Raw genomic sequence first — 230686 nt, forward strand, 5'->3', positions numbered from 1 at the left:
GAGGGTCAACTTTTCCACGTATTGCTTCTTGTATGCGTTTTTGCAATTCCAAAGGAAACCGCTTACGATGCTTACGATATAAAAGTTGTAAACTAACATAATAAACATCGCGACACAAATTTTTATCTCCACCGTTATAAAGTGCAACACCTAAAGACCGTATGTAGTTAACAAAATCTTTTACTGAAAATCTATCCAAGTAGTCGTCCAAAAAAGTAGCGGATGCTATATCAACAACATGAATGATTTTATTTTGAAAAACAATTGTCTTTTCTATACTGCGAAAAGGTGAATTCGAAATATTAGGATTGCGTATTTTTTTTAGTATAATGTGAACTGCCAGAAAGAAATTTCGAGCATAAAGATTATTAGCAATCGTTTTTTTATAACCAATATCGACTTTAGAAAAAGCTGCATCACTTAAAACAAATAACGTGCAAGGTTTATCGTTTACTACAAATTTTCGAAAATGGCTATTTACAATGATTCGCGCAAAATCTTTGGTGTTATTCTCTAGCCATTTCAAAGCAGTTCCTTGTGATTGCGCAGCTTGTGGTTCCACTGCCTGTAACTGCCTGGGCGATATTTCTACAAATTTAATCCACGCTACACGCAACCGAAAATCTTGCATCATTCCAGACATTTTCATAAATCCTAAACGCTGAATATTTGCTACCTGCAAAGGTACTTTCAATTTATTAAACGGCAGCGGCATATACTGAAATTTTTGAAAAGGAATAAAAACTTCTTGCCACCGAGAAATAGCTTTTATTTTGCAACCATAGGTAATAGCAGGTAAAGTAGTGCTCGTATACAAGTTCACAAAATAATCTCCGTCACCGTAAAAACGCATACGAATTCCTTGGTACTGCTGAGGGTTTATTTGAATTTGTGGAGAGCGGATAGAAGCAAAGCCTTGTGGATGAGAAATATTACCCAAAAAAACTAAATGATTATCTCTAACGCTCGATTTTGCCGTTGATGCTCCACCTATAAACGAATCAGTAATAGTTAGCCATTTTTCTTGATTATTTCGAAAAGAAAAAACAGTGGTTTCATCACTATAAGCCCAAGTAGGGAGACATATCAAAAAATATACAACCACAATACAATATTTAATATTTATCATTTTATTTCAGCTATTTTCTTAAAAGAAGTGGTAATTCCCTTTATCAAAGTAGAGCCGTTATATTCCATCTCGTTAAGTCCTGCAATTGTATAACCTTGAATTTACATTTTAAGATTGTTAATTTTTGTCTAACTCAAACTATAGGAATACGTTAGTTTGTGTATACCAAAAGAAGTTACCCACAGGCACATCGTTTTGCAAATTAGCAAGATAAAATCGCAAGCTACCGTACTCGTTACTGTTTACCAATTAGTGCTCCAACGCGATGTATAAACAGTAGAAAACGATAAGTTAAATGAGGTAGAGAAAGGGATATGATTTGATTTTCTGATGGTGTCGAATCTTATTTATTAATAGAAAGAGCTGTAGAACACTCCTTCTATTAATATTACAACTAATCTACATAATTGGGAAGTGTCACTGTAATCCAATCATCAGCATAAAAGCCAAACTTAGTTTTTACAGTTTTATCTTTTAAATCAAATAATGAGACACTACCACGAATACGTTGCGTCTTACCATCGGAACTTTTTTGGTTGTTTTTGTAAAACTCTGGATGTTTGCGTTCAGGAGATAAAAAATCAATTAATTCTAAAGCTTTTTCTGCATCAATGTTACCATAATTTTTTAATATTTGTTCATTGAGTTCATCATAACGCCACTGTACTTCATTTGCTTTGTTACGTGCGATTTCAATGGTCATTGGGTTCATGGCACACAAGCGCATACTTGGTGTTACATAATGATTTGTCATAATTAAAACATCATCTTTTTCTTCGCGTTGTGGAGAGAAATAAAATGCTTCAGGACAATTGGTTCCACTATGTTTTCTGTTAATAAAACCTCTTTCTCCCCATGCTTTTGAATTTATTTTTTTACCATGGTACCAAAATAAATCGTTATTAAATTCTTGGAATTTTTGAGGATATTTGTAATCATTCCAACGAACCATAAGACCTTTTTGGTGTTTTTGATTTTCAAAACGCTTTAAAAAATCAGCATCAGGCAAAAGCGCTAACCATTTTAATTCATCAGGTGGAAATGCGATAGCATCAAGCTTTCTTGTCGATTTTCCTGTTTCAAGAACTACAGATCGATCGTTTTGACCGTCAGCAATCATATAAAGCCAAGAAACACCCCTTTGGGTTTTTACAACTTGCTTTACTGCTTTATTCACATCTGATCCGCTATGCATAACGCTGCGAACCATCATAAGAGAATTAATTCCTGGTCGATTGTTATCACATCCTCCCGAAGGAACCATGTCAACTCCCATAGCTACTCCATTGGAATTCATTGCTGCAATAGAGCCTACAAAACCAGGGGCTGTAACACTAACAATAGGTAAGCGTTTGTCACTAGGACGATAAATGACCATTGAAGCCGTATACTCAAAAGCGTCTCCAGGCGGAAACATAAAATCGCGCCCAAAATAATGTTTACCATCTTTTGTTGCTTTACCAAACACAGAAAAAGCGTTACACATAATTGGAATATCAAGATCTTTTACCGACAACTTAGGGTATTTATCCCACAGTTGATTCAATGCATAAAAGTTAGATAACAAAGTATCAAAACCAGAATTCAGCATTAAAAGACGATTAAAAGTAACTTTTGTTTCGGGATTAGCAGCTTTGCATCCAGCTTCAATTCCCTTCATTTCGTTAATATATTCTTTTGACATATCGCGCAAAACGCGTTTGGTTTCATTTTTGAGAATATCCATCAAAACACCCCATATAACAGGTATTTTTTTCGGATCAACATCTACTTTTATAAAACTCAAAAGAACATTATCAATAAACTCATTGGTCATAACCGCAACATCTTTTTCTGCCATCATCCCCATCAAGTAGCCCATTTGGTAAGCGTTACCTTCAACATAAAATGTGCGCTTAGGGGCTTTACTTTCATAATTAACAGCGTATTTGTGGTGCGCGATAAAACCTCGCATGTTTTGGAAAGTAGCACTATGAACTATATCATAGTTATCTTTCGCAAATGCAATTTCTAACTCTTGTAAATTCTTTCCCTCAGAAAACAAAGGGCTTAACAAAAAACAGACAACAAGAGAAAAATAAACGGAATATTTATTCATAAATAATAAATACCTCTAACCTCGTAATTTAAGTAATTGTAAATGTATACAATACATATCTCTTTATTAAATAATAAATAAATAATTTAAAAATTGCAATAAAATTTCATCAGAGACCGTTTAGAACGCTTCCAAGTTATAGGAAACGATTGACGCCACAAAAAATTGTTCTTATAATGCTATAAAGGTCTTAAAAGATAGTGAGAACAAGTATAAGTAAGTAGAAAAAAGAGGATAAATTGAATGACAAGAGTATTGGTAACAGGTGCAGGTGGTTTTATTGGTCACCACTTAGTTAAGTATCTCAAAGCAAAAAAATACTGGGTGCGTGGAATTGATATAAAACAACCAGAATTTGAATCAACTCAAGCAGACGAATTTGAAATATTAGACTTGCGAGAATGGAAGAATTGTTTAAAAGCAACAGAAAACATTCAACAAATTTTTCACTTCGCTGCCAACATGGGCGGTATTGGCTTTATAGAAAACAACAAAGCGGATATAGTATGTGATAATACACTTATCGATATGCATATGCTAAAAGCTGCTAAAGAAAATAATGCACAAAAATTTCTATATACTTCTTCTGCTTGCATATATCCTGGTTATAAACAAAATACACCTGATATTGCTCCTTTAAAAGAAGACGACGCTTATCCTGCTGATCCTGAAGATGGCTATGGATGGGAAAAATTATATATTGAACGCGCATGTAGACACTATCGAGAAGATTACGGCCTTCAAACTTATGTTGTACGTTTTCATAATATTTTTGGTCCACTTGGGACATATGATGGTGGTAGAGAAAAATCTCCAGCCGCTATTTGTCGTAAAATCGCTTTAGCAAAATCAAAAGATGAGATAGAAGTATGGGGAGATGGCGAACAAACGCGCTCATACTGTTATATCGATGATTGTATCATTGGAATATATAAATTATTACACTCAGATTACCACTTGCCTTTAAATCTGGGACAAGACCGAATGATTACCATCAATCAACTTGTTGATATTGTTGCAAAAATAGCGGAAAAAACAATAACCAAAAAATATGATCTTTCAAAGCCACAAGGAGTAAGAGGCCGTAACAGTGACAATACAAAATTATCTGCTATTTTAAATTGGTCGCCGGAAATTGAATTAGAAACGGGCTTAGAAATAACATATAAATGGATTAGAGAACAACTCGTTAAAGAAAAGAGAATATGACGTCGTCTAGCAAAACCCCTTCTATCATTCTAATGTATCATTTTTTTTATCCTGACGATGTAGTTAGTGCACGACATTTTACTCAACTTGCCGAAGGACTTTACTATAAAGGATGGAAGGTTCGCGTACTTACAACAAATCGCTATTGCCGTTACTCTCATAAACTAATCACTCCTAAAAGAGAGCTACATAACGGAATAGAAATTATTCGTGTATACCGACCCCCTTTCAATCAAGCGAATAATTACTTACGTGTGTTAAACTCTATCTATGTTTTGGTAGCATGGTCTATACGTCTTCTTACAATGAAGCGCAGTGATGTTATTGTTGTTGGAACCGATCCGCAATTTGCCGCTTTAATATTTCCATTTTTAAGATTATTTTGCCGTGGAAAAACTTTAGTACATTGGTGTTTTGATTTGTACCCAGAAGCAATAGTTGCCGACAAAAAAGGAAAAATCACATATTTGGCAGCGCTAATAGCAAAATGTTTCATGTATTTTTCATATAAATTTGTAGATATTATGGTTGACATCGGTTCCTGTATGCGTGAGATTTTAAAAAAATACAACAATAAAATCACTTATAGTACGCTTGTTCCTTGGGCGTTAGTAGAACCAGAAACAATAGAATTGCCAGACCAAGATACACGAACTAATTTATTTGGATCTGATGCTAAATTAACCATATTATATTCGGGAAATATGGGAAAAGCACACGAATTTACGAGACTAATTACACTTGCAAGACACTTACGAGATTGTTCTGATGATATAGTATTTTGTTTTGCTTGTCGTGGCAATCGTTACGAAGAACTTGTGAAAGAAATAAACGAACAAGATACAAACATACGCTTTGCAGGATTTGCTAAAGAATCAGAGCTATCCAAAAGACTAGGATGTGCAGATATTCATCTTGTAAGCCTAAAAGATGAATGGGCTGGTATAGTCGTACCTTCAAAGTTTTTTGGATCTATTGCTGTTGGTAAACCTATTATTTTTAATGGTCCCGAAAATTCTGCCATAGGCAAATGGATTATAGAACACAATGTAGGATGGGTTTTAACAGATAACAATATCCAAAAAATTGCGGATAAGCTTATTCAGTTAAAAGAAGATTCCGAACAAATTAAACAATACGCACAAAAAGCACAACAAGTATATAAAACACATTTTTCGCAGAAAAGTGTCATCCAGCAATGGGACACACTACTCAGAGGTAAGATAAAATAAATGAATATTCCGTTTATTGATTTAAAGCAACAATACCTAAACATAGAAGACGAAGTTAACAACAGTATTCTGAAAGTTTTACAGCACGGACAATATATTATGGGACCAGAAATTCGCGACCTAGAAAACAAACTAGCAGAATTTACTGGTGTAAAACATGTATTAACTTGTTCTAGCGGTACAGATGCACTTCTTTTATCTTTAATGGCGCGCAATATAGGTCCTGGAGATGCTGTATTCACAACTCCATTTACTTTTATTGCCACTGCAGAAGTTATTGCACTCCTAGGCGCAACGCCTGTCTTTGTAGATATTGACAAACGTACTTTTAATATCGATCCACAAAAACTAGAAGAAAAAATAGTTTCTTTACAAAAAAATCTAAAACCAAAAGCAATTATTTCGGTAGATTTATTTGGACTTTGTGCAGACTACAACAGCCTAAACTCTATTGCCCAAAAACATAATTTATTTTTAATAGAAGATGCTGCTCAATCCTTAGGAGCTACGTACGAAAACAAAAAAGCTGGTGCTTTTGGTCATATAGCTGCGACAAGTTTTTATCCAGCAAAGCCTCTTGGGGGTTATGGAGATAGTGGAGCTGTTTTCACAAATGACAAAGCAACGTACGATAAAATGGTTTCTTTACGAGTTCACGGACAAGGTAAAAATAAATACGATAATGTGCATTTAGGCTTAAATGCGCGTATGGATACTATCCAAGCAGCGATTTTATTAAAGAAACTTCAGATTTTTCCTCAAGAAATAGAGCAAAGGCAAAAAGTGGCCCAAATCTATAGTAGCAACTTAGGTGACTATGTTACAACTCCTTTTGTTCCTGAAAATTGTACTAGCACTTGGGCTCAATACTCTATACTTAGCGAAAACCGTGATACAATTCAACAACACCTAAAAGAAAAAAAAATCCCTACTTGCATCTTCTATATAAAGCCTTTACATTTACAAGATGTCTTTAAATATCTTGGTTACAAGCAAGGTGACTTTCCTGTCTCAGAAGAACTATCACAAAAAATTATTAGTCTACCAATGCACCCATACCTAAAAGAAGATGATCAACAACAAATTATTAAAGAAATAATTACAATAGCGAAAAAACCATGTTTACTAAACAACTAAGCAGATAAAACAATTGTAATTGATCATAAGCAACATTAAAACGCGAACAATATTTACATGTAAAAAAGAATGGAAAACATGTCACTATTTAACAACAGATACATTATAAAAAAAATAATTGGCCAAGGAGGTATGGGAAAAGTATATCTAGCAACAGATACACAAACGAGTATCGATGTTGCCATCAAAGAATGTATTTTAGGTAGTGAAGGTACAAAAAGAAATATCGAACGCATTAAACGCGAATACTATTTCATGAAAAAAATTAACCACCCAAGCGTCATAAAGGGTCATGATTTTTTTGTGATAAAGGACAGATATTTCATTGTAATGGAGTACATTGAAGGAATTGACTTAAAAACCTTTATAAATCAAAAAAAGTACTCTATATCATTCGATCATCAACTTGAAATAGCCAAATATATTTGCGGAGCTGTTGCCACTTTAAACAATAACGGTGTAATACACCGCGACATAAAACCAGCTAACATTATTTTGCAAGGAACAGAATTTAAACCGATACTCTTAGATTTAGGTATTGCTAAGTCTATTAATAACGAACTAGCAACGTTAACTCAAGCAGGAAACATAGTCGGAACACCTGAATATATAAGTCCTGAACAAGTACACGGAAAAAAAGATTTATTAAATTCTGATGTATTTTCTCTCGGTGTACTTTTATATCAGTTTTTCACATGGATGCCTAAATCTCCATTTGATGCAGGTAACAAAATTTCTACTATATATAAAATTTGCAAGATGCAACTCCCACCACTAGCCGAAATTATCAAAGAACCAAATTTAAATCTAAACAACTTATCTAAAGTCGTGCAAAACGCAATACGCAAAAACCCCCAACAGAGAACTCACTCTGTTGAAAAAATGCTGTACGATTTACTAGATATAAAGACAAATGGACAAGAAACACAATATTTCAAACCAATGAAAGAAACTTCATTATCAAAACTGAGAAAAAAGAAACGTCGGCAAATAAAAATAACACAAGCAATAACATCTACAGCAATAATTATTTGTTGTACCTTACTAATAGCAATCATGTACAAACTATATTTTTTTCCAAAAAAGAAAACTGAAATATCTCAAGAAATGGGCTCATTATACGCCGAAGCAATGCTATATGAATACCAAGGAAAACAGAAACTTGCTTTAAATACTTACAACAAAACCATTGCGGAAAACCCAAAACATTTCAAAGCCTACGCTAGTCGCGGACACCTTTATTACGTTAAAAAAAAATATGCTCTTGCAAAACGCGATTACGACAAATCTATTGCTATTAACACTAAATATCCAAATGTTTACAAAGCACGAGGAAATTGGTACAGAAACTTTAAAAAATATACTCTTGCAAAGCAAGATTATGATAGAGCAATAGAATTAAATCCTACATATGCTCAGGCATATCGTGCAAGAGCGCATTTGCACCGCGATCAAGAAAATTATGACCAAGCAGAAAGAGATTATTCTCTCGCAATAAAAGCAGATCCTTTGTACGTAAATGCTTACCGTAGCCGCGGCAATCTTTACAAGCGAATAAAAAAAATGGACCTAGCTCAAAAAGACTATGATGCAGCACTTAAAATCAACCCTAAAGATGCAGAAATTTATTACTATAAAGGTATAGTTCATCATATGCAAAATGAGTTTGTTGCTGCAGAAAAAAACTACAAAACCGCAATAAAATTAGATTCTCAATACTTTCAATCGTATCAAAACATGGGACTTATCTATTATCAGCAGCGCAAATACCACCTTGCTATCGATCATTGGAAAACAGCCATAAAACTAGGACTACCTGAAAAAGAAATACACACTCTTATGCAAAAAGCGCAAAAATATGTAAAATAAAATCTTCTGGCCAACGGACGAGAACTTCTTTTGCGAGTTGTAGCAATGCTTACTCGTTTGGTCAAAGTTCAAGTAAAAACGTAAGACTTAAATTGCTAGACGAGATCGAGCTCGCAAGCGGGCTCGGGCTCGAAAAAACAGACAATACTTTGAATGATGACAGGCCCTAATAACAAGCCCTATCAATAATTTTTTATATAACAAAAACAGGTGTATTTGTATGGTGAAGAACATAATTGCTAGTACTTGTAAAAATAATTCGTTTTAATGTTCCCATGTGACGGCTACCCATAACAATTAAACCCACTTCATTTTCTTCTGCGAAATTAACTATATTAGTTCCTGGGTGTCCTTCTCGAAATTCAATTGTCACATTTATATTTTTCTCAATGAACTTGTTTTCCACATCTTTCAAAAATTCCTGACTACGGTTTTCAATGTTTTTTTTGATACCTTGAATGTAAGAATCGGGAATTCCGTAAACTAAAAATTCATCTTGTAGTATTTCAGGATAATCATAGCAATGTAAGATTATAACTTTCGATCCAAAAGAATCTGCCAAAGTAACACCGTGATCTACAGCTTTCTTCGCATCTTCAGAGCGATCAACAGGAATCAATATCTTATTATACATCCTAGATATCTCCTTTTACAATCATTGTTGAACATGGCGCTTTGCGCGTTACATATTCAGAAACGCTTCCTAAAACAAAACGATCAAGATTTCCATAACCGTGGCTACCAAGAATCACAAGATCATAGTCATCATTTTCCTCAAGGTATTTAACAATTTTTTTACCAGGATTTCCATCTAAGATAAATTTCTCTCCTGTAACACTTGTTTCTAAATAGTGCATCTTTTTTTCTGCTATTTCTCTAAAATCTTTAATTTCTTCAACCCACTTAGAAATACCGCCTATTGTAAAATGTAAAACACCAAAATCTAAGGCACTAGGATCAACTACGGTAACAACATCTAATTGTGCGTTGAGATTTTTTGCTATAGATGTAGCATAATCAATGGCCTTCTGTGAAGTTTCTGAAAAATCTGTTGCAACTAATATTTTATGAATAATTGACATTTGTTTTACCTTTCTATATGTTTGCGATTTTCACTTAACTTAAGCAACAAAGATGCCAATAGAAACATTCTTTACACAGAACGTTGCACACTTACTTATATTAACTAGGATACATCGATATTTGATTCTTTTAGAAGCGATATAAAATCAAAAATCCGCAACCAAAATTTAGCATTGTAACTTAACAATGTTAAGGCAAAGTAAAATTTTTTGTTTATTCACTTTTAGTTATTAGAAAATAGACTACATATATAGTAAAATATGTTAGAACCTTATGTTTACAAGGTTACAATAGTAAGTAACACGACATTCTAGACAGTAAACTTTTTTGTGGCACAATCTTTGCATTTTCATTTTTTATTACCTTACATAAAACACGAGGAGATAAAACAATGAAAGATATTTACCTTGCAATAGATTTCTCTGAACAATCAGAAAAAGCAAGCCGAGAAGCTATAAAAATAGCCAATGATTTAAGCGCAGAACTAAAAGTTATCCATGTCTTTGATGGTCACATTCAAGCACCTGGTCCATACCACTCGATGCCTGGCGCATCATCTTTGTGGATGGAGAAATATATTAATGAAGCAAGAAACAAAGGCAAAGATGCCTTAAAAGATTTTTGCGAAAAACATCAGGTAAAAGAATCGCATTTTTTAGAAGGTGATCCAGCAAAGAAACTCGTTGAATTTGTTAATGATCAAAAAGTAGAATTCTTAGTCATGGGTTCACATGGATATGGTTTTTTAGATAGAATGTTAATAGGTAGTGTTACTGACTATGTAGTAAAACATTGCGAATGTTCATTACTCATAGTGAAAACAGAGACTACTGATTAGAGGAGGTATACACATGTATAAAAAAATTCTCGTAGCACTAGATAAATCAGAAAACTCTCAAAACGCTATAGAGCACGCCAAAATGGTTGCCAAAAATTTTAATGCCAAAATTATCTTATTTTGCGCTTACCAAGTATCTTCAGATCTGTTAGACCAACAAATAATGTACAATTTAGAAAATAATTATATACAAAAAATGACAGACAATTTGAAAAAACACTACCAAGATTTTCTTGACGAAACGAAAAAGAAAATAAGCGCTCAAGAAATAGAGGTCAGTACTTTGCTTGAAAACGGCAAAACAGGTGTAAAAATTGTAGAGGCAATAGAGAGTACTCAATCTGATATTGCAATAATTGGCAGTCGAGGTTTGGGAAATCTAAGCAGTATGGTCATGGGCAGTGTAAGTAGCTATGTTTTACATCATACTAATAAACCTTTATTGATCGTAAAATAATTTGGAGACTTAGATGTCAAACAAATGGCAAGTAAAATACTGGATGACAAGACTTCCTGAAACTATTCGTCCAACAACAAGTACAAGAGAAGCTTTTAATAAAATGCGTAATGGAAATTTCCGTCACCTGCTTGTAGTTCAGGATGGAGAACTTTTAGGTCTTGTCTCTGACAGAGATTTACGACGTCCTGATTTATCAACAGGAGAAGATGGATGGAACGAATTATACACTCCCAATGAAAACGATGAAGTACGCTATATTATGGCAACAGAATTACAAGTTATTCAAGAAAATGACAACATTCATCAAGCAATAAAAAAACTAAATGAATATGGCTACGGTGCCTTGCCCGTTGTCAATGACCAACAAAATCCTATCGGTATTTTGTCTATTTATGATTTACTGAAATGTTTCGATGAAGTACTAGACAAATGTGGCTCGGTGCTTGAATCAACATTCTAAAACACAAACCAAAACTTCAAAAACTTTTGCATTATTAACAACTAAGTGCAGAGGTTTTTGAATAACTTGTGTCATTTTTCTTTTACAAAGTTCATGCTTTACACAGAAGAGAATTTCAATGAAAAAATACGTGATTATCACTATGTTTCTCTGTAGTTGCGGAACGACAGCAAATCTTTTTTCTCACGGAGACCCAGATTTATACGGAGCAACTCTTTTTGACATAGGAATGATACATTCTCCTTGCTGCGATCTCAATTTTATTCCACTAGTTCCAGTAGGAATTATTGATTTACCTATCAGTTTAGCATTTGATACACTATTATTTCCTTTGATATATTTTAGTTCAAGATCAAATAAAAGAAGCGGGAATATTTTCGAATGCCCGATTAATAGTTCTAATAAAAAAGAAAAAAGAGACAAAATAAAAGACATTGCACGCCGAGAAATACGATCAAGAGAAAATAAAGATTCAAAAACAAGTTTAAAACTAGCTTCCACTATCAAGGAATCCAGACAACAAAAAATGAAAATAAAGTTGCTAAAGTTAGTAAATCACTATGCTCCAGCCAAAAACGGCGATCTAGAAGCAAACCTAGAAGAAAGACTTTTACTAATTATAAAACACAGTACTCCCAAAACTGGGTATCAAATTGCCTATAATTCATATACTCCTCCAAAAATACTGGCTAAGCTAGCTGCTTACGACAATTTGATAGAAGAAATAGCGAAAAATCCGAACACAAATGCAAACACTCTTCGCAAAATGCTAAAACTTAAAATGGCACTCTTTATAAACAAAGATATTGCAACTCACCCAAATACCCCAGACGATGTTTTCGAAAAACTTATCAAAATAAATAATCCTGAAATCACAAAAGCGGTAATAAGTAATCCAAATACTCCTATGAGTATACTAAAAAAACTAGCTAAAAACTAGAAGTGACCTTACTCTAGTAAAACACTTATTAAGTAACTAACAATTATCCTTTCGCACACATTTATATAAAATATGATAAATTCAAACTTACGTTTTACAACAGAAACGATGTGGGAAATATACCAAAAATTGCAAAGTTTACCTCCCAAAGAAAGAATTGTCTTTGAAGTTATAAATCCAGATTTGGAATCTAAAACTTTTAATGGTGAAGTAAAAAAAATTGGCAACATTTCTTATCGTTATCGCTCGCATAAAGCCTGGATAGACCTAGCTGAAATTCTTAACTTTCAATACTTAACACCTGAAAAAAGCGATTTTCCTTTTATAAAAATTCACTACCAAAATTTAGACATCCAAAATTCTTGGCATTTGAAAAAAGGATCACTAGAAGAAAGATATGGTACGCAATCTTTATTTGCACGTATTAATAAGCTAGAAGAACCTAACTTTTTAGCTGAGTATACTGAGAGTTTACAAAAGTGTAGTATTTCAAAAGGTATGCGTATTTTGGCACTTGGAGTTAATCGTGGGGACGAATTGGCGATTTTTAAAGATATATGTTCCCCTAACGTTTATAAAACACTTAATTTTGTTGGAATTGATGCTGTTGAAAGTAGTATTTTACAAGCAAGGAAACGATTTTCTAAAAATCATAGTTGGATCATTTCGAATATAAATAATTGGTCGAGTTGGGACATTGGTAAATTTGATATTCTTATTGCAATAGGAGTATTACATAGTACATCTCTGAGTGGCAAAAACATTCTCACTCCACTTCTCAAAAAATTTCTTCATTCTAACAGCAAGATAGTATTAGGCTTTCCTAACTCGCGTTATATAGATGGAGAGATAAAGTTTGGAGCGAAAAGTAAGAACTATAAAAAACCAGAATGGTCACTACTATTAAAAGATATTGGTTACTATAGACGCCTACTATTTCGTCAAGGATTTAATGTCACAGTAACAGGTAAATACTATTTATTTATCACTGGAATTTAAAGGAATGTAAAAAAAGGAAAGTTTATAATAAAAAAGCCATGCAGATGCATGGCTTTTTTTTACTTCAATTTATCTTTTAAAGCTTGCCAGTCAATATCTAGCTTCGGAAATTTTTTCTTTAGAAGCTTTTCTTGTTTCGCTAGATAATTAACTCGATCTTGTGATAAAGGATGTGTACTTAATAATTGAACAACAGCATTTGCATTGTTTTTTTCTAACTTTGCTAACTTTTCGAAAAAAGTTCTAAGACCAGATGGGTCAATGCCAGAATCGACTAACAAGTTGTATCCTTCGAGATCTGCATCTCTTTCCATTCCGCGGGAAAATCCAAGATTAGCAAGATCATTGGCTCCGTCTAAAGCAACTTGTGCTATAGCTCCAGCGTCACCAAACATAACACTTACTGCAATCACCAAAAGAGCTTGTCTATAAATCCCTTTAAGACCATGTCTTTCTGTAACATGACAAATTTCATGAGCCAACACCCCTGCAACCTCTTCAGCTGAATCGCTGTTTTTGATAAGACCTGTCATTACGACAATCTCACCACCTGGAGCAGCAAAAGCATTGATCATTGGATCATCGACAATGTGAACTCTAAAGTGAAATTCTTTTTCTGGAACGTTTGCAGTTAAGCGTTTTACTATCTTGTTTATTGCACCTGTAATCTCTGGATCTTTTATTTCATTAGTGATTAGCGAGGCAATAGCAATTTGACCTACTTCACGATCAACAGAGATAGGTGTTAAAGATACTGCTATATCCACAGCAGGATAAACAACAAACCAAGTTCCACCAACAGCAAGCAGAATAAGCATAGCAATAGGTATTATGTATTTTTGACGACGCGACTTCCACGTATCTTTTTTAAAGCTGCGAAAAGCATCGTGGAATTCAATGATTTGGCTATTCTGAATAGTTTTTAACAAAAGGCCATCATGTGTAGAAAATACAGGATGATGAGCATTTTTTTTGCGAAAAACGTGTTCTTTTTTCTCGTAACCACGGCATTGGTAATCTACATCTCCGAGATTCAGAGATAGCTCTTTACCATCAGGCAATACAGCTACCAAATTTGTCCCCGATAATTTTAGAGTACACTCACTTCGGCCATTAGGCAAACTAGGATCGAGAACTCGTCCTTTCCAACTCAAAATGCACCACCTATTCTATGATGTTGTTTCAAAGACGACAACAGCAGTTTTCTGGCGAAATATACCAAAAAGACGACGCTCATCGCGGAAAGAAACTTTGATTTGACCTTTTCCACCACTAGTATTTAGATCTGCTTCATATTTTTGAGGATCAATAGTACCAGTGAAAAAGCGATAAGGAGTTTGTTGAATGAAATATTTATATTGTTTTCCATCATCAGTATATGGTTTACGGAATATGAACATGTACGCTTCACGAGGAAAAATAAACAAAAAGCGTGCAGGATATTTCAATCCATAATACATTTCGTAACCACCTGCAGAAGCTTCATCTAAAGTTGCTTGCAGCTTCTTAAGATTTACAGTCCGAGTAAAAAAGCGTGTACAATATGTTGTTACACGGTAATCATACTCAGGATCTTGATTTTTTTCTTCGCGGCGAAATACCATTCCAAAAGCAGGAAGAACAAAGAGAACAAGTTTTCTACGAACTTCGAAAGTAAACTCTCTTCTCAAAATTCTATAGCCATCTTGACTTCCTTCACGAATAATTTCAAGAAGCTTTGCTGGATCAAACATACCTGTAAGAAAACCAAGAGGAAACAATCTAAATTTGAATTTAAACATTCAAATCTCCTAAATTTAAAAAAAGATCTGTACAACTTTGTACATAAAAATAATAACAGTATCCTATTATAAGACATAAATTGACGTAGAAACAATTTTTTTAGATTTTTAACATTTTTTTTCTATAACAAATACTCTAGTAAATCGCGTTAGAAGTTGAAATCAATTATATTAGAGCCGAAAATATATGCAAAAAAGTTGACCAAAATTTGTAGCCATTCTTAGTAAAAAAATAATGTTTATGTTGTTTAAGTAAGTTTCACAGCAATCACTTATAACTACAATTTCTATTCAAAAAAACCACATTTATGACCAACAAAATATACAATTTGGTCGTGCCATTTCTCAATTTCAAAGAGTATTAAGATGCTGGTACACTCTAATCAGGCAGGAATAATTTTAGGAAACGTTTGAAAGGAGAAAAAGCTCGTCCGCATATAGAACAAAACTTTTTATCGTTTACCGAAAGAGGCTTATTACATCCATGGCAAAAAGAACTTTTTCCACAATGTGTACAATATTTTCCATGTACCTTGCAATGACAAAAAATACATTTTTTCGTTATTCTTGTGTCTTGAATCAAATTTGCTTTTTTTAATTCTTCCAGTATATCTCCAACGTGCTGATACCTATCTTGCTGGTGAAATTCTAAACATTTTTGGCAAACATGTCTTACTTCTTCTGGAATCAAAGAATAATCTCGGCGGTCACTACGATCTTGGCTAGCAATACGCTTTAGTACATCTTCAATATTAACTGTTTTTGTATAATTGGGAGATTTGAGAGTGAACATGTAGTATAAAATACCGCCCAGGCCATATATATCCGTTGCTTCATTAAAATTGTCAATGTCACCTCTCGCTTGTTCTGGTGACATAAACTTTGGCGTTCCAACTTTAGCACTATCTCCACCAAGAGTGAGCGTTGGGATTCCACGTTCATAAAGCGCACCATCAAGTTCGTTCCATTTAGTATACATGTAACTATAGCGTTCATAATTATCTTTGCGTCCCAATAATTTTGATAGCCCCCAATCAATAACAAATAATTCCTCTGATATATCGGCAAACATGATATTGTCAGGTTTTAAATCACAGTGCAAGAATCCTTGATCATGAGCATGCTTTATCGTTGTGCATATCTTATAAAATGCGCGAAACATTTTAAATTTATCAACTTTATTTGCGCTTTTTGTTTGTAAAAAATCGCGCAAAGTTTTTGCTGATTCAAGATATCTCATCGTATAATAAATTCCACCTTTAGGAAAATGGTGCCCCTCATCTTCTTGTGGCTTCGGAATAATTCCCACCTCGTAAATAGGCAACACATGTTCGCCAACAAGCAGTCCGTTTAATCGAGCTTCTTTAATAAATTGTTCTAGAGAAATCGCTGTAAATTTTGTAGCTTCAGCACTACCATTTTTTAATTCGTGAACCTTCATCGCAACTGTACGCATCAAACTTTTATCAGCAACAAGATACACTGTTCCCATACCACCGCGCCCAATTTCTTCTTTGACTTTGTAGCGTTTATCAAAATTAGTTTCTTGGAGAATCTCAACACTTTTTAGAGCTCTCTGTGCAATATTGCGATCGGAATCAAAAGATTCGATTTCGACATTACCAGTTACTTGAACCTGCGCATTATTTTTTTCTGATTCGATTGTAAAACTTTGCGGGTCTTTTTCTATAGGTGTTGTTTGTGCGCCTGGATCGATATTCTCACTGCTATTTTCAGTAATAGTTACAGTTTTATCAAGTCGATTTTTATCAGTTTTACTCACGACTAAATCAACAAGGTTATCGCGATAAAATATCGAAGGCTCTTTTCCTTCGTATATTTTATCTTCTATTTCCTTAAGAGACATTTCTTCATTCACAAATTGATCAATATACTTCTCTACGGCAGATATATCTTTTATAATACCTTTATCTACCGCATTTTGTAATATTTTCATTAAGACTTTTATCATGAAGAAACATCCTTATTTTCACATTCATATTTCCCGCTTTCGCGCACTTGACTATCTCGTAAAACCAGGACTCGTACGCGGCAAACCCGTACCAGGATCATTTGGTCCATTTTTAGATGCATAACATTCTTCAAGAGCTTTTTCATTAAATTCATCATGGACAAAATTATGATAAACATAATAATAAAGTACAACGCGAAAGATTGTTTCTAAAGTAGAATTAACTAGTGCTAAGAGAATAAAAAAGGCAATCGCAATCCCAATAACAATGTAATTTATTTTCGCAATACCAAAATAAAGCACTACAATTCCTGGTATAGCACATACAAAAAATATAATACCAAAACTAAAATTACTCGTCAGATGTTCTCCCCAAGTATCTTTGATTTTTGACGAAGAGTCTTTAAGTGCTGACAGAGGAGAAATTTTTTCTATAACAATAAGAGGAAGAACAAAAAAGCTAGCTATTTCCCATGCAGTTCCTAAAAGATCAGCAATAAAGCGTCCTAAATTTTTAGAGCGCTTTGCAATCAGATTAAGAACCACTCCAACAGTCGTAACTATAATAACCCAACCCATAACAGAGAGCAAAGAGGAAAACATAGCTTTAAAACCATCACCTACCCCTGGATTACCACCTTGTAAACGAATATTTGCACAAGCAATAACCCCAACATTAAAAAGCGCTACGATAAAGGTAATACTGTAAAGTAAAGAAATACCAACGACAATAGAGAGAACCTCGTTATTCCTCAGCTCAGAAATTCGATTCTCCGCTGAAAAATGGTACCCAAAAGCAAAAAGTATCGACAGGCAAATAATTGAAGAAAGTAGAGGAAAGAAGAGTATTTCTTTATCTTTTCTTAAAACTCTCCAACATGTACCCATCAACGAAAATGTGGCAGAAATTCGATAAAACATATTTTATCCTTAGTTTGTTATCAGTTAATAATACTTTAAGGGACTAGTGAAAGACAAGTCACGCACTCCCACCTAAACTCATTATAACATTTTAGAACGCTCTATCAATTCCTGTGGTGAAAATTCGGATAGTCACACAATATACCAATTTGCGGCAAGCGAAATGTAGTCCGAAAGTAAGTTTAGTCTTGAAAAAGAACCAACATGAAAAAGAAAAATTATTGTGTTTAACTGTGTTATTGCGGTGTATAATTAGGATTTGTCACCATTTAAAATGTTTTTTCGAACCCAACAGGCTTAAAGTATTTTATTTGTTTAGAGAATAATTTAATATTTAGGTTGTATGGCAAATTCTATTTACCAAAGAAATAAATAGTCGGAGGAAAAACGTGAAAAAAGCATTATTAATAATAGTAATTATAGCGGCGATTGGTTGCGGAATCTTTATTGTAACAGGAGCAAATGTTGGCTTATTGGTAAAACGTAATATTGAAAAAAGAGGAACGGACATTCTTGGTGTACCTGTTATCATCGACAATATGAATATATCTATCACCAGTGGTATTGGCAGAATTGAAAATCTAATCATTGAAAACCCAAAAGGCAACAAATATACACATTCTTTTAGTATTGAAAATTTAGATCTAGAGCTAAACCCTTTGAGCATAAAGAAAGAACAGATACACATAAAAAAAATGATTATCCACTCATTGGAAGTTGTACTCGAAGGGACCTTAACAAAAAATAATCTCATTACATTAAAAAAAAATAGATCAAAAAAACCAAAAAGCCAAAGAAAAATTCAATTAGACTATCTAAAAATAAAAGATATTCAACTTATATTAAATCTAAAAAATGCAAAAGAAAGAATAATAAAATTAAAGAGTATCGAATTTCGCGATTTAAATCGTACTCCAGAAACTACAACAGCTGATATCGTAAAAAGAATAATGACAAACATAACAAAAAAAGCCATAAAAGCAGCTGTAAAAAAGATCAATCCATTCAAAAAAATCAAAGAAAAATTTAGTAAATAATCAGTGAAAAGTTATTTGCTTTACTCTATTTTTGCGTTTGCTTAATTTTCCAATGCAAATCTTGCGCTAATAACTTCGTAAATACGCGCTTTCCTTTTAAGTTTAAATGATCCCCATCGGCAAAGTGCTCTTCTTTAATTATAGAAGTTTGGCTATAATCAAGAAAAAGTATTTCCTTTTTCCTTAGATACTCTTTCAAATTAGTAATATAACTTTTCATATTTGGATGTGAGTTACGTCGCTTTGCACGTACTAGTATTAACTGTACTTGATGTTTTTTTGTTTGTTCGATAATCTCTGGCAAAAATGATAGGTGTATATTTTTAGTAAAATGGAGAATATCAGAGTTTTTTTCTGTTTCTAGTTTTTGTTGCTGCTTTGTCTGAGGAAGTTTTTGTAGGTTATTAAGATCAAACGTTTTTTTAAGAGCTTGTCGCGCATCTACATTAGTCATAGTTGTCACTATTTTTGGAACAAGTGATTGAAAAATAAAATATTGGTATCGTTCGCGATTTACATATCCAGGTAGAGAATAGTAAATTGGATCATACTGTAAGACTAACTTCGTCAATAAAGGTTCTGTATCAGTAGCTATTTGAGAAATCGCAGTGCGATATCTTCCTGTTGTACGAAACCTTGGGTGAGTAAGGTAATGATCTCGAAAAAAAAGAATAATTGTTTTAGGTGGGTTTTGTAGTATAAAGTTTTTTAACATTAGAAACCAATATGCCGATGCTGAACCATTTTGCGCTATTTTTTGTACAGAAATTTGCCATTCCTGTTCCAGAAGATCAGCAGAAATACCTCGTCCTAAAATAGAGTTTCCTAATAAGACAATTTTGGAGTTTTTTGGTGTATAAGGATTTTGAAATTCCTTTTTAATAAAACCATTGCATACAAAAAATACAATAAACGGTATACTCAAAACAACAAAACTCTTAAAATCTAAAATAGATAAAGTCTTGGCCATTTTCATTTCCAAATATAAAAATTAAACATAAAGCACTACCGAGAAAAAACGGATACCACAAAGAACTAGCTTTTACAAAACGTAACAATAAAAAATAAAAAGCATAGGGCAAAGAATACATCAACATACACAATAATATTGTTATGGCAGAAATGAATTGTTCTTGGTTCACAAACAAAGGGTTCATTAGCGATTCAAAAAGCCAAACAACACTATGAGTACGAAACAACAACCAGCCAAAAAGAGTAAATAAATACATTAATACCCACGCAACTAGCCATTTAAGCCCTTTGGGTTTCCAGCTACCTTTAATTCCAAATAAGTGGTAAACAAAAACAAGAACACCATGATAAACTCCCCATAAAATGAATGTCCAAGCTGCACCATGCCATAAACCACTCAAGGTCATTGAAATTAGTATTACCCAAAATAACTTTATCTTTGTTGTGCCTTTTGATCCTCCGAGTGGAATATACAAATAATCGCGAATCCATGAAGAAAGAGAAATATGCCAACGCTTCCAAAAATCAGAAGGAGAAATAGCAAGATAAGGTTTTTTAAAATTTTCCATCAATTCAAAACCAAGTAAAAAAGCACAACCACGAGCAATATCAGTGTAAGCGGAAAAATCAGCGAGAATTTGTATTGAAAATCCTAAAGCCCCAACTAGTAACATAAATAGAGAAGGAGCTTCTAGTAAGAATATTTGATTTACATAAACACCAACATTATCAGCTATCACTAGTTTTTTACAAAACCCCCACACAATAAGAGCGAAAGCAATACGAATTTTTTTAGTATCAAAATATCGCCGCTGGCTAATTTGAGGTAATAGTCTTGTTGCTCTCTCGATAGGACCTGCAACTAACTGAGGAAAAAAACACACATAGAGCGCAAAATAAATAAAGTTACTGGTGGGCTGTAGTTTTTCTCGATAAACATCAATTGTATAGCTAAGAGTCTGAAAAGTATAAAATGAAATTCCAACAGGCAGAACAACTTTCCAAGCAGTCTCGTTTATTTCCCATCCCCAAGAATCAAAAATAGCGAAAACATTTTCAGCAAAAAAACCGAAGTACTTGAAATAAAAAAGAACACCTATATTGATACATAAACTACCAACTAAAAAATATTTTTTATGCTGTGAATGGTTAACAATTGCTTGTGCTAAAAAGTAATCGCTAATAGTTGAAATAAAAAGTAATAAGCAAAATGCTGGATGTATATATCCGTAAAAAAAATAACTTGCAGCAACAAGAAATATATTTTGCCACTTATAACGCAAGAGCATCGTCCAATAAACAACTAACACTACTATTAAAAATAGTAGAAAGTCTAAACTCGTGAATATCATAGATTGTACGATCTATTGTAAAATAGTCTTGTATATATCATAAATTTGTTGTGCTGTAGTACAAACATCAAAACTTTCCTGTACCCATTTACTACCTACCTTAGCCAATTTTTTGTAATGCGATAAATTATCGAGCACTCCATTCATTGCCAGAGCAAGATTTTGAGCACAAATATTATGCGCAACAATATGACCCGTTTTTTCATGCTGTACAACTTCAGGCAACCCTCCTGTACACGAAGCAATTGTCGCCACCTTTGCTAAAAGCGGCTCAACAACTCCACCGCAATTTTCCGATAAAGGAGTATGAACTGCAAGGTCGAATAATTGCCAACTGTTGTATTCTTCACTTGAAACATAACCAGGAAGCAAAATTTTTCCTGATAGACGCTGCGCTCTTCTTCGCAACTTATTTTCATATGCAGTTTTTCCAGCCCAAGCACTACCAATCAAAAGCCCAAAAACATCTTGTCTTTTTTTCAACAATATTCCTAAGGCATCTATCAAAAGCTCATGCCGCTTTATTCCTACTTTTTGCCCTAAGAAATACTTTGGAGCATACATATAATTAATATTTCCAACAATATGATGGTCACAAGGAAGGTTTAGTTTTTCCTTTAGTTCACCAATATTCCGATATGTTGGTGTTTGATGATACCACCCATAGTAACTGCAAAATAATTGCTTCTTTGGTACACCGTATTTTTCGTATAGTTTTTGTGTATAAAGACTAGATGCTACCCAATAATCATTATTTCTCGCACTTTTAAGATCTAAACTACGATACAAAGAATGTTCTAAATGCAAAGGCCCTGGCACTTGAAAAATAAGTGGTACACTTTTATTGCCCAGTGCATGCCGCATAATAAGTGTTGGACCAACAAAGTGACTATGAATGAGATCTGGCTGTATTTTATCTACGAGATCACGCGCTTGACGCAAGATTCGTGGAAATTTCCAAATAGATTTTACTGGTAAGTCTAAGTTAGCTTCGTGCAATATTGCCGGTGAAGATTTCCATTCATCGAGAAAACGTCCCGTTTGCAAAGAAGGCAAAACAACATGCATTTCAAGATTTTTTTTGCATAATTCTTGGACTTGATGCAATGCCCATCTTGCACCATCAACTGTCTTAACTAGATGAAGAATTCTCATGTATATACCGTAAAAAGTCTTGTTTAACAAAGTTTTGTTTAAACGATCTTGCCACTTGCCAATTACGTTGCGAAAGATCAACTAACTGTTGCGGTTGGGAAATAACATCTAGCATTTTTTGAGCAAGAGCCGAGACATCACCAACTTCCACAAGATAATCCTCATGAACAATTTCAGGATTCCCTCCTGTTCTTGATGCAATAGCAGGTAAACCACGTGCCATTCCTTCAAGTAAGGCTCGCGACATCCCTTCTGTTAACGAAGGAAGAACAAAAACATGTGATTCATCTAATAATTGGAAAAGTGCTTCTCCCCACTTCACACTACCTGTAAATGTTATTTGCTCTTGTAGTTGATTCTTCACCACATAATCGCGAAGTATATCTATCTGACTTCCAGGCCCTACAACGCAAACATGCCAATTTAACTGTGGCGTTTTCTCTTTGAGTAGTTTTACAGCTTCTAAAAACCACGCATGGCCTTTTTGTTTTTCTACTCGTCCAACACTAATAAAACGAAAAGGCTGCCTTCTAAAAAAATCAATTTGTCTTGGCTGTGAAAATACATTTTCTGTTAATTCTACATTCGAAAAAACATAATGCTTTTTATTCGGGTACACTTCAAATAAGTAATTGCTCGTATAAGAAGAAGCGCGAGCATATTTTGCCTGTATTTTGGTTAAACAATGATATAAATACGCTATGTACTTGTACATAAAATTCTTATTTTCGGTAGCAATACCCAATCTCACATTACCAACACAACGAAAATAATATTTAAAGCGACAATGGAAAAGCAGATTCAACCATACAATCACTCCTATATTACCTGAAAAAAGCATAAAGCAATCACCAAGTTTATGAGTACCAAGTACTTTCCACATAGTAGGTCCTAGTTTGCAAATAAAATCCCGTACCCCAAAATAATCCGGTAAATCATAGAACTCTACGTTTTCACCACTGGCAACAAAAGTATTTTCTGGAGGCTCATCAGCACAACTCATCCGTGCGACAACACAAACCTGATCAAAAATTTGCAAATATTCTTGCCAGAAAGAATACCCAAAAGCAAGCGAGGTGAAAACCCCTTCTGGACAACGAACAAAATGATGCTCTAAAGCAACAACTAACTTTACATTATTCCGCGGTTTCATAAATATTGCATATACTTTCTACACTTGTTGGTAAGTAAAAAGGAGTTTGTGTAAACTTTACTTTATACTTGCATGAATCATTTGCTAACTTATTAAAAGCTTCTTGGCACCAAATAGCATTATCTCTTTGTAGGGAAATACTCCTAACTATCTCAGGAAAAAAACTTTCAATTTCAGGTATTCCCCCAACATCACTTGCCAAAACAGGCGTTAACATTTCGCATGCTTCAACTACTACTCCTGGAAGTCCTTCTTGTTTTGACGGAAACAACAATAAATCACTACCACTTAATAACGGTAATATATCGCGACGTACGCCAGTAAAAATCACATTTTTTTCTATCTGATGTTCATTAATCACTCTTTGTAACTGTTTATAGATATCGTTATCTTGCTTGCCAACAATCATTAATATTAACTGGTGATTTTTTTCGAGCATTTTAATAAAAATATATAATAATCGTAGATGATTTTTTTCTTTGCGAAAACTACCTACATGAATAATAATTTTGTGTTCTTTGGGAATAGAAAAAAGATCTTTTACATATAGATTATCTCGAAGTGAAACGTCAAAAGAAAATCCACTATAAACGACGAAAAACCGTTGATTTTGTTCACAAACATTCCAAATAGAATCTAATGCTTTTTTAGATACAGCACATACATGAGTGGCACAAAATTTTATAATTTTTTTCATAAAAAAAATATAGAACAAACGAGAAATAGTCATTGTTTGATAACTTGCACTACTACGAAAATGAGCAATTCGTACAGGTACACTTTTACAATAGGCTAAGAAAAGAATATATCCAGAAAAATAATAGACATGCGAATGCACTACATGATATTTTTCATTTGATAATAATTGTAAAAAACGCTTACTAAATCCATATGAAAGGTTAATATGAAAGACCTTTCCTCCTAGGTTTTCAACTTCTTTGTCAAGAGTTCCTTTTCCCGAAAGAGAACAAAAATGAAATTGATATTTCGAACGATCAATTGCTTTCATCCATTCGAGTGTACGTAGTTCTGCTCCTCCAATATTCATGCCTCCGAAAATGTGCAAAATCTTTTTCATGCTACCTACTCATTTCCTGTGAAACGATCCATAATTATTGAAGACGACTGATTAACACCTTTTGCTTTAAAAATAACAACAAAAGTAAACAAAAAAATTTTACAATCGAGCAAGAGAGACATATGACGAACATAGTGCAGATCTAGATTAAATTTCTGTTCCCAAGTTAATAAATTCCGACCATTTACCTGCGCCCATCCCGTAATCCCTGGACGAACATCATGCCTGTGTAGTTGTTCTTTACTATAAAGAGGTAAATACTCGACAAGTAGTGGTCGCGGTCCAATAAAGCTCATATCCCCTTTTATGATATTATAAAGTTGCGGCAATTCATCCAGTGAAAATTTACGAATCCACTTTCCTAAACGCGTTAATCTATCTTTGTCAGGTAAAGGCTCTCTTTCTTGGTTATTTCTCATAGTACGAAATTTGTAAATTGTAAAAATACGACTATGAAAACCAACGCGTTTTTGAGAAAATATCACCGGAGACCCCATTGCTATATAAATAAGAATCATTAATATTAGCATAAAAGGCAAAAGTGCCAATAACAAAATACTTGCAGCACAAAAGTCGAGAATACGTTTCATTTTATAATAAAACAATGATTATATCCTTAGAGTAGATTCTCTGCATCAAGGTACATTAACAGCTAGCAACTTTGCGTACAGGACTGCCAACATAAACACCAGCAACATCAATATCTTTAACCACCACAGAACCAGCACCAAGAATAACATTGCTTGTTATATTCACTTGGCTACTGACAACACTTGAACTACCAATAAAACAACAATTCCCAACGCGACTATTGCCATTTATAGTAGCGCTCGTTGAGATGTGGCAATGATTGCCAATTACAACATCATGCTCAATATTTGCCTTAGTATTAATTATACAATTTTTTCCTATTTGTGATGCAGCATTAACAAAAGCATTATGCATGACAATAGTTCCTTCTGCAATTTGCGCATACTTCGAAACATATGATTTACTAGATATGATGATAGGACAGAAGCCATCTATTTTTTTTATTTTTTTGTATGATGTTTTTCGCGGCACTACATTTTTAATTTGACCAATACTTATCACAAAATGTCGGTAAGGTAAAAGATGTAACTCTTCGTCGCTACCAAGAATAGGATAATCAAATAAAGAATCTCCTATTTTTTTATTGCGATCAAGAATGCCTTTTATTTCAAATTTATTAGTGCTCTCTATTACGTCAATACAAGATTTACAATGACCGCCAGCACCTATAAGTACGATTTCTTGCAATGGTGAACTGTCCTTAATTATCGTCTAATAATCTTGTCTGCAATTCTTCAGATAAAATATCTTCACTTAGAGCATAAAAAGTTGTTTCCCCTAGCTCAAACTTAAGATGCCACAGCTTTTTAGGTTTTTCTCCATCAGCTAATTTTTCAAGTATTTTATCATTTTTTTTACGTATCGTTATAATTCTCTTCGCCACTTCTTTCTGAAAATCTTTAATCACTTCCAGTAATGGTTTTTCTAGTTCCTCTATTAATTTTGCTTTATTAATAGCTTTTTTTGTTTCCTTAAGTACATCTGATTTATTGTCTAATAATATCAAATGCATAAAAGCTTTTGCTTTTTTTGAGGAAATGACGAACTCTTTTGTTTTATACGAAAAATCAGGCTCCCATTCAAGATTGTTTATATTTTCCGCCAACTCTTCAAATACATGAAATGTTTTAATATGTTTATCTTGTTTCACCTCAATAGCATTAGCAAGCTCTTTGTCTGGAAATGTATAAAAATGTTTATTGTTAAATTTCATATTCTTTTCTTTTACAATCAGCTTTTTATCCACAGTTTTTTTCCAGGCATCAAAAGAAACTTCTTTCTTCCAACGCTGAAAAATAGCATCTTCAGCTTCATTTAAACTTTTCCCATTTTTTTCCAAAATGGTCTTGATAATTGCTGCTACATCTTCCTGAGCACTTAAATAAAAAAAACAATTAGTCAATAACAACAACATGATAGAGTAACACTTCATATTATTTTCCTTCAAAAAGAGTCTTTTCGTCCTAAATAAAAATATCTTGTATTAAAACAAAATAAACCATAAAATGGGATACATTAGCTAAATATTAGCATTTTTAACTCCATTATTCTCAATTAAAAAATTTGTCACATCACTCTACCCAAAACAAGTGATTTATGAAGGTATCTACTTTTAGTGGTCACTTATGTGCATGATCCAAGAAATATAAGGGGAAATAGCATGGAGAAACCTGGTTCTACTACTGTTACAAAACTCAAAGCGTGGATAAACCACCTAAAAAGTAAAAATCTAGACGATCAAGTTCCTGTTGATAATGCTGCTACGGAAGTAACAGAGCGCGATATTGAAAAACATATAACCTCCCTAAAAGTAGGACAAGAAAAACAAGAAAACGAACAAAAGAAACGTCGTCTACTTTTAGAAAAACACCTTGCAGCGATAAAAGTAAAAAGAAATAAGAAAAAAGTTTATAACTCATTATCACTTATTGAAAAGCGTATAGCACAAGCCTTAATTGATTGGTCTGAAAAACAAAAGAATGTTTCTGATGGTTTATTAGAACTTTGTTTTAAGAAAAAAGTATTGGTAAAAATTAATTTTGAAAAGATTACCGGTGAATTTGACTCAACTCTTAAAATTAAGAAAATGAAGGGGAGCGAAAAACTAAAAGAAATGCTGTTAATTTTTAAGCGCGGCAAAAATTTACTTCTTGATTTTTATTCCCGAGACCTCAGAGAAAACATTTACACATTCATGTTTTTGAATGGAAAAATTCAGTCGTATGAAAAATCGAGTGAAATAGCAAATGTTATTGGATATTTTCAAGAGTTTTTCGAGTAAGATACAAAACAGAACAAATATAAGCTGTTAGAAAGATCATTAACAACCACTTTTAAAAAAAATAATTATTTTATAATCGAAATATTTTTTATAAAGCAAACAAAAGCATCCTGCCCCTAGGCTATTTGCAGCCATATCCAAAAAATCAAACTCTCTTCCTGTAAAAATCTGCATAATTTCAAGAAGAATCCCTAGCAGGGTAGCAGTAAGAAATGTAGTTTCTATTTGTGTATTCTTAGGTTGGGAATAAAAAAAGCGTAATAAAAGCATAGCTAATAAAAAATAAGCAGTGAAATGTTTAATTTTATCAGCTCCTGCAAAATTAAACAGTGAATATCTTTCATTTACATGGGCCGGAGATTGCAAAGAAAAATAAACCAAAAAAGCAACATAAGAGAACAATCCGCAATAATAAAACCATTTATTTGCCATCATATGCTTTTTGCAACCACCGGTCCAATTGATCTGCATGTTTATTATTGATATATATAGCTTTTTTCCAGTCGTATATAGATTCTTCATAATCTTCAAGTAAGTAATTTAAATAACCTCTGTTAACATAGACCTGAGAAATACTCTTACTTAAAAATACGGCATTATTAAAATCTCTCAAGGCGATTTGAAGTTGTCCTTGCTCAGCAAAAACAACAGCGCGATTGTTAAACACTTCGCTAGCACTTGAATCAAGAAATATAGCTTCATCAAAATCTAACAGCGCTTCTCGATAATTGCCCAGTTTAGCGTGAGCAATACCTCGCGCGCAGTATGGAAAAGCATATTTAGTTGCATGACTAATTGTTTTAGAAAAATATTTAACCGCATCTTTGTGTAAACCATTTTCTTGAGCGATCAATCCTTCATTATAATTTTTCTCAATATGTGCATTTTGCAAAGCAAGTTCATCGGGCAATAAAAAAATATACTTGCCAAATAAAGAGTTCTCTTCGTTAAAAACAGGAGTTTTTTCTTTAGGAGCAGGAAATTCGCTCGTTTTTTTAGGTTCTATTGTAGCATTCTTCTCTTCAGCTATCTGTTTTCTTTCTTCTCTTGGAGCTTTTTCTGAATTCATATATTGAAAAAAAGAAGCCACGAGAATTACAATTCCAATAATAACTACGGTTCTCATTAGATAAAGAAATTTAGCAAATGCAGAACCAAACTTTTTACTCAGATTTAGTTTTTTCCATACAATCACGCAAAAAATAAAAAAAATAGCAATAGGAACTGGCTGCACAAGCATATCTGTGATTTGTGAAATTTTGTCTGGTAACTGATTAATCCACTCGTCTATATCAAACGATCTCATCAAGTTTCTCTCTAAGAAAAGAAATAGGTACAACCGGTGTATTGATCCATCAACTCATAAAAAATGAAAATTTTGTTAGGATTACTTGTCCTTAAACTAACTTGTCCGTGAAAAGAAGAATAAGACATTTGTTTTAGTTATATCCCTACAAAAAATCCACTTCGAACCCCAAAGTTAATATGTGTGATAATAACAATGCAACAACCACACAAATCATACCTAATTAATGATAGATAAAATATATTTTGACAAGGGATTTTATGAACCTCTTATAAGTCTATCTCCGAGCATATTGGAAAGCAAATCTTCCTGGTATATTTTTTCTATTGTTGTGTTTATATCGTATTCAACACGCTTAAAAGTAATAATGTTCTTATCTAATTTTTTTTCGTAAACCAAATATGCTGCATCAGGATCGCTATCACGCGGCTGTCCAACAGAACCGGGATTTACAAACAAATAAAGATCTTTTAGTTCTTTGTCTGAATACTCTAGTGCTTCATCAATTTCATACTCAACAAGAGAAACACCTTCGTTATCAACTTCCCATATAATTTGCCGATGTGTATGTCCAAAAAAACAAACATTACACCGCATTTTTTTCATATATTTTTTGGGAGCTAATAAATCTTCTGGAGCAAGTAAATAATTGAAACGTACTTTATTTTTGCCTGGGCTACCATGGACAAGAAGTACTTCTTGATTATCATGTAGCACAGAATACGCAGGTGCTCCAAAATATAAGCCTAAAATTTCTTGGAACTCAATATTTTTTTTTACTTGATCACATAAACGCTCTCTAGTCCACTCTATTGCACTAGCGGCATATCCTGAGGCACCTGCAAAGGATTTAGGGTTAACAACTGCTAAATCGTGATTACCTTCCAGAGTCATAATTTCGCGTTCATGTAACCGCTTCAATACTTCAACAGGATTAGGACCATATCCAACATTGTCTCCAAGTGAAATGATATCACTTATTCCTTGACGGTCAATATCTGCGAGTACTGCATCGCAAGCTTCTAAATTTGCGTGAATGTCACTAATTATCGCTACTCTTACCATGTATCTTTCCTACTTACGGCAACAATTCTTCTGTGCGATCAATATGTTCTTGATATATTTGTGTGTGTCTTTTATTTAAATACGCTTTATAATCTTTATAAACCTCAGAGAGAGGTAGTGCTGGAGTTTTCCATGTATGTTTATAATTTGTTGATACAAAATCCCCAAATTCGTACTCTTCCATTTCAGCCATGAGGACTAAATGATATTTATCGGTAACCAATGTTCTTACATCAACTTCTTCTGGGGGTAACTTCAATTTACAATATTGTCTATTTCCTTCAACTTCTACATAAAAAATATCTGATGCGCTAGTAATCATTTCAAGTATACATTCTCGTACAAAATGAGCAGGCAAATATGACTGCCTCGCAATTTCATCCGCAGTATCCCCAGTAATTTGAATACCAAGAAATGGAGGAGGATACTCTTCATAACGATTTTGCGCTAAACGAAAAAGAAAATCAAGCCGCACCCACTTAGATAAAGTTGTATATTGTTGTAAAAAAGTAATATCACGCATAATCCAAGCGCGTCCTGTATTTGAGAGTTGAGCGTATTCACAGGTTTGCGATACATAACTACCAAATAAAAATACAACCCCTAAGTAATAAAACCACGTTAAGAAAATAGGGATAAACGCAAAATTTCTCAGATTTTTATACAAAGAATTCAGCGGAAAGTTTGTAAACCACCAGCGCCCTGCCATCCACAAAGTCGCTGCCACAAAAGCTCCTATAAACAGATTGCGATGTGAAATACCAGTAATATTAATCTTATAAAGAACAAAAAAAACTAAGGATGTTATAAACAAAGAAATTAAAGCTGTAAATAAAGTATTAAAAAACGTATATGGCTCTATTAGTTTATCTATAGCATTCTCACCTGAGTACAAAATTATAATCGCTAAAATAAAAACAAAGGGTAACATAAAAAACACAACTAAACGGTTTTTTATCGTTTTAAAGGAGGGTATGCGCCACAAAATTTTCATTATTTGCGAACGCCGGCTAGAAAGAGGTAAATTTCCCCAAATAAGAGGAGATACACTTTCAGCAAGATTTGTTTTTATGTTTAGCAACAATGCAATATAAGCAATTGCAAGCACTATAAAAAAACCAGCTCCTGGTAAGAAATTTCCGTGTTGGTTATAAAACTCTCCTACAGCTTTATGAAATGCATTTCCAAGCTTACGCGTAATCGAAAAATTAACATACTTCAGCTGATCTTTTTCCACTTCCTCCGGCGTAATTTTGTGTTTTAAACAATATTTTGCTAATAGATCTTCATATTCTTGTGGTGCAACTAAATCACCGCGAGAAGCACCGAATTGAGGAGGAACTTCTTGCATTAGACGTTTTACTTTTACAGGCCATAAAAAGTGTAGTTCCATAAAACGAGTTGCGGCATCAGGATCTTGCAAAGGAGCAACAAAAACGGCGGAACCCATTGTTAGACCTAAATAAACAAATACAACTAAGTTTACACATAAAATGTAGGATAGTACACTTGCGCGCGTTAAGCCGTTATTATAATAAAAGTCAATAAATGGTCGCGATATCAAAATAAAGAATTGAATGGTTTGTTTTTTTAGATTTTCACTGTATGTTTTCCCTTTTGTTGGGTCACTCATTACCTTTAACCTATGCATTATGTAGAGTAGAGTTAGGAATGGAAAAAATAATTCACTTGAGAACGCGCCCTGATGTAAACATAACTGCAAATCTAGATGTCCTGCGTCCAATGGATAAATACTTTTAATGGATCACTCAGTACATTGATTCAAAAATTTTTGCGTATTATCACTCAGATGATTTTAAGTGTTTTGTTAGGCACTTTGAAGGTTTAATGTTGTAGCTTCATAGCTAAAAAGTGCGAGTTATAATGTGTAAACAATCTTGAATCAATGTTCTCAGTTTAGTTACCTATACAAAAAGCTTTGTTTTCGATTATAGCAAAATTTTTTTTGAGTAAAAGATTTATTTTGCGAATTGGTATTACAACCACTGGTTAATTGCTTTCAACGATTAAGAACACGTTCAAGAACCAAGTAAAAAACATTGGACAAAATTACTACTCCACCTGCTAGTAAATAAACAGCTGCTTGCGTTGCGTACCCAGAACTTTCATACTCATTATATGAAAAAACACCTCCAAGCACAGCACCAGCAATTGCAAATAAAGAATGCGAATAGATGTATAAGTGGTTTGTAAAAAGCCCTAACAACATAAGCATAGTGCTAATGCCCCATAAAGTACTCAAACACATAATTTCTAGATCTCGCGAACCTTTTAAAGTTACAAAAGCTTGTTGCCAATTAATTCGCTTAAAAAACTCAATCACCGACTCAAAACCTGACTGCGCCATTAACGCAGAACAACCAAATAAACACAAGCACATGAAACAGGCTCTTTTCATTTATTTACTTTCCTCATTATTTTTCGAATTCTGCGCCGATTCAAAAAGACCAAAGAGAAGCTCTTTCAAGCCTTGCCCTGTTACTGATGATATTTTGTATATCTTTTGATCAAATTCTTTGCTTAGAGCTTCATAAACATCCTCAGAGCCCGGAATATCCATTTTGCTCGCCGCAATTAAATATGGTTTTTCACTGAGAACTTTGCTATGGGAGCGCAATTCTTTTTGTAAAATTTCCAAAGACTCTTTTGGTGTTTTTTCTTGATCTGGCGTCATTTCCAATACGTAAAGAAGTGTTCTTGTCCTTTCAATATGACGCAAAAATCGATCTCCTAAACCGATACCTTTGTGCGCCCCTTCGATCAGACCGGGAATGTCTGCTATTACTAATGTTTTATATTCTAAAAGTTCTGCAATGCCTAACTGTGGTTCTAATGTCGTAAACGGATAATCTGCGATTTTAGGTTTAGCAGCGGAAACACGCGACAAGAGTGTTGACTTTCCAGCATTAGGAAACCCAACCAAGCCAACATCAGCAATTAACTTCAAATCCAAATGAAGGTTCTTATCTTCACCTTTTTGTCCAGCCTCCGCTTCTCGCGGGGTCTGATGTGTAGAAGTAGCAAAGTGGACATTACCACGTCCTCCTTTTCCTCCTTTTACTACTGCAATTTCGCAGCCGTGTTCTGTCAAGTCAGCAACCAACTCACCTGCATCGTCGCGTATAATAGTACCTATTGGCACTTCTATAACTAAATCATCTGCCGAGCGTCCTGTGCATTTTTTACCTTTACCACTTTCGCCATTTCTCGCAACCAACTTACGTCTGCGAATTAACTCTAACAGTGTTGAGCAGTGTACGCTAGCACGTATAATAACATCTCCGCCTCTACCACCATCTCCACCATCAGGTCCACCTTTAGGCTTATATTTTTCACGGAGAAATGAAATACAGCCGTTCCCTCCATCTCCAGAACGAACATATATTTTTGCTTCATCTTTAAACATTTTATTACCTAATCTATTACAAGCTGTCAATGGTCTCATTGTTGTTTTTTTTAGTATACCATGATAAAATAACACTGCACATTATAATAGCTCAACATAAATATTGATAGAGTATTTAAGGATGTAGTGGAAAGTTTCATTCACAAACAAACACGTACTTCATTTCAATTTTATAGATTATAAAATTAGAATGTCTTACGTTTAATATACAAGAAAGAGAAACATTAACACGCTCTAAACGACTTAGCAAAAGTAGTAGCTGCTACTTAGCAAAAAAAGAAAGCACAGCCTACAACATGAAAAAACTACGAAGGTATCTTAAAAAAATTTTTATGTTCATTTTTATTTCAATTGTTATTTTCAATATATTAATGCTAATTTTCGCTATTTATGAATACAAGGTTTCATGGGGAAAAAACGAAAATTGGTGTACGCAAGGTCAAACCCTAGAACCGCTAAAGAAAAATCGCAAACGTTCAATAATCATGATTCATGGTTTTGGAGGAAGTCCTTTCGACTTCAAGCCTCTTGCCTTACGATTACAAGAAGAAGGTTTCACAATTAGAATTCCGATAATGGCGGGACAAAACAAAAATTACTTTGCTTACAACAGAGGACAATTTTCCTCTGAATTTTTCATCGCTTGGTTACACGATATTATTGATGAAGAAAACGAACGTTTCGACAATAAACCATATTTAGTTGGTTTTTCAATGGGTGGAACAGTTTCAACCGTCGTTGCACAAGAAGAAAATGTCGAAAAATTAATACTATTAGCTCCTTATTATTCTTTACCAATACAAAACAACACCATTGTTACAATCAACAAAGTATTGGGTTTAATTATGCCAATTGTTCCTAAACGCGCAAGTGGTCAAGTCAATTCAGATGAAGGCAGAAACAGATATATTCCTGGAACCTTTATCGTTTCATCATTAGCATTTTTACAACTAAATGACCTAGCGATAGAAGCACGAAAAATAGCTCCACAGTTAGCTCTACCTATTTTTATTGCCGCATCTAAAAACGACGGAGTGGCTTCTTTTGAAAAAATTAATGATTTATTTTCAAAAAATACTTTTACCAAAATCAAAGAATATCCAAAAAGTAACCATATTATGCTTTATGATTACGATTTTGAAGAAATAATTAAAGATGTTGTGTCTTTTTGTGTTAAATAAATTCTTATGCAATTTTATAATAGGTTCTAAAAACCTCTTACAAAATTAATTTATATATGTGAATACCTCTAGGTACTCACATATTATTGAACCATTAAGATAAATAACTCAGATACTAGCTATTCTGTAAATTTTAGATTAAATAACAACAAAGAATCAAACAACTACAGCCAAAAACCACTTATTTTACCTAGATTGGAAAAGATTAGTGTCTACTATCGGTTATGATGTAAGCATACTAGAGGAACAGCGTTTAACAGGCGTTGAAAAATTAGCAATGTATCTATATTCTCATTTGTGGGAAATCGCGACAGAAGATCAACACATTTTATTTTGTCGATCAGGAAATTTGCCTTTTCAATCAATACCTGCAAATGTCAAAATTCAAAAAGTTAAGGGGAAAAAGTTCTGGCGCTATAAACATTTACCCCAATCTATTCGCCTTAATAAATGCGAAATTTTTTTATCTCCAGTAGCTGCTCTACCAGGTTTTTGTAGTATACCAAAGCTAGCCTACATTCACGAATGTCCGTGGTTACATAACTGTGCAGAAAAAGTTTCTTGGAAAGATCGAGTCACACTCTGGATTTCAGCTTTAAGAGCCAAGGTACTTTTAACAAATTCAGCCTCCACCATGAACGATATTCATCGCGAACTACCTTTTTCACCTAAAATAGAAATTATATCACCTGCAGCAGATCCTTTTTCAAACACACAAGAACAACTTTTACAAGATACATTCAAACGCTATAATATCCCTTCAGGAAAATATTGTTTATTTGTCTCAACAATACGTCCTAAAAAAAATGTAGAGCTTCTAATTAATACGTTTCGCCAACTAACAAATATCAATCTAGTTTGTGCAGGGAAAATACAAGACAAAAATATAACAAGTGGTAAACCCAGTAATGTTTTTTTTACTGACTATGTTTCCCAAGAAGAATTGTTTACATTATACAAGCATGCAAGTTGTTTTTTATATATTTCACGTAACGAAGGTTTTGGAATACCGATACTAGAAGCATTCTCTAACCACTGCCCAGTTATTGCTTCAAAATGTGGCTCCATACCAGAAGTTGCTGGTGATGCAGCTTATTATATTGAAGATTGGAATATTAATATACTAGCAAAAGCAATTTCCAAGGTGATAAATGATGGAAATCTGCAAAAAACTATGATAGAAAAAGGTATACTACAAGCAGAAAAGTATACTTGGCATAATAGCGCTAAACATCTATACACATTAATACAAAAACTAACTTAGGAAAGAATTTATGGAATTTAAAAAGCCAAAAATTTACGCAACTCGCGTCGTTCACGAAGCTAAAAAGTTAATGCTTATCGAAGAAGACTTAGAATTTCCTGATGGTCATAAAGAAACTTGGGAACACGTACTTCTAAAAGGAGCAGGTGCAAAAATTTTAGCCGTCACTAATAATAATGAACTAGTTATGGTTCATGAATACAGAGGTGCGGCAGGTGACTATGTTCTACGTATTCCGACGGGAGCAATTGAGCCCGGAGAAAAGCCAGAAGAAGCTGCTGCAAGAGAACTACAAGAAGAAGTGGGACTTGATCCACAAACATTAGAGCTCATAGAAGAGCAAAAACCGATGAGCACATTTTTTAAAGCCCATGCTTTTATTTTTTATGCCACCAATCTGCGTTCAAAGAAACTAGAAAGAGATGCAGGAGAACAAGATATGTTGGTAACCCAAATTCCTCTAGCCAAAGTTTATGAGATGATCTATGATATGGAAATATGCGATCCACAAACAATCTATGCGATTTTGAGACTTCGAAAATATTTAAAGGATAAACAACAGCATGAACATTAGCATAATAGGCACTGGCTATGTAGGGTTGGTAACGGGCGCTTTATTTGCTGAAAAAGGTCATAACGTACTATGCATCGAAAATAACAAAAAGAAACTAGAAAAACTCCAAAAGAGAGAAGTTCCTTTTTACGAACCAGGCTTACAAGAACTTGTCACCAAAAACACACAAAGATTAAAATTCAGCGAAAAAATTAGCGAAGGGGTAAAACACGCACAAGCTATTTTCGTTGCAGTAGGAACACCTGCTTTAGCCACTGGCGAACCAGATATGACTTATATCGAGCATGTAGCAACAGAAATTGCTCACAACCTAAAAGACTATCGTTTAATTATTGAAAAAAGTACAGTTCCTGTTCATACGAGTGAAAAAATTCACGCAATAATGAAGCGCTTTTCTCCTCCAGACGTCCATTTTGAGGTTGCTTCAAATCCTGAATTTTTACGCGAAGGACAAGCTCTTGAGGATGCTTTTAACCCTGATAGAATTGTATTGGGAGTTCCTTCAACTAAAGCGCAAAAAATATTAACAGACGTATACAAAGACTTTGATGCACCTTTTATTATTACAAATGTTAACAGTGCAGAGATTATTAAACACGCAGCAAACTCTTTTCTAGCAATGAAAATTTCCTATATCAACGCTGTTGCAAATATTTGCGAACTATCAAATGCAAATATTAAAGAGGTGGCTGAAGGAATCGGCCTAGACAAACGCATAGGAAAACATTTCTTAAATGCAGGTGTTGGTTATGGCGGCAGCTGCTTTCCTAAAGATGTAGATGCTTTTGTCAACATTTCTCGTGATTTAGGTTATGATTTTAAACTCCTAGAAGAAGTACAAAATATCAATAGAGATCAAAAAAAACGCTTAGTGAAAAAAATTAAAAAACACCTTTGGGTTATAAAAAATAAAGTTATCGCTATCTGGGGACTTTCTTTTAAACCAAACACCGATGATATGCGAGAAGCTCCAGCTCTTGATATCATAAAAGAATTAAAACGTAGTCAGGCAAAAATTCAAATATTCGATCCTAAAGCAATTCAAAAAGCGCGAGAGATTTTAGAACTTCCAGCGGATGAATCTCATACCGCTGCTTTAAAAGAAACGCTTATGGAGGTTGAACTTTACGACAATCAGTATAAAGCAACAGAAAATGCCGATTGTTTAATTATTCTTACCGAGTGGGACGAATTCAAGACACTGAACTTTGAAGTTTTAAAACAAAAAATGAATCAACATATTATTATTGATGGGCGCAACATCTACAATTCTCAAGAACTCGAAAAACAAGGATTTATATACGAAAGTGTTGGAAGATAAAGCTAGTGGGGATTCATATACAAAAGTGTCAAAAAATAAAAACCCCGATTTTGCAAATAAATCAAATTATATCATTGCCATATTTTTTCTTACCACTAGTATTACAGCGTGGATTATAAAATATAAATATTTACCTGAATACAAATGGTATCTAGTCGTTATTTGCACTATTTTAGTCGGTGTTTTTTTTAAAATATTCTTAAAATACAACACAAAAAATCAAATTCCCTACACAAAAATTGGCTTTGCAAACTATATTACTCTTTTTCGCGGTGGTTGCATTGCCATTATCACAGGTAATCTATGGTGTGAGCTCAACAATTTTATCGCCATATTATATATTTTTGCTGTTATTCTTGATGTTGTTGATGGCTTTGTAGCACGAAAAACCAATCACATAAGTATATTTGGTGAAAAAATGGATATGGAGTGCGACGCGCTGGGAATGTTTGTTGTCACTCTTATATGCGTACAACAAGGACAGCTTCCTTTATTTTACATTTTTGTTGGACTGCTTCGCTATTTTTTTGTTTTTCATCTAAAATGGCGCAACAAGCAAAGTATTTCACTTCCCATAAGTAACCTTCGCCGATTTCTAGCAGGTCTACATATGATTTTTATTGCAATGGCTTTGTTTCCTAATGTACCAAACACAATTCTATTTCCGGTTTCTTATGTTTTTGTAATACCTTTTTATGTAATATTTATTCGCGATTGGTTATGGGTAATAGGAAAATTTCACAAAAATTTACAAGTATATAAATTTGTGTCTTCTATTAGTTCCACATGCTTTTTCAAATTAATTCCTCTTATTACCAGTGGTACACTACTTATTAGCTTTACCTCAAACACTTTACAAATAAGCATATCTGCTTTTATTTTTTTATGTTGTTTTATTAATTTATTCCAAATTAGTGTTCGATTTATATCTTTCATAGTTATAATAACCTACTGTATTGTTATTGTTTTTATGTCTCCCAGTTTATATACAGTAATTGCTTTTTCCTCGATTGTCGTATCAATAGGTAGCAATATTCGTCCTCTGTAATTACAAAGGACATCCTTCGAATAAAGGTCAGAGTATGTCGAAAAATATTTGTTTTATTGGGGATAAAAATGAAAAAGTACTCCCTTATTTAAAAAAACTACGCAACAAAGACTACGAAGTCCATGTAAATAACTATAATCTTGATAAATTCGCTGCAAAATTACAAAAAAGAAAAATAAAACTCATTATCATTTATCACGATGGTGCTCAAGATAAATTCTATAAGAAATTATCCGAAATATATGACACAAAAGAATCAATGCTATATTTGCAAAATACCCCTATTATCCTAGCTTCGTTTACTAAGATAAAAAAACAACAGCTAAATTTTCTTTCCCACGTAATAGATGATATTGTTTTCTTACCTAAACAAAATTTAGAAGAAAAAGTTTCTGCGTGGATATACGCAACAGAAGAAAAACAAATAGAAAATACTTGGAGTAAAAGAACGTTCATCTTAGAACATAAACTTGAACACGTTCGGCAAAATTTGAGACGTAGTAACTTTGGTTTAGCGATCTCAAACTTAACACAAATCCAAACGGTACTGGAAACTTTTCCATCCAAACAATCGCACGTTCAAAAACTAGGATCTATAATTGAAGCAATTAATAATCTCGTAGAGAAAAGACAAACTTCATCACTTGTATCGCAAATCAATTCCATTGAGATTAATCCATCAACACTACAATGGGACACTACTCGCGATACAGTTTTACACGATGGTGATAAATCAAAAGAGGAATTAACACGTGCATTAACGGTAGAAGAATTCAAACAATACCGCAATGAAAAAAAACAAATATCCACAGAAGTAAGTAACGAAATGGAAGAAACCAACAATCCTACGCAACTTGAGGTAAGAAATGAGGATGCTAGTTTCGCAAGAGTACTCTTAGATAAACAAATGATCTCCAAGCAACAATTAGAAAACGCACTACGTGAACAAATAGAGATACAAAAAAAAGGCGAAATTTTACCTCTTTGCAATATTATGCTTATGAACAATGTTATTGTCCCAAAAGACATCATTAGAGTTTTTGGCGAAGATGCAATCACTAATTTCTTCTGCGGTAATTGCAGCATCAACTACCGCGCTTTAAATTTAGCAAAAGAACCCGCAGAAAATTTTCAATGCCGTAAGTGTTTAAACTCTCTTCAGGAAGTTGTAGATAGCGGCGAAATTTTTGTTATTCCATCTTCATTGGAACAGATAAAGATTCCTAATACTGAAGAAATTACTCATGAAAATATTTCGTGGTGTTTAGATAAAGCGGCTATTTTAGCAAAAAACAAACAAGTTGATGAAGCACTGGATATCTACAATAAAATACTTGAATTTGATCCGAAAAATGAGCTATGCCGCATAGGTCGTTCGCGTTTATTTATTGAAAACAAGGCTTATGGAAACGCAATTGATGAAGCAAACGAAATATTAGTTTACAACCCTGAGAATTATCAAAGCATTTGCCACAGAGGTGTTGCCAGGTATTATACAGGTGAACTAGACCACTGCGTAAAAGATTTAAGTATGCTTGTTGAAAAGGGTATACACAATTTTATGTCTTATTCAACAAGAGGAAAAGCATATTATCACAAAAAGCAGTATACTAAAGCTATCGAAGATTTAACCGAATCCATTTCTAGGGCTTCTGATTTTGTGAAAGGCTATATTTACAGAGGAAGAGCTCACTTACACTTAGGAAACTACAATGAAGCAATTTGCGATTTGCAAGAAGCTTTAAAAATTAATCCTGAATATCCCAATCGTAACGAAGTTTTAACATTAATAGAAATCGCCGAACAAAAGAGAGAGGACAAAAAAGATGAGTAACACATCTTCCCGTAGTTTATGGCGTACTTTTATTGCATCTCTAAGCTTTTTTTTCTTGATAGGTTCTTACTATGTATTAAAGCCTACGCGCAAGCCACTTCTTTTTACTTATGTAGGAAAAGAATATTTACATCATTTTTACAACATAAGTGTTGTAGTGACGTTGTTTGCTGTCGTTGGTTATAATCGATTAGTAAATCGTTTTTCTCGAACGCAATTACTACGCACTCTTTATGCCATTGTCATAAGTGTCTTCTTGTGTTTTGCCTTATTGTTACAAAGTTTAGGTAATCAACCAACATACGACGCGACAATGACCACATTGTATTTCTTTTTTGTTTCATTATACGTTCTATTTGTAACAGCTCTATTTTGGTCAATAAGTCACGATCTTCATAAAAATCAGGAAGCAAAAAAGTTCTACCCTTACATCTTTTTAGGTGGGCAACTCGGAGTTATTGGCGGTTCCAAATTTACATCGACATTCATTGAAGGAAACAACTATCAGCTTCTTTTATTAATCGCTGCAGCTGGACTTGGCATTGCCTGGTTACTCATCGAGTTATTCTACATTCCTAATAATTCAAACAAAAAAGACTATGCAAAACCAACTCCAACAGGTACCCTAGAAGACTTTCAACTATTTTTCAAAAACCGCTATGTAATGTTTATTGGCCTTGTTATGGTTTTGGCTACTTTTACAAGTACTGTTTCCGATCAACAATTTAGCTGGCTAGTAGACAACTCGATACTTGAAGACTCAGCTTTTTATTCAGTAGAACGCTCTGATATGGGGAATGAAAAATCTTTCATTTCAACACTTATTAGCAAAAAGGATTCTACATCACAAAAAATTTACAGTTCTTTATCGCAAAAAGTAAAAAAAGATTTAGAGGTAAATCGCAACATCTCAAAAGAACTAATAGGCGAACTAAATGCAATACTAAATTCAGAAAATTTAGTCGACAAAAATTCACCGGTTCTTTTTTCCATGTTAAACGAAAAGCTGTCTCAACCATCCACATTCTTAGGAAAAATGTTTCATAACGAGAAAGACCAAATACAGAAACATAGATTCATGGTCAACAAATTGTTTTTAAGCAACATTTATCCCGCAAATTTTTTGGTAATAACTCCAAAAATGATCCGCGATACGCAATTTGTAAAAATACTCAAAGAAAAAAATACCCCCTTAACAAACTATATAAATTCATTCTTTGACAAGAAAACACAAGATTTAATAAATACTTACGACAAAGCAGATACAAAGACAGCTAAAACTATACACTACAAGATATGTTATAATTTGAATAACGCTATTCAGAAATTGTCATTTTATAAAGAAAGTGTTTTTGCCTTAGCTCCCGCCAATTCAGATATAAATAAAAATTTTATTGCTTTTAGTAAGAAAAAATTTCATAAAATAAAGTTGAGCAAACGTATATCTAAGGAGTTAGAAAAAAGTAAAATCACAACAAAGCAGCGTATAATAATTAATAAATTAATCTTTGAGGAATCATTTCCTCAAATAGTAAATACTCAATCGAGTTTACAAGGAAAAATATGGGCGAATAACAATTTATATATGGGTATTTGTAATATCTTGATGTGTATAATAATAACCCCTATACTCATTAATGTACTTGGGCCTGCTATAGGTATATGTTTATACCCTTTAGTATTATTCATAGGAGCAATCTTTTTTATTCAAGAATTGTCAGTATACACAGTTCGCTATTTCGCTATAATAGCACTTTCCTTAAATTACACTTTATATAAAGTTGGTTCAGAAATATTTTATATTCCAACAAATAAAAATGTAAAATATAAAGCAAAAGCTGTATGTGATACATTTATATTTAGATTAGGGGACTCAGGAAGTTCACTCATGGTAACTATTTACCTTTTGTTTTTGGGCATGAATGGAGTTGAATATTCTTTGACTAATTTGAGTTACGTTGTATTTTTTGTCGTAATAATATGGATTATGGTTATATTAAAAACAGGAAAATTATATCAAAATTTATTAAAAAAAACTGAGGTGAATAATGGATAATGGCAAAAAGAAGTTAAAATTATTTGCTGGGATCGTAGTGTCAATGACTCTCATTGTCGCATTTATAGTTCCCACTACAGCAGAAGAAAAAAAAGGAAAACACGAACCTGTTCCTGAAGGTTCATACATCGCTGCAACTATCGTTTCAATACTAGAAAACTACCACTATAATAAGCCGAAAATAAATGATGAAGTTTCTGATCTATTGTTCAACGAATATCTAAAAACACTAGACCCAAACAAACTTTATTTTACCGCTGGAGATATTACGCTATTCTCTGCATACAAGACATCTTTAGACGATTCCCTAAAGGGAGGAAATACAGATTTTGCATTCTTAGTGTATCGTCGTTTCCTAAAAAGACTAAAAGAACGTACTGATTACGCTGAAAAACTAGTAAACGATAAACACGACTTTACAAAAGACGAATCATTCACAGTTAAACGAGAAGATGTTTCTTGGGCAAAAGACAAAGAAGAGCTAAATGAAATATGGCGTAAACACATAAAAAACCAATTACTTCAAGCAAAATTACAAGAATTGCAGCAAGCTAAAAAAGAAGCTTCTAAAAAGGTAGATACTCCTAAAAAAGAAGACGCCCCTGAAAAAGAAGCCACTCCTGAAAAGGAAGATACTCCTGAAAAGGAAGATACTTCTGAAAAAGAAGCTGCTCCTGAAAAAGAAGACGCCCCTGAAAAAGAAGCTGCTCCTGAAAAAGAAGCTGCTCCTGAAAAAGAAGCCGCTCCTGAAAAAGAAGATGCCTCTGAAAAAGAAGATGCTTCCAAAAAGGAAAATCAAAACTGGAAAGAAACAGCTGAAGAACGCATTGTAAAGCGTTACAAAAACTATTATACATTTATGAATGGAAATGATGGTTATTACATTTTAGAAACTTACTTAACAAGTTTAACCAGCTTGTTTGATCCACATTCTAACTACTTTAATTGGCGAACTCTAAGCAATTTCCAAATATCACTAAGTCTTTCACTGCAAGGAATTGGGGCAGTTATTACATCCGAGAATGGCTATCCTAAAATATCAAGCGTTGTTCCTGGTGGGCCTGCTGATCAACAAGGAGAGTTAAAAGCAGGATACTATATCGTATCTGTTACTCAAGAAAGTGGCGAAAGAACAAGCGTTACTGATATGCCTTTAAATCAAGTCGTTCAAAAAATTCGCGGAGAAAAAGGCACAAAGGTTACCTTAACCGTTTTAAAAAATCTGCAAGACGTACCATTTAACATTGTTATCACCCGTGATGAAGTAAAACTAACAGAAAGAGCGGCAAAAGGTAGCACACGAGAAGTAACACTAAATGATGGTAAGAAACAACAAATTGGTGTTATAACTCTACCATCTTTTTATCGCGATTTTGACGCCTTTGAACGCGAAGACCCCAATGCAAAAAGTACCACGCGCGATGTGCAACGTATTCTTAAAGATATGGAAAAGAAAAACGTAGAGGGACTTGTTATTGACTTACGCTCTAATGGCGGAGGAAGCCTCGATGAGGTAGTTGATCTTGTTGGTCTTTTTATTCCTTCAGGACCAGTAGTTCAAGTAAAAAATCTTGGCGGTGACATTAAGATACGTAAAGATGATGACAACAACTTTGCATACAAAATGCCACTAATTGTTATCACCGATACCTTTAGCGCTTCTGCATCTGAAATCTTTGCAGGCGCAATTCAAGACTATAAAAGAGGTATTATCGTTGGTAGCAATACTTATGGTAAAGGTACAGTCCAAAGTCTATTTGGTTTAGGCCGTAAAGAAAAGTCAGGCGCTTTAAAATACACTATCTCTAAATTTTATCGCCCAACAGGAGCTTCGACACAGCAAAAAGGTGTTGCTCCAGACATTGCTTTTCCAACATTTATCGATCAAACAAAATACGGTGAATCAAGTTTACCTCACGTTATGCCTTGGGATACAATAGAATCACTATCTCCGAAGCAAGATGCATTTGACGCTCACCAATTCTTAAAAGAGATTAAAAAGCAATCTGCAGAACGCATACAAAACGATGCTAAATTCCAAACATTAATATCTTACATTGAAAAAGTGCGCGATCGTCAGCAACAAAAAGCAGTTTCATTAAACTTAGAAAAACGCAGTTTTATGCAAAGCCAAGAAAATAAATGGTATGCTGAAATTGAGAAAATACTGGGTCAACAAAATGAAAACGATGACAAAATGAAAAAAGACGAAGACTTGTTTTTAGAAGAGTCTATTTCTATTCTGCGAGATCTTATAGAAGCGAAATAAAATTTTCATTTTGAAAAAAGACCAAGTATTTAAAATACTTGGTCTTTTTTTGTTGTCACTCGATTGTTTTTACAGCGTATCATCATTCACAATGAAATACTTTGAACCATTTGCAAACGATGAGCAATTTCGACCATGAGCATCTTAATTTTTAAATAATTCTTACAGATAAAACCTTAGAGAATTATATCTTTTATAGTTAAAACAATATTTACTCGCTTCATCAAAGCACAAGTGAAACTGGAACTCTGAAGTAGATCAGGCTAAAAAAAACAATATTTTGAATAATAACATGCCTTAAAACAATCTTTCATAACTTAACATATTCCAATAAAATTAGGATCATATTAATGGTAAAATACTCAGTAACACTTCACAGCGAAACATACAATAAAGTTAAAACAAATTTAACGAAGCTAAAACAAAAGCCAGGTGTGTATTTACAAAAATATTTACATGACCAAGATTTATCTAAACTAGACCCCCAAAAATATTTAGAACTTCTCATGCAAACCAAAATTCCTCAAATTTTCGCAGAGAGCAGCGTACATGGTGATGGATCTGACTGGACTCAGATAGAGCTACAAATCTTAGGAGATATTAGTATTTGTATGCCAGTGGAAATCTATGATGACGGCAAACATTTTTCTCCCAATATTCACGAAAAACCATTTAACGGATATCTACTCTATACTCCTGGCGCTTTACTACGCAATGGACAAAACAATACTCCTACAGATTATGAAGAAATCATAAAAGGTGACAAAATTAACTCGCCAGCATATTGTGAGCTATACAAAAGAAGGCTTTTACCTGTTTTTACATACGCTAATAATATCTGTAAAAACACTCAGCAACAAGCTTTCATAACAATTCCAGGTTTAGGTTGTGGACAATTTGCTGGTTCTTTTATGGGAAAATTGGGACTAGAACTACAAAAAGCACTCATCGAATTACTACAAAATCACGGTGATAAATTTCCAAATATCAAAGCGGTCTACTATGATCCATACCGCGAATGTGAAAACGAAAGACACGAAATAAATGGAATATCTTTTTTCGTAAGGCCATTAGTCAAAGGGAACGAAAACAAACCACAATTATGTTCACCTGAAACATACGAAGAACAAGACGATAATTTTAGTGATTGCAAATTATTCAGCGTTGTTGCGTGGGATCATGTTTCGTGGCCAGGCAATGATTTTTATATCGGATCTAGATCTACAGATGACGGTGTAAAAGCTGCCGCAACAAACACGATGGAGGTAATGACAGGAGTAAAAGGAAAATATAACATGTCTCAAAATAAATACAATCCACCATCAAAATATCGTACTTGGAATGAAGTTGCCATAAATCGTAAAATAGTGATAAATAAAAACTTAATTGTTATTTAAACAACATATTGTTTAGTGATACTCTTTTCCTAAGAGAAGTAGAATGATAGAGCTATTTTGGAAAAGCGAAGAATACTTTTTATTTTCAAGAACAGAGTCAACATTGGGAAAGAAATGATTTAAAATTTTTTGAAACGTTTAGCCTACAATTCGACTCTTTTACTCCTACTAAATTTCCATTATTTTCAAACAGAGATATATAGTTTTCGTATATCGAGAAAGAAAATTAAACAACAAAAAAATCAAAGGGTATTATATATTTTTTCGTTATTGCGATTGTGTGGATAATATATGCTGGGTATAATTCTATATAAATCATACAAAAGATATATGGAATACGACTTGCGCCACTAGAAGAGTAAACAAATAGACCATTGGAATCAGAATCATTCCTTGTCACTACAAAATTGATTTTATATAACTTATGACAAAGATATATTGGCGACATTCGAGTCTGACATGTTGATTTGAATACAAGGTCCTTATTTTACAGAGTATTCGAACTGAACGCCCATAAGCTTAACTGAATGACATTCGAGTCTGACATGTTTATTTGTTTATTAAATATTTGATTACTATGGAAACGTACTACAGATGAGAAATCTTCGCACGAATGGTCTGATATCCACTTAGGATCTACAATTTCTCAATTTTATTTTTAATGCTCGATAAAAAGAAATGTCTTCATCGCGATGCGAAGCTTCCCAAGGAACAACTTCACTCCACAAGCAAAAAAAATCAGGAATATCGTCACTATATGTATATGTAAAAGTCACTTCTTCGTATTCACCTTTTTCAATTTCCCTTTTTCTATTAAGTACTGTCATTTTCTCTCTTGTTACAGCAACAATATCTTTAGTTGTTGCGTTTAAAAATTTGTATCGAAATCCTGGTAGTTGATAATAAAATACTACTTGAGGAAAGGCTTTGGTGCAGATTATAATTTTTGAGGATAAAAGCGCTACAATGATTTCAAGAACTTTACCTTGCGATTTAGCAATAAAAAATCCGTGCGCTCCAACTACACAAATGGATAAAATCGGAATACCATACACGCATTCTATTATAAAAGAAACAGCTGCAAAAAATGAGTATTTACACATAACACAAAAAGCAAAAAAATATAGCGGAGACAAGCTGTTCAAAAATTTAGCGATAAGACAAAACGCGAAAAGCATATGAAGAACAGGGAATTTGTTGAGGCGTAATTTTATCTCTCCATCCTTGTTGTAATTACCTATTGAGATAGATTCTTTTTCTTGGAAGCAAATATGATCAGCGCATGTTACCTTCTCCCAATGATTTTTTGTTGTAGATTTCAATTGCAACCCGTTGTGCATTAAAAAAATAACGAAAGCAATCCCTAATTTGTGACATTCTTTTCGCTTCAAGTTGTTATCGATTGAGAAATAATTTTTTTCTTGCTCACCATTTTTGATCCATATTCCCCCAGTGTCGGATTGTCCCATACTCCAACTTACCTCCGTAATCGAATCTAAAACAATTTTAAACGAACAAAAGCTACGTCCGCAAAATGTATAAAAAAAATATAAGCAGTTTCCGTCGATAACAAACATACGCTTAGAAGAAAACATTTCTAAATGTTCAAACAGAAATTCTGTAAATGTTGTTGTTGGAGCTCGATTGTAAATAAATAAAAACACTATTGCTAACCATAACACTGAAAAAAATATTTCTTTATCATAGCCGTAGCTGTAAATATTATGTACAGCTACGGCTATAGTAAAGAAAAGAAAAACATACAGACATAAAATTTCAAACCATTTTGAGCTAACTTTAAATTCTAGCTTATTGTCACAAATGTAGAATGCTTTATTTGTTTTATACGCTTCTCTTATCATAACGACCAAGTCATCTGTAGTATAACCCATAAATTCTCCTTAAGACGCACCTATGTCCGAATAATAAAACTGAGAAATGTTTCGATAATTAGATGTATACTACCCCAAAAAATGTTATATTTAAATAAATGGGAAATTATTCATTTTATGGTTAAAAATAATGCTATAGCATATCAATAGCTACAACGATAATATTTTTTAAATTTTATTTTGTGGAGTAAAAATGGCAAAGAAGAAAAATGCGGCATTTGGTTCTTTTTTGGGAAAAATTAGGGAGAATACTGCAAAGAAAGAAGAAAAAAATAAAATTACAACTACAGCGTAAATAATTCGGTGCAGGCTCAGAAAATAGAGAGAAATAAAAAAGAGAAATAGCGTAAATAATTCGGTGCCAGGCTCAGAAAATAGAGAGAAATAAAAAAGAGAAATAGAAAGTCGTAAGTTGTTTCTCTCAGCTAGAATATCAATAAAACTTAATTATTGTAGTACCTAAGAAATTTTCCTCTACTAAATGAAATGAAAAATACGATGAGACCTACAGTAAAACAATATACAGGATGTTTAATTGGTCAATGTTTAGGGGATGCTCTAGGTTTTCCAGTAGAAGGTTATCCTCAAAGACTTTGCATGCAATATATAGAAAAAGCTATCAACACAAAAAAAATATTGTCTTTCCAACCAGAAGAAAGTTATCCTTTCGCACAATACACAGATGATTCTCAACTTGCACGAGAACTAATCGAAAGCTACGTAGAAATCGGTCTATTTTGTCCTGAGAATTATGCGCAAAGAATAGCAAATATATTCAGCGAACAAAGAATAGTTGGAAAAGGTCGTGCAACGCAAATGGCCGCAGAAAAACTAAAACAAGGAGTACACTGGACAAAATCAGCAACTCCTGCTCCTTCTGCGGGTAATGGTAGCGCAATGCGTAGCGCGCCTATTGCTTTATTTTTTTACAACGATCCTAAAAAATTAATAAAGGCTGCAAAAGACCAAAGTTGTATAACTCACAGCGATCCAAGATGTATTGCTGGAAGCATTATCATTGCAGGAGTAACATCAATAGTATTAACGGCCAAAACAATTAATCCTGAGCAAATAATTCTACAAATCAAAAGCTGGATTACAGAAATCGACAAGCACTTTGCTGAAGTATTACAAGAATTCATTGGATGGATTTCTCTAACTCCAGAACAAGCATGTGAGCAAATAATTCGCGCCTACCTGCCACTCGACCACAAAGAGTGCTGGGACAAGATATCTCCTTATGTTGTTCCTTCTGTATTATGGAGTCTTTATTGTTTCTTTAAATCACCAAAAAACTATCTAAAAACAATATCGATGTCTATTATGATGGGCGGTGATGTTGATACAACAGCTGCGATGGCAGGTGCGATTAGTGGGGCTTATCTAGGAATAGATGCAATCCCTCAAGAATTCTCAATTCTCTTAACCGATCAAGATACTTGGAAAAAGCAAGAACTTTTGCAACTTGCAAAACAATGCTATAACATAAAACACCGTTAATAAAGCCAAAACCCAAAAGAAACAATTAGAATAGTCCAGATTATTTCTGGGTGTCCAATAAAATAGAGCTAAAAATCGGATATCATAGAGAAAATCAATCGTCGCATATTCATTATCAAAGTTTTGAGTATCTTTTCCATATTCCTCTTTTGATCAAGCACTAAAACGAATAATATGAAAATTCTTGATTGTAAATAATGATAAACCGGAAAAAGTTTGCCAACTCCTATTGTTTCTATGTTCAGCAAAATGTTATAATTGACTTGATTATGCTACTACTACTATGGATACGACAACGGCGGTGATTACAATCACTGTAATATCTTTATTTTAATTCCAGCCAATACCAATTGCATTCCAATTGCAATTTAAAACAAAAAAAACACCAATAAAGCACAAAAAATGCAATTAAATTGCATTTTTCATTGACAAATCTATCAAAATTAGTATATTATCTTAAAATAATATGCTCTAAAGACCTCCAATCTTTAGTTAAAACCCTCATTCAGAGAATGAGGGCATTTTATTTACATATTATTAGTTAGTAGTTAGCTTAGGAATATACGTAGATAAATTATCCTTACATAATGAGTATGTGTAGATAAATCCTCACCTATTGCTAACTACTCACTAATGGTTTAAGGGCACACTGCAGTAACGATTTAACTTGTAAAAATCTAAAGTAAGCAGCCATGCAAAAGTTTTCGGATATCATCCGAAAAAGTAATAGAATAGGTAGAGACGGTATTCTTTATCATAAGTTTTATTTTTATACCCGAAAATTTATACTGAGTACTTAGTAATGCTGAAAACCTAACTTACGGAAAACATACTTTTTTTTTATTTGAACTTTGTTTTATTATACGTTATAATAGTGTAAAACAATTGAAATTACTGTGTCAGGAAGAAATAAAATGACATGGATAAGTATTGGGAAAGTAGCAGAGTTTTTTGGTGTAACAACACAGTCAATTCGCGATTGGACAAAACAGGGGAGATTAGAAGCAATACGGACATTAGGTGGACATAGAAGATACAACCTGGAAGGCATAGAAAAAAAGCTTGGTTTTGAAAACGAAAATAAAAAAACAATACTATATTCAAGAGTAAGTGCGCATGATCAAAAAGAAGACTTAGTGAGGCAAAAACAAGAGCTAAAGAATTATAGTGAAAAACACAAAACATCAAATGTAGTAGAAATATCAGAAATAGGATCTGGATTAAATTATGAAAAACGAGGTCTAAAAAAGTTACTAAGTTTAATACTAAATGATAATGTAAAGCAAGTGGTGGTATCTTATAAAGATAGGTTAATGCGCTTTGCAACACAAATATTAGAACAAGTTTGTACAGCGAAAAATGTAGAACTAGTAGTGCTAAATGAAAGACCAGAGAAAAAATTTGAAGAAGTAGTTGTAGAAGATGTTTTGTCAGTGTTAACGGTATATTGCGCAAAAATCTATGGACGGCGTTCGCATGAGCGAAGAAAAAAAAGACAAAATAAAAAACGGACAAGTACTGGCGTTTCCAATTCCAATAAAGAATAAGGAAGTAGCCGAAAAATTACGCGAAACATTGGCTTATGTACAAGAAAAAGCGAATGAGTACTTGGAGTTTGCGCACAAAAACAAGTTGTATAGTGTATTTGATGGAAATAACAGCAAGTATTCATACAAGGTGTTAGAGCCGATATTTGTAAAGTTATACAAAAAAAGTAAAATGCCAAGTCGAATCAATCGTGGGGTGCTGGAGATTGTTGGTCGAACGATGCGCCAAGTACGAGATCGCATGCGAGTATTTAATCTGCTGATGAAGGAAACAAATGATCCGAAGAAGTGGACAAACAAACTACTCATTAAAAACGAAATATTCGAAAAAGCACATTATGTCAAAAACATCAGAGAGCAAGTAATCAATTATAAACGTAAACATCGAAATATTCCTGAAGATTTTTACGCTTTACAGAAACCGCCGAAAGTAAAGAAGAAAATACTGACTTATGCGCCTGATGATGGACAAGCGATAAAACTAACTAAAAACGAAGACAAAATAAAACTCAGTTTCAAAGTGATAGATCGCTGTGGTAAACAAATAAAATGGCGTTGGTTAGAAACAAATATAAAACTTCCCTCTTTTCTCGAAGACAAACAAATAACATCTCCCGATCTTCGCTTTGATTGTGTTCATGGTGATTATTTGCCAATTCTTGACTTTAAAATCACTGTCGAAAAACCTAAAAAACAAAAAAGCGAAAATTTTATTACCATTGATTGGGGAGTACGTAAACTTCTTACTCTTTGTGTTTTTAATAACAAAGGCGAACAACTTTCGCAGCCATATTTTGCTAATTTTTGTGGGATACAAAGTAAATTACAACGAATTTACAAAGATATTGATCACTGGAAAAGCAAGCGCGATAAGCTTCTCCACAAAGATTCGTTATTCAAAAAATGTAATAGAGAAATTGCCAAAAGATGGAATAAAATTTCATTGATTAACAAAGAAATCTCACACACAGCCGCGAACATCATTGTCTTTTTTGCCAAACACTACAATTGCTCAAAAATCTATTATGAAAACCTAAAATCACTTAAATCTCGTGGTTACTCTCGTAATAAAAATCATCAAATAAACACCACTGTCCGCCAAAAAATTATTGCTCTGACTGATTATAAAGCCAGTCTGTGTGGTTATTCTTTACAAAAGCCTATTCATCCAGCAGGTACCAGCTCCATTTGCCCAAAATGTTCGCACAAAGGACAACACTTTTCATCTTCTGATAACCACAAAAAACAACACAAATCTCTTCCTTGGTTTTATTGTCCAAATTGCACATTCTCCGCTGATCGTGATTATGTCGCGTGCTTGAATATTGCTCGGAAAGCCATTTTTAAAAAGAATCTCAAAAAATGTACAAAAACAGTCGTCTATAAGAAGACTCGTTTGCCTGATTCACTGTTCCGTCAGGACGCCTTTGCTACAACCCATTGCAAAGGTCACATTTATTATTTGAAGGGCTGGATACATTCTGTTTCCCTCTCTTCCAAAGTCGTACAAAAGAGTTTTAATTCTTTTAAAGGTACTATCTTTGGAATCCTTCGCGTATGAATGTTATCCACTACTTTGGATTTTTTAGTTTAAAGAGGAACGGTTATTGGCATGGAGGCATCAGGTTATTGGCATGATGCGATTCCAAAAGAAGAGTGGGACGTAGAAGAAGAAGATCATAAATATTTACAAGAAATCTGGGACGAACGTTTTGGAGATCGCCGCCAAGAGATAGTCTTTATAGGACAGAATATCGATAAAACGCAATTCTTTAGCATCTTAGATAGTTGTTTATTAAATGATGATGAACTGGAACGAGGTCAAGAACATTGGCTTCAAGCTAAAGATAAATTTCCAATAATTTTGGCACAAAACACAGAAGATATGGAAGTTTAATAATAGATTGGAAACTTCCAAACCCAAGCACTATATAATATCTTTACTTAATTATTCTATGTTAAGGTATTTATTAGTTCTTGGTATTTTTACTGTTTATTTCTAAGGTTATCCAAATTGGAAAATGAAGGCATCCAAAAATCAAAAAAAAATATGTATGGGATTAATCTTACAGGTGCTAACTGCGGCAAAGAATTTATTATTGATTCTTTTCCACTTAGTTATCTAGAGACTCGTGCCACAGACCACGCGATCTAACAGAACCATAGATAAGTCATAACACTTCACAATATACAAAAGTAAAAACCATACACAGAGGAAAATACTTTAGATAGTTTTACAAGACTTGTCCTTAGTGTTATAATAAAAACACAAGCGCCTAAAAAACGTTCAAATTTTTTATTTATATATCAAGGGGAGATTATGAACAAAATTTTACTTTGTATTCTATTTTTAGTTCCTTTTGTTTGTGCTGAAGAAATTCTCATAAAAATCAAAGCTGATAGCGTTACTAGCTTTGCAAAGAAAAGCATTCGCGCAGGGGAAGTTAGTTTTACTATCCGCCCTCTAACAAACAAGCGTAGCCGCTTTGCAACAAACTGGTATGTTGCGACAAGCAACGAACGATCAGACAAGTCTTCATGGGATCTTGCACATCAATTGGTAAAAGAGAATGATGATATCGTTTATGGTGAACCAAATAATCCGGCAATGAATTCTCATTATCGCGAATTGGCACGTGCACTAAAAAAACAACATTCAGCAAATGACACTCGCGGTTATAGCGAAACTTGGAGTTATCCAAATCCAGATGTATTTGGTTGGAATTTACAAGACAGTCACAGTCAATTAAAAAGAGCAAGACGCGAAGCGGCATATAAAAGTGGACGTCGTATCCGCATCGCTCACTTTGACACTGGTTACGATCCAGATAGCAAGAACATAACAACTCCAGAGAGTTTACGTCTTGATTTACAAAAGAACTTTGTAAAAGGCGAAGACGAAAATCTAGCAGCAGATCCAGGAACAAGTGGTATTGCTGATCAACCAGGACATGGTACTTCTACAATGAGTGTTTTAGCTGGAAATCAAATTGATTTGCCAAGTAAAAAATACAAAGACTATCTTGGTGGAGCACCTGAAGCTGATATCGTTCCGATTCGTTTATCTACAACAGTTTTATTATTCCAAGTAGATGTATTTGCACAAGCTTTGTATTATGCTATTGAAAACGATTGCGATGTAGTTTCGATGTCAATGGGTGGCGTTGCTTCAAAGTTATGGGCTGAAGCAGTAAACGATGCTTACAATAACGGTGTTGTTGTAGTGACAGCTGCGGGAAATAACTTTGCAAAATTACCTACTCGTTACCTCATATATCCTGCAAAATTCAAGCGTGTAATTGCAGTGTGCGGTGTAAACTACGACCACAGCCCTTACTACAAAGAAGATCCGTGGTTTGTAGAAATGCAAGGGAACTGGGGACCAAAAAAATTAATGGATTATGCGATGGCTGCATACACTCCTAACGTTCCTGCTGGAAAACTAGGTAAAAAAGATCATATCGGTAATGGTGGCGGAACCTCTGCGGCAACTCCTCAAATTGCAGCAGCAGCGGCCCTATGGTTACATAAATACCGCGACTTCAAATATGAACATCCATGGCAAAAAGTAAATGCTGTGCGTCACGCTCTTTTTAGCTCAGCTCGTAAAGACCATAAAGACTCAGAAAAATATTTTGGAAACGGTACTCTACGCGCAGCAGACGCTCTAAAAGTAGCACCTAAGTTAGATAAAAACCCTGTTCCAAAAGACGAAGTTTATCTTCCTTACTTATCAGTATTTTATGGTTGGGAAACTTTTGATCAACCAGCCATCAATAAAGATATGATTACAATTGAAATGGCACAACTAGAACAAAGTAATCCTAATCTTCGCAAACTTCTAGAAAAACTACATGGAAAAACTTCTATAAGTGAAGAAGAAAAAAACGCTATTAGCGCTGAATTACATAAAATACCTGAAGCATCACAACAACTTTTAGACTCAATAAAATAGCAGAAATAGCTCCGTAATATTATTGCGGAGCTAATCCAAATTATGAAAAAAAAATTAATATGCATTTTACTCGTAGTTACAATATGTGGCTGTGGTACTTACCTCAATTTACAATCCGATCAAGCCCAAAAAGTATTAGGTATAGAAGGACTACCTTATGGTGGGGTTATGTATGATTTTACCTTTATGGTAATTGCCTATCCTTTTGGTATCTTACTTCTTGTTGATGTACCTTTTACTCTTATTGGCGACACCCTAACATTGCCATATATTTTATATGCAAAACCTTATTGCACAAATCCTCCGCAAAATAAATCCCAAAATAAATTTTGATCAAACATATACGTTTTACATAACGTCTACCAAGAAAACACAAAGTCTTTATATTGTTATGAAGAGGTTTAAAATGCTTGATTTTTTAATTTATGAAATGTTAGAACGATTTAATTTACCAAATGCAGAAATATTTATTTTGGCACTATATTCCTTGGGTCTTTACTTTACTTTTGTGAAACTGGGATATGGGCGGTCATCTTACTTATTAAACATTCCAATTGGCAATCTTATTGTTATCTTCGACTTTATAGAAATACCACGCTCATTTATTCCTATATCTGTAATTTTCTTAATACTAGGTGCTGTAAATGAGAAATTTAACTATCTATTCATCATAGCATGTGTTTTCTTTGTATATGTAGAAGCTCTTTTGGCTTTACGTACATCACAAGCTTTTTCTAAAAGTAATTTCTTCGCTCTATTTTTGTTCTGCTTTGGTGCGATAGGATATATATTTTTAGGTTTTTTTGAAAAAGTTGGTATTAGAAAAGGTGTTACTCGGAGATAATACCAACGGTGTTACATCCTGCTTTAATGACTCTCACCTAACATTTTACCTTTAAATTAAGCGAATGAAATTCTCTCTATAATTTACTTCTTCTGCAATCTGAAAGCAATGTAAGAGTAACTTCGGACATTTCATTTTCGCATAAAATACTTATTTTTATTTCTTGTAGAGACAGTATCACGTAGGGTAGAAGTAAAAAAAAAGCAAAGGACCTCTAAAAATTCAGTGTGATGAAATGTGGTCTTTTGTTGCTAAGAAAAGCAATAAGATTTGGTTAGCTATAGATGCCAACACTAAAGAAATTGTTGGAGCTCACATTGCAAAACGTGATAAAGAAGGAGCGCAAGGTCTTTGGAATTCTTTACCAGCGGTATACAGGCAATGCGCTGTATTTTATACTGATTTTTGGGATTCTGAGGTTTTTCCTTCTAAACATCACAAAGCTGTTGGCAAACATACTGGTAAAACAGCTTACATTGAACGTTTTAATAATACCCTTCGGCAAAGAGTTTCTCGACTCGTCCGTAAAACTCTTTCTTTTTCCAAAAAAATCGAAAACCATATTGGCGCTCTTTGGTTATTCATTCACCATTATAATTCTTTACTACAGAACCAGGTACTGCTGACGAATTAATGCTATAAAAGAATATAAAGCCTTTGGAAGTTTTGTCGCTCTGTGATTTAGAATAGAAGGATCTTAATCATAATTCTAATTCTTAATCTGGAACGTTGAAATGGAAGCATATTTTGACCACGAGAAACTGAAAGTATACCAACAAGCAATAGAATTCATAAAATGGTGCAATCCTATACTAAAAAAGTTACCAAGAAAATTGGCTGCGCTCTATCAGTTGGATAGAGCATCAACCCAGCTTACTTCTTCTTGTATTTCTTTTCGCTTTTGCCTTTGACATTTCTATATCTCCCTCAATACACTCTTTGGAAGATACACTTTATCTTAATAACAGCAATTCGTCAACAGCACCTAATCACTACATGATATGAACTACCCATTTTTTTCAACAACACTGTTATCTCAATCCAAAACACTGCTCACTTAAAAGTGCGAATAGAAACAACGATTCTCTTATTCTTACGAAGAATAGTTAAATTAAGAGGTTCTCCTAATGTTTTCTCTTGTAGGAGATATGCAAGCAATTCACTTGCGTTTTTTCGGCCTTGTTTATCAACATCGACAATAATATCCCCTGGAATAATTTGAGCATCGTTAATTCTCGTACCCGCTTTAATAACTCTTACACCGTCTAACACCTTACTATCTTCCAAATCAAGAAAATAATCAGTAAATTCTTTCCACAACTCGCGAGATGAGCGCCAACGCCAGTTAAATCTACCGCGCCTTCTCCAACCAGAAGGTAAGACAAGAGTAACTTCAAACGTTTTATTTTTGCGTAAGATGCTCATCTTTATTTCTTGTAGTGGCGTAGATTCATGTAATACCCACTGAACATCAGCAATAGAAATAATAGGCTGTTTACTCATTGTTTGAATTTCATCACCAACTTTTAAGCCAATCATATCTGCTTCTGAACCCAATATAATTTTCTTAATCTTGGCTTTCTCTTTAGGATCAAGAACAAAACCTAATGTGTCAGGCATAGGAAATGACCACAATTTTTTATCAGGAATAACCTTATTTGCTTTTTTCAATGAAGCAACTGTATATGTTTTAATATGATGGCAATGTATACAACCTCTTCTTGAAGTGCCAATAATAGATCGAGGGGTTTTCCAAACAGTAGTTTTACGCTTTTTACCTAAAAGGCTTTTCGCAACACTTCTATCTAATAAATATTTACCATGTAAGGCTAAAGCAACAGAAGCCGCCTTCTTAAAACCATCAACAGTAACATCACTTGTATTATCGACACCTAATGCTGTATAAGAAAAATCTGATTTGAACAATTTTCGATCTTTATAAGAACGTGTTCCATAACGTCCGTAAACATCACCATTAGCATTAAAGAAAAACGCAGCAAACGATAACTCAGAATCAAATTGAAACATACTTAGATCAAGATTATCAATATTAACTAAACGCACACACACGAAATTATTCATTATTTTTTCAAGATCTTTATTTGGATGAACAACCTGTTCATCTAATTTTTGACAGCTAACTCATGGATTACAACGCAAAACTAACAAAAGGGGTTTTTTCTTAGCTGCCGCCTCTTTCATCGCTTGTTGTAAATCAACATACCAAAAGCCCTTTACTATTGTTTGCTTAGCCTTCTTATTCGCTTTAGCTTCTCGATCAAGTTTAGCGATCATATAGGTCTTATATGACATATAAATATTATTCATTCTATTCTTATGAATGTTTATCGACACAAGTGCCTGTTTGCGAACATCTTCATTATTATCATCAATCATTTTAATCAAAAACGGTATTGCTTCATCATCCATAGTCGACATCTTTTTAGCTGCAAGTATTTGTAGTTTAGAGTCCCAACTCTGGGCATTTTGCAAAAGCTCTTGATTTTTCTTCTTCCAATTATGATACTTACCAATAAGACTCTGAGCTCTTTGAGCTGCTTGCCTAACTTTTTTCGACGAATCCTGTAATAGCTCATCAATAGTACTTTGCAGTTGCTCTGCTCTATCCTCCATATGAAAAATACACTCCGCTGCCATTTCGCGCAGTGATTTATCGCGACTCTTCGCAGCTTGTAATATTTCAGAATAGGCCTCAACTTGAACTAAAGACAATGCCGCATCGTATCGAAGACGTGGTTTACTAAGCATTCGATATAAATCTTGACGCACAGGTCGTGCTTTTTTCCCTATACTACCAAACGCTTTAATAGCCTCACACTTTAATTTTCTATCTTTATCGTTTAACATTATTTTCTTCAAAGTGGTGAGAACCTGCGTATTGACTTCTTGTAAACTACCTAATGAACGAATTAATGTACGTTTATGTCTATAACTTTTTGCTATTTTTAGCTCTTGCAAGATTGCTGGAATATTAGACACATTTGTAGGACTTTCCTTCACTTTGAAAACCATCGAGCTAACGCTATCACGTGGAAGTACTGGTCTTTCATCTGATTTTTGACCAAATATTACCGCAATAAGAAATACAGAGCAAATACAATATTTATACTTTTTCATTAGAGTTCCTTTCTGATTTTTAGCAACACATTCGAACACTTTTATCATAAAGACTCCTAAAGTGTCAAAATTTGTCTACGAAAAAAATAAATACTTTTTATTTGAACATATTTTTGTAATCGGTGTATAAAACAAAAAGACAGGTCGCGACTCCAAATTCAAATTCTATTCGCGAGGAAATACATTGGACTTCAACACATATAAAGATGAACGTCTTATTGCCTATTATTTACAAGGAAATAAATTCGCTTTTTCAGTGATCGTATCGCGCTACGAACAACAACTTATCAATTATGTTTATCGTTTTGTTTATCAAAAACAAACGGCGGAGGATATTGTTCAAGATACTTTCATAAAAGTGCTTATATCTATCAATCGCTTTAATAATAAATTTCGTTTTCGCTCATGGTTATATAAAATAGCAACTAACCTAGCTCTAAATAAAATACGAACCGAAAAAAAACATCGTAATAATCGCAATTTTGATGATGTAAGTGCAAATATATACAATAATAAAACACCATTAAATATTGCTATGGCTCAAGAAGAAAACAATAGAATAGAAACAGCAATACGTTCTTTAGATACCAAACATAGAGTTATTTTTTTACTGCGCATCCAACAGCAATTTTCCTATAAAGAAATTGCAAATATTGTGAAATGTAAAGAAACAACAGCACGAAGTCGGATGTTTTACAGCGTAGAGAAGCTACGCGAATTTTTGGAGAAAAAACAATGAAATGTCAAAATGTGCAGTTATATAAATATATTTGTGGTGAATTGCAACAACAAGAAATACTGCAAGTTACTGAGCATCTAACATGCTGTTCACAGTGTAGTAAAAAACATCGCAATATACAACAGCAGCTAGAAGAATTTAAAGAATGGGAACACGAGAATAGTAATATATCAACAGAAGAAATATTCAAAACAGTACAAAAAAAAAGCAGACGAACACGTTACATTGCTTGGGGAATCGTATCTTTTATATTTGTATTTTTAATCCTTATTGGTCTTGATATTGCTCGTTATCGCCATGAACACATTCTAATTTCAGAGCTAGAAAAAGCAATTGTTCAATACCGCTTATATCACGGAAAATTTCCCAAACAAACGGCAAAACTTGTTCAAGAGTTAAAAAAAGTAAAATCAAGTGACTACTACCTGCAAGTTTGGCAAAAACGCATAGATCCAAATGGAAATTTTTGCGACTACTGGGGAAATCCAATTATATATCGTTTTCCTGCAAAATATAATCTTAATTTTTTTGATTTATATTCTTGTGGAAAAGATAGCGAAGACGACAATGGACTTGACGATGATATAAAGAATTGGCATCCACTATATGAAAAAAAGTAACTTCAAGTAAAATCGTAAGACTCAAACTCTTAGATGAGATCCACTCGCAAGCAAACTCGAGCCAAGTCCGTTGATTTAACCGAAAGTTATAAATTAAAATACTTACAAACCTTGTCATACCGCACTTGATACGAGATCCACTATAAGAAACTAATCTTTTTTTGCTGGATTCCCGGTCAAAGTCAGGAACGACAGAATCGCTAAATTATTTATTTTAAAACTTTAAAGCTTAATCCAACGGCTTGAATGATAATTACTCTTAGTTAATAATTTTTAATTTTTTTTATAGACAAAATTCTACTTCTTTGGGGTCTACCTTTCCAAAAGATCATAATTTCTTTAAGGAATCGGATATGACTGGACAACAAATAACAGAAAAAAAAATAGTGAAGTATATTATCAATCTTGTGTTTTTTTCATGCTATGTCGCTGCGATGCTAGTAGCTGGAGAATACTACTTAACAACTCTAGCTCTTATTGGAGTTGCTTTTTTTGGTTTTTGGTTTGTGAGTACATTTGGCATAAAGGTAGCGCCATATTATCATAAAAGCTGTGCAATAATATCATTTATTATCTTTATTATATTACAAATTTGGCAAATTTATACTTTTCAACAATGGCAAAATATTTTCAAAGAATGTCGAGAAAAAAATATCCCTATTTCTGAGACAGACGACAGCCGATATCGCAAATCCATAGGGGAAAATGGCAATGCTTTTATCAAAGAAGCTGATCAAATTTTAATAAAAACCCTCTTTGACTTTGAGGAAAAAGTATTAAGTAGAGATGAACAGCTCCATCACTGGTTAACTTATCAATCAAGAGAAGATTTAATACAAAAAGTTAAGCTTTCTGAGGTAAAGAACTCTTTAATTGAAGAGTATATTGAAATTATTAACACTGTCGATCATCTAGTACAAACAGCTTTAAAATACCCTGTTCTTATTTCTAAAGATAACCATCAAGTAGGGGGAATGTTACGCCGCTATTATGAATTTAAATTTTATTATCTATTGAAAGACAAAAAAATAAAAGAAGCCATTAATATTATAAAAGTATTTGTTCAGATTATAGAAAAAGATAAAAATTACTATAGTCTTTTTGTTGCAAGAGAAAAGGATCTTTTAATACTTATTAATGCAGCCTACCAAGCGAGTAGTTCCCCTGAAATTTTACAACAGTTACTTGATATCGTTCAGAATTATGCGCGAGTTAGGGAAAAAAATATCAACCCTGTATATGTATGGAAAGAAGCTATTGAAAAAACAAAATCTATTGATTTCTTTTTACAAAAAGAAATGATAAGATTCAAATTTTCGGACTGGGGAAGACTTTGTGATCATTTTATTCCTATGGGCTATTTATTAAACGAAAATATAGCTTTTGCTCAAGCAAATTTAAAATATACTAACATTTTCACAAAACCAAGTGAGGTGCAATTACACCACATGTTAAATAAATTCAGAAAAAAATCCAAGGGAAAAGACATCGCAGAATATTATCAAATATGCATAGAACATTTTTTTGAGAAAACCGCTTATGCTAAATGTCTATGGATATGCATTTTCCACGAATTGCATCATCCGCAAGAAAAGATCAAGCTTGAAAACATTCCTGATGGAAGAAAACAATTTACGATAGATCCTTTTACACGAAAAAAACTTATGACTAATGGCAAAATAGTTTATAGTGTAGGGAAAAATTTATTTGACGATAAAGGCCACCACTCTTTTTATTTCGACGAAGGCTTAGATATTGCTTGTGTGATAAAGTAACAATATGAAAATTCTATCTGCTCTAAAAAAACCATCTTTAGCGGAATATGCAATAAACGAAATGTCTCCTTCTATCATTGGTTACTTGAAAAACTTAACAAATAATCATACTATTGTTGAAGATGTATTCCAAAATAGCTTAAAAAAACTTTGTCAAACAAAAACAAAGATGAAAGAGATTAAGAACGTACGAGCGTTTATTTTTACGGTTGTGAGAAATGAATTTAAGCGCGAAATATCTCATGCTCAAAAACAAAAGTTAGAGAAATCGACCTGCGAGAAAGAAGTTTTACAAATAGCGAATCCACAGAAAGTTTCTAAATTAGAGGCAATGTGCTTGGAGGAAGCTCTTATGCAGCTATCTTTGGAACAAAGAGAAGTCATTTACCTAAAGATATATGGAGGCATGACTTTCAACGAAATAGCAGAAAGTACAAATATCCCCATGAATACCATTGCAAGCCGTTATCGCTACGGCCTACAGAAAATGCAAGAACTTTTGAAAGAGCAAGTATGAATATAGGTAATATAGAAAAAAAATTACAGGCTCTCGAACCAAAAAGCGTTCCAAAAGATTGGTTAGAAAGAGGTAATAAGACGATCAAAAAAGAACGAATGCTATTAACATACCAATATACAAAGAACTTTTGTAAAATAGCGGCTGTTTTTATGTTCATTTGTATTACTTTTTGGAAACACTTTGAATATAATAAAATACTTTCTTTTTTGTCTGCAAACAAACATAATCAGCGCTATGAAAAAATATCGCATTTTCATAAAATGCATAACACGAAGCCTCTATACCGTAAATATCGACGTAACTAAACATTAATTCACGATGATACTTTGCAACAAAAGCAATCTGAACATAGAATAATATTACACCGCTTTTCTATGTTCGGAAACACTTTATACTCAAAATAAAAAGGTTTACAAAACAAGCTGATTTTAACGAAAAAATAACCACAAAAATAGATTTACTAATACAACAGTAACCGAATCTAGTTATCCTTATCTACAATTTTTTCCAATAACCAAAAGCTTGATCAACGGCCACTCTAACGGCTTCTTCTCGCTGTTTTTCACTACCTGTTTGCAAACAATTAATAAGATGATATATTTCTTTCTTAGTCGCTGAAAACAAACAATATAAGGACAGAGAGTACAAACGTCAAAGCAATAATTGCCTTCAGTAAATACATCACTTTTAACAAAACATTACTGGTTGCCAAAATTATTATTGTTATCTTCGGGAACCATATCTTTAGGATCAAAGCGACGCTTTGTATATCCCCAACCAAAGCGCTCTAACTGTCCGCTTTTACCTTCATTCATTTCATCTGGAGTTAGATGTTGAACAACACTTTGCCAACTTGCAACTTGTTCTAAATCATTGATCGCAGCGGTGCACAAAAATTCTCCTGTTTTTAAGTGACGTAGCACTAGAAAAAATGGCTGATCAATCGTTGCCTTTATAGATTCTTGCGATTTATTCTTTAAGTATGGAGATTTAATTTTGGCCAAATCTAACTCTTCATCTTCATATTTTGCATTTCTCTGATTTGTAGTAAGAGTATTCATTCCCTGTATAGCAGACCAGCGCGTATGGACAGAAGAGAATTCACACCCTTGTTGATCAAGCTGTAAAATACTTGTCACTCTTTGGTTGGTATTATTCCCAAAATTGAAATATAAACGAAAAGCGGGAATATCAATATCACATTTGCGTTTCTTTAATTTTTGAACTGCCTCATTCATTTGTGGAAATTGCATATTGGATAACAATTGTGGTAGTCCATTTGGCGAATTAGGAACAAACAAATACACGCTAAATTCTGCATGTTTGAGAGGCAAATAAATAAGCTGCATATCGCTATTTTTATAATAATAACAACTTCCTAAAATTTTTATTGCCGCAACTTCACTATTACGAAACATAATATTAGTAGACTGAGTTGATTGTTTTTGATCCCAACCAGCGCTAAAATATACTGCTTTATCGACACCTAAACGCAAATGACTTCCATTACTAATGTTAAGTTTGTTATTTGTAAGCTGAGTAATGCGACTCAATTCAGTACTTCCATTGTTATCACAACAAAAAAGAAAGGGTGACATCACAGCGTTATTATAGCGATTTGAAACCATACGAAATACAGAAATAGCAGTATTGGCATGTATATCTTCTGCCGTCGGTTTTCTTAATTCTTCGGTAATTTCGGTATATTTACCAGCACCATTAAACGAATTAATAACAAAACGAGGATACCGTTCGTGATGAATAAGCTCATCATCTTTCTCAACTGTTTTACTAGGTAATCCAATATTTGGCGAAGTATCTCCAGGCGTTGAAATTTCTCCTGGATTTGAAGGGTTTCGTTCTCGTAAAATCGGTTCTAAAATGTTTCCAGTATTTTCGCATTGAGTAAGCAAGATTGTACCCAAAATAAATATGAGAAATGTTTTTCGCATTCTATTGTCCTAGATTTGTGAGCATCGGCAACAATGCTCAATCCAATTTTAAATTATAATATTCACTACAGTTAAAAAACACGATATTATAGTAGGAGTATTCCTAAGTAACAGCTTTTGGCTAATCAATAATATTTGCATATCCGCTACTTATATTATTACTCAATAAATACTAAGTGACCAGTCAAAAGTATTCATACAACAATTTTACAAAAAAATGTAAAAAATATCATGACAAAAACGATGTGTTTGTCGACTTGGGATTTTTATATAAGGTAAGATAAACGTCGACATGCCCTACTTTAGAGTAACGTTTTAATAGAGGTTAGATTATGGATAAAGATGAAATAAAACACTTGTGGGAAAAAATAATAACCAAAGATCATATTGAAGACAGTGATGGTGGAGAAACTTACCGAAGTAAAGATTGGCCACCACAACCAACAGCCCCTACTTTACCAATGATAAGCTTTTCAAAACAATCTACATTTGATATGACGCCTGCACCACCAACAGCAGCAAATGAATTTACAATAGGAGGTGCACCACAACAAGAATTAGCAGAAACAGCTCCTACAGAAGATTTTCAGTACGACACAAGTGCGGAAGTTAAACACCCAAATAATCATTATGAGCTACTCAATGAAATTGCGCGCGGTGGAATGGGAGTAGTGTATAAAGGTTGCCAAAACAGTTTGCGTCGCGAAATTGCTATAAAGAAAATAATTAACGATAACCAAAATAATCGCAACAAATTTCTCTGCGAATCTATTGTAACAGCTCACTTAGATCACCCGAATATTGTTCCGGTCCACGAACTCGCGCAAAATGAAAATGGCGAAACTTTTCTAGCAATGAAATTAGTAGGAGGACGTGAATGGAAACAAATTCTATATCCAAAAAATGACAATTCGCAAGCAAAAAAATACGATACGCTCGCTCATTTAAATGTACTTCTAAATGTTTGCAATGCAATAGCATACGCACATAGTAAAGAAATTGTTCATTGCGACTTAAAACCATCAAACGTTATGGTAGGCGAGTTTGGGGAAGTATTAGTCATGGATTGGGGAATTGCCGTTGAAATTGGCGAAAAACATCGCGGCTTAACAGTTCATAAAACAATGATTGATGGTCCAATGGGAACACCATACTACATGCCAAGTGAACTTGCTTCCGGTCATGGCATGGAAATTGGTCCATGGACAGACATTTATCTACTAGGTGGGATTCTTTATGAAATCTTAATGCGTACTCCACCTCATAAAGGTCATACAATGACCGCCATCTTTGCAGCCATTATGGGGCAACAACCAAAATTTAGTGATGATATCCCACAAGAACTTCAACAAATTTGCTTAAAAGCTTTGTCAAAAAACATTAAAGATCGCTATCAAAGTGTCGATGAATTTAGCAAAGCAATCCAAAAATATTTGCAGCATCGCGAAAGTTTAATCATCTCCCAGAAAGCAAAAAATACTCTCCAGAAATGTCTAACATCAAACAAACAAAATAGTGATCTTCTCTATAGTGATTTCGCACAATCAGTAGCGGGTTTTGAACAAGCTTTGCAACTATGGTCTGGAAATGAAAATGCGCAGCTAGGTAAAGAGCAAGCAAGAATCGAGTATGCAAAGGTCGCCTTAAAACAACAAGATTTTGGGCTAGCTCAAGCGCAACTCAGCAGTTTACAGTCAACCAGCGAAATAACACAACTACAAAACAAAATCGACGCACAACGAAATAAAAAGCTACGTATAGAAAAAACAACCGTTAAATTAAGGCGAACTTTATACGCAGCAGCGATTATTATAATTGTTGGTCTCGCCACAGGCTTTCTTATGGTAGGCAAAGCATACCGCGAAGCTGTCACCCAACGCAAGCTAGCAGACAAACAAAAAGAGTTAGCAAAGAAAAACGAACAAATCGCACAACAAGCTCGCCAAGATGTAGAGAAAAAAAGCGAACAACTTTCCGCAGAAAAAAATACAGTGCAAAGTCAGCGTGATGATATTGTACAACAAATAGCACAGCTAAAAAAACAAAAGCAAGAAATAGGTATTCAAAATAAGCGACTTCTAAAACAAAAAAGCCAAATCACACAACAAAAAAGAGTGGTAGAAGAACAAAATCAATTTTTGACATTGCAAAAAAATCGTATAGAAAAACAAAGTAAAACTATTGAAGAAGAAAAAAGTAGTGCTATCGAAGCTTCACGTATTGCATTGCGAACAATACATAAAATATTCTTTGAAATAGACGGAGCCCAACGAGATCCAGGTGTTATTCAATCATTAAAAAATATTTTCAAAGAAATGAAGCGCCTTAATATGCTAGAAACTATTTTGGCTAACGAAGAAGATGCTTGGTGGTTGTACGGTATTATACATGGAGAAATAAAAACATACTCGGACTTAATTCGTCAAGACCCTAACAACTACTCCGCCTATTATAACCGAGGAAATTTATACATAGATCACGGAATTCTAGACAAAGCAATAAACGACTTCTCAAAAGCCATTGAGCTCAATCCGCAATTAACGGAAGCATACTTTAATCGCGGTTTAATATTCTTCAAAAAAGAAAGCTATACATATGCAGAAAAAGACTTTTCGAAAAGCATAGAGTTAGATCCAAATAATAGTCAGTTTCTCTACTATCGCGCCTATTTATTACTTCGTTTAGAAAAATACTCTAAAGCAGAAAAAGATCTTTTGGCAGCAATACGTTTAAACCCTAGCTTTGCTGCTGCGCACGAAAAACTAGGTATTCTATACTTCGATAAAGCACAATATAAAAAGAGTGTTAGTCACTTTAAAAACACCCTAAAAGGAAAACCGAATAGCAGAAAAGCCTATTATTATTTGGCACGTATCTATTCATTAAAAGGCAATAAATCCCAAGCGATAAATTACTTGAAGCTCGCAATTGAAAACAAATTCACTGATTGGCAAGACCTTAAAACCAATCCAGACTTCGCAAAAATTCGCAATGAAAAGCAATTTAAACAGTGGATAAAATAAAAATATAAAAATATATTGCCGCTTTTTTTATTAAAGGCGTATAAGTAGGTGTATAATTCGATCTTTAATCATGCAAATTGTAGAGGAGCTAAATGCTCCTCTAATTTTTTTACTTCTAAAAACCAAACCAATCCCTAATCATTCCACCAGTTCTGCGATAATTTTTTCCTAACTGTATTTGTTGCACAATGAACATTTCCAGCCCAAGTATGATACTTCCAATCATCTAAAAAATGTACTGGAATTTTACCTAAAGAGTGCCTAACGTATTCCTGAATAAGATCTTTATCATCAACAATTGGACCATTTGGATTCGCCATAAGTAAATGCCCATTGACAAAGACACTGTTAACCATATTAGGAATAATAGATTCGCCATTCTCAACTAAAGCTGGAATATAAATAAAGTCATCTTCATCCACAAAAAACTCTTTTTTTATTGATTTATATAGGTTATTTATACGACTTTGTAAACGAACATTCTTTTCTATTAGGCGAGTATTTTTTAATAAAGAATTAATTGTCCAATTTTTCTTATTTCTTTCGAGTATTTTAGTATTACCCTTGCCTTCTTTTTGCCATTTTTTTAATAAATCAATAGTTAGTTGTGTACTAGGAACAAGAACCTTGAACGTTTTTTCCCCACTTTGAGTAGGTACAAAAGAAAGTATCTCGTCAACATGCTTAATAAGCAACCATCCAGTGTCTAATTTCACTAAAGGACGTTGAACATTCTGACGATCCAACATATCTACAATTTCAGGATTTAGAGAGTATGTTCCATTTCCTCCATAATATATTCGACCAAAAGGATAGCCCGGAAGAGGCGGAGAAACTTCCAAATTGCCATACCAATCTAACCAACCATTTTCACCACCGCCACGGGCAAATTGATGGCGATACTGGCTATAACGAAACCATCCAAAATCTTTCCCTAACATATAATCTCGCGACCAATTGTCCAAAGGTCTATTGCGATTAGCAGGAAGAACAACGTGAAACCAGTGTCCAGGCCCTTCACTATAACCAATTTCCATCGTATCCTGCATCCATATCTGGTAGTAAGGATAAAGGTTAGCAGGTATTATCTTGATCTCAACACTCGATTTTGATGCAATTGTGCGCAACTGCTGAATCATTGTGTCATTTTTTCCAGGATACGCACGAATATATATTGTGTCTACTTCTTGGGTATTTGCTAACAAAATAAAAGGCGCTACTTTTAAAGCCACAACATCTCGAACCTCGGTACTATCAATTTCTGCTGTTACTGTAACAACACCATTCCACATTGCATCTGCATATGAAGTTGCTTCAATACGCATTTCACAATTCTTAGCAACGTTAGCCGCTAATGTATACGGAAAAGAAGAAATTTTTTGATAATCACTGCCACTTTTAACAAACAAATTTATCTTAGTTTGCGAATTTGCATCTATATACAAAGTAACCTTATTCTTTCCATCACTTTGTAATTGAATTTCAGTTAAATCTAATAAATCCTTTTCACCATTAATTTTGTCATCAAGACAATCAGGGGAATGATTATTTTCATCAGAATCATTATTATAAAAGAAGATAGCGCCTCTTTTTTTTGACCACAAATCTTCATCAACATCATCTTGAATCTTCTGTACGACTCCATCGCGGTTAGTATCTACAGTAAGATCGATATAAGATTGTGCGAACGAAAAACCAATAAATAAAACAACTAAACATAGAAATCTACACATAATCATACCTTTATAAATACAAATCATCTTTATAAATTAAGACATAGTGAAAAATAATTTAGGATGTGCTCCTAGTGCAAAAACTATTATCTATTTAGAGAAACTTACTTAAGCCTTGTTCAATATATGGTACTATGACTACAACAGAAACAAAAGATTATTTGATAATTTTCAAAAAAGGAGCAAAAATGAAGCTACTTAGTATTATTTTTTTTAGCTGTTGTTCTATTATTTTTACACAAGAAAATAAAAACATATTAATCACCGGCTACTGGCCTCCCACCAACGAAATAGTCAAAAACTTTAGCGATAACCCCACGCTAAATCCACAAGGATGGCAAGGAAAAAACTGGCAAAATTCAGGTTACAATCTATACTCCTTTTTTCCAACGTTTCCCAACGGATTAAAAAAAGAAAATGGATGCGGACAAGGAAATTTAGAAGTAGACTACCAGGATACTTCGCGAGATTTTTGGCAAATTGTAGAGAAAGTCAAACCAGTTGCTATTATTGCTTTTGGTTTAGGACACGGCCCCTGGGAAATAGAATTCAATGCGCGAAATTTACCTGCGAAAGATTGGCGTAAAGACTACATAGCACCACAATATCCTATGACAAAACCAGATATTACTCGCAAGGACAATTTTACTCTTCACTCAACTTTACCAGTTGAAAATATTGCACAAAAAATCAATGCTGCAAATTTAGGTATAAAAGCTTGGGTAGACTGGAAGGGAAATCCCGGAAAATTTTTATGCGAATACATGGCCTATCATGTTATGTGGTATCAAAATTTACATAGTAACGGCAAAGATCCATGTTTGGCCGCAGGATTTATACACGTAGGAAGTGGAGTAAGCATTGAAGTTGGTCGAAAGGCACTAAAAATCACATTACAAGAAACAATAGCTCACATAAGTAAAAAAGCTGTTTACAAAAGTCAATCTTTAGAAGAAGCTTTACGAGGCCAACAAAAAAAAATATATGTTACTCGTATAAACGATAACCAAGTTTTAAAGGTTTTGTTATCACAGCCAGGGGTTTGTTATCGGTATTTGGGAGATGATATTAATGCTTTGGATGAGAACAGTTCACGGTTTTTTGTTAGTGATCTAAAAGCAACAGCAACAAACTACCATCACAATTCTGTTAAAGTGTACACCTTATCGGTAGATAAAAAACAAAAAATTTCATACGTTGATTTAAAATTGGGTTTTTCGCTACTCGATGATTAACTCGTTTTTGGCAGGAGATGCTCGTAATCCGCAACGGATTAAAGCACTCCTCATACAAAAATAAGGCGACTAAAATACATATATATTACTCATAAAAAATTAAAATCATTTAATTTATTGTTAAATATTTTATGTTTGTTTTGTATTAGGTTAGCAAAGGATTTGTTCTGTCAAGTCTTGCGTATATCACTTCAATACAAAGAATAGCAAAATAACGACAAGATAAAACAGTTAGTGCAATTGTATCAAAATTTAGTGAATTTTCAGAAGAATACAAACAATAACTCAAGATCGATAAACATATGATTAGTTTTATAAAACAAAATTTAACAGCTTTCATTTAGTTCTCCTTTCAAAATAGTTTAAATTTCCAATTGTGCTAATATAATAACACACTAAAATATCTAACACACCCAAAGCCCTTAAGCTAATATTTTAGGTGGTCACAAAAACAAGAACATTCCAAACCTTTGATTTCAAAGGCTCAAATACGTGATGATCTCCTCTACTCCTTTTTAAATTTAGCTTTCCCAAGAAACACAGTCATTCATTTAAAATAAAAAGAAGGAAAAGTGTAAGGTTTTGTGTTTGTTTACGACTCTTATTTTAGACCCAATCAGGGATCTACAAAGCATAAAACTTTTACTAGATTCCTTAGTCGACCACTACTATTTTATAAAAATACACTTATTAAAATTAAAGAGCCATAATCCTAAATCGCAAATGAAAGGAAAACCATGCGAAAATACACAATCATAATCGCAATAATTACTACATATGTTTTATTCTCAAATACTACAGCTGATACTCCTCGTGAGTTAGGACAAATAAAGTGGCAACGCAACTTTAGTAAAGCCTTGCAACAAGCAAAAAAAGAAAAAAAACCTCTAATGGTTCTTTTTGATGAAGTGCCTGGATGCTCTACATGTGTCAATTTCGGTCAAGGACCTTTACAAAATCCAATGATTGTTGCAGCAGCAGAATCAGAATTTGTGCCCGTTGTAGTTTACAACAACCATTCAGGTAAAGACGCGCAAATTTTACGAAGGTTTGGTGAGCCATCATGGAATAACCCTGTTATTAGATTTTTTGATCACAATCAAAAGGATCTCATACCACGACAACAAGGTTATTCGAATAAATTTTTACTCGTACAAATGGTTAAGGCTTTAAAGGCAACAAATAAAAACGTCCCGCTATACCTACAACTGGCCTTAAGTGAATACGATAAAAATAAATTACAAAAAGCCACATTTGCAATGTACTGTTATTGGTCCGGAGAATCTAAATTAGCAGGAGTAAAAGGTGTCAAATATACAATGGCCGGGCATTTAAATGGTTACGAAGTTGTCGATGTTTATTTTGATCCTCAAACAATCGATTACGAACAACTTGTGATCAAAGCAAATAATTTAAAATGTAACAGCCGCATTTTCGCACGTACAAAACAGCAGCTAAAAACAGCTAAAAAAATCGTACATAACAAAGCTGTTTACAGCAAACAAAAAACTGCGGCTGCAAGTCCAAAAGACCAAAAATATCAACTCCGTAGATTTCCACAATATTACTACTTACCATTAACATTTCGCCAAGCTACTTTATTAAACAATGCGCTCGTAAGTGGTAAACGAGACTATCACAAATATCTATCTCCACTACAAATAAAACTATCTAATCAGATAAAACGCAGTTGGCCAAATAGAAAAGTATCATCTCTTGTTCCACAACGCAGTATGAAAAATTTATCTCGTTATTATGTCAAACTAAAAGGAGCACTGGATCCTCAAAACTAAATTGGCATTCTACTGTGAGTAAAAACATAGGCTATAATTTCCCAATTCTATTACCAATCGAAATATTATTGAGCTAAAAATCTAAAATAATCCAATGAAGAAAAACATTATACAAACTACAGGCATATAATACTTGATTATCACTTTCACAGTAATCACATACTTTTTAAATTTTTAGCTCTAATTTACTTCATTATATCTTTGTAAAAAACGTTGTAACAGTTCTAGCGGAATTGCAACACCTACACTCTCACCTTCAATAGAAGATCCATCTTCATTATCGATAATATCAACTATAGTGCCTGAAATTAAACCAATAATATCACCATTTTTACGATCAATAACAGGTCCACCACTATTTCCTTGCATAACTTTCGCGTCCAAAATTAAACGAGGAAAATCACTAGATGATTTGGGTTGCTTCGCTGAAATAAGACCTCCAAAAACGTGTAATGTGATATTATCTTCAATTTGTGTTGCTTGAGGAAAACCTAAAATAAAAATCTCTTCCCCCAAAAAAACAGAATTTGAGCTAGTAACATTTGCTGTAGAATAAGAAACAGTTCTATCTAGCTTTAGTAATAACAAATCATTTTCTCGATCAGAAAAAACAACCTCTGCGTCAATAGGAGATCGACCAAGAAAAGGCACCCATTCTATCCACAAACGAGAAGTGTCTTCCTCCAATATATGATAATTTGTTACCACATGTTGCTCATCTACAAGAACACCGGTTGCTCCAAAAATTTCTTGTGCTTTTGTAAGAATATTAACTGCTACTACATAAGAAGAATGTTTATTTATGTCGAATGATTCCACTCTCTTAATGGAAGTACTTTGAGACACACAACCTGAAAAAAACAAACAAAAAATCACAGCATATATTTTCAAAATAGAGTTCCTTTTTTATAAATGGATGTTATGATTGATTTTGAGCATTTTTCATAAAAGAATTATAATTAGGGCGTGTCGGCATTTATTTCTCTTGTATTTAGTAATTCAAGGAGATTATATAAAAACCTAAACGTCGACACCTCTAGTGCGTGTTATGAAACTTTAATGATTTATAACGAAAGGCGAAACTTTGCAAAATCTGATATGGACAATCGTCATTCACCGTAACGACATATCATCCGTTACTAAATTTATATCTGTTGATGAGAAAAAAATAATTGATATAGGTAGTGACCATTCTCAAGATATATGGATAAAAGAAGCCTTTCCCCAGCATGTTACACTAATGACAGATAGCCAAACAATGAAATTCGAGCTTAAAGCTCACAAAAAACTTATTTGCGAATATCAAAATAACAGTCGTATCATCACCAAAAACGAATCACACACAATCTCACTTTCCGAACCAAAAACATCAATAAAAATCAAAATTAAAAATTCAACCATCGAGTGCATCATTGAACATGATACGCAAACAATAGAACATTTTCCCAACTGGAAACAAAAAATAGAAGGCAAATATGGGAAAATGACAAAAATCTCAGAAGGACACTTTACCTGGGTATATAATTGCGGGCGCTATGTTATCAAAATATTAAAACCAAAGTACTCATCGCAGCCTGAATATGTGGCTTATTTCATGCACGTAGCTAACGACCTATCTAACTCTTCCTTAGAACAAGTTCCCACAACAGAAAATATCATTTTAGATGACTCCCTAGGTTTATATGCTTGGGTTGAAAACTATATACAAGGAACAACTCTGCATGATTTAGTCGCTCAAAAAAAATCTATTCATAATGATATGATAGTATCTATTGTTGAATCATTAACTGATTTTATTCGCGATCTACATCTACAAAATAAAATATACGCAGCAATAAACCCTGGTGATATATACATAGACAAAAAGCAAAATATATACATTTTTGGCCACTATAGGTCATATTTACTAACGACAAATATTTACCATTCTCTTCCGAAAATCTTAGGCTTTACACACCCTACGCATATAACAAGCAAACCAACAACAGAAACAGACATATTTCTTTTAGGTTCTTTACTCTACTTTCTAAAAACAACGCAAATTCCATTTACTGATATTCCACAGCAAAAATACCTATCTCTCTTAAAAGATAATAAACTTCCTGAGCTCACAAACATTCCTGAAAAATATACGACTCTTATACAAGACGCTTTAGATTCATCTATACAAGAAGCGAAAAATTTCTGGAGCCAATTTCAACAAATAGAATTTAATAAAAAAGCCTATGACATTACCCAAGAAATCAAAACGTCTATGGAAACTAAAGATGATTATTTTGGTAATTTTATCCTAAAAAAGAAACTAGGGCGAGGATATCTAGGTACCGTTTATGAAGCCGTACGCTATAAAAAACCTTTAATTATCAAAATACTAAATGGCAGTGAAAAATACGTAAGATCTATCGTACAAGACGCGCATGACGCTTCAATACTCGAACACAACAACATTCTACGTGTAATAGAAATCAATAAATGCGGAGATACCCATTATATTGCCTATGAATATATTTCAGGACAAAACTTAGAGCAATACATCGACCAAAACGAAATTAGTATTCAAAAATGTCTAATACTAGTTAGGGATCTTGCCCGCGCATTACAATATGCTCACGTTAAGGGCATTGTTCATCGCAACATAAAACCATCAAATATAATTGTTGATAAACATGGACAAGCTTACCTTGTAGACTTTGGTCTATCTACAGATCTGTATATGAATAAGATGTTTGATAAACAACTACAAAAAGATTTTATTTACCAATCACCATCTGTTTTGTTTGGAAGTCTTTCACCCTTACACGACGTTTATTCTTTAGGGGCAGTACTCTACAAACTTTTAACAAAAAGCTTTATTACAAACCGTCTATATCTACCTATATGGAAAAAATCAAACATAACTCGCGAAGCAGAAGGTATATGTTCAAAGGCGCTAGCAAAACAAGCTAAAAAACGCTACCAAAATGCCAGCATTTTTGCTGATGATATAGACAAACTTTTGCAGTATAAATCTATAATTGCTCCTTTATTTAATCTATCTACAGACATTCAAAGGCGCTACCGATTTACTAACTACATTATTCCTATACTAATAGGAGCACTCTTTCTTATTATCGCAAAAGCATTTTATTCTCCTACAGGAATTTACTCAACTTTAAGTTTAAAGAATATAGAGCAACTCCAACAAGAACACGAAGAGCATTACTTAAAAAACCTACAACATTTACAAAATTCTTTTGTCGGTTTAAGTGTAGAAAATCATTATATTCAAACAAAGATCTATCAACAAAAAATAAAACAACTCCAATCAGAATACAAAGCAGTATTACAAACGAAATTACTACCTATTTCAAAACAATTATATCTACAAAATACGTCAAAAGAGCATCAAGAAAAACTATTAGAAATACTAGAAAACATCATTATTTTTTCTACCGCGAAAGAAGAAAATATATACACCCAAGAATATCGAAAAATATCAAAAAGCAAAGAAAAAGCAACAAAAATACACATTGAAAATATAAAAAACTGCTACATATTTAAGTTTCAAGAAAACCAACTAGGGCAAAATAAGCTCTACCCTTTCGACATAAAAAAACAACAAATACAACCGCAAGTACAACAAAATCTCTATGCACAAATAACAAACTTATTCAACAAAACAATACAGCTAGTTATAAATAAACAACATTTTGAAGCTCAAGAGCAATTAATACAACTAATAGAACAAAACCCAAACTATATAAATGCATATCAGTTATTATGTACCTCTTTATATATGTCTTCATTACAAAAACATAAATCAGCAACATTTCAAACATGGCAAAAAAGAGCTTATCAACAAATCGATCAAAATTCATACATAACTAAAGACTTAAGATTATCTATTAAAGAGAAATTTTCACACCAACATATTCGACAAATATCTTATTTTTGCCAAAATATAACAAGCAAACAAAATACTTTATTACGTATACATTCCGTAATTGACAGAGCTAATCGTTTGCAAAAAAACGATCTATTATACAAGGTAAACGGGAAGTATCTACAAGGCAAACATCATCTATACAATACAATACGTTATAAAAAATTCGTTTCGTGCTTAGTTATTAGAAATTATGCTAACGTTTCTGTTAAAGTACCAACTTCTATTTTTCGTAGTAGTAGCTTCTACATTGAAAAAGACACACCATTTTCATCGTTAATAGAACAAGGCTTTTTACCTACGAAACAAAAAATACTAATCAAGAATAAAAGAAATCAAGTAATCGACAATTACATCCACTTACCTCCTGGAAACTACATACTTGATCAAAATGGACATAAAAAATCCTTTAAGATCAAACAAAACGTTAGGGAAAATGTCTATTTAATAAAAAATATAAAAATTTCATTACCTCCACAGTTAACAGAAAAATATATTCCAATATTACACAACCACCCAAACGGTCAACAAAACAACACAACAGGCTACTTAATTGGACGCCATGAAGTAACAATAAAAGACTGGAAACTTTTTTTATACAACACATACCGTGAGTATGGGAAAAATATAGTAAAAGAAAATATACCTATCTTGAGTTCTGGCAAACCACTTTTTTATATGTACAAAGGGGAATTTACTCAAATAGTAGGAGAAGATAACTGGCCTATTTTTGCTGTGAGTGCTTCACAAGTACAACGTTACATTCGCTGGCAAAATAACAATATCGACTCAAAATGGAAAAAACAAGGTCTTGTTTGGCGGTTACCAAGTGATAAAGAGTGGGAGTACGCTGCACAAGGAAATATAAAAAATAAATACGTGGCAAGTAATTACAACAATACAATTTTTTACAATACAGCATTTACTATTGAACACCTACAAAAAATACACTCTGTAGGTACATTCACAAGTGATACATCTCTATTTTCAATCAAAGATTTAGGAGGGAATGTAAAAGAGTACATTAAAAACCATAAAAACAACAGGCTCGGGTTAAAAGGTAACTCTTGGCAAGACAGTTTTATTTCTCCTATAGACTTTACTCTTTATTCTATAGACACAGTACCTGTAGAATCATTGGGCTTTCGCTTATGCGCTGGAATAGATTCATTTATCACAAAAAGAAATGACGAAGACACTCCGTAATAACACTCTCTCTACAAAAAACAAACTCATTCACGGCACGAGTTAATCTTCAAAGTTATCCACAAGTTATCCACACAGAAAATGTGGATAACTTTTAAAAAATAAAACAATATATAATCAGGGTGTGTCAACATTTAAAATTTGTTTAGTACGTAAATCGTTGTAAAACATAGCAAAGCGTATCAAAAGTGGCATAGCCAAGTTCTGTTTGATACAACGACACTGGGATTTACAAGGACTATGTAATGAATAAAGCCTAAACGCTCACACACCCTAAACAAATAATTAAAATTTTTGGACATTTTTGCCATATAGAGTTTATAAAATATTGCTTTCCCTATATTTTTCTACTTACCTAAGTAATAATAATTCGACTCTTTCCAATTAGTCATTTATTAAAGAAATAGCATTTTCATTAAGGTTTTTCATACTTTATATAAGTTGTCCTATTGTAAATTTCTTTCAACCACATCCCTTAGCACAATTGAATAAAAATAGCTAAATGCACTCTATATACACAAAAGCATTAAGTTTTGTGTTTAGGTTTAACAAAAAATAAAAACAACGCGAATTTAATTCTATCCTATTTTCAAAGCCTAAAAACTCAGAAACATAAAATAATTTTGTAAATAGATTCCAACACTTTAAGGCTCAATTACTCATAAACACGAATACAACTAAATTGCGCTTTTTTCTAATAGATAGCACACTCTTTTTTAAGGTAAAAACATGCAAAACCTTTTTATATTCATCATCATAATTTTATGCATTTCGGGATGCATTTCATCACCTAAACTATATGACATATCCATATTAACACCTGCAGAAATAAGCATCTCAAAATACAAAACAATCGCAGTTATCCCGTTAGAAGGTGAATTATCGCGCAATGCAGTATCAAAAATTAATGCTAAAATTAATTCTTCAAATATGTGCAACACCGTTAGTGAAAACTTCATCCAACAAAACTCACAAACTTATAACACAGATAAATTAGCAAATATAAGATTACAAACAGATGCATTAATATTTGTAAAAACAAAAATTATTTTTAATGACGAAGAAGTGAGTGAAAAAAAATTAAAACCAGACTTTTCAGATGATCCACATAAATCGCAAATTGAAGAAATTGAGGAGCGCATTGATTATCTTGAAAAAATTTACGAAAGCGAAATAAGAAACCGTAAATTTCGTATGGCAAATGGAGAAGACGAAGAAAAAATGACTAGTGAAATCAAAGAATTAGATAAAGAATATTTAAAAAAATATAATCAATATGAAATGCAATTAGATGAGTTAAAATCAAAACAAAGTACATACAAACAAAATAAGATAGATAACATTCAAATACAGTACACTCGCCAAGGCAAACTAGCAATTAACATGTCTATAGATTTTGTAAATGCCAAAACGCAAAAAATAGTAACATCTAAACAATACGAAAAGAAGAAAAATCTATCCCGAAAGGGGATCAATCATATACCAGAAAGAATAGATCCGCGAGATGAATACAACTCAATAATATCATCCATGGTAAAAAACTTTAGTCATACAATCCTGCCTTATTATGTAAAGCACTCTTTTTACGTCGAAGAATTGGACCACCCAGATTTCCAAAGAGGAATGACTTTCTTCCTTCAAAAAAGTTACGATGAAACCGCACAGGTATTCCAAAAAATCTACGAACAATCACATAATTTTGAATCCGAAAAAAAAGCAAAAGCATATTATAACTACGGTTTAGTATTATCTCTAAGTTCTAATGTTGAAAAAGTAGAGAAAGGTACCTCTATTTTACAACAAGCGTATAACACACACCCAAAAGAATATTATAAAAAAACCCTCAACTTTTCTCAAGGTCGTAAAAGTGCAATACTAAAAATTCAAAGCCAAACCAACAATTAATCCACATAGTATATGTATCCATAAGTAATCGTAAAGCCCAAACTCGAGCTCAAAATATTATCTATTTTGAATAATCACAGACCTAAGAAACTAAAAATTTATAATAGATTTTCACAGTCAAAGAATTAATAGTTATTATAACCCAATCATTATTTCTAACTAAGGAAGTACTGATATTAATCAGTGCTTCTTATTGCCAATAATGCAAAGATATTTCCATCTGATTTTTTTAAAGTCCTACCATCAAAAAACTCAAATCCATAAGATTGCAAAAACATTAAAACGCGCTTATCACTATATCCATCTAAATACACACAAGTGACTCGTTCATCTTCAAAAAAACTACGAGCCCCTTCTAATACTTCATACTCCTGACCCTCTACATCAATTTTCAATATTAAATTACCACCATCAAATGTAAATTCAGACAAAGGAAGACACTTCGCTTCAAAATAAGCTCCTTTTTTTGAATAGGCGTTTAATTTAGATGCCATAGTTGTTACATGGGAAACAGCCCCTTCTATAAATTTGTCTACCTTTTTAGTATCACTAATAGCAAAACAATATGCTTCAAAATTATGTTCTTGGGCGTTAACAGATAAACGAGAAAAAGTATCGGGGTGAACTTCAAAGGCATGTACAGAAAACTGACTATAAAGATGTTGAAATTTTGCAAAGAAAATAGAATAAACTCCAATATTTGCACCTATATCAATAAAAGTACTATCAGACTTAACTAAATGAGTTAAATTCAGCATAACAGCTACTTCATGATGTAATAGTGAAGAATTTTTTTCCATTTTTGAAACGCGAAAATAACCATTTTCTCTTAAAGTATTCAAATGTACTCTTGTATCAAACAAACGCACATAACAACTCTTTGAACCATATAATAATCTAGTTACAAATTCTCGAAAACGCGGCTTTTTTATATACCAGCGATCTATTATATATTTGATCATTCTTTTATCCACAAGTTATCCACAAAGTGTGGATAACATTCCAATAATAACTTTTATTAAGTGACTCATTATATTTTGAATTTATCCACAAGTTATCCACACTTTGTGGATAACGTTTCAATCGTAGTTTTTTACTAAGTGACTCATAAAGATATGGCAAAGAATAATACCAAATTTTACATAGAAATTTTATTCATCAGCTAGACATTTAAAATGCGCATAGTATATTCTGTAAGTAAAAATAGCAACACGAATAGATAAAGAGTCATGTAAAATAATAATTTATTTTTTACCGCATCTATTATATTTTAAATTATCCACATGTTATCCACAAATGTGGATAACATCCAAACTTCAATACAGACTCTAAGCCTGTAAAATATATATCTTATTATATCATAAGATATTCAGAATATTATAGTTATACTCTACAGTTGAAAGTAGGACATGTAATCAGGGCCTGTCATCATTCAATACAGATAAAAATATAACGGATTCATTTAATGATACGCCAGTAGTATTGAGTCCGAACCCGTTTGCGAGCCCGCGCCCGAAAACTTTTTGAGAGCGACAGAAAGTGATTTATTGGTTCAATACTAGTTTTTTGCGATGGAAAAAGAAACTTTGCTTCTTTGATAAATTGTTAGTGAAAGTTTCGAAAACGGGCTCGAAAAAACACACAATATTTTGAATGATGACACGCCCCAATTAAAACATTATATTAAAAAACTCGTGACCATGACTAACAGAATTGAAGAAAAAGCACTTGCAGGTTATTGTAAATCAATAAATACAAGAAGTATAGCAGACAACAGCTGGGTCGCAAATATTCGTTAAAGCCATGCTCCAGGGTTATAATTTAAGCGAAGTTTTTAATTAAGATTAATTAAAAACGGGGTAAACACTCGCCCTATTATCTCTAAAAAATCGGGAATTCAGGCGCTTAAAAGAAATTTAACTACGCATATTGTATACACTCTATACAAAAAAAAATGGGCCTTTAATTAAAGGCCCATTTTTATACACAAATATATCTATTTAACACACTTTACAACATGATTCAATATCCATAAAGGACCAATAAGTAAGTGCACTAAATTATCAGTAAAAGAAGGTTTTTCTTTTTCAAATACAGCATGACCTACTAATTGTAAAATCCAACCGACAATAAAGACACTCCATAAAACATACATGGAAAGATATTGAGCAGCAATATAAAAACCAGCAAAGCACATTAACATAAATATCGATAATAAAAAATGCATGCGTATATAAAACAAAAAATACACCATTGCAGTTATAATAATAGCAAAGTCAATTCTATATCCTGCATAAGCTTCAAATGAATAAGGTATTCGAGCTAAAAGCCCCATTAAACCCACTAAAATTAGTGGAATACCAACATAATGAGTTATTTTATTGTGCTTATTGCAATGATGACTTTCATATTCGCAAAAATATTCTTGAACTGTTCTCATAGTTAGAATCCTTAAACATCTAAATTTTGAACATCTAAAGCGTATTTTTCTATAAACTCTCTTCGCGGCTCCACAACATTACCCATCAAAACAGAAAATAACCGTTCTGCTTCAATTGCATCTTCAACCGTTACCTGAAAAAGTGTTCTTGTACTAGGGTCCATAGTGGTTGTCCATAATTGATCAGGATTCATTTCTCCTAAACCTTTATATCTTTGGACATTTAAACCTTTGCGCCCATGTTCTAAACATCTTTGAACTACACTAGAGAGAGAGTGAATAGTTTCCTCTTCTTCTCCATAACTTATTTTATAATCGCGCTTTTCGCCATCGAAAAAATCTTCTGCTAAAAAACCTGTTTCTTCAATAACACGACAATGTTTTTCCATTTCTTTGCTACCATAAATTTCAGAAAGAAACAAAGACTCATCATCAACTGTAGTAGTTCTAAAAAAGTTAACAACAGGTAACTCGTCACCTAGTTCGTTTGAACGTTCTTCGCAAAAATTGTGAAACTCTTCTTCAGAAAAAAAGTACCCAGCAGAACCTTTGTAGGTGTATTTATATCTTGGTAATCTAAATTCATCAGATTTTCGATTTTTCCAAAAATCATTTAAATCAATATCGTATTTCAACAAGTTATTTACAAGATTGTCCATCCGAATAAGCGTTTCTAATAAACCGCGTAAAGTCTCTTTTTCAATAAAAGAACCGCTCGGCAATTGTAGTTTAGTCTCTTCTACACCAAAATCAAGCAAAGCACTTTGAAATTCTTTATCAGAATACACATATTGTTCTTTTCGTTTTTTAGTAAACTTGTATAACGGTGGCTGCGCAATATAAACATAACCCTCTTCAACCAAAGAACGCATTTGTCGAAAAAAGAAAGTAAGTAACAAGGTCCGAATGTGAGAACCATCAACGTCGGCATCAGTCATAATAATGAGCTTCCCATAACGCCGCTTTTCAATATCACATTCATTTTGAATGCCAGTTCCTAATGCCGTGATGATCATTTTGATCTCATTGTGGTCTAAAATCTTATCAATACGTGCTTTTTCAACGTTAAGTATCTTACCTTTAATTGGCAAAATAGCTTGATAATGACGATCACGACCAGATTTAGCAGATCCTCCCGCTGAATCTCCCTCTACAATATACAATTCTGTTGTTGCAATATCTCGACTACTACAATCAGCAAGTTTCCCTGGTAATCCACCAGAATGCAGTGGGCTTTTACGGTTTCTTTCTATATCACGTACTTTGCGCGCAGCTTCACGGACTCTAGCAGCATTAAGACCTTTACCAATAATGTCTTTTGCAATTGCAGGGTTTTCTTCAAGGAAGCTTCCAAATCTTTCATTAACAATTGATTCAACAAGACCTTGAACTTCGCGATTTCCAAGTTTAGTTTTGGTTTGTCCTTCAAACTGAGGATCAGAAAGCTTAACTGAAATAATACAGGTTAACCCCTCGCGCCAATCATCTCCTGCAGGAACAAGCTTCTCTTTAAACAAATTAGCTTTTTTAGCATAACTATTTAAAGTCCTTGTTAGGCCAGACTTAAACCCAGAAAAATGTGTTCCCCCTTCGCGGGTATGAATGTTATTTGCATAACTATATACTGTTTCATTGTAACCATCGTGCCACTGCATGGCAACTTCTGCGCTCATTTTTTGGTCATCTAAATCAACTTCTTTTCCAAAAAATATAACATCATTATGACAAGCTGTGCGATTTTGATTCAAATGCTTAACAAAAGAAAGTAAACCTTCTTCACTGTAAAAAACTTCTTTTTTGTCATCGCGTTCATCGATTAGTGTTATATGAATTCCCTGATTCAAAAACGCCAGTTCTTTTAAACGCTTTAGCAATACTTCAAAACTGTAAATTACTTCATCAAAAATTTCGCTATCAGGTCGAAACCATACCTTTGTTCCAGTGATTTTTGTCTTTCCAACAGGAACTACTTCGGTAGTGGGAACACCTTTTTCGTACTTTTGTAAATAAATCTGTCCATCGCGATACACAGAGACTTCCATATTTTCTGATAAAGCATTTACAACAGAAACCCCTACACCGTGTAAACCACCCGAGACCTTATAAGTTGAATTATCAAATTTACCACCGGCATGTAGAACAGTCAAAACAACTTCAAGAGCTGATTTTCCCGTTTCTTTGTGTACATCGACAGGAATCCCTCTCCCATCATCGACAACAGTAATACTTTCATCAGAGTGAATTCGAACCTCTACATTTTTACAATATCCTGCGAGAGCTTCATCAATACTGTTATCTACAATTTCATAAACTAAGTGGTGTAATCCTGCATTAGAAGTGCTTCCAATATACATTGCAGGTCTTTTGCGTACAGCTTCAATACCTTCGAGTACCTTGATATTGTCAGAATGGTAGTCATGAGATTCTGCACTCTCTAGATTTTCATTTTGCTCACTCGCCACCTTTTATATCTCCTACCTGAAATATGATATTGCTAATATACACTTCGCGATTATAGCTAGCTATTTTTTTTAAAATCTGTTTTTTCTTAAAGTTTTGAATCTCAAACATGTATGCCGAAGAATCTACTAAAACATATAATTTTTTATTTAAATATTTAACAACTTTAGTTCGTTTTATAGTTTCTTCATCGTTCACACTATGCCATATATCAACAATACGTTGGTCTTCTCGTTTTATAATTTTATTTTTTGTAAATAACTGGTCAATAAGTGTTCCTATTCCTACAGGTTGCTTGGCGTTTTTCCACCATAACTCATTATTCACTGCCCACCTCTTGTGGTTTTATAGGTAAAACAACATACTGAAAATCATCACCATCTTTTATCATGGCAGGTGATGAGAAATCTTTTAAAAAAACTGTAATTTCAGGAGAATCTATAATTTTGAGCATATCATTAAAAAAATCAGGATTAAACTTTATATCAAAAGGTTCCCCTTCGAACACAACAGGCATTTCAAGAGAGGCTTCTCCTGCCTCGTTAGCAAATAAGTTTAAAGCATCAGATGAAAAACTCAATTCAATGCTTTTGTTTTTTTCATCTGTAAACCAACAAACACGCCGTAAAGCAGATGAAAAATCTTTAACTTTTAGAAATGCTTTGTGAGGAAGATCTTTAGGTATTACTTTTTCGTATGGAGGAAATTTTGCATCAGCAAGTCGAGTAGATAAAACAACTTCATCTGTTTGGAAAAGCAATTGATTTTCAATCAAACCAAGCTTTACTTTTTCTGGTGATGTAGCACTTAAAACGCGATCTATTTGTTGTAATCCCTTACTAGGAACAGTAAATTCTTTACCTTCCAAGGTTGAATTTTCATTACAAGGACGATCACAAACAGCTAATCTTTTTCCATCTGTCGCAACAAACCGTAGTTTATCTTTCAAAATCATAACTAAAACATTATCAAGGTTGTATCTTGTCTTTTCAGTTGTTGTTGCAAATAATGTTTTCTTAATTAATTTTTGAAAATCTTGCCCTAAAATTTCTAAAGAGCCTGATTCTTCAAATTCAGGTACTGGTGGGAATTTTTCAGGCTCTTCACCCAGAATTTTGAATTTTCCATCGGAACATACAATTGTAGCATTAAAAGTATCTGCTTTTTGAAGAATTACTTCGTCATCTGGATTTTCTTTTACAACATTAAAAAATTTAAATGCTGATATAAGTAATTCTCCTGGCTCTAAGATTTCAAACTGGTCACTAGAAAGAGAATACGTTAAAGAAATTTTTAAATCTGTAGCTTTTAATTTTAAAGCTCCGTCGTGTGCTATTATTTTTACGTTGGCCAATATAGGATAAATATCTTTTTGCGCCGCAACACCTGTAATTGTTTGAAGTGCTTGCAACAAGACCTGTTTTTTACATTTGATTTTCATAAAGCTTTAGCCATAACCTCTATAGTTTATAATATTGAATCATGTACACTTGATTAATGATTGTTTTCCGTAGTATTTTACATGTCTATTATAAAGCATCATTTTTTTTTATTCAATAATTAACTAAAAGCATTTTTTTTTTAAAGTTCTATTTTCTATTTTTGAATTACCTATATATATATATTATATAATATTTAAATAATGTAAGTAATAATATACCGCAAAATGTGTATAACTTACAGATCTACTTTGTAAGTTATTTCTTCACATGATCTTAAGTGTACTCTGCCATGTAGAGTATGCTGTGGATAACCTGTGGACAATATGTGGATAACTATGTGGATAACTATGTGACGGAAAACCGTCGTGGATAACTAGGCAGTTATCCACATTCTATCCACAGGTTATCCACAGGTTATCCACATTTTTTTGCGCTTACTACTAACATACGGATTTTCTATACTAAAATATACTTAAAAATAGCAAAAAAGTCAATTAAAATTTTCATAGAAATTTTAATTTTTTTTGCATATGAGATTATTGATTTTAAAGGGAAAGAGATTTTTTTTTTATTAAAGTTTGCAAAGTCGACTTTGCAATTTTTAAGTACGGGGTTTTGTAATTAAAAGTGATCAAAAATAAATGGGTAAATTTTTTTAATTTGAGGTAAAATTTTGGTAATTAGTTAAGATAGATAGATAAAGAAAAGTTTCTCAGCATATTTAGGTTGTCTTTAGCTATAATAAAGCGTGTCGAGGCTTTTTTATGTCAAAATAGCGCTAAAATTTATATGAACTTAAAAATTGGTAACTTGTACGAATAAAATTATTTTCTCTTAAAATTAAATGTGTAAATCTTGCGAATTGTAAAATCCTTGTTTAGTTAGCGTTCTGATAATTTTGTTCTTAATTTAAATGGAATTTGAGAGATTAAGGTTGCGGTTAATACTTTAGAGTTTAACTTCATAGTAGTGATACTCAAGGCCCAATACATGAATAGAGTGGTGATGGAAAAGCAAGTTGTAATAGATATTGAACAGAATTATGAAATTATTGGTCAAATTGGACAAGGAGCAATGGGCATAGTTTATAAAGCTATGCAAAAGTCACCGCGGCGAGAGGTGGCTATTAAAGTAATGAAAAAAAAGAGTGGTAGTGTTAATGATCGCCGTTTTAAACGTGAGATGGAAATTATGGGAGAACTTAACCATCCAAATATTGCTAAGATTTACGCTGCTGGTGTTGTCGATGATAACTATTATGTTGTTATGGATTATATTGCTGGACAAACTCTTGGTGAATATTTAGAAAATCATCCATTGCCATTGATTAAAAAAATGAAGATGTTTTCGCAAGTAGCTTCAGCTATAGAATATGCACATAGGAAAGAAGTGATACACCGCGATTTAAAACCTGACAACATTCTTGTTGGCAAAGGTGAACATTTATATGTTATCGATTTTGGATTGGCAAAACGTATTAAGAATGATAGACAATATGATTTAACAAAGACGCGTGAGCTTATAGGAACTCCTTATTACATGGCACCAGAACAAGTTGTTGGAAAACGCTCTCAGATAAGTTATCAAGTTGATATTTATGCTTTAGGAACTATTTTGTATGAACTTTTAACAAATGAGCGCATGATTACAGGAAATAATGTTTTACAGGTACTGTCTAATATACGCCGTGGACATATAACTGCGCCGTGCAAAATCAATAAAAATATAGATAAAAAATTACAAACTATATGGGAAAAAGCTAGTGAGCGCGATAGAAAATATCGCTATGCAAATATGAAATTGTTCTGTCAGGATTTAGAACGCTTTTTTGAAGGTAAAATTATTAAAAACCATTATCGAAAATGGATAAAAACTTTCAATATTAGTTGTGCCTTTGTTTTTGTTGCTTTTATGGTGGTGCTAGGCTTTCATTTTATGAATTCTACTTCTACCGTTAAAGCACAACTTAGTAAAAAAGAATTAGAACAACAAAAGCGAGCGGATGATATTGTTTTGTTAATTCGCAACAAAAAATTAACTCAAATCGAGGTAGATACTCTTTCATTATTTAAACATCTACAACTTATGACTGTTGTAAGAGCATTATATAATGAAAAACTATACAAAGAAGCGTTAAAGATTATTGATTATATTGAGAGTCACAAGGTAAGTGGTAGTGTTGTTTTGCAAATTCCTTATTACAAAGCATTGATTTTATATCATCAGCAAGAGTATAGCAATGCAATTGATTTTTTTAGTCGAATAGTACGACCACACACTGAAGATGCTAAGATAGATTATTACCAGGGGATTTGTTTATTTCATACTAAACGTAAAAAAGAAGCGCTTTTTTATTTAAAAAGAGCGGAAAAAATTTTCGTTGATGATATGCAGTTGTTAGGTTATATAACAAAGATATATATGAAGGATACTAAGCAATCTGCAAATGCTAAAAAGTATTTGAAACGTTGTGTTAAATTATCTCCTTCTATCAGTTATTATTCATATTCTCTTGGAAAATTATATATTCTTGAAAATAACTATTATGAAGCCTTTTTTTATCTGCAACAAGCATTTTTAACGGACTATAATTTTGAAGCAGCAAAACTTATTCACGATATTCCTTACCACGAACCTCTTTTACGCGATGATTGTTATCGATTAATAGCACATGTTTTTACTACTAAATTTGAATCATTGTCACCTCTGTTGTTTGAGAGTAAATGGAGAGAGATTGAAAATCTGTATGCTGAGGATTATAGTTCGCGGTTGATGGCAAATAAAAATACAAATCAGTCAATTACTTTTTTTCTAAGTAGTTTGCGTTCCAAAGAAATGCATAGTCAAGTGGAGTCTGCTTTATATACAGCAAGGTATAGCAAAGAATTTGATATTGAAATAGAACGATTTATACAGAAAAAAAACTTATCTGTTGAAATAGCAAATACTATTCTTACAATGCAAAAAAATATAAAGAAAGAAAAGAAACGCGAAGTTTCGCGTGCTATTTTTTATAAATTAGCACGTCGATATCGAAATAAACAAAAATCTGGCTTATCTGAATTTAGTAAACAAGAGTTTCTTGAAGCGCTTTATTTTGCGGATAACTTATTTGAAAAATATTTAGTTTTGAATGGTCTTCTACAACTACATGATTTTGCTTCAGTTTTAGATATTGCGAATAAAGAAAAAAGCCAAGTCTTACGTACACTCGCTACTGTCGTTCTTCGTGAAAATTTTCTTGCACAGAAAAACGAAGTTTTTAATGATCTTGAAAAATTAGAAGAGGATGTTTCATCGCAAGATTTTGAATTTTTGCAGGTTTTGACCGCACGTTCGATGTTTGTTCCGCATTTCCATAAAAGAGAAGACTCTTTTTGCCGTGATTTTGATAAGCAAAAACGCCGATTAGTTGTTTCAAAAAGAGAGCAGGATTTTCTGTATGATTTGATGATGAATAAGTCATTAAAAGTAACTATTACTGCAGCAACTAGTTTACACGGAATTGTTCCTATTCAGGATTTAAAACCAAAATGGTTGAAAATAAAGAATGTAATTGAAAAGGCTTTATACCACAAAGATGAGAATATTCGCGTTTATACTCATTATCGATTATGGAGTAGTTATAATACTACGCGCAATTCTTTTTATTTTCCTTGGTTTAAAGTAGGGCTTAATGATTCTAGTTTATTGGTGCAGGATATTGTTCTTTCATTTGCAGAAAAGTGTAGGATTGATGTTAAGCAATTTATGCCTGAAATTACCAAATGTTTGTCCTCTGACTCTATTTTAATTAGAACGCGAGCTTTATTTGCTTGGGCAATTAATTTAAAAGACTCTCTCCTATTTGAAAATCCCCTTTATAAAGAAGTTTCAAAGAAGTTTACAGCTTTAGAGAAAACATCAGCGTATATATTTTCATTTTATAGTATTTTTATTGATAGTCGATATAAAGGTCGAAATATGCGTGTTGTAGCGCAAGCAATTGCATTTTTTCGCTTTGTCGAAGGCGGTTTATCAAAGTTACCTGTAACAACTCAATGTTCCGTTTCTTATATTACCTCTCGTTTTGATATTCATTTTTCAGTAACAAGAATGAAAAAAATTACAGATACGAAGTTACTTTCCTATATGTTATATCAGCTCCATGAAGAAACAAATCTTGGGTATAAAGAAAAAACGCAATTAGCTTTTTTACAACCTTTAACTAAAAGACAGAAGCGTTTTATTGCACAAAAATTTATTACTCATAAAAATGAGAGAGTTCGAAAATTTGCTTTGTCTAGTTATATTGCTCTTAGCCAGAAATACGAAGAAGTAGAAGAATTTTACTCTGAAGCACAAAAAAGTAGTTCAATAAAACAAAAGCAAGCGATAGCTTTGGGTTTGTATCAGTTGTTTTACAATATTTGTATGTCTGAGTTAATGGCAAAGGAAAAACAAAAGAATATGCTTTTGTCTACCGAACCATATCATATTATTGTTAATGGCAACCTTAAACGATTCTCTGATTACTTTTCATCTATGTTGAATGTTCATCCGGCACAAAAGTATTTGAAAAAAGCGATAATTTTAGATCCAAATAACGATACTTATCTATTCACTAATGCTATGTTTTTTTCGCTTTCCGTACCAGAAATGGAGAAAGCTTTAGAGTTAAATGTTCTTTATCGAGCAGGTTTTTGCCAGGAATTATACTTATTTAAATTAGCAGAAATGATTGTACGAAAGAACAATAAAGATTTAGCTTATAAGTATTTAAATAAGCTTACAAGTCTTTCTAATTTTACTTTAGGAGGTGAAGCGGGGTATTTGTATCTTGCTTTGGGAGAGTTAGTTTTTGCGCAGAGAATGTTTGAAAAAAATCTTTTGACGCGAGCGAATCAGGAGAATCCTTTTGACGAAGTTTTAGATGAGCATATGCAAATGGTGCTTATTTATTTAAATCAAAAGCAGTTTACTCTTGCACGTACACTTTTTTACTGTTTATATGAGCTGCAAATTCGCTCTAATCGAGGACGCAGAGATCAAAATACTAGGAAGAAATTTAAACAATCTATGTCGAATCTTTATCCAGAAATTAAACATATAGACCATAGATAGAGATTAGTCAAATTATGAAATTAATATATCCTAATATAAGCGTTTCGTTGATGATTATTTTATGAGAAATTAGGTGCCGATATTAGGTTTTGTAGTGGTTAATATATAAAAAGAGAGCGATATTATTGATGGAGTCTACAACAGTAGTCGATGTGTTTGTGCGGATCAATAGTTTAATATATTGATCCGCACTATACACGTTTATAATAGTCATGACACTATAGTAGTCACTTTTATTATTCTATTTTGAGATTAACTCAAATATTGGAATAATACCTCCACCAGCACTTACATTAATTACTTTTGATTCAGATATTCGACCTAAACAACCTACGTATTTTCCTTTGAAGATATACGGATTAACATTAAGGTTTTTCTTTTCTAAAACGACTTTATTATCGCGTAGTACAGGAAATTCATATTCTGGAATATTTACTGCTTCTTGTATGATCCACCACGGACAACCTATTGCTGAAGATACGGCATCAATCCATTTATCTTTGGGTGTTACTTTGCCGACAAATACATTGTAACCGCCTGCGCCATCCGTTGGTTTTAAGACCAATTCTTCTTGGTTTTTGATTACATATTCTTGTAACGCAACGTCACATCCCTCTTTTGAAATGGTAATTGTTTCGTCCATTTTGCGTGTCCACGGTACATATTTTTTGATACATTCCGCTTCTTCTTTTGTAAAATAATGATGGTTTTCTTCGTTTGTAATAAAAGAGAGAGCTTCTTTATGAGATGCAATGATTGCACGGAAATGATTAACACAACAAACACTGCGATCGCGAACGGCAGACAAAAAGTCTTTCATTTCATTGGGGAAACGTTTGAAGAAAGTAAATCTCAGGGTAAGGTTTACTATATCAAAAGGAACATTGCCTGAATATAGTTTTTTGTTGCGGTATTCAAAGTCGCGAGCATCGACAAAATTAGTTTCTATTCCGTTTTCGATGAGATAATCGCGAACGATTTCGTCATCTGAACCGGTAAGAAATTTCTTGAACGATACCAAAGCGACACGCGGTTTACTTTTTGTCCCGCCCGATTCTTTATAGCAAGATAATAAACTTTCTTTTAAAGCGCGCAACATTCTGCGTTGACTGGGAGGAGCGAATTTGTTAATTAGGTCACCGTAGATTGTGTGTTTTCGAAAAAGTTCTTCCGATATATCCGACCACCCACGCCCACCAGGATTATCGGTATTGAACTCGATGAACTTTAAATTCTTGCCATCAAATATCGCGTCATGTCTGTTGAGAATCGTCGGTTTTTCATAACCTGAATCCCAATTAATCCATTCTTTGGGAATATCGGTATACGGAAAATAAGAAGCGACATATTCGTCTTCAAAGTAAGCTTTCGTTACTTTATCAAGTATACGATCAAGCTGCTCTCCCACGCTTGCAATGAGTTTCATCGACTCTTCTTTTAAAAAGAGCGGAGATATTGTAATCGGAAGTATTCCACCTTGCCCACCGTAACAACAACGCTTTTTTAGTAATTGCTGCATAAAATTCTTACGTTCTTTGATCATTTTCTCCGGATTTTTCATCATCCATTCAATGGTCTTTTCCTCTGCTTTTTGAAATGAATTTTCTAGAGCAGCTTTACTTACGGTAGCTTTTTTTTTCGGGGTTACTTTTTTATTTTTCGCCATTTTTTTCTCGCTGAATTTTTACTGGATTACAATATTGGAATTTAAGTCAATATAACAATTTAGTAGGTAGTATCAACTAAATTTGTAAGATTTTGCGGTTTTGTATGTTCTTGTATGTTCTTGTATCGAAAACTTTTAGAGTGGGTAATTATTTAGAACTATGTAACGAAGTGACTCGCCAAAAGTATTTACCTATTGGTATTTTGTTCTTTAAATTTCTAGTTTTGTTGCTCCTTCGTTACGCAATTACAGCTGCGCGCCCTGGTCACTCAGGAATTTTCGCTTCTCTAGATAATTGTTCGAAGCTACTGCATTTGTATTCTGATGTAGGTAACTGAAAAGTCTTGTTGAATATTCCGATACATGAGATTTAAATGGTGAGTCTGACACTGGAAAGTTCCATCATTTTTTATGCTGTGTTGCTCCTTTTTCCTCTGTTTTCCAGATTTTGTTATTATTACATGCGCCCATCGTAATCACTCTGGCACCAAGAAATGTTATTTTTTACAAATTTAGCTGCCGAATGTAAGTACTAATACATATTTTTTTCAGAATTCTACCAAGCCTAGCATTGTGTTTCCATAAGCGCTTGGTAAATAAATTATTGGTGTCATTATCACTGAGTGAGAAACCTTGTTGAGTATTGGCTTGCTACTATGGAAGAAATCTAACCTACAAGATATATGCAATTTGGTAGTGATTTTACAAGTGAATCAATATAAGACTTTTTAAACGTGTGGCGATCTAAAATTAAACAAGCAAGACGAACAAGTTGCCGAATACTTTCAGGCAGTTCTTTTATGTTATTACTAGATAAGCTCAAAACAACAAGTTTACTAAGCTGTCCTATCTCTTGTGGCAGCGATATTAAATGGTTAGAAGATAAATCTAGTTTTGTTAGATGAGTAAGTTTTCCGATCTCTTTTGGTATCTTATATAATTTGTTTGTGCCTAACTCAAGGTGAGTAAGATTAGTGAGTAGTCCGATTTCTTTTGGCAATTCTCTCAGCTTGTTCAAGGTTAAGTTTAAGTAAGTAAGGTTAATAAGTAGTCCTATCTCTCTTGGTAGTTCTCCTAGATTGTTCAAATATAAATTAAGATGAGTAAGCTTAGTAAGTAGTTCTACCTCTCTTGGTAGTTCTCCTAGCTTTTTACAGTGAGACAAGTCTAAATGAGCAAGGTTAACAAGTTGCCCTATTTCTTTTGGTAGCTCTGTTAGTTCGTCACAGTGCGACAAGTTTAAGTAAGTAAGGTTAGTAAGTAGTCCGATTTCTTTTGGTAGCCTCTTTAATTTTTTCGACTGTAAATTAAGGTGGGTAAGGCTAGTAATTTTCCCTATCTCTTTTAGTATTGTTGTTGGTTCCACCTTACTTAAATCTAGGTGTGTAATGATATTCAATTGTTTTATTTCTTTTGGTATTTTGTCAACATAAGACAAGTGAAGGTGAGTAAGGTTAGCATGCTGTGCGAGTTTTATAATCTCTCCAGATATTTTTTTTAAATTAGAACAGTAAGACAAATGAAGATGAGTAAGATTAGTAAGTTGCCCTACTTCTTTTGGCAGATTTTTTAAATAATAACAATCAAGGTGAACAAGGTTGGTGAGTCGCCCTATCTTTTTAGATAAATTTTTTAAGTTAGGACAGTAAGGCAAACGAAGGTGAGTAAGATTGGAGAGTTGCCCTATTTCTTTTGGTAGTCTTTTTATCTTGTAACAATGAGATAAAACTAAATGAGTAAGATTGATGAGTTGCCCTACTTCTTTTGGTAATTTTTTTAACTTATAACAATCAGACAAATGAAGATGAGTAAGATTGGTGAGCTGACCTAATTCTTTGGGTAGCTCTTTCAGCTTGTAACAATCGGATAAAACTAGATGAGTAAGATCAGTAAGATGTGTTATTTCTTTTGGTAACTCTGTTAGATGCTTACTAGGTAAATTTACGATAAACTCGCTAGAAAACACACAATTATGAAAACTACAACCACGTATTTCTCTAAATGTGACCTTAGATTTAAAGTTACAGTTTGTGAAGTTAGAGTCTGTAATCAAATATTCTTTTTCAGCTAAATAAAAATCACAGTTTTTATACTCTGTATCGCTTTCTAGTGTTTTTAAATTTTGACCGTTTATTTTGTTCATTTTTAGCTTTCAATTTATCTAGGTAGACTCTATGTTCAGAAATATATTTCGCCAAGGTCTGATGAATATACGAACTATAAGCGCAATTCTTAATAATTTTTGACAAGATACCTTACTGCTTCGTCGCTATTTTGAAATATCGAAAAAACTTCATCGAGAGCAACCAATTGTAGAATGTCCATTAAATAGTTTGAAACGTTACACAAAACTAAATTACCGCTTTTCTTTTACATTTTTCATACATACGATACATCAATCCAATAAACTTATCGTTGACATGGACTAATTGAATGTCAAAAATAATGAAGTAGTTATTGTTCTCAAATAATTCGCTGGAGTATTTTTGAAATACCTCGTACTCATGATCTCTATCATTTCCGATGCACCCGGTTATTTCTACAATAGTAATAGCAAGATTATCTATTACTACATGTTTATTTTTGCAATCCATTTCTCTTTATTTAACTACTTTGTTTTTACCTTCTAAGTAATGTGACAAAAATAATTACCCACTGATTTTAAAGGGTTGTAAAAGATTTTTGACAATTTTTGATGAATTTAGAGGTAAGAAGAGGATAATGCATTCATTGTTTATTTATCAAAAAGGAAAAACAATGAATGCGAAAATAAGTATCCTAAATCTTACAGGAAAAGAACGTAAATTACTAAAAAAAATCTATAAAAAAGGTATCGGTCGAGTATCTTATAGAGCCCAAATAATATTGTTATCAACAAGTGCAACAGTAAGCTATACGCGAAATCAAATAGCAGTACAATGTTTCTGTTGTCGCAAGACGGTGTACAACACCGTTTGTAAATACAAAGAAAACGGTATCTGGGGAATATTCGATTTACAAAGGCCAGGAAGACCTTGCTTGATAAGTGCTAATTGCTCCCAAGAGATTCAAACAACAATACAAACAAGTAAACCCAGTAAGCTAGGAAAACACTACTTTCATAGTAACTGGACACTGAAAATTATTAGAGACTATCTGGTAAAATCTTTTTCGATTTTCATAAGCCAAAGAACGATTTCGAGATGGCTGCATTCTAATGGATGGAGTTATCATCGAAGTAAGAAAGAGCAGTTTCCCATTCAACCATTACTGGATACAGAGCAACGAGATGTTTTGAGATTGCTTCGTAACTTAAACGAACATCAAGAAGTGCTTTAGAGCAAAATTGTGTCAGAGCAAAAAAACTAATGCTTTATTGGCTACCGCTGGCATGAATGTCATTCAGTTGTGTCAGAGCTAATTGATTCGACAAAGATCTCAAAAGCATAAATCTAAATATATGCTTTTGAGGTCTTTCAATCATCTTTTCCGAATGTTTTCTAACGTTTAAAATCTACGCTACGCTATCTAAAGTTGTCGAACAATGCAATATAATAAGAATTAATTTTCGATAACTTAAGAATAGGAGAAAAAATGCGTGCTCCAAGATTAATTTATGTTGGTGGAGTCTACCATGTTGTCGCACGATGTAATAATCGCCAATATTTTTTCAACGACAATGAAGACTTTGATCTCTACCTCGCAATGTTAAACAAAGCGCGAGATAAGTACGATGTGAGTATTCATGGATTCTGTATTACAAGTAACCATATTCATTTGATTCTAGGTACACCGCGAAACAAAAACTTATCTCTCTTTATGCAGTATAGCCAAGGCCACTTTGCAAAAGCATACAATAAGAAACATCGAAAAACAGGGCATTTTTGGACAGGAAGATACCATTCAACTATCATAGAATCAGAAGAATACTACATGAACTGTCTGTTTTACGTTGAATTAAATATGACAAGAAACGGTGTAACTAAACATCCTAAAGATTGGAAATACTCTAGTTATAGACAACATGCATATGGAAAAGGTATTTTAAAAATAGATTACCATGAGCAATATTTACAGCTAGGTTCTTCATCTAAACAAAGACAAAAAAAATACCGCCAAATAATGCAATCAGCAATGGAGGAAAAAGGCTTACTAAAAAAACAACAGCCTCTTACTTATGGCATCATATACGGCTCAAAGCAATTCGTACAAAATATTATTCAAGAACATGCCAATCATAAATACTATGAAAAACGAAAAAATTACAAGATGGAAGAAAAGGAAATATATACTCTCAGAAAAATGAATATCGATACTAGTTAGTAAGCTGTTCTACTGTAATCCCAGAGCAAAATGATTGCGAACATCGACAATGCTCAAAGTCTGTGAATAACTCCTTAATGTTACATCTTCTGCACACAATTTCCTCATAATTGAATTTTTATTCAACTACTATTTTCGCTACTATTCTCTTTTTCTTAAATTCCATTGATTATCTCATCAACAAAGTCTTTATTTGTATATATAAGCTTGCCTCCGTGAAAAAGGTCTGACACCCTTATTAAATAAGCTTGCCTCCGTGAAAAAGGTCTGACACCCTTATTAATTAATGTTACATCTTCTGCACACAATTTCCTCATAATTGAATTTTTATTCAACTACTATTTTCGCTACTATTCTCTTTTTCTTAAATTCCATTGATTATCCAATCAACAAAGTCTTTATTTGTATATATAAACTTGCCTCCGTGAAAAAGGTCTGACACCCTTATTATTTATTCAAGAACATGCCAATCATAAATACTATGAAAAACGAAAAAATTACAAGATGGAAGAAAAGGAAATATATACTCTCAGAAAAATGAATATCGATACTAGTTAGTAAGCTGTTCTACTGTAATCCCAGAGCAAAATGATTGCGAACATCGACAATGCTCAAAGTCTGTGAATAACTCCTTAATGTTACATCTTCTGCACACAATTTCCTCATAATTGAATTTTTATTCAACTACTATTTTCGCTACTATTCTCTTTTTCTTAAATTCCATTGATTATCCAATCAACAAAGTCTTTATTTGTATATATAAGCTTGCCTCCGTGAAAAAGGTCTGACACCCTTATTAGTAAGTCTTTCAATCATCTTTTCCGAATGTTTTCTAACGTTTAAAATCTACGCTACGCTATCTAAAGTTGTCGAGCAATACAATATAATAAGAATTAATTTTCGATAACTTAAGAATAGGAGAAAAGATGCGTGCTCCAAGATTAATTTATGTTGGTGGAGTCTACCATGTTGTCGCACGATGTAATAATCGCCAATATTTTTTCAACGACAATGAAGACTTTGATCTCTACCTCGCAATGTTAAACAAAGCGCGAGATAAGTACGATGTAAGTATTCATGGATTCTGTATTACAAGTAACCATATTCATTTGATTCTAGGTACACCACGAAACAAGAACTTATCTCTATTTATGCAGTATAGCCAAGGTCATTTTGCAAAAGCATACAATAAGAAACATCGAAAAACAGGGCATTTTTGGACAGGAAGATACCATTCAACTATCATAGAATCAGAAGAATACTACATGAACTGCCTGTTTTACGTTGAATTAAATATGACGAGAAACGGCGTAACTAAACATCCTAAAGATTGGAAATACTCTAGTTATAGACAACATGCATATGGAAAAGGTATTTTAAAAATAGATTACCATGAGCAATATTTACAGCTAGGTTCTTCACCTAAACAAAGACAAAAAAAATACCGTCAAATAATGCAATCAGCTATGGAAGAAAAAGGCTTACTGAAAAAACAACAGCCACTCACTTATGGCATCATATACGGCTCAAAGCAATTTGTACAAAATATTATTCAAGAACATGCTAAACATAAATACTATGAAAAACGAAAAAATTACAAGACGGAAGAAAACGAAATATATACTCTCAGAAAAATGAATATCGATACTAGTTAGCAAGCTGTTCTACTGTAATCCCAGAGCAAAATGATTGCGAACATCGACAATGCTCAAAGTCTGTGAATAATTCCTTAATGTTACATCTTCTGCACACAATTTCCTTATAATTGAATTTTTATTCAACTACTATTTTCGCTACTATTCTCTTTTTCTTAAATTCCATTGATTATCCAATCAACAAAGTCTTTATTTGTATATATAAGCTTGCCTCCGTGAAAAAGGTCTGACACCCTTATTGATTACCATGAGCAATATTTACAGCTAGGTTCTTCACCTAAACAAAGACAAAAAAAATACCGTCAAATAATGCAATCAGCTATGGAAGAAAAAGGCTTACTGAAAAAACAACAGCCACTCACTTATGGCATCATATACGGCTCAAAGCAATTTGTACAAAATATTATTCAAGAACATGCTAAACATAAATACTATGAAAAACGAAAAAATTACAAGACGGAAGAAAACGAAATATATACTCTCAGAAAAATGAATATCGATACTAGTTAGCAAGCTGTTCTACTGTAATCCCAGAGCAAAATGATTGCGAACATCGACAATGCTCAAAGTCTGTGAATAATTCCTTAATGTTACATCTTCTGCACACAATTTCCTTATAATTGAATTTTTATTCAACTACTATTTTCGCTACTATTCTCTTTTTCTTAAATTCCATTGATTATCCAATCAACAAAGTCTTTATTTGTATATATAAGCTTGCCTCCGTGAAAAAGGTCTGACACCCTTATTAAATTTATTTGTATATATAAGCTTGCCTCCGTGAAAAAGGTCTGACACCCTTATTAGATCCCCAAATGGCTAAGGGGTGTGATTGCACATATGGAACTTTGATATGTGATCTGAAAAGTAGAAAACCAATAGCAGTAATAAGTAATCGCGATAGCGAAACGCTAGAAAAATGGTTAGAAAAATACCTAAACATCGGGATTGTTTGTAGAGATCGATCACTTGCATATGCAAAAGCTATCAATAACAAATGCCCTAAAGCTATCCAGATAGCAGATCGTTTTCATTTGGTTCACAACTTGTTAGAAGCAAGTAGGGAGTACGTTAAGAAAAATTTAGCGAGTAAAATTGAAATTGCGACAGAGACAAAGACCACAAAAGTTAAAAGGGCACAAACTAAAACTAAGACAATAAAAATCAAGAAACCTAAAACTCAAAAGCATAAAAGAAAACTCGTCGAAAAAGTGAAAAAACTTCACAAACAAGGAATGGGAATCAAGCAAATTAGTCGTACAACTACTCTAGCCAAGTTGGACACAGAAATTGCATCAAGCTATATTCTGTCTGTCCCTAAGCCAAATAGAATGAATATATACCGTAACGAAATAGAAAGATATCTACACCTTGGTAAGAACGGCTCAAACCCCAACTCCTAAAAAATAGAGACATAACCATAGATTTATGCTAGGATAACCTCAAAGTTAAACAACCAGGGGTACCGCCAGGATTCGTGCAAAATCCTACCAGATCCCCTACAAGTTAATAAATGAAATGGTTTATGGCCCAACCCCCAACCACTAGAAGGAGCGCTTATGTATAATATTGGGAAATACAAAATAGGTACATTTTTACTAATAATTGCTTTGCTTGCCACCACAATTGAGGCTAAAAGCAAAGAACGCAAAACGTGGAATAAAGCAAAAAAGAAAGCCGAAAAACAATTCAAAGAATTTCACTCTACGGTTAGCAAAAGTGTAAAGAAAAAGAAGGACAGGAAACAACTTCTTAAAGAGTGCGGACTCAAATCTAATAAGTTAAGTAAACACATAAAATTCGATCTAGATTTTGGGCCAACTCTAGACACTCTTGCAAATCTAAAAGACAAACTTAGAAAGGCGAAAAAAGAAAGACTAGGTATGAAAAAAGAAGACCTAGAAAAGCTTTTAGAAGCTAAAAAACTAAAGAATGAATTCAATGATTTTCTTGTAAAAGAACTTTCGCAAGAAAATATACTTTTCTACCTAGAAAGTAAGAAAAAAAAAGGCCCATATCTCTATGAAAAATATGTTAGTAACGAAGCAGAACTAATAATTAATCTTCCCCATACAACAAGACAACAATGGGATAACATTGCTCAAAACGACCAATGGAAAAGCGACGATTACAAAAAAGCACTCGAAACAGCCCAAAAAGACATATTTAAACTAATGTACACCGACTCATACACCCGTTTTTTATCAAAATACAGCGGAGCCAAAAAAGTAAAATCTTTAGAAAAAGAAATTAAAACAACAAAGAAAGATCTACGAAAGATAATAAAGAAATACAAAAAGAAAATTGAAGATCTAGACGAAGAAGTACAAGAAGGATTCACTTGGCTGATAGAAAATAGGGTTTCAATAGACGTGTTAGAATTCGATCAAACTCTAATCGAAACACTAGATGAAATAAGGCTTGTAGTAAAAAAATAAGTAATATACCAAACTACTAAGGTGCTAAATTAACCAACCAGCCACGCATAATACCTGCTGGTTCCATTAGCACTACTTGGGTCGAATGCAATAACTATTTTTGCGTCTCCTGCTGGACTACCAACTACAGGTAAAGCGAAATCGCTAATTTCACCTGCTCCAGAGTCCTGCCAATATCCATACCAGCTATATCATAACGACTGTATTAACCGGTCACAGGGTCCACTAGCTGGTCGTACTCAACAAAAAATTCACTGTTAACACCTTCGCTCGAAGCGTTAAATACGTCAAAAATAGCCATGTGGTTACGTGGTTACGTATATTGCTACAGACCTTGTTACCAGCCACACCGGCACCTATACGGCATATAGACGTAGCGTAGTTAGAAATACTGCAGGTCGTAAGCTGTATGGCTGAAGTGATTGAGCCCCGTTAATACGCTTTGCGGCAGGTATCAATAGAAATTACTGTACTATAAAAATGTTGTCTAGCAAATCGAAAATCGCCGTTTTATAGACACTTAAATCTGTCTTAAAAATGATTCATTAGGTATAGTTATTAGCGTACATTTCTGCACGGATTCAAACCTCTTAATCCGTTTTTCAACAAAACCTCAATACATTACGTATACACGTAGATCGAACTTCTATAAATCATTTAGAAAGGCAGATGAAAATGCTAAAAATGTTGGAAATGTTTCTACATCATGTTCTCTCGCGTGAAATAGAGTCAAGACCGCGACTCAATACAGCTTTAACCCTTATGAGCATAGCTCTATTTGTTTATTTTTGTTTTTATTACATGTAACAACAGTTGATATGATATCTTCAGTAAATAAGTATATGTTTTCGCTTTGAAGTATAACTGTGTTAGGCGTCTGAAGCTCAATGATGCAATTTTGTACCCAGTTGTTAAGATCGTTTTTTGTTGTTATAGTATGATTGCAAAAAATCATTGGCATGACTGTTTTGCCCGAAGTGTTATGAAAAAGAAATATAATGATGACATGCCCTACTAAATTTTGCTTTCTAAAAAAAGCAAAGAGCGTTGTCCGAACCAACTATAAGGTTCGCCGTCTATAATCGCACAAGAGAATCCTAATTGTTTTAAATCGTCTTTTTTGCGGTGAAAAGGGAACGGTTCTGTGGAGCATAGTAATAGTGTTGTTTCGCGGTCAAATGATTCGATATCTATTTGCGGATATTTTTCGTTGTTACTCCAGTGATAATCTGAAAACCCTAAGTGATTGAATACGGAGCCAATGAAGGTATTTTTTGATACGCACATCCATGGATCTCGCCAAATTAAGTATACAAATTGTTGGCATGTTTTCTTTAAAGGCGTTATCCATTCTTTAATACCCGGGATTTTATCTAGGGGTTGTTTTGGTGTGTTTTGTTGGGCAATTTTGTGCCAGCGTTTGCTGTAATCAAGCAGTTTTTCATTTTGTAAGTGTTGTGATAGTGTGGTTAAAAAAGGTGCGATATCTTTTATTTCGCAAATATGACTAACTAAGTTTTTAAGAATACTTTTTTCGGCCATCTCTAAAGTATTTTCTTCGCGATCAAGTAATAAAAAATTGGCTTTTAGGTCTTTTGTTTTTTCCCAAGAAATCGATTTAGTGCCACCAACAATCGGAATTGATTTTACTTTATCATCAGGATGTAAGCAAAAACGCGTACGGCCTACAACTTCAACTCCTGCGTGTAATAGAGTTTCAGTCCACGAAGGAACCATTGAGATGATTCTCGTCATATTTAACCTTTATATTTTCCAAATTTGCGATACTTCACTCGTTAGTAGGACGGTACAAGACCGCCCTACGTTATATTGTGTTACTTATTTTGTAACAACATAATCGATTTTACCAGCAGAAAAGCCTTTGATACCTTTTGGTCCTCTTATCGTTGTTGTTAAGAGAAAAAGTCCTGTTGACTTTATTGGTTTGTGCTTTACAAGGTAAGTTTCTCCGCGCTTTACTGATTTTTTGAACAATACAATTTCTTTTGTTTTACCATTTGCATTGATAGCAGCGATTTTAACAATTATGCGTCCTGTTGCTTGCGCAACAAATGTCGCTGAATTAAAATTACCGCGAAGATTTAACTCTTTCATTCCAACGTATGGGCTTGATCCACCTGCTTTTGATTCTTGCACAGCAAGGCTTAAGTTACCATAAGGCTTTTTAGGGCCATTTCCTGGTTTTTTTCCGCCTTTTATGACAGCATAAGAAAGGCTACCAGCGTTGATATTTCCAGATCCTTTTGCGTTACGGATTGTCGTACTAACAACGAAAATTCCATTGGAATTTATGAAAGGGTGATTCAGTATATATGTTTGACCTCTTTTTACAGGTTTATTAAAAACGGTGATGTCTTTTGTAGAACCGTTGGCATTAACTGCAGAAACTTTAATACTCACATTTCCGTTTTTACTTGCTGTATATGTTGCTGCGTAAAAAGAACCTTTATGATTGATGTTTGCTGCACCTACATAATAGCCATTTTTTACTTTTTGCCCTTTTATAGGCAAATTACCGTAAGGTTTTTTTCCTGCGCGTTCTGTTGTTGCTTTCTTTGTACAATCAACATCACAAACGATGCTAACCATTGCGTTAGAAAAAGCATATGCTTTGGCTGTTATTTCTATAGAATCTTTGGCATTAACAGTTTCATTAATAACCTGTTTCCCTACTTGAACATCAAGAAGCTCTTTTACTTTTTCGCCGATAATAATGGTTATATCTACGCGACCTATTTTTTCTTGAGAGAAAAAAACGTTTATGGAATTGATTTGAGTTATTTGATTGTTTTCATTACTCGGAACAATACCTTGGTAAACGCAGTCGGTACTTCCTTTTTCGAAGGACGCGTAGTATACTAAAGTATCGTTTTCTGCAGTAATAAAAAAGCAACTAAACATGATGAATATTAATAGAAAATTCTTCATCGTTATCTCCAAAATAAACTAATATAACAATTTCAATTAGGTTCCCCTAATCACATTCTCATGTGTTTTAAAACAAATATTTATAAGATCATAAAACGAGATGAGAAGATTCTTTATTATATCATAAGAGAACAGAGTGTGTCTAGAGGTAGGTAATTTATGAGGATGTAATGGACAGCGGTGTTAATAATAACTACTGCCCATTACATTTTACTATTGTTAAGTTGTGACAACTAAAGGTGTAATTTCTTGTACTTATGGACGAGTTCTTCCAAATCTTTGTCTTTTGCACCTTCTATTCCTCGAATTATCTCCATACGTTCATTGTAACGTTTGAGTGCTTCATTGGTTTTAAAGAAAATGTCTTGTTGAGAAATGGAAATAACTCCTGTATCGTCTCCGATGAGCCAGTCACCAGGTTTGATGAAAACTTCGCCTATTTTTAATGGGCAATTTCCACTAAAACTAGAATCTTGATTTTTGGTAATAATAGGAGTAATAGAGCTTGTGTAGCAAGGCAAGCCTTTCTCGCGAATCTTGTTTACATCTTTGATACTTCCGTAAACAACAACGCCAACAAGTTCCTTTTTAATCGCAATTTCTGTTGCCATTTGTCCCCAAACAGCAGAACCACGACCACCAGCATCAATTACTAATATACAGTGCGATTCCATTTTCATTAGAAAGTCGAGAACTGCTAATTCGGCACCAGGCCAAACTTTTAAAGTAGCAGCCTTCCCTGCGATTTTTGTATATTTTTGTACAGGGTATACACTTTCTAAAAAACATGGTTTATCACTCACTTCGCAAAAATCACTAGGAGATACTTGTTCTAATAATTGCAAAAGTTGTTCTTCGTGTAAAGATACTGGATCTTTTGGGAAGGTTCTTTTTGCATTAGATAGTATTTTTAATATTGATTTTACTGCTTCTTGAATGCTTTTTTCTTTAGCATCAGAGAAGCGGATACCAATAACCGATGCTCCAAGTGAGATAGCTTCAACAATATCATCCTCTTCTTCAACACCTTGCACTCCAATAGGAGTAGTTAATATTGATGTTGTTTTTTGCAGTAGTGCAAAAGAAGGTTGTTGTAAGGATAGCATTATGGTGTCAAAACCATCAGGAATATTTTTATTAATATGCCTTCTAGGGTGAACAACATCGCGAAAATCAAGAATAACATTCACGCTATGCTCTTTGGCCACTTCTAAACTTTGTTGCCAAATTTGAGGAGATACATTACCAGAAATTGTTACGCTATTTGCTCCAGCATCAGCTACGGCCTTTATTTCCGATTCAACATTAGATTGAACTTTCATATCAGCAACTAATGTTACTTCAGGAAAACGCTCACGCAATACTTTGATGCTTGTTAGACCAGTGCTCTTTAATAAAGTAGAACCGATCTCAATTATATCTACGCCAGCAGAAACGCTTTGTTCTGCGCAGAAAATAGCATTCTCTAGATGTAAAAACTCTAGTGATACGGATAGCTTTGGTTTCATAAGAAAAAAATACGCTCCGTTAAAAAATCAGAAATTTACCCTATTGTAATAAACACAGAGTAATATATAATTTCTCTGTTTTTAGCTTAACACAATAATAGAGTATTGTCAGGGCAAAAATTTTAGTACGTTATTGATTGTTCTTTTTTGAATAGGACAATCGAGCTTTATAAATATAAGGTTGTAATAACTTCTTTGAAATACCCAGCTCGATCGCTTTTTCGAAATCGTTAATTGCTTTTTTGTAGTTTTTATACTTGAAATGAGCATGACCCCGGTTGTAGTAAGCTATGTTAGATTTCGGAAAATATAATATCATATTGCTGAAATCACTAATTGCTTGTTTGTATTTTTTTTGCAAAGCATACAACATACCGCGATTATTATGTGCTTTTGAATTACTGGGATCTAAATTGATTGATATCGTTAGGTTTTTTTCTGCTAAGGAATATTTTTTTTGCTGTTGGTATAAACTTCCTAAATTATAATGCGCGATAGAGGCTGAGGAATTGTTTATTTTTTTTCTATTTTTAATAAAATGAATGAGGTCTTTTTCTGCTTTTTTTACTTCATTTTTTTTAGCATAAACTAGGCCTCGTTCTGCGTATGCGGAAACCATGCTGGGTTGTAAGGTAATGGCTTTTGTTAGATATTTTTTTGCAAGATCATACTTTTTTTGAATGCGGTACACACATCCTAAATGATAATAACTACGTGCCTTTGGACCTATTTTTGAAGCAAATACAAAATCTTTAATAGCTTGTGAGTAGTTTTTTAAAACTTTATGTGCAAGACCTCTTCGAATATATGCATTTACGAAATTACTGTCTATCGAAATTATTTCGTTTGCTAGTTCTATCATTTGTTCACATTCCTTATTCGAAGCGTGTTTGTTTATTTTATTCATCAAACTTGTTATCTTGTTTTGTTGTGTTGTCTGGTTCAGGTTTATTATCAACATTAAAATGAAAATAGTACTAACAATAAGTATAGGTAACTTGTAGCGTTCATAAAGTTCTTTACTGCGATATAAAGGATTATTAACGCTTAGTCGCGAATGGTTGTTTTTTTCTAATAAAGACAAATCCTTCGATAGCTCTCTAGCACTATTATAACGATATTTTTTCTTTTTCTTAAGAGCGCGAAAACAAACTCTTTGAATATCATAATCTACACCTTTCATTGGTAATGGTTTTTTATATATCACTTCGTGCATCATTGAAAGAGCGCTTTCTGATTTTACCGCTGGTTCTCCGCACAAAATTTCATAAAAAATAGCGCCTAGAGCATATACGTCGGACTGTTCATCTATCTTTCTAGTGTAACCTTGTGCTTGTTCAGGTGACATATATTTTGGAGTGCCAATTACATCTCCTGATTTTGTAATAGATTTTCGAGAGATATTAGTTAACTTAGCTAGGCCAAAATCCATAATGCGTGGTTCACCACATACGTCCATGATGATATTTGAAGGTTTTAAATCACGATGTAGAATTTTTTGTTTATGTGCGTAGGCAATTGTATCTACAATTTTTTTCATAAGTGTAATTTTATTTTTAACATTAATGTCATTTTTTAAAAGATAATCTTTGAGAGTTTTTCCCTCTATGTACTCAAGAACCATACACGGCACTTTGTTTTGTAAGAAAACACTAAATATTTTTACTATGTTAGGATGGTTTAATGCGGCTGTAGCAAGTATTTCGCGCTCGAATCGTTTTAGGTTTATGTTTGTAGTACTTAATATGACTTTTATAGCAACTACTCTATTTAACTGTCTGTCGTGCGCTTGATAGACAGCGCCCATGCCACCGCGTCCTAGTTCTTTAATCATATCGTAATTTGATTGTGGAAATTTGACATCTTGAAGTGTTTTTGCCATGGAAGGCGGTTGTCGTTTGTGCATTTTGTAGCTCGCTTTAGTCCATTTATAGTGGATTTTACATTAAATTACTCAATGATGTGAGACATTCAGTGGGTGTAGTTCCCCACTGAATGTCTCACTTAACAAATTGCAACTAAGATTTGCTAGAGTTTTTATAGAAATAAGCGTCGCATTTTTCTACATCTTCATTCATTACTTTTTCTAAACGCAAACGAATTTTTTCTAATTCCTCTCGATTTGCATCTTTAGGGACGTATATCGGTTCGCTGTGGATAACATATATTTTTGTAAAGGGTTTTGGAATAAGATGGCGATCCCAGGATTTTAGCACCCATGCACTTTTGCATCCCCACATTTCAGAAAGAAGAGGAGCTCCTGTTTTTTGGGCGATTAAAACGGCACCTATTTTCACTTTGCGATTCGGTCCTGTTGGGCCATCAACGAGTATTCCTGCTGATTCTCCTTGATCGACCATATCGATTAGTTTTTCCATTGCATTTTTCCCACCCTTATCGATATTTTTTTTTCGCGTAGAACCACGAACATATTTAAAACCAAGTAAGCGGGCTATACTAGCGGCCCACTCACCATCTTTACTTGCAGAAATCATCATTGTAACATGAAGACTACCAAAGAAATGAAAGTGATAAAACATACGTTGGTGCCATGTACAAAAAACCGCACGTCCATCATGTTTTTTTAAAATCGCCTTGCGGTCACCTTGAACGTGGACAACGCGATATGTTAAACAAAGTAACTTCATCAGACCTGCAACAATCGGCGGAATAATAGTTAAAAGTATTTTTTCCCACCAGGGAATGTGTAAAGTTTTTTTCATTGTATAGCCACGAAATTAAATAATTGGAATGTGTCGATATTTATTCAAATGGATCAATGAATATGTAAGCGCCCAAATACCTTGGATATTTATGTGAGTTATAAAATCATTTAGTTTCGCGCTTCCTTTCTTATGGAATATGTTGCTGTAGTAAAATATAATGTTAAGGCATTTTCTTATCGAGGAGTTGTACAACATCCTGATAGAAATCCTTAATGTTAGCAAAATTTTAGTCGTTAAACACGCGATTTTCGTACAATTTTTTTTGTAAAAAGGACTTTTCTATGTCGAGATATTTTGCGATGGCTTTATTCATAGTGATGGTTGGTATTGTTGCCCAAGAGGACGAAAAAAAAACGCTAAAAGAATTACAAAAATCTAATAAAGAGTTAAATAAGCAGTTACAAATACAGAATAAATTAATACAAAAATTACAAGCGCAATTTTCTCAGCTAGAAAAAAAAGTTGAGTTATTAACAAAGAAAAATAAGCCTATTTCTGCCAAAGAAAAAAAAGAATTACAAGGAAAAATAGCCACCCATCAAAAGGCCGTTGCTGAACTAGAAAAGAAATTAAAGGTTCTCAATCAAAATTATACTCAGTTTTTTATTCAGCACAGTATACTTGAGTCTTTTTGCAAAAATTTAAAGGACAGTGATCCTCAAAAGCAAATAAATCTTTTTTTAAAAAAAAATAGTATTGCTTACACTTTAGAAGAAGAAAAAAAACTAAGTGAATTGTTTGTATCAAAGTTTAACTATAAATTTTCAATAAGAGATATTAATCTTCTCGGTCGAATAGTACAAGATTTCGAGCGCATAAACACTGCTATATCTCGAATAAATGCAAAAGGAAATAGTAAACAAATAGATATAGAAATTTCGTTTCTTAAAATAGATTTTCCTTATATTGAAAAAGTATTGAAAGAAACGAAATCTCTTATTTCGAATATCAAATCAACAAAAGATATGCAAAATACGATTAAAAAAGCACAGTTTTCTTTTTCAGCGTCATCTTTGGAAAGAGTTATCAATATTTTTGACATAACTAGGAAACTTCCTATTTCAGTTGTCACACAACTAAGAATTGTCCCACTAGAAACACCTAACAATGTAAAGCAAGCAAAAAAAGTAAAACCTAAAGCTAAATTGCAAAGAAAACCTAAGATTAGTTTTACAAGCATTGAAAAAGGACGAGAAAAACTAAAAAATCTTATGTTAAGAAAAGATGTCTTACAAAAAGAATTGCAAAATACTACTCATAGTATCAAAAAACTAGAAATCACCGAAAAAATATATAAACAGCTAAAAGGTTATCAAGCAAATACTGCAAAAAGGCTTAATCAATTTATTGCCACGATACAGGAAAAACCTATAGTTTTAAGTTCTCTTGATATTCTTTGTGTAGAGCCAAGCCGTCAAAAACAGGATATTACTTACAAATGGACAAGCAGTTTTTTCTATTTCGCAACTTCTCTGGAACCTGCGGTTGCATTTATTGACCAACTCACTTTTTTAGATTTTAGCTACAAAAAACCTCTACATTTTAAAAAAAGTATGTTAGTCGGGCGTAAAGGTTATCGTTTTTCGCTGCAATTATTTCCTAAAACGCAAAAACAAAACGGTATAAGCTCTAATTAAATTAGGGAACACAAGTTGTCATCACGCATATGAGCCTTATATTTCTTGGATGTAGGGAGTGGCAATACTTGTGGCTCTTGTTTTATAAGGCTTTTTTGTTTTGGGTGATGGAGGTAGAGTGATTTGATATACTTAGTTATATAGTAATTAATCAATTAACTAACTACCAAGGAGATAGAAATGAAATCAACTAAACTATGCCTAATTAAACTTGTAGTATGTTTGTTTGTTCTTGCTTATTGTTTGTACACATCTCCAAATCAGATTACCTTTGATATTGTAGCTGTTTCTATTTTATCTTGCCGCTATTTTGCGATTTTTTGTGTTGAATTTTTGTATGCACGATTGGAAAGAGTAAATTATCTACCATCGTAAGTTATAAACTGAAAGGGATTTTTACTTTTGTAAAACAAGCATAGATTTTTCCACGCAACCTTACGCAAAACAGCATCTTTTTTAGATGTAAGTGAGCAATAATTTTGTAATAGTATTTTTTTTACAATTTCTTCTTTAACATCACAAATAGAAGATAACATTTCAGGAATATTTGTGGATGTTGAATTTTTATATATTTGTTTTAGAAAAAATTTATTTTTTTCTAAACGAAACATATCAATAAGATACATAGGATTAGATTTATCTAAGTTGTATGCTTTTTTTAAATAGACTTGAGCTTTGTGCTTTTTTTCTTTAAGTGTAAGAAACATATAATAGTGATACTCTGCTTCTGAAGAATCCAATCTCAATATTTGTTCTAAAAACTCCTTTACTTCCATCCTTTTATTTTCGTTTTTAATATGTTTTTTAAAAACACCAACATTTGACCAAGTTTGTTGTTGTGAACTAATCGAACTTAAAACATAGTTTACAAATGTTGTTGCATCTTGTGCATCAACTTTATTTTGCACTTTATAGAATAAACTTCGCGCAGCTGCTTTCCTTAATTGTGTCGAATTATTATTTAGTATTTTCTCACAAAGTTGATCACGCAAACCTTTTTCTACAATATAAATATAAGCATAACAAGCCCCTTTTCTTATGTTTTCGTGGGGATATGTTAGGTATTTATTAGTGGTCTCGGTTTTAACTTTGCGTGAATTGAAACCCGATACTCCATTTAATTGAGTAAATATTTTAAATGCTCCTGTTCCAACAGTGGTAAATGTGAGAAGCACAGCTTTCATATCATCACTTTTTTCTTGAGATATAAAAGGAATTATATTTTTTGCCATAAAACTATGAATTGCGTAACCATAACTTCTTAATATTTCGTCAGGTTGTTCAATCAAATAATTTGTTTGTATAGGAACAAATTTTTGGGCTAACCATATAAGACCTTTGTCTTGATGTTTCGTTTTATACTCCATAAACGTAAGAAAAGCTACTTTTGCGTGTTTTAAGGCGGCAAAGGCGCGTAAAATATTAACGTGATTATTGTTTGCATAGTACGGGACAAGATCTTGCTGTGATTTTAAACGACCGAAAACCTTTATTGCTAAAATATGTACTGAAATATTGGAAGTTTTACTAAGTAATTCATTAATAGATGATTTTATATAAGAAAGTTTTAATTGTGAAGCATTTTGCAGTAAGGCAAGTTGTACTTCACTAACATCGTTTAAACCGCTTTTCCATAGTTCATGTATGCGAGTTTTCGAAATTTGAGAGATTGTGTTTTTTGAGATTTGTTGCCAAAAAAAATAGGACGCTGCGGCTCTTATATCTTTGTTTTTATTGGTCATTAGTTTTTGTAAAACTCGTTCGCATTTTGCTTGTAATTTTTTCTTGAAAAAATATTTATGCGCAGTGTGTAATGCAACATAGGCATTTTTATGATTCAGCATGTCTAACACATGTTTTGTCGCATCAATAGCAGAATGATTTTTAGCATATAGTGATAGTAAAAAAGTGTTTTGGGGAATTACTATTTGTTGTGGCAAGGTTAAGTCTAAGTGAATATCTTTATAAGCAGATAAACATATAATTTTCTGAGTATTATCTCCATTTTTATAAACATCTATAACTTCCGAAAAGAGCAGTTGTTTCAAAAGGGCTTTGGCTGCTAAATATCTCAGAATATTCTCTTCTTTATTGTTTTTTAGGATTTGAATTAATGTTTTAGGGTTTATAGAGGCTAACATTTTTGGTTGAAAATATCCTTGCGCTAGGAGATAATTTATAGCGTAGCGCTCCTCTGCTTTACGAGCAACAATAATGTTTTTATATATTTTCGCGAGAGACCTAAATTTGGCTAATGTGAATACTTTTTGTAGATTAGGATGATAACGCATTAACCATAAAGCGTTGTAAGCACGCTTCGCAATTTTAGAATCTTTAGAAGATAGTCTTGTGACAAGTGGTAATAAATTGCCTTTAGTATTCAGAACTTTTTGTTGTTGTAAGTAGTGTGGATGATATTTGCTCGCGAGGTTTACAAATCGCATAGCAAGTAAGTCTTTCGGCACGTACTCAAAATTATTTATTTCATACATAACTTGAACGTAGCGAACGCGCAAAAATTGTACATCTGTGTAGGCAACTTTCGTATATCCTTCAAATGCTTCCATATTTTCGTGATCTAATTTCTTTGCTTGTGCGAAAGCATCGCTGGCAGATAAATATTTTTTTTGGTGGAATAATACTTTGCCTAACTCAGAGAAGTAATAGCTGTTAGTTTTCTCTAAGGAAATACTCTTTCTCAAAGTCTTTTCTGCTGTAGGATATTCCTGTAAAATACTTTGCGTTTTTCCTAAATAAAAATAGCTATCAGAGAAATGTGGTTGGTTTTTTACAGCACGTTGTAAATACACTTTAGCTTCTTTTATTTTTTGTTTGTGGAATAGACATTTACCTATTAGGAAATCAATATGTTCTTTTTCTTTAAACTCTGTATTGATTGTTTTTATTTGTTCTAAAATTAAAAGAGCTTTTTTGTATTTTAGATGTTCAATTAGCTGGGTCGCAAGATAATAACCGGCAGAACATTTTTGTTCCGCATTGCCATTTTTCCATACAAAAGAGAATAAATTGCGCGCTTGTTTTTTCTTATTGCTCTTGAAGAGCATTTGCGCTTTTGCTAATTTTACAGAGATGCTATTTTTTTGTGTAGGATTTAAACTTTTGTAATGCTGTATGAATTTCTCTTTATTACCAATTTGTGAATAAATATCAACCATGTATCCATCTAAATCACTACGACTTAATAGTTTTTGATTGTAGGCTTCCAGAAAAGACTTTTCTGCTTCTTGATAAAAGCCTCGTTGTAACCAGTACAAAGCTTCTTGGTAAACGGTTATAGAAAAAAAAGTAGTCGGTTTCGCGTTAAAATTAGATCGATAGCTGAATATTATTCCAAGAATTACAAGCCCAAAAAAAGCGTAAGCAATGTATTTTTTGTATAAAGAAAATGAAGATACTGATTTATTTTGTTGGTACTTATGTAAATCATTGGCAAAATGTTTTGCTGATTTATAACGATGGGATGGTTTTTTTTGTAGTGCTTTTAAGCATATCACTTCTAAACTTCTAGGAATACTTTTTTTTAGGTGCCTTGGTGGTGTGATTGATTTTTCAATTATTTCTAGTAATATTTGTATTGTGCTATTTTTTGAGATAAGTGGTTTTCCTGTTAAAATTTCATAAAGTATAACACCTAGAGAATAAATATCTGATTTCGGAGTTATTTTTTCTACTTCTCCTCTTGCTTGTTCTGGTGACATATATTTAGGAGTACCAACTATTTGACCACTTTGAGTAATAGAGCGATCTACATCATTGATTACTTTTGCTAGACCAAAATCTAAAAGGTAAGGATTTTGTTCTTTGTCAATAATTATGTTTCGAGGTTTGAGATCGCGATGAATGATGTTTTGTTCATGAGCATAGTGAACAGCTTCAACTATTTGGAAAAACAAAGCAATTTTACGATGTAAGCTAAGTGATTTGTTTTGTAAAAATACATCAAGTGTCATTCCTTCTACATATTCCATTACAAGATATGTCATATTATTTTGTTTTATGGATTCGTAGACACTAATTATACATGGGTGTTCGAGTTTTGCTATGGCTCGCGCTTCTCTAATAAATCTCATTGATGCCACAGTTTCTGAATTTTGTATTACTTTTACAGCAACTTTACGTTTTATTTCCAGGTCATAAGCGAGATAAACAATACCCATTCCGCCGCGACCTAGTTCGCAAATAATTTGATATTTTTTAGCTAGAATATTTTTTGACACAAGATATCTCTATAGTTGTAGAAAAGAGAACTGTTCGAACGCTAAAAATGTTAGAGCGTTTTATTCAAAAACCCAAGATTTGGTATACCAAATCTTGGATTTTATTAAAATTTTGTGTTTAAAAACGCGATATTATTGAACTAATTTTTACTTACGTGGAGTAGGTTTCCACTTGTAACTTTTTTCTGGTGGTAATACACCATCTAAAGATGAAAGTTTGCTTCCGTCGTGATTTTTAGTAAATTTACGAGCTTTGATTGTGATAAAATCAGCTGCCTGTGCTAGATCTTTCTTGTTATTGAAGTTAAGACCTTTAAACAAGGTTAGAAGTTCTTGTATTTCAGAAACTCCGCCTGATTTCTTATTGACAGCCATGAGCCTTTTAAATGCTACGTTTGAGCGCTTCATCATGGAATCGAAATAACGACCTTTTTTGGTTGCTAAAGCAATACCACGTAGTGAATATTCTAAATCTAACATTGCACCAGCAACAAACATAACACGTAGACGCTCAGGAGTGCTTTTAAAATTAGCAGTATTATTACCACGAACGAAGTTATGTCTAACCATTCCTTGTGACCAACGAACTATTTCAAAAGCGTCACTACCTGCTTTGTGACCACCAACGTTAACTAAGTTTTCGTTAGGAATACTATGGCATTGGTAGCAGTTTTGAGCAATAAGGTAAACATCATCAGTGTTATTCATACCTTTAGCCATTGCTTTAGGTATTCTTTGTGCACGCGGTATTGTTTTGTCGTTGTGTATCTCAACCCAATCCTGCGATGCACCGTGGCATGATTCACAAGAAACACCAGAAATTACCTTTGGTTTTCCACGAACTTCATCTCGTGTGTAGTGGCAATTATAACATAAATCATTACGCTTGATACTACCGCTCATACCAAGATTTTTTTGAATCTGTTTTGCTCTTTTGCGTTTGTGCAAATCTTTAAAAGTAAGACTGTGCGGTGTTTTTTTCCACACTTGAACTTCACGTTTGTGACAATCGGCACATTTATTTACAGTAAGAACTTTTGTATGATCTAGTTTTAAAGATTTTTGTGTTTTAATATCTTTTAGCATTGCCAATTCTTCAGCGCTTAGATTTGTATTTACAGGTTTTCCTCCACCTGTATTGCCTCCACTTACTGAAGCTAATTTTGCTTTGGCTTTGTTTAATCTTGTTTGCGCTGTACTAAGAGCTTTTTGATATTTTTTTGTAAGACTAGAGTATTTTTTTACATAGCCTTGCCATTTTGCAGAACTTGGGTTTTTCGCTAATTGTGCTTTTGATTTCTTTAATCTTACTTGTGCTGTACCAAGGGCTTTTTGATACTTTGCAGACAATTTAGTGTACTGTGTAACATAACCTTGCCACTTTGCAGCTTCATCTGCTTGTAAAGAGATCATAGCAAAAAAGCTTATTAAAGATATAATGCTTAAATGCTTCATGTTGAAGTCTTCTCCTCTAATGTTGAATGCGTAAATTGTTTAAAATAAAAAACGCTAGTATTACTTCTATAAATTAGCGTGTTCTTATATTATTATGCGAAAATGCTAATGAAAGAAGCAAATTTTTTTTATTTAGGGTTCTAAGTGACTTGCCAAAAGCATTTATCTGTTAGTATTTGTTTTTTTGTTTTTTAGCTTTGTTTTTCGGTTACGCAGTTAGGACTGTGTGCCTTCGTTACGTTGTGCTAGAAAACAAAAATTCTATATCGAACAGGTAGCTATTTTGTCATCACTTAGTTTATTTTTTGTTCTAGTAAGACTTTTCCCCATTTTTTAATAATATTTTGTAATTTTATCATTGTAATTGGTTTACTAATGTAGTCATTCATACCAGCGTTAAAACATTCTTCGCGATCTTTTTCCATCGCGTTTGCCGTCATTGCTATAATTACCGGGGCTTCTATTTGAGTAGAAATAATTATTTTTGTTGCCTCTAAACCATCCATTATGGGCATTTGCATATCCATGAACACTAAATCATATTTCTTTTGTTTAATGGCGTTTACTGCTTCTAAACCGTCGGAAACAATATCAATGTTATATCCAAGTTCTTCAAGTAAGAAACCAGCAACTTTTTGATTGATAGAGTTATCTTCTACAAGGATTATGTCTAGAGGGTATTCTAGGTATAACATAAAGTTTGATTTATCAACTACACATTTTTTTTTGTATTTAATATCACAAAGTATATTTTTCGTTGCGTTAAAAAAAGAGGATATGTTAATTGGTTTGTTTAGTACCACTGTATTTGGAGGAAGGTAAGCTTTTTTGTTAGTGTTGATGAGCAAAGCAGGCGTTGTTTGATTCACAAAAAGAGTTCTATCACTGATTATCAAGTCATAATTCTCTTCTATATTATGTTCAATGGAAACTTTTAACCCCCACCAACAGCAATATTTTTGTAAAAGTTCTAGCATGATTGGACTTTTAATATCAATGAGAACATTTTTACCAAACATATAATCTATACTAGGGTCAAGGTATTCAATATTATTTACCTTGTTAGATTTCTGTACTTTGATTGAAAATGAAAAGATTGTACCGTTGTTAAGTATACTTTGACAGTGAATATTGCCGTCCATAATCTCTACTAATTTTTTACAGATACTCAATCCTAAGCCTGTACCACCGTAAATTCTTGAAGTAGAGTTGTCTGCTTGTAGAAAAGGCTCGAAAATAGATTGTAGTTTCTTTTGTGGAATACCAATGCCTGTGTCTTTAACTTGTACTTCAAGAAAGAGATTTTCTTTTTCTTGTCGATGAGATACCGAAGTGATAACTTCACCACTATTAGTAAATTTTATAGCGTTGTTAATTAAATTGATAAAAATTTGGCGCACGCGCTTCGTATCCCCAATGACATATTGCGGTGTACAAAAATCGATATCGCAAATCAGATCAATGTTTTTTTCATTTGCTTTCGCTGAAAATAAATTAATTACACTTTCTAAACATTCCCTCACACAAAAATGCTGTTTTTCTAATTCTAATCGACCTGATTCTATTTTTGTAAAGTCAAGAATGTCATTCATAATGCTCAATAAAATTTTACTACTTTCTCGTATTGTTTTTATCCAATTTTTTTGCTGAGCATTGAGATTTTCTTCTTCAAGAAGCCCGACTAAGCCAATAATTCCACTCATCGGTGTGCGAATTTCGTGACTAATACTGGCGAGAAATATATCTTTACTTGCATTGATTTCTTCAGCATATTGTATTGCTTTTTGTAGCCGTAGTTCGGTCATCTGTCTCTTTGCTATTTCTTGTGTTGCAATGTTTAAAGATTCTTCGGCAGCTTTTTGTTCTTCTTGCAAGGATTCCAACATTTTATTTATTGATGTTGTTAATGTTGTAAATTCGTCTTGGCCTTCTGTTTTTAGTTGTCTATATTTTTTATTTTCGGTAATCATTTTAATATGTTTTGTTGCTTTTTCAAGTCGAGATAAAATAGATGTTTCTAAAAAAAATAGAATGAGTAGAGTAAGAATAAGTCCCATGAGTATAAGGAATAGAGTAAATAGTTTAAATGATTCTAATCCTTGTAAGTAAATATCTCGATTATGAGTGATTTCCAATGAGAAAATTTTGTTGTTGTTGATATCGCTATATGCTTTACAAGAATATGCAGTGTTAACATTTAAGTTAAGACAGCGTTTTTTAGAACAGCCAGAACAATCAGTATTCATAACAACTTGCAGTTGTAAGGGTTTCTCTAGTAATTGTTTGCATCTAGATGAAGTTAAGTAGTAGCACCAAATTAAAGTTCCAATGATAGGGCCGTTTTTTTTTGTAATAGGACGTGAAACTATCATTACTGGTGTATTGAGGTTTAAAAAGCCTTTTACATGATTATGTTGCAATAGTTTTTTGTTTTGGAGTATGTGCTGAATGTTATCTTGAGAAACAAAGTCTAGTGATTTTGTTTGATGGTTGGTTTTTACAGAATGTACGACTTGATGGTTAATATCGCAGTATATAGCAATATCAAAGAGTGTATGAACAGCATCATATGTTAAGTTTTTTTTGCAATAATTTGGTGCTTTACCTTTAACAAATAAACTAATGTCATCCGAAGAACTCCATGATAGGACGTTGGAACTTAGATTTTTTAAACGTTTATCAATAACATTAGTTGCTCTTTGCTCGTCTAATAATATTCGTTTATTTTCTAAGGATAAGAAACGCTTCATAAATATATTTTTACACATAATATTTATAGAGAAAGTAGCGATTGTAGCGCCTGATATAACAATTAAAAATACTTTACATCGTAAATTCATAAAACACCAATTATCAAATTGTTAACACTACCTTGCCTATATTTTGTCTATTTTCAATATAGTCGTGAGCTTTTGCAACATTAGAAAAATGAAAAGTTCGATCAACGTGAGGTAGAATCCATCCCTGTTCAACACCATTAAGTATAGTATTCATCCACATTGATATTTTTTCAATCTCATGCCATAAATTTCCTAAATTCACGCCAAAAACTCCTTTATTATTATTCATTAGGGATAATGGTCCAAATTTAGGCATACGCACAAATGATTTTATCATTTGTAAATTACGTTTTATTCTATTTGATCCAGATAAAGTAGAAACACCAAACATTCCTAGACGTCCAGTGCTACGTAAAGCGCGATAACTTTTTTTCCAGTGGTTACCACCAATTGAATCGATAACTAATTCAACTCCCTTACCTTCTGTTTTTTCATTAAGTATTTGTAACCAGTCAAAGTTGCGATAATCAATTGCACAGTGTAGGCCGCGTTTTTTCAAAAAATCGTGTTTTTGGGGGCTTGATGTTCCGTATGTTTTGGCCCCGAAGTGAAGCGCAATATTTAGTGCCGCTAATCCTACTCCACCACCAACATTGTGAATAAGAATAGATTCATTTTTTCTAAGTGCACCCATTACCACTAATAATTGATAAGCAGTTAAGTATACAACTGGTATAGAAGCTGCTTGCTCAAAGGTCAAGCTTTCAGGTTTTGTAAATACATATTCTTTTGCTACAACTACCTTCGTCGCATAACCGCAAAAGGGCGTTAAGGCGATTACCTTTTTGCCTAGCCAAGTTTTCTCAACATTTGAACCTACTTGTTCTACAACGCCTGATACTTCGTAACCAATAACACAAGGTAAATCTGGAGCATTAGGGTATAAACCTTTACGAATTAAAATATCAGCAAAGTTAACCCCCACAGCTTTGACATCTATTTGAATTTCATTATTTTTTAATTGAGAGACTGGTTTTTCAATAATCTCAAGAACAGATGAATTTCCATGCCGCGCAATAAGAATTTGTTTCATCATGGTCGCTTAATATAAATAATTGGTTTAAACACTAAAAGCTATTCTAGCTTTAGTTTTATTTTATCTATTATAGATTTATTGTTTTGAATATTCTACTGTATTTAAGAAAAAAATAAGTATTGCAAGTCGCTTATGAATATAAGCAAATATGACACAAGCATTTGTATGTTTTCGCCAAATAATAAAATGTGATTCCGTAACTGCAAACTTTCTTTGACTTTAAAAATTAAACTACAAATAAATTAAAGTTATGTATCGAAGAATTTGTAAAATATCGCAGTTACAGAATCAGGTCACTTAGTTATTCTGACTTGTTCTCATTTGCATCTGGTTGAGAAACAGTTGATTTATCCGGAGTTACAGAACTAATGTAAACAGAACATGCCATATCTCCAACGACATTTACTGATGTGCGAAACATGTCGAGCAAGTTATTCACTGGCAGAATAAAAAGTATTCCTTCTGGAGGTATATTTACAGCACTCAAAATCATTGTGAGGATAACAATACCAACGCCTGGAACAGCTGCTGTTCCAATAGAGGCCATGACTGCCATGAACACTACAGTGAGTTGATCAGCCATTGTTAAATCAATTCCATAAACATTGGCGAGAAAGATTACTGAAATTCCTTGGAAGAGAGCAGTTCCGTCCATGTTGATTGTTGCCCCTAGAGGGATAACAAAACCGGCAACTTCACTCTTTACATCTAGTTTGTGTTCCGCAACTTCAAGTGTTAATGGCATTGTTGCTGCGCTGGATGCTGTAGAAAAAGCAGTTATCATAACTTCTTTGACGTTTTTGAAAAATTTTACAGGGCTATATTTTGACAAAAGCACTAGAGAGGAAACATTAAGTACAAGTAAGTGAGTGAATAAGCCTAAAAGAACGCAAATTGAAAATGGAATAAGAGCCGTGAGCATTTCGGTATTTTGTGTTCCTGCTATTTGTGCGGCGATAAGAGCAAAAATACCATATGGGGCTATACACATTACCATCATTATAATGCGCACCGTCATTTCTGTTACACCTGTGAAAAAAGAAATGATAGGTTGTGAATGTTTCGGATCAATCTGCAATAAGGCAATTCCACATATAAGTGCAAAGAAAATAACTTGCAACATGTCAGGTTTAGCTTTACTTACAGACTCAAGAATGTTTTTAGGGAAAATAGCCTGTAAACCTTCGAAAAGTGTTTGCCTGTTTTGTGTGGCGGTTTCAACTTTACTAGAAGCTTTATCTTTAAATTGTTGTTCGAATTCCTGTTTTGTTTCCGGAGAAAGATCACTTCCCGGCTGCATAATATTGGCAAATACTAGACCGATAGCAATGGCAATAGCAGTTGTACAAATATAATAGATAATAGTACGCATGCCAATACTACTTAACTTCTTTATATCCCCTAGACTAGTTACTCCCGTTAGGATAGAAGCGAAAACTAAAGGCACAAGAGCCATAGTCAAGCAATTCATAAATATCTTGCTTCCAACAGGCTTCACAGCAGTAAGTAAAGTACTATCAAATAGTCCACTAAGCGCCGAAAAAATTCCTAGGCCAAGTGCAATCAAAATTTTAATAAATAAAGAAAAATTGAAACCTTCAAAAATAACAAATAGCCCAGCAAATAAAGAAAAATAGCCAATGGTATTTAGCTTATCATCGGATTGCAAGGTATATGAACTAATGGCGAAAAGTAGCGCAAATAAAATTATCTTTGCAATTGGATTTAGACTTTTTAGTTTCTTCATCGTTTTAATCACGAGGATACATAGATTATATATTCTGTTTTGTAAAGCATAAAGCTTGTAAAAGAATTAGAATCTTGTCAAATTTTAATATACTATTTCAAAGCATATATTAGCCTCGTATCTCCCTTCTGAGAGTAAAAAGACACCTACCAAGGGATATTTATCATCCCTAAATAAAAGTATTGATTTGCAACATTTGGGTAACTACTTTTGTCAGGTTTTCGTTAGAAAATTTTTTGCGTGAGAACTTGATAAACAAGTACCCACCTCTATAAAAAGTTTCTGAAAAAACGCAACTCAGTTTATTTTCGTTGTCTATAGCGTAATTTCTTATATAAAATATCCTGTTGCAAAACAACATCATAACATATAATAATTCTAATTTCTAGCCAAGTGACAGTCAAATTAATCGTTTCGTAGTAAAGTTTGCAGTATTGTTAAAGGATACACAATGAAAGATTTTAAAGATTACACACTCTATTACTCTCCGTATTGTCCTTTTTGTGTACGCGTACTAAATGCTTTTAAAGGTTTAGATATTGAAATTTCAATGAAAGACACTGGGGATTCAGCAAATAAAAAAGAACTAGTTAATGGTGGTGGAAAAGCAACTGTGCCGTGTCTCAAACATCCTGATGGAACTTGGCAATATGAATCGCTTGATATTATTGATTTTGTGAAAAAAAAGCTATAAACAAAGATAGGTGCTACTCCTGGTAATAAGTGCTCTAAAATATAGTTGCTACAATTTTAAAAAAATGGAATAATATGAATTTATCTTCTATAGAGCGCTAAATAAATCAATATCGTAGCCAAATATTATTGCAGTGCCCAATTAAGGTGATCTAGTGATAACCACTCTGTTGTTAGATGTGTCGTTATTCAAATGAGTAATAGATGTCGTTAAATATCATAGCCTTATGTGGTACTGCGAGTAGCATCGAGCTCGCTTCCGAAATCTTCTAGAGGTGAAATGCTTCTTTCTTTTGTCAAAAGTTTTGAAATCGGACTCGGGCTTGAAAAACATTTTGAATAATGATAGGCCTAGTAATATCTATAAAATTAAAGTGTCACTCAATTGAAGAGTGTAATAAGAGATAATGTATATGAATATTTCGTCTTCTACAGAGCGCTAAATAAATTTAATAGCGCAGCTAAATATTAATAGATAATGTATGAGATTTTATAAATGAGTTATGTTTATTGAAAGATTCTAAATATGCATAAAAAAAATCTAAGTTTTTTTACTATGCTTGAAAATGAAGAATACACGACCTTGACAATATTTAATAATACAGACACGCAACATATTGAGTATTTATTAACGAAAGAGTGGTCAAAAACAGCTGTTTGGAAAGGTGAAGATAGCCAAGGTTTGTTAAAAAAGGCTAAAAAAGCTAACCAAGAACTGTTTACAGAAATGATTACTAAATACTCGTTGCAAGAATATCTGAGAGATATTGTTAGTTTAATGAAAAGTAACAAGCATAAAAAACTCATTTTTATTTTTGAGCCTAAAAACAATATTCGTTGTATTTTGGCGTGTCACAATACAAATAAAGATTATGTTGTTGGTGGTTTTAGAAGAGCACTTGAAGCCCAAAGTGAATGGCAAGTTATTTCCGATACACTTTGCTTATCGCGAGGAATGAGTTTTCGTTGTGCTGTTGCAGGATTACCGTGTTCTGGTATATCGCTTGCTGTTCATGGAAACGCTCCTGTTGCAACTACTGTAAATGAGTTTTTTGGGTTCATAGCATATATTTTAAATCGATTTGAAATTTTTGTTGCTGTAGAAGGTGGATTTTCAGGTAAAGACATTGCCTTACTTAAGTCTTACACTACTAATTGCGTTTCAGAGGAAAATGAATCAAAAAATAATATAATTAGTTTAGCTGCCACATATAGTGTGTACACAGCAATAAAAAATGCTCTTTTATTTCGTTATCCAAACAATGGACAAATCCAAGGTAAAACAATTGCAATACAGGGTTTAGGTAGTATCGGTTCAAGTTTGGCAACGAAACTTTTAGATGAAGGGGCAGAATTAATTATCGGAGATATTGACGAACGAAAAGTCGAACAATTTGTGAAAGGTTGTAGTCGACCGAAGTCAGTAGTAGTGGAAGAGTTTAACTCAGTTACAATGCAAATGGGGCATGTTTTTGCTCCTTGTGCTTTTAGTGGCGTGATTGATCGCGATACAATGTCAAATTTTGATTACCATATTGTTACTGGCGGTGCAAACAATATTATGTCGGAACCTATTTACGAAGATGAAATTGCATTAGCTAATCTTCTCATGAAGAAAGACATTATTTATATTCCTGATTGGATTTCAAACTTTGGCGGAGCAACGCATGGGGTTTCTCTTTTTATGGATAAAAATAGTAGTTTAAAGAAAACTAAGAAAAAAATAGATAGTATCATGGCACGAATTATAAAACAGCTTTTAACCGAAAGTAAACAAAAGAACATCTCTCATTTAGAGTTGGCATATCGAAAATTTGAACCTAAAATTTAAGGTGATTGTACTATGAAAATATGTAAAACAATTGTATGGATTACCACTCTTTTCTGTATTATAGGTTGCCAAAATACAACAAAAAACAGTATTCAAGATACTTCGCCGTCATCATCATCTTCTTCTTCAGATGAAGTTGTAGAAATCAATGAAGAAGACCGTATGAATGAAATCATAAAGACAGAAGAAATCAATGAATCTCAACCTAGTATTAATATAGATTTTAATGAAAAGCAAGTATACGCAGGGCAAAAAGCCAATTTATCTGTTAATTTATTTAATGATAGCGAAAAATATAATACTACAATTAATGATTTTGTATATTCTGCAACCTATGGAAAATTTGATAAAAGTGTATATACTGCTCCTTTAAAAATAGGACTAGATACAATTACAATTAAGCATACTCCTAGCAATATTGAAAAAGCTATTAATGTAAAAGTCGTGGCTACTCCTAAGTTAGAGGTTGATATAAATAGTACTTTATCATGCAGTGATATTGTGAAATTATCTCCAAAAGTTTACATTGGAGATATTGCTCAAGATTATCCTCTTTCTACTTTTGTATATGCAGCAAAACACGGACTTTTTACAAGATCAGAGTACTATTGTCCAGATAAAGAAATAGATGATGTTATCACAATTACTTACCCAGCTTTGCAATTAAAAAAACAAATAAAAGTTGCTATTCGAGCAAAGCCAGTACTCACCTTAGATAAAATACCTGAATCGATAGAAAAAGATGGTAGTTTTGTGATAAAAGCGTTTTTTAAGAAAGCGCAAAATAAAGAAGATATATCGAGTGGAGATCTTTCTTTCAGTTGTAGTATAGGTCGCTTTGATCAGGCAAAATACGTTGCAACAAAAATTGGAAATGCAAAAATAACAGTGACGCACAATGCAACAGGACAAAAAATTACAAAGAAAGTATCTATTAAAGAATCGCTAAAACTCGAAGTAGAGGTTCCAAAACGCAAGTTAGAAAACTTTTCTACTATGGAAATAAATGCTTCTTTAATTCAAAGCAAAAAAGTCATAGATGATAATCGTGAAAATTTCGAATTTACAGCGCGATTAGGATCTTTTCAACAAAATATTTACAAAGCTCCTTCTGTAGATCAAAGTGGAGGCGAAGTAATTGATATTGTTACAGTGCGCCACAAAAAACAAAATTTATCAGAAGAAATAAAAGTAAAGGTTGTATACTCTCAGTTCTTAACGGTTCGCACTAGTCGTTTTGCTATGCCTGTTCCAAGCAATTGGCATGTCAAAAATAAAGACATGGGATTTTTGGCTACTTCGTATGAAGGAAAAATCCAAATTGACCGAGGTTCAGAAATAAAAGCGTTAGCACTGAGTGGTTTTGGATTTCTAGATCCTCAAACAGTGATGGTTCTATTCCAGCAACAAGGAGGGATAGGGCGCAATATGGAAAAAGTAGGTGAAGATCAAATAAATATTGCAGATCAAAATGTTACTCGCGTTTTATTTGAAAGCAGTGGCCAAACATTGCGTAAAAGTTGGTGGATTATCTTTAAATACAAAAGAATTATGTATTTATTAACTCTAAGTGGTGAAGAAGAGTTTTTTAACGGAGAGAATAGTCCTGCAAGTAAGCTTTTAAGAGAATTCAAACTTTTGCCTTTAGATTCACGTAATCCTTCGCTTGAAATGTCTAGTGAATTTAAAAATATTGATGAACCTTTCTTTGAACTTTCTGTACCAAAAAGTTGGAAATCGGATAATATATTTGATGTATTTTTTGCTTCAAGTTCTGTAGCTCACGAAGGAGAGAAAATAGGTTTATTTGTTTTCGCACATCGTAGTAGAGAAATACAGAGTATGGACTTGTCGTTGATATTACTACTATTCCGCCAAGAAATAGTAAAAGATCCTACAATGATTGCTAGCGAAGAAGAAGAAATTGAAATCCAAGGAATTCCAGCTAAAATGGTAGAATTTTCGGGAGGTAAGGATAGCACGGATCGCATGTGGATCATTGCCATTAAATATAATTTCACAGGATACGTTGTTGTTGTGAATGGACCGGACCAGATATGGAAAGCGAACCCGAAATTTGCAGAAAAAATAAAATCAAGTTTCAAACCCAAATAGTATTATTGTTGTTTTTACTCCCTGCTTGTATTGAGCATACTTTAATTCCAGGGCAAATAGAGCAGCAAGGTCAAATTTCTCGCAGGATAGCTCCTAATCATCGTGATGTATTAAGAGGCGGTTTATTGAAACAGAAAATCGCCTCACAAAAACTTGTAGATCGCGTGCGTTTTTTAGCTTTTTATCCTCTGCATTTGATTGCTATGGGAAATTTTGTTGAGCAAGGAGAATTTGAGAAATCATTGCCTCTCTTTGAAGAAAATAATATTGTTTTTGTTTCAAAGAACAGAAGAAAACGTGAAGTAAAGAAAATGCTTACATCGGAAGATAGTAATGCAAGAGAACTCGCAGCAGGTTTAGTTGAACAAAAAGAGAATTTGTTGATTTCTCTTTATAACAAGGATGATTATGTTCGCTTAGCAGCAATTTATAAGCTACGTAAGTATAAATTCCAAGAAATAGAGCCTCATTTATTTAAGTTGCTAAACGATCCAAATAAATTTGTGCGTTTAGAGACGGTTCGCATTTTAAGATTCTTTTCTGCGAAAAAAGTACTAATTTACATTTATCAATCTCTAAGAGATCTAAGTTCTATGGTTCGTGGAGAAGCTGTAGTTACTTTAAATGCATTAAAAAATATTGCAAGTGTCGAAAAATTGTGGCCAATGCTAAATGATTCAGAAACATATGTTCGAAAAAAAGCTATTGAAGCGATAGAGAATTTAACTAAGATTAGCATTCATTTTCCATACAATGCCAGTGAGAAACTACGTACCCAAAAAATAGAGTTATGGAAAAAAAAGTGGTTAAACATGAAGTAGGAATTATCGGCGTTATATTAAAACCTAAATGTCGGTACAATCCGGTAGTGTGTAAGAGAAACAATCGCAATTTAACTAACACTGCTAGTAAGTAAATTTTCCCAAAAAAAGGTAATTTGTAATGGCTAAGGTAAAAGATAAAGATTTAGGCAAGTTACTAGTAAAAAAAGGACTTGTAAGCTCAATAAAAATGAAAGAAAGTATTCAAATCCAAAAAGATTTGTATGAGCAAGGTGAAAAGAAGTCTCTAGAAGAAATTCTTTTAGAAAATAAATGGGTAACCTCTCAAGATATTTTCACTATAAAAAACTATTTACTTCTTGGACAAGAAGTCGACTTACCAAATATACAGCTACTAAAAAAGCTAGGCGAAGGCGCTATGGGAGTAGTGTTTAAAGGTGTACAAATTAGTCTAGAGAGACCTGTAGCAATTAAAATTTTAGACCCTGACTTAGGAAAAGAACAAGCGTTTGTTGATCGTTTTCATCAAGAGGCAAGAATGCTTGCTTCTTTGAGTCATCAAAATATTGTAAAAGGGATTGATTTTGGTGTTTCAGACAATGTATATTATTTTGTTATGGAGTATCTAAAAGCAAAAACTTTGGGTGAAGTTGTTGCTATAAATGGTCCTTTCGAATATCAACTAAGTTTTAAAATCCTAGAACAAATGGCCCAAGCTTTAGAGTATGCACATAAAAAAGGTCTTGTTCACCGCGATATTAAACCGGACAATATTCTTCTTTGTAGTAATAAAAAAGCAAAGCTTTGTGATTTAGGTTTAGCAAAGTGGCGAAAGCGAAATCTTGAGCTTACTTCAGCAGGAACTGTTATTGGTACTCCTTATTACTTATCTCCTGAACAAGCACAGGGAGAAATAGATGTTGATATTCGTAGTGATATTTATTCTTTAGGTGCTACTTTTTATTTCTTGTTAACGGGAGAACCGCCTTACGATGGTGATCGCGAATCGGTTATTCACTATAGACATATATACGATCCACCACCAAAAGTTACAGAAGTCAATTCTCAATTACCTTCAAAATTAGATGTCCTTTTTGAAAAAATGATGCACAAAGACAAAACGAAGAGAATTCAAACGCCTGCTGAGTTAATCACTCATTTGCAAAAAATGAACTCAAGTGCTAAAAAATCAGAAACCGTTCGGGCTGAAACAGTTATTTCTCCTGAAGTAAAAGTACGAAAATCTACTGCGCGTAAAGTTCCTCCAAGGACAACTAAACGTTACAAAAAAGAAGAAAACGACTCGCGCGAATTTTTGATAGCTTTTCTTGTCGTGTTAATTGTGTCTTTGTTAGTTGCTATAATCTACGTAACCTCACAAAGGTTTTGAACTTATGCGTTTATCTGATTACATTGTAGATCATTTACATTTTAAAGCGACTCCTGAATTACAGTTATCGATGTATCTACCCGACGAAAGCCAAGGATTACGTGAAGAAGTTTGTGTTTTAGAGCCTAGGGAAAACAAAAAAAATATATTATTTATATCAAATGCTCGAAAATGCAAAATATATAAGGCCAACGATTATAATTTAGTATGCATTAACTACCAATTGCGTGACCAACTTTTTGATATTTTAGAAAAAGATGCTAAGGTAGAAAAAAAGCAGATTATGAATTCTTTTGTACAATCGAATAACAATTTGATGCTTATATTACTTATTGATGAAGATATGTCTTATGTAGATGCTATTAGCATTACCAGATTTTTGCGGAAATCATTAAACAATAATGTACCCATTCGTATATATGTGTTACTTCCTGTTATAAACGATCTACTATACTCAAGATTATTATTTCTTAATTGCCATTGCAGTACCCCTTTTGCTATGCAAACTATATATGGAGAATTTGGACCAAATGAAGCTAACCGCTTTTTGCATAGTGTAGATGAAATATACAAAACACTTCCAAAGAAACAAAATGCTGACACAACACAAATAATGAGTGTTGAAACATACCAAGAATATAATTTTGATGGTTACGATATTGAGACTGTTTACGACTTAACATCTCATAAAAGTTACGACGAACAAATGGAAAATCTAAGCACAATAAATACATCGGTATATAACTCTATAACGGTACGGCCACAACAGAGTATTCCAATTAATCTTGATATATTTTCGGATATCGATTTACATTTGACTTTGTCCGTTTTGTGGAAAGGTTTTTCTAAAATAGTACACTATATGAATAGTGTACTTGGCAAAAAACTACGCATGAAATCTATATACAGTAGTAGCCTTGACTATTTAAGTAAAGAGACGCAGCTTTCGCCGAGTTATAGACATTTTTACCAAAGTATTGAAAAATCATTAGAAGAGATATTCTCTGATCCGTTACAACCACCTCACTATTCCATTGATATTAAGAACCAAGAGCAGCTGGCAAAAAATATTTTCAATTACTACCACTTATTCTGTAGATTGATTGGAATTATTGTATACAATATGAATAGCCAATTAGAGCGCGAAGACAAAGTAAAAATAGCAGTAAAAATAATTGAAATTTTGAAAAAAGATATAGGTTTATTTCCCATTCCCATGTGTATAGATAGTAAATGGCAAGAACTTACAATTCTTGATGTGTTTAAGTATTTTCGTAAAAATAAATTATAGGATATTGTTATGTTTGAATGGCTTGATAAGCGACTACTGATCCGTGAATCTCTATGTAAACCCTCACTCCCTAGAGGAAGATCAAGCTGGCAATATTTTCCAGGTTTTATGACTTTTTTACTATTTATAGCGCAATTTATAACAGGTATATGGTTATCTTTTGATTTTTCACTAATGTCTATGCCTGATAACACCTCTATTATCTTTAAATTTCATCATGTTGGAGCCCATTTATTACTTGTGTTTATGACGTTACAAGTATTACGGAATTTATTTGTTGGAGCATATCAACAGCCGCGAGAATTCCATTGGCTTCTACTAGTTGCGATATTTTTTCTCACATGGTTCAATTACTATCTTGCTTTATTACTTCGCCCTGAAATTAGCGAAAAAACATATTTGGCAATAAAATGGCTATACAATTTTTCATTTATGACAAGTTATTTACCAAATGATGGAAAAATGACTTTGCCACAAATCCAAAACATATTTATTTTACACGCGCTAGTGATCCCACTGGTTACTTATACTTTATTTTTATGTTATTTATGGCTACTACAACGAACAGGTTTAGAATGTCGCAGCAAGGACTAAATTTATGAAAAACTTAAAAACAGGACTTGTGGTTGCAAACTACAGACTAGAAGATCGTCTTGCTAAAGGAACATTTGGAGAAACATGGAAAGCTGTCTCAGCAGAACGCGAACCTGTTGCCATGCAGTTTATTCAAGATGAGAAATATGCTAAAGCAGTTTTACAATCAAATTATGATTATCCAAGTACTACAAATCCGCAGGTATGTAAGTTAATAGAATGGGATCATAATACAGGTATGTTTGTTTGGGAATATGTGCCAGGTCGCAAATTGTCTGTATTTATCCAAAGACTAAAAAAAATCAAACTTAATATTGCTGTGTATATAGCTAGAAAAATTCTTGAAGCACTACGTTTTAGTGCTTCACAAGGAATGGTTCATGGTTGTTTACGCCCCACTAGAGTAGCGGTAACAGCAGATAAAAAAATTCGTTTGACTCATTTTGGAATAGGTAAACTAGAACAACAAGTACTGTATGATTTTTACCAAGAAAAAAGTCCTGTGATCAAAGATATACAAATATATTTTGCACCTGAAGTACTAGAAGACAAAATTTTTGAAGACCCTAAAAGCGATATTTATTCTGTTGGAATTATTTTGTGTGATATGTTACTTGGACAAAAATTTACAAGACAAGAGATTCCGCGAAAGCTTACTGAGCATGACATTCCTAAAAATTTGATAAACATTATTTTAAAAGCCGTTTCTGATTTTGGCATGCGCTACAATCATCCAAATGAAATGCATGCTGATTTAACAAAGTTACTTAAAATATCAGAATCACAAGATAAAATGTATGTTTCGCCCCCTGCCCAAGAAGCAAACGCCTTAGAAGCTGTACCCGCTGACTCAGAAGAATATCGAGTATACCAAGCAGATCACAATCTTGCACGCCAAAGTATCGATGCAAAAGTTGTTGTCGCTGAACCTGCAGAGTTTAACGAGGAAGATGAAGAAGATAAAATCTCTGAAGCAGAAGCAAAACAACAAATAAAGACCATTTTACAAAAAACAGGTCGAATTGATGTTGAATCAGTGATGTTTGGTACTTTTGGTGATACGATATTGACACCTTTAGAAAAAGTTCCTATTTGGCCGCAAATTTTTATTAAATATACTTTAGCAGTATTACTTTTTTTTGGTGCAGGTATCGCCTATTCCCTTTCTCCACAGACTTACAGTTTAACTAGTAATCTTTTCGAAATTATGTTGCTTCCTTTTTATATGATAGGTCAGTGGCCACCTCATGTGCAGTATATTATATTGTGGTTTATTCTTCTCAATATTGTCGCTTTTGCCTTGCTTCCTTTTTGGGATTGGAGAGGTAAGTTGACTTTGAATAATTTTTTTATTCCTTTTTATACAACGACAGTTGCTGGATTGATGAGTCTTAGTTTATGGCGTTCATTCGCACAAAATACGATGCATGGTATTGTTCTAGTTTGTATTATTTTAGGAATTGGAATTGTTGCAGGAATGATTACTCCGCACATTTCTAGGTTTTTACGTAGGCAGTGGTAATGATGATAGAAAATGATGATGCACCACAAGAAGAGAATATAAATAAAGAAGAAAATGTAAAGAAAGAAGATCTTTCTCTAGAGCAAATAAGCAAAAACATTGAACAATTAAATGATTTATTTGTCGCTAAAATTAAGAGTGATTGTAATCAGCGCGAAGCTTTTGAAAAACTATATGTCGAGATGAAGCTATATAAAGATAATTTTTTGCGCTCTGCAACAAAGCCGATAATTCTCGATATAATATTGCTTTTTGATCACACTAAAAAGCAGTTAAAAAAAGAAATTAGTGAAGAAATGCGTAACTTTGCAATTCATACTCTAGAAGAATTGGAAGAAATTTTATATCGTCGTGATGTTGAGATTATATCGACCACGAGCGATAAGTTAGATAAAAAAATTCAAAGAGCTATAAAAGTAATGCCCACTAGTGATCAACAAAAAGACCAGGATATTGTAGAAATAATCCGCGATGGTTTTATGTGGGAAGGAATCGTTCTACGTCCCCAGGAAGTTGTTATTCTCAAATATAATTGTTAAAGAGAGCAATCATGAGTGATAAAAATATAGTTGTAGGTATTGATTTAGGGACAACATTTTCTGCTATTGCGTATTTAGACGAGCATGGTAAACCAACTATTATTCCAAATAGTGATAACGAAAGAATAACTCCTAGCGTTGTTTTATTTGAAGAAGATGAGGTTATTGTTGGTAAAATAGCGAAAACAAGTGCCCTCTCTGATCCGCAAAATGTAATAGAGTTTATTAAGCGCGACATGGGCCAGCCTGATGAAGAACGCATTTTTTATGGAAAAACATACACCCCAGAAAGTATTTCTGCGCTTATACTCAAGTATATTATCAACGATGCGCAAAAAAACATACAAAGTACGATTAGCCAAGCTGTAATAACAGTTCCTGCTTATTTTGGTGATGTAGAACGCAAGGCGACGCAAGATGCAGGAGAAATAGCTGGTATCGAGGTTCTTGGAGTTATTAATGAGCCGACAGCTGCTGCTTTATCTTATGGCCTTGACCAGGAAATGAATAGCACTATTTTAGTTTATGATTTAGGTGGAGGAACTTTCGATGTCTCAATTTTACATATTGCCGGTCAAGATATCAAAGTACTTGCTACAGATGGAGAAGTGCAATTAGGTGGAAAAGATTGGGATGATGAAATCATCAATTATGTTGCCGAAGAGTTTCTAAAAGAGCATAACATTGATCCTCGCGAAGATATCGATGCCAATCAAGCGCTACGCGATGCTGCAGAATCAGCTAAAATTACCTTATCGAAAAAAGAAAAGGCGCGTATTGTATGTCAATCACAAGGTAATATGACAAAAGTAACGCTCACCCGAGAAAAATTTGAAGAATTAACAAGGCCTCTACTAGAACAATCAGAAGCGTACATTCCTGTAGTACTAGAAAAAGCAAAATTGCAAGAAAAAGATATTGACCGCGTTCTTCTTGTTGGTGGTAGTACACGTATGCCACAAGTAAAAAATATGTTAGAGAAGATGTTCTCTAAGCCTGCCGATGACAGTGTTAACCCTGATGAATGTGTTGCCTTGGGGGCAGCTCTATACGGAGCGATGATAAAACTTAAAACAGAAGGTGAGTTATCGAAAGATCATTACTTGCCGGAGGATGTAAAAGAAAAGCTTACTGGTTTAACAATTCGCAATGTAACAGCGCATAGTTTAGGTCTTTTAATTCGCGAAAACAAGAAACGTACGAACTTTATTCTGATCCCTCAACAATCTGAAATTCCGATAGAACGTTCTGAAACATTTGGCACCGAAGCTGACAATCAAACGCGCGTAGTTGTGGAAGTGACAGAAGGAGAGAGCAAAGATCCGGAAGAATGTGTCGCTATTGGTAAATGTATAATATCAGGCCTTCCTCCGCGATCTGCAGGTGCTCCTGTACAAGTAACTTTCAAGTACAATGAAGATGGGCGCATTGAGGTGCATGCTGTTGATAAAGGAACAGGGAAAGAAGTACGAACAGAAATATTGCGTACTCATGGATTAAGTCGCGAACAAATTGAGCAAGAAAAGCAATCACTTGGAAATGTTGAGCTTTAGTTTTTGTTCTTATTGATATTTATTAAAACAAGGGTTTGTTTATGAAAAGTTTTCAGCAAATCATAGTACTTAGTCTCATACTATTGTTAATAGATTTTGTAAATGCTGATTTACAGAATCTATCTCCTTGGCCTATTCCTCAAAAAAACACCAAAATACTAACATTCGATTCGTCTAAAGACTTTGAACCAAGTGGTATAACTTATCTTGGAGGTTATATTTATATAGTTAGTGATAATGGTAAAATTGCTAGGGTAAAGGTAGAGAAGAATAACCAAAAAGACATTGATTATCAAAACATTTCGCACGAACTTGTTGGTGATAATGATTTTGAAGCGATAACAACTGTAAAAGGAGTGAATGCACTTTTTCTTGGAATTGAAGGTGGACGTAAGAACAATAGCCCTATAATATTTGAATATTTTCCTATCGAAACAGATAATGGTCGACTTCCTAAAAATGCAAAGAAAAAAAACATCGGGCGTAATTGGATTTTGCCAAATCTTCCTATTTTAGGTTCAAATAATGGTATGGAAGCGATGACATTTATTCCTGATGGCAAGCACCAATTTCCTTATTCTCAAGGTGGTTTTGATGGACTATTTTTTTGCGGAAGCCAAGGGGATATTGGTTCTGTATATGCTTATGATCTTTCAGTAAATGGTGATGCTGTAGCACTTGTTGGTGTTATAAAAAACGTTTTCTTAAAATCAGCGGCATTATCAGACCTGCACTACTCAGAAGTTCGAGATACTCTTTTTGCGCTTTATGATGAAAATATATTTCAAATGCAAGAATTGCGTATGCAAGAACCTTTGAATGGACAAGGTGGAAACATTCGCCAAGTTTTTCTGGCGCAACCGTTGTATAATGCGAAGAAAATACAAGGAATTGAAGGTCTTACAACTTATAACAGTGAGTTATTCATTTCTATTGATCAAAAACGCAAGCAAGGAAAAAAGAATAGCAATTACAATAAAAAAAGAAAATCATTTGATAACTACATTTATCGCTACCTCCTATATCCCAAGCATTAGCCCGTTTTCGAATGGGTAGCTATAATGGAATACTTCTATTCTTAGAATAAGAATTTGGTAGTCCATATCATTGGCAAGAATATTTATGATGTTTTCCGGGTTTTTTGTAAAGTTTATTGATCGTTGTTGTGATTCTTTTTGTGTTTTTTAGAACTATCAATAATTAGTTTTTGCAAATCCTTAGGAATGCCAAATTTTGATTTGTCAAAATATATGTGAAGCAAAATTAAGTGATCAATTATTATTTTTTGCTTCTTCATAAATCTCGACATTTCTTTAAGTAAACGGTGATGGTGTTCGGTATTTTGTGCGGTATATTCTACTAGTAAATCAATAAGAGTTTTTTGATCCATAAATCCATTTTTTTGATAGTCATATAGTTCAACATCGAAACGTTCTAGAAAAATGAATTCGACGGCTTTTTTGGTTTTTCCTATTTCCAGAAGACCAATAATTAGTTTTTCGATTTCATGGCTATCATGAGCTTCAATATTAATCCAACTTACATCTTGTTTTACAGTAAATACTTGTTGGTAGCATTCTTCATTTATTAAATCACTTATAATAGCTCGTGCAAAATCGTCAGGATCATAATAATCATGGTCTCTATAGTGGTGTGACCATGCTTCTTCTATGGCTTGAATTCCTTGCTTGTATTTTTTTAATGCAATTAATAAAACGCCAACTCTTCCATAGTAATAATCTTTGTCGTCATCGCTTAAGCTATATTCTCCTAGATGAAGTAGTGATTTTTTAGTTAACGCTAGCGCATTTTCTTGGTCGCCTATATTACGATAGTAACTTATTAAGTTTAATATTCTTTGAAAATCATATTTTTTATAACTACTGGAAACAAATTCATTTATTGTGTTCTCTATTTTTTGTAGTAGAAATTGTGCGCGGTTTTTTGCTCCCAATTGCTCATAGTATCGAACTATTGTCAGTAATGAAGTTGTGTGATATGGCTCTAAGGCCTGTTTGGCTTTATCTAAAAAAATAATTGCTGTATTGTTATTACCTAACGTTATATGTTTTTTGGCTATATTTAGCATTGCTGAATACTTGGAAATTTTTTGTAATTTTTCTGCACTTACAGCGGCCAGATCTAAGCGGTTTATTTTTAAGTATTCTTTGAATTGCAGTTCATAAAAATATTTTTTGCCAATCTTCTTGTGCAGATTGTCTATCACCTTTTTATCTATATTGTTAGATTTATTTTGAAATAGTTGCTCAAAATATTTGCTAACGATCGCACCTCGAAGTGTTTTTTTATAATAATTAGATTGAAGTTTAGCGATTGTTTGTTGTGCTATTGCAATTTGATTTCTCTTTAGCAGTTCTTTGCAAACTATACTTAAAGAACTATCAATATTATCAGTAACTATATCTTCTTCATCTTCACCCATGTCAAGTATCTGAGGTTTTTCTTGGTTTGCCTTTCCTAAAAAAGTAGCAGTGGCTATTAGCATATTGTCTGACATTAGGTGTAGTTTACTATCGGGAATTATATATTCTTTAGTCCTCATGCCAATTGATTGATTTGCCAATTCGATCACATCAAGAAATTTTTTATCGTCTTTCATGTGAATATATATGTTAAGTAATTCATTCAATTGCGAAGATTTATCGTACATCTTTTTTAGCATTTTTATGGCGAGTGGATACCTTTTCTGCTGTTTGTATGCTTTGGAGATTTTTCGATAAAGCTCTGATTTATAATAAGTAACTTGTTTCTTTCCTTGATGGGTAGAGTCATCTATTTCCCGAATTACCTTGAGAGCATCAATATAAAAGCCAGTTTCGATAAAGCATTTCGCAATATTTGCCATGTTCTCTTTAAAAGAATGTGTGTCTTTTTTTTTGTTGTTTTTGAGAGTTTGTAAATAAGTTTTATGTATTAGAGTTTGTGCTTTTTGTTTTTCTCCAACGTCGTTGAAGCTTTTTGCTAGGTCAAGTTTTTGAGATAAATAAATGTTTGTTTTCTCTATCTCAAATAGTAGTTGTTTTGCTTTATTGTAATCTTTGTTGAATATATAAATCTTAATAATGAGATTTAGCTTTTGGTATTTCTTTTCTTGTAGTGCTTTTTGTGCAGCGTATTCAAGAATATCAAAATTTTGCGCAAACAAAATGCTCGATATAAAAATAATATAAAAGATGATTTTTTTCACAGTTGATTCCTTTTTCAAAAAAAAACGTATAATCTATCTTTATTATGTTTTTATTATACGACCATTGTGCAACTTAAAAAGTATAATTTTGAAATCAAAACCATAAAAAGTTCATTCCCCAATACTTAACAAGTACTGCTATTCCTAAATTTGTTAATGCATGTATAATGATACACACCCATAAAGAACGTAAATATTTATATATAACAAGAGTAATGGAAAAATACAAAATACATGATATATACTCTGATACGCTGTGCCCGAGAGTAAAAAGAAATATGGTACCAATAATGCTATACTTGTTTAGAGGCAGTACTTTAAGGTCTTGTGGCTTATTATTTAGCGTATCACCACATTTATCGATGATAGAAGTATGTTTATTTTGTTGCGCTTGAAATAAAAATTCTAGTAGGTAAACGCGAAAAAATAGTTCTTCAAATATTGCGACCAAGATCACTGAAGCAAGTGTGCGGAGTATCCAGTAGAATTCAGGATTAGCTATTGTCGCTAATGTTTGTTTTGGAAATGAGTCTGTTATATTAAAAAAAGTATAGTAAGGAACGATCCACAGTAATAATAAAAAAGGTGCCAATACAAAACCATAGAGAATATCGCGTAAATGTATTTTATTAAAAGAATAGCGAGTAAAAACTAACAATGACCCTACTACTATTATTTTGATGACATACACAATCCATAAAGCGAAAAAATCATTTAAGATATTTAATAGTACATAGCAGAAGTAAGGTGCGATAAATGCAAAAGACAATTGCTCATATGTTTTTGTTTGCGGCAGTAGATTAACGTTATTCATAGTAAAATCCTAAAAGTAATTTTTCTTTTACCTATCCTTTTCTATACCATTATTATTTTCTCTGTTCTAAGGTAGAGTCTAGAGATATGGCGGAAGATAGTCTACTAAATTTTATATAAGTGACCTGCCAAAAGTATTTACCCATTGGCATTTTGTTCTTTAATTTTCTAGCTTTGTTGCTCCTCTGTTACGCAGCTACAGCTGCGCGCCTTCGTCGCGCCGCGCTATAAAAATAAAGCCCTGCATTCAACGGGTAACTACTTTTGTCAAGTTACTTAGAAATTTAGTAGACTATTCTTGCTGCATTCCTTACTTGTTTATATTTCCAAGGAGAAGTTTTATTTTTCTACCAGTAGTTTTTATACTTGAGAATGGGATTGGGAACAGGAACGATCTAAAAATTTAAATGTCGACGCGTTCTAAACAAAGTGAAAAATCTGTGGGCTTTCTCGTTTTTTTGTAAAACATTTATTGTTTGCGGTTGTATTGCGATCTGTTACACTTGTAATCGTTTAGTTCGTGTATTTGCAATACAACTTTATATACAGTGAAACCTCTTCGAGGCGAAGTTTTACTTACCTCTGGTCGTAGCAAACACTTCCATAACATCTTAGCTAAGCAATTTAACTCTCACTTAATACAAACGCCTCTAATTACACAAGAAAGGTTTGCGTATTATGAAAAAAAATCGCTACGCTACTTCCTATAAAATCGGCCAAGATAATGTATCTGGTATGGGTTTTGATATACACAATCCAGTATTTGCGATTGCTAGCTTACTAGTGATTGGTTTTGTTACAGGTGCATTAGCTTTTCCCGCAGAGGCAAAGCAATTCTTTGACAACACAAAACTGTGGTCGATTACCTATTGTGATTGGTTATTTTCATTAACGGCAAATTTCGTCGTTGTTTTTTGTTTATCTTTGCTTATTTTACCTATTGGCAAGATAAAGCTGGGTGGACAAGAAAGTGAACCAGAGTTTAGTTTGCTTTCATGGTTTTCAATGCTTTTTGCTGCGGGAATGGGTATTGGACTTATGTTTTGGAGTGTAGCAGAACCTGTGGCGTACTATACTGGTTGGTATGGAACGCCTCTTAATGTGGCAAAGCTTACTCCTGAAGCTGCAGACTTAGCAATGGGAGCGACTATTTTTCACTGGGGTTTGCATCCTTGGGCAATTTATGCTGTTGTTGGTCTTTCTCTCGCTTATTTTACTTTTAATAGAGGTATGCCGCTTACAATACGTTCGGCTTTTTACCCGATTTTCGGAAAGTCTGCTTGGGGGTGGTTGGGAAATATAGTTGATATCGTTGCTGTACTCGCAACAATTTTTGGGCTAGCGACATCTCTTGGTTTTGGCGCGCAACAAGCAGGGGCAGGGCTTCATTTTTTATTTGATATTCCCAATACTGTAACAACGCAAATCACAATTGTATGTTCTGTAACACTTATCGCCATTTTTTCTGTCGTGCGGGGTCTAGACGGTGGAGTAAAAGTATTAAGCAACATAAATATGAGTATTGCAGTTCTGTTGTTTATTTTTGTTGTTATTACTGGGTCTACTTTAGCAATGATAAATGGCTTTGCTTCCACAATATATCATTATGCGGTAAATATTTTACCATTAAGCAACTGGATTGGTAGAGAAGATGAAGTTTTCTATCACGGATGGACTATTTTTTATTGGGCGTGGTGGATTTCTTGGTCGCCATTTGTCGGAATGTTTATCGCTCGTATTTCAAAAGGTCGAACTGTACGCGGCTTTATTATCGCGGTGTTACTTGTTCCTACTATTATAAGTGTGCTATGGATGACCGTGTTTGGAGGAACGGGTTTAGAGCAAGTAGAGAATAATATTGGAGTGTTGGCGAATGGAATCACTGATACTTCATTAACATTATTTCAAATGTTAAGCAATCTACCTTTAGCTAACATCACGTCTTTTATTGCAATCGTTTTAGTTCTTGTTTTTTTTGTGACTTCTTCTGATTCTGGGTCTTTAGTTATCGATAGTATTACGGCCGGAGGAAAATTAGAAGCTCCCGTTCCGCAACGAATTTTCTGGGCATCTATGGAAGGACTAATTGCTGCTGTTTTACTTTTTGGTGGTGGTAAAGATGCTTTAGGGGCTCTACAGGCGGCTACGATTACTACAGGACTACCGTTTTGCTTTGTTTTGATTATTATGTGTATTAGCCTTTATATGGGGCTTTATGATGAATACAAGGTGGATAAGGAGTAAGGGATGGTTTTCTATTGGAAAATAGATAAATTATTTCATATATAATATCTTAGGCACATTATTCTTTGGTACGTTCCTTACCTGAGGCGTAAAAAATACAAGATAATAATCGATACCAATAGTGATATTACAAAACCTAGTATTATTTCGTTTTGCTTTTTCTTTGCGATATTTTGTTTCTTTTTTTCGATATTTTTTTTATAACGCGATGTTCTTAACATTGGTGTTTGTATCGGTGATTGCTTGTTGTTTTGGGATGTCGGTATATTATTTTTAGAATGTATGCTTTTTAAAATTATAGTATCAACAGCGTTGTTGGTTGGTGATGAAATTTTTGGCGTGACAGGTATATATTTAAGGAGCATATCAAGCATTGTTTTCACAGATGAAATTCGATATTCTCTTTCTTTTTGTAGGGCCATGTCAATGATTTCGGCAACGAAAAATTTATGAGGTGAATCGAAGGTTAAAAGAGGTGGATGAAAATTGATTACTTTTTTCATAATTGCAATTGTATCTTTGGCATAAAATGGTGATTGTTGTGACCACGAGAAAAATTGATAAAACAGAGCTCCCAGAGCAAATACATCTGTGCTTTTACTAATCTTAAAAGATTTGTTAATTTGCTCTGGTGCCATGTATTGAGGGGTACCAATAACAGATAATTTTGTGATAGACTCTAGCTCACCATTTATAGCTTTTGCAATGCCTAAATCTAAAATTTTTGGTGTTGCATTTTTACCTTGAAGAACAATATTTGATGGTTTGATATCGCGATGGATGATATCGTGGTCATTTAGTGCGATAATTGCTTTGCAAATTTGCTGGGCTATCTTTAATTGTTTTTCGAAAGGAATAGAATGGGGATAATTGTGAATTAATTTTTTTAAAGTAATACCTTCAATATACTCCATTACAATGAAATATCGATTTTCTAGATCAAAAAAATCGAGCCCGCGAACAATGTAAGGATTTTTTATTCTCGTCATAAAATAGAATTCACGTTGTAAACGACGTATCTTATTTTCTGAGCTTTTTCCAGTAATAATAGACTCTTTTATGGCGACAAGCTTATTTGTGCTTAAGTCTGTAGCTAGATATACTTTACCCATACCTCCTTGACCAATCGTTTTTTCAAGTCTGTATTTATCACGTAAAATATACATAGCTTTTCCTGTAATTAGAAGATTTTTACTCCTAGTACTCTACAACGTTGGTTATGAACTTTAATTGATCTTTAGTTTGGAATGTTGTTGCTCGTTACGACTATGCATTCTTGTTGCCTAGTTCGAAAACAAAATGCATAGTGTTAAACAAATCAAAACGAGTTTTATAGAGTATTAGTTTTATCAATGACTAATAATTTACATTCCAAAAGGAAATGTTTTTAAGTCTATATAGTTCGAATTCCTAACAGTTACTAATGCCTTCGTGTATTCATGGAACATTTTTAGAGAGTAGTCGATTCTTTCAATATCGCGATTATGTTCAGAAGGCGATTCGTTAAATTTTGCAACATTGCGAATAATTAAATGATCAGGTACCCAGCAAATTCGATTATTTTTATATCCTGTGGTTCGGAGCTCTGCAATGGGATAGGAGCCTCCACGTCCGCTTGATACACCAACAATAAGACCTGGTTTATGAGCGATATCCTTACCGCCACACAATAAAAGGAAGTTTTTTAAAGCTGGAGGGACCATGCCTCCATATTCGGGAGAGACCATTATAAGTCCGTCGCAATTATTTATTTCTTCTGCTACTGGAGCCCAAGTGGTTTTCCATTTTTCTGTTCCTTGCCAAACGCCTTCATCCCACAGAGGCAAAGGATTTTTACCTAAATCTAACGTGTAGGTTTTTATCTCGGAGAACAGTTCAGCGATACGCTTTTGCAAAAATAATGCTAATTTTCCTGATTCAGATGAAACTCTTTGTGCACCGCAAATTATAGCGACTTTCATGTTAATTTCCTTTACGAAGTGACTTGGCAAGTCATTGAATAGTGTTGTATTGTATTATTTTGCTGTTATAATTCAAAACATTTCTTTTGGTAAACACTTACTTTTTTTGATAAAAATTATGAGCAAAAATCCAGTCGAAGTTTCCGTTGTTATTCCAGTATACAACGAAGAAGGTTCTCTTCAAGAATTAATAGAACGTTTATGTAAGGCTCTCCAAGAAATTCATTTTGAGATTATTATCGTAAATGATGGGTCTATGGACAACACTCAAGTTATCTTGCAAGAAATCTCTGCAAAAAATCCAAAGGTACATTACCTGTTTTCAGCTCAAAATATGGGACAATCTCAAGCCTTATACTATGGCTTTCAGTGCACACAAGGTAAATACGTTGTTATGATGGATGGCGACTTACAAAATCCGCCTGAAGATATTTCTGCGTTATTGAGTAAAGCTGTGGAGGGCTATGACTTAGTTTCAGGAGAACGGAATAAAAGGAAAGACTCTTTTATATTGCGCAAACTACCTTCTATGTTTGCAAATTGGTTAATTAGTAGAATGATGGGATGTAAGTTTAAAGATATGGGAGGAATAAATTGTTTGAATGGGACGATAGCGCGTAGACTTTTTTTAAAACAAGGGCACCATCGTCTTATACCAGCGATAGTTCATTGTCTTGGTGGTCGTACTACTGAAATACCAGTAAGCCATGCTCCTCGCACTACAGGTGTTAGTAAATACGGTTTTTGGGCACGCAGTCAAGAAGTTATACTTGATATAATTATGTTGTGGTTGACTTACAAAGTAAAACCTTTGTACTTTTTTGGAAAAGTAAGTTTGATGTTTTTAGTGGGAAGTATTATTCTTTTTTTAGGGAAGTGGTTATTTGGATGGCATGAAGTTTTTGCAATGCTCACTGCTGTGGCAGCAATTTTGTTCATTCTTTCAGGGATAATTTGTGAATTTATTTGCAATAGAAAGCCGCATTATATTCATTATCACTCTTCGAAAAAGCTAGATTAAGTGCGAAATAGTTTACCGGCGATACTTGAATAAACGTTTCCACCGAAGCGGAAACGTTCTCTGTTATTACTTTTTTTCTGGTGCTTCGGCTGGCTCAGGTTCAGGAGTTATTTCAACTGTCGCAGAAGCAGCACTATCGGCTTTATCAGCACTTTTCTTAATCCGAGTATATGTATTTTCCATGGTTTTTATTGTACTACCGTTAATATGTACGTAGAACTCAGAAACCATTGTATCCTCATTAGGATATTTTTCTATCATTGATACATCCATTTCCGTACCAGTCATTGGATCTATCATTTTACTTGTCCAAGTTGTTACGTTTGTCTTAGAATCATGGGTCCCTTCCATACTATCAAGCCCATAATGACTGTATACATCCACCCATGAGCACTCATATTTCTTGTCTTTACCGTTCCATGTAAAAACTCCGAAACCTTTAAAAGTCCCCATTGCAGAAGTTGTCTCTACATGAACAGTAGTCGCGCGACCATCAAGAATAGATTTACAAATAGAAGTACCTGTTGCAATCATTGGCTCTTTTGTTGGGTCCATCCACATTTTTTGCTCTAACTTCCATTCTCCAACACCTGCTTGGAAAAATTTATGGTGTTCAGTAACCTTTGCTCTATAGTCATCATTTTGCTTATTTTCATCAGCATAAGATGTTGTGATAACAGCAAGACAAACAATAAGTAGTACTGTGAGTTTTTTCATAATTTACATTCCTTTAAATTTGTACGGAAAATATACGGAAAAATATATTGTACATTAAAATAGATGCTAGACAAAAACAATTTTGAGAAAAAATATCTATTTGCTATCATTTAATAATGATAAAGAAAATAACTTCAAAAGACGAAAGTCAAAAAATACAAGATGCAAAACAATTTCCGCGTATAGGTAGTTTTTTAAGAAAACATATAGAAGATTTTCTTAAAAATAATAAATTTGCAAAAACTTTAGCTACGCGAATGGAGCAAGAAACGGGAACGCGTTTTAGCGATTGGATTGATTGTTTTGTTTTTCCTGATGACGCACAAATGAGAAAAAAAATTCAGAAACTAGGGTTTTCTCATTATGGGAAGCACAAGGATATTTTCATTGCTGAAAGAACAAGTTTTCCACGTATACTTATAAGAGATAGTTATTTTGAGATTTTTGTTGTTGTTGATTCTATAGTGAAATTTCGCGCTAGACATGGTTTGCAAGAACCAATCGATGGAAATGCTTGCTCTTTAATACGAAAAATGTCTATTGCTAACAAGCGCGATTATATTTTGTCTATCATTGAGCGTACAACGATGACTCCACATACAATTCCTTTGGAAATAAGCGACGAAAGTGCGGCAAAGCAAAAAAAAGCATTTGATTTATGGTGTAATCGCGAACGAATATTTACTTCAGCAACTGAAGGTGTGCGTCAAACACTTGCTCTTGCTTATCGAATTGTCGATATGGTAGGAGTAAACGGTGCTGCATATATTGTTTTGCAAACAGAGCTTCGTTATTGGCAATATAAATCGCACGTAGGTGATTTACAAAAGTTTTTTCAAAATAAACTTGGTCTGGGTTGGGGAAATATAGACCACTTTACATTTTGGAGTAGCCGTAAAAATTTTAAAATACTGATTCAAATCTTCGAAGTCTTGGGTTTTCGTTGTACAAAAAACTTTTTTGTAAAAGACTATGGCAATAAAGGTGTGCAGATCATGGAACACGAAAACAGTGGAATTCTCGTTGCTTGCGAAGTTCATTTGAAGAAAAAAGAAAAACGCCAAGATTTTGCGCATATGGATTTAGTGCCAATGCAAACATCGGGAATTGTAGACAATTGGCTACGAGCAAGTGGTGAATCAATACTTAACGGTGGAGCTAAACACATTGCGATAAGGTGCGATATACAAAAAATGCAAACACACATGGAAAAACATGGTGTACACTTTACTAATATAGATGAAAAACCATACTTCAAGCAGGCTTATTCCAATAAAATAGTTACAAAATTTGAAAATTACCTGAGCCTTATTGAGCGCAATGGTGGATTTCACTATTTTGATTTTGATTAGGAAAATCATATGAAAACTAAATTGCCTCCAGGTCCAAGAGGGCGTATACTGCCCACTTTAAAATTACTAAGAAAGCCGCGTACTTATTATCCTTACATAATAAAAAAATACGGCGATCCTTTGTTTATAAATGGTCTTAATGGTCGGGTAGTCTGTACAGCGAATCCAGAATTAATTCGCACGATTGTTGCTGCTGACCCGATGATTTACGATCCTTTTGCAACGCAAACCCTTATTCCTCTTATTGGTGAAAATTCGCTACTGGTTATTAGTGGAGTAGAGCATCAACGCGAAAGAAAATTACTGATGCCTCCTTTTCACGGAGATCGGATGCGCGCTTATGCCAATTTAATCGAAAAAGTAACCCATAAACATTTACAAAAAATTCCGCGCGATAAAGTACTTCCTATACACGATGTCACCGCTGAAATTTCGATGGAAATTATAGTGCGCGCTGTTTTTGGAGTAGAAAGTGATGAAAAAGTTAATACGTTCGTTGCTGCGATCCAAAAATATGTAGACGTTGGTCATCCTTTTTTGATTTTCTCAAAGATGCTTCATCGCCCTTTTTTTGGCATAGGACCGTGGGATCGTTTTGTCAAAGCGCGTGATATTTTTTATGATATGTTGATGAAAGAAATTGACAACAGATTACAAAACGAAGAGCCGCAGGAAGATATTTTAAGCCTTCTTGTTTCAGCACGCTACGAAGATGGGAGTCGAATGTCCAGGGAAGCTCTGCGCGATCATGCTCTGACATTATTGTTTGCTGGACATGAAACAACGGCAGTGGCAATGGCGTGGGCTTTTTACCACTTACACAAAAATCCACAAAAGTTGAATACACTTCATGAAGAATTACAAAGTCACAATGAAACAGAATTAACATCGTTAGTAAAACTGCCATATTTGAAAGCTGTTTGCGATGAAAGTTTGCGCCTAAATCCAATAGTGTCTGACTTTTTGAGAACACTTGCAAAACCCTTTAGTATTGGTGGGTATGATTTAGAGCCAGGTTATAGTTTAGCAGTATTAGTAAATGCAACGCACTATGATGAAAACATATATCCACAACCTGATGAGTTTCAACCAGAGAGATTCATCGACAAAAAATATAGACCGTGGGAATACATGCCGTTTGGCGGAGGACATCGTCGCTGCATAGGCGCAGCATTCGCACTATTTGAAATGGCCATTGTTTTAAAAACGGCTTTAACAAACCGCAAGTGGCAACTATGTGAGCCTAAGCCAGTAAAAGCCATTCGTCGCAATGTAACAATGGCCCCCAAAGGTGGTATTCGTATGATGAGATTGTCATAAAATATAAAAGGAATAAAAATGGAACACCAGTACCTCAACGTCGCCGCATATGCATTTTTTAAAATAGAGAACCTAACAGATCAACGCGACCGTTTGCTAAATTTTTGCACAGAAAAACAACTAAGAGGATCAATTCTTCTAGCAGAAGAAGGTATGAATCTATATGTGTGTGGTTTAAGTGAAAATATAGAAAACTTACAAGATTACTTACACAAAGAATTAAACGTTCCGCAAATGGAGTACAAACAAAGCTGGTCAGACTTCCAGCCATTTCGCCGTATGTTAGTAAAAATTAAAAATGAAATCATCACTATGAAGCAAGATGACATCAAGCCAGAGGAGCACACAGGGCCAAGGCTTTCTCCCAAAGAATTCAAGAAATGGCTGGACGAAAATCGCGATATCTATGTTCTCGATACGCGCAATGACTATGAGATAAAGCATGGTAAATTTGAGCAAGCACAACATTTAGATGTAAAATCATTCACTGAATTTGCCGAAAAAGCACAGGAGCTGGATGAGAATATCAAAGAAAAACCGGTAGTGATGTACTGTACAGGCGGAATTCGCTGTGAAAAAGCATCTTCGTTGTTTTTGAAGAACTACGGTTTTAAGGAAGTGTATCAGTTGGAAGGTGGCATACTCAAATATTTCGAAGAGTGTGGAGGAGAACACTACGATGGCGACTGCTTTGTATTTGATGATCGCATTTGTGTAGATAATCGTTTGCAAACAGTGAAAAAGAACGAGTCCTAGATAAAGTTATGGAAAAAAAATGTTATATCCAATTGAAAAAGTAGGACTTCTTATTGCTGCTGTTATCGCAATGGCAGGTATGGGAGCAGCCTTAACAACTTCAGATATCAAAGCCAATTTAAAAAAACCTTACGGTGTTATTATTGGATTTATATGCCAATTTGGGCTAATGCCTTTTCTGGCATATTATTTGACGGTGTGGTTCAATTTATCGACGGCAATGGCGATAGGACTTATCCTCATAGGATCGTGCCCTGGTGGTATTCTTTCTAACATACTGACTTATTTTGCAAAAGGAAATTTGGGGCTTAGTGTAACGATGACAGCTGCCTCGTGTTTTATGGCAATAGTTATGATGCCGATATCGGCGTGGTTATATCTCTCACCCTATACATCAAATACGTTTCAGATACCATACAATAACATCTTTATCGGTTTAGCTATAATGTTGGTACCGTTAACAATCGGCATGAGAGTGCGATTGCGAAATGAAGCGAAAGCAAAAACGCTAGAAAAAATCGGTAGTGTATTTGGCAATCTAGTCTTATTTTACCTAATAGTTAGTTGGTTTCCAAAGTACAGTCACCTACTCGTTGCCTCAAATTCAAACGAGATTATTTCGTGCGCATGTTTGAGTTTCTTAGGTTTTGCAATTGCGTATCTGATCGCAACTATTTGTCGCTTATCAGTAGTCGATAGAAGCACCGTTTCCCTAGAGACCGGCATACAAAATGGCAACATAGCTCTCATTATTATTCTAATAGCATTCAAGGACAGTGCTTTGCAGGATAAGATTCTATGGGCTTTGTTACTATATGGGATTTTTGGCTTAGTGTTTAGTGCTGCTTTTGCGTGGATTTTCCGCAAAATGAATTGCAAAAAAATTGAGAGTTCTCAATTAAACTACGAACGGTAGAATTTACAAAGGTTTGCGATGCCCTCCTGCTGGCTACGCCAGCTGTCCTCCCACGGGAGGACCTACGTATGTTTCTTTGAATCTGAAAAAATGACACGTCAGTGAATATCTATACATAACTGAAAACGAGACCTCATAACGAATATGTTTAATAAGAGTTTAAAACTAACTATTAAGTACATCAAACCATCTATCAACAAACGATAATCCCTCTTTTTTTAGCAAAAGTAAAAACTCGCGGACTTTTCTTTCGCGAGATAAGCGTTTTATGACTTCAACAAAATTAGCAACCTCCAACTCACCTTTTGGTATATATGCTGAATTTATTTTTATTTTCATCAGAGCAAGGTTAATGTTGTTCCAAGATTGATAGTTGCGAACAATATCTTCTGCCAGTGCCGCTATCTCATCGACTTCTAACAACTTCTCCATATAAATACCGGCAAGCAAATCTTCAATGCGATATTCGTCATCGGTATCCTCAAAGCAATAATTTACATTTCCTTTTTGTTGTCTATTTAAAAGGTGAGAGTAGCTTACTGTTTTCTGGGGATTTTTTGGATTAGGGATTCTTTCCGAAGCGCCTATTTTTGCGAAACTTTGGTGAATCTTTCGAAATTCGTGGAGCATTATTTGAAAATAGTCTTTGCGATCTTTGCCATAAACATCAATAAATATTTTCTTACCTTCCTGATCACAAACGACAGTACTTGTAGAATCAAGACTGTTGCTACACAGCATAACACCCGATCTCCATACTTGCTCGTTGTTTATTTCGCTGTGAGTTTGTACGATAAATCGCGGCATGATAGATTGTGGTAAAAAGTCGTATTCAATGACAAATTTAATACAGTTGGGGTCGTCGTTGGTGATCTTTGGTCCGTTTACTTCTAGTAAATCTGGTATCAAAATGGTATTTGCGTTTATAGAATAACAAAGTTGGAATTTTTTCATTAAATCAATGAGAAATTTTTGGGTATTGCGTGGATATTTTTTGCGTTCTAAAATTTTAGGTAAATGTTCTAAATTGAGCTTTCCTTTTCCCTCGCAAAGTTGTTTAGAGTTAATAATTTTGTAAACGCCCTCTGTCACCCAGTTAGGTTTAAGAATATGCATGTGATTTAATGAATAATCGCCAAAATAAACCACCGTTCCCAAATCATTGAGTAATTGCACAAGCGTTTTTTCTAAACTCTCATCAATTTTTTGTTCTTCGCAAAATTTATGGTACTGTTCATCACCAATAAAATTGTTACTCATTGCCTCTAGTTTATTCTTGATATTAACCCACGATGTTGCCAATTTCATTTGCGTTAATTCTACATGTTCAACACTTTGTTGTATTGCGCTCTTAAGTTCGTCAATGCCTTCACAGGTCTTACAAGAAATTCGGTGAAAACCACAAATCCCAGGATATTTTCTCAGCCATAGTTCTCGATCGACTTCAAAGCGCGGATTTTCGTCCATTTTGTTTAATACTACAAGTATTGGCGAACCTCCGCCAAAAGCCTCAATCATTTGCAGCCAATACTCCGGTTTTTCCTCGCGTCTTCCGTCGAGGACTAAAACATATATACTTCTCTTGGTGAGAAAAAATTGATGAAGAGAATGCATAACCTGCTGACCGCCAAAATCCCACATTTTGAAAACGATTTGGTTTGTGTCTTTTTTAGAGGCAAAAAATTTAGCGAAAAAGTTTTTCTTCTGTTTACCACAGTTCCATACACGGAGATTAATGCCATGCGTAGTATTTTCGTTAGTATTAAATTTTTCGCATAGTATTCTTTTCATCAACGATGTTTTCCCTGCTTTACCGTGACCTAAAAACAATAGTTTTATCTCGTTTAAAGGAGTTTCTCCACCTTCCAAGGAATCGAAATAATTAAGAATTGTTTCTTTTCCTTTTTCAAGGATTTCTAACGGAGGCTTTTCTATAGGGTTGTTTGTTAGGTTTAATTGATCAAGGGAATGTCGGTTTTGAAAAAAGTTTAGCTGTAATTTCAAATCGAAGAAACATTTAGGAATGTGGGTTATATGATTGTTACTCATATCTAATGCTCGAAGGTTAACAAGTTGTAATATCTCAGGAGGAAGAGCACTGAACTGATTATTACGTAGGTATAATTGAGTGAGATTAGTAAGTTGTAATATCTCAGGAGGAAGAATACCGAACTGATTATTACTCAAATCTAATGTTTGGAGATTAGTAAGTTGCAATATCTCAGGAGGAAGAATGTTGAACTGATTATTACGTAAATATAATTGAGTGAGATTAGTAAGTTGTAATATCTCAGGAGGAAGAGCACTGAACTGATTATTATTCAAATCTAATATTTGGAGATTAGTAAGTTGCGATATCTCAGGAGGAAGAATACTTAACTGATTATTACGTAAATATAATGTTTGGAGATTAGTAAGTTGCGATATCTCAGGAGGAAGAATACTGAGCTGATTATTACGTAAATCTAATTGAGTGGGATTAATAAATTGCAATATCTCAGGAGGAAGAATACTGAGTTGATTATTACTCAAATCTAATGTTTGGAGATTAGTAAGTTGCGATATCTTAGGAGGAAGAATACTGAACTGATTATTACTCAAATCTAATATTTGGATATTAGTAAGCTTCAATACCTCAGGAGGAAGGATACTGAGTTGATTATTATTCAAATCTAATCGAATGAGATTAGTAAGCTGTAATATCTCAGGAGAAAGAGTACTGAGCTGATTATTACTCATATCTAGTACTTGGAGATTAGTAAGTTGTAGTATCTCAGGAGGAATAGCATTAAACTGATTATTACTCATATCTAGTATTTGGAGATTAGTAAGTTGTAGTACCTCAGGAGGAAGAGTATTTAGTTGATTGTTACTCAAATATAATACTTGGAGATTAGTAAGTTGCAATATCTCAGGAGGAAGAGTACTGAGTTGATTGTTACTTAAATATAATACTCGGAGATTAACAAGTTGTAATATCTCAGAAGGAAGAGTGCTGAGCTGATTACTGCTCAAAAATAATACTCGGAGATTAGCAAGTTGCAATATTTTAGTAGGAAGAGTACTGAGTTGATTGTTACTTAAATATAATATTCGGAGATTAGTAAGTTGCAATATCTCAGGAGGAATAGCATTAAACTGATTATTACTCAAATGTAATGTTTGGAGATTAGTAAGTTGTACTATCTCAGAAGGAAGAGTACTAAATTGATTATTACGTAAATCTAATTTTTGGAGCTTTTTACATTGTAAAACTTCCATCGGAAATTCTGTTAAATTCTTATTTGCTAAGCTTATTTCTAAAGCATCCTGATTAATATCCATTGCCACTTCTCTTTTCGTAAAATAAACCAACTAACCAACCGGCCAACCTAAACCCAATTGTCATTAGGAGCTGTTAGCTCACCAGCGCTTTCTCCGGTATTTACTACTCCTTGTGGTTCAATCAACATTATATGGCATTCTTCTTCGGCATAAGGGCGATGTTCTACGTCTTTTGGTACAATAAACATTTCACCTTCCTCTAAGTTTACCGTACGATCGCGAAATTCTATTGCCATTTTGCCGCGAATTACTATAAATGCTTCGTCGGTATCGTCGTGAGAGTGCCACACAAATTCTCCGTGGATTTTGGCTAATTTGAATTGATAGTTATTTAATTCAGCGATTACTTTTGGTGTCCATAGTTCATTAAATTTATTGAGCTTTTCTGTGAAGTTGATTTTTTGCATTTTTCCGTTCATCTTTTTTCCTTTAGTTTTTTTCTAATGATTTCTTTATATAATTTTTTCGATTATGAATGTTACTCTTGCTAAAACCATTGGAAAAAAAGGGTTGTACTTCTATAATTATCAATTACCTGACGTTTTTATTACTTACTTTTGGTAACTCATACAGTAATCATAATACGGAGGGTTTTGAGCTAGTTGGTAGTCCTTCCAAAACTTTTTCCACGCATCGATATTTTTTAGTTCAAGATCGGTGATAGAGTTGAGCATATCTTTGGGCCAAGATACGCGAGTTTTTTCCCAGATAAGTAGTATTTCCGATAAATCAAGTTTACCTTTTTCTAATGCCATAGCATTTGTTTTTGTTGCTTGTAGTATCGGGTTTGTGCATACTATTGATTCTATATGTAATTGTTCTAAATCGGAGTTTTCTGCGGCATTGTTTTTTAGTATGGCTAAAGAAGATAAACATTGCGCGCGAACTGCGATGTTCTCTTTTTCGAATTGACAATGTTTGGACAGTCGCTGTACGTAAGTTGTCAGTTTGAGTTTACCAATAGAAACAACTGCCTCTTTGCGCATCTTCAGGTTATTCTTTTTCAGAGCTTCATCTACACAGCTTTGGTACTTGGGCTCGATGTTTCCCATACGACCTAAGCCGTTAATTGCGTTTGCTTGCACTGCTTCGTTTCCGTCTGTACGGAATAGCTCTGCTAACTTCGGTATAAATTGAGTGAGTTTCAATTTTCCTACTGCTATCGTTGCTTTTTGGCGTACGAGTTCACTTTGGTCTTGTAAAGCTTGTCCCAATACTTCACTTGCTTGGTCGTCGCCTAAGTTTCCTAAAGCTTCTGCTGCGGCACTACGAACAAAGCTGTTCTTATCTTCTGATAAGATGTTTCGCATTTCTGAAGTATATTGTTTTAGGCCAAGTTTACCGATCGTTTCGGCTGCTTTACTGCGGATATCGCTGCTCGTGTCTTCGCGTAAAACTTTTGCTAAATGTTCTCCGTATTCTACAAGGCGAAGAGTTTCAATTGCCCAAATGGCTTCTTCGCGCACAGTATTATTTTCATCTTCACAAAGAGCATAAAGTATATCATTTGCGTGCTCTTTTAGTCCTAGTTTCGCGATGGCTTCTACAGCATTTGTGCGAACTTCAGGTGTAGGATCTTTGCGTAATGCTTGTGCTAAGTGTCCTCCACAGTATTTGAGCCCAGAAAGACCTAGTGCGTAGGCCGCGTATTCACGCACTTTACTGCTTTTGTCTTTCTCTAACACTCGTACGAGAAGGCGATTATGATCTGCGAGTTGAAATTGTCCGATAGATATGGCCGCAGCACTACGAACATCTGGATGTGGGTCTTGCAAAACAGTTTCTTTTAATTGAGGTATGCACTCTACTAAATTTTTTTCTTGGATAATCTCAGCGATTCTTTCTCTAACTTCAACTTTTTCGTCATGTGCAAGTAAGTGAGTTATTACTAGACTTACAGTTTTTCCGTAGGCTTTTGATAGTATTTCGCATGCCTCTTGTTTTACTTCCGTTAAAGGACTGCGTAAATTTTCTAGGTAATTTACGTGTTTCTCTGCTATACCTAAGGTTGGAAGTGCTTTTAGAATTTTCTTCGCTATTTGTTCAGAACCAATGACAATCGCCAGTAAATATTCTGCTAAAAATTTGTCCGTTTCGCTCTGAGATAATACCAAGGCTGTTATGCTAAATAACTCTGGATTATGCGGATCTAAATATTTTTGAAAAAGAGTGTGCTTTTTTTCGTTGTTTATAGCAGCAAGGTAAAGAAAAAGTTCTTGTAGAGATTTTCCTGATAATTTGTCAATAAGGGGAATAAAAAGAGGGAGATTTTCTGATTTATGATAGTTGGGTAATGATATTAATGTTTTGAATAAAACAGGTGTCGAAGGAGAGTGGTGTTCTGTTAATACTTTGACGATGATTTTTTCTACACCTGAATGTTGCGATTTTGCTAAAGCAATCAGTGCACTCATAATAGGTTCTGACATGTGTGATTGATCGCATTTACGAGCGATGAAGTTTTCCAGTTTTTTGTTATATTTTTTGGCTAATAAGGAAGTACAGCCAATTAAAGTTCCGTTTTTTTGGGATTCTAAACCGCGCAGCAAAGCAAAATGAGAAAGTGTGCCTAATTTTTCTAGTAATTGATAAGAGGTATTCTGATCCTTGTTATTGTAGCAGGAAATATCTTTCATAGTGTCTACATGTTCATTTAACGTAAAGTAAAAATTAGTTTCATCAATGACAATTTTAATAAGGAAAAGGTTGACCACTAAACGAAAAATAACAGATAAAGTTTTTGCTCCGCTACTAAGATCCATAATACTACTGATGTGAAGATTGTATTTTTCCATTATGTCGAATGTGATCGCACCTTTTAGAAAAACATCGTCGATAGCAAAAATCATCCATGACATTAGATTTGGCAGCTGATCTGGGTAACTATACCACTGCCAATGTGGGAAATTTACGGCAATGCCATAAAAAATGAAACCTGTATTCATGATAAATACTATATTTATCCACACTGCGTGGTAAGAAAATAGATTTTGTTTATTATTAAAAAGACCTTCTTTTTTAAGTTTTTCAAATTCTTGTGTTTCTATAGTTCCATCCATCAATTGAGCTAGAGAACTGTAACGATTTAGCAGAGTAATATTATAAAATAATAACACTATTGCCAGTAAAATAGACAGTGAAAAACCGATGGAAGGTGATATTGTAAAAGCTTTGGCTATGGCAAAGAAAGTAACCAGTAAAAGTAGATGGCGCAGCCAAAAATGCAGTAGAGAAAATAACATTCCTCTAATAAAATTGGTGATAATTCCCATAATAAAATGAACGAACCGCAGTATTAACACAAAAAACTCCTTTATTTATTTGGTTCCCACTTCTCTAAAATGGTAGTTGCTTCTTCGCGAACATACTCATCTAAGTCATTAACAGCATTTCTCACGATAGAAATATATTGTCGTAAATCTAGTGTATCTATTGCCACAAGAACCGCCGTACGTACGCTTTCATTTTCGTCATTCGCAAGTTTTATTAAAGATTGGCTGTAGTGAGTTGCTTGTATTTCGGTGATTGCTTCGATAGCTTCCATGCGTACAAATTCATCTGCATCACTAAGTGCTTGTTCTAAAGCGGGATGATCTTGGCCAAATGTTTTCAACACTGTCACTGCTGCACTACGTACATCGGCTGCTTGGTCTTTTAACAATGCTGTTGCGACTTGATCAGTATAATTCGTAAGGTTGAGTTCCCCAATTGCTTTGATAGCTGATTCTCGGACATATTGATCTTGGTCAGAAGTAGAGAGCTTTACTAGAGATTCACTATACTGAGTTGCTTCTATTTCTGTAATTGCTCGTATGGCTCTATCGCGTACAGATTCATCTGTATCATTGAGGGCTTGTTCTAGCGCGGAGTGATCTTTATCTAACATTATTAAGGCTGTTATCGCAGAACAACGAGCGAAAGACATCGAATCATGTAGCATTACCGATACAATTTTTTCTATGTGTTGCGGAGATCCTAGTTTTCCAATGGCTTCAATGGCAGCACAGCGTAAATCTTCTTTTGATTTAAAGAGGTTTAATAACTCATTACTGTATTCCTTGAGACCAAGTTTTGCAATCGCTCGAACTGCATTTTCGCGTGGAGTTTCTTTTTTGTCCTCTTGCAAGGCGCGAAGCAGAGAAGCTCCGTACTGTTTTAGACCCAAATCACCAATAGCTTCTGCTGCTGCTTCGCGTACAGTTTCATCGGGGTCTTCGATCAATGCTTTTGCTATATTTTCCCCATACTCTTTTAGTTCTAGGGAAACCATTGTATAGATTACCGAACTGCGTACCCACGCACTGTCGTCTTTATTTAGAGTATGTAGCAAGTCCTCTCCATACTCTTTTAGTTCCATATCACTTATGGTTGTAATAATAAGAGCACGGGTTTCTTCGGAATTTTTTCCTGTTCTCAATGCTTGTTGTAAAGAAGGGGCACAACTGATCATTTCATGGCTACCAATTCCCTCTAAAATACTTCTTCTGACATCTTGCTCTGGGTCATTGAGTAATAGATAAGGAAATAATTTTTCCATAAAAGCAGGGTAATCATTTACTAATTGTTCGCACGCTTCTTGTCTAGCTTCAGGAAGAGGATTTCGTAAATGTTGTACTAACTCTAGGCTTTCGTTTTTAATGTCAAAATTGCCCAAACGGTTTATAATTTTTTCTGCAACGGATTCGGTGCTTATAACCGCTGCTAAGAAGTATTGAGGGATAAATTCTGCATTTTTTACATTGGCTAAAGCTAAAGCAACGCAACCAAAAAGTTGAGGGTTAGTTGGGTCCAATTGGGAGCGAAAAAAGGAATCCTTTTCTTCCGAATGTATGGCGGCGAGATAACAATATAGAGCTGGTAATGCTTTTTCTGGTACAGTATCGGTGAGTTTACTGAAACTAGAAAAGTTTTTTGGCTCTAAATAATGAGGAGAATTGGCTATTGTCATAAATACGTAGTCTATTAGTTCAGCATGAAGATGAGGTATTGACGAATGTATAAGTTCTTCAAGGCGAGAATACTTTGAGTTTGCAAGAGAAATTAACGCGCTTGCGAGAGATTCGGCATCGGGATTCCGGCGGATAAAAGCGACCAAATACTTATGAGATTGCGGAAAAACAAGTAAGGAAGCGCAACCTATACGAGTTCCTGTATGCTTAGAATGTAATCCTTTGATAAGTGAAGGTACAGGTAGTTTACCAAGTTGTTGAAGAAGACAGTAGGATTTGTTATTTGTTCTTTCTTTGTAAGAATGTATGTTTTTCATCGCTGTAATGTGGTTGCTAACAGTAAAATAGAACATTAATTCGTTTGCGATGATTTTGATAAAGAATAAGCCTACTATGATACGGAAGAAAATAGAAAGAGCTTTGGCACCGTGACCAACATCATGAATATTTACTATGTTCAAATGAAATTTTTCCATGACATCAAAAGTAAGTACTCCTTTTAAGAGGATATCGTCAAGTGCAAAAACAATCCACGAGGTCATATCTGGTGTATTCGAGTAACTATACCAACCGGAAAAAGATAGCGCAATTCCTCGAAAAACAAGGCTAGCAGTCAAAATAAATATTATATTCACCCACACAGAGTGATAAGAAAACCAGTTCTGTTTAAATCCAAATATTCCTTGATCTTGTAATTCTTTACGCTTCGTTGAGTCAATTGTATTGGATAAAAGTCGACTTAGAGAAGAATGTTTGTTTAACAATTGGATATTGTAGGTTGCTAAAACTATTAAGAATAATGACGTTAATATTAATCCTAGAAAAGGATCGAAATGAGAAAGATAAAGAAGAACACTAAAAATTCCACCTATAAGTAAATGAGATTTCCAGAAATAAAATAAAGAGTTGATCATTCCCATAACGAAATTGGGAATGGCAATAGCTAAATTTTGATAAAAACGTTTTATAGATAGAATGGCTTTTTTTGTAAAGTTCATAATTTAGACCACAGAATAAATAGTTATATGTAAGTAGAAAGTAGAGCTAGTAAATAAAGTATCTTAGTTGCAAAAATCGAAAAAATCAATGCACAAAAGGGTTTTCTATGGGAGGAAACAAAAGTTTAGTGTGTTATTATAGGAGCAGTAGAGCCATATTTTTACAAACGATGGATCTAATTTGATTCGTCATTGCGGATACAAGTTTCGTGGTAACTTGATTTCAAGAAATTGAAACCGAAGGTTTTGTAAGATGAATGGAGTAGGGTAGTGAAAGTTATTTTGTGGTTAAGGGATGTGATTTCTAAGTATTAGAAACTTAGAGAACCACTAATACCATTCCCACTGCCATGAGGAAAAAGCCCAAAGTCTTGGAAGTATTGAGTACTTCTCCAAGAAAGTATTTTGAAACAATGGCTACGCAAATGACTCCTGTACAGAGATTTATAGAGGCCATTTCGCTGGGTTTATAAAAATCGACTCCCCAGCGCATTGCGAAAACATTTAGCAAATATTCGGGAAGAACAAGAAGCCAGCTTAATACAAGGGCAGTGAAAAAAGATTTCTCTTTAAACTTTATATGACCTAACCAAGCGAAGGCCATTAAGAAACTAGAGAGAAAAAGAAGAACGGGGACTAGGTACATAGCCATTTAGTTACCCTCCACAGTTTTAGTGTTTTCTGGCTTTTTGATTTTCTTGGGACCGGTGATAAGTATCATTGCCATTATCATGAAAGCAAAACCAATATATTTTCTCGTTGTTAGTGCTTCACCTAGAAAAAAGTGCGACACAAGAGCAATAAAAACAACTCCTGATGAGAGGTTTATTGCTGCCATTTGACTTGGAGTATATTTTTTCACTCCCCAGCGAATGGCGGAAATATTTAGTAGATATTCCGGTAAAACAATTAGCCAAGCTACTAAAGTCGCGATCCAGAAACTTAGGTTTTCTTTGTATTTTAAGTGCCCAAGCCATGCCATAGCCATGATAGTACTCGAAAGAATGAGCATGAAAGGGACCATGAAGGCAATATATTTGTCTTTGTTATTGTTCGTTTTTTGGTTGATAACTTTACCTTTATGAGAGTGTGTTTGTTTTAATTTTGTAAGCCTTTTTAATAGCTATCATAATTGGCAATATCTCAATTGTTTTTGTAATAACTAACAACTTTTCGTGTTTTAAATTTTAATAAACAATTATTCAAAGTCAATCAAAATGTTCATTGTATGTTCATTTTTTGAACACTTAAATAGCACGCCTTAGCCATAACCTTTGACTATACAAAAACTATAAAGGTATTTTGATTTTGAAAACAACAAAAGAATTTTTTAGAGAGAGAAACAAAAGTTTATCGTGTGTTATTATGTATTACAGAAATAATAGAAGTCCAGATTTTTACAAGCGATGCGCAGATGATTGTTGAAACAAGTTTCGCGTGTAACGTTATTACTAGTTAAGGAATTTTATATGGATACAACTTCATTACAAGGCGAACATTTACAATATTGGCAAGCGTATTGTCGAAAACGTGAACAAGATCCAGATGTTTCTGTTCATGCTGCAATGGCTGGTGACAAAACAATTGCCGATTCACTTTTGTCTCTTTATTTACAAGGAAAAAAAACCGCAGGTAGTGGTCTCGTTCGCGACTATGTTGAAGCAGAAGATCCGCTTCCTAAAGTTGGTGATTACTGGATTATTCTTAATGCGCAAAATATTCCCAAATGTATTGTGCGAACTGTGGCTGTGGAGATTCATTTGTTTAAGGATGTTCCTTTACGAATTGCTGTTGCCGAAGGTGAGGGAGATTTGTCTCTTGAGTATTGGCGCGAAGGGCATCGTCGTTTTTTCGAGAAATACTTTGTTCTTGATAATCTTGATGAAGAACAAATTATTACTGAGTTTTTTGAAGTGGTGTATTCTAAGTAATTTAAGAAAAATCACTTGTTTTATAGAATATATTTTTTGCCGTACAAAAACCGTAATTTAATAGTTGTAATCTCTGCCCATAATTTGATAATATGTTTTTATTAAATTATTTTTGTAATGCCAAATACTTTGTGATGTACGAAGAGCGGTGTTATGGGTAAATTATGAAAGGTACAAGATGACAACTATCAATCCTTATCTTACATTCAATGGAAATTGCGAAGAAGCGTTTAGTTTTTATCAGTCGATATTTGGGGGAGAGATTCCTTATGCGGGCAAATTTAAAGATATGCCGGAAAATGCCGAATGTCAAGTTTCTGAAGAAGATAAAGAAAAAATAATGCATATTTCTTTGCCTATCAGTAAAGAAACCATTTTAATGGGAAGTGATCGCACTGGAGCCGATCAGTTTGTTGAAGGAAATAATTTTTCGATTTCAATTAGTACTGATTTAGAGGAAGAGGCAGTGAGAATATTCAATGCATTATCCGAAGATGGTACTATAGATATGCCACTTAACAAAACTTTTTGGGGATCTTACTTTGGAATGCTTACCGATAAATTTAACATTAAGTGGATGGTAAGTGCTCAATTAAAAGAATAGGTAAGAAAACTTGCGATTTTCATCTATTTTTTGCTAGGATGCGCCCTAAAACTAATTTGGTTGAACTAAACAACAGACTTAGATATAATCATAAATTGTAGTAAATTAAGTAAGTTATGGGAAAAAATTTGTAACTTACTTGGGGTATGTGCCCAGTTCAATCAGATAAATTTCCAAAGGAAAAATGGATGAAATGCGCAAATTGTGGCCGCGAATTATCGCCGGGTGAAAATTGTTCGTGTAACCGACCAACAGAAAAAAACAAGCGATCTGTTAGTAGCTTAATTGAAAAAGTAGTTTCGCGTAGATCAGATCGTAAAGTTGAACGTAAAAATGCGCCTGGAATTTATATTGAGTGCTTTCCTTTTCCTCCTATTCGTTTAACTAAACACAATGAAATTTATGTTGGCCGTGGACCAGAGAATGATTTAATTTTAACTTCAAATGACGTTTCTCGACGACATGCGGTGATTAAGTGGTGCGATGAAAAGAGTTGTTATACGGTTCGCGATTTAAATAGCCATAATGGAGTTACCGTTAATGAAGAGTTGATTGAAGAATATCAATTGCAAGATCAAGATATTATTAATATAGGTGCTAATGATATCTCTTTTTACAAAATGGAAGATCCCGATAAAAAGGCGGCAATGAAGTCATCCTCTTTTTTTAAAACGGTTAGTACAAAAGCTGACACAAAAGAATTGTTGGAAAAATTTCGAGATACATTACGCGGTAGCCTGGGTATTTTAGAACTAAGCAGCGTTTTACAAATGATAGCTGGTGAAGAAAAAAATGGGCATATGGAGCTAAGTGAAGATAATGATACAGCTAGTATATTTTTTGTAAATGGGATGATTATTCATAGTGAAGTGGAAGATTTAGAAGGACCAGAGGCATTTTTCAAAATTATGGAATGGCGCGTTGGAAATTTTGAATTTATTCCCAATGAAACATCATCTAAAACAACAATGTCCCACGATCTACAGTTTTTGTTGCTTGAAGCAGCAAGACGTATTGATGAAAGCAATAAGTGAGGGCCGAGAATTTTTCTCGGCTCTCAATAACTTTATTTTATAGGAAGTTCATAACAAACAGCCTTGCGATGATTACGTACTAATAGATAGTTTCCTGCAAGGGCTGGTGGATTCCAACTTTTCTCTTCTAGTGTTGGAAATTGACAAAGTTCTTTAAATTCTTTGGAATTGACTTCTACTAAAGCTAGATAACCCGCCTCTGCATGTACAATGAATAAGTCGTCAACTTGTATTACTTGTCCGTGTCCATAACGACCATTACGCCACATTCTTTTTCCTGTTTTGAAATCGATACATCCTAATACACCTGAATCTAAACCATATACATAACCATCCTGATAAATCATATTGGCAAATTTAGGTTTCATGCGTTTACTTTTCCACTCGATTTCAGCGGTAAACTTATTATCATTTAGTGAAATATTAAATAGTTTACTGCCTATACCATAGCTAGAAGCAAATAGTACTTGGTTTCCCACAACAATCGGCTGTGCGATATTTGCAGAACCTCTTTTTGACCAAGGGTGTTCCCATAAAACATTGCCATTTTTGGGATTATGAGAAGCAACTGTATGGCGATTGAAGATAAGTATTTGCTGAACTCCTTGTATTGTAAAAATATCAGGAGAGCTATAGCTTGAGCTGTCTGTTCCTCCGCCCCAAACGAATTTCCCAGTGGTTTTATCGTAGGCAACAAGAGAATTATTATTGGTTCCACCTGCACTTACCACTACTAGGTTATTAAGAACAAGTGGCGAACAGCTTTTTCCCCATTGTGGTAATTCTGCGTCGTTTACTTCAACAACATCTACTGACCATATTTTTTTTCCATCGTCGAGTTGTAAACAATTGAGTATGCCTGTTGCGCCAAGTGTGTATACAAATTTATCATTTATAGTAGGTGTTGCGCGCGGTCCTACACCTCCTTGCGATGTTGTGTGGCGAACAGTGTCTTCGTGAGTCCACTTTACTTTACCAGAGTCTAACTCATAACAAACAACCATTTCTTTTTCATCGTGTTGTTCTTGTGTTACTGCGAATTTACCTTTTACAGCAAATGCTGACCATCCTAAACCTACAGATCTTTGCCAGACTAATTTAGGAGGATTTTTTTTCCAATCGCGTTCAAGTTTAATTCCATGAACAATTCCATCACGCCCTTGTCCTAGGTATTGTGTGTAGTCTGAGGCTTTTTCTTGGTTTAATGTTGTTTCGCCTCTTGTTATTTTTGAACTATATTTTGTTTCTGACCAACGCCAAGTAAAAGTAGGAACAAGGTCACCACTAATATCTTTTATGCGAAAAATAGCAAAAAACAAGCCAATTGTGACAAGGATTCCGGCGAGCCAATACAAGCGTATTTTAAATTTCAAACGCGATAAGAGCATTAACCATAAAAAAGCAAGTAGAAAAGTCAAAATTTGTGATGCCATCATTAAGAAACTTTGAAGAGTCTCTTGAAAAAATTGCATCCACAAAATTAGACCTATATCTAAAATGAGTATAGACCACAAAGGCCACCAACGTATTGGTTTTTGATCAGACATTTTGTATATCCTTTTTGAAAATGAATTATGGCGTGTCGACATACCCCTATATTAATCATACGACTTGTGCTAGTTGAAATAAAAATACGATTCCTAATCTGATCCCGTTTCCAGAAATTCAACCAACCAAATAATCATAAGTACAAACTTACGCCAAAATAATTGAAAATTATTTAATACATACAATTATGTTTTTTGTACTATTGCCAGAATGCTTAAGTTACGTTGTATTTATACGGGAACGGGATCGAACGCAAAAAAATAGCAAACTTTCAACTAGCACAAACCGTAAACCATTTAGGGCGTGTCATCATTCAATACAGATAAAAATATAACGGATTCATTTAATGATACGCCAGTAGTATTGAGCCCGAGCCCGTTTGCGAGCCCGCGCCCGAAAACTTTTTGAGAGCGACAGAAAGTGATTTATTGGTTCAATACTAGTTTTTTGCGATGGAAAAAGAAACTTTGCTTCTTTGATAAATTGTTAGTGAAAGTTTCGGAAACGGGCTCGCAAACGGGATCGCAAACGGGCTCGGGCTCGAAAAAACACACAATATTTTGAATGATGACACGCCTTAGTATTGCCTAATTATATAGGGCATGTTGACATTTGTCTTCCTTATAATTTGGTTATTTTCGAAATCAGCTTTGTTATTTTTCAATTGTGGAGTACAATTTTGTGCTGCCAAAGTGGTTCGCTACCTCCTAAGTTAACTCATGTCGCACAAAATCTAAATGCTAACATGTCCTAGTAAAGTACTGAGTGGCAAAGATATAATATACCAAATTTTACATAGACATTTTATTCGTTAGCTAAACATTTTTAACGTGTGTAGTAGTATGCTGCAAACGAAAAATAACGATGTTGGCAGATGAAAAGCGGTGTAAAATGGTAGATTGTTTTTTACTGTGTCTCTAAGAATTATTGGTACTGAACTATTTAATAAAAATAGTGTAAAAGAGTTTTAAAAAATCGTTTTTCTTTTGGCTTTTGAAGTCAAAGAACATCGAAAGCTTAGACTATTATAAATTAGTTGATTATTTTTTTTATATTTTTTCTTGACTTTGTGGAAAAAAAAACTATACTTCAATTGCATTGGAGACGTGGCAGAGTGGCCGAATGCGGCGGTCTTGAAAACCGTTATCCCCGAGAGGGGATCGTGGGTTCGAATCCTACCGTCTCCGATAAAAAAAATGGAGAGATGGCAGAGTGGCCGAATGCGGTAGATTGCTAATCTACTGTAGCACTATTTGAGCTACCGCGGGTTCGAATCCCGCTCTCTCCGTTCATCAATACTCACCTCCTTATTTGAGATCTTCTATGCCATCAAATAAACCATACTATCATGCAATTGCATTTATATCAGATATTCACGGTAACTTAGAAGCTTTAGAAGCTATTCTAGAGGATATTAAGCGCCAACAGGTATCTAGTATATATTGTTTAGGTGATATTGTTGGTTATGGGCCTGATCCCATGGCATGCACTCGCCGCCTTATGACTCTTCTCGAATCCAAACAACTCATTGCTACCGTCGCTGGAAATCACGACTATGGTGTTTGCGATCAAGACCTTAGTAGTTTTAGTTCTTCTGCAAAAGAAGTCATGGAATGGACTATCGAACAAATGCAGGGAACAGACGAAGCTAACTACATACGAGGACTATGTCAAAAAGAACTTATAAAGAAAATTGGACGTTTTTGGCTTGTTCATAGTACAATAAATCCCGCTCCCGAAAAATGGGATTATCTAAAAACCAAAAATGCCGGCGAAAATTTCGAGAATCGAAAAATTGTTTTTGTTGGACATTCTCATATTCCAGCAATCTACTCAAAATATTCGGCGGGAAAAGATTGGCATCCAATTAGTTTATTTGGTAACGATGGTCATTATTTTCTACCCCCTGCGCAAAAGGTAATGTTACCTCCAGGAAAATCGTCGAAATCATATCGCTTAGAAGTAAATGATCCATTTCCAACTATGATTATCAATGCTGGTTCAGTTGGACAGCCAAGAGATAATAATCCAAATGCTAGGTATGCACTTTATATAACAATTGACTACAAAAGCTATATAGAGTATCGACAAGTAGGTTATGATGTGCAAAAAACAGTCGAAAAACATAAAGAAAGAGGTTTGTCTTGTGATGAAAGGCTTGCAACACGTCTTTGTACAGGTGGAAATACTCGCTTTGATAATGAATTTAAGAAACCTGAATGGTTTCCTAATTTTTCCTAGTTAAGTCATATTGTTTTTTTTATACAATAGAACTAGTCTTTTTTATGACGAATATCCTTGTCAACAATCCAAATCATTGCCCCAATAATTCCTACAAGCATTTGCCCAAATTTTGTTAATACACTAAGGGTTACAGCTTTTGTTTTCGCAATTCCTACATAACTAAATAAATAACTGTATGTTGCTTCACCAACACCCCAGCCTGCCAAAGAAATTGGTAACATCATAACAATAAAACTAATTGGTACAAATACGAAAAAGATGTATATAGGCAAATCGATGTGTAAAGCTTGTGCAAAGCCGTAAACCGAAATATTTGTTGAGCAGTGTACAAGTATTGATATTGCAGCTGCTTGAAAAAAAACAATTGGTTTTTGACGAAAAACAAAAATAATTTCAATTATTTGATCCAGCAGAGAGTGTTTTCTCTGTAAAAATTGCAATGGAAGAAAAAATAAAACTAAACATCCAAAAACAACTCCGCCAAATAAAGTAAATATAAAAGGCGCAAAGCTCTTTACTACTGGTGTATGGATTTGGAATATAGTAACTGTTGTAGCGACGAGAATAAGAGCCATTAAGCCTATAACTCTATCAAACAAAACAAGAGCTAAAGGTTTAAGTACTAGGGAACTTTTTTTGGCAAGGTAGTATATTTTTAAAGCGTCTCCGCCAGTAAAACCGGGTAAGAAATTCCCAAAAAAGGTAGAGATAAAATTAATTTTTGTCATTTGCCAATAAGAGAGGGTGATATTTTGAGGTTTTAATATTAAGAGAATGCGCCAAGAAGTGAGGAGTATGTTGCAAAATAAAAACAAACAAAACAAAAAGTAGATAGTTAAATCTAAGTTACTAACTACAGAATAAAAACCATATTCAATACCCTTAGTTAAATCAATTTGAGCAAATGGAATTTGTTGCTTGTTGCCATGAATGTTTATAAAACATGTAGAGCTTGTAATATGACTTATATTGCCGCGAACACTTTTTCCATTATCAAGATAGACAATATCGTCAAATACAATCATGTAGTTGATAATGTAAAATATGATTAGGAATGTAATGCTAAGGCGTAATAAAAATCCCAAACGTTTCTTCATGGATTTCCTAAAATTGTTTCTTAGTGTTTGTTATGATTTCTTTTTGTCTTCGTTTTCTTTAGGATTATTTATGTTTTTTTCAAGGTCGTTTGCATTTTCTTTTGGGGCGTCTATGTCTTTTTCTTCCTCTTTTTCAAGGTCGTTTGCGTCTTCTTCGGGTTTTTGCTTTTTATACCATTCATCCCACGCTTCGTGTTTAAACCCCAGTTTGGCTTTTGTAAATTTTTCTAGTGCAGCAAGAGCTTGATGTCTAACAGAAGGGTTCTCATCTTTAAGCATTGCAATAAGAGGGGATACTACATTTTTTGCTCTTAAATAACGCAAGGATTTTATGATCTTCAGTTTTACCCAAACATCTTCTTCTGTTTGTAATTTCTCACCTAAAAGATTTTGATATTCGTAGCCAAAGAAAGATCCCACAGATTGCGCGGCTTCCATTCGAACGAGGTGATTCTTGTCGTCGAGTGCTTTTACTATAAGGGGTAAAAATGAACGATCTTTGGATTTAACCATTAGTCGTATTGCCGTGGAACGCACAACTGGACTGCTATCTCTTGTCAGAGCTTCTTCTAGCATTTTTTTTATAGTGCTGTCATTTTCAACATTATTGTGTAGCCACTCTATTGCTAAAACTCGATCTTGTGATTGAGTGCTTTTTAGGTTGACTGTTTGTTCACTAATACTACTGCCACAAGAAATAATAAATAGTAGTGCTGTACAAATGATAAATAGCTTCATACGAAAACCTTTACTTGTAACAGTTGAATTAAGGGATGTGTTTCCATGCTGTATTGTAGTGTTGTTATTACAAACTAACTATATCACATTCATAATACTTAGCTAAGTACAAAATTTTAGTGTAACTAGGATACTCTATTTTAGCGATCCCCCTAGCTCTAAACATTTTGTAGAAAAGATCTTAATTAATGGAAGTAGTCTCGTACTTCACAACGAATATCTTTTCTTTAGAAAAAAATTTAGATTCATTATAAAATAATTGTTAAGATATAAGTATATAACAAAAAAGTCAAGGAAAATGATGTTTTGATTTGGGTGTGAGGGGTATGATTATGAAAAATTTTTTAGCTTTGGGTGATTCGTACACAATTGGCGAATGTGTAGAAGAAAATTCGTGGCCGATTCAATTGCAACAAGCTTTGAAAAAATCTCAGATTAACATCGATGTTCAAATTATTGCTCAAACAGGTTGGACTACAGATGAACTGGCGCAGGTAATTTATAAGAAAAATATACAAAAAAACTTTGATATGGTAAGCCTTTCAATTGGTGTAAACAATCAATATAGAGGACAAAGTGAAAAGAAATATAGAAAAGAGTTTATTTGGCTTTTAGAGCAGGCCATTAACTTTGCGGGTAAAGACCCTAAAAAAGTAATTGTTGTCTCTATTCCTGATTGGGGGATTACTCCATTTGCAAAAAAAGACAAAAGGTCTTCAAAGCAAATAGGACAGCAAATCGATATTTTTAACAACATAAATGCCAAAGAAACTAAAAAAAGGCGCTGCCACTACATTGATATTACTCCTTTATCAAGAAAAAAAGATGCTTCACTTGTTGCAAATGATGGTTTACATCCTTCTGCAAAAATGTACAATATGTGGGTAGAAAAAATTTATCCTGTCGCGCTTAAAATAATCAAATAGTAAGAAAAAATCCATGGACCTCCAAGACAAAAGAGTATGGCAACCTCCCAAAAGATTCGCAAACTATGAGATTATCGAAAAAATAGATGACGGTGGTATGGGAGCCATTTATAAAGCTAGACATATTGATACAGATGAGATCGTTGCCATAAAAGTAATGGTAAATGACTCTCAATATAAGAGATTTGAAAGAGAAGCGCAGACTAGTAAACTTTTGAGTCATCCTAATTTTGTTCGTTTTCGAAAAACGGGCGAAATTTCAGGCAAAATATTTATCGTAATGGATTATGTGGAAGGGTTGCTGCTAAAAAAATATTTAGAGAGTAGTCTTTCTCTAGAGGAAAAATTTACTTTATTTTATAAGATTTTAAAAGCAATTGTTTACGCCCATAGTATTGGTGTTATTCATCGCGATATTAAGCCTGCTAATATTATTGTTAAGTATGACGGTGAACCAATCATACTTGATTTTGGTTTGTCAAAATGTGTGGAGTTCGCCGAAAAAAAAGACGAGACTTTTTTAACTCTTGAAGGGCAAATATTAGGAACTCCTGGATATATGTCCCCGGAACAAGCTAAAGGAGAAGTTGACTATCAAGACGAACGAACCGACATTTTTTCCTTAGGTATTATTCTGTATGAAGTTTTAAGCGGACATAGCCCTTTTGAAGGTGGGAATGTAATCGATATCTGCTATAAAATAGCTAACAACCCTCCCGAACCAATTCGTAATTATTTACCCAAAATTCCCGATAACTTAGTAGCAATTATCGAAAAATCTCTAGAGAATGATATTACGAAGAGATACCAGACTGCCGAAGATTTTTTGTATGATTTCGAACAATTTCTTGCCATCATGCAGTCTAACGACACTCCGAAAGATACACCGCAAGAAAACTATCAAGAAAAGATTATATGTCTTATCTGCGGAACAGAAAATCAAAAAGAAGCTTTGCATTGCTGTGAGTGTTATCAAGTTCTAAAAAAAGAGTTTCATCGTAACGATGTGAAAAAAGAGAAATTACTCAACAAAGACTCAATGGCAAAAGCAAGACAGGCAATGCCTCCATTGATGGTTGAGCCTAAAAACTTGATGAATATTATATCTAAAGCTGAAGTAAAACCAAGCTCTAATGCAAGAGATATTGCCAAGATACCTTTTACACCAGTGCAACCAAAAATAATTGAGCGGCCAATCACATTTTTTGAAGTTCTTATTGGTGGCCTAGGATTTATGTTCTCTATACTTCCCATTTTTTACATGTACCGTTTTTCTCTAAGTTTGCATGCGTTTGATTTTTTTATTGGAATATTGGCTTCATATATCATATTTGAAAACAGAAAACATATCACAATTACTGTTGTATTTCCTATTGTTTATATTGTGTGTTGCTGTGTAAAGAATTACTTTGGTGTTATAGGTTTACCTTTTGCTACTAGTTTTTTCCCTCAACTTTTTAGCGGCTTACTGCTCACTTTTTTGTATGGGCGCTGCCTGTTTTTTATGTACAAGGTATAGTTAAATACATGCTCTTGGATTATTTCTTGTTTTAGAGAACTAGGGGCGTGTCCTCGTTTAATGAAGTAAGATAACGCAAGAAGTATAATGGTTGTCTCTCTCGTAATCATAGCCGTAGTCACTACCGTGACTGTGACCTTGATCGAAAAATTGAGGGAGATTTTCATGCAACTTAACCACGAAAAACTAGACGTTTACAAAGCTTCTTCCCTAGTTTTATCATTTTCAATTATTCAAAACATACCTTCTGGCTATGCTTTTCTTGCTGATTAGTTTAAACGTGCTACTCCCTCGTTGTCTACGATTTTGGTTTTGTTAAAATTTTATGTAGCATAACATTACTGATTGTATATGTTGGACGAATACCACTATCTCCCATGCCTCCAGAAGCTAATGTTTGTCCTGATTGTAAAGGATTATCTGAAGCATAGTAAGCATAATTTAAGGCTACATTTTCTTTGATATGCTGGCGAATCATAGCTGATTGAATTGCTTTTTGGTAATGCCCACCTTCCATTTCGAGACCGATAGCTTTCCAACTAGACTCAAGAAAGTAATTTAAAACATCTCTATTTTGTAAGGATGTACCAAGTACCGTTATCATGGGACCGCGGTAAGCGGTTATATCTTGAGTGAAATCTTTAACTTGTAGCCGATTTTTAAATGAATAGGTATCTGTGTTGCCTTCAAAAATATGAGCTGTTGGCAACATTATATCCCCTTTTTTACCAGGTAGAATACCAGCCTTACCCATCACCGAAATAGAACTTACATTAAGTTTTTGCTCTTGATAAGGTTTAAGAAGTTCATCCATTACTTCAAACGCTTGTTCGCCAAACGCGTAGTCCATGACAAGCAATACAGGTTTACTTTTCTTGATATAGTCTTCGTCAGCTTTGACATCAGGGTGTAGATTTGCAAAATCAATTTTTGTGGCATCAATAATTTGGCAATCAATATGACTTTTAGAAGTGTCTTTGTAATCTATCATACCGTGTTTTAGAGCATGACGATTTAGTGCATCATCTTGTCCTTTTACAAACTTAACTGTTTCGTAAACATCTTTCCCTTTACTTTTGCCTACAGCATAGCAAGATAATAGATTACGTATACTATGTAAATTAGAACTGATAATATGCAGTGGGCGATCAATTAATTTTTTTTGTTGTAAGATTTGTTTGATATTAGTGGCCCATTTTTCAGCATATAAATGTTTACCCATCATTTCTTCTAAAGACGGTGTAAAGATAACAAGGTGGCCTTCTGAAGGGTCTTGGTGAGCCTGCCAAGCTCTTTTTCCTAACCAATAGATAATTTGAAATAGACCATTATTGTAGTCTCCTGAGCTTTCAAGACGCAGATAAGCTTTTTTCGTTTCTTCGAATGTAGCCCCTACTATTTTACTTAAATTCCAAATTTCTTGATCTAAAGACTTTATTTTTTTCTTAGAGGTAACAATTTCTTCTAATTGGATCCACTCTTGGGTTTTTCCGTCTTCATCGTATCCACGTTTGCGAATTTTCTCCATTTCAATACCGAGGAAAGTGATATGTGTTAAGATATCATATATCTCACTTTGACCGCGAGTAATTTCAAAGCACATTTCTTTTCCATTAACGCGGTATGAGTTGCGACGCCTTTTTAGAGGCATTATTGTTTCGAAGCCTTCCTGTAGACCTTCTGCAGCTGAAAATGTATAGCGCGTACATTGCTCGATACCTTTAGGTAAACGGTCCATTATATAGACTAAACCAGAAAGTTCTACGCGTTGAGGATCATTCATTACACCATAAATTTCTGGGCTCAAAACAGACAGAGCTTCTACTAGTTTTTGTCCTGAAGCGCCTACTGGTTTAAAGTAACCTCGTAGGAGTAAAGCATCAGCTATAACCTTAAAAGCTCGGATAGAAAATCGCGCTTTTTGTGAACGATTTAATTCTTGCATTGTAATCCTTTCTTACTTGTTTTTAAATTTCCAATTTAATATTGATATTACTATAATAACTCATTGCCCACTCATTTCGAAACCAGTTATTATAAACAATGGCAAATAATATTTTTTAAAATAGGGCGTGTCATCATTCAATACAGATAAAAATATAACGGATTCATTTAATGATACGCCAGTAGTATTGAGCCCGAGCCCGTTTGCGAGCCCGCGCCCGAAAACTTTTTGAGAGCGACAGAAAGTGATTTATTGGTTCAATACTAGTTTTTTGCGATGGAAAAAGAAACTTTGCTTCTTTGATAAATTGTTAGTGAAAGTTTCGGAAACGGGCTCGCAAACGGGCTCGGGCTCGAAAAAACACACAATATTTTGAATGATGACACGCCCTGGTTTACATTTTTTAATTTGCGATACGATTTAGAATATAATGCAGATGCCATATTGGTATTTTTTTAAATTTCGCGAAATCCTAATTTGCTAAATCGTTTTGAGTAAAATCTCAAGATAAATTTTCGGGCTATTTTTAAAATAAGCGAAGATGAGTGGAAATTTTGATAAAAGTTTTTTTAGAGGTATTGATGATACGCCCTAGTTTTTTTTAATCCAAGTGACATTGTCTTTAGTAACTAAAATGAGGCACTATTATGAACGAATTTGAAGATACGTGGAGTGATGCTGAGAATAACTTATTATTTTCTAAAGTAACATTGTCAAATTATAAGTTAATAGAAAAAATAGGGCAAGGAGGGATGGGAGCTGTGTACAAAGCTCAGCAACTAAGCCCTCAAAGGATAGTAGCAATAAAAACCATCAAAACATCTTCTAATATGCGCCGGTTTGAGCGCGAAATGCAAATAGCTTCGCAACTTAATCATCCGAATATTGCTAAAGTATACAATGCTGGTGTTGAAAACAACCAAAAATATTTAGTTATGGAGTATATTTCTGGACAACCTCTAAGTGACTATTTAAAAGAAACAACTGTTTCCTTAGAGAAGAAACTAGAAGTTTTTGTCAAGATTTGTGAAATACTAAGTTATGCCCATCAGAAAGAAATAATTCATCGCGACTTAAAACCAAATAATATAATTATGAATGAAAAAAACGAACCGGTTTTAATTGATTTTGGAATAGCAAAATATACATATAATCGTAAATTTGACCTAACAAAAACAGGAGAAATACTTGGTACACCAAATTACATGGCTCCTGAACAAATAGTAGGTAAAAGTAGTAATGTTGGTTATTCTACTGATATTTATTCATTAGGCGCTATTTTTTATGAAATGTTGTGTAATAAACGCATGGCTATAGGTAGTCGTCCTCTTAATGTTTTGTTTCAAATTATGCAAGGAGAATTTACATCTCCGCGAAAAATAAATCCACAAATAGACAAAAGTCTTGAACTTATTTGGAAAAAATCCACAGCACATAAGCCAAAAAATCGCTATCAAAAAGTTTCTGATTTACAGTTGGATTTACAAAATTTTATTTCTGGCAAAAAAATTAGAGCCTCTTATCTTAAAGAAACGCTTTTAGTCTCATTTTTTTGTACACTTATAAGTGTAGCATTGTACTTTTCAAGTTCACAAAATACAAATACTATCGAATTAAGCAAACATGAGTTAGCTTTAGAAAAAAAATTCAAAACAACTATATATAATATAAAAAATAATATTCCTGTAGAAGTTGAACAATTATCGAAAAGTCATTTTAGTGATATACATCAAATTAATATAGTAAAAACTTTTTATAACGAAGGGCAATATGGAAAGGCCCTTGTTATGATAAATCAAATATCAAAAGAATCGCACTACTATTTAGAATCCATTTACTATAAAGGTCTAATTAGCTACCATGAAGAGCGATATGGTGATGCTCAAAAACAATTTGAATTCTTAATTCTAAAAAATGATAAAAATCTTAAATACCATTATTATTTGGGTTGCGTTTATTTTAAACAGCGTTCTTTTAGGAAGTCTTTATTTCATTTATTGAAAGTAGAAAAAGCCTTTAACGATGATATTACTCTTGTTGAATCTATTGCTAAAATATATAGCGAAATGAAAAATAAGAAAAAAGCGATAGAATATTTAGAAGAGTGTATTAGACTTTCACCTGGGAACGCAAAATATTTCACTATGCTTGGTAAAATTGAAATACAAGAGAAAAACTATTATAAAGCGTTTGCTCACTTAAAAAAAGCTTTGTACACAGGAAATTTTATCGAAGCTTTAACACTTATGCATGAAATACCTTATCGTGAACCGCGTTTACGTCGGTGGTGCTATCAGTCAATTCTGCATAAATGTGTGTCTGAAAAAGAAGGTAAATATCCTGATTTGTTCACTAATAAATGGCAAGAGATTGAAAATCGTTATCGCCAAGACTATCTTTCTTACCAAGAAGCAATAAAAAAAGCCAAAGGAACAATTGAATCTCTACTAAGACCTATCAATGATGAAAGAGTAAAAAATACAATTCAAGAGGCTCTTTTTTCTTTACGGTACAGCGAAAGTTTTGACAGAGAAATAAACAATATTTTTATAAATAAAACCTTGCCAGAAACAACAATAGATTTTTTTAACAAAATAGCAAAAAAAATACGCGAAAAAAAACGCCAAGAGCAATTAAGAGTTACTTATTATAAATTAGCATTTATGCATAGAAATAAGAGTTGGAATGAATCAAGTTTTGAGAGTAGTGATTTTTTAATAAATGCGCTACTTGAGGAAAAAGATGTGTTTTTAAAATACCTTCTGGCTGAAGGTTATTTACAAATATTTAATTTTAAATCTATTATAGAGATTGCTAACGATCACAATAAAGATGTGATTACACGTATTATCTGTTGCGCTGTTTTAAGAAAAAATTATTTGGCGACTAAGATTGATGTATTTCAATCTTTGGTTGATATAAAATTTACTTTTGTAGATAACAAAGAATTTTTAGAAACTCTTATCGCCCAAGCAATGTTTGTTCCTCACTATGTAAAACGAATAGATACTTTTCAGCGACCAGTTCCAGTTCAAAAACTTCCTTTTCCCGCTGCAGAGAAAAAATTGCTAGAATATCTAATAAAACAAGAATCTTCTAAGGTGTCTCTTTCTGCAGCTTTGAGTTTTCGTGGTCTAATTGGGTTTAATAAAGTTATACCAGATGAAATTGAAAATATTATTTATAAAGCAATGGATAATAAAGATACTATTCTTAGTAATTACGCACATTTTATGTTTTGGATTAGTAATTCGCCTGTTAACGGTAACAAGTACCTTGATAAGTTTAGAGAAGCATTAAAAAATCCAAATCACAGAATTAAGGAAATAGCTCTTTCGCAGATACAGTTATTCCGTGATCGTATACCAATAATTATGCCCGAAATTGAGAATTGTATGAAGTCGGATTCTATAAGGGTGCGTTTTCGCGCCATTTTTGCTTGGGTATTTGCTCAGAGAAATAACCAAGTAATTTTTGATGATCCTTTGTACATAAAAATTCGAAAGCAGTTAACTCCATTAGAACATAGCGCAATTATTACTTTTACTTTTTACAAATTCTTTTCGCTAAAAAATATTAATCAAAATGCCATTATGAATACAATGAATTTTCTAAACGTATTAAAAAAGAAATTACATACCCTTCCAGATACATCTCAATGCATGATATCATACGTTTTATCTTTAGCGCAAATGCATCCTTCTCTTCAACAGTTAGAAAAAATGAATGATTCATTATTGGCGTATTTCATATATCAACTTCACCAACAAGTAAATCCAGGAAAGAAGTTCACTTATTTACCATTTCTAAATCCAAAAAAACCTGTAGAAAAACGCCACTTAGCGAAAAAATTCTTGTCGAATAAGAATCCCAAAGTACGTATGTTTGCGACAAGTAGTTATGTTGCATTTTCTTCAGAAGAAGAGCGCAAACGATTATTTAATAAAGCTCTAAAAACGAAAGATACTTACTTTAGAAAAGGTGTTGCTCTTGGGTTTTATTTTGCTTTACAGAATGCTTGGATTGCAAATAAAGAAAAGCCAAGTTTGTCTTTTCAGGACTTGTTTGGCGATAAATCCGTAGATTTAGTTTTAGCAGAAAAATTTGAGCGCTTGGATAATTTTGTGCATAGAATATCAACTCAATCTCCGCAGAAATTTGATAAATATAAAACGTGGATAAAAAATGCTTTAAGACTAGCACCTGAAGAAAGTGAATACCTTTATGTTCATACTTTGTTTTTTCCGCAAAAATCTACGGAACAAATAAAAAAAGCCATCAAATTTAATAAAAAACATTACGAAAATAGCTTTAAACACGTTTATTTTTTACAGTTTTTAAAGGTATCGGCAAATCAAGATAAATTGAAGAGAAGTCAATTGAAAGAAAGGCAAGAAATTCCTTCTTCGCTTTTGGTGAATTTTGCTAACATATTTGATGATTTAGAGATGTATGATAAAGCTTTGGATTTTCATGAGAAATATTTTTTAGCAAAAACAAAACAAAATTCGCCCTTTACTGAGATACTAAGCGTTCATAGCGAGATGGTTTACTATCACATTAAAAACAACGACATAAAAACGGCAAAAATTTTATTACAATATCTATATGAATTATATCGTCGCAACAAAAGTTATAGTAAAAATATATCGAAAAAAACATTTTTAAGAGAACTACAAGGTAAGAATCCTAAAATAAAAATTTCTTGGTAGTGACTATACCATGGGTATTTCTTATTCTAGGTTATCTTTCTGATTGTGCCGTACGCAGTTCTCATTTAAGGTTTGATAATGGATGAATTTGTAAAAAACAAAGATTCTTTTTCTGGTTTTACTAGCCAAAAATGGAACAACTATGAGGTCATTAACAAAATAGGCAGTGGGGGTATGGGAGCTGTTTACAAGGCCGTGCAGAAAATTCCTCATCGTATTGTTGCTATTAAAATAAGTACATCTAATGCAAGTGATCCACGTTTTATACGAGAAATGCGTATCCTTGCAAATCTCGACCATCCGAATATTGGAAAAATATATGACGCTGGAGTTGTTGACGATTATCGCTACATGGTAATGGAGTATATTGATGGTGAACGATTAGATAGTTACTTAAAAAAAAATGAACATTTAGTTTTGGCCGATAAGATTAATCTTCTTATAAAGATATGCTCAGCATTATCATATGCGCACCGCAGAGATATTATACATCGAGACTTAAAACCTGCAAATATAATGATTACAAAAGATGGTGAGCCTAAAATCATTGATTTTGGGCTTGCAAAAAGAATGAAAAATAGTGAATTTGCCTTAACAAAGGCAGGAGACATAATTGGAACTCCTGCTTTTATGGCTCCTGAGCAAGTTTCGGGAAAAATTCTTAGAATAAATCATCAAACAGATATTTATGCTGTAGGCGCTATTTTGTATGAAATGTTTACTGGCAAACGCATGGTTCAAGGAGATAGTACTCTAGCGATTCTTTATAAGATAAAGCATGAAAAACCTTTACCGCCAAGTAAGAAAAATACAGAATTAGATAAAAAAATAGATATTATTTGGGAAAAAGCAATAAGTCGTCATCTTTCACGTCGTTATGCAGATATAGATCTTTTAATAAAAGATTTGAGGCTTTTTCTAAAAGGAAAGGCAATTAGACCAAGTTATAAACTTTTAAATAAATTGTTGATTGTAACTACATTATCATTAGCTTTTGTTGTTTATTTCCTATATTTCACAAACGAGACGGTACAAGTCACAATTGTTGACAAAAAACAACAAGCTGTAGATGAAATTATCAATCTTATACATGATCGTCAATTTTCTAAAGCTAAAAAACTACTTGATACTTCTTTTGGTCTATTACTGCTCACTCAAATTGCTCAAGCTTACTATACAGAAGGTAAATATAAAGAAATTTTTAATGTTTTTAAAGAGCATCGAGATAGTGAAAAATATAAATATTATCAAGCTCTTATTTACTATAAAAAAAAACAATATGAAGATGCGGAACGTTTGCTTCGAAAACTGGACAAAGATCCTAACTTAGAATACTATTTCGGAATATGTTTATTTGAAAATGCTCAGAAAAGCGGTGGTGTAGAACTTTATAGAGAAGCTCTTAATTATCTCCTAAAGGCATCAAAAAATTTCGAACAAGATATTGATTTGTTAGAAAGAATTGCTGATATATATTTAAGAAAGAATAGTCCTTTGTATGATAGGAGTAAAGCAGAAGAATTTTTACGCAAATGTGTTGATAAAAGACCAATGATTCCGCGTTATTCCGTTAAATTAGCGAAAATCTACTTAGAAAAAGAACTGTATTATGACGCCTATAGTCTTGCTAGAAAGGTATTGTACGTTAATAATCAATTAGCTTCAGCTGAATTATTACATATTATTCCTTACTATAAACCGTCCTTGCGAGAAGATTGCTACCAAGCACTTACTTATAAATTTTTGCAAGAAAGTGAAATCGATTGTCCTGATTTATTCGAGAATGAATGGCCATTTTTATTACAGAAATACCTAGAACCATATATGGCATGGTTCATTGGACAAAAAAAACAAAGAAGTGATGAAAAAGGTTCTTTATTAGAGTTTAAGCAATTTGTTTTATCGAAAAAAAAAGATAAAGAAATACGAGGGCGTCTTGAAGAAAAACTTCTTAGTTTACGTTATAGTAAATTACTCTCAATAAAAATTGAAAAACTTTTAGCAACGGACATAAAGAATGTTCTAAGAAAAGAGTTAAGTACTCTTCGAGAACAACTCAGAATAAAATGTAAAAAAGAAACCCAAGCAATGATTTTATATCAACTTGCTTATACCCAGAAAAACAGCACATGGCAAAAAAATCCTTTTCAAAATGAACAACTCGCTTTTCTTCCAAGTATGCTTCAAGAAGACTCTAAAACGACAAGTATTTTAGAAAAATATTTACTTGCAAAAGGGTGTTTGTATTTTCATTCATTTCAATCACTAATGACTATCACTAAAGACGATAAATACGATTTAGTTACTCGTATAATTTGTTCCGTTGTTCTTCGTGAAAATTATTTATCTTCACCAATACCATCCTATGATTTGTCGCGTATACTCTCTTTCGTGGAGACTCCGGAAGATCAAAAGTTCCTGAAGGTACTTATTGCCAAAATGATGTACATTCCTCATCAAAGAGCGTCTGTTGATAACTCTCATCGCGAAAAGATTGTGGAAAATGGAAAAAAAGTACTTGTAATTAAAGAAGACGAAAAAAAAATATTAAGAAAACTTATAGAAGATCGAAATCTTAAAGTACGTATCGCCGCAGCCGCTAGTTTACACTGTTTACTTGAACAGAATATAGATCAACCGCTTCTGCAACGCAGTGCTAGAATCTTACAGGAAGAAGGTATGGATATTTATACTGCTTCCCAAGTAATACGTTGTTATACTTACTATATGTTTTGGACAAAAAAAGACATACAAAAAGAAGATAACCCATTCAAGCGTAAACAAATAATAGATATTTTTCGTAGAGGTCTAACTGATCCAGACGATCACGTAAAAGAGGTTATTTTATCTTTTAGTGAAAAATGCCAAGGTTTTATGAACGAAATAGAAAAAGAACTTGAAAAGTGTATAAACACAGAAACAAATACCAATGTGCGTTTTCGTTCCATGTTTGCGTATAATCTAAGAATAAAAAAAAATAAATTCATTTTTGATGAAGAAATTTATAAAAATCCGCAAATTAAAATTTCTCCTTTAGAGAATAGTGCAACGTTTATTTTTAATTTCTATCAATTTCTCGTTTCAGCAAGAAAAAATATAAAAGCTAAACGTGGTAATATGAATAGTATTGTCAAAGCGGTGAAGTTGTTGCACGAAATATTAAAACACTTACCTTCCCTTCCTCCTGCTTCTCAGTGTATGATATCATATCAATTGTCACTGTTAAATATTTGTTTACCGGAGAAAATACTAAGAAATACTACTGATTCAAAACTACTTTGTTATTTTTTATACCAACTTCATCAAGAAATAGATCTTGGCGACTTGAAGAGAATGCGGCCTTTTGTAAAAGCGAAAAGCAAAAAAGAGCGAAGAAAAATAGCCGAATCTTTTTTAAAGAATGAAAATAAAAGAGTCTCTCATTTTGCAACCGCGAGTTATATAGCACTCGGAACAGAACAAGAACTCCATATATTTTATTTAGAGCATAAGAATAGGAAAGCACTGAAAAAAGGAATGGCTTTAGGAATATATTTATTTATACGAAACCAGTGGATTAACAACACGGAGAAAAAAGATAGTCTACAATTTAGTGATATTTTTTCTTGGAATACTAGGGAGTCTTTGTATTACAAGATACTAAACAATATGTCTAAATTTATGAAACATCTACGAAAAGAAAATCCACATAAAGCTAGTAATTTAATTGATTGGATTAAGAAAGGTTGCAAACTCGATGAAGATAATAGTGAGTTGATTTTTATGAAAGTGTTGTTTCTCTACGATGAAGAGTTTGTATTAAATATAAAAAAAGCTGTAGAACTAGTACTCCATAAAGTTAATTGTGAGCCATCTCTCTAACTCCCATGTTTCTTTGTTTTTCAAGAACTGTGATTAGAGAGGGTTTATAAAAACTATATGTTGTCAGGATAGAATTTATTCAATTTGATACGAGCATCATTCTTTGTAAATTTCCAATTTATAGTGCAATGTTGTTTATTTCGGTATCGTTCCCAAAAGAGTACTTCTTTTTTTAGCTTTTCAATAGTAGGAATACGGCGATTTAAGCATTGTTTAGAAAGAGCAGAAAGCTCAATTTCAACCATATTAAGCCAGCTAGCCTTCTTAGGCGTATAATAATAGTCAAATCTTTTTGCTAATCTAAAGGCTTCTTCTGCAGGAAAAGCTTCATAAAAAGAGCCATTTGTATGAGTATTTAAATTATCTTGAACTATCCTTATACTATCAGCATCTGGATAATACTTATCAGTAAGTTCTTTCAAAAAATGGGCATAATCAACTTTTGTTCTGCGCTCTTTTATTTCGATATATCGCCAACCAGATAATCGCTCGAAAGCTACAAATGCACAGCAGGTACCATTACGTTGATATTCTGAATCTTCGCGCTTTGGTCGACCTCGTTTGCTCTTAACTGGTCTTGTAACCTCTTCTAAAAGTTGGCAAGGACGTTCATCTATACAAACCACAGGTCTTTTAGGGTCGTATGGCTGTGAATATAAATCTAGAATATTCTCCATACGCCATAAATATTCTGCATTAATCTGGCCAATACACCATTGCTTTTTTAACCAAGGCTTAAGTTCATTTTTTTTAGCAGCGTTCCCACATGCGTATGTGAAATAGATTCGATCAACTCTAGCTCTACTAATTTGTTAGCTAATAATTTTAGGCTCCATTTACTAAAGCCTTCAGGAGGTTCTGAGCACGCTATTGTTGCTAACTGAGTTTCTAAACAACTATCTATTTTACTCGGTTTACCGCTACGAGGTTTTTCTCCTAGAATAAACTCTAAACCTTCATCAATGTAGCGCTTACGAATTCTATAAACTGTTGGCTTACTGCTTTTTAGAGCTTTCACTATTTCGTTAACTGTTTTTCCTTCATTGGCCAATAGTAAAATACGCGCTCTTGTTATTGCTCTTGCTGATCTCTTTCCACTCTTTACATAATTTTCTAATTGTTTTTTTTCTGCTTTTCTAAGCTTAATCTTATATTGTCTTCTTCGCATTCCTAGCTCCTTAAAGTAATAAAAGCTAGATTATAAAAGATTTACAAGGCAGATTCAAAACTAACTTTACGGAGTACTAGATGAGAAAAAAATACAGTTTAATAAGAACCTTGGGCATATGAAATATATGTATTTATTCCACGCAGCAAAAATACTTCAAGAAAAATCTAGTTCAGTCGAAAAGCTAAATTCTCTCAAATTAGATCAAGTTCTTTCGCCAACGAATTTTCCTGATTCTTTACTTTTTGAATTAGGAAAATATCATACTAAGTACAATCGGCTTGATTTAGCCCTACGCTCTTATGAAAGAAATTTTTTAATGCGCATGTTTGAATCTGCGCCTTTTAAAAATTCTCAACGTCATTGGAAGATGATTGAAATTTATCTAACACAAGGTAAAACAGAGCTAGCAAATACAATGTTTGAGTATTTGTATCAATTATATTGGCGAGAGAGCGAAGGTAGAGTAAGAAGAGAAACTTTTTTGAGAAGAATACAAAAAGATTATCCAGGTATAGAAATTAAAATTAAATAAGAAGCTATCAAAAAGGCATCGTATGGGTTTTTGGGGGATCTGAATTTTGATTTTATCTTAATAAAATAATGCAAGAAGCCAGAAAAACAGCCCTAAAAAATCTCGTAAAGAAAGGTTTATAATATGCTGAAAATTTTAATACAAGTTATGCTTACTTTCCACTTTTTATGTCTTGGTTCTTGTAGTTTTAGTCAAGAGGTAGAACGCTCTGCCATGTATTTAGGAGGTAATAATCGTTTAGGAGTTTTTCCTGCTTCACAGAGAATAATTGTTGTTCCCGGTTATGGTAAAATACACGCCCTTAATGCAGATACAGGTAAAGTTTTATGGACACGAAAACTCGGCTGGGGAAATTCAAGCCCAGCAGTAATTTATAGAGATATGATTTTTGTTAGTAATGAAAGCGAGTATCATTTTGCTTTGAATTTGAAAACAGGTCATATACTATGGAAATTCAAATCTGGCGGAAATGCATATGCCAGCGAAAGAGGACCAATTATCGCTGATGATGTTGCATATCTCGTTGCTGCCGGTGATGATAAAGTTTACGCTTTGGACGCTTTTAGTGGAAAAAAAATTTGGCAAGCACAAGTTTCTGGAACCCCTCAAAATTCGCCTGTCATCTATAAAGACAATGTTTTACTATGCACCAGTGCCGGAGATTTTGTCTCTCTTGATCGTAAAACAGGCAATCAAGTTTGGAGTAATAAACTTGGAAAAGGGCGGGATCTTAATTATCATGTAATCAGCAATTTATCTGGTCAATCTCTTGTTTTACAAGATAAGGTATTTACGACTTACAGACGTAAATTATTTTGTGTTGATGGTTCTAGTGGCAAGATAGTATGGTCATTTACTAAAAATAACGGAATTCATTTTATCGCTGAATCTCAAGGAATTATATGCTTAATAGTAGAAAAAATTAATGGGCAAGAATTAATAGCTTTAGAGAGTCAAACAGGGAAAATACTGTGGCAAAAACAAAGGATAGGTAAAACTTATCCTCATCGCATTATACTACACAATAAAGTTATTTATTTTAACGATTCTCTGAAAAACAAATATATTATAAGAGGTTTGGAATTAAAATCAGGGAAAGAATTATTTGAAATACCTATGCAAGGAGAGTTCTTTTCAATGGCAATTGCCAACAACCATATCTATATTCATTCGCAGTGGAGAGACAATGATTACAATAATCAGATTTTAATAGAAGCGTTAGATTTTAAGACCAAAAGTAAACAATGGGAAATAAAAGACATTGGAATAAGAGAAATAATTGTGACAGAAATAGAATAAATTTTGAAGTTCTTGTTATATTTAAATATAATAAGAACTTATGGTTAACACAGTACAGCATTTTTTTATCATAAAGAGCTTAATAGTTTTTTAGCTTCTTTTTTACTTTGTTCTAATGCGTGTGGAATATCATCAAAGTTTTCCCGCGAAAGAACTTCTTTAAGTAGTTTTTTTGCTTCTTCTAAAGAATCATCCTCAATATGCGCTTGCGCCATAGCTACTAGATTGCCTGCATGGTTAGGTGCTATTTCTAAAGCTTGTTCGAAATGTTCTAATGCAAGATCAAGATCACCAAAACCTAAACTTTCAGGTGCTTGTAGATAAATATAGCCCAGTAAACGATGTGGACCGCCATAAAAAATACTTCCATCAATTTCTACTGCTTGTTTTCCTGACTCAATCATTTGTCTTATGCGGCCAAGAGATGTTATAGGATGTAGTTGAGAATACAAACCTAAACAAACCGCTTGGTAATACAAACATTCTGGTGATTTAGAGTTTGCCTGCATTCCTTGTTGCGCATATTTGATTCCTTCTAAAGCATAAAGATCTTTTTTTTCATCATTATCAATTAAATCATACAAGCTATGATAAGCACGTGACGTGCGCCAGTAAGCGCCACTGTAGTGGGCATCTTTTTTTATAACTTCTTGCGCTAAATGTATAGATTTGTGAAGAGAGCTCACTGTATGTTTTAAGTAGCACTTATCTGCATCGGTAATTAAGGTGTTAATCGATCTTTTTTGTAGTTCTAATTGTTGAGGATTGTCAATTAATTTTTGTTCTGGTAGATTTTCAACCCTTACTGGAGTACTTATGCATCCTGTTATGAATATTGCTAAAACGAATATTACTTTCATCTTTGTACCTGTACTAGTTTAGTAAATGCTTGAGAATCTACTTGCCCAAAAGAATCTATTTGAAAAAGTTGTAGTATTTTTTTTCCTTGTTTGTCGTTTTGTAGTTCTTGCATAGCACGCACAACAGAAGAGTATCTATTTCCAAAACTTACAACAGGCATTGTTGGTATTTTTTGTGAATTAGAAATGATTCGTATCTTCTTACCTTGTTTGTTGAGCAAATTTTGAATACTTTGCGCTTGAAAGTTATCTAAAATAACAGCATCCATTTTACCGCGAAATAGTCTTTTTACATAAGAATATGGTCTGCGTACAGGTTTCGCAGTTGTGTAGTTTTGCCAGTTGCTAGTTCCTTTGAAAAATAAATGGGATAAGAAGTCCATTTCATATAGATGATTACTCGCTACTTTTTTTCCACGAAGAGCTTGTAAAGAGTGTACAGGTGAGTCCTGAGCTACCGCTATAACATAATTCATTTTATTTTGATGTTTAATATATACTTGTAGTTGTAGTTGCAGTTGAAAGCTCTTATGGTACTTTAAATAGAATGCTGTACTTACAATACCTACTTGTGGTCTGTTTCGTTTTATAAATTCGATTGCTGGAGATTCATCGTTAAAATAAGTTGCTGTTACTTTTGTACCTGATAGTTTAGATAAAACATTAGCAAAAGTGTCCATTGTTTTTTGTGCTTGTTCTGTTGAAGCTGGACCTCCAGGCTTTATTAATATAATATTTTCTGTATAGCAACAACACATGACAGCAAGTATTAAAAACAGATGAATTACTTTCATTTTATTCTCTTTTCCCTTGTAATATTTTTAGTATAGCAGGTAGTAGTACTATACTTGTATATAAACAGCACATAACTCCAAGTACCATCATAATGCCAAGGCTGCTTAATCCCTGATAATCAGCAAATGAAAGACTTCCAAAACCAATAGCTGTTGTTAGTGATGTAATTAAAATTGCGTGTCCTGTAGAGGCCACTATTTCATCAATATTAGTATGCTTTTCACGGAAATATCTGTGTGCGATGTGTATACCGTGATCAGCTCCAATACCAAATATAAGAGGTAGTGCTACTAGATTTGCAGGATTAATACGAATATTAAAAATAAACATAAGTCCTATCATTAAAGAAGCTCCACAAATAAGAGGTATAATTGTAAGTACTGCTATGTATAATTTTTTGAATTCAAATAACAGTAGAATAAATATTGCAATGAGAGCCATTATTCCTGCTTGTTGATACCCTTCTTTCATTGTAGTTAAGGTATCATAAAATCCGATAAGGGGCCCCGTTACTCTATTGCTTACTTTTTGTACTTGGTGGACAAATTCGCGAAGATGTACTTCTTCCCCTATGTTATTTTTAGGATATATATATATAGCAGACAAGTTATTTTTTCCAATAAAATGTTCGTAAATCGGTTTTGGTAACTTCTCTATTGAAAAAGGCTTTACGTTTATATACTGTTTAACCTTGCGAACAGAGGAATGGAACTGTTCTATTAAACTGCGCTGATAGGCAATAACTATTTTTTTATATTTGGAATGTTTTTGAGTTTGTAATGTATTTAGTAATTCTTCTGTAGCATTTACTATATCATCTAAAAAGTTTAAAACTTTTTGATCACTACCACCAATACCACTCAGTGAATTTTCTAAAAGATTTTCGCATTCTTCTAACAAAAATTCGAGAGAAACAATTAGCTTGTCAATATCTATATTTGAAGAAATTTCTGGTGCATTCCAAGTCGCAAAAAGTTGTTGTACTTTTTGGATCATTTTTATTTTTTCTGTTTCGTCTTTTGGAATTAGTTTTGTAATAGCTACTACTTTTTCAACAGCAGGTAGTTTTTCTAAATTTTTGACAAGCGTCTTTAGAGATTCTAATTGGTTTTTGTCGTGGAGTACTACAGCAAAACGCGAAGAAAAACCATGCTTTGTAATTTCTTTTTCTACAGAAACAGCAAGTGAATTCTTTTTATGGAGTTTAAGTAAATCGTAATCAAAATGAGTGAAAAACGCAGTTGTTATTCCAAGAGATACCATAATAAATGTCACGACGACAACAGTTTTCGGGTATCGTAGTAATTTGTGTACTGCGCGTATCCAAAAAGAACGATTTCTTTTATAACTGTGTTTGTTTTTTTTACCTGACCAGGACAAGAGCGCAGGTAAGAGGACTAGCATAAAAATAGCGCAAAGCAAAATACCAATAGCACCTAAAATGCCTAGTTGAAAAGTTCCTTTAAAGCCCGAGAATGAGCTGATAAAAAATGCCCCAGCAGTTGTAATTGCACTTGTGATTATTGCACGTCCGTTATGCGAAACGGATGAATGAATGGCTTTATCGTTATCTTGTTCATTACATAGCGCTTCATGATAACTTTGTACAATATGAATACCATAATCAATACCTAGTCCAACTAAAACAGCTGCAAATACGATCGATACGACATTTAGGTAGCCAAACAAGACAACAGCGAAACCAAATGTCCAAATAATAGCTATTGCTAGAACTAGTATGGATAAGAGTGGCCAAATAAATTTTTGAAAAGATATAACAAATAACAATGTAACGCCAAGTAAGGAGAAAAATGTAATAAGACCTGCATCTTTTAAAATGTCTTGCATCTCATCGACAACAAGCTTTGGTGAACCTGTGTAGGAAATTTCAGCGTTATACTTCTTTGCTTCTGTTTCTAGTATTTCTTTTACAGCGCTAAAAAAAATGGAGTATTTCCGATAATCATCATGAGTAATGGTGGGATAAATTCTTACAAGTAAGCGATCTTTTCCTAAAATAAAATACCCATCTTCATCCATGCCAGGCATTTTATCATAGTTACTCTTGCTTTTCGGAAGTTTGGATTGATAGAGCTTATTTTCAACAATAGATTTATTTAAATTGTTAAGAATTTGCTCAACATAATTTTGTTGAGGAATGTCCTGCTCTTTACTTGTTTTCAAAGATGTTGCTATGTTTTTTATAAATTGAGTAAAATTTTTTGCGTTGGCTAATTCGATAAGTTGTCGTCTACTTACGTTAGCAACATCGCTTTTCGATGCAAAAAGAAGCCCGTAGTCATAGAAAAACTGTTTATCTGTTTTAAACAACATTCGTTTAACAAGTGGTTTCTTATTTTGATCATGTAAAGATAAAATCTCTTTGTGTGTTGCTTCAACTATTTTCTTTGCATGTGGGGAATCAATGATTACATACAGAGCTTTTAAGGCTCCAAAATTATTAGTGTACTTTTCATACTCTTGGTACACAGGTGCTTCGCGAAAAACTAGTTCAGCATAGTCAGTCTTTAGCTGTAATTTGGGAAGTAAAAACGATGGTATTATAGATATAAATATTGCAATTAAAATTATTGCTGATGATCGCTTTGTTGTAAGTAATGCTAATTTATTATAAAACCCCTGCATAGCCTCTCCTATGTTGAACGCAAATGAATTTCGAAATAATACCATGAATTTCATGATAGGTTCAACAAAAAAGACGTTTTTTAAAAATACTATTGCCGTAATTTCAAGTGATTGAAAGCGTATTTCGATACACTTTTGTGTGTTTACGCAAATTATTTAAGACGTGTCATTAATTAATAAAAATTCTTATGTTTTGTCAAAATTCAAAATTCTAAAGGGTTGCGACGACGAGTTACCGTAGTCGTTACCCTGACTGTGACCTTGATGGATTTCAAAAATAGTCTGAGTTAAGACCTACACAGACATTTGTTTCTTCTTACTTTTGTCCAAGCTTTATAAAAGCATCTGTCTGTAAAACCTTATAAGTTCCTGGTTTTTCATGAATTATAAAATAGCATGCTAAATTTAATTGTTGGGCTAGTTTGTAACCTTCTTTTTCCCCTAATACCATTAGCGTAGTAGCCATAGCATCGGCATACATACATGTCGTACTCACAACAGAAACAGATGCCAAATTGTGATCGATAGGTTTACCTGTTTGTGGAGAGATTGTATGTGATAAACGTTTTTTAGTTACAGGATCATAACGAAAATTGCGATAATTGCCGGATGTTGCGATAGACATTTCTCGTAGTGGGATCGCTTCTTGTATCGTGCCATAGTGTGGTGATTCAATTCCAATTACCCATGTTTTTTGGCCATATTTAAAGCGACTTACTCTAATCTCACCACCAATTTCCACCATATAATTTTTAATACTAAGTTTAATCAAAACTTGACATACTGAGTCTACAGCAAACCCTTTAGCAATAGCAGATAAATCAAGCTGTAGTTTTGGATGTAATTTTTGTATTGTATGGTTTTGAGCATTGATTTTTAAATTTTTGTATCCGATTTGTTGTAAAGTTTCTTCGATGATTTTTTGTGGCGGGTTTTGTTGTTGTTTTTGCGGACCAAAGCCCCATAGATTTACAAGAGGGCCAACTGTAATATCAAATGCCCCCTTGGATATTCGGCTCACAGCCTGAGCCTCAGCTATTACTTTAAAAGTAGATTCAGAAATAGCAAAAGGTTCAAGACTCTGCCACTTATTGAACTTTGACAGCTCAGAGTTATTTAAATATGTTGACATTTTGTCGTTAATATCTTCTAACTCATCTCGAATAGCTTGTTTTATTTTGTCTAGTTGGTGTTGTGAGATTGTATGCCCTATTTTTACCATATAGGTGGTACCTAAAGCCTCTCCGTTTATTGTCGGAGAATAGTGGTTTTTAGGGAATAATAGCCACATAACTATCACTGCTGTTATGATAAAAATCTGTAAAAATTTATTCATTATTTTTTAGTATTGCTTGTATTTGCTCCTGCTTTGGCTTGTTTTTTCTCCTCTTCAGCATTTTCAGCGCGCATTTTGGCAAAATAAACAACTGGCAAGGTTAAAGTATCAAATGCAAGACTCATTGGAAAATCAAAAATAGCAAGAGGACCTATTTCTGATGACATTGCTGTACCACCATAGTATTCCATCGTTGGATGAGTTCCCATATGTAGTGGATTTTTTTCTGCTTTCGCAGGGCGCGATAAATTGTGAACTGTACCACAACCAATCATCGCAAATATAGAGATTAGAATAATTAGCTTATTCATGTTAAACTCCTTGATGGCAATGAGATTAAGACGTATGACAAACACATCCAATGTGAACGTGTTTTAGTTATTTTACTAAATTTGTTAAAGCGTGTCACGCTTAAGTTTAAAAATATGAATGGTATCTTCCCCATAACATCGTGCAGTGTAGGGGAGGTTTTATATTACTTGTGTTACAAATAACGTTTGCGATTATTTGTATTTGTAGTACCATTCTAAAATAAATTTTTTCAATTGTTTGCGAAAGAAGGGCGGTATAAGACCGCCCTACATCGCACCTTGAAAAACCATTTCAATTTCAGTGCCGCAAAAAATATTACAATTGCTTAGCCGAAGTCATCGAACATGATGTTTTCTTGCTCTACTCCTAAATCTTCCAGCATTCTAAAAACAGCTGCATTCATCAGGGGTGGACCACAAATATAATATTCACAATCTTCAGGAGCTTCATGATCTTTGAGATAATTATCATACAGTACCTGGTGAATGAAGCCTGTATAGCCTTTCCAATTATCTTCTTCTAGAGGATCAGAAAGAGCAGCATGCCACACAAAATTGGAATTTTCATCTTGTAGTTTATCGTAATGATCGGTATAAAACATTTCGCGAAGACTGCGCGCACCATACCAAAAGCTGATTTTACGCTTGCTTCCAAGACGTTTTAGTTGATCAAAAATATGAGAGCGCATTGGAGCCATTCCAGCTCCTCCACCAATAAAAACCATTTCAGCGTCTGTTTCTTTTGCAAAAAACTCGCCATAAGGTCCAGATATTTTTACATCATCACCTGGTTTTAAATCAAAAATCCAAGATGACATTATACCAGGAGGTGTACCTTTAGGAGCGCGTGGTGGTGGTGTTGCAACGCGAACATTTAGCATTATAATCCCTTGCTCTTCAGGATAATTTGCCATAGAATATGCACGAATTGTAGGTTCTTTTACAATAGATTTTATTTCCCACAAGTTGTGTTTATCCCAATCTTCGCGGTACTCTTCTTCAACATCAAAACTGCTATATTTTAGTTCGTGGTCAGGACATTCAATTTGGATATATCCTCCTGCTCTAAAGCCTACATCTTCACCTTCTGGTAACTCAAGAACAAGTTCTTTAATAAAGGTGGCAACGTTGTGATTAGAACGAACTTTACACATCCAAGTCTTAGTGTCAAATACTTCTGCAGGTAACTCGATCTTCATATCTTGTTTTACAGCTACTTGACAAGATAAACGTTCTCCGTGACGAGCTTCTTTTTTGGAGATATGAGACAATTCTGTAGCTAAGATCTCTCCTCCACCTTCTTTTACTACAACCTTGCACTGGGCGCAAGTTCCACCACCCCCACATGCAGATGACACAAATATTTTATTATCAGCTAACACGCCGAGAAGTTTTCCTCCTGCTGGTGCACTAATCGCCTTACTTGGATCATCATTAACGGTAATTGTGACATTTCCTGCGGTCACCAATTGAGCTTTGGCCATTAAAATAATAGCAACCAAAGCAAGGATCACGAGGGTAAATGTCGTCACTCCGAGAAATACTTCAAAACCCATGTTGTTTCCTCGTAATTTAGATTAAAGTTTTATACCGGAAAAGGCCATGAACACAATTGACATGAGACCTACAACAATAAAAGTAATGCCTAAACCGCGTAGACCAATAGGTACATCGCTGTATTTCATTTTCTCGCGAATCGCTGCTAATGCAGCAATGGCAATTGCCCAACCAAAACCGGAACCAAAGCCATAAACTACGCTTTCTGCGAAATTATAGTCTCGTTGTACCATGAAAAGAGAACCACCTAAAATCGCGCAGTTTACAGTAATAAGAGGTAGAAAAATTCCCAAAGCGTTATATAACTTCGGAAAATATTTATCAAGTATCATTTCTAGAATTTGAACCATCGCTGCAATTACCCCGATGTAGCTAATCAAACCTAGATAAGACAAATCTGCTTCTGGTAAACCAGCCCAACTAAGGGCACCTTCTTTTAAAATAAATTGATAAAGAAGATTGTTTACTGGAATAGTAATGGCTTGAACAATCACAACAGCAAAGCCCAAACCAATAGCAGTATCTACTTTTTTTGATACTGCTAAAAATGTACACATTCCTAGAAAAAAAGCTAAAGCCATGTTTTCTACGAACGCGGACATGATAAATAAATTAATATATTCTTGTACCATGTTTATACATCCTTTTTGGGATTAGGAATATGGTCAAAATAATTGTTCCACTTATTTGCTCTTTTATACTACAGTATTACTAACTAGCAGAATCATGATTATGCTACGCCCAGTTAAAATACAAAATTTCAGAGCAATTGGGACATTTTATTTTCACCACACCCCTTACTCAGCTTCAACTTGTTCTGTTTTCCAAGAACGAAGACCCCAGATAAAAAGTCCAATTAAAAAGAAAGCACTTGGTGGCAACAGCATCAAACCATTTGCTACATAAGGTCCTCCGTCTGTAGTCAAAGTCATAATAGAGTGCCCCATTAATGTTCCTGATCCAAAAAATTCTCTAAATGCTGCAACAACAATTAGAATTGCGCTATACCCTAAACCATTTCCAATTCCGTCAATGAAGCTCATTGCTACATTATTTTTCATTGCGTATGCTTCTGCACGCCCCATTACAATACAGTTTGTTATAATAAGACCTACAAATACCGAAAGTTCTTTACTTGTTTCGTACATAAACGCTTTTAGGAATTGATCAGCAACAATCACCAAAGATGCGATAATTGTCATCTGTACAATAATACGGATGTTGGTAGGGATGTGGTTGCGAATTAAGCTTACAGAAGCATTGGAAAATGCTAGTACAAATATTACTGCACCGCACATAGTAAAGGCTGTTTGGAGTTGTGTAGTTACAGCAAGAGCTGAACAAATTCCCAATATTTGTAGTGCAATTGGATTGCGATCAAATACAGGTCCAAACAGAACATTTTTTACACTGTTTTCATTGCTCATTACTGAAACCCTTTTTCTCTGATATTCGACAAAAATAAACCAAATCCAGATTCACTTAACCAGTAATCTAGTGATGTGGAAATTCCATTACTTGTAATTGTAGCTCCTGATAAACCATCAATTTTATACTCTGAATCTTTTTGTTCAGGGTTTACCTTACCTTTAATTACATGTATTGCTGGTTTCCAGTTTTCGTTAAAAGCTTTTTTGCCTGGCCATTGGCCTTTCCATTTTGGGTTATCTACCTCACCACCTAATCCTGGTGTTTCTCCATGACTATAATACGCAAATCCTTTTATAGTAGACGTATCAGCGGTATCTAAAGCTAAAAAACCTAGCATAGTAGACCATAGACCATAACTTTTTATAGGTAAAATGACTTGGGTAACCTTATCGTCTTTTTTAACGAGATAGATAAGAGCATATTTAGCACGTGCTTTTATTTGGCTTCCTTTGTCATTTTCAACTTTTGTGTTAAGCGCAGGATTTTTACTTGCCTTAAGTTGATCGTACATTTCAGGATTAAATTTTTCATCCTTCTCACCAGTGTACGGATTGAAGTTTTCGCGAATTTCGCCCGTTTGTAAATCGACAATTTTAGGTGTCACTTTTTCAAATGCTGCTTTTACCTCGTCGGCTTTTGCTTTTTTCTCAATTAATCCTGCGCAAAGTAGTATGTTGCGTTTTTTATCAATATCTTTATTGATAAGTTGCCGCTCTTTTAGAGCGACAGAGATGCTCGATACTAGAGTTGCACAGACGATGCATAGTAGCGTTGCTACAATGAGGGTTTTTAGTGTACTATTGTGCGAGCTCATATCTGCGCGTTCTCCTTTTAATATTTGCATTCATTACAAAATAATCGATAAGAGGTGCAAAAACGTTCATGAAAAGTATTGCTAGCATCCAACCTTCAGGATAAGCAGGGTTAGCAGAACGTACGATAATACCAATACAGCCAATTCCAAAACCATATATCCATTTTCCTGTAGGAGTCATTGCAGCACTAACAGGGTCTGTTGCCATAAAAACGGTGGCAAATGCAAAACTACCTAGTACAAAATGCCATTGTGGTGTAAGGCTAAACATTGGGTTTTCAGTCATTCCAGCATTGTGAAGAGCGTTAAAAGCTAAAGATGTTGCAACCATTCCAATCGCAGTAGCTAACATAATGCGCCATGAACCAATACCGCTCATGATAAGAAAACCTGCTCCTAGTAAACAAGCGAGCGTTGATGTTTCTCCCATCGAACCGGGTACAAAACCAAGGAAAGAGTCCATCCAGGATGTTGACATTCCTTGTAAAGCAGCCAATCCTCCTTGAGGTGCTGCCGCTACTGCAAGTGCTGTTGCGCCGCTGAATCCATCTACAGCTGCAAGTATAGAACTTTCCACAGGAACCCAAATCTCACCAGTAATTTGCATTGGATACGCGAAAAATAAGAATACGCGCGCAGTCAAAGCTGGATTGAGAATGTTTTTACCTGTTCCTCCAAAAACTTCTTTTCCTATCACTACCCCAAAACTAATACCGACAGCTACTTGCCATAATGGTATACTTGCGGGTAATATGAGTGGAAATAGCATACCTGTAACAAGGAAACCTTCGTTGATTTCGTGTTTACGAACAACTGCAAATAAAGATTCCCAAAAACCACCTACAATATTACATACCAAAAATACTGGAAAAAAGTATAAGGCACCATGAACCATATTTGCGATTATACTCGCTGGATCATAGCCAATACCTAAACTAGCAAGAATATCATAGCGCCATCCTACAAGTAATGATGTGTCTACTTTTGACAATGCTAAGTTTGCTTGTAATCCAGTGTTGTATAAAGCCATTAAAATACAAGGTGTTAGTGCCATAACCACAGTGATCATTGCTCTTTTGAGATCAATACCATCGCGGACATGACTACAGTTTTCGGTAACTTCTCCTGGAGTAAAGAGGAAGGTGTCGGCTGCTTCATAAAAAGGATAAAGTTTTTCTAACTTTCCCCCTTTTTCAAAAAGCCCTTTTGGCTTATCGAGTAAATTTCTTAAAAATTTCATGACAGATTAACCATCCTTCTCAATAGTTGTTAAGCATTCTCTTAAAACAGGGCCAAAATTTATTTTCCCTGGACAAACAAAAGAACACAATGCTAAATCTTCTTCATCGAGTTCTAGGCATCCCAAGGCTTGCGCACGATCAGTATCTCCAGCAAGTAGAGAGCGTAAGAGTAGGGTTGGTAAAATATCAAGAGGAATTACTTTTTCATAAGAACCAATAGGAACTAGTGCACGCTTACTACCGTTTGTATTTGTTGTAAATGCAAATTTTTTACCAAAGAAAAGTTTCGAAAGATAGATGTTCTTTACCGAGAATTTATCAAATCCTGGAGAGTGCCATCCTAAGAATTCTCTTTCTCTTCCTTCTTTTAGCACACTTACTTGATTGTCGTAACGACCAAGATATGCAAAGGGGCCTTGTGCGTTTCGTCCCGCAAAGACAGATCCTGAAATTAAGCGAGTTTCACCATCTTCTAGTTGATCTTTTGTAATATCAGTTAGACTTGCTCCGACGCATGTTCTTATTAAACGTGGATTCTTGACTGCAGGTCCGGCAAGAGAAATAACACGCTCTGTATGTAGTTTCCCTGTTGTAAACAGTTTACCGTACATAACCACATCTTGATAATTAATGTGCCACACCATTTTGCGATGATCTACGGGATCGAGAAAATGTATATGTGTTCCTACATTGCCTGCAGGGTGCATTCCTGTAAATTCTTGATGTGTTACATCTTTAGAATCTTTACCAGGAATAGAGCTATCTGTTCCGGTGCACAAAAATACCTTACCATCGGTCAATTTACTTAAAATACTTAGGCCGTTTTTAAAATCCTCTTCATTATCTTTAATAACAACATTAACATTAGGAGCTAAAGGATTTGTGTCTATTGCCGTAACAAATATTGAGTGAGGAGTCTTACTTGGGTCTGCAACCTTACTAAAAGGTCGTCGACGTAAGCTTGTCCATGCCCCCGATTTGAGAAGTATTTTTTTTACTTGGTCGCGTTGAACATCTTTTAGAGTTTTTGGCGAGTATGCTTTAAAAGTTACTTCTTCATCACCTTCTAAACGAATAACAACAGATTGAAATACTCTTTTTGCTCCGCGATTTACTTCGATCACTTCCCCTGCTCTCGGAGCGGTGTAGTTTACAGCAGGAAGTTTTTTATCTGTAAAAATAATTTGGCCTTTTTTGACTTTGTCACCCACTTTGACTTGCATAGTGGGTTTCATTCCAATGTAATCTTCACCAATTATAGCAACAGTAGTTACTTCAGGTTGGTCTTTGATCACTTGTTCAGGCTCACCTGTAATGGGAAGATTTAGACCTTTTTTTATTTTAATAGGATTTGCCATAATGAATATAGGTTCCTTGTTCTAACAATGTGAATTTAGCAAACAATAAGAAATTACTTAAGAGACGCAGCGGAAAGTAATTTACCGTTTTAACTACATCCCTAAAGAATGAGAAAATAGCTTCTCGAAAATGAATTTTCCCGCAAGTATTTTGCATACAAGCAGCGTTTGCTTTTCATATAAAACAGAGCAACGCCTTTTCTATATAGCAGGCGTTTATGCTTTGAATTTGGATTGCGTACTTATTGGCTTTGAGTAGAGCGTCTCCACGCCTAAAAATAATCAACTATTTTAGAACAAATGCTAAAACAGTTGCCAAGTCAAATTACCACGCAACCTACTTTATAGTAGACAAAATTTAAGAGTGCAAAATTTTAGATATGAGTTTTGGGAAGTTATAGCTCAGAGCATGTTCTCTGGAACTACGCGGCAAAATGAAATATATTTATTGGCCGTAAGCTATTATTCAATAAATTAGACGACCAAGCTGTATATTTTCGCTTGCAGAAAATGTAGTTTTACTCGAATAAAACAATTGTACTTACAATTGACTACTGGTTCTCTGAACATTATTTGGTGCTACGTTGATAACAACAAACAATAAAATAACTATCCCTAGATAGGCGTATAGTTTTTATTGAAAAGAACAAGATATATTTACATATAAAATATACCGTTTTTTTGTTAGAGCGTTTCCTTGAGGATACGCCTAAATATTTTATTAAGATTGCTATTAGCGTAGAATATTTTTTTTCAATAGTCAAGTAAACAATTTGCTAATTGCTTCTAAAAAACCACTTTCATCTGTAAGATCATCGAAATAAAAATCTGGAAATTCTTCTAGTAAAACACTCTTTTCTGTGTTTCCTGTTCCAACAGCAATAGAGCGTACTCCCAAAGATTTGCCGCAATTAATATCATGAACAGTGTCACCAATAACAACAATTTCCTTGCCGCTAAAAGATATCCCTAATTTATTTTTAGCCCGAGAAATAGCAATGGATGGTAACTCATTTCTATCCCAATGATCATCCCCCCAAGCACCAATTTCAAAATCAAAAAAAGAATGCAAATCTACACATTTTAGTTTAGCTTCAGCACCGAAACGTATGTTTCCTGTTAGAAGTGTAAGAACGACATCTTGCTTATTTTGTAAAATTTGTAAAAGCTTGATAACACCTGGAAGAATTTCCACCTCCTGAGCATATTTCTTTGCAGCAAGATGAGCCTTTTCACTGTAGATGTTTAAAACTTGTTCGCGATTTTGTTCTAACGCTTTTATTGGAATATTTGAATACTCAAGTATTTCACCACAAACACGTAAATCTGTTTTCCCAGCAAAAGAAAGACCTTGAGGTTTTTGAACATCAGGAAACACTTCCTGCATCGCTTCAAAGAAGCACCTTCCCCATATTCCTTTACTCAATATTAGCGTTGAGTCTATATCAAACAGTAATAGTCTTTTCAATATATTTTCTTTCTAGACAAAAGCCAACTGCAAGTCCTAACAAAAATAGTTACCACCAATAAGTAAATAATTTGATTTTAATAAAAGTACCAAATTGTTGCACTCACTTGGAGATAAAAATGAAAAAGTCCTAGTACTAGTCAAACAAACCTAGTACGTCTTGCTAGTTTTAATCTTCATATTGGCTTCTATTTTTGGAGCATTTGTGTTTAAAAATGATTTTAAAACGCTATAAAATACAAAGCTGTGAATTATGAGTTTTGTTTGCGAAAATCAATGATTTTTTAGTTTGGCTATGATTGAACGATAGACTTTCGTTTTTAGGTCACGGCCATTTAATTCTTTTTTTGTTGATATTCCAAGAATATGTATAAAGTACTGTTTTTACATACTATAGAGCTAATAATAGTGAAAATTCATTTTCGAAATTTAAGATAAATTGAAGACAAACAAAAAATTTCAATTATGGGCGTTTAGCAAGATAATCTCGAAGAAGAAACATGAATGTAAATTATCAAGTAAAAAAGAATTAAATGGCCGTGACCCAAATGCGAAATAAATTAGAATTAAATTCATTTTGAATCAGGAGCTTCATTTCTCTGAAACCAGAATCGGTATAGTCGCAAAAAAATAAGGCTATAACAACTTTACCTGGATCTAAGGTCGTAGCGGGCAAACAAAAGGCATTTGTTAACCAAAGTGTTCCAAAGAAGCTTTCAAAGAGCTGAGAGGCAATGAAAAAGTATGGCTGTTTCATCGTGTGCGTTAGGTAGCGCATTAGTCAGGAGGGTTAAAATTCCTCTAGTGCTCGGATAGGGAGTGTTATATCCAAAAGCAGAAGTAATGTCTTGCTGGTTAGAGAAAGATCTGGAGGATTGAATGCCGATCATGAGGTGGAATCTGAACGGTTTGAGGAGAAATACCGGACCACATAATTAAGGAGGCAACTCCTAAAATTTTATTACTTTCATTGGTGTGACTTGGGTTTTAAATCTTTAATATCTAAAAATTCTTATTTGTTATTGTGGCGAAGAGGTGAAGATGCTTAAATAATTAAAGGAGAAAGATAAATTTTTCGGTAATTAATTTCAGGTATGTAAATGTCTTACAAAAAACTATATTGTAAGTGGTGGAAATTATTTTTAGTTTTATATCCATTTGCGTTAAAACATCGACGGGTTTTTGCAAAAGGAATGATTGCAGCATTGTTTGTTGTTGCTATTCGTCTTACTTTACCATGGCCCTTTAAAACAATTATCGAACCTTGGTTTAGTGGTTATAATAAACCAGATTTTGGCATAAATATAGACCCAGTCATTTTAATCGGTGGATTATTTTTTATGTTGTTTTTAGCATTGGGTTTTGTTGATTTCTTGCAACGTCTTTGTTTTGCAAGATTTGCAATTGGTACGGTTCGAGATATTCGCGCAGAAACACTAAGGCAAATATTACAAAAAAATCCGCAAGTATTCAACGGAGAGTGTGGTAACATAATCTCTTGTTTAATTGGGGATACAGCGCGAATGAAAACAGGTATTAAGGGCTTTTTTGTTCATGTTACGACCAATGGACTTATGCTGTGCGGAGGAAGTACTGTTCTATTGTTAAACAATTTGTATCTAGGTTTAATTTTTGCATTGGGAAGTCTGGCAATTGGACTAATTACTCTTTGGGGAATGACTTATTTGTTTATAATTTCAAGCAAGTATAGAGACAAAGAAGGACAATTAGCTGACCATATCTATAATGCTTGGAATGGAAAAGGGACAACTCAAGCTTTTTTGAAAGTGAACTATTCTAGTGGTAAGCACGAAGCTATGGCTACAAAAATACAAGGGATTGCCACATGGTGTACTTATGGTATTTTTGGACTAATGATTTTTCTTGCTCTATTTTTTGGAATAAAACAGGTTGAGGTTGGGAGCCTGCAGTCGGATGAACTGCTGCTTTTTATGCTGTATGCATTAATTATGCGAGCGCCTATTGTTCAACTTACCAGACAGGGAACGCGTATGGGAAAAATATTTGCATGTGCTAATAGATTAGAAAGATTTATGAATGCTGATTTACAGGATGTAATAAATCCTTTGGAACCCTTACAAAAAAGTATTTGTTTTGTCGATGTTAAAGTTGCTACGAAAAAATCTCAAAAACAACATTCGCGACAAACAGCAATTGTTAATCTCGAAATCCCTGCAGGTAAGAAGATTGCAATGATTGGAAAACTTGGTTCGGGAAAAACAACGCTGTTGGAAGTTATTGCTGGGCGGTGTAATATAAAAAAAGGACAAATCATGTGGGATAATATTGATTTTAAAGACATTCATCCTGTTAACCTCTCTCAACAAGTTACCTATCTTGCCCATCGTCCTATTTGGAAACGACAAAAAATTAGCGAACTTTTTTCCTTCGAAAATCAGGCAACGGAAATTTTGAAGCTTTACGGAATAAAAAACATCGACAAACAATTTTGGAAAGGTTTTGATACAGTCGTTGATGCCAAAGAATTGTCATTTAATGAGAGTAGAGCATTAGCTATAGTTCATAGCATCTTTTCTAACAGCTCTGTTTTATTGTTAGATGATCCATTTAGAGGAATGGATAAGATAAAAGTTAAAAAAATAATCAAGAAAATACTGCAAATAAAAAAGAATAACACTGTGATTATAACGTTTGAGAATCTTTCACATTCTCTTTCTCGTTTTGATTATGTAATTAAGCTGCGAAATGGTCATATCGATTTTATAGGCACTACCAATGAGTGGAAAACAACACAAATACGATAAAAATCGGGATTTGATAAAACATTTAAAATTAAATCCCGATTTTTTAAAACTTATTCTATTTCGGGTTCTTCGGCTTGGCGAATTCGTATTGCACAGCGCACATCTTTTTTGGCTATGAGTTTTACCTCTATTTTGCTTGAATTTGCGGGCATGGTAAATTCTATTCTCTCTTTTTTGGCTAATTGTAAGTTGTTAAATCTAGCTTTCTTGCTTAGCTTAGCTTTTCTTTTAAACCAATCTACTGATTTTCCATCCAATAAAATCTCAATAACATAGGGGCTTTGTCTTTTGTCGAAGATTAGTCTTGTTTCGATTCTTAGGAAACCTGGCTTTTTGGTAATGAAACCTACTGTTTCATTTGGTTGCAGGATCCACCATTTTTGTTTGCGCTCTCCAACAAAAATTTTACTTTTATTTTTTTCTCCTAAATCCACGGTATCCCAGTCTATTTCGGGTGGTATTTTTATAAATAAAGCTGCCGTGGTAATCAGTGTCATTGCAATTAAAGCACATGTTTGTATGATTTTTCTTTTTACTCTACCCTTTTTGATATCATGTTCAATAGCAGGCCATACTTCTTTGCGAGCACTTTCAAGATCGTAAGGAAAGTCAATTTCAGCCCATGGCATTCCTGCAATATCAACTCCTTCGATGTCAATAGTTTTACAAATGTTTTTGATAGCTATTCCTAACCAATTTTTTTCTTCTCCAGCCTCAAGTTGCCTATCTACTTCTTCAAAAAGAGCATCTACCGATTCACTAGTGAATTTTAAAATACCAACATTTTCTCCGTTAGCTTCTTCATGTGGCATACTTTTGCAAATATCAATTAGTTTATTATCTTTAAATTTTACCTTCATTTGCTCACGACCGCGACCTGAAGTTGAATCATATAGAAGAGCATTTCCTTTACCTCGTAAGAGACGATCGAGCATATCAGGATGAAAAAGAACATCGCAATTTAGAATAATCAAAGACCCTTTGATCCACTCGCGAGCCAATGAAAACGAATATAAACTATTCGTCATAGCCCAGCGTGGATTGTGGATGTACTCTACTTTTCTTTTAACAATTTCTCTTATTTCGTCTTCGCGATAACCAACAACCATTGCAATGTGCCCTATTCCTTCAGCAGAAAGCATTTCTAATTGATGATCAATTAGCCAAGAAGGACCTATTTGTACAAGTGGTTTTGGCATACTTCCAGAAAGAGCATCCAATCGAGAACCTCTTCCTGCAGCGAGAATTAAAGCTTGCATACGCTATTCCTTTCGGTTTCATTTGAGGATAGAATTTTAGTGTTACCTAGTGATTTATTTATTTCTGCAGCATAAAGAATTACATTTGCAACTCTTTCTGTTGCTCCTCCTGGAGTAAAAAAAACGTCTTTTGCCATTTTTTGACGTAGTTCACTGTGTTCTCTCGGATGAGAAAAGCTATTTCTTACTACCTGTACAATGTCGTTAGGATCATATACCGTTGTGCCAATTTTCCGTCCATAAGTATCTAGGTCTAGATCTCCTCCTCTTTTTATAACTTTTTCAAAGAGTTTTGGAACATCAAGAAAAACAATTGGTCGATCCATTAGCGTGTACTCTACCGTAACAGAAGAAGCATCTGATATTAGTAAATCTGCAGCATATAAATAAGGAATTACGTTTGTGTCTCTCAATAATTGAACTCTTTCATTCTCAAAGCGCGCCAGACGGGAAAACCAATTGATTTTATTTTTGGGATGATCGTGTGGCTTAATTAGTAAATTCCAACTTGTCTCCATACTTAGTTTTTCAATTACTTCTTCCCCCATTGTTTCAAGCGAATTATGTTTTCCTCCTGTAGGAGCATAAAGAATAGTTGGTTTATCAGGGTTAACATTGGCTTTTCGCAGAATATCTTCTTCATCTAGACTACCATCAAAAAAAGCATCCATTTTTGGAAATCCTGTTAAAAGACAATTTGCACCATCTTTACGAATCAAACCACGTTTACGGTAACGAGACGCATGATAATTACCTGGAAGACATAATAAATCAAAGCGCAGTGCTTTTTCTCGAACAGCAAAATTCTTGAAAGAAACTCCATGAAATATTTGTACTGTTTTGTGTGCAGACTTGGGAAATAGTGAGTCAGATAAATGCGAACAGACTAAAACATCGAAATCTTCCTCACGCGCTTTTTCTATTGGAATTACTTTGTTATGATCCACATCAAAAGAATCATAAAATCCATCTAACAAGTAACTAACTTTATCATCATTCTTTTTTCTAAACCCTCCTGATAACCATAACTCAACTCTAGGGTCTTTAGATAAGTACTGGTAAACAGAATAAAAACAAAGAAAATGTACAGGGGCATATCCCGAAAAAAGTATTCTTTTTTTATCCAAAATATATTCCTTAACAGCCCTCTGGCTTAACCAGGGTAGTATTTGCGACTTAGTATAAAAAAACAACAAAATCAAGAAGGACGTGTACTTTAAAAAGTAAAAAGGAATCCTGCCCTTACGATATTTCGAGCATAATCAAGTTCTACTCCATCTTGATCGACATCTTCTGGTCGATCTGTCTCTTGGATTGTATAGTTATATTCTAAATAAAAATTTCCAATACTCAGTTTTGCAAAAGCCCTGTGGCGAGTATCAATACGGTTTACGCGTGCAACATCAAAGTTTTCTTCGGAGTCAAATTGCTTAAATTTCACATCATAACCTAGTTTAAAATTAATTTTCTTAGCGAATTTTAAACGCGCAGAAAGCCCAAAAAGATGCGATTGGTATGCACGCGTTACGTTTTCAAAGGCTCGGGCGTTGTTATCGATATTGTCTCCGTCACCGTTAAAATCAACTCCAAAGTCTGGCTCATCGAGAATAAGCACTTCCCTATCAACATCATCAAAAGTCATTCTGTACTGATACTGAAAGTCCAAACGCAAGAATTTAGTAACATCATATTTCAATTTTAGAGGCACAAAAAAACCTAAATAGTCTCTTACATCAAGATCATTTTCGTAATATCGCGAAAAAACTCCGACACCAATACTTGCTTCAAAGTATTTACTAAAAGAATGCTGATAATCTAATAGAATACTCCAGTCTGTAGTAACTCCTTCATCAAACACTCGTTCGTCTTCTGTCACATTTTCATTGTTATCCAGCGCATCCACTAAATAATTTCGCCGAAAGCGCTGAGGTGTCATACTTGCATATAGTCCTAACCATCCATTTTTATGAAGTTTTTGTTGAAAAGCTAATGACATTTCGAAATAACTTGCCTCAGAGCTAATGAAAAAGTGATTGTAAGTTAATTGAGCTCTTAATTTCATCTTTTTCCCTAGCGGATTTTTTCCAGAAAGCTCTAACCCAACAGTTGGAGATAAAATAATATCAAAACTATCCTCCATATTATCAAATCTACCACTTGTTTCTTGGTCTGCGTTAGGATCTTGAACATCATCGATTCTTCCTTCGTTGAATTTGAAAATATTGTCGTTGTATGAAATTCCTGCACCAGTTAAAAACTTTAGCTTCCAGTTTTTCTTCTTTTTCTTTTTTTTCTTCTTTTTCTTTTTTTTGTTATTGTTTCTATTCTTTTTTTTCTTTTTTTTATTTCTTTTCTCTTTTTCAATGCTCTTTTCCAAGATTTTGTTTTCTTGTTTTGGTGTAGTATTCATTTCGATATAGTTTTGAGCATGAACTGTTGTTATAAAAAGATATATAAAAGTTATTGATATTCTTTGCCAATTCAACATCATAGTGAATCTCCCTTATAGTCTGTTTTTATTCCTGCTTTATATTGGAATAGTTATTTAAGTGACTTGACAAAAGTAGTTACCCGTTGAATACAGGACTTTATTTTTATAGCGCGGCGCGACGAAGGCGCGCAGCCGTAGCTGCGTAACAGAGGAGCAACAAAGCTAGAAAATTAAAGAACAAAATGCCAATGGGTAAATACTTTTGGCAGGTCACTTAGTTTTGAATGTAACAACTATATCTTAAACACTGAGACAGAGATCGTCAATCAGGGGAAGCACCATTTTGGGATAAGCAAGTGGCGCTTTTTTGTAGAGAGATATTTACTAGAAAGAATGAGGAAACATCGTTTTTTTCTATAGGGAATCTCCCTATAACAAGTAAGCTGAAATGGGATATGTTTTGGGACGAGACATGGGAAAGCTTTATACATTGGTGAAAGTAGAATATCACAATAATGTTTGTTCAAAATCAAAATGGTACTGATGTAAAATAGGAATTTGCGAGCGAAAGAAATCGATATTGCTTTGTTCTAGGCTCTATAGTATAGTTTAAAAAGGTTTTCGCTGTGAAGTTAGATGAATAAAATCTGTTGAGGTTGATTTACGAAGGGCTTGTTCTATGGCTAAAAAACATAAGGTTTTTATTGTAGATGATCATCCTATTTTAGTAGATGGTTTAACAAAAATGATCAACCATGAAAAAGATATGGAGTTCTGCGGCAGTGCATCCAGCTGTAGAGAGGCTCTAGAAGAAATAGCATCTGCGAAACCAGATATTGCTATTATCGATATAAATCTCAAAGATAGTAGTGGGCTTGATTTGATAACAAGTTTATCGATTCCTGTTTTAGTACTTTCTATGCATGATGAAAATGTGTATGCAGAACGAGCTCTTTTAGCTGGGGCCCGAGGATATATAATGAAAGAAGAAAAAGCAGAAAAGATGGTGCACGCTATTCGACATATTTTGTCAGGACAAATATATCTCAGTCCAAATATAACAACAAAAATACTAGATCGACGTATAGGAAAAAGTATATCTGATTCACCACTTGAAACGTTAAGTAACCGTGAAATAGCAGTTTTTCAAATGGTCGGAGAGGGATTTACAAGAAGAGAAATTGCACAAAAATTGTTTCTAAGCCCCAAAACAATTGATTCATATTATAGCCATATTAAAGAAAAACTAAATCTAAAAAATAATCAGGAGTTAATCCGTAAAGCAACACTCCACGTACATTCTCCAGGGATAAAGTAATGGGTTTTTATCTTTGTATTATAAAAGGAACTCGTTTGGGCACAACGTATCAATTAAAAAGAAATAAAAAATTCACTATTGGTAGAAGCTCTTGTTGCGACTTTCACTTGGAGGATAGTTGTGTTTCAGCAGTACATAGTTCTATGTTTGTTAATGATAAAATATGGATAGTAGATGAAAATAGCCGCAATAAAACCTTTGTAAATGGTAAACAAATTAGTAAAAGTATTGTTAAACTAGGTGACGTTATTCAAATAGGCGATTTTCATTTACAACTGAAAAATAAACATCATGAAGAATTTTTAGGCAAAACGTCTTTAAAATCAGTAGAATCAATGGAATCTACCAACAAGGATATAAATATAATTCATTTTAAAGACGATACTCAATTAACTTTTGGGGACCTTTCAGAAGAATTAATTACCCATTTCAATTTGTTACACTCTGTAGGGAAGCTGATTCATCAAGAATTTGACATTCCCAAGCTATTGGCTGCAGTCTTAGAAACTACAATAAATCTTTTTGGCACAGAACGCGGTTGTATATTTCTTAAAGAGCCTCTCAAAAATTCCTTTCGTCTCTTTTTTAGAACCAAAAAAAATGACATTTTTTGTACCAACAAATTTCCTATCAGTCAATCTGTTGTATCTTCTTCTTTAGAAAAAGGGACAGGCACAGTAAGCCGCTGTGTTGAATCAGATAAAAGATTTTCTCCTCGATCTAGTGCAAATATTTTAAAAATTTACTCTGTCGTTTCTGTCCCAATACAAGGTAAAAATATAAATGGTGCAATTTATTTAGATTCTCTTTCCAACAACAAATCGTTTTGCCAAGATGACCTTAATATACTTACTGCTGTTGGTAAACAAGTTGGTTTGGCAATCGAACACAAAGAAACCTACCGATTGCTCAAAGAAGCACAAGAAGAATTAGAAAAACGTGTTGATGAACGTACCAAGGAACTACAAAAAGAAGTATCTCGTCGTAAGAAAATAGAACAACAAATTATTGAAGTAAGTGAACGCGAACAGCAGCGTATTTCTCACGATCTTCACGATAGTTTAGGACAACTGCTTACAGGTATTAAATTTTTGAGTTATGATTTAGAAAAGATTTTACAACAAAAGTCTAGTTCTGAAATAAATATAGCCCAAAAAATTTCCTCTTTGGTTAACCAGTCTATTAACCACGCTCGCAACCTAGCACATGGTATTTCTCCGGTAGAATTAAAAACAGGTGACCTTTGCGATGCTTTATGTAAATTGTCTAGGCATGTGGAGAGTATATACAAAATATCATGCGTATTTATCGATGACAGTACTTATAAATTTTCGGACACTGAGGCCATTCATTTATACAGAATTGCTCAAGAGTCCGTAAATAACGCTTTGAAGCACGGAAAAGTAAAGAATATTTTAGTCAAGCTCGAATCTCATAGAAATAAAGCTAAATTAACAGTTCAAGATGATGGCATAGGAATTCAACAAGTTAATCCTGCTGGCATGGGACTCAATATAATGGAGTATCGGGCGCAAATGATCGATGCAATTTTGTCTATTTCTACAGATAAAGGAACTATTATTACTTGCTGTTTAAAATAGTTTAAGGATTTGCCAAATGTTAAAAGAAATTGAACAATGGTGTACTGGAAAAATTTTTGATAGTTACGAAGAATCAGAATATTTTTTGATTCTTGTGGAAGTGAAGAATCTTTAGTAGAAGATTCTTACTATCGCTTGTACCGCAACAATAACCTTGATCCTGCCAGAACTGCATTCTTCTAAATTAGATACGCAACAATTTTCATTGATTTTCATTATCAACTTCGATAGAACCATTAAAACGCGTAGAAATTCCGGCAATAACTAGATCTAAAATAACTTGCTGTTTCTGTTCGTTTAACATCTGAAGAATTAGTGACAAAACCTCTTCGATTGTAGTATCAACAATGCGTATATCAACTCCAATGTGAAAATCCAACTGTAGTTATATTGAGATGCGTCATCAATTAGCGAAAAAAACATTAAAACCCGTTAGCCTTAATAAGACTCGTAGTTAACTGAAAAGTCTAAGTGATAGTTTATTTTAATAGTATATTGCTTGCGTTTTGCGAATGTTATATTTCTGTTTTGATTGCATAATGATTACATAAATGTTATCATAAAATGACATAGCGAAGACTTGTGGGTTACATAAGATTGTTATAATTTAATTTTTTACATCCATTTTTTATACTAAGGAGTTATCTAATGTATTGTAAATTTCTTATATTATTAACTTTTTTATTGGTTTTATCTTGCACTACGCAGAAAACAAATTCGTTTCAATCAGAAGTAATAATTAATACAAATGATGAACAAATTGTACGGGATCATATTTTGGTTGAATCTTCGCAAAATGTGGAGACTGTAAAATATTCAGATGAGGTTAAAATTGAGACATTGTTGGTTCAACCTGTATTAAAAGCGGGAGAAAAGCAAACAGCTTATATTAAGGTTGGATTAACTGGTTTTCAAATGAAGCAAGAGAAACGCATTGCTGCTAACGTTGCGATTGTTCTTGATAAATCTGGTTCAATGGATGGTGAAAAAATAGAAAAGGCGCGTAAGGCGGCTATCATTGCTTTGGAGTGTTTAAACAAAAATGACATCGTTTCTATTGTTGCATATGATGATGGTGCTCAAGTTATTGTCCCTGCAACAAAAGCCAGAGAAAAAGAAAATATCATTCGCCAAATAAATCGTATATATGCTGATGGAGGCACAGCTTTGTATGCTGGTGTAGAAAAAGGAGCGGTAGAGGTAAGAAAGTTTTTTAGCAAAAATAAAGTTAATCGCGTTATTTTATTGTCTGACGGACAGGCGAATGTTGGCCCACGAACTCCTTATGATCTAAGTGCTTTGGGAGAACGACTTGTGGAAGAAGGTATTTCGGTTACCACTATTGGATTAGGATTGGATTACAACGAGGATCTTATGGTTAAACTTGCGCGCAGTAGTAATGGAAACCGTTATTTTGCGCGCGCTGCAAATCAACTTAACATTATTTTTGAAAGAGAATTTAGCGATGTACTTTCTGTTGTCGCCCAAGAAGTTGTGATTAATATTCATTGTGCAGATGGTATTCGTCCTATTCGCAGTCTCAATCGTGACCCCAGTATTGATGGACAAAATATAACTTTATATTTAAACCAAATATATAGCGAACAGGAAAAGTATCTTATTTTTGAGGTAGAAATTCCACCAACACCAGTCAATGATACGCGGAAAATCGCTCAAGTCGATATTTCTTATGCGAATATGAAAACATCGGTCACAGATAGACAATCACATTTTTTAACAGCACGCTTTTCTAAATCCGACGAAGAAATAAAAAAAGCAACACACAAGGAAGCGATGAGTGACGCATTATTACAAATAGCGGTGAAGCAAAATCGTTTAGCTGTAGAATTACGCGATAAAGGTGAAGTTTCTAAGGCTAAAGAAATTTTACAAAAAAATGCGCAACAACTTTTTGAGTATGCTGATGAATATGACTCTTCTTTATTTGGAGGTTATGCCGACTCTAGCAGCGCTTTTGCTGAAAGCATAGATGACGACGGTTTATGGGAAGGAGATCGTAAAGAAATGTTAGACCAAAGTGAATCTTTAGAAGACAATCAAAGTAGCGATCTTTTTGGTAATTCTGATCTTGCAGAAGATGACCAAGGCGATGATCTTTTTGGTGATGATAAATAAATAAGTTATCTTGATTTGGGTTATTTAAGCAAGTCGCAAAAAGTTTGGTTAATTTTAATTTTCAGTATTATTTTGTTAGAGTTAAAATGTGTTTTAAGGAAATTGATATGAAGCATATATTGTTATTAATTTGTTTATTGTCCACTGTGTATACAGATATTTGCAATGCTGTTTATGTAAGAAATAATGGTCTAAATAATGAGTACACTAGCAAAGATAAAATCGATAGATTACCAGGATATATAAATATTTCTGCGCAGGAAGTTTCTTTATTTGCCGATTTTAATAATGCTGGTAGTGGAAAAATAGATTTATATGTTATCAACGATACTAATAAAAGTCAGTCTTTTAGTTGTGCATGGAGAGATCTTACGATTAAACTTGAATTTCAAACAAAAGATGGTAGTTGGGTACGCGCACAAGAACATTTGTATCATTTTTGTGGAAATGCTTATAGTCGTTACATTTTACCACCACAACATTATTTTAAAATTGATGGATACTTCCCTAGTTCTGGTCAAAAAAAGACTATTCGCTATCGCAGATACCAGCACAATGGTGTTGTCTCTCATACTGGCATTGGCTATGTAAAATCTAAAGATATTAAAAATTCTTTTTTGGACCGAATGGCTCTTTATCATAGTACCCACCACTACCCTATACGGGTTTTACTCGGAGAAATTCCTTTTTTAAGAAATAGCAAAGCGCGAATAGCTGCGATAAATATATTATCACAACGTCGCTTTAAACGTGAAAATGTTATCCCTGTTTTGGAAAGAGTCATAAACGACATAGACGCGGAAGTTCGTAAACATGCTCAAAAAGAAATTGTAAAAGCAAAAATTTACTTTGGTAGTTTTGAATTTGTTACTAAAGTTGCCACGGGTGAAATCACTTTTCCAAACATATATAATCATAAAAAATGGGTAGACGTAAAGAAAATAGCGTTATCTACTCTTGTAGAAAAAGAGGTGTTTTATAATGAAGATATTCTCCCTACTCTTCGCAAATTGTTCAATAGCAAAGATCAAAGAATTATAGATATGTTAAACGAAATGTTAGAAGATATTCTCAATAATTATGATAACGAGGATCTAGATCTTTTTTGCGAAGAATTAGAAGAAAAAGGAATATATCGCTGAAACTAGTGTAAGGAAAAGCTTATTGTTTATGATTAAACGACCGTATAGGTCGCTTAATCATGAATATTCGCCTCTAAACTGTAGTCAATATCGGGTAGCATCTTTTTTATAGCGCGATCTAAAGCCATGCGCAATAATTTTCCTTGGTTTTCATTGTCTACGTCAACATAGCCGTCTGGGCGTGTAGAAATGCCTGCAATAACTAAACCTAGACTGCTTGCTGTTTCTGTTCGTTTGACATCAGAAGAATCAGCAAACAATACCTCCCCTGTCGAAGTGTCTACTATGCGGACATCTACTCCGATATGAAAATCTAATTGTATTTTCAGGTAGTCAAAGTCGATATTGGGAATAGGAATAGGGCTAAAATAATTTGCAACGGATGTTGCTAAAGTGCTTAAAAATCCACCCTGTAAAGAAATATCTGTGTGTTTAATCTCAAAATTAGTGATGGACCCAAAGCATAATAAATCAACACCTTTTATTTTCCCTTTTTCGACAAGTTCTTTTGGTGTTACTACCCCATGGAGTCCTTGTTCAGCAAGCAGATCTTGCAATCTTTCGCGTTCAATGATACGAAATCTTCTAGTTTTGAATAGCAGAGTTGTCATTTGATCGGCGCCAGCTTGCCCACCGTCTCTGCCTGTTTTATCTTTGAAGTCTATAACAGCCAAATTTTTTCTAGATATGTTGCGATGAGGAGGAGGATATTTTCCTATTCCATCTAGTTCACTGTTTTGCAATTTAGACTCTGTGGATGAGCATCCAATTAAAATGCAAAAGGCAAAGCACATTATTGCGTAGTGATATTTCATGGCATAAACCTTTAGTGTTTGTTTTTGTTTTTTCTTGAGTTAATGGCCAATATGATATTAATCATAATAGCGGTTAATGTAATCAATATCCCTAAGCATTTTCTTTACTACTTTATCAAGAGCTAAACGTAGTAGTTTCCCTTGGTTGTTATTACTAATCTTAATAGAACCATCACCTCTTGCAGATATTCCTACTAGTTCTAATCCCATTGCACTAGCTGTTTCTGTGCGTTTTACATCCGTACTTTCTGCAAATATAACTTCTCCTGTTGTTGAATCGACAATGCGTACGTCGATGCCTATATCAAAGTCTAGTTTTTGTTTTTTGAAGTCAATATCTAGAACACTGATAGGTAAACGATTTAATATTCCACCGCGATTGCGTGTTCTTGTTGTTTTCACTTCAAAGTTTGTAATAGAACCTAAGCATAGTAACTCTGCGCCAATTACTTTTCTCTTTTGTGCCATTGTACTAGGATCGACAATGCCTTCTAAGCTTTGCTCTTCTACTATATCTTCTAAGCGTGCGCGTTCGATAATACGAAAACGTCTTGTTTTAAGAAGAAGAGTTGTCATTTGATCAATTGCGGCTTCTTCGCGGTTTCCCCCTGTTTTGTCTTTAAATTCGCGGACAGCAAGTGATTTGCGGTGGATATTTGCAGGTGGGGGGGAATAAGAACCAACTCCTTCAATTTCATCAGATTTCCATTCTGAGCTTGTGGAAACGCAGCTCATTAAAACTACACTACATGCTAAAATCAAAAAATACTTCATCATTTATTTACTCCTACTTAAATTGTTGTATTCGTTGTCTTGCTTTTATTGCCATATCAGAGTTTGGCATAAGTTTTATTACGTAATTCAAATCGTTAGATGCTGCGCGATTATTTTTTATATTTGCATAAGTATTTCCGCGCATAAAATAAGCAGCAACGAATTGCGGATTAAGCTGAATTGCATGGTTAAGGTGTTTTAATATATGTTGGAAATCGGCGGTTAAAAGAGGTTTTTTTGTATAGAGAATCTGACTTGCATAAAAATGATTTAGAGCTGTTGGCGATATTTTAATGGCTTCGTGTACACAATCAATAGCACGCTTATGCTCTTGAAGAAACATTAAGCTTCTACCCATATTTACAAGGCCAGGAACATTTCCTGGGGATAGTTGAAGGACTTTTACAAAATCTGCGATAGCTTGTTTATACTGTTGCGCTTGCATAAAAGCAACTCCTCGTTCTTGTAATGTTTGCGCATGATTGGGGTTTGAGCGTACTAAAATATTAAAATCATTTATGGCTTGTGGGTATTGTCGAGAAGCCAAATAAACTTTGGCACGAGTGTAGTAAATATTTGCTAAATTTGGATTTGTTTGAAGAGCAGCGTTGCAGCACTTGATCGCTTGTGGAAAATCTTTCTTTTCAATATAACATTGGGCCATATAGTGGTATATTGACGCTTTATTGTTCGTATAGTTAAGACAAACTTTTAAATCTTCTAAACAAAGATCAAATTCTTTCATTGAAAAATATATATACCCTCTTTGTTGGTACGCAGCTGCATTTTTTTTATCTTTACTTAATACTTTATCACAATATTCAATACCAGCGATAAAGTCTTTTTTTCCTTGGTGCAAAGAAGCTAAAACAAGTAGATTTTGTAAATCATTACCGTTTAAAATCTCTATATTTTTCGCAATACCTATTGCTCCCACTATATCTTGTATTTGCATTTTAGCCTGTAGAGTATTTTTAAGTTTCTGGATTTTTTGCTGGCTAGATTGGTTTGAGAAATTAGTATTTTGTTTCGAAATATCAAAATCTTCTGGTGGTTGTTCTACTGTTTTTGTTTCTTTATTTTCATTAACTATCGGCTTGTCAATAACTGGCTTTGAGTCAGAGATTTTAAGTAAATTGTAAGATATTAAAATTGTTGTTGAGATTAACATACCAGCTATTGCTGTAAAAACATAAGTTTTCAAGTTTTCTGGTTGCGAATTTTCTCGCCTTTTACTTGTTTTACCATTTGTTGGTACAGTTCCGTCTTTAAGAAATTGCCCAAGTTCTCGGCCAAATTCTCGTGCACTGCTATGGCGATTTTTGGGTTCCCGTTTTAAGGCCTTCAAGCAAATATAATCGAGTTCTTTGGGTACATTTGGATTTTTAGTACTTGGTGGCATAACTTTTTGATTTGCGACATTGTACAATACCTCAAAATCAGTTTCTCCTGTAAAAGGAGGTGAGCCGCAAATTACCTCGTACAACACTGCCCCTAAAGAATAAATATCAGTTGCGGGAGAATTTTTATCTCCTAACCCTGCTTGCTCAGGGGCGATATAATGAGGTGTTCCTAATAGTTCTCCCTCAAGAGTTAATTGTGTTACTTTATTTAAATTTTTTGCTATACCAAAATCCATAAGTAGTGGCTTTAAGTTGCGGCGAATGAGAATATTTTCTGGTTTGATGTCGCGATGAATTATATTGTTTTTGTGCGTGTATTCTAAAAGAGAGGCCACTTGTTTGATAATTTCAATACTTTTGCGAAAGGATATACCATATGCTTTGATTGCTTTGTTTAGTGGTAATCCATCAATAAACTCCATGACAATATAGGAATAGTTTTCTAGTTGCTTCACGTCATAAATTTTTATGATATTAGGATGATTTAATTTTGCTGTTGTGCGAGCTTCTTCTAAAAATCGTTGTACATCCTGAATCGATGTATTATTTCCATATACAAATACTTTAATAGCAATAATTGTTTGGCTATGCACATGTTGCGCTTTGTAAACAGTTCCCATACCTCCCTTGCCAATTGTGTCGAGAACTTTATAACGACCAATGTATCTCTCGGTTGTTTTGTGCTTAGGTACAATCATTTTTTTTGTTGGTTTATTTGCCTGATCCACATTATCATAAGGGTTCATTTAATTTTGTCTCTCCACCTACAAATAGTGTTTCTTTTTTTAGGGTGTGCCTTTTCAATATTCCCCATAATCCAGTGCCGAATTCGGGAAAAAATGAGTAACGACACACTCTAATTATACATCAAAATAATTTAAAATGAAAACAAAATAGCAAATAGGAGACATGATGAATTTAAACAAGGAAGAAATGTTAAATCTTTTTCAAGCTGTTTTTCCGAAATTAGAACAAGATAAGCGAATTGCTTTACTTGTCGACCTACCTAGTTGCACGGAAGAAGACAATGAACCCTGGGCACTTCGTAGAAAAATTGCTTATCAATGGTACGAGCAGTTAGAGCAAATAAAAGAGCAGTTACAGCTGGAAGTTGATTTTATTTTGTATGAAAATGTAAAATCAAATAACGCTGATTTACCAAAACGGATGTATATTTGGAATCAAGACCCACTAAGTACTTTTGATCTAGAAACTCTTACTAGAAGTATTTCGTTAGATGATTTATTTACTCAGTACCAAATTTTTATGGTTTTATCTGACTTCTCAGCGACAGCACCAATGAAGATAGCAGCTAATAAATATAACTTTCGTGCTGCTACAATGTCAGGATTTTCAGAAAAAATGCTTGGCGCTCTTCGTATTGATTATGAACTAATTAATAAGCGTTTACAAATATTAAAAGATAAATTAGATGCGGCAAAAAAGATATGTATTGATTTTTGTGTACAGCAAAAAAAATTCCATGTTGAGTTTGATTTAACAATAACGAAGTCACATGTAAGTGGCGGAAGATTTCCTAACGCAGGAATGGTGGGAAACTTGCCTAGCGGAGAGACATACATTGTTCCGAATGAGGCGCCTGAAAGTCTAAGCGAAGGGGTTTTACCTGTACAATTTTCTGATGAAATTGTACTATACGAAATAAAAAACAATAAAATTGTCAATGTTCTAAGCGACGGATCTTTTTCGCAAAAAGAACGTCAACATCTCAAAGAAGAGCCTGCTTATGGCAATATAGCAGAACTAGGATTTGGTATTCTTGGCGATTTTGGAATTGCTCCGATTGGCGAAGTACTTTTGGATGAAAAATTAGGGTTCCATATTGCTTTTGGACGTAGCGATCATTTTGGAGGTCTTGTTGGACCGCAACATTTCTCATCACCCGAAAAAGTAGTTCACATTGATTATGTTTATATTAAAGAAACGCAACCCTTAGTCGCAATAAATAAAATGGAATTATTTTTCGCAGATAGCTCGCAAATTATTATGCACAATAATAAGTATAGTTTATGGGAGGAACAATGAGCCGTTTGAAGAAATATTGGCAAGGTAAAAATATTGTTATTACCGGAGCATCTTCTGGACTAGGAAAAAGTTTATGCGAAGCACTTGTTCCTTATGGGGTTCACTTTGCTCTTTTAAGTCGTCGCGAAAGCAAGTTACAAGAACTCGCAGATCAATTCAAAGACAGTGATTGCAAGTTTTGGATTCGCGCGTGCGATGTATCAAATCAACAACAAATACAACAATGTATTTACGATTTTGCCGGACATGTTGGAAAAATTGATGTGGTTTGGATTAACAGTGGAGTTAGCCATGATTCTTCGATGGACAACTGGAACTGGGAAAAAGTAGAAACGATGATTGACACTAATTTGAAAGGTGCAATTTATACTGCCAAAGCGGCTTTGGATGTCATGGGAGAACAGGGTTGCGGAGCGATTGTTGGAATTGGTTCTGCCTCTTCAATGCGTGGTTTACCACGTCGTAGTATTTATAGTGTAACAAAAATCGGCGTTGAATACTTTCTAGAAGGAATGGCCGTTGATTTTCCACAACTACAGTTTACTACTATACATCCAGGTTATGTAGATACACCAATTAACAATAAAAGCCCAAATCGTTTATGGCTTATTCACTGTGATAAAGCTGCACAGCTTATGATTAAAGCCGTAGCTAAACGCAAGCACGTGTATATTTATCCATGGCAAATGCGTTTGTTTTACAAGTTTGTTAGACATTTACCCCATTTTTTGTATTATAAATTAGCTGAAAGAATGAAAAACTACAGTCGTCCACCAAAAGAACAACAAAACTAGGATAAAACATGAGATATTTACTGTTATTATTTGCGTTCATTATCGGCTGCAATGCCAATGATAGTACTTTCACAACAAACTCTTTTGTTATAACTTTCGGGTCGTGTAACAAACAATACAAAAAACAACCACTGTGGAACGTTATTTTACAAAACGACCCTAATTTATGGATCTGGTTAGGAGATGTTATTTATGCAGACACAGAAGATATGTCAATTATGCATCAGAAATATCAACAACAGTTGGCACGAACAAGCTACCAAAAATTTCGCAATAAAGTACCTGTCATTGGCACTTGGGATGATCATGACTACGGAGTAAACAATGGTGGTAAAGGTTACTCTTCAAAAAAAGGTAGCCAGAGGTTATTTCTTGATTTTTTGGCGGAACCGCAAAACAGTAAACGACGTATGCAAAAAGGAATATACTGGTCTCACAATTACCAAACTCCGAAAAAGCGAAAAGTGAAAGTTATTCTTTTAGACACGCGATACCACTGCGAATTGCCTGGAAAAAATGCCGATATTTTAGGGAAAGTTCAGTGGAAGTGGCTAGAACAAGAAATAAAAACAAGCGAAGCTGATATACATATTATATGTTCTAGTATTCAAGTTTTGTCGCGTAAACATCGTTATGAAAAATGGGCCAATTTTCCTCAAGCGCGTCAGCGATTACTAAGGTTGTTAGATACTTGTAAAACTGTAATTTTACTTAGTGGTGATCGTCATTTCTCCGAGATTTCAAAAATGAAACGTCGTGATTTATTTCCTATCTATGAAGTAACTTCCAGTGGTATGACCCATAGTGCTTCTATACCGGTTATGATTTTACGTAAAGAAAATGAAGAGTATCGTGTAAGTGATTGTTTTAATAAAAAGAACTTTGGAATGATAACTGTAAATGAAAATTCGCAAAAAATACAATTAGAGATCCGCGATGAAAAAAATCGAGCTGTTTTGGAGAAAAATATCTCTTTTTCATCAATAGGGGTATCAGATGACAAATAGTTTTTTTCGCTTTATTTTTTTTATATACATATTGATATTATTCACCATTTTTTTGAATGGTTGGAGTGAACATGAATACCGTAACTATCTAATAAAGAGTGGCGATACTTCTCAAGCAGTTATTACCCAAAAAAATCACATAGATAATACCTATGTTTTAGAATACCTGTACCACGATAATGTTACTGAGCAAGGTTACGTTGATTTTAAAATAGTCTCTGCAGACTTTTGGAACACATTTGAAGTAAAAGATCGTTTAGTGGTTATCTATGATCAGAATCACCCTACTAAAAATGTATTTAGAGAAACACTTATAACTACGAGTAAGTGGCCTATAGTTAAATCCTTATTTTTAGTATGTGTCTTGATCATACCGATCTTATTTTTTATTCGTTAAGTGGCTTGGTAAAAGTAATTGAATACTGACTCATAGTTGGGTGAAATAAATAATAATTCTTTTCTCGCTCAAATAATTTTGTAATAGGCTCTAAGTATTTTTCATAAATGTTTGCATCTTAAAAATGATGTTCATGAGTTACAATCTTTGTGACCATTTTTGAAGGTAGGTTTTATAAGCTGATTGTAGCCGACACACCTAAAAAGAATGCCAATCTGATGATTGCACTCTATCATAACGCACCTAAAACAAAGGGGTATAAAATGAAATATGTTGTATTACTATTATGTATATTTACTTTTATTTTTAGCGAAGATGCCTTAAAAGTAAACATTCAGGAAGGTGTATTCTTCCAAGATCAAGACGATGATGAAAAAGAAAAACGCGAAGTTCGCGATGAAAATAAAAACGAAGACAACGTAGACGATGCAGACACAGATGACGACGATACAGATGACGACGATACAGATGACGACGATACAGATGACGACGATACAGATGACGACGATACAGATGACGACGATACAGATGACGACGATACAGATGATGCAGATACAGATGATGCAGATACAGACGATGTAGATGCAGATGATGACGATGCGGATATGGGTGACGATGATGACGACGCGGATATGGATGATGATGACGATGAGGTGGGTAGTGGAGCGAAGATCAATGAAAATTCGCCTCTTAAAATCGAAGTAGTAAAAATTGACGGAGCTGTTACAGTAGGTCAGCAAATTATCTATACGGTTACAATTACTAATATTGCAGATTATGAAGTTAATAATGTTAAACTTGTTTTGAATACTAGTTTTGGAATTGACCCAGTGGAAGTGTTTACTTCAGCAACATCTTTAATAGAAGATGGAGAAGAAGAGGGAATTCTATTTGAGCCTCTTGTTTCTTTGAAGTCTTTTCAAGCAATTGAATATCAAGTGTCCTGTGATGTTTTCAATTTTTATCGTGGTGAAGATAACAATTATCCGATATCTGCTATTGTGCTTTACGAACAGCAAGGTACATTGTACAAAAAAGTTACTCACGGTAAGCATTTTGAAGTCGTAGCGGCACCATACCTAGAAACAAATATAGACTCAGAAGAAGGTTTTGTAGACACAGGCCAAGAGTTAAATTATGAGATAGAAATTGTTAATATCGGTCCTCTTGATGCTGAAAAAGTGGTGGTTCTTATTACTTATGACGCACAACAATTACAAATAGAAGACATTGCTGCTCCAACTGATGTGACTCTCCACTCAGCTGGTCGTATCAAGTTTGTAGAATTTCCACTTCTAAAGGCAGAAGATCTTGATTCTGATGAGCAGCAAGCCATTCTTATTAAGATAAAAGGAAAAGCAATGATGTCTGGCTATGCTTCGGGATTACATGTTATTTCCAAAGTAAGCAAAAAACAACCAGTAAAAGCGCCAGAACTACAGGCTAAAAAAGAAGAGCTTAGCACTGTTAAAACATTGAAGTTACGAAAAGCAACTTTCAAAGAGCGAAAAAATAATAATCGCCGTTGGGATATTGGTTGGAAAAAAGGTGTATTGCCTGATTCTTTTGTTGTAATTTCTATAGAAGAAAATGGTACGTGGGTAAAGAAATTTACTAGCCAAGTAATGAAAAATAACTTGCGCCCTATTTGGGAAATTGACACAACTATACAGTTGCGTCCAGAGATGAAGTTGCAAATTGAAGTATATGATAAAGATTTGAAAAAGCATGACACTATTGGAACGCACACTTTGACTATTGATGATAAAATATTTAGCCAACAAGAACTAGAGTTTAGCTTTGCTGGGGTTGAAAAAATATACTTTTCTTTACAAACTGAGAAAGAAAAATAAACGATTTGAATAATCTCTTGGATCAATAAAGAGGCTACTGTAGCCTCTCGTTTTAGATGGAGCAAAAATTGAAAGGTTATAAAAAAATTATAAATCTTATTGGTATAGTTTTCTTTATTCTCATTGGGCTTTTTGGATTTGTTTACAGCACTTACCAGATTTATATGGGAGTTTCTAGTCATAGTTGGCCAGCAACAAAAGGATTGATTGTTTCTTCAGAAGTTATAAAAACAAGTTCTAAAAGAAGAACATCCTATGAACCAGAAATCAAATATACCTACAAAGTTCATGATAAAGAATATACTGGCGATATTTATATATTTGGTTACAACTCAGCAAGACTTGATGAAGCAGAGAAAGTAGTCGCTAAATACCCAGAAAATAAAGAGGTCCGTGTTTATTATAAAAAAACTCAACCTAGTATAGCGGTACTTAAAACAGGAGTACCTAAAACCATTTTTGCGCTGTTTGCGATAATGTTAATAATTATTTCTATAGGTAGTTATAAACTTCGCAAATATATTAAAGGCATGTAGCGCAGAGCACTGAAAGATAAGTACTTAATTTTTTGATATTTTTCTATGATTCTGAAAGGTTTTTCTTTTGGTAAGTATAACAATCGGTCGTGTCATCATTCAAAATATTGTGTGTTTTTTCGAGCCCGAGCCCGTTTGCGAGCTCGTTTCCGAAACTTTTACTAACAATTTATCAAAGAAGCAAAGTTTCTTTTTCCATCGCAAAAAACTAGTATTGAACCAATAAATCACTTTCTGTCGCTCTCAAAAAGTTTTCGGGCGCGGGCTCGCAAACGGGCTCGGGCTCAATACTACTGGCGTATCATTAAATGAATCCGTTATATTTTTATCTGTATTGAATGATGACACGCCCTAGAACACTGAATAGTTTTGTTTAAGTATCAGAGTAGCGAAAGACATCAAGTGCTTATAAATACTACATTTTTAAAATTTTGAACTCTATTTAGAATTCATAGGCTCAGATATTTTAAAAAGTGTTAATTTCTGGGCAACTCAGGAGTGGCACAGCGTGTCAGTTGTCTTCAAACCCGGATAAAACTATTCGGTGTTCTAGTAGAAGTATTTATAAATACTGAGTTTTTGTGGTTAAAGTAAGTAGCCCGAAACGGGATCAGAAAAGAGATCTAAAATTTTAATTGTCGACACGCCTTAGTTAGTTTTTTTTGATACTCATCTATGATTTTGTTAGAATAAATATATTCCTTGGAAAGCATTATATGCTTTCCAAGACAAATCATGGGAGAAATTATGGAACAATGTAAAATTATTCTCAAAGCGATTAATTCTGATCTAATTGTGGCTTGGGAAAATTTTTTTAGCGAATTTAAAGATGTAAAAATTTCTTACGGGAATATTCTTGCCGATACTGCTGATGCTATTGTTAGTCCAGCAAATAGTTTTGGTTATATGGATGGAGGTTTAGATTTACAGTACAGTCAACACTTTGGCTGGGATTTAGAAAAAAAATTACGCCTCGTTTTAGAAGATCAATATGATGGGGAACTTGCTGTTGGGCAAGCTGTTGTGATCAATACCGATCGCGACGATATTCCGTATCTTATCAGCGCTCCGACAATGCGTGTACCAATGGATGTATCGCAAACCGTCAATGCCTACCTAGCATTTCGTGCTATCCTAATAGCTATTCGTCACTTTAACAACAATCATACACAAAAAATAACTAATGTGCTCTGTCCTGGGCTTGGAACAGGAGAAGGGCGTATGCCAGCAGAACGAGCTGCACGACAAATGTATGCCGCATACAACAATATTGTTCTAGGAGAAAAAGAAATCAAAGGTGGACTTGCTTGGGCGGTAGAAGGTCATATGTATCTTTTGAAATAAGAAACGATGACGAAGGATTTGTTGGTTTAGTGTATTTTCCAATTACATGGGAACATTCTTTACAAGTGTCCGCGAAAAGGAGAGTCAAAACGTTTATTGTTTATTACATTGATTATGCGGATATGTCACAAGGGTGTTCTATATCTTTACGATTTGTGAAAACCTATTTGGGACACATCATGAACGACACGTTTTAATAAATCTTTTTTTTCAAAAAAAGAAAAAAATGGAAAGAAAAAAATGATTACTGTAAAAAATTTAACCAAAAAATACGATGATATTGTTGTCGTAGATAAATTAAATTTCACTGTAAAACAAGGCGAAACACTTTGTTTTATTGGTACAAGTGGTTGTGGTAAAACAACCACTTTAAAAATGCTGAATCGTTTGATACAACCAACACATGGAGAAATTATGCTTTCGGGCCAAAACATTTTAGAGCAGGAAGCTATCTCCGTACGTAGACAAATGGGTTATGTTATGCAGCGCGGAGGGCTTTTCCCTCATTGGAATGTAAAACGCAATATAAGTCTTGTACCTTTTCTGTTGGGTTGGTCGCCTGAAAAAACGGCAAAACGTGTTGATGAGCTTCTTGATTTAGTAAATCTTGATCCCAATGAATATCGCGATCGTTTTCCTGCACAACTTAGTGGAGGACAGCGACAACGTGTTGGTATCGCCAGAGCATTTGCTGCTGATCCACCAGTAATTCTTATGGACGAGCCTTTTTCAGCTTTAGATCCGATTACGCGAAAACAATTGCAGGAAAAATGTCTTGAATTAAAAGAAAAATTAAAAAAAACTATTTTATTTGTTACTCATGATTTAGAAGAAGCTTTTTTGTTAGCCGATAAAATAATGATCATGGATAACGGAGTTATGCAGCAGTACGATACATCTGAAAATATTAAAAATAAACCAGCAACAGAATTCGTCAAAAAATTTCTAGAAAGTCATGAATAGGAAAACAAATGAAAAAAATAATTATTGTCTTAGTCATTGCTTTGAGTGCGCTTCTGTATGCTGATGCGATTAAAATTGGAAGTAAAGTATTTCCAGAGTCTCGTCTTCTCGGTGAAATTGTTAGTGTTCTCATTGAGGAGAATACTGCTCTTAAAGTAGAACGCAAATTATGGATGGGTGGAACAAAAATATGTTTTGAAGCGCTTAAATCTGGATCTTTGGATATTTACTGTGAATACACAGGAACGGCATGGAATGTTGTTCTGAAAAAAACAGGAAAAATCGAAAATGCCAAGGTTGTTTATGAAACATGTAAAAAAGAATTTGCTAAAAAATTTGATTTACACTGGATGAAAGCAATTGGCTTTAACAACACGTATGTTATGGCAATTAATAAAGATTGGCCTGTCGAAACTATTTCTGATTTAGCCAAAGTTCAAGATAAAGTAAAGCTTGCTTTAGGTCACGAGTTCATGCATCGCGAAGATGGTTTTTACGCTATGTGTAAATTTTACAATTTAGTTTTACCTAATGTAATTACTATGGAGCATAGTTTAGCATATAAGGCCGTTTCTGAAAAAACAGTAGATGCAACAAATGCTTATAGCACTGATGGTAAACTCGTTAAGTTTGGATTAAAAAAATTACAAGATGATAAAAACTTTTTTCCGCCATATTTCGCTGCTCCTATTGTTTACGGAAAAACTTTGCGTAAATATCCACAATTGCAACCACTCTTAGATAAATTAGCAGGGCGAATTGATGATGAAAAAATGACTCAGCTTAACTATCTTGTTGAAATTGAACGAAAAGATTTTTACGATGTGGCATACGATTTTTTAAAAGCAGAAGGCCTTATTGAAAAAAATAGTGAGAAAAAAGAGCGCGAAAATGAAATGGTGAAGTTAACAAAACAGCATCTATTTTTAGTTCTTGTCGCGACATTTTTTGCAATGCTAATAGGAGTTCCTTTGGGAATCTTTGTGGCCAAAAAACGCTCATTCGCTCCTATAATTTTAACAACAACAGGTATTCTTCAAACCATACCAAGTTTAGCTATTTTAGCTATTATGGTTCCTATTTTTGGTATTGGAATGATCCCTTCTATTATTGCTTTAACACTATACGCCTTACTACCAATTATTCGGAATGCCTACACAGGAATTATATCAGTAGATAATGAACTCATTGAGGCAGCAAGAGCAATGGGAATGACTAATATGCAAATACTTACCATGCTCGAAATTCCATTATCAACAACGATTATTATGGCAGGAGTGCGCACAGCAACAGTAATTTGCGTTGGTACTGCAACCTTAGCCGCATTTATTGGAGCTGGTGGTTTAGGAGAATTTATATTGACAGGTATTAATCTCAATGACAATAATCTTATTCTTAGTGGTACTATTCCTGCGGCTATTCTTGCAATATTAGCAGACTTTCTTTTAGCGCGTTTAGAGAAATGGATTGAACCACAAGGACTTAAAATACAAAGAGAAGAATCTTAGGATACCATGATACGCTTTTGGTAGAAAAATCGCTTTTAGCTAATTACTTCGGGAAAAGGTAATCAAGGGAGTTAGACTCCTTTTAAACAGCTATTTGGAAATGATAACTATGGGCATAAATTTTAATATTGGTGATGACAGCACTCAGCGCATATTACTAGGACGATATAGAGTAATAGAAGAGCTTGGGCGTGGTGGAATGGGCGCTGTTTACAAAGCTCATGATGCTAAACTTGATCGTATTGTCGCAGTAAAGTTTATATATGGCGGTAAAGATAAGGAAATGGTGGATCGATTTCGTCGTGAAGCATCGACTTTAGCGCAATTACAGCACCCAAATATTGTATCTTCTTATGATATTGTGGAGGAAGGTGAACATTTATTTTTAGTGATGGAATATGTGGATGGCAAAACTTTAAAGCAAATGTTACAAGATAAAACACTTACCTTGAAAAATGTATTAAAAATAATGACTAAAGTTACAAAAGCTGTACATTTTATTCACAAACATAAAATCATTCACCGCGATCTAAAGCCTTGCAACATAATGATTAATAAGAAGTTGGAACCGAAAATAATGGATTTTGGTTTAGCAAAAACCAAGGGAAATAGCGACTTGTCTCATACAGGACAAGTATTAGGAACATTGCGTTTCATGTCACCTGAACAAGCAGAAGGTGAAAAAGATGTTGATCATTTAACAGATGTATATGCTATTGGCTGTATTTTGTATCAAATAACTACAGGCCAGCCATTTATAACGGGAAAAAATTTAACGGCCATTATGTCACAAATTTTATTTGAAAAACCAGTTCCACCCAAGAGTATGGGTGCAAATATTCCTGAATCATTACAAAAAATATGTTTAAAATCTTTACACAAGAAAAAAGAACAGCGACCGCAAAAAGCAAGATTTATTGCTGAATATCTTGTTGAATCAATGCAACAAGCTACGCCTGAAATGTTAAAACAAATTGTTCCTTTAAACACAACAAGTGTAGAAAGAGAGGCGACAAGCATAAAAAAAGCAACTATGCAGCTTGAAGGCAAAAAGCGTTCAGCAATGGGGAAAACGCAAATGCGTAGTCGTAATTTTAATACAAGGGCAACGATCATGCGTGCGCGCAGTCGTAAAAAATCAAAAACTCCGATATTGATTTTTTCAGGATGTTTAATAGCGCTTATTGTAGTTGTTTTTTCTGTGAAGTCTCGGTCATACGACTTTAGCCCTGATTATCAGCAAATAAAAAACAATCGACAGTTGTCTCCGCTAGAAATTTGGGGACAGTTAGATAATCTTTGTAAAAAAGTGAATAATGAAGAGTTATATTCTAAAATAGTTCGCGACCTTGAGTCACTAGAGAATACATTACGGGAACATTTTTCTGAAAATATCACTGCTGGATTGCAAAATCCCAAAAATATTCCACATTCATATTTGGTAGTGCCGCAACAAGATATTTTTGAACGTTTAGTAAAGAATGACCCAGTATTTCGTCCGTTGCTGTTGAAATACAATGCTTTATTGAACAAGAATATACAAAAACAACCACAAAATACAAAGAATACACAGGAACAAAAAGTAGAAAACGCAGCAAATGAAACGTTAAAAAAAATACGCGCACAACTTAGAAGAAAAAAACCTTGGGAGCGTTGGAATATACTTCAAAATTCACTATCTATACATATAGAAAATGAAGGTATTACTCAATTTATCATTCGCGAACAACGAACAATATTAAATAATTATAAGCGGAAATTAAAGAACCTACAAGTAACTTTGCAAAGAGAATATAATGGTAATGCTGATTTATCACTACTTGAAGAATTGCGAGACAACAAAACACTAACGCGCGAATTGCAAAAAGAAATAGATCAAGTGATTGCTGCTCAAAAAAGCCATCAACAGAAGCGAGAAAAAAAACAACAGCAACAAGAATTCCAACAAAAATGGTTAGAATTTATCACTAATATAGAGCAACAGTTGGAGATGAGTGGTTACCGTCAAGTTCTAAAGTCATTACAAGAATTACAGGCTAAAAATATCAACACTTTGCAGCCAAAGAATGGTTTACATATTGTTGAAGAGCTCGTTTACATTAATAAATTTTATCAATTAGCTAAAAAATCAATGAGTAGCAATAAAAACCAAACTTATTCTCTAAAGAAAAAAGCCATTGGTGTACGCATTACTCAAGTGTATAAAGACTATATTCTCGTTGGTAAAAAACGACGATATACTATAGAGAATTTCACCACATTTTCTCTATATAGAAATATTCCTGAAAAGTATCTTGATGGTGAAGTACTTTACGCATGTGCTATCCTCTTCTCAAGAGAAAAGAGATACAAGTGGGCGGATATTGCTTTCAAACGCGCAAAGAAAAACGGTATATCTCGAAAATCGCTATTAGCTAAACAACCGAATAAAGTAGTAAAAGCCAAAAAAGAGCCCAAGATCGAATTCCCTCGGCGGTGGAAACAAAAAATATGGAAAATATGTTGGAATAACAAAGAGAAGTATCTAGATTTTACGAATCAAGTTTGGCGTAAATTACCTGTGAAAACAAGAATAGAATACACGAGAAGTTACCAAGAGTGGTACGCAAAGACTTTTAAAATAAAACTTAAAACCCAAATAGATTACAATGGTAGCACTATACATTTGGTGCTAATACCGACAGGAAAGTTTACTATGGGGCGCGGACAAAAACGCATAGTTCATATCTCAAAACCATTTTTTATTTCACAACATGAAATAACTGTAAAGCAGTGGACAGCCTTAGATGACAGTTTGCAAAATAGTGATTATCCAGCTGTGAGTCGTACATGGGAAGATATGCAACGCTTTTGCACAACTCTAAACGTAGACTTACCAACCGAAGCACAGTGGGAGTATGTATGCCGTAGTGGTATGCACGAACGCTTTCATTGGGGCGAAGAATTACGCATAGACGTAAGTAACAGTTTGGACTACTGGTATAAACAGCCGGTCCAAGGCTTTGAAGAGTGGAAAGCCGTACACAAAAAAATCAACAGTGAACGTTTACCTGTAGGAAAATTTCCAGCAAATAATTTTGGGGTCTACGACATGATAGGAAACGTATGGGAAATCGTTCGCGACTATTCTAAAAATGAAGCTGGAGAATTTAAAGACCCAATAGGAAAAAATCCACAATTAAACAAATATACAATGCGCGGAGGATCGAGTATTCACGCAAATATAGTGAACTGCAATACCACTTCTCGGGAATATGTAGATAATGTGAATGGTGGTGATTTTGGATGGCGTGTGATTAAGGAAATTAAATAAGGCCCGTAGTGCGCTAAATTATATTGGCTCGACTGAGTGTTATCATTTGTAGTGTTCAATAAGAAGACTTCCAAAAAGTAAAGAGTTTTCGTCACCAGAAGAAATGATAAAGCAAAAACTTACCTCCACAAAACAGCAATTTTTGATACAACAATCGGCAAGCGTCAATATCGAAAATTCAAACCACCTACGTAAAGAGGTTATTAAGCAATTCTCTATTGTATGCATTTGTTTTTGGATATTACTTCATAGTACTGCTTTTGCTTGTATGTGGGATGATGATACTATCCAAGATGAATTGGCAGTAAAAGGAAATACAAATGTTTTTGATCTCATAACAGGGCAGTTTGCTCATCATAGCAAAGGGTACTATGAGAAAAAAATTCAAATCATCTCAGCGAAAGCAAAACTGTTTTCGAATGATCATAATAATTTGGCAGTTGCTTATATAAGGCTTGGACAATATGAAAAAGGAGAAAAATTTTTACTTGATGTTTGTAATAGCATACTTTTAGAGATCAAATGTATTGATACCGATTATGATTAAGAAACTTCCCAAGGACCATTTGTTACATCTTCTACTTCATAAGTGTCAATTTGTAAATTTTTATATGAGGTTTTTATACCAATTTCTTTTGCAATTTGAAATACATATGACATCTCAGATACTAGTCTTTTTAAAGAAAGACAGGCTAAAAAATGAACTCTGCGTTTCGCATTTATAGTACAGATTCTTTCTGTAATAAAAGGAGTACCTTCATTTCTCATTATTTCTGTTTTTCCTATGCCATAATCCACTATTGAAAAATCTCTAACTTTTTTACCGTTTTTATAGTATGTAAAATCGCAAGAATAGTCAGCATCTCCTAACTCATAGTAAAAGATATCATATTTTGCAGAGAGCCTTGTTAATTGATACCTGATTTTTGGTAGGTAGTATAGTAAAGTTTAACATAAATCAATATCAAATATTATCAAAAAATATCAAATTATTCTTGTCGAAAAGAAAAACTAAAGTATAATAAAGTAATGAAACTATCAGAATATGCAAAAAAGAATTCAATAACTTATTTAACAGCTTATCGTCATTGGCAAAAAGGCTATATAAAAGGAAAACAACTCCCGCCAGGAACAATAGTTGTTTTCGACGAAAAGGAAAAAAAAGCTAAGGAAGAAAAGCCAAGCGCGATCATTTATGCACGAGTATCATCATCAGAAAATAAAAAAAATCTAGAGTCTCAGTGCAACCGCCTAAGAGATTATGCAAGTGCTAGAGGCTATCAAATAGCAAAAGAAGTCAAAGAAATAGAATCTGGATTAAATGATAAGAGAGCAAAATTAAAGAAAATTTTAGAATCAGATGATTGGGAAATTTTAATAGTAGAGCACAAAGATCGTTTGGCAAGATTTGGATTAAATTACATTGAAATATTATTAGCAAAAGAAAATAAAAAAATAGAAGTAATAAACAAAACAAGTGGTGATAAAGAGGACTTGATGCAAGATTTCGTAAGTATAATTACTTCTTTTTGTGCCAGATTATATGGGTTGAGAAGAAACAAGAGGCGAACAGAGAAAATTATAAAAGAGTTAGAAGAAGAAATGAGTAAAACTGAAAAATAAGTGAGTTTAAGCAAAATTATGAAGCTCGTAGAAAAACATAATATAACAAAAAATAATAAAAAATACTCTGAACTGGACGACTTAAGTTTCCGTTCAAAAAATCTATATAATGCTGGATTGTATGTAGTGCGTCAAAATTTTTTCGCAGGAAAAGGTTTTATAGGTTACGAAAATCTTCAAAAAGAGCTACAACAAAGTAAGCAGCCAGACTATTACGCACTACCAACAAAAGTAAGTCAGCAGATATTAAGAGTATTGTGCAAAAACTTCGAATCATTTTTTAGAGGGTTAGAAGGATACAAGATCAATCCAAATAAATTCAAGGCAAAACCAAAATTGCCAAAGTATAAACATAAGAGTAACGGACGGAATATAGTTTTATACCCAATAGATGCAATAAACAAAAAAGAATTAACAAAGAACAAAATCAAGCTATCAATGTGTAACATAACATTGTCATGTCAACAAAAACACATCAAACAGGTAAGAATAGTTCCTCGATATGGAATGTACAAAATAGAGATTGTTTATGAGAAATCAGTGTATCTACTCAAAGAAAAAGATATCACGTCGGAATTTCTCTTAGAACTACAAAAAGATACACCAATATCATTGTATTTGAGAAAAAAGTGTTCAAAAATATTGCAAGAAAAAATAGAAAACTACAAATGCGATAAACCAGCAAAGTTATTAAAAAAAGCAATAGCAGATAAATTGAATTCTTTGATCAAAACAAAAATTTATAACAAAGATATTTTTGATTCTGTAACACTATCAAAAGTAACAAAACAAATATTAAGTCAAAAGCCAAAAGAAGAAAAGTTACTTGAGTTCAATAGATTATTATTAGAAGATTGTTACAAACAATTAGGAAAACATAAAGTTCTTAATCCTAACCTTGATAAAAACAAAATCGCTGGAATAGACATTGGGTTAAACAACTTAGCGGCTATAACTTCAAATCAAAAAGACTTCACTCCTGTCTTGATTAACGGTAGACCTCTAAAATCGATTAACCAATTTTTTAACAAAAAGCGTTCTTGTTTAATGTCTTATATCGGTAACAAAGGAACTAGTAGAAGAATTGAAAAACTTACATACAAAAGAAATTGCGTTGTTAGCAACTACCTTCATCAATCTAGTCGCTATATCATTAAATTGCTAGTTGAGAAAAGTATTGGAACATTAGTTATTGGCAAAAACGATGATTGGAAGCAACAGATTAACATTGGCAAAAGGAATAATCAAAATTTTGTTTCTATTCCCCATTCTCAGTTTGTTAACCAACTTACCTACAAAGCCCAACTTGCTGGTATTGAAGTTCTTATTCAAGAAGAAAGTTACACTTCTAAATGTTCTTTCTTAGACAGTGAACCGATCAAGAAACATCAAAATTATTTGGGACGCCGTGTTAAACGAGGTCTATTTCGGTCTAAACAAAATATTTTGCTTAATGCTGATATCAACGGGGCAGCAAACATTATTCGAAAAGCAATCCCGAATGCTTTTGCTAACGGGATAGAGGGCATAGTAGTATTCCCCAAAAGGATCACTCCTTTTTAAATGAAAATTCATTAAATGTAATATTTGATAATGTTTTCGTGAACTATAAACTATAACATCGATCAAGAATGTGGAACCATTTGTTATCTTGTGCTGTAAAAATAATTCGTTTCTGAATAAGTTCGTTCATTCCTTGTTCAACATTTTCAAGTTGAGATAGTATTTTTATGTTGAGAAATTCAAAAATTTCTTGAGGCGATAAGTTGCCAAAATGACGAATCATAATGCAAAAAGGCGAGCGAATATCAATATTTTTCATTTAGTTCTCCTGGAGCACAAGCTTCTCAAATAGTCTTTATATGTTCTTTAGTTTGGTTTGGCATAGAATTGTTAATTTCTACCTCTGCTATTTTTACTTTACCCAATACATACTATAGTCCACTCCCCATTGGCGCAGGCTCCAATGAATTGGAATGAGTAATGGTATATCTTCAATAACAGGATCTCTCGTTTCAGGAATTACGAATGAGATTTCTAATAAACGTTTGTACGAAAATGCAATTTTGTGAATCTCGATAATTTGTTCCGTGTATAAAAATTCCCTTTTTATATGTTGCTTTGCTAACGCTATTATCCCAAAAAATACTATAATAAATGTTATAAGTATAGTGATAGTATAAAAAGCTAATTTTTTCATATGATTACCGTTTTTTTTGTTTAGATGTCTTTTAAATTTTTTTAGACAACGCATAATTTATGGTTTTTGTTGTGTTTTGTGCATTTTAATAATTGCTTCATCAATAATTTCGTCGAAACTTTTTTGAGTAGAATTGTGAAGTTCGTTAAGTTTTTCAAATGCTTCACTGCTGATAAGAGATTTGTTAATAAATGATTTTGATTTAGAGTTGAATTGTTTTATTTGCGGAGTTAAAAATTCGATGACCTCTTCTACACTATCGAATATATGTACATGATCTAGATCTTCAGGGGAAATCATTTTATTGTCTATTGGAATTTCGCGAATCCAGTTGATCATACCTTCCCAAAATTTTTTACCAAATAAAATAATTGGTCGCTCTTTGATGTGTTCAACTTGCAGTAATTGCCAAGTATAAAAAAGTTCTAGTAGTGTACCTAAGCCACCAGGAGTGACAATCACAGCATGGCTAATGCGCATAAATTCATCTAAGCGTGAAGAAAAGCGACGATGAGATTTTTTTATGTCTAGATGCTGATTACTCGTTTGTTCAAATGGCAACTCAATGCTGATTCCTATAGAACGAATTTTATTTCCACTGAGTTTTGCTCCCTTATTTGCCGCCTCCATTAACCCTGGACCTCCTCCAGTTACAATATCAACTCCTTTTTCGGAAAGAGCCTTGGCTAAATTTGTTACATTTTCGTAGTAAGGGTCGTTTTCGTGTATTCGCGCTGAGCCGAAAATTGTAACGCGGTAATAGTTTGTCTCTAGTTGTGCTGTGTAGTTGTTTAAATCTGCCATCATATTGCTTAGTTGGTCTATTTGTTGGCTTAGAAATTTTTTTACTTGGTTGCGATCTAAATGCACTGAATATAACTCCTTATGATTTCTCTTTGTCTACAATTCCCAAATACATACTATTTATGATTTCTCTTTGTCTACAATTCCCAAATACATACTATCGTCGGAGTCTTGTTTGAGTTGGTCCTTTTGCTCTGACTCCGGTTCTGGATTGAGAATTTTCTGTTTCTTTTCTTGTGATTGATCTTGTGATTCTGGTTCTAGATCGAGAACTTTTAATTCGGGCTGTGATTGATCTTCTGGCTCTGGTTTTAGATCGGGAATTTTGAATTCGCG

At 33.8% G+C, this 230686-nt stretch carries 179 protein-coding genes, 2 tRNA genes and 2 pseudogenes (2 of these 183 running past the window's edge); 96 read left to right on the forward strand and 87 right to left on the reverse strand.

Going from position 1 to position 230686, the window contains the following annotated elements:
- On the reverse strand, window positions 1-1129 hold the 5' portion of the coding sequence (locus tag UABHE_RS31330) for a CIA30 family protein (RefSeq protein WP_372367363.1). The gene continues 62 nt to the left of window position 1, outside the view; 1129 of the gene's 1191 nt are visible here — the first part of the coding sequence; its start codon is at window positions 1127-1129; the stop codon falls past the left edge of the window.
- Window positions 1130-1523: 394 nt separating this feature from the next.
- Window positions 1524-3227, reverse strand: coding sequence for a hypothetical protein (locus UABHE_RS31335; protein ID WP_372367364.1), 1704 nt, complete (start codon window positions 3225-3227; stop codon window positions 1524-1526).
- Between the two features lie 243 nt (window positions 3228-3470).
- On the opposite strand from UABHE_RS31335, the gene UABHE_RS31340 reads away from it, so the two are divergent.
- From UABHE_RS31340 to UABHE_RS31355, 4 genes are all read left to right on the forward strand, one after another.
- Window positions 3471-4436 (forward strand): NAD-dependent epimerase/dehydratase family protein, encoded by a 966-nt coding sequence (locus tag UABHE_RS31340; protein ID WP_372367365.1) that lies wholly within the window; start codon window positions 3471-3473, stop codon window positions 4434-4436.
- Window positions 4433-5668, forward strand: coding sequence for a glycosyltransferase family 4 protein (locus tag UABHE_RS31345; protein ID WP_372367366.1), 1236 nt, complete (start codon window positions 4433-4435; stop codon window positions 5666-5668). The genes UABHE_RS31340 and UABHE_RS31345 overlap by 4 nt, the downstream gene beginning before the upstream one ends.
- Window positions 5669-6805: a DegT/DnrJ/EryC1/StrS family aminotransferase gene (locus tag UABHE_RS31350; protein ID WP_372367367.1), complete on the forward strand. Its 1137-nt coding sequence runs from the start codon at window positions 5669-5671 to the stop codon at window positions 6803-6805.
- 78 nt (window positions 6806-6883) lie between these two features.
- A complete protein-coding gene (locus tag UABHE_RS31355; protein ID WP_372367369.1) occupies window positions 6884-8674 on the forward strand; it encodes a protein kinase in 1791 nt (596 codons plus the stop codon).
- A 193-nt stretch (window positions 8675-8867) separates the two neighbouring features.
- On the opposite strand, the gene UABHE_RS31360 is transcribed toward UABHE_RS31355, so the two are convergent.
- Window positions 8868-9308 (reverse strand): universal stress protein, encoded by a 441-nt coding sequence (locus UABHE_RS31360; protein WP_372367370.1) that lies wholly within the window; start codon window positions 9306-9308, stop codon window positions 8868-8870.
- Window position 9309: 1 nt separating this feature from the next.
- Window positions 9310-9756, reverse strand: coding sequence for a universal stress protein (locus UABHE_RS31365; RefSeq protein ID WP_372367371.1), 447 nt, complete (start codon window positions 9754-9756; stop codon window positions 9310-9312).
- Window positions 9757-10148: 392 nt separating this feature from the next.
- Between UABHE_RS31365 and UABHE_RS31370 the strand changes: the two genes are divergently transcribed.
- From UABHE_RS31370 to UABHE_RS31390, 5 genes are all read left to right on the forward strand, one after another.
- Window positions 10149-10595, forward strand: coding sequence for a universal stress protein (locus UABHE_RS31370; RefSeq protein ID WP_372367372.1), 447 nt, complete (start codon window positions 10149-10151; stop codon window positions 10593-10595).
- Window positions 10596-10608: 13 nt separating this feature from the next.
- Window positions 10609-11052, forward strand: coding sequence for a universal stress protein (locus UABHE_RS31375; RefSeq protein WP_372367373.1), 444 nt, complete (start codon window positions 10609-10611; stop codon window positions 11050-11052).
- A gap of 13 nt (window positions 11053-11065) precedes the next feature.
- Complete coding sequence (locus tag UABHE_RS31380) at window positions 11066-11515, forward strand: CBS domain-containing protein (protein WP_372367374.1); 450 nt, start codon at window positions 11066-11068, stop codon at window positions 11513-11515.
- A gap of 118 nt (window positions 11516-11633) precedes the next feature.
- A complete protein-coding gene (locus UABHE_RS31385) occupies window positions 11634-12455 on the forward strand; it encodes a YceK/YidQ family lipoprotein (protein WP_372367375.1) in 822 nt (273 codons plus the stop codon).
- Between the two features lie 72 nt (window positions 12456-12527).
- Window positions 12528-13454 (forward strand): methyltransferase, encoded by a 927-nt coding sequence (locus tag UABHE_RS31390; protein ID WP_372367376.1) that lies wholly within the window; start codon window positions 12528-12530, stop codon window positions 13452-13454.
- Between the two features lie 59 nt (window positions 13455-13513).
- Here the strand turns inward: UABHE_RS31390 and UABHE_RS31395 are convergent, their stop codons facing one another.
- The 4 genes from UABHE_RS31395 to UABHE_RS31410 all read right to left on the reverse strand — a co-directional run bounded on the left by UABHE_RS31395 (window position 13514) and on the right by UABHE_RS31410 (window position 18128).
- Entirely contained in the window at window positions 13514-14608 is a 1095-nt protein-coding gene (locus UABHE_RS31395; RefSeq protein ID WP_372367377.1) for a M48 family metallopeptidase, read from the reverse strand.
- Between the two features lie 15 nt (window positions 14609-14623).
- Window positions 14624-15235 carry a hypothetical protein gene (locus UABHE_RS31400; protein WP_372367378.1) on the reverse strand — a complete coding sequence of 204 codons (612 nt, stop codon included), beginning with the start codon at window positions 15233-15235 and terminating at the stop codon, window positions 14624-14626.
- A 379-nt stretch (window positions 15236-15614) separates the two neighbouring features.
- Window positions 15615-17207, reverse strand: coding sequence for a serine/threonine-protein kinase (locus tag UABHE_RS31405; protein WP_372367379.1), 1593 nt, complete (start codon window positions 17205-17207; stop codon window positions 15615-15617).
- A 51-nt stretch (window positions 17208-17258) separates the two neighbouring features.
- On the reverse strand, window positions 17259-18128 hold the full coding sequence (locus UABHE_RS31410; protein WP_372367381.1) for a DUF6159 family protein: 870 nt from the start codon (window positions 18126-18128) through the stop codon (window positions 17259-17261).
- A 389-nt stretch (window positions 18129-18517) separates the two neighbouring features.
- On the opposite strand from UABHE_RS31410, the gene UABHE_RS31415 reads away from it, so the two are divergent.
- Complete coding sequence (locus tag UABHE_RS31415) at window positions 18518-19165, forward strand: hypothetical protein (protein WP_372367382.1); 648 nt, start codon at window positions 18518-18520, stop codon at window positions 19163-19165.
- A gap of 25 nt (window positions 19166-19190) precedes the next feature.
- Here the strand turns inward: UABHE_RS31415 and UABHE_RS31420 are convergent, their stop codons facing one another.
- The 8 genes from UABHE_RS31420 to UABHE_RS31455 all read right to left on the reverse strand — a co-directional run bounded on the left by UABHE_RS31420 (window position 19191) and on the right by UABHE_RS31455 (window position 26913).
- Window positions 19191-20135: a hypothetical protein gene (locus UABHE_RS31420; RefSeq protein WP_372367383.1), complete on the reverse strand. Its 945-nt coding sequence runs from the start codon at window positions 20133-20135 to the stop codon at window positions 19191-19193.
- Window positions 20104-21420, reverse strand: coding sequence for an MBOAT family protein (locus UABHE_RS31425; protein WP_372367384.1), 1317 nt, complete (start codon window positions 21418-21420; stop codon window positions 20104-20106). Before UABHE_RS31425 ends, UABHE_RS31420 begins: the two co-directional genes overlap by 32 nt.
- A gap of 81 nt (window positions 21421-21501) precedes the next feature.
- A complete protein-coding gene (locus UABHE_RS31430; RefSeq protein ID WP_372367385.1) occupies window positions 21502-22644 on the reverse strand; it encodes a glycosyltransferase family 4 protein in 1143 nt (380 codons plus the stop codon).
- A complete protein-coding gene (locus UABHE_RS31435) occupies window positions 22622-23797 on the reverse strand; it encodes a glycosyltransferase family 4 protein (protein ID WP_372367386.1) in 1176 nt (391 codons plus the stop codon). The genes UABHE_RS31430 and UABHE_RS31435 overlap by 23 nt, the downstream gene beginning before the upstream one ends.
- Window positions 23781-24875, reverse strand: coding sequence for a glycosyltransferase (locus UABHE_RS31440; RefSeq protein WP_372367387.1), 1095 nt, complete (start codon window positions 24873-24875; stop codon window positions 23781-23783). Before UABHE_RS31440 ends, UABHE_RS31435 begins: the two co-directional genes overlap by 17 nt.
- Window positions 24876-24880: 5 nt before the next feature.
- A complete protein-coding gene (locus UABHE_RS31445; protein WP_372367388.1) occupies window positions 24881-25480 on the reverse strand; it encodes a sugar transferase in 600 nt (199 codons plus the stop codon).
- A 40-nt stretch (window positions 25481-25520) separates the two neighbouring features.
- On the reverse strand, window positions 25521-26153 hold the full coding sequence (locus UABHE_RS31450) for an acetyltransferase (RefSeq protein ID WP_372367389.1): 633 nt from the start codon (window positions 26151-26153) through the stop codon (window positions 25521-25523).
- A gap of 13 nt (window positions 26154-26166) precedes the next feature.
- Window positions 26167-26913, reverse strand: a complete 747-nt coding sequence (locus UABHE_RS31455) for a hypothetical protein (protein WP_372367390.1) — start codon at window positions 26911-26913, stop codon at window positions 26167-26169.
- Window positions 26914-27126: 213 nt separating this feature from the next.
- Between UABHE_RS31455 and UABHE_RS31460 the strand changes: the two genes are divergently transcribed.
- Window positions 27127-27747 carry a hypothetical protein gene (locus UABHE_RS31460; RefSeq protein ID WP_372367391.1) on the forward strand — a complete coding sequence of 207 codons (621 nt, stop codon included), beginning with the start codon at window positions 27127-27129 and terminating at the stop codon, window positions 27745-27747.
- A gap of 39 nt (window positions 27748-27786) precedes the next feature.
- Here the strand turns inward: UABHE_RS31460 and UABHE_RS31465 are convergent, their stop codons facing one another.
- The 6 genes from UABHE_RS31465 to obgE form a co-directional block, all read right to left on the reverse strand.
- Complete coding sequence (locus tag UABHE_RS31465; protein WP_372367392.1) at window positions 27787-28182, reverse strand: VanZ family protein; 396 nt, start codon at window positions 28180-28182, stop codon at window positions 27787-27789.
- Window positions 28169-29053, reverse strand: a complete 885-nt coding sequence (locus tag UABHE_RS31470; protein ID WP_372367393.1) for a tetratricopeptide repeat protein — start codon at window positions 29051-29053, stop codon at window positions 28169-28171. Before UABHE_RS31470 ends, UABHE_RS31465 begins: the two co-directional genes overlap by 14 nt.
- Window positions 29054-29311: 258 nt before the next feature.
- Window positions 29312-30118 (reverse strand): metallophosphoesterase, encoded by an 807-nt coding sequence (locus UABHE_RS31475; RefSeq protein ID WP_372367394.1) that lies wholly within the window; start codon window positions 30116-30118, stop codon window positions 29312-29314.
- Window positions 30119-30131: 13 nt separating this feature from the next.
- Window positions 30132-31751, reverse strand: a complete 1620-nt coding sequence (locus tag UABHE_RS31480; RefSeq protein ID WP_372367395.1) for a YhjD/YihY/BrkB family envelope integrity protein — start codon at window positions 31749-31751, stop codon at window positions 30132-30134.
- Window positions 31752-32138: 387 nt separating this feature from the next.
- A complete protein-coding gene (locus UABHE_RS31485; RefSeq protein WP_372367396.1) occupies window positions 32139-32537 on the reverse strand; it encodes a hypothetical protein in 399 nt (132 codons plus the stop codon).
- Window positions 32538-33545: a GTPase ObgE gene (gene obgE, locus UABHE_RS31490; protein WP_372367397.1), complete on the reverse strand. Its 1008-nt coding sequence runs from the start codon at window positions 33543-33545 to the stop codon at window positions 32538-32540.
- A gap of 332 nt (window positions 33546-33877) precedes the next feature.
- On the opposite strand from obgE, the gene UABHE_RS31495 reads away from it, so the two are divergent.
- The 9 genes from UABHE_RS31495 (at window position 33878) to UABHE_RS31535 (ending at window position 46489) form a co-directional block, all read left to right on the forward strand.
- On the forward strand, window positions 33878-34726 hold the full coding sequence (locus tag UABHE_RS31495; protein WP_372367399.1) for an alpha/beta hydrolase: 849 nt from the start codon (window positions 33878-33880) through the stop codon (window positions 34724-34726).
- Window positions 34727-34934: 208 nt separating this feature from the next.
- Complete coding sequence (locus tag UABHE_RS31500) at window positions 34935-35990, forward strand: glycosyltransferase family 4 protein (protein ID WP_372367400.1); 1056 nt, start codon at window positions 34935-34937, stop codon at window positions 35988-35990.
- Between the two features lie 10 nt (window positions 35991-36000).
- Window positions 36001-36564: an NUDIX domain-containing protein gene (locus UABHE_RS31505; RefSeq protein ID WP_372367401.1), complete on the forward strand. Its 564-nt coding sequence runs from the start codon at window positions 36001-36003 to the stop codon at window positions 36562-36564.
- Window positions 36554-37885: a UDP-glucose/GDP-mannose dehydrogenase family protein gene (locus tag UABHE_RS31510; protein ID WP_372367402.1), complete on the forward strand. Its 1332-nt coding sequence runs from the start codon at window positions 36554-36556 to the stop codon at window positions 37883-37885. The genes UABHE_RS31505 and UABHE_RS31510 overlap by 11 nt, the downstream gene beginning before the upstream one ends.
- A gap of 25 nt (window positions 37886-37910) precedes the next feature.
- On the forward strand, window positions 37911-38933 hold the full coding sequence (locus UABHE_RS31515; RefSeq protein ID WP_372367403.1) for a CDP-alcohol phosphatidyltransferase family protein: 1023 nt from the start codon (window positions 37911-37913) through the stop codon (window positions 38931-38933).
- 34 nt (window positions 38934-38967) lie between these two features.
- Complete coding sequence (locus tag UABHE_RS31520) at window positions 38968-40767, forward strand: tetratricopeptide repeat protein (protein WP_372367404.1); 1800 nt, start codon at window positions 38968-38970, stop codon at window positions 40765-40767.
- Entirely contained in the window at window positions 40760-42823 is a 2064-nt protein-coding gene (locus tag UABHE_RS31525) for an Npt1/Npt2 family nucleotide transporter (protein WP_372367405.1), read from the forward strand. The genes UABHE_RS31520 and UABHE_RS31525 overlap by 8 nt, the downstream gene beginning before the upstream one ends.
- Window positions 42816-45092, forward strand: a complete 2277-nt coding sequence (locus UABHE_RS31530; protein WP_372367406.1) for a carboxy terminal-processing peptidase — start codon at window positions 42816-42818, stop codon at window positions 45090-45092. The genes UABHE_RS31525 and UABHE_RS31530 overlap by 8 nt, the downstream gene beginning before the upstream one ends.
- Before the next feature lie 350 nt (window positions 45093-45442).
- The gene (locus UABHE_RS31535; protein WP_372367407.1) at window positions 45443-46489 is read left to right on the forward strand and encodes a hypothetical protein; all 1047 of its coding nucleotides are present in this window, start codon (window positions 45443-45445) and stop codon (window positions 46487-46489) included.
- A 629-nt stretch (window positions 46490-47118) separates the two neighbouring features.
- On the opposite strand, the gene UABHE_RS31540 is transcribed toward UABHE_RS31535, so the two are convergent.
- Window positions 47119-48381: a hypothetical protein gene (locus UABHE_RS31540; RefSeq protein WP_372367408.1), complete on the reverse strand. Its 1263-nt coding sequence runs from the start codon at window positions 48379-48381 to the stop codon at window positions 47119-47121.
- 498 nt (window positions 48382-48879) lie between these two features.
- On the opposite strand from UABHE_RS31540, the gene UABHE_RS31545 reads away from it, so the two are divergent.
- From UABHE_RS31545 to UABHE_RS31590, 10 genes and pseudogenes are all read left to right on the forward strand, one after another.
- A complete protein-coding gene (locus UABHE_RS31545; RefSeq protein WP_372367409.1) occupies window positions 48880-49881 on the forward strand; it encodes an ADP-ribosylglycohydrolase family protein in 1002 nt (333 codons plus the stop codon).
- Between the two features lie 914 nt (window positions 49882-50795).
- Complete coding sequence (locus tag UABHE_RS31550) at window positions 50796-51428, forward strand: IS607 family transposase (RefSeq protein ID WP_372367410.1); 633 nt, start codon at window positions 50796-50798, stop codon at window positions 51426-51428.
- On the forward strand, window positions 51358-52989 hold the full coding sequence (locus UABHE_RS31555) for a zinc ribbon domain-containing protein (protein ID WP_372367411.1): 1632 nt from the start codon (window positions 51358-51360) through the stop codon (window positions 52987-52989). Before UABHE_RS31550 ends, UABHE_RS31555 begins: the two co-directional genes overlap by 71 nt.
- A gap of 51 nt (window positions 52990-53040) precedes the next feature.
- Window positions 53041-53325, forward strand: a complete 285-nt coding sequence (locus UABHE_RS31560; protein WP_372367412.1) for a GTP-binding protein — start codon at window positions 53041-53043, stop codon at window positions 53323-53325.
- A gap of 117 nt (window positions 53326-53442) precedes the next feature.
- Window positions 53443-53583, forward strand: coding sequence for a hypothetical protein (locus UABHE_RS31565; protein WP_372367413.1), 141 nt, complete (start codon window positions 53443-53445; stop codon window positions 53581-53583).
- A gap of 165 nt (window positions 53584-53748) precedes the next feature.
- Window positions 53749-55383: a S8 family serine peptidase gene (locus UABHE_RS31570; RefSeq protein ID WP_372367414.1), complete on the forward strand. Its 1635-nt coding sequence runs from the start codon at window positions 53749-53751 to the stop codon at window positions 55381-55383.
- Between the two features lie 42 nt (window positions 55384-55425).
- Window positions 55426-55716, forward strand: coding sequence for a hypothetical protein (locus UABHE_RS31575; RefSeq protein WP_372367416.1), 291 nt, complete (start codon window positions 55426-55428; stop codon window positions 55714-55716).
- Between the two features lie 73 nt (window positions 55717-55789).
- Window positions 55790-56227 (forward strand): hypothetical protein, encoded by a 438-nt coding sequence (locus UABHE_RS31580; protein ID WP_372367417.1) that lies wholly within the window; start codon window positions 55790-55792, stop codon window positions 56225-56227.
- 196 nt (window positions 56228-56423) lie between these two features.
- Window positions 56424-56861 (forward strand): annotated as a pseudogene (locus UABHE_RS31585) (IS1 family transposase); the annotation flags it as partial.
- A gap of 100 nt (window positions 56862-56961) precedes the next feature.
- Complete coding sequence (locus UABHE_RS31590; protein WP_372367418.1) at window positions 56962-57138, forward strand: hypothetical protein; 177 nt, start codon at window positions 56962-56964, stop codon at window positions 57136-57138.
- A gap of 142 nt (window positions 57139-57280) precedes the next feature.
- Here UABHE_RS31590 and UABHE_RS31595 read toward each other — a convergent pair whose 3' ends face one another.
- Window positions 57281-58309, reverse strand: coding sequence for a hypothetical protein (locus UABHE_RS31595; RefSeq protein ID WP_372367419.1), 1029 nt, complete (start codon window positions 58307-58309; stop codon window positions 57281-57283).
- A gap of 60 nt (window positions 58310-58369) precedes the next feature.
- The gene (locus UABHE_RS31600) at window positions 58370-59413 is read right to left on the reverse strand and encodes a HEAT repeat domain-containing protein (protein ID WP_372367420.1); all 1044 of its coding nucleotides are present in this window, start codon (window positions 59411-59413) and stop codon (window positions 58370-58372) included.
- A gap of 136 nt (window positions 59414-59549) precedes the next feature.
- On the opposite strand from UABHE_RS31600, the gene UABHE_RS31605 reads away from it, so the two are divergent.
- The 5 genes from UABHE_RS31605 (at window position 59550) to UABHE_RS31625 (ending at window position 63324) form a co-directional block, all read left to right on the forward strand.
- Complete coding sequence (locus UABHE_RS31605) at window positions 59550-60104, forward strand: RNA polymerase sigma factor (protein WP_372367421.1); 555 nt, start codon at window positions 59550-59552, stop codon at window positions 60102-60104.
- Window positions 60101-60724, forward strand: a complete 624-nt coding sequence (locus tag UABHE_RS31610) for a type II secretion system protein GspG (protein ID WP_372367423.1) — start codon at window positions 60101-60103, stop codon at window positions 60722-60724. Before UABHE_RS31605 ends, UABHE_RS31610 begins: the two co-directional genes overlap by 4 nt.
- 353 nt (window positions 60725-61077) lie before the next feature.
- Entirely contained in the window at window positions 61078-62499 is a 1422-nt protein-coding gene (locus tag UABHE_RS31615) for a hypothetical protein (protein WP_372367424.1), read from the forward strand.
- Between the two features lie 4 nt (window positions 62500-62503).
- Complete coding sequence (locus UABHE_RS31620; protein ID WP_372367425.1) at window positions 62504-63016, forward strand: RNA polymerase sigma factor; 513 nt, start codon at window positions 62504-62506, stop codon at window positions 63014-63016.
- Complete coding sequence (locus UABHE_RS31625) at window positions 63013-63324, forward strand: hypothetical protein (protein ID WP_372367426.1); 312 nt, start codon at window positions 63013-63015, stop codon at window positions 63322-63324. Before UABHE_RS31620 ends, UABHE_RS31625 begins: the two co-directional genes overlap by 4 nt.
- A gap of 393 nt (window positions 63325-63717) precedes the next feature.
- Here the strand turns inward: UABHE_RS31625 and UABHE_RS31630 are convergent, their stop codons facing one another.
- The gene (locus UABHE_RS31630) at window positions 63718-64971 is read right to left on the reverse strand and encodes a serpin family protein (protein ID WP_372367427.1); all 1254 of its coding nucleotides are present in this window, start codon (window positions 64969-64971) and stop codon (window positions 63718-63720) included.
- A gap of 332 nt (window positions 64972-65303) precedes the next feature.
- On the opposite strand from UABHE_RS31630, the gene UABHE_RS31635 reads away from it, so the two are divergent.
- The gene (locus UABHE_RS31635) at window positions 65304-67994 is read left to right on the forward strand and encodes a tetratricopeptide repeat protein (RefSeq protein ID WP_372367428.1); all 2691 of its coding nucleotides are present in this window, start codon (window positions 65304-65306) and stop codon (window positions 67992-67994) included.
- Between the two features lie 134 nt (window positions 67995-68128).
- Here UABHE_RS31635 and UABHE_RS31640 read toward each other — a convergent pair whose 3' ends face one another.
- On the reverse strand, window positions 68129-69727 hold the full coding sequence (locus UABHE_RS31640) for a protein-arginine deiminase family protein (RefSeq protein ID WP_372367429.1): 1599 nt from the start codon (window positions 69725-69727) through the stop codon (window positions 68129-68131).
- 188 nt (window positions 69728-69915) lie between these two features.
- Between UABHE_RS31640 and UABHE_RS31645 the strand changes: the two genes are divergently transcribed.
- Complete coding sequence (locus UABHE_RS31645; RefSeq protein ID WP_372367430.1) at window positions 69916-70962, forward strand: hypothetical protein; 1047 nt, start codon at window positions 69916-69918, stop codon at window positions 70960-70962.
- Between the two features lie 145 nt (window positions 70963-71107).
- Here the strand turns inward: UABHE_RS31645 and UABHE_RS31650 are convergent, their stop codons facing one another.
- On the reverse strand, window positions 71108-71302 hold the full coding sequence (locus UABHE_RS31650; RefSeq protein WP_372367431.1) for a hypothetical protein: 195 nt from the start codon (window positions 71300-71302) through the stop codon (window positions 71108-71110).
- A 397-nt stretch (window positions 71303-71699) separates the two neighbouring features.
- On the opposite strand from UABHE_RS31650, the gene UABHE_RS31655 reads away from it, so the two are divergent.
- The gene (locus UABHE_RS31655) at window positions 71700-72755 is read left to right on the forward strand and encodes a VPGUxxT family thioredoxin-like (seleno)protein, type 2 (protein ID WP_372367432.1); all 1056 of its coding nucleotides are present in this window, start codon (window positions 71700-71702) and stop codon (window positions 72753-72755) included.
- A gap of 180 nt (window positions 72756-72935) precedes the next feature.
- Here the strand turns inward: UABHE_RS31655 and UABHE_RS31660 are convergent, their stop codons facing one another.
- On the reverse strand, window positions 72936-73646 hold the full coding sequence (locus UABHE_RS31660; RefSeq protein WP_372367433.1) for a serine protease: 711 nt from the start codon (window positions 73644-73646) through the stop codon (window positions 72936-72938).
- Window positions 73647-73839: 193 nt separating this feature from the next.
- On the opposite strand from UABHE_RS31660, the gene UABHE_RS31665 reads away from it, so the two are divergent.
- Together UABHE_RS31665 and UABHE_RS31670 are read left to right on the forward strand one after the other, a co-directional pair.
- Complete coding sequence (locus UABHE_RS31665) at window positions 73840-77883, forward strand: protein kinase (protein WP_372367434.1); 4044 nt, start codon at window positions 73840-73842, stop codon at window positions 77881-77883.
- A gap of 729 nt (window positions 77884-78612) precedes the next feature.
- Window positions 78613-79788 carry a hypothetical protein gene (locus UABHE_RS31670; protein WP_372367435.1) on the forward strand — a complete coding sequence of 392 codons (1176 nt, stop codon included), beginning with the start codon at window positions 78613-78615 and terminating at the stop codon, window positions 79786-79788.
- A gap of 176 nt (window positions 79789-79964) precedes the next feature.
- Here the strand turns inward: UABHE_RS31670 and UABHE_RS31675 are convergent, their stop codons facing one another.
- The 5 genes from UABHE_RS31675 to dnaN all read right to left on the reverse strand — a co-directional run bounded on the left by UABHE_RS31675 (window position 79965) and on the right by dnaN (window position 86129).
- The gene (locus tag UABHE_RS31675) at window positions 79965-80762 is read right to left on the reverse strand and encodes an FkbM family methyltransferase (RefSeq protein ID WP_372367436.1); all 798 of its coding nucleotides are present in this window, start codon (window positions 80760-80762) and stop codon (window positions 79965-79967) included.
- A 1022-nt stretch (window positions 80763-81784) separates the two neighbouring features.
- Window positions 81785-82228 carry a DUF962 domain-containing protein gene (locus UABHE_RS31680; protein ID WP_372367437.1) on the reverse strand — a complete coding sequence of 148 codons (444 nt, stop codon included), beginning with the start codon at window positions 82226-82228 and terminating at the stop codon, window positions 81785-81787.
- A gap of 11 nt (window positions 82229-82239) precedes the next feature.
- Window positions 82240-84690, reverse strand: a complete 2451-nt coding sequence (gene gyrB, locus UABHE_RS31685; protein ID WP_372367438.1) for a DNA topoisomerase (ATP-hydrolyzing) subunit B — start codon at window positions 84688-84690, stop codon at window positions 82240-82242.
- Window positions 84680-85015, reverse strand: a complete 336-nt coding sequence (locus UABHE_RS31690; RefSeq protein WP_372367439.1) for a DciA family protein — start codon at window positions 85013-85015, stop codon at window positions 84680-84682. The genes gyrB and UABHE_RS31690 overlap by 11 nt, the downstream gene beginning before the upstream one ends.
- Entirely contained in the window at window positions 85008-86129 is a 1122-nt protein-coding gene (gene dnaN, locus UABHE_RS31695) for a DNA polymerase III subunit beta (RefSeq protein ID WP_372367441.1), read from the reverse strand. Before dnaN ends, UABHE_RS31690 begins: the two co-directional genes overlap by 8 nt.
- A gap of 991 nt (window positions 86130-87120) precedes the next feature.
- Here dnaN and UABHE_RS31700 point away from each other — a divergent pair.
- Window positions 87121-91233 carry a protein kinase gene (locus UABHE_RS31700; protein ID WP_372367442.1) on the forward strand — a complete coding sequence of 1371 codons (4113 nt, stop codon included), beginning with the start codon at window positions 87121-87123 and terminating at the stop codon, window positions 91231-91233.
- Window positions 91234-91474: 241 nt separating this feature from the next.
- Here the strand turns inward: UABHE_RS31700 and UABHE_RS31705 are convergent, their stop codons facing one another.
- From UABHE_RS31705 to UABHE_RS31715, 3 genes are all read right to left on the reverse strand, one after another.
- Window positions 91475-92899, reverse strand: coding sequence for a hypothetical protein (locus tag UABHE_RS31705; RefSeq protein ID WP_372367443.1), 1425 nt, complete (start codon window positions 92897-92899; stop codon window positions 91475-91477).
- A gap of 667 nt (window positions 92900-93566) precedes the next feature.
- Window positions 93567-95042, reverse strand: a complete 1476-nt coding sequence (locus UABHE_RS31710) for a hypothetical protein (protein WP_372367444.1) — start codon at window positions 95040-95042, stop codon at window positions 93567-93569.
- Window positions 95043-95250: 208 nt separating this feature from the next.
- Window positions 95251-95493: a hypothetical protein gene (locus UABHE_RS31715; protein ID WP_372367445.1), complete on the reverse strand. Its 243-nt coding sequence runs from the start codon at window positions 95491-95493 to the stop codon at window positions 95251-95253.
- 163 nt (window positions 95494-95656) lie between these two features.
- On the opposite strand from UABHE_RS31715, the gene UABHE_RS31720 reads away from it, so the two are divergent.
- From UABHE_RS31720 to UABHE_RS31745, 6 genes are all read left to right on the forward strand, one after another.
- Window positions 95657-96217, forward strand: a complete 561-nt coding sequence (locus UABHE_RS31720; RefSeq protein WP_372367446.1) for a transposase — start codon at window positions 95657-95659, stop codon at window positions 96215-96217.
- A 255-nt stretch (window positions 96218-96472) separates the two neighbouring features.
- On the forward strand, window positions 96473-97201 hold the full coding sequence (locus UABHE_RS31725) for a transposase (RefSeq protein WP_372367447.1): 729 nt from the start codon (window positions 96473-96475) through the stop codon (window positions 97199-97201).
- A 926-nt stretch (window positions 97202-98127) separates the two neighbouring features.
- The gene (locus UABHE_RS31730) at window positions 98128-98856 is read left to right on the forward strand and encodes a transposase (RefSeq protein WP_372367448.1); all 729 of its coding nucleotides are present in this window, start codon (window positions 98128-98130) and stop codon (window positions 98854-98856) included.
- Between the two features lie 321 nt (window positions 98857-99177).
- Window positions 99178-99366, forward strand: a complete 189-nt coding sequence (locus UABHE_RS31735) for a hypothetical protein (RefSeq protein WP_372367449.1) — start codon at window positions 99178-99180, stop codon at window positions 99364-99366.
- Between the two features lie 305 nt (window positions 99367-99671).
- The gene (locus UABHE_RS31740; RefSeq protein ID WP_372367450.1) at window positions 99672-100259 is read left to right on the forward strand and encodes a transposase; all 588 of its coding nucleotides are present in this window, start codon (window positions 99672-99674) and stop codon (window positions 100257-100259) included.
- Window positions 100260-100415: 156 nt separating this feature from the next.
- The gene (locus UABHE_RS31745) at window positions 100416-101294 is read left to right on the forward strand and encodes a regulator of G-protein signaling domain-containing protein (protein WP_372367451.1); all 879 of its coding nucleotides are present in this window, start codon (window positions 100416-100418) and stop codon (window positions 101292-101294) included.
- Between the two features lie 1014 nt (window positions 101295-102308).
- Here UABHE_RS31745 and UABHE_RS31750 read toward each other — a convergent pair.
- The 5 genes from UABHE_RS31750 to UABHE_RS31770 all read right to left on the reverse strand — a co-directional run bounded on the left by UABHE_RS31750 (window position 102309) and on the right by UABHE_RS31770 (window position 108474).
- A complete protein-coding gene (locus tag UABHE_RS31750; RefSeq protein ID WP_372367452.1) occupies window positions 102309-103049 on the reverse strand; it encodes a helical backbone metal receptor in 741 nt (246 codons plus the stop codon).
- Window positions 103050-103133: 84 nt separating this feature from the next.
- Window positions 103134-104243: a hypothetical protein gene (locus tag UABHE_RS31755; RefSeq protein WP_372367453.1), complete on the reverse strand. Its 1110-nt coding sequence runs from the start codon at window positions 104241-104243 to the stop codon at window positions 103134-103136.
- 233 nt (window positions 104244-104476) lie between these two features.
- The gene (locus UABHE_RS31760) at window positions 104477-105751 is read right to left on the reverse strand and encodes an orotidine 5'-phosphate decarboxylase / HUMPS family protein (protein WP_372367454.1); all 1275 of its coding nucleotides are present in this window, start codon (window positions 105749-105751) and stop codon (window positions 104477-104479) included.
- Window positions 105752-105881: 130 nt separating this feature from the next.
- A complete protein-coding gene (locus tag UABHE_RS31765; protein WP_372367455.1) occupies window positions 105882-107657 on the reverse strand; it encodes a protein kinase in 1776 nt (591 codons plus the stop codon).
- 112 nt (window positions 107658-107769) lie between these two features.
- Complete coding sequence (locus UABHE_RS31770; RefSeq protein WP_372367456.1) at window positions 107770-108474, reverse strand: lysophospholipid acyltransferase family protein; 705 nt, start codon at window positions 108472-108474, stop codon at window positions 107770-107772.
- Between the two features lie 284 nt (window positions 108475-108758).
- Here UABHE_RS31770 and UABHE_RS31775 point away from each other — a divergent pair, with 284 nt between their 5' ends.
- Together UABHE_RS31775 and UABHE_RS31780 are read left to right on the forward strand one after the other, a co-directional pair.
- The gene (locus tag UABHE_RS31775) at window positions 108759-110114 is read left to right on the forward strand and encodes a hypothetical protein (protein ID WP_372367457.1); all 1356 of its coding nucleotides are present in this window, start codon (window positions 108759-108761) and stop codon (window positions 110112-110114) included.
- Between the two features lie 180 nt (window positions 110115-110294).
- A complete protein-coding gene (locus UABHE_RS31780; protein WP_372367458.1) occupies window positions 110295-110489 on the forward strand; it encodes a hypothetical protein in 195 nt (64 codons plus the stop codon).
- On the opposite strand, the gene UABHE_RS31785 is transcribed toward UABHE_RS31780, so the two are convergent.
- The 5 genes from UABHE_RS31785 to UABHE_RS31805 form a co-directional block, all read right to left on the reverse strand.
- Window positions 110474-114352, reverse strand: a complete 3879-nt coding sequence (locus UABHE_RS31785; RefSeq protein WP_372367459.1) for a protein kinase — start codon at window positions 114350-114352, stop codon at window positions 110474-110476. The genes UABHE_RS31780 and UABHE_RS31785 overlap by 16 nt on opposite strands.
- Before the next feature lie 147 nt (window positions 114353-114499).
- Window positions 114500-115807: a cytochrome c family protein gene (locus UABHE_RS31790; protein WP_372367460.1), complete on the reverse strand. Its 1308-nt coding sequence runs from the start codon at window positions 115805-115807 to the stop codon at window positions 114500-114502.
- A 293-nt stretch (window positions 115808-116100) separates the two neighbouring features.
- The gene (locus tag UABHE_RS31795; RefSeq protein ID WP_372367461.1) at window positions 116101-118647 is read right to left on the reverse strand and encodes a response regulator; all 2547 of its coding nucleotides are present in this window, start codon (window positions 118645-118647) and stop codon (window positions 116101-116103) included.
- A gap of 13 nt (window positions 118648-118660) precedes the next feature.
- Window positions 118661-119683 carry a zinc-binding dehydrogenase gene (locus UABHE_RS31800; protein ID WP_372367462.1) on the reverse strand — a complete coding sequence of 341 codons (1023 nt, stop codon included), beginning with the start codon at window positions 119681-119683 and terminating at the stop codon, window positions 118661-118663.
- A 301-nt stretch (window positions 119684-119984) separates the two neighbouring features.
- On the reverse strand, window positions 119985-121430 hold the full coding sequence (locus tag UABHE_RS31805; protein ID WP_372367463.1) for a dicarboxylate/amino acid:cation symporter: 1446 nt from the start codon (window positions 121428-121430) through the stop codon (window positions 119985-119987).
- Window positions 121431-121881: 451 nt separating this feature from the next.
- On the opposite strand from UABHE_RS31805, the gene UABHE_RS31810 reads away from it, so the two are divergent.
- From UABHE_RS31810 to UABHE_RS31860, 11 genes are all read left to right on the forward strand, one after another.
- Complete coding sequence (locus UABHE_RS31810) at window positions 121882-122124, forward strand: glutathione S-transferase N-terminal domain-containing protein (protein WP_372367464.1); 243 nt, start codon at window positions 121882-121884, stop codon at window positions 122122-122124.
- 525 nt (window positions 122125-122649) lie between these two features.
- The gene (locus UABHE_RS31815; protein ID WP_372367465.1) at window positions 122650-123954 is read left to right on the forward strand and encodes a hypothetical protein; all 1305 of its coding nucleotides are present in this window, start codon (window positions 122650-122652) and stop codon (window positions 123952-123954) included.
- Window positions 123955-123966: 12 nt separating this feature from the next.
- Window positions 123967-126069 (forward strand): hypothetical protein, encoded by a 2103-nt coding sequence (locus tag UABHE_RS31820; protein ID WP_372367466.1) that lies wholly within the window; start codon window positions 123967-123969, stop codon window positions 126067-126069.
- Window positions 126012-126890, forward strand: coding sequence for a HEAT repeat domain-containing protein (locus UABHE_RS31825; RefSeq protein WP_372367467.1), 879 nt, complete (start codon window positions 126012-126014; stop codon window positions 126888-126890). The genes UABHE_RS31820 and UABHE_RS31825 overlap by 58 nt, the downstream gene beginning before the upstream one ends.
- A 121-nt stretch (window positions 126891-127011) precedes the next feature.
- Window positions 127012-128241: a serine/threonine protein kinase gene (locus tag UABHE_RS31830; RefSeq protein WP_372367468.1), complete on the forward strand. Its 1230-nt coding sequence runs from the start codon at window positions 127012-127014 to the stop codon at window positions 128239-128241.
- 4 nt (window positions 128242-128245) lie between these two features.
- Window positions 128246-129532 (forward strand): hypothetical protein, encoded by a 1287-nt coding sequence (locus UABHE_RS31835; protein ID WP_372367469.1) that lies wholly within the window; start codon window positions 128246-128248, stop codon window positions 129530-129532.
- Between the two features lie 9 nt (window positions 129533-129541).
- A complete protein-coding gene (locus UABHE_RS31840) occupies window positions 129542-130126 on the forward strand; it encodes a cytochrome b N-terminal domain-containing protein (protein WP_372367470.1) in 585 nt (194 codons plus the stop codon).
- Between the two features lie 4 nt (window positions 130127-130130).
- Window positions 130131-131648, forward strand: a complete 1518-nt coding sequence (locus UABHE_RS31845) for a protein kinase (RefSeq protein WP_372367471.1) — start codon at window positions 130131-130133, stop codon at window positions 131646-131648.
- Window positions 131648-132187: a nucleotide exchange factor GrpE gene (gene grpE, locus UABHE_RS31850; protein ID WP_372367472.1), complete on the forward strand. Its 540-nt coding sequence runs from the start codon at window positions 131648-131650 to the stop codon at window positions 132185-132187. The genes UABHE_RS31845 and grpE overlap by 1 nt, the downstream gene beginning before the upstream one ends.
- Window positions 132188-132198: 11 nt before the next feature.
- Window positions 132199-133740, forward strand: coding sequence for an Hsp70 family protein (locus UABHE_RS31855; protein WP_372367473.1), 1542 nt, complete (start codon window positions 132199-132201; stop codon window positions 133738-133740).
- A gap of 41 nt (window positions 133741-133781) precedes the next feature.
- Window positions 133782-134777, forward strand: a complete 996-nt coding sequence (locus UABHE_RS31860) for a hypothetical protein (RefSeq protein WP_372367474.1) — start codon at window positions 133782-133784, stop codon at window positions 134775-134777.
- A gap of 113 nt (window positions 134778-134890) precedes the next feature.
- On the opposite strand, the gene UABHE_RS31865 is transcribed toward UABHE_RS31860, so the two are convergent.
- Entirely contained in the window at window positions 134891-136948 is a 2058-nt protein-coding gene (locus UABHE_RS31865; protein ID WP_372367475.1) for a hypothetical protein, read from the reverse strand.
- A gap of 94 nt (window positions 136949-137042) precedes the next feature.
- Window positions 137043-137762 (reverse strand): type II CAAX prenyl endopeptidase Rce1 family protein, encoded by a 720-nt coding sequence (locus tag UABHE_RS31870; RefSeq protein ID WP_372367476.1) that lies wholly within the window; start codon window positions 137760-137762, stop codon window positions 137043-137045.
- A gap of 677 nt (window positions 137763-138439) precedes the next feature.
- On the opposite strand from UABHE_RS31870, the gene UABHE_RS31875 reads away from it, so the two are divergent.
- A complete protein-coding gene (locus UABHE_RS31875; protein WP_372367478.1) occupies window positions 138440-140005 on the forward strand; it encodes a BCCT family transporter in 1566 nt (521 codons plus the stop codon).
- 77 nt (window positions 140006-140082) lie between these two features.
- Here UABHE_RS31875 and UABHE_RS31880 read toward each other — a convergent pair whose 3' ends face one another.
- A complete protein-coding gene (locus UABHE_RS31880; protein ID WP_372367480.1) occupies window positions 140083-141171 on the reverse strand; it encodes a serine/threonine-protein kinase in 1089 nt (362 codons plus the stop codon).
- Window positions 141172-141369: 198 nt separating this feature from the next.
- The gene (locus tag UABHE_RS31885) at window positions 141370-141966 is read right to left on the reverse strand and encodes an NADPH-dependent FMN reductase (RefSeq protein WP_372367482.1); all 597 of its coding nucleotides are present in this window, start codon (window positions 141964-141966) and stop codon (window positions 141370-141372) included.
- Between the two features lie 118 nt (window positions 141967-142084).
- Here UABHE_RS31885 and UABHE_RS31890 point away from each other — a divergent pair, with 118 nt between their 5' ends.
- Window positions 142085-142987: a glycosyltransferase family 2 protein gene (locus tag UABHE_RS31890; RefSeq protein ID WP_372367483.1), complete on the forward strand. Its 903-nt coding sequence runs from the start codon at window positions 142085-142087 to the stop codon at window positions 142985-142987.
- A 66-nt stretch (window positions 142988-143053) separates the two neighbouring features.
- On the opposite strand, the gene UABHE_RS31895 is transcribed toward UABHE_RS31890, so the two are convergent.
- Window positions 143054-143704, reverse strand: coding sequence for a DUF1579 family protein (locus UABHE_RS31895; protein WP_372367484.1), 651 nt, complete (start codon window positions 143702-143704; stop codon window positions 143054-143056).
- Between the two features lie 116 nt (window positions 143705-143820).
- Here UABHE_RS31895 and UABHE_RS31900 point away from each other — a divergent pair, with 116 nt between their 5' ends.
- Genes UABHE_RS31900 through UABHE_RS31915 form a run of 4 tightly spaced genes read left to right on the forward strand, consistent with a single transcriptional unit; the run spans window position 143821 to window position 148048 of the window.
- Window positions 143821-145056 carry a hypothetical protein gene (locus tag UABHE_RS31900; RefSeq protein ID WP_372367485.1) on the forward strand — a complete coding sequence of 412 codons (1236 nt, stop codon included), beginning with the start codon at window positions 143821-143823 and terminating at the stop codon, window positions 145054-145056.
- A 9-nt stretch (window positions 145057-145065) separates the two neighbouring features.
- The gene (locus tag UABHE_RS31905) at window positions 145066-146376 is read left to right on the forward strand and encodes a cytochrome P450 (RefSeq protein ID WP_372367486.1); all 1311 of its coding nucleotides are present in this window, start codon (window positions 145066-145068) and stop codon (window positions 146374-146376) included.
- 18 nt (window positions 146377-146394) lie between these two features.
- The gene (locus UABHE_RS31910) at window positions 146395-147132 is read left to right on the forward strand and encodes a rhodanese-related sulfurtransferase (RefSeq protein WP_372367487.1); all 738 of its coding nucleotides are present in this window, start codon (window positions 146395-146397) and stop codon (window positions 147130-147132) included.
- A gap of 19 nt (window positions 147133-147151) precedes the next feature.
- Window positions 147152-148048: a bile acid:sodium symporter gene (locus UABHE_RS31915; RefSeq protein ID WP_372367488.1), complete on the forward strand. Its 897-nt coding sequence runs from the start codon at window positions 147152-147154 to the stop codon at window positions 148046-148048.
- A 165-nt stretch (window positions 148049-148213) separates the two neighbouring features.
- Here UABHE_RS31915 and UABHE_RS31920 read toward each other — a convergent pair whose 3' ends face one another.
- The 6 genes from UABHE_RS31920 to UABHE_RS31945 all read right to left on the reverse strand — a co-directional run bounded on the left by UABHE_RS31920 (window position 148214) and on the right by UABHE_RS31945 (window position 158331).
- Entirely contained in the window at window positions 148214-151372 is a 3159-nt protein-coding gene (locus tag UABHE_RS31920; RefSeq protein ID WP_372367489.1) for a leucine-rich repeat domain-containing protein, read from the reverse strand.
- A 47-nt stretch (window positions 151373-151419) separates the two neighbouring features.
- A complete protein-coding gene (locus UABHE_RS31925) occupies window positions 151420-151791 on the reverse strand; it encodes a cupin domain-containing protein (RefSeq protein WP_372367491.1) in 372 nt (123 codons plus the stop codon).
- A gap of 132 nt (window positions 151792-151923) precedes the next feature.
- On the reverse strand, window positions 151924-154674 hold the full coding sequence (locus tag UABHE_RS31930; protein WP_372367492.1) for a HEAT repeat domain-containing protein: 2751 nt from the start codon (window positions 154672-154674) through the stop codon (window positions 151924-151926).
- Between the two features lie 11 nt (window positions 154675-154685).
- A complete protein-coding gene (locus tag UABHE_RS31935; RefSeq protein ID WP_372367493.1) occupies window positions 154686-157319 on the reverse strand; it encodes a HEAT repeat domain-containing protein in 2634 nt (877 codons plus the stop codon).
- A 319-nt stretch (window positions 157320-157638) separates the two neighbouring features.
- Complete coding sequence (locus UABHE_RS31940) at window positions 157639-157971, reverse strand: DMT family protein (RefSeq protein WP_372367495.1); 333 nt, start codon at window positions 157969-157971, stop codon at window positions 157639-157641.
- Window positions 157972-158331 carry a DMT family protein gene (locus tag UABHE_RS31945; protein ID WP_372367497.1) on the reverse strand — a complete coding sequence of 120 codons (360 nt, stop codon included), beginning with the start codon at window positions 158329-158331 and terminating at the stop codon, window positions 157972-157974. It abuts the gene before it with no gap.
- A gap of 457 nt (window positions 158332-158788) precedes the next feature.
- On the opposite strand from UABHE_RS31945, the gene UABHE_RS31950 reads away from it, so the two are divergent.
- The 3 genes from UABHE_RS31950 (at window position 158789) to UABHE_RS31960 (ending at window position 160888) form a co-directional block, all read left to right on the forward strand.
- Window positions 158789-159250, forward strand: coding sequence for an ASCH domain-containing protein (locus UABHE_RS31950; RefSeq protein WP_372367498.1), 462 nt, complete (start codon window positions 158789-158791; stop codon window positions 159248-159250).
- A 178-nt stretch (window positions 159251-159428) separates the two neighbouring features.
- Window positions 159429-159854, forward strand: a complete 426-nt coding sequence (locus UABHE_RS31955; RefSeq protein ID WP_372367500.1) for a VOC family protein — start codon at window positions 159429-159431, stop codon at window positions 159852-159854.
- 188 nt (window positions 159855-160042) lie between these two features.
- Window positions 160043-160888 (forward strand): DUF4388 domain-containing protein, encoded by an 846-nt coding sequence (locus tag UABHE_RS31960; RefSeq protein ID WP_372367503.1) that lies wholly within the window; start codon window positions 160043-160045, stop codon window positions 160886-160888.
- 32 nt (window positions 160889-160920) lie between these two features.
- Here the strand turns inward: UABHE_RS31960 and UABHE_RS31965 are convergent, their stop codons facing one another.
- Window positions 160921-162435 carry a PQQ-binding-like beta-propeller repeat protein gene (locus tag UABHE_RS31965; RefSeq protein ID WP_372367504.1) on the reverse strand — a complete coding sequence of 505 codons (1515 nt, stop codon included), beginning with the start codon at window positions 162433-162435 and terminating at the stop codon, window positions 160921-160923.
- A gap of 1101 nt (window positions 162436-163536) precedes the next feature.
- On the opposite strand from UABHE_RS31965, the gene UABHE_RS31970 reads away from it, so the two are divergent.
- From UABHE_RS31970 to UABHE_RS31980, 3 genes are all read left to right on the forward strand, one after another.
- Window positions 163537-163623: transfer RNA gene (locus UABHE_RS31970), tRNA-Ser, on the forward strand.
- Window positions 163624-163634: 11 nt separating this feature from the next.
- A tRNA-Ser gene (locus UABHE_RS31975) sits at window positions 163635-163724 on the forward strand.
- A gap of 35 nt (window positions 163725-163759) precedes the next feature.
- Window positions 163760-164677, forward strand: a complete 918-nt coding sequence (locus UABHE_RS31980) for a metallophosphoesterase (RefSeq protein ID WP_372367505.1) — start codon at window positions 163760-163762, stop codon at window positions 164675-164677.
- A gap of 32 nt (window positions 164678-164709) precedes the next feature.
- Here the strand turns inward: UABHE_RS31980 and UABHE_RS31985 are convergent, their stop codons facing one another.
- Together UABHE_RS31985 and UABHE_RS31990 are read right to left on the reverse strand one after the other, a co-directional pair.
- Entirely contained in the window at window positions 164710-165777 is a 1068-nt protein-coding gene (locus tag UABHE_RS31985) for a YbhN family protein (RefSeq protein ID WP_372367506.1), read from the reverse strand.
- Between the two features lie 30 nt (window positions 165778-165807).
- Window positions 165808-166515, reverse strand: coding sequence for a HEAT repeat domain-containing protein (locus tag UABHE_RS31990; RefSeq protein ID WP_372367508.1), 708 nt, complete (start codon window positions 166513-166515; stop codon window positions 165808-165810).
- 332 nt (window positions 166516-166847) lie between these two features.
- On the opposite strand from UABHE_RS31990, the gene UABHE_RS31995 reads away from it, so the two are divergent.
- Window positions 166848-167441, forward strand: a complete 594-nt coding sequence (locus tag UABHE_RS31995; protein ID WP_372367509.1) for an SGNH/GDSL hydrolase family protein — start codon at window positions 166848-166850, stop codon at window positions 167439-167441.
- Window positions 167442-167454: 13 nt separating this feature from the next.
- Window positions 167455-168960, forward strand: coding sequence for a serine/threonine protein kinase (locus UABHE_RS32000; protein ID WP_372367510.1), 1506 nt, complete (start codon window positions 167455-167457; stop codon window positions 168958-168960).
- A gap of 298 nt (window positions 168961-169258) precedes the next feature.
- Here the strand turns inward: UABHE_RS32000 and UABHE_RS32005 are convergent, their stop codons facing one another.
- Window positions 169259-170905 (reverse strand): hypothetical protein, encoded by a 1647-nt coding sequence (locus UABHE_RS32005; RefSeq protein WP_372367511.1) that lies wholly within the window; start codon window positions 170903-170905, stop codon window positions 169259-169261.
- A gap of 647 nt (window positions 170906-171552) precedes the next feature.
- On the opposite strand from UABHE_RS32005, the gene UABHE_RS32010 reads away from it, so the two are divergent.
- Together UABHE_RS32010 and UABHE_RS32015 are read left to right on the forward strand one after the other, a co-directional pair.
- Window positions 171553-175617, forward strand: a complete 4065-nt coding sequence (locus tag UABHE_RS32010) for a protein kinase (RefSeq protein WP_372367512.1) — start codon at window positions 171553-171555, stop codon at window positions 175615-175617.
- Between the two features lie 78 nt (window positions 175618-175695).
- Window positions 175696-179478 (forward strand): protein kinase, encoded by a 3783-nt coding sequence (locus UABHE_RS32015; RefSeq protein ID WP_372367513.1) that lies wholly within the window; start codon window positions 175696-175698, stop codon window positions 179476-179478.
- A gap of 53 nt (window positions 179479-179531) precedes the next feature.
- Here UABHE_RS32015 and UABHE_RS32020 read toward each other — a convergent pair.
- Window positions 179532-180646 (reverse strand): annotated as a pseudogene (locus tag UABHE_RS32020) (IS630 family transposase).
- 118 nt (window positions 180647-180764) lie between these two features.
- Between UABHE_RS32020 and UABHE_RS32025 the strand changes: the two are divergent.
- Window positions 180765-181181: a hypothetical protein gene (locus UABHE_RS32025; RefSeq protein WP_372367515.1), complete on the forward strand. Its 417-nt coding sequence runs from the start codon at window positions 180765-180767 to the stop codon at window positions 181179-181181.
- A gap of 123 nt (window positions 181182-181304) precedes the next feature.
- Window positions 181305-182480, forward strand: coding sequence for a PQQ-binding-like beta-propeller repeat protein (locus UABHE_RS32030; RefSeq protein ID WP_372367516.1), 1176 nt, complete (start codon window positions 181305-181307; stop codon window positions 182478-182480).
- Window positions 182481-182548: 68 nt separating this feature from the next.
- Here the strand turns inward: UABHE_RS32030 and UABHE_RS32035 are convergent, their stop codons facing one another.
- The 12 genes from UABHE_RS32035 to UABHE_RS32090 all read right to left on the reverse strand — a co-directional run bounded on the left by UABHE_RS32035 (window position 182549) and on the right by UABHE_RS32090 (window position 196297).
- A complete protein-coding gene (locus UABHE_RS32035; RefSeq protein WP_372367517.1) occupies window positions 182549-183340 on the reverse strand; it encodes a TRAP transporter TatT component family protein in 792 nt (263 codons plus the stop codon).
- Window positions 183337-184134 (reverse strand): phosphate/phosphite/phosphonate ABC transporter substrate-binding protein, encoded by a 798-nt coding sequence (locus tag UABHE_RS32040; protein WP_372367519.1) that lies wholly within the window; start codon window positions 184132-184134, stop codon window positions 183337-183339. Before UABHE_RS32040 ends, UABHE_RS32035 begins: the two co-directional genes overlap by 4 nt.
- A 1-nt stretch (window position 184135) precedes the next feature.
- Window positions 184136-186781, reverse strand: coding sequence for an MMPL family transporter (locus UABHE_RS32045; protein ID WP_372367520.1), 2646 nt, complete (start codon window positions 186779-186781; stop codon window positions 184136-184138).
- 316 nt (window positions 186782-187097) lie between these two features.
- Entirely contained in the window at window positions 187098-188117 is a 1020-nt protein-coding gene (locus tag UABHE_RS32050; RefSeq protein ID WP_372367521.1) for an FAD:protein FMN transferase, read from the reverse strand.
- On the reverse strand, window positions 188117-188428 hold the full coding sequence (locus tag UABHE_RS32055) for a YceK/YidQ family lipoprotein (protein WP_372367522.1): 312 nt from the start codon (window positions 188426-188428) through the stop codon (window positions 188117-188119). The genes UABHE_RS32050 and UABHE_RS32055 overlap by 1 nt, the downstream gene beginning before the upstream one ends.
- Before the next feature lie 326 nt (window positions 188429-188754).
- Window positions 188755-189984, reverse strand: a complete 1230-nt coding sequence (gene nqrF, locus UABHE_RS32060) for an NADH:ubiquinone reductase (Na(+)-transporting) subunit F (RefSeq protein WP_372367523.1) — start codon at window positions 189982-189984, stop codon at window positions 188755-188757.
- 21 nt (window positions 189985-190005) lie between these two features.
- Window positions 190006-190617, reverse strand: a complete 612-nt coding sequence (gene nqrE / locus UABHE_RS32065) for an NADH:ubiquinone reductase (Na(+)-transporting) subunit E (RefSeq protein ID WP_372367524.1) — start codon at window positions 190615-190617, stop codon at window positions 190006-190008.
- A 165-nt stretch (window positions 190618-190782) separates the two neighbouring features.
- A complete protein-coding gene (locus UABHE_RS32070) occupies window positions 190783-191412 on the reverse strand; it encodes an NADH:ubiquinone reductase (Na(+)-transporting) subunit D (RefSeq protein WP_372367525.1) in 630 nt (209 codons plus the stop codon).
- Window positions 191412-192230, reverse strand: a complete 819-nt coding sequence (locus tag UABHE_RS32075) for a Na(+)-translocating NADH-quinone reductase subunit C (RefSeq protein ID WP_372367527.1) — start codon at window positions 192228-192230, stop codon at window positions 191412-191414. Before UABHE_RS32075 ends, UABHE_RS32070 begins: the two co-directional genes overlap by 1 nt.
- Complete coding sequence (locus tag UABHE_RS32080; RefSeq protein WP_372367528.1) at window positions 192214-193470, reverse strand: NADH:ubiquinone reductase (Na(+)-transporting) subunit B; 1257 nt, start codon at window positions 193468-193470, stop codon at window positions 192214-192216. Before UABHE_RS32080 ends, UABHE_RS32075 begins: the two co-directional genes overlap by 17 nt.
- Window positions 193471-193476: 6 nt before the next feature.
- Window positions 193477-194829 carry a Na(+)-translocating NADH-quinone reductase subunit A gene (locus UABHE_RS32085; protein WP_372367529.1) on the reverse strand — a complete coding sequence of 451 codons (1353 nt, stop codon included), beginning with the start codon at window positions 194827-194829 and terminating at the stop codon, window positions 193477-193479.
- Window positions 194830-195589: 760 nt separating this feature from the next.
- On the reverse strand, window positions 195590-196297 hold the full coding sequence (locus UABHE_RS32090; RefSeq protein ID WP_372367530.1) for an HAD family hydrolase: 708 nt from the start codon (window positions 196295-196297) through the stop codon (window positions 195590-195592).
- A gap of 1100 nt (window positions 196298-197397) precedes the next feature.
- Here UABHE_RS32090 and UABHE_RS32095 point away from each other — a divergent pair.
- Window positions 197398-199083 (forward strand): ATP-binding cassette domain-containing protein, encoded by a 1686-nt coding sequence (locus UABHE_RS32095; RefSeq protein WP_372367532.1) that lies wholly within the window; start codon window positions 197398-197400, stop codon window positions 199081-199083.
- Window positions 199084-199133: 50 nt separating this feature from the next.
- Here the strand turns inward: UABHE_RS32095 and UABHE_RS32100 are convergent, their stop codons facing one another.
- From UABHE_RS32100 to UABHE_RS32110, 3 genes are all read right to left on the reverse strand, one after another.
- Window positions 199134-200342 carry an NTP transferase domain-containing protein gene (locus UABHE_RS32100; protein ID WP_372367534.1) on the reverse strand — a complete coding sequence of 403 codons (1209 nt, stop codon included), beginning with the start codon at window positions 200340-200342 and terminating at the stop codon, window positions 199134-199136.
- Window positions 200330-201469 carry a CDP-glycerol glycerophosphotransferase family protein gene (locus UABHE_RS32105; protein WP_372367535.1) on the reverse strand — a complete coding sequence of 380 codons (1140 nt, stop codon included), beginning with the start codon at window positions 201467-201469 and terminating at the stop codon, window positions 200330-200332. The genes UABHE_RS32100 and UABHE_RS32105 overlap by 13 nt, the downstream gene beginning before the upstream one ends.
- An 89-nt stretch (window positions 201470-201558) precedes the next feature.
- Window positions 201559-202833: a hypothetical protein gene (locus tag UABHE_RS32110; RefSeq protein ID WP_372367537.1), complete on the reverse strand. Its 1275-nt coding sequence runs from the start codon at window positions 202831-202833 to the stop codon at window positions 201559-201561.
- 619 nt (window positions 202834-203452) lie between these two features.
- On the opposite strand from UABHE_RS32110, the gene UABHE_RS32115 reads away from it, so the two are divergent.
- Both UABHE_RS32115 and UABHE_RS32120 read left to right on the forward strand, forming a co-directional pair.
- On the forward strand, window positions 203453-204091 hold the full coding sequence (locus tag UABHE_RS32115) for a response regulator (protein WP_372367539.1): 639 nt from the start codon (window positions 203453-203455) through the stop codon (window positions 204089-204091).
- Window positions 204091-205692, forward strand: coding sequence for an FHA domain-containing protein (locus tag UABHE_RS32120; protein ID WP_372367540.1), 1602 nt, complete (start codon window positions 204091-204093; stop codon window positions 205690-205692). The genes UABHE_RS32115 and UABHE_RS32120 overlap by 1 nt, the downstream gene beginning before the upstream one ends.
- Window positions 205693-205894: 202 nt before the next feature.
- Here UABHE_RS32120 and UABHE_RS32125 read toward each other — a convergent pair whose 3' ends face one another.
- Window positions 205895-206071, reverse strand: coding sequence for a hypothetical protein (locus UABHE_RS32125; RefSeq protein WP_372367541.1), 177 nt, complete (start codon window positions 206069-206071; stop codon window positions 205895-205897).
- 269 nt (window positions 206072-206340) lie between these two features.
- On the opposite strand from UABHE_RS32125, the gene UABHE_RS32130 reads away from it, so the two are divergent.
- On the forward strand, window positions 206341-207828 hold the full coding sequence (locus UABHE_RS32130) for a VWA domain-containing protein (RefSeq protein WP_372367542.1): 1488 nt from the start codon (window positions 206341-206343) through the stop codon (window positions 207826-207828).
- Window positions 207829-207935: 107 nt separating this feature from the next.
- Window positions 207936-208970, forward strand: coding sequence for a hypothetical protein (locus UABHE_RS32135; RefSeq protein WP_372367543.1), 1035 nt, complete (start codon window positions 207936-207938; stop codon window positions 208968-208970).
- A 53-nt stretch (window positions 208971-209023) separates the two neighbouring features.
- Here UABHE_RS32135 and UABHE_RS32140 read toward each other — a convergent pair whose 3' ends face one another.
- From UABHE_RS32140 to UABHE_RS32150, 3 genes are read right to left on the reverse strand one after another with little or no spacing between them, the layout of a single operon-like run.
- Window positions 209024-209785: a CsgG/HfaB family protein gene (locus UABHE_RS32140; protein ID WP_372367545.1), complete on the reverse strand. Its 762-nt coding sequence runs from the start codon at window positions 209783-209785 to the stop codon at window positions 209024-209026.
- 57 nt (window positions 209786-209842) lie between these two features.
- The gene (locus UABHE_RS32145; RefSeq protein WP_372367546.1) at window positions 209843-210562 is read right to left on the reverse strand and encodes a CsgG/HfaB family protein; all 720 of its coding nucleotides are present in this window, start codon (window positions 210560-210562) and stop codon (window positions 209843-209845) included.
- 10 nt (window positions 210563-210572) lie between these two features.
- Window positions 210573-212708 (reverse strand): protein kinase, encoded by a 2136-nt coding sequence (locus tag UABHE_RS32150; protein WP_372367548.1) that lies wholly within the window; start codon window positions 212706-212708, stop codon window positions 210573-210575.
- A gap of 163 nt (window positions 212709-212871) precedes the next feature.
- Between UABHE_RS32150 and UABHE_RS32155 the strand changes: the two genes are divergently transcribed.
- From UABHE_RS32155 to UABHE_RS32205, 11 genes are all read left to right on the forward strand, one after another.
- Window positions 212872-214008: a hypothetical protein gene (locus tag UABHE_RS32155; protein WP_372367549.1), complete on the forward strand. Its 1137-nt coding sequence runs from the start codon at window positions 212872-212874 to the stop codon at window positions 214006-214008.
- Window positions 214005-214802 carry an SDR family NAD(P)-dependent oxidoreductase gene (locus UABHE_RS32160; RefSeq protein ID WP_372367551.1) on the forward strand — a complete coding sequence of 266 codons (798 nt, stop codon included), beginning with the start codon at window positions 214005-214007 and terminating at the stop codon, window positions 214800-214802. Before UABHE_RS32155 ends, UABHE_RS32160 begins: the two co-directional genes overlap by 4 nt.
- 8 nt (window positions 214803-214810) lie before the next feature.
- On the forward strand, window positions 214811-215809 hold the full coding sequence (locus UABHE_RS32165) for an alkaline phosphatase D family protein (protein WP_372367552.1): 999 nt from the start codon (window positions 214811-214813) through the stop codon (window positions 215807-215809).
- Window positions 215799-216206 (forward strand): hypothetical protein, encoded by a 408-nt coding sequence (locus UABHE_RS32170; protein WP_372367553.1) that lies wholly within the window; start codon window positions 215799-215801, stop codon window positions 216204-216206. Before UABHE_RS32165 ends, UABHE_RS32170 begins: the two co-directional genes overlap by 11 nt.
- Window positions 216207-216469: 263 nt before the next feature.
- Window positions 216470-218059 carry a hypothetical protein gene (locus tag UABHE_RS32175; RefSeq protein ID WP_372367554.1) on the forward strand — a complete coding sequence of 530 codons (1590 nt, stop codon included), beginning with the start codon at window positions 216470-216472 and terminating at the stop codon, window positions 218057-218059.
- Between the two features lie 68 nt (window positions 218060-218127).
- Window positions 218128-218595 (forward strand): DUF3592 domain-containing protein, encoded by a 468-nt coding sequence (locus UABHE_RS32180; protein WP_372367555.1) that lies wholly within the window; start codon window positions 218128-218130, stop codon window positions 218593-218595.
- Between the two features lie 747 nt (window positions 218596-219342).
- Window positions 219343-219939 carry a macro domain-containing protein gene (locus tag UABHE_RS32185; protein WP_372367556.1) on the forward strand — a complete coding sequence of 199 codons (597 nt, stop codon included), beginning with the start codon at window positions 219343-219345 and terminating at the stop codon, window positions 219937-219939.
- A 240-nt stretch (window positions 219940-220179) separates the two neighbouring features.
- On the forward strand, window positions 220180-220902 hold the full coding sequence (locus tag UABHE_RS32190; RefSeq protein ID WP_372367557.1) for an ABC transporter ATP-binding protein: 723 nt from the start codon (window positions 220180-220182) through the stop codon (window positions 220900-220902).
- An 8-nt stretch (window positions 220903-220910) separates the two neighbouring features.
- Entirely contained in the window at window positions 220911-222410 is a 1500-nt protein-coding gene (locus UABHE_RS32195) for a glycine betaine ABC transporter substrate-binding protein (RefSeq protein WP_372367558.1), read from the forward strand.
- Window positions 222411-222519: 109 nt separating this feature from the next.
- On the forward strand, window positions 222520-225723 hold the full coding sequence (locus UABHE_RS32200; RefSeq protein WP_372367559.1) for a bifunctional serine/threonine-protein kinase/formylglycine-generating enzyme family protein: 3204 nt from the start codon (window positions 222520-222522) through the stop codon (window positions 225721-225723).
- A gap of 103 nt (window positions 225724-225826) precedes the next feature.
- Window positions 225827-226270 carry a tetratricopeptide repeat protein gene (locus UABHE_RS32205; RefSeq protein WP_372367560.1) on the forward strand — a complete coding sequence of 148 codons (444 nt, stop codon included), beginning with the start codon at window positions 225827-225829 and terminating at the stop codon, window positions 226268-226270.
- Here the strand turns inward: UABHE_RS32205 and UABHE_RS32210 are convergent.
- The gene (locus UABHE_RS32210; RefSeq protein WP_372367561.1) at window positions 226267-226491 is read right to left on the reverse strand and encodes a hypothetical protein; all 225 of its coding nucleotides are present in this window, start codon (window positions 226489-226491) and stop codon (window positions 226267-226269) included. The genes UABHE_RS32205 and UABHE_RS32210 overlap by 4 nt on opposite strands.
- A 261-nt stretch (window positions 226492-226752) precedes the next feature.
- Here UABHE_RS32210 and UABHE_RS32215 point away from each other — a divergent pair, with 261 nt between their 5' ends.
- Window positions 226753-227346, forward strand: a complete 594-nt coding sequence (locus UABHE_RS32215) for an IS607 family transposase (RefSeq protein WP_372367562.1) — start codon at window positions 226753-226755, stop codon at window positions 227344-227346.
- 18 nt (window positions 227347-227364) lie between these two features.
- The gene (locus tag UABHE_RS32220; RefSeq protein ID WP_372365609.1) at window positions 227365-228909 is read left to right on the forward strand and encodes an RNA-guided endonuclease InsQ/TnpB family protein; all 1545 of its coding nucleotides are present in this window, start codon (window positions 227365-227367) and stop codon (window positions 228907-228909) included.
- 43 nt (window positions 228910-228952) lie between these two features.
- Here the strand turns inward: UABHE_RS32220 and UABHE_RS32225 are convergent, their stop codons facing one another.
- The 4 genes from UABHE_RS32225 to UABHE_RS32240 form a co-directional block, all read right to left on the reverse strand.
- Complete coding sequence (locus UABHE_RS32225; RefSeq protein ID WP_372367563.1) at window positions 228953-229168, reverse strand: hypothetical protein; 216 nt, start codon at window positions 229166-229168, stop codon at window positions 228953-228955.
- Between the two features lie 93 nt (window positions 229169-229261).
- Complete coding sequence (locus tag UABHE_RS32230) at window positions 229262-229546, reverse strand: hypothetical protein (RefSeq protein WP_372367564.1); 285 nt, start codon at window positions 229544-229546, stop codon at window positions 229262-229264.
- 57 nt (window positions 229547-229603) lie between these two features.
- Window positions 229604-230416 carry a TIGR00730 family Rossman fold protein gene (locus UABHE_RS32235; protein WP_372367566.1) on the reverse strand — a complete coding sequence of 271 codons (813 nt, stop codon included), beginning with the start codon at window positions 230414-230416 and terminating at the stop codon, window positions 229604-229606.
- A 54-nt stretch (window positions 230417-230470) separates the two neighbouring features.
- Window positions 230471-230686, reverse strand: partial view of a tetratricopeptide repeat protein gene (locus UABHE_RS32240; RefSeq protein ID WP_372367568.1) — the 3' end only. The gene runs 858 nt beyond the window's last position; only the last 216 of its 1074 coding nucleotides appear in the window; its start codon lies off the right edge, out of view; its stop codon occupies window positions 230471-230473.

The organism is Candidatus Uabimicrobium helgolandensis, assembly GCF_041508025.1.
Taxonomy (GTDB): domain Bacteria; phylum Planctomycetota; class Uabimicrobiia; order Uabimicrobiales; family Uabimicrobiaceae; genus Uabimicrobium; species Uabimicrobium helgolandensis.

What these genes read in the sequence shown, in the direction of transcription:
- UABHE_RS31335 (WP_372367364.1), bottom strand. Translation starts at nt 3,227, where the DNA reads ATGAATAAATATTCCGTTTATTTTTCTCTTGTTGTCTGTTTTTTGTTA.
- UABHE_RS31340 (WP_372367365.1), top strand. Translation starts at nt 3,471, where the DNA reads ATGACAAGAGTATTGGTAACAGGTGCAGGTGGTTTTATTGGTCACCAC.
- UABHE_RS31345 (WP_372367366.1), top strand. Translation starts at nt 4,433, where the DNA reads ATGACGTCGTCTAGCAAAACCCCTTCTATCATTCTAATGTATCATTTT.
- UABHE_RS31350 (WP_372367367.1), top strand. Translation starts at nt 5,669, where the DNA reads ATGAATATTCCGTTTATTGATTTAAAGCAACAATACCTAAACATAGAA.
- UABHE_RS31355 (WP_372367369.1), top strand. Translation starts at nt 6,884, where the DNA reads ATGTCACTATTTAACAACAGATACATTATAAAAAAAATAATTGGCCAA.
- UABHE_RS31360 (WP_372367370.1), bottom strand. Translation starts at nt 9,308, where the DNA reads ATGTATAATAAGATATTGATTCCTGTTGATCGCTCTGAAGATGCGAAG.
- UABHE_RS31365 (WP_372367371.1), bottom strand. Translation starts at nt 9,756, where the DNA reads ATGTCAATTATTCATAAAATATTAGTTGCAACAGATTTTTCAGAAACT.
- UABHE_RS31370 (WP_372367372.1), top strand. Translation starts at nt 10,149, where the DNA reads ATGAAAGATATTTACCTTGCAATAGATTTCTCTGAACAATCAGAAAAA.
- UABHE_RS31375 (WP_372367373.1), top strand. Translation starts at nt 10,609, where the DNA reads ATGTATAAAAAAATTCTCGTAGCACTAGATAAATCAGAAAACTCTCAA.
- UABHE_RS31380 (WP_372367374.1), top strand. Translation starts at nt 11,066, where the DNA reads ATGTCAAACAAATGGCAAGTAAAATACTGGATGACAAGACTTCCTGAA.
- UABHE_RS31385 (WP_372367375.1), top strand. Translation starts at nt 11,634, where the DNA reads ATGAAAAAATACGTGATTATCACTATGTTTCTCTGTAGTTGCGGAACG.
- UABHE_RS31390 (WP_372367376.1), top strand. Translation starts at nt 12,528, where the DNA reads ATGATAAATTCAAACTTACGTTTTACAACAGAAACGATGTGGGAAATA.
- UABHE_RS31400 (WP_372367378.1), bottom strand. Translation starts at nt 15,235, where the DNA reads ATGTTTAAATTCAAATTTAGATTGTTTCCTCTTGGTTTTCTTACAGGT.
- UABHE_RS31405 (WP_372367379.1), bottom strand. Translation starts at nt 17,207, where the DNA reads ATGATAAAAGTCTTAATGAAAATATTACAAAATGCGGTAGATAAAGGT.
- UABHE_RS31410 (WP_372367381.1), bottom strand. Translation starts at nt 18,128, where the DNA reads ATGTTTTATCGAATTTCTGCCACATTTTCGTTGATGGGTACATGTTGG.
- UABHE_RS31420 (WP_372367383.1), bottom strand. Translation starts at nt 20,135, where the DNA reads ATGGCCAAGACTTTATCTATTTTAGATTTTAAGAGTTTTGTTGTTTTG.
- UABHE_RS31430 (WP_372367385.1), bottom strand. Translation starts at nt 22,644, where the DNA reads ATGAGAATTCTTCATCTAGTTAAGACAGTTGATGGTGCAAGATGGGCA.
- UABHE_RS31435 (WP_372367386.1), bottom strand. Translation starts at nt 23,797, where the DNA reads ATGAAACCGCGGAATAATGTAAAGTTAGTTGTTGCTTTAGAGCATCAT.
- UABHE_RS31440 (WP_372367387.1), bottom strand. Translation starts at nt 24,875, where the DNA reads ATGAAAAAGATTTTGCACATTTTCGGAGGCATGAATATTGGAGGAGCA.
- UABHE_RS31460 (WP_372367391.1), top strand. Translation starts at nt 27,127, where the DNA reads ATGGAGAAACCTGGTTCTACTACTGTTACAAAACTCAAAGCGTGGATA.
- UABHE_RS31465 (WP_372367392.1), bottom strand. Translation starts at nt 28,182, where the DNA reads ATGATGGCAAATAAATGGTTTTATTATTGCGGATTGTTCTCTTATGTT.
- UABHE_RS31470 (WP_372367393.1), bottom strand. Translation starts at nt 29,053, where the DNA reads ATGAGATCGTTTGATATAGACGAGTGGATTAATCAGTTACCAGACAAA.
- UABHE_RS31475 (WP_372367394.1), bottom strand. Translation starts at nt 30,118, where the DNA reads ATGGTAAGAGTAGCGATAATTAGTGACATTCACGCAAATTTAGAAGCT.
- UABHE_RS31480 (WP_372367395.1), bottom strand. Translation starts at nt 31,751, where the DNA reads ATGAGTGACCCAACAAAAGGGAAAACATACAGTGAAAATCTAAAAAAA.
- UABHE_RS31485 (WP_372367396.1), bottom strand. Translation starts at nt 32,537, where the DNA reads ATGAAAAGAGCCTGTTTCATGTGCTTGTGTTTATTTGGTTGTTCTGCG.
- obgE (WP_372367397.1), bottom strand. Translation starts at nt 33,545, where the DNA reads ATGTTTAAAGATGAAGCAAAAATATATGTTCGTTCTGGAGATGGAGGG.
- UABHE_RS31495 (WP_372367399.1), top strand. Translation starts at nt 33,878, where the DNA reads ATGTTCATTTTTATTTCAATTGTTATTTTCAATATATTAATGCTAATT.
- UABHE_RS31505 (WP_372367401.1), top strand. Translation starts at nt 36,001, where the DNA reads ATGGAATTTAAAAAGCCAAAAATTTACGCAACTCGCGTCGTTCACGAA.
- UABHE_RS31510 (WP_372367402.1), top strand. Translation starts at nt 36,554, where the DNA reads ATGAACATTAGCATAATAGGCACTGGCTATGTAGGGTTGGTAACGGGC.
- UABHE_RS31520 (WP_372367404.1), top strand. Translation starts at nt 38,968, where the DNA reads ATGTCGAAAAATATTTGTTTTATTGGGGATAAAAATGAAAAAGTACTC.
- UABHE_RS31525 (WP_372367405.1), top strand. Translation starts at nt 40,760, where the DNA reads ATGAGTAACACATCTTCCCGTAGTTTATGGCGTACTTTTATTGCATCT.
- UABHE_RS31530 (WP_372367406.1), top strand. Translation starts at nt 42,816, where the DNA reads ATGGATAATGGCAAAAAGAAGTTAAAATTATTTGCTGGGATCGTAGTG.
- UABHE_RS31535 (WP_372367407.1), top strand. Translation starts at nt 45,443, where the DNA reads ATGGTAAAATACTCAGTAACACTTCACAGCGAAACATACAATAAAGTT.
- UABHE_RS31540 (WP_372367408.1), bottom strand. Translation starts at nt 48,381, where the DNA reads ATGGGTTATACTACAGATGACTTGGTCGTTATGATAAGAGAAGCGTAT.
- UABHE_RS31545 (WP_372367409.1), top strand. Translation starts at nt 48,880, where the DNA reads ATGAGACCTACAGTAAAACAATATACAGGATGTTTAATTGGTCAATGT.
- UABHE_RS31550 (WP_372367410.1), top strand. Translation starts at nt 50,796, where the DNA reads ATGACATGGATAAGTATTGGGAAAGTAGCAGAGTTTTTTGGTGTAACA.
- UABHE_RS31555 (WP_372367411.1), top strand. Translation starts at nt 51,358, where the DNA reads ATGAGCGAAGAAAAAAAAGACAAAATAAAAAACGGACAAGTACTGGCG.
- UABHE_RS31560 (WP_372367412.1), top strand. Translation starts at nt 53,041, where the DNA reads ATGGAGGCATCAGGTTATTGGCATGATGCGATTCCAAAAGAAGAGTGG.
- UABHE_RS31570 (WP_372367414.1), top strand. Translation starts at nt 53,749, where the DNA reads ATGAACAAAATTTTACTTTGTATTCTATTTTTAGTTCCTTTTGTTTGT.
- UABHE_RS31575 (WP_372367416.1), top strand. Translation starts at nt 55,426, where the DNA reads ATGAAAAAAAAATTAATATGCATTTTACTCGTAGTTACAATATGTGGC.
- UABHE_RS31580 (WP_372367417.1), top strand. Translation starts at nt 55,790, where the DNA reads ATGCTTGATTTTTTAATTTATGAAATGTTAGAACGATTTAATTTACCA.
- UABHE_RS31590 (WP_372367418.1), top strand. Translation starts at nt 56,962, where the DNA reads ATGGAAGCATATTTTGACCACGAGAAACTGAAAGTATACCAACAAGCA.
- UABHE_RS31595 (WP_372367419.1), bottom strand. Translation starts at nt 58,309, where the DNA reads ATGAATAATTTCGTGTGTGTGCGTTTAGTTAATATTGATAATCTTGAT.
- UABHE_RS31600 (WP_372367420.1), bottom strand. Translation starts at nt 59,413, where the DNA reads ATGATAAAAGTGTTCGAATGTGTTGCTAAAAATCAGAAAGGAACTCTA.
- UABHE_RS31610 (WP_372367423.1), top strand. Translation starts at nt 60,101, where the DNA reads ATGAAATGTCAAAATGTGCAGTTATATAAATATATTTGTGGTGAATTG.
- UABHE_RS31615 (WP_372367424.1), top strand. Translation starts at nt 61,078, where the DNA reads ATGACTGGACAACAAATAACAGAAAAAAAAATAGTGAAGTATATTATC.
- UABHE_RS31620 (WP_372367425.1), top strand. Translation starts at nt 62,504, where the DNA reads ATGAAAATTCTATCTGCTCTAAAAAAACCATCTTTAGCGGAATATGCA.
- UABHE_RS31625 (WP_372367426.1), top strand. Translation starts at nt 63,013, where the DNA reads ATGAATATAGGTAATATAGAAAAAAAATTACAGGCTCTCGAACCAAAA.
- UABHE_RS31630 (WP_372367427.1), bottom strand. Translation starts at nt 64,971, where the DNA reads ATGCGAAAAACATTTCTCATATTTATTTTGGGTACAATCTTGCTTACT.
- UABHE_RS31635 (WP_372367428.1), top strand. Translation starts at nt 65,304, where the DNA reads ATGGATAAAGATGAAATAAAACACTTGTGGGAAAAAATAATAACCAAA.
- UABHE_RS31640 (WP_372367429.1), bottom strand. Translation starts at nt 69,727, where the DNA reads ATGTGTAGATTTCTATGTTTAGTTGTTTTATTTATTGGTTTTTCGTTC.
- UABHE_RS31645 (WP_372367430.1), top strand. Translation starts at nt 69,916, where the DNA reads ATGAAGCTACTTAGTATTATTTTTTTTAGCTGTTGTTCTATTATTTTT.
- UABHE_RS31650 (WP_372367431.1), bottom strand. Translation starts at nt 71,302, where the DNA reads ATGAAAGCTGTTAAATTTTGTTTTATAAAACTAATCATATGTTTATCG.
- UABHE_RS31655 (WP_372367432.1), top strand. Translation starts at nt 71,700, where the DNA reads ATGCGAAAATACACAATCATAATCGCAATAATTACTACATATGTTTTA.
- UABHE_RS31670 (WP_372367435.1), top strand. Translation starts at nt 78,613, where the DNA reads ATGCAAAACCTTTTTATATTCATCATCATAATTTTATGCATTTCGGGA.
- UABHE_RS31680 (WP_372367437.1), bottom strand. Translation starts at nt 82,228, where the DNA reads ATGAGAACAGTTCAAGAATATTTTTGCGAATATGAAAGTCATCATTGC.
- dnaN (WP_372367441.1), bottom strand. Translation starts at nt 86,129, where the DNA reads ATGAAAATCAAATGTAAAAAACAGGTCTTGTTGCAAGCACTTCAAACA.
- UABHE_RS31700 (WP_372367442.1), top strand. Translation starts at nt 87,121, where the DNA reads ATGAATAGAGTGGTGATGGAAAAGCAAGTTGTAATAGATATTGAACAG.
- UABHE_RS31705 (WP_372367443.1), bottom strand. Translation starts at nt 92,899, where the DNA reads ATGGCGAAAAATAAAAAAGTAACCCCGAAAAAAAAAGCTACCGTAAGT.
- UABHE_RS31710 (WP_372367444.1), bottom strand. Translation starts at nt 95,042, where the DNA reads ATGAACAAAATAAACGGTCAAAATTTAAAAACACTAGAAAGCGATACA.
- UABHE_RS31715 (WP_372367445.1), bottom strand. Translation starts at nt 95,493, where the DNA reads ATGGATTGCAAAAATAAACATGTAGTAATAGATAATCTTGCTATTACT.
- UABHE_RS31720 (WP_372367446.1), top strand. Translation starts at nt 95,657, where the DNA reads ATGAATGCGAAAATAAGTATCCTAAATCTTACAGGAAAAGAACGTAAA.
- UABHE_RS31725 (WP_372367447.1), top strand. Translation starts at nt 96,473, where the DNA reads ATGCGTGCTCCAAGATTAATTTATGTTGGTGGAGTCTACCATGTTGTC.
- UABHE_RS31730 (WP_372367448.1), top strand. Translation starts at nt 98,128, where the DNA reads ATGCGTGCTCCAAGATTAATTTATGTTGGTGGAGTCTACCATGTTGTC.
- UABHE_RS31735 (WP_372367449.1), top strand. Translation starts at nt 99,178, where the DNA reads ATGGAAGAAAAAGGCTTACTGAAAAAACAACAGCCACTCACTTATGGC.
- UABHE_RS31740 (WP_372367450.1), top strand. Translation starts at nt 99,672, where the DNA reads ATGGCTAAGGGGTGTGATTGCACATATGGAACTTTGATATGTGATCTG.
- UABHE_RS31745 (WP_372367451.1), top strand. Translation starts at nt 100,416, where the DNA reads ATGTATAATATTGGGAAATACAAAATAGGTACATTTTTACTAATAATT.
- UABHE_RS31750 (WP_372367452.1), bottom strand. Translation starts at nt 103,049, where the DNA reads ATGACGAGAATCATCTCAATGGTTCCTTCGTGGACTGAAACTCTATTA.
- UABHE_RS31755 (WP_372367453.1), bottom strand. Translation starts at nt 104,243, where the DNA reads ATGAAGAATTTTCTATTAATATTCATCATGTTTAGTTGCTTTTTTATT.
- UABHE_RS31760 (WP_372367454.1), bottom strand. Translation starts at nt 105,751, where the DNA reads ATGAAACCAAAGCTATCCGTATCACTAGAGTTTTTACATCTAGAGAAT.
- UABHE_RS31765 (WP_372367455.1), bottom strand. Translation starts at nt 107,657, where the DNA reads ATGCACAAACGACAACCGCCTTCCATGGCAAAAACACTTCAAGATGTC.
- UABHE_RS31770 (WP_372367456.1), bottom strand. Translation starts at nt 108,474, where the DNA reads ATGAAAAAAACTTTACACATTCCCTGGTGGGAAAAAATACTTTTAACT.
- UABHE_RS31775 (WP_372367457.1), top strand. Translation starts at nt 108,759, where the DNA reads ATGTCGAGATATTTTGCGATGGCTTTATTCATAGTGATGGTTGGTATT.
- UABHE_RS31780 (WP_372367458.1), top strand. Translation starts at nt 110,295, where the DNA reads ATGAAATCAACTAAACTATGCCTAATTAAACTTGTAGTATGTTTGTTT.
- UABHE_RS31790 (WP_372367460.1), bottom strand. Translation starts at nt 115,807, where the DNA reads ATGAAGCATTTAAGCATTATATCTTTAATAAGCTTTTTTGCTATGATC.
- UABHE_RS31795 (WP_372367461.1), bottom strand. Translation starts at nt 118,647, where the DNA reads ATGAATTTACGATGTAAAGTATTTTTAATTGTTATATCAGGCGCTACA.
- UABHE_RS31800 (WP_372367462.1), bottom strand. Translation starts at nt 119,683, where the DNA reads ATGATGAAACAAATTCTTATTGCGCGGCATGGAAATTCATCTGTTCTT.
- UABHE_RS31805 (WP_372367463.1), bottom strand. Translation starts at nt 121,430, where the DNA reads ATGAAGAAACTAAAAAGTCTAAATCCAATTGCAAAGATAATTTTATTT.
- UABHE_RS31810 (WP_372367464.1), top strand. Translation starts at nt 121,882, where the DNA reads ATGAAAGATTTTAAAGATTACACACTCTATTACTCTCCGTATTGTCCT.
- UABHE_RS31815 (WP_372367465.1), top strand. Translation starts at nt 122,650, where the DNA reads ATGCATAAAAAAAATCTAAGTTTTTTTACTATGCTTGAAAATGAAGAA.
- UABHE_RS31820 (WP_372367466.1), top strand. Translation starts at nt 123,967, where the DNA reads ATGAAAATATGTAAAACAATTGTATGGATTACCACTCTTTTCTGTATT.
- UABHE_RS31825 (WP_372367467.1), top strand. Translation starts at nt 126,012, where the DNA reads ATGGAAAGCGAACCCGAAATTTGCAGAAAAAATAAAATCAAGTTTCAA.
- UABHE_RS31830 (WP_372367468.1), top strand. Translation starts at nt 127,012, where the DNA reads ATGGCTAAGGTAAAAGATAAAGATTTAGGCAAGTTACTAGTAAAAAAA.
- UABHE_RS31835 (WP_372367469.1), top strand. Translation starts at nt 128,246, where the DNA reads ATGCGTTTATCTGATTACATTGTAGATCATTTACATTTTAAAGCGACT.
- UABHE_RS31840 (WP_372367470.1), top strand. Translation starts at nt 129,542, where the DNA reads ATGTTTGAATGGCTTGATAAGCGACTACTGATCCGTGAATCTCTATGT.
- UABHE_RS31845 (WP_372367471.1), top strand. Translation starts at nt 130,131, where the DNA reads ATGAAAAACTTAAAAACAGGACTTGTGGTTGCAAACTACAGACTAGAA.
- grpE (WP_372367472.1), top strand. Translation starts at nt 131,648, where the DNA reads ATGATGATAGAAAATGATGATGCACCACAAGAAGAGAATATAAATAAA.
- UABHE_RS31855 (WP_372367473.1), top strand. Translation starts at nt 132,199, where the DNA reads ATGAGTGATAAAAATATAGTTGTAGGTATTGATTTAGGGACAACATTT.
- UABHE_RS31860 (WP_372367474.1), top strand. Translation starts at nt 133,782, where the DNA reads ATGAAAAGTTTTCAGCAAATCATAGTACTTAGTCTCATACTATTGTTA.
- UABHE_RS31870 (WP_372367476.1), bottom strand. Translation starts at nt 137,762, where the DNA reads ATGAATAACGTTAATCTACTGCCGCAAACAAAAACATATGAGCAATTG.
- UABHE_RS31875 (WP_372367478.1), top strand. Translation starts at nt 138,440, where the DNA reads ATGAAAAAAAATCGCTACGCTACTTCCTATAAAATCGGCCAAGATAAT.
- UABHE_RS31880 (WP_372367480.1), bottom strand. Translation starts at nt 141,171, where the DNA reads ATGTATATTTTACGTGATAAATACAGACTTGAAAAAACGATTGGTCAA.
- UABHE_RS31885 (WP_372367482.1), bottom strand. Translation starts at nt 141,966, where the DNA reads ATGAAAGTCGCTATAATTTGCGGTGCACAAAGAGTTTCATCTGAATCA.
- UABHE_RS31890 (WP_372367483.1), top strand. Translation starts at nt 142,085, where the DNA reads ATGAGCAAAAATCCAGTCGAAGTTTCCGTTGTTATTCCAGTATACAAC.
- UABHE_RS31895 (WP_372367484.1), bottom strand. Translation starts at nt 143,704, where the DNA reads ATGAAAAAACTCACAGTACTACTTATTGTTTGTCTTGCTGTTATCACA.
- UABHE_RS31900 (WP_372367485.1), top strand. Translation starts at nt 143,821, where the DNA reads ATGATAAAGAAAATAACTTCAAAAGACGAAAGTCAAAAAATACAAGAT.
- UABHE_RS31905 (WP_372367486.1), top strand. Translation starts at nt 145,066, where the DNA reads ATGAAAACTAAATTGCCTCCAGGTCCAAGAGGGCGTATACTGCCCACT.
- UABHE_RS31910 (WP_372367487.1), top strand. Translation starts at nt 146,395, where the DNA reads ATGGAACACCAGTACCTCAACGTCGCCGCATATGCATTTTTTAAAATA.
- UABHE_RS31915 (WP_372367488.1), top strand. Translation starts at nt 147,152, where the DNA reads ATGTTATATCCAATTGAAAAAGTAGGACTTCTTATTGCTGCTGTTATC.
- UABHE_RS31920 (WP_372367489.1), bottom strand. Translation starts at nt 151,372, where the DNA reads ATGGATATTAATCAGGATGCTTTAGAAATAAGCTTAGCAAATAAGAAT.
- UABHE_RS31925 (WP_372367491.1), bottom strand. Translation starts at nt 151,791, where the DNA reads ATGAACGGAAAAATGCAAAAAATCAACTTCACAGAAAAGCTCAATAAA.
- UABHE_RS31935 (WP_372367493.1), bottom strand. Translation starts at nt 157,319, where the DNA reads ATGAACTTTACAAAAAAAGCCATTCTATCTATAAAACGTTTTTATCAA.
- UABHE_RS31940 (WP_372367495.1), bottom strand. Translation starts at nt 157,971, where the DNA reads ATGGCTATGTACCTAGTCCCCGTTCTTCTTTTTCTCTCTAGTTTCTTA.
- UABHE_RS31945 (WP_372367497.1), bottom strand. Translation starts at nt 158,331, where the DNA reads ATGCTCATTCTTTCGAGTACTATCATGGCTATGGCATGGCTTGGGCAC.
- UABHE_RS31950 (WP_372367498.1), top strand. Translation starts at nt 158,789, where the DNA reads ATGGATACAACTTCATTACAAGGCGAACATTTACAATATTGGCAAGCG.
- UABHE_RS31955 (WP_372367500.1), top strand. Translation starts at nt 159,429, where the DNA reads ATGACAACTATCAATCCTTATCTTACATTCAATGGAAATTGCGAAGAA.
- UABHE_RS31960 (WP_372367503.1), top strand. Translation starts at nt 160,043, where the DNA reads ATGAAATGCGCAAATTGTGGCCGCGAATTATCGCCGGGTGAAAATTGT.
- UABHE_RS31965 (WP_372367504.1), bottom strand. Translation starts at nt 162,435, where the DNA reads ATGTCTGATCAAAAACCAATACGTTGGTGGCCTTTGTGGTCTATACTC.
- UABHE_RS31980 (WP_372367505.1), top strand. Translation starts at nt 163,760, where the DNA reads ATGCCATCAAATAAACCATACTATCATGCAATTGCATTTATATCAGAT.
- UABHE_RS31985 (WP_372367506.1), bottom strand. Translation starts at nt 165,777, where the DNA reads ATGAAGAAACGTTTGGGATTTTTATTACGCCTTAGCATTACATTCCTA.
- UABHE_RS31990 (WP_372367508.1), bottom strand. Translation starts at nt 166,515, where the DNA reads ATGAAGCTATTTATCATTTGTACAGCACTACTATTTATTATTTCTTGT.
- UABHE_RS31995 (WP_372367509.1), top strand. Translation starts at nt 166,848, where the DNA reads ATGAAAAATTTTTTAGCTTTGGGTGATTCGTACACAATTGGCGAATGT.
- UABHE_RS32000 (WP_372367510.1), top strand. Translation starts at nt 167,455, where the DNA reads ATGGACCTCCAAGACAAAAGAGTATGGCAACCTCCCAAAAGATTCGCA.
- UABHE_RS32005 (WP_372367511.1), bottom strand. Translation starts at nt 170,905, where the DNA reads ATGCAAGAATTAAATCGTTCACAAAAAGCGCGATTTTCTATCCGAGCT.
- UABHE_RS32010 (WP_372367512.1), top strand. Translation starts at nt 171,553, where the DNA reads ATGAACGAATTTGAAGATACGTGGAGTGATGCTGAGAATAACTTATTA.
- UABHE_RS32015 (WP_372367513.1), top strand. Translation starts at nt 175,696, where the DNA reads ATGGATGAATTTGTAAAAAACAAAGATTCTTTTTCTGGTTTTACTAGC.
- UABHE_RS32025 (WP_372367515.1), top strand. Translation starts at nt 180,765, where the DNA reads ATGAAATATATGTATTTATTCCACGCAGCAAAAATACTTCAAGAAAAA.
- UABHE_RS32030 (WP_372367516.1), top strand. Translation starts at nt 181,305, where the DNA reads ATGCTGAAAATTTTAATACAAGTTATGCTTACTTTCCACTTTTTATGT.
- UABHE_RS32035 (WP_372367517.1), bottom strand. Translation starts at nt 183,340, where the DNA reads ATGAAAGTAATATTCGTTTTAGCAATATTCATAACAGGATGCATAAGT.
- UABHE_RS32040 (WP_372367519.1), bottom strand. Translation starts at nt 184,134, where the DNA reads ATGAAAGTAATTCATCTGTTTTTAATACTTGCTGTCATGTGTTGTTGC.
- UABHE_RS32045 (WP_372367520.1), bottom strand. Translation starts at nt 186,781, where the DNA reads ATGCAGGGGTTTTATAATAAATTAGCATTACTTACAACAAAGCGATCA.
- UABHE_RS32050 (WP_372367521.1), bottom strand. Translation starts at nt 188,117, where the DNA reads ATGAATAAATTTTTACAGATTTTTATCATAACAGCAGTGATAGTTATG.
- UABHE_RS32055 (WP_372367522.1), bottom strand. Translation starts at nt 188,428, where the DNA reads ATGAATAAGCTAATTATTCTAATCTCTATATTTGCGATGATTGGTTGT.
- nqrF (WP_372367523.1), bottom strand. Translation starts at nt 189,984, where the DNA reads ATGGGTTTTGAAGTATTTCTCGGAGTGACGACATTTACCCTCGTGATC.
- nqrE (WP_372367524.1), bottom strand. Translation starts at nt 190,617, where the DNA reads ATGGTACAAGAATATATTAATTTATTTATCATGTCCGCGTTCGTAGAA.
- UABHE_RS32070 (WP_372367525.1), bottom strand. Translation starts at nt 191,412, where the DNA reads ATGAGCAATGAAAACAGTGTAAAAAATGTTCTGTTTGGACCTGTATTT.
- UABHE_RS32075 (WP_372367527.1), bottom strand. Translation starts at nt 192,230, where the DNA reads ATGAGCTCGCACAATAGTACACTAAAAACCCTCATTGTAGCAACGCTA.
- UABHE_RS32080 (WP_372367528.1), bottom strand. Translation starts at nt 193,470, where the DNA reads ATGAAATTTTTAAGAAATTTACTCGATAAGCCAAAAGGGCTTTTTGAA.
- UABHE_RS32085 (WP_372367529.1), bottom strand. Translation starts at nt 194,829, where the DNA reads ATGGCAAATCCTATTAAAATAAAAAAAGGTCTAAATCTTCCCATTACA.
- UABHE_RS32095 (WP_372367532.1), top strand. Translation starts at nt 197,398, where the DNA reads ATGTCTTACAAAAAACTATATTGTAAGTGGTGGAAATTATTTTTAGTT.
- UABHE_RS32100 (WP_372367534.1), bottom strand. Translation starts at nt 200,342, where the DNA reads ATGCAAGCTTTAATTCTCGCTGCAGGAAGAGGTTCTCGATTGGATGCT.
- UABHE_RS32110 (WP_372367537.1), bottom strand. Translation starts at nt 202,833, where the DNA reads ATGATGTTGAATTGGCAAAGAATATCAATAACTTTTATATATCTTTTT.
- UABHE_RS32115 (WP_372367539.1), top strand. Translation starts at nt 203,453, where the DNA reads ATGGCTAAAAAACATAAGGTTTTTATTGTAGATGATCATCCTATTTTA.
- UABHE_RS32120 (WP_372367540.1), top strand. Translation starts at nt 204,091, where the DNA reads ATGGGTTTTTATCTTTGTATTATAAAAGGAACTCGTTTGGGCACAACG.
- UABHE_RS32130 (WP_372367542.1), top strand. Translation starts at nt 206,341, where the DNA reads ATGTATTGTAAATTTCTTATATTATTAACTTTTTTATTGGTTTTATCT.
- UABHE_RS32135 (WP_372367543.1), top strand. Translation starts at nt 207,936, where the DNA reads ATGAAGCATATATTGTTATTAATTTGTTTATTGTCCACTGTGTATACA.
- UABHE_RS32140 (WP_372367545.1), bottom strand. Translation starts at nt 209,785, where the DNA reads ATGAAATATCACTACGCAATAATGTGCTTTGCCTTTTGCATTTTAATT.
- UABHE_RS32145 (WP_372367546.1), bottom strand. Translation starts at nt 210,562, where the DNA reads ATGATGAAGTATTTTTTGATTTTAGCATGTAGTGTAGTTTTAATGAGC.
- UABHE_RS32150 (WP_372367548.1), bottom strand. Translation starts at nt 212,708, where the DNA reads ATGAACCCTTATGATAATGTGGATCAGGCAAATAAACCAACAAAAAAA.
- UABHE_RS32155 (WP_372367549.1), top strand. Translation starts at nt 212,872, where the DNA reads ATGATGAATTTAAACAAGGAAGAAATGTTAAATCTTTTTCAAGCTGTT.
- UABHE_RS32160 (WP_372367551.1), top strand. Translation starts at nt 214,005, where the DNA reads ATGAGCCGTTTGAAGAAATATTGGCAAGGTAAAAATATTGTTATTACC.
- UABHE_RS32165 (WP_372367552.1), top strand. Translation starts at nt 214,811, where the DNA reads ATGAGATATTTACTGTTATTATTTGCGTTCATTATCGGCTGCAATGCC.
- UABHE_RS32170 (WP_372367553.1), top strand. Translation starts at nt 215,799, where the DNA reads ATGACAAATAGTTTTTTTCGCTTTATTTTTTTTATATACATATTGATA.
- UABHE_RS32175 (WP_372367554.1), top strand. Translation starts at nt 216,470, where the DNA reads ATGAAATATGTTGTATTACTATTATGTATATTTACTTTTATTTTTAGC.
- UABHE_RS32185 (WP_372367556.1), top strand. Translation starts at nt 219,343, where the DNA reads ATGGAACAATGTAAAATTATTCTCAAAGCGATTAATTCTGATCTAATT.
- UABHE_RS32190 (WP_372367557.1), top strand. Translation starts at nt 220,180, where the DNA reads ATGATTACTGTAAAAAATTTAACCAAAAAATACGATGATATTGTTGTC.
- UABHE_RS32195 (WP_372367558.1), top strand. Translation starts at nt 220,911, where the DNA reads ATGAAAAAAATAATTATTGTCTTAGTCATTGCTTTGAGTGCGCTTCTG.
- UABHE_RS32200 (WP_372367559.1), top strand. Translation starts at nt 222,520, where the DNA reads ATGGGCATAAATTTTAATATTGGTGATGACAGCACTCAGCGCATATTA.
- UABHE_RS32205 (WP_372367560.1), top strand. Translation starts at nt 225,827, where the DNA reads ATGATAAAGCAAAAACTTACCTCCACAAAACAGCAATTTTTGATACAA.
- UABHE_RS32210 (WP_372367561.1), bottom strand. Translation starts at nt 226,491, where the DNA reads ATGAGAAATGAAGGTACTCCTTTTATTACAGAAAGAATCTGTACTATA.
- UABHE_RS32215 (WP_372367562.1), top strand. Translation starts at nt 226,753, where the DNA reads ATGAAACTATCAGAATATGCAAAAAAGAATTCAATAACTTATTTAACA.
- UABHE_RS32220 (WP_372365609.1), top strand. Translation starts at nt 227,365, where the DNA reads ATGAAGCTCGTAGAAAAACATAATATAACAAAAAATAATAAAAAATAC.
- UABHE_RS32225 (WP_372367563.1), bottom strand. Translation starts at nt 229,168, where the DNA reads ATGAAAAATATTGATATTCGCTCGCCTTTTTGCATTATGATTCGTCAT.
- UABHE_RS32230 (WP_372367564.1), bottom strand. Translation starts at nt 229,546, where the DNA reads ATGAAAAAATTAGCTTTTTATACTATCACTATACTTATAACATTTATT.